Here is a 229,912-nt window from a genome sequence, read left to right as displayed (position 1 = left end):
CCACGCGGACATCGTGACGTCCACCGTGCCGGCCGGGATCAGCCCCGGGGCGATCCGGAGGGAGGCGGCGGTCGATCCGCTCGCGCCTCCGGGGAGGGAGAGCGCGCGATCGGAGGCGGAACCGGAGGGCCCGGCGACCGAGCGGGCTCCGGACCCGACGACGGTTCCGGGGTGCGGACTCGAGGCTCCGTCCGCGACGATCGCCCCGTCAGGGATCGCTGACCCGACGGCAGACGAGGTCCCGCTCTCGTCGAAGCTGTAGCGCAGGATCGGCTCCGGCACGGTGGTCGCCGCGCCGGCTGCTCCGAGCGGGGTCATCGCCCCGCTCAGCAGCAGTGCGGCGATCGCCAGGGTCGACCAGCCGGCCCTGCGTCGTCGGCCGCGGGCCGACTCGGCGGAGGGGCGTCCGGGACGCGGAAGTCGTGACGTCATCAGTGACGCATCCTCTCGGGCTCTGCTTCGAACCATCGGCCGGCCGCGGACGGAGGAGTGTCGTCCCGGTGGCGGCGGCTTCACCGTAGCAAGAGATTGTTCACGGTAACAAGTTGAATATCCATTCCGCGAATAACGGACACTTGTCGGCATTCGGAACGCGTATCGGACGCTCATCGGCCACAAAGCCGAATGGCGCTCGGAATGGAGACTTGTCCCCCAGTCGGGGCGTCATTCCGGCTTGACAGCAGTCGTCCGGCACGCACAAGATCGGACCAGGAGGAGTGTTCACGATAACAATCTGCTCGTCCTCGAAAGATCCGGAGGCCGGCCTCTCCATCGCGTCGAGTCGCGTCTTTCGACCTTCTGAAGAGTGCGCCGAAAAGCCGGATCAATGATCTTCTCACCGTATCCGCGGTGGACCGGATCAGTACGTCGACCACCCGCTAGGGCGGCCGAAGAACCTGAAAGGCATTGCATGTCCAGGACAGTGAAGTCCACCATCAAGACACGCCTACTCGGAACGATGACGGCCGCGCTGATCGCGAGCCTGACCACCCTCGGCGTCGCCGCTCCTGCCGAGGCCGCGACCGCGCCCGTCGGGGTCGGCGCTGCCCAGGAGATCCGCAATCAGCACAGCAGCATGTGTCTGGACGATTTCGACTTCGTCACTCAGCCGGGTGCCGAAGTCCGCCAGTGGAGCTGCTCGGAATCGAGCAATCAGCGCTGGCAGATCCGTGATCTGGGAACCGGGTATGCCGAGATCAAGAACGTCTTCAGCAACCTCTGCTTGGACGACTACAACTTCGGATCCACTCCCGGCGCCGAGGTGCGGCAGTGGACCTGCACGGGAGCCACCAACCAGCAGTGGCAGATCACGGACGTCGGCGGCGGATCCAGCCAGATCCTCAACCGGCACAGCAACCTCTGCCTCGACGACAGGGACTTCGCTCAGACCGACGGCGCCGCGATCCAGCAGTGGACCTGCACCGGTTCGAAGGTGCAGCGGTGGAGCATCACCGACCCGACCGTGCAGAAGATGACCTACGCCCTCGTCCGCTCGGCGAACCCCTCCGCCGACGAGCTCGACGCCTACGCCCGGATCACCGACGCGATGGATCGGGCGGTCGCGCGCTACAACCGCCTCTCGAACATCGACCGGTTCTACACCGTCTACTACGTGCCCGGCGTGCCCACCGCCGACGCGAACCCGAACGGCACCATCCGCTTCGGCGCCGACCGCGGCTACATGCAGGAGGGCACCGCCCTGCACGAGCTCTCGCACACCGTCGGAGTCGGCTACGACGCCTTCGTCGACCGCTGCCAGAACAACGGCTGGACCTCGGCCCTTCCGCTGCTGCGCACCTGGGACGGCCCCACCGCGACCATCAACTGCGGCGGCGGCCACATGTGGCCTTACGGCCTGAACTACAACCCCGAGTACAACGAGCTCGGCTTCGAGCGCCATGTGAAGCTCGTGCAGGCCATGCTCTCCGACGGAATGTAGTCCGAGACATCGACCTGCGGGCCCCGGCCCGGCGAGCGACCTCAGCGCGAGGTCGCTTCGCCGGGCCGGGGCCTTCCGTCTTCTCCTGCCACGTCACGATTCCGGAAGAGTCGAGGCCGCGCCCGCAGCGCATTCCGGAATCACTCGGATGCTCGACATCCTTCACCGCCATTGCCATTTGCCTTGCTATTGCTATTGCTATTGCTACTGCTCTTGCCATTGCGTCCCGTCCGAGAATCCACGCGAGATCACGCTCGTCCTCCGATTCTCGGTGTCTCTCCTGCCCTCTCTCGAGAGTGCCTCGCCGACCGACTAGGACACGAGAGCGGAGAATCACCACACTTGTCGCTCCAGCTGCGGTCCGAGTCGTCATTCGCTGCGCGGTGCCACCGGCGCGCGCGGTGTCCGGGAACGCCGAGAGGGGGCCCGCCCACTCGACGTGGACGGACCCCCTCTCGGTCGTCTCAGCTGCAGCGTGCTGCGGGGTAGGTCGCCGTGACCGGAGTGGCGACCCCGTTCACCGTGGCGGTTCCCTCGAGCGTCCCGGCGGACAGGGAGGCGGCCCGGGTGGTGATCGCCAGCGTGCCCGTCTTCTGTGCACCGATCTGCTGGCTGCGCGCGCCCCAGGGGGTGACCCAGGCGACGTCCGCGGTGCCGGCGCCGGCGTTGCGGGTGGTGATCGTGACGACGGCCCTGCCGGAGATGCAGCGCGTCGTGGCGGTCGCGGTCACGGTGACGGCCGACGCCTGGACGGTGATGGTGGCGCGGACCGTGCGATTCGAGGTGAGCACCTCTTCCGCGGCGCTCATGTCGAGGACCGGTCCCCCGTCGGCGGCCCAGTGGATCCGGCGGAGGTAGGTGTCGCGGTTGCTGCTTCCGTTCGAGCGGGCGTGGAACACCAGGACCTCGTTGCCGTCCTCGTCGACCGTGAAGCTGTTGTGTCCGGGGCCCCACAGGTTCGCGGCCGGGTCGCTCTTCAGGAGCGGAGCGTCGGACTTCGCCCAGACCGTCTGATCGGTGAGATCGGCGCCGGACGGGGCGGTCAGGAGGCCGACGGCGTACGTGCGGTCGGTTCCCGATCCTGAGTAGGTCAGGTAGACCTTCCCGTTGTGGGTGATGGCCGTCGCTCCTTCCGCGACGTTCGTGAGGTTGGTCTCCCAGCCGTAGGAGGCGGTGACGAGCTTGCGCGGCTCGCTGGTGAGGCGCCACGGGTTCGCGGGATCGATGGTGGCGATCCAGAGCTCGGCGTCGCCGACGACACCGCCGGTGACGTAGCGCTGCGACCAGGACACGTAGGTGCGGCCGCCGTCCTGGAAGACCGTCATGTCGAGGCTGATGCCGGGGTGCTGAGCGTCGCGCTGCAGCGCCGTGCCGTCCTGCTTGAGGACGGGGCGAGGCGTCTCCCAGTCGGCGAGACGTGTCGGGTCGCCGCCGGTCTTCAGCTTCTGCACGTAGGACGTCACTCGCTGCCAGTCGATCGCGCCGATGCAGGGCGAGTAGTAGATGTAGAGCTCGCCGGCGAGATCGTGCAGCTCGGGCGCCCAGTAGCAGCCGGCGATTCCGGCCGTGCCCTGCGCGACGACCATGCTGTCGGCGGCGGTGCGGAGGCCGTCGATGGTCGGTGAGCTCCGCAGGAACATGCCGGGCTGGTCGTCGCCGCGGTCGTCCGTGGAGATGAAGAGGTAGCGGTCCTTCCAGCGGAGGATGTCCGGGTCGGCCTCGGCACGCAGGAACGGCGCCGCGTAGTCGCGCTGTCGCACGGTTCCGCTGACCTGGTAGGTCCCCGGCGTGGTCGTGTCCACGGCGGCCAGATCGGCGGCCGACCAGTCGACCGGCAGCTTCTTCGTGGAGCCGTCCGAGTAGCCGAGCGTCGCTGCACCGAGCGCGGGCACCGCCGCCCCCTGCGGGACGGTCGCGGCGTCGACGGCCACGGTGGTGTTCCGGATCCGGCCCAGTCGCTTCTCGAGAGAGGAGGCGGTGTCGGCGGGGACGACCAGCAGGTTGGAGGGCACGGCTCCGGTGATCGAGGTGGAGACGGCGGCATCGGGCAGCGAGATCGCGCCTCGGCGCAGGTCGCCGCGGGTTCCCGCGTCGGCGAGGTCGGTGAAGGACCGCGAGAAGTCCGCTCCCGCCGCGTCCTTCCAGGTCACTCTGTACTGCTTCGCCGCCGAGTCCCAGACGGCGCGCGGCTCGGAGGCCGCGGTCACGCCCAGGTCGACGAAGCCGCGCGGCTCGTAGGAGACGAGGTCCTGGGTGGTGAAGAAGAGCGGCGTTCCGCGGCGCTCGGGGTCGACGTCGCCGTTGGTGAGCGTGCGGGTGGCGAGGACGCCGTAGCCGCCGGTCGCGAGCTGGAAGACGTAGGGGTCGCGGAGCGTCCGGGTCTGCACGACATCGAGCACGCCGGTGGGCTGAGCGTCGGCGAACAGGACACCCGTGTTGTCGTTGAGCGCTTCGGTGCTGGTGCGGGTCGTACCGAGGCCGAGGTGCATGCTGTAGGCGACGTTGCCGCCGTACTCCTGCGATCCCAGCGCCGTGCGCTCGTAGGCGAGGAGGTAGCGGGCCTGGCCCGCCGGGAGGACGCGGACGGAGAAGGTCTTCGTCGTGGTGGCCGTTCCGGAGCGGAGCTCCCCCGTGACGGTCGCGGAGACGGCCGCCGTGCCGCTCGTGCGCACCGCGCCCGCTGCGATGCTCACGCCGGCGGTCGTGGTGCGCCAGGTGAGGGTCGCGCCGGCGGGAGCGGTGGGGAGCAGCTCGCCGTCGGCGAGCGTCGGGCGGAGGACGATGCTCTCGGCGAGAGCGTCGAGGTCGGCCTGGGCGTTCTGCGCGGCGACGGTGAGCGGGACGTCGCGGGTGGTCGAGGCGCCCCCGAGGGTGAGGGTCGCGGTCAGTGTGACGGCGGCGTCGGTGCTGCCGGAGGGCCGGGTGACCGCTCCCGTGCTGCTGATGCGCGCCGGGTCGGAGCTCGTCCACCGGATGCTCGAGCCCTGCGCGCCGGTGGTGGGGAGTGCGAGGTCGGAGCTCACGCGGGAGGGTCCGAGGTCGATGGCCGCCGCGTCGGAGGCGAGGGCCGCGGTGCGGACACCGGCGTCGACGCCGCTCCAGTAGCTGTCCGCCACCTGCTGGGCGGAGAGAGCGCTGGTGCGGATCTGGAAGTCCCGCACGCGGCCCTTGTAGAAGGGGTCGGCGTAGGACGAGCGGCCGATGTAGCCGACGAGATCGGTGCCCAGATCGCTGACCGATCGGTTCGTCACGGTCTCGGCGATGAGGCGGCCGTTGTAGTAGCCGGTCAGCTTCCCGGGCTGCAGGACGGTGGTGTAGAGGCCCCAGGAGGCATCGGTGCCGGGTCCGGTCGGTCCGCTCGCGGGGATGCCCGCTTCGGTCGTCCACGGCGCCTGCGCGTTGCGGCTCGCGGTGATGACCGATTTGAAGTGCCCGCCGGGGTCGCGGGGGTTGAGCAGCCAGTACTGGGACGGCGGGCTCTCGGCTGTCCCGAAGAACACGGCGGCGTAGTTGCCCGCTCCGGTGTCGTTGCGCAGCCAGGTCTGGATGGTGAGGGTGTCGCGACCGTCGATGAGGCCGCGCGGCAGTTCGAGGTAGGCGGCGGCGCTGCCGCTCGCGCCTCCCGGAAGGACGAGCTCGCTCCCCGAGACCTGTGCTCCGGAGCCGCGGAGGATCGCGGTGCGCCCGCCGCCGGAGGCATCGGGGACCGTCGTTCCGGAGAGCTGGGAGAAGTCGTAGCGGACGAGGAGATCGTCGGCGGCGGTCGCCGGGACGGCCGGCAGTGCCACGCCGGCTGCGACGACCACCGAGGCGAGCGCACCGACCAGGGCGGCGCGCCATCGTGTGGTGGGTTTCATGGGAACTCCTTCATGTCGGGGCGAGGCAGCGCTGCCTGCCCTGATCCGGTGCGGATCGAAGTCAGAGGGTGGAGGGTCGCGGAAGTGGGGCCGGCCCGCGGACCGGCCCCACTCCCCGGCGCCCTATCCGCAGCGAGCGGCGGGATAGGCCGCGGTGACGGGCGTGCTCGCGCCTCCTGCGACGGACGTCCCGGTGAGGGTCCCCGCCGTGATGGCGGCGGCCCGGGTCGTGATCGCGAGAGAGGCGGTCTTCTGCGCGCCGATGCTCTGGGTGCGCTCACCCCAGGGCGTCGCCCAGGTGACCACCGCGGCGGCGGTCCCGGCGTTCCTGGTGACGACCGTGACGACGGCCTTCCCCGCGACGCACCGCGACGTGGCGGTGGCGGTCACGGTCGGGGTCGTTCCCCGGACGACGACGGTGGCGGTGACGGTCCGGTTCCCCGGTGCCACCTCCTGGTTCTTCGTCAGCGACAGGTCGAGGGTGCCGTTGGCGCGGACGTTGACGCCCTTGAACCAGGTGTTGCGGTCCGAGTCGAACAGGCCCCCGGCGTTCACCGGGTCCGTCGCCAGGTGCGGGTCCTGGTACGGGCGGGCGTGGTACGCCAGGACGAGGTTGCCCGACTCGTCCTTCGCGAACGAGTTGTGTCCCGTTCCGGCCTGCTGCTTCGTGTAGTAGCTCGTCTCGTCCGCTCCCAGACGACCGGTGAAGGTGTCGTTGGTGTCCAGGACCGGGAACGCGGTCTGCTTCCAGCTCGCGGGGTCCTGCAGGTCCGCCGTCGCGGTCGTGCTCAGGAGCCCGAGGCTGTAGTACTTGTCGACGGTGCCTCCCGAGTAGGTGATCGAGATGGTGTCGCCCTGCTGCACCATGAAGGGCGCCTCGACGACTCCCTGGTCGCGTCCTTCGATGGTGTCGCTGGGAGTGGGGGCGAGCTTGCCGATCTCCCACGGCTGGCTCTCGCCGTACACGCGCGTGAGCTGCCCGTCGACGAGGGGCACTGTCCCCTTCGGGCCGGAGACGGCCTTTCCGATCAGGATCTGGCCGCCGGAGGGCATGATCCAGTAGCCCTGCTGCTTGCCGGCCTCGGTGCGCTCGAAGTAGCTGACGTCGAACGCGGCGCCGTCGAGGACGACGGGCTCGCCCCACTTGGTCTGGTCGAAGAAGCCGCCCGCGGCGATCGACGCGTCGGTGCCGGTGTAGGGGATGAGGACGGTGTTGTCGCAGAAGCCGCCGACGGGGGCGTAGCCCTTGTTCATCCCGGCGACGATCCACCAGGTGCCGTTGATCTTGTGGAACTCCTGCGCCCAGATGAAGCCGCCCCAGCCGTAGAACGTGTTCGGGTACTGGCCCTCCTTGCCGGGGGTGCCCTTGTCCGGGTCGATGACGATCTGCTCCGGAGCGTCCTGCAGCCCCGCGAGCGTCGTGGCCCGCTTGAGGCCGATCTTGCGGTAGCTCGAGCTCTCCTCGATCGGTCCGAGGGAGGACTGGCCGTAGTGCGATCCGGTGAGGTAGTAGTAGCCGTCGTCGGGGTTGAAGAAGACGTGCGGATCGGCGCGGGCGTCGCTGACCATCTCCTCGGGGTCCTGCTGGACGGTCCCGGAGACCTGGTAGCTGCCCGGCTTGGTGGTGTCCACTCCGGAGAGGTCGTCCTGCCAGTCGACGTCGAGGCTCTTCTTCGATCCGTCGTTGTAGGTCAGCGTGGCCTGCTTCGGAAGCGCAGCAGCGACTCCGCCGGCGCCGGCTCCCTGGGCGACCGTGGCGTCGATCCTCTCGACGCCCGTGTTCTGGAGGTCGACGTAGTTCTTGTAGAAGACGTCGAACTCGGCGGTCGTCAGCGCGAGGTCGCTCGCCTGGCTCTGCGCGGCCCAGGACGGGAGTCCTGCGCCCTGGACGCCGAGGACCCGGGTGTCCGCCTTCGAGGTGACGCCGAGAGGAGTGGCCGCGGTGAGATCCGCGAGGACCGTCACCCGGCCCTCACCGGTGAGCAGGTCCGTCCAGAACACCTTGTACGTCTGCGCCGTGGCGTCGAACACGATCCGCGGGTCGGTCACGACCGAGCCGGGAGCGATCCGAACGGCACGCTGCTGCGAGAACGTGCTCCCCTCGGGGGAGGTCCACACGTAGACGGAGTCGGTCGCGTTGTTCTGCGACGACACGGCGCCGAGTCCGCCGTTCGAGAAGCGGAAGAGGCTCGGCGATCCCACCTGCGCGTTCGGCTTCGAGGCCTGGTCACCGTCGTTCGCGACGTACAGGATCGCCTGGGAGCGGTTCAGCGGCTCCCAGCTGCTGCCGCCGGCGGGCAGTGCCGCGGCGAACAGCGCGTCGGCGCGGCGGTCGTCGTTGTAGGCCAGCGGGTCGTCCTTCGTCCCGGCGGTGGTCGTCACCGTCTTGACGTAGGTCGCGATCCGTCCGCCGGGGGCGGCGATGCGGCTGTCCCAGCGGAACGTCTGGCTGCTGCCCTCGACGGTGGCGGTGAGCGTCACGGCGGCGGTCCCGGTGCCGAGGCCCGAGGTGTCGATCGCACCGTTCGACTGCACGCGGCCCGCTCCGGCGCCGGTGGCGCTCCAGGTGACCTGCTTGCCGAGGACGCGGGACGGCAGGTCGCCGAGCACGGTGGCCGGCACGGCCAGTGCGGCGCCCGCGTCGGAGGTGACCGCCGGGTTCTCCGCGCCCAGCTCCGTGCCGGAGAGCGCCCGGTCGTAGATGCGCAGGTTGTCGATCAGGCCGGAGAAGTACTCTCCCCCGCCCCAGTTCGCCTTGCCCACCTGGAGGACTCCGCCGGACGAGCCGAGGATCCGGCTCAGCGGGATCCCGGAGCCGTTGACGGCGACCGGCTTCCTGTCGACGAAGAGACGCGTCGTCGTCTCCGTGACGACCAGATCGACGTGCTTCCACTCGGCGTTCGTCGCCGTCGTGGCCAGGTTGCCGGCCGTGTTCCGGCCGTTCGTGTTGTCGTACCGCTCGACCGTGATCCCCGAGGTCCGGTCGAGGACGCCGAGGTAGTGCTCCTGGGCGTACTCCTGACGCGTCGCCGAGCGGGCGGCGAAGACCGCCCAGCCGGTGTTCGCCGAGGCGTCGGGCTTGCTGTCGTACGAGATCGTCACGTTCTGCCGGCCCGCCAGCAGCGCCGTGCCGTCCGTGGCGGTGAGGTCGAGCCACGAGGCCGACGAGAGCCGCGCGGCTGTGCCCTGGCCGGTGTTCCCGGGGACCAGGTTCGCCGCTCCCTGCACGGACGCACGGGTGCTGCGATCGACGAACGCGCCGTTGCTCGGGGCGGCATCGAAGGTGAAGTCCGCGAGCAGGCTCTGCTCGGGAGACGGGACCGCATCGGCTGCCGCAGCGGCGGTCACCGGGACCGCGCAGGACGCGAGCAGCGCGACCGACGCCGCCGCGGCGGTGACGAGTGCGCGCATCGCCTTCGGATCGGGTCGTCTCGAATCCGGTCGTCTCGAATCCGGTCTTCTCGCATCCGGACTCTTCAGGTGGGGGGACGTCGACATTGACGGTTCCTCTCCGGATTCGCCTCTGAATCCGATGTGGGGAAGGCGGAAAGCGCGAGTTGCGCAACACCTGTCGAGCTACTGGGAGGACGGGGAATCCTCGTCGACACGCTGAACCTAATGCAGATTGTTCACGGTAACAAGACGACCGACTCCGCAGGATCGCGCTCCTCCTGCGCAGGATCACGACACCGCGGCGGCCGCGTCCGACCGAGAGTGGAGCCGACCCGTTCTCCTCCACGAAAGGACCACCATGTCGAGAGTCGTGATCGTCTCAGGCGCCTCGAGCGGCTTCGGGGCGATGACCGTCCGCGAGCTCGCCCTCGCCGGCCACCGCGTCTACGCGGGCATGCGGGCGATGGACGGCCGCAACGCCCCCGCCGCCGAGGACGCCCGCGCCTTCGCCCGCGAGCAGGGCGTCGACCTCCGCCCGGTCGAGCTCGACGTCTCCGACCAGGCGTCGGTCGACGCCGCCGTCGCCCGGATCGCCGAGGAGAGCGAGCGGATCGACGTGGTCGTGCACAACGCCGGCCACATGGTCCTCGGGCCGACCGAGGCGTTCACCGTCGAGCAGCTCGCCGAGGTCTACGACGTCAACGTGCTCTCGACCCAGCGGCTCAACCACGCGGTGCTGCCGATCCTCCGCTCGCAGGAGGACGGCCTGCTCGTCTGGGTCGGCTCGTCCAGCTCCCGCGGCGGCACGCCCCCGTACCTCGGGCCGTACTTCGCGGCGAAGGCGGCGGAGGACGCGCTGGCCGTCGGCTACGCGGTCGAGGTCGCGCGCTTCGGGATCGACACGGTCATCGTCGTCCCCGGCTCGTACACGACGGGCACCAACCACTTCGCGCACGCCGGCCGGGCCGCGCGCGCGGAGATCGCCGCCGCCTACGAGGACCGCTACCCGGGCCTGATGGACGACGTCTCGGCGCGCCTCGCCGAGCTCGCACCGGCCGACGCGGACCCGCGCGAGATCGCCGTCGAGATCACCCGCGTCGTCGGGCTGCCCCGCGGTGAGCGCCCCTTCCGCGTCGTCATCGACCCCGCCGACGACGGCGCCACCCGCGTCTTCGCGCTCGGCGACGCGGTCCGCCGCGAGTTCTACGAACGGATCCGGATGCAGGACCTGCTGGACCCCGCCGACACCGGCGCCGACACCGCCGACGATTCCGCCGCGCATGCCACCACCGCCGACCAGGGAGAGACCCGATGACCGCACAGGACCAGCCCCGCACCGTCCTCGTGACCGGCGGCTCCGGCGGGATCGGCCGCGCCGTCGTCGAGCGGCTCGCCCGCGACGGGCTCTCGGTGGCCGTGCACTGCTCCGGCAACCGCGAGCGGGCGGAGGACGTCGCCGCGGCGGCCCGCGCTCACGGCGTCGAGGCCGTGGTCGTCGTCGGAGACGTCGCCGACGAGGCCGCGATGGCCGCGGCCTTCACCGAGGCCGAGGGCGCGCTCGGCGGCCTGGATGTCGTGGTGAACACTGCCGGGATCATGATCCTCGGCCCTGTGGCGACCTTCGATCTCGCGGACCTCGACCGGATGCACCGCACCAACATCCGCGGCCCGTTCGTGATCGCGCAGCTCGCCGCGACCCGCCTGCGGCCGGGCGGCGCACTGATCAACTTCTCCACCAGTGTCACTCGCACCTCGTTCCCCACCTACGGCCCGTACGTCGCGTCAAAGGCCGCGGTCGAGGCGCTCACGCTCGTCCTCGCCCGTGAGCTGCGCGGCAAGGACATCACCGTCAACGCCGTCGCGCCCGGCCCGACCGCCACGCCCCTCTTCCTCGACGGCAAGTCGGAGGAGGAGGTCGCCCGCCTCGCCGGCGCGGTGCCGCTCGAGCGGCTCGGGCAGCCCGAGGACGTCGCCGAGACCGTCGCCTTCCTCGCCGGCCCCGGCCGCTGGATCAACGGCCAGGTCCTCTTCGTGAACGGCGGCCTCGCCTAGCTCGAGCAGGGACGCCGGGTCTCGACACGCCGCTGCGCGGCTCCTCGACCAGCACGAGGTCGGCCCGCCCCTTCATGCTGCTCGACCAGCATCCGCAGTGCGCCCCCTCATGCTGATCGAGTAGCGCCCGCAGAGCGCGTATCGAGATCCACCGCACCCCCACGCGCCGCCGGCTCCGCGCCGTCGTACCGCGCCCGCGCCGCCTGCACCGCCGGCAGCTGCCGGTCGGTCCAGCGCAGCAGCGCGTCGACCAGCTCGTTGAGCGTGTCCCCGATCGGCGAGATGCGGTACTCGACCGCGATCGGCCGGCTCTCGAGGACGACGCGGGTGATCATCCCGTTGCGCTCGAGCCGGCGCAGTGTCGCGGTCAGCGACTTCTGCCCCACCGCCGGGACGGCCCGCCGCAGCTCGTTGAAGCGCAGCGGCCGCTCGCAGAGCTGATCGAGCACCTGCAGCGACCACTTGTCGAGCAGCTCGTCCAGCAGCTCGCGGTGCGGAGCGTCGACCTGCAGCAGCTCGGTCACGGTGGGGGCGGCGGTCGGGGCGGCGGGCTCGGTGTCGTCCATGCCACCTAGTCTCGTTGAAGTGCCCTTCGTGCACCAGGTAGACAGAGGGAACCGCATCTCCGAGAGAAGGACACCATGACCGTCAGCACCAGCTCCCCCGAGGGGATGCTCCAGCCCGTGAACTACGACCACGTCGCGGTCGCCACCGGCAGCCGTCATGTGCACGTCGCCGGTCAGATCGCGCGCGACGGCGCAGGGAACCGCCTCGCCCCCGACGACCTCGCGGGCCAGGTCGCTCAGGTCCTCCGCAACACCGCCCGGGGGCTCGCCGGAGCCGGCGCCAGCTTCGACGACGTCGTCCGGCTCCGCTTCTTCCTCACCCGCTCCACCCCGGAGATGTTCGCCGAGTGGGTCGCGGGGATCGAGCAGGTGCGGGAGGAGCTCGGCCTGCCGGACCCGCTGCCGCCGCTCTCCGCCATCGGCGTCGACTTCCTCTTCGAGCCCGACGTGCTGGTCGAGCTCGAGGCCTACGCCGTCCTCGACTGAACCGCGGCGCGCTCGGGAGGATCTCCGCCGCATCCCGATCAGGGTCATCCCCGATGCCGCGCCGCCCACGACCTCCGAGAATCGACTCATGCCTCCAGCCCCGTCCCGCCCGCGCCTCGTGCGCGCCCTCCTCGTCGCCCTGGTCGGCGGCCTGCTCCTGGGCGGGCTCACCAGCCTCCTGCAGGGCTCCCTGCCCGGGCCGGTGAACTCCTTCGCCAACTCCTCGGGCGGCTGGTCGATGCTGGTCTTCGCGCTGGTGCGGCTCGGCGGCGCGCGGCCCGTGGCGGCGGCGGCGCTCGGCCTCCTGACCTTCTGGGCCCTGCTCGAGGGCTACGACCTGGTGACCGCCGCGCGCGGCTTCGGCTACTCCCCGCCCTTCACCGACGTGTTCTGGCTGATGGCCGTGCCGGCCGGGCCGATCCTCGGCGCCGCCGCCGCACTGACGCTGCACGGCACGACGCCCTGGCGCGTGCTCGCGGTCGCCCCGCTGTCCGGCGTCCTGATCGGCGAGGGCGCCTGGGCCCTGCAGAACGTCGCCGACACCACCAGCCCGGTCTACTGGTGGCTCGAGATCGTCCTCGGCGCGGCGTTCCTCGCTCTCGCGGTGGTCCGGAGGCGACCGCGGTGGCCGATCGCCCTCGCGGCCCTCGCGGTCACGGCGGCGGCCGCGCTCGCCTTCGTCGTCGTCTACTCGGTCCTGTGAGCCGCCGCCGTCCCGGATCGCCCGCACGATCCCTCCCCGTCCTCGCCGCCGGCCTCGCACTCGTGCTCTCCGGCTGCTCGTCACCGAGCGCGCCCGCCGCCTCGCGTCCGCCGACGCCGCTCCCGTCGATCTCCGCCGCATCGTCTCCGGAGCCCGCCCCCGTCGACGTCTCCGCCGAGCTCGCCGCCCTCGAGGCCGAGTTCGACGCGCGGATCGGCGTCAGCGCCGTCGACACCGGCAGCGGCCGGCAGGTCCTGTACCGGCAGGACGAGCGCTTCGGCTACGCGTCGAGCATCAAGGCCCTGGCCGCCGCGGAGTTCCTGCGCAGCGTCCCCGCGGACGAGCGCGACGAGATCGTCACCTGGACCGCGGCGGACGTCGAGGCCGCCGGCTACTCCCCCGTCACGTCCGAGAGCATCGACGGCGGGCTGTCGCTGGCGCAGCTGGCCGAGGCCGCGGTCCGCCGCAGCGACAACACGGCGCTGAATCTGGTGCTCGACCGCCTCGGCGGACCGGCCGCCCTCGACCGGGCCCTCGAGCAGCTCGGCGACACGACGACCGACGTGGTCGACGAGGAGCCCGCCCTCAACTCGATCGCCCTGGGCAGCACCGCGAACACCACGACTCCGGCGGCGTTCACCGCCGATCTCGCCGCCGTCGCACTCGGCGAGGCCCTTCCGAGCGCGGATCGCGCGCTGCTCCTGGACTGGATGAGCGGCAACGCGACCGGCGACGCGCTGATCCGCGCGGGCGCTCCCCAGGGCTGGACGGTCGCGGACAAGTCGGGCGGAGCGGGCGGCCTCCGCAACGACGTCGCCGTCGTCACGCCTCCCGGACGCGACCCGATCGTGCTGTCCGTCCTGACCTCCAGCAACGACCCGGAGGCGGACTACGACGACGCCCTCGTCGCGCGGGCGGCGGCGGTCGTGCTGGGAGCTCTGCAGTAGCCGGACGAAGGTGAGCGGCTGTCTGCCGCTCCGACCCCCCTCGGGGTGGTGTGTCGCTCGTCGGGGAGTCCCTATCCTGACGAAGCTGGGAGGCTCCCTGAATCCTTCCACAGGCTCGGCACCCGCTCCGGAGGTTCGCCCCCGGAGGTCCGCGAGCACGCGGTTCGCCCTCCCTCGGGAGGGTCGAGAAGCGCCTACCCGACAACCCGATGCACGGCCGCTCCGGCGTCCGCGCCGCGGCGGCGTCACCGCGGCAGTGCCGCACTCCATCAGCCCGGACCGCAGCGACGCGTCCTTCGGCACCGCTCCCCGGCGCGGCACCGATCCGCCGCCCGCTTCGAGGCTCCCTCGTCGACGCGCTCCGGGCGACCTCCGCACCGCACCAGTCCCCTCCCCGCACAGCACGAGTCGATCGGACGACACCACATGCCCCCGACCACCCGCTCCAGAACCGCCCTCCCCCTCCTCCGCCGCCCCAAGGACGCCCTGCGCGTCCTGGCGATCGCCGCCGCCGTGGCGATCGGCGTCACCGGAGTGTCGATCCCGGCCGCGTCGGCCGCGGAGGGCAGCGCCTCCCACGGGCCGGACGGCACGCACTACCCCTCCGACACCCCCGACATCCGCTCCGGTGTCGCGGACTACACCGTCGTCGACGCCGCCGCGTCCGGCTCGGCGATCCGCAAGGCCCTCGACTCGCTCACCCGCACCCAGATCGCGGAGGGAGCCGTCGTCCGGGTCGCCCCCGGTCACATCTCCGACCTGTCCGCGCTCAACGGCTACCGCAACGCCGGCAGCGAGAAGGTCCTGGTCACCGCCCGCGACGGCTTCCAGTCGGTCACCGGCGGCAACTGGGCGCTGCGCTCGGTCACCGGCATCACGCTGATGCGCTTCGACATCGACTCGCTCGATGTGAAGGGCGCCACGAACGCCTCGTTCGCCTGGCTGCGGATCAACAAGAACTGGCTCGGACTCGCCGCGTCGGCGGGCGTGCCGGTGCGCGACGTCGAGCTGATCGAGGTCGTGGTGCCGGACTCGACGGTCAAGAGCGCCGACTCGGCGCAGATCAAGGCGTTCTCGCCCGACGTGATGGGCGACGTCCTGGTCGAGGGCAGCTACCTGGCGCCGTCCTACTACGTCGACGCCGTCTACGGCGGGTCGAACCCGGCGCGACCGCACACGGACACCCTCCAGATCGAGGGCAGCGGCGTCACCGGCCAGATCACCCTCCGCGACACGGTCGTGTTCACCTCCAACAACAGCGCCGTCATCGTCGGCGGCGTCCGGAACGTGGCGTTCGAGGACTCGTTCATCGTCGGCGGCCCGCTCGCGATGAAGCGCTACCCCTTCCTGCGCGGCGGTGCCGGCTACGCCGGTGCGATCAACGGCGCGGGCAGCGTCAGCGCGATCCAGGGCACCGGAGGCGGCAACATCGACGCCTCCGACTCGATGCTCGCCGGCTCGCTCCAGCCGAAGTGGGACACCGTTACGAACACCGTCACGAACATCGCGGGCAAGACCGCGACCCGCGGCGGCTTCACGCTCGACAGCACGCTGAGCTCGATGAGCGTCGACGAGCTCGACTCGAGGACGCCCCGCCCGACCACGTCCCGCCTGGTCGGCATCTGGGACGACGTCGACACCTCGACGCCCACGCCGACGCCCACTCCGACCGTGACGCCGACGGCGACTCCCACGGCGACGCCGGAGCCGACCGCGACGCCGACGTCGACCCCGACCGCGACCCCCACCGCGACGCCCGAGCCGACCGCGACTCCGGAGCCGACGTCGACCCCGACGCCGACCAAGACCCCGGAACTCCCCGCGGAGACGCCCGACGGTGAGGACGGCGGAAGCGGACCCGTCGCCGACACCACCGCACCGAAGGTCGCGATCACCTCGCCGTCGGCCGGCGCCGTGATCAGCGGCTCGACCACCGCCACCGTCACCGCGACCGACGACACCGCCGTCACCGGCGTGGCGTTCTACCTCGGCAACCTCAAGGTCGGCGACGGCACGAAGACCGGCGGCAGCACCTGGTCGCTGACCACCAGCACCGCCGGAATGCGCGGCACCTTCCCGCTCACCGCCCGGGCGACGGACGCGGCGGGCAACGTCGCCGCGAGCGCTCCCGTGACGGTGACGCTGCGCTAGCTCCCCCGCTCAGCCCTGAAGGGCCGGCCCCTCGGCGACGAGGCTCCGGCCCCTCGCCGTCCCCACCGATCGCGCCGGGCCCACAGCGGCCCGCCGCATGCTGGTCGAGCAGCCGCGCAGCGGCCTCCCGCATGCTGGTCGAGCAGCCGCGCAGCGGCCTCCCGCATGCTGGTCGAGCAGCCGCGCAGCGCCCCCCTCATGCTGGTCGAGTAGCCGCGCAGCGGCGTATCGAGACCCGCCGTCCCCACACCCCCGCCGGCCGCGGCATAGTAGAGCCCGAATCAGCGTCAGCGCCAGTGCCCCACTGACGGGGCACGTCCCGTACATTGGCCGTGGAAGCACGCCACCCCTCCCCTTTTCCTGCCGCGCTGCCTCCACCTCCCCCGTCGACTCCGACGCACCGCCGTCCCCGACCCTCCTCCGCGCACCACCCGCCCTGCTCTCCCCGCACCGACCGCCCGGACCGCACCGCCGCGGGACTCCGAGGCCCCTTCAGGAGCCCCGGACCGTTCAGCGCCTCGAGGCTCCGGCCGCGCCGTGCTCCGGGCACCCCTTCCCCCGCTGCCCGACCCGATCGGAAGACACCCCATGGCACGAGCCACTCCCCCCAGGTCGTCCCCCTCCCGTCCCCTCCGCCCCGCCGCGCGCCACGCGCGCCCGCGAGCGAGGCTCGCCCTCGTCCGCATCCTCGCGATCACCGCCGCCGTCGGGATCGCCGTCGGCGCGATGGTGCTCCAGGAGGCACCGGCCGCCTCCGCCGCCGTCTCCGCCACGACCTCCGGGCCCGACGGCACGCACTACCCCTCGGACACCCCCGACATCCGCTCCGGGCTCCCCCGCGGCACCACCGTCGTGGACGTCGCGGCGTCGGGCCCGGCGATCCGCACGGCGCTCGACCGGCTCACCGCGAACCAGATCGCGAACGGCGCCGTCGTCCGCGTCGCCCCCGGCCGCGTCGCCGACCTCTCGGCCCTCAACGGATACACCAACAGCGGGGCATCCAAGGTCCTGATCACCGCGCGCGACGGCTTCCGCTCGGTGACCGGCGGCGACTGGTCGCTGCGCGGAGTCACGGGCATCACGCTGATGCGCTTCGACATCGACTCGCTCGACGTCAAGGGCGCGAAGCACGCCTCCTTCGCCTGGCTCCGCATCGCCGACAACTGGGTCGGCCTCGCCGCGTCGGCCGGCCTGCCCGTCCGGGACGTCGAGCTGATCGAGGTCGTCGAGCCCGACTCGACGGTCAAGAACGCCGACTCGGCGCAGATCAAGGCCTACGCGCCCGACCAGCTGAGCGACGTCCTGGTCGAGGGCGGCTACTTCGCGCCCTCCTACTACGTCGACGCGAGGTACGGCGGCAACCGCGAGCCGCGCCCGCACACCGACACCCTGCAGATCGAGGGCTCCGGGATCACCGGCCAGGTCACGCTCCGCGACACCGTCGTGTTCGCCTCCAACAACAGCGCCGTGATCATCGGCGGCGTCCGGAACGTCGCGTTCGACGAGGCCTTCATCGTCGGCGGAAGCACCGCGGCGCAGCGCTACCCGTTCCTCAAGGGCGGCGCCGGTTCCGCCGGAGCGCAGAACGGCCCCGGCAGCCTGAGCGCGATCCAGGGCTCGGGCGGCGGCAACGTCGACGCGACCGGCTCGACCTTCATCGGCTCGCTGCAGCCCAGCTGGGACTCGGTCTCGAACACGCGGACGAACCTGCCGGGCAAGACGGCGCGATCGGGCGGCTTCACGGTCGACCAGAGCCTCGGCTCGCTGACCGCCGCCGACCTCGACGCGCGCAGCCCCCGGCCGACCACGGCCTACCTCACCGGCATCTGGGACGACGTCGACCTCCGCGGCAGCGGCAGCACCCCGGCGGCGACCGCGTCTCCGAGCGCCGCGCCGACGTCGACGCCCACGACAGCCCCGGCGACCCCCGCTCCGGCACCGACGGCGACGCCGTCCGCGCCCGAGGAGCCCGAGTCGCCCGCGGAGCCCGAGGCCCCCGTGGAGGACAGCACCGCCCCCGAGGTCGAGATCACCGCGCCGGAGCCCGGTGACGTGCTCGGCGGCCCGGCGACCGCCACGGTCACGGCGACCGACGACGTCGCCGTGACCGGAGTCGTGTTCCTCGTCGAGGGCGTCGAGATCGGCGACGGCGTCCGGACCGACGAGGACAGCTGGTCGCTGGCCTCCGACACCGCGGGGGTGCAGGGCACGTTCGCGCTCACCGCCCGGGCGACGGACGCGGCGGGCAACACGACCGAGAGCGCCCCGGTCTCCGTGACGCTGCAGTAGCGTCCGCAGACCGACGAAGGGCCGCCGTGCTGAGCGCACGGCGGCCCTTCGTCCTGCGCCCGCGCGACGCGACGGCCCGCGCCAGTCGCGCCGGCGACACTGCGTGGCTGAGAAAAGGGTGTGACACTTCCTCAGGTCACCCGCTTGCTCCGCCGAGCCCCCTACAGGAGTCGCAGATGCACACACGCCCACCGCAATCCCACGGACAGCGCCGACCGAGCAGCAGGCCGCTCGACGTCGCGGCGTCCCTCGTCCTCACCGTCGGTCTGCTCGGAGCAGCCGCCCCCGTCGCCCAGGCGGAGACGATGCCGACCACCGCGGCAGCCGCGACGCCGGCCGCCGACAGCGCCGGGTCACCGGCCGCCACCCCGTCTCCAGCCCCGCTGGTGAACGGCGGGCTGAAGACGTCGATCACGGCGACCTTCGGCGGTTCCCCCGACAAGATCCTGAACGTCAACTCGAGGGTCTACTACGAGCTCACCGCCACGAACATCACCGACGCACCGCTCCACGTGGAACTCGTCGAGTTCCCCGGCCTCGACAACAACGTTCTTCTCGGCCCGGGCCAGTCGAAGGTCTTCTCCGCGAGCACGCCCCTCGGCGGTGAAGCGCTGCACAACGGCAGGTGGTCGGCTCCGATCAAGCTCGACACGTGGACCACGTCGCCCTCCGAGAGGACGACGGTGACGGTCGTCTCCGACATCCCCCTTCCGAGCGCGCAGGTGGAGAAGCGCGTCCCCTGGTTCTGGGAGCCGTCCGCGCTGCCGACCCCGACGCCCACGCCGGCGCCGACCACCAGCACGCCGGAGCCGGCCCCCCTCCCGGTGCCGACCGTCGCCACCCAGGAGGTGACGGTGACCGTCACGGGGAAGTTCCTCACGGAGCCGGGTGAGCTCGTGAAGGAGGGTACTCGCGTCGAGTTCTCGCAGGACGTGAAGAACACGGGACCGGTCGACATCACGAACGTCCTCGGGCGCGAGAAGCTCGCGGTCGGCGAGTCGTTCGACCTGACCACGACCGAGGCCGTCGTCACCGCGCAGAACCTCACGGACGGGTTCGTGACGCCGGAGTCGGAGTCCTCGAACGAGATCCTTCCGGGCGGCACCCGGGTCATCGTGTCGGCGCCGAAGCTGCCCATCCCCGCCAAGGCTCCGGTGTCCACGGAGAAGCCGGATCTCGAGGTGAAGGTCTCCGGCACGTTCCAGGTGAAGGAGGGCGAGCCCGTCGTCGCCGGCACGAAGGTGGAGTGGGTCGCCGCGCTCACGAACACCGGGGACACCGCTCTCCGCGACGTCCAGGTCGCCGACAGCGAGAAGCTCGCCGAGCTGCCCGTCGGCAAGACCGGCGTGGTCTCCTTCGAGAGCACCGTCAGCGAGCGCGACGTGCTCGATCACTCGGTCTCCGTCGCCGCCGCGGCCACGGCGATCACGCGGGACGGCTACGACTACTCGAAGCAGATCCTCGGCACCCTCGCCATCCCCGCGACGACTCCTGACCCGGCCGGTCCGGACGCCACCGCGCCGGCGGGACCCGCGTCCCCCGCCGCAGCCGGAGCCGACGTCCAGCCCGCCGCGACGCCCTCCAGCGCCACGGCAGCCCGGTCGGCCACCGAGGTCGCCACCTCCTCGAGCCGCGGTGAGGTCGCCACCTCGGTCGCCGCGGGGTCGACCCGGTCGACGGCCGGTCACCTCGCCTCCACCGGTTCCGACGCCGCCGCCGTGCTGCCCGCAGCGGGGGTCCTCGCCCTGCTCGGCGCCGTCGGCGTCTTCCTGGGCCGCCGCCGCAGGAGCCGCACCGTCACCGAGTGACGATCGCGCCGAGACGGCGGGTCGACACCCCCCTCCGCCGGCTCGGCTCCCGCGCTCCGGGAAGGGCCGCCGTGCATCCTGCACGACGGCCCTTCTGCGCGCCCAGCGACCCGACGTGCCGCGCCAGTCGAGGCGGAGAACGGACGCGACCACGAGAGCGGTGTGAGACTTTCTCGCGTCCACGTTGCTCCGCCGAGCCCCGACAGGAATCGAAGATGCTCACACTCTCACCACGCCCGCACGGCCCGCGCCGATCGAGCAGCAGACCGCTCGACGTCGCGGCCTCTCTCGTCCTCACGGTCGGTCTGCTCGGCTCCGCCGCGCCCGCCGCCCTCGCGGCCGACGCGGCGCCGACCGCACAGCCCCAGGTGTCACCGTCCTCGGCGGCGACGGCCGCCGAGAGCCCCGCCCTCGAGCGATCGGTCACCGCCGCGTTCGAGCCGTTCGACACCGGGAACCCCGGTCAGAAGGGCGTCCGGGTGAAGTACACGGTGCGCCTCAAGAACACCGGCGACGTCCCGCTGAACGTCTTCCTCGCGGAGATCCCCCAGCCCGGCAACGCACCGATCAAGGTCGCCGTCGGCGAGACCAAGGACGTCACCCGGCCCTCCCTCCTCACCGACGACGAGCTGCGCAGCGGCGTCTGGTCCTTCTCCTCTGCCGGAGAGGCGTACACCCCCAACGGCGTCCGCATCGACGCGAGCGTGAGCGCCACGATCCCCGTCCCCGGTGCGCAGCCGGCCACGCCTGCCCCGGCACCGACAAAGCCCGCGACGCCGTCTCCGACGCAGCCCGCCACCCCTGCGCCGACGTCGGCGGCGACCGTTGAGCACCCCGCCCTCGAGCGGACGGTCACCGCCACGTTCAGCCTCGGCGAACCCACCACGGGTGGTGAGGAGCGCGCCATCCGAATCGATTACACAACTCACCTCAAGAACACTGGCGACGTTGCGCTCAACGTGTTCCTCGACGCCTACCCACAGCCGAACAAAGCGCCGATCACACTCGCTGTGGGCGAATCCAAGGACCTCGACCCTGACTTCGACCTCGAAGTGCCGAGCAGGCTGGAGAGCGGTTCGTGGCGCTTCACCACAGCGGGTACGGCGTACACCCCGACGGGAGCTCGCGTCGACGCAGGCATCGACACCCTGATCCCTGTCCCCAAGAGTTTGTTGCCCGTACCGACCCCTGCGCCGTCGCGGCCCGCGACACCGTCTCCGTCGCAGCCGGCCACGCCGACGCCGGGGCCTTCGACGGCGCCGGCGAGCACTGATCCTGCGGTGACGGTGACGATAACGGGGAAGTTCCTGACGGAGCCGGGTGAGCTGGTGAAGGAGGGCACTCGTGTCCAGTTCACGTACGACGTGAAGAACACCGGCGGAGTCGATCTGAAGGACGTCCTCGGGCGCAAGACGTTCAAGGTCGGGGAGTCCTTCCTGCTGAACACGACGGAGGCCGTGGTCAGTGCCCAGAACCTCAAGGACGGCTTCGTCCCGGCCGAGGCGAAGCTGGTCCGGGGAACCCTCCCGGACGGAACGCGCGTCACGGTGTCGGCGCCGTTCGTGTACAAGCTCCCCATTCCCGAGAAGCCCCCGATCCCCGTGCCCGCGCCGGATCTGGACGTGAAGATCGCCGGAACGTTCCAGGTGAAGGAGGGCGAGCCGGTCGTCGCGGGCACGAAGGTGAGGTGGGTCGCTGAGCTCACCAACACCGGCAACGTCGCGCTGCGCGACCTGCAGGTCGCGGACAGCGAGAAGCTCGCCGAGCTGCCCGCCGGTGAGACCGGCGTGGTCTCCTTCGAGACCGAGGTGACCGAGCGCGACGTCTTCAACCACTCGATCTGGGTCGCCTCCCTCGCCACCGCCACCACGCCCGAGGGCACCACGTTCACCAAGTCGACCCTCGGCACCCTGGGCATCCCCACGGTCATCCCCTTCACCCCGCTGACGCCCGCTTCGACGGTGGCCCCCACTCCGATCGGCCCGGACGCGAAGCCGACCGCCACCCCGCTCTCGGGCGGCGCGACCCGGCCGGCCGCGGAGGTGACTGTCCCGACCGCCCCCGCGGCTGCCGCGGCGTCGTCGAAGCAGTCGACCTCCGGTCACCTCGCCTCCACCGGATCCGACGCCGCGGCGCTGCTGCCCGCCGCCGGAGTCCTCGGCCTCCTCGGCGCACTGGGCGTGTTCCTCGGCCGTCGACGCCGGGGGCGCACGGCCACCGACTAGAGCTCGAACCGTCCCGGTGAGCGAGGCGAGTCAGTCGCCGAGACGGAACCGCTGTCGACGAGGGGCCGCCGTGCATCGCGCACGGCGGCCCTTCTCGTGCGTCCGCGCTGAGCGACGTGCCGCGACATCCCGGTGTGAGACGTGAGGGGGCGCTCCGAAAGCTGTGACACTTCCTCAGTCACCCTTCGTGCTCCGCCGAGTCTCCCAGGAGTTGCAGTTGCTCTCACGTACGCCCCCGACGCCACTATCGCGCCGATCGAGCGGTCGCCCGCTCGACGTCGCAGCGTCCCTCGCCCTGACCGTCGGTCTCCTCGGCTGCGCCGCGCCCATCGCCCAGGCGGCCGATGCGACCCCGACCACCGTCGGTGCCGACCCGGCGCCGACCGCCCTCGGTCAGTCCGCGCCGCCCGCGAGCACCACGGGAAAGCCCCCGTGGAAGGGGACGTTCGACGTGTTCTTCCCGTCGGCACCCGTCGCCGTGGGCACGAAGATCACGGTCAAGGCGCACCTCGTCAACACCGGCACCGTCCCGCTGAAGGTGACCATCGACCCGCTTCCCCAGCCCGGCGGCGCTCCCGTCGACATCGCTCCCGGCGAGAGGAAGACCTTCGTCGGCGAGTCGACCGTCACGGCGGAGGAGCTCCGCACGGGCACCTGGGCCCTCGACATCTCGGTCCGATCCGTCAGCCCCGACGGCTCCGTCGACGTCACGACCTCGAATCTCCGGAAGCCGTTCCCTGCGGTCGTGCCGACCACGCCGCCCTCGCAGCCCGCCACGCCGGCTCCGGCACCGACGCAGCCCGCCACGCCCGTACCCACGTCGGCGCCGTCCGTCGAGCACCCCGCCCTCGAGCGCACGGTCACTGCCACGTTCAAGCCCGGCGAACCCTACGCCGATGGAAGCGAGAGCCCCTTCGTCATCGACTTCACGATCCACCTCAAGAACACCGGCGACGTCCCGCTCAACGTGTTCCTCGACAACTGGCAGCGTGGTACTCCGATAACACTCGCAGCAGGCGAATCCAAGGACGTCGGCCCTGCTCGCACTTATGTCACCCCGAGCGACGTGGCGGACGATTCGTGGCGCTACACCACGACAGGTTCGGCCTACACCCCGAAGGGAGCGCGCATCGATGCAGACGTCGACACCGTGATCCCTGTCCCCAAGAGTCTGTTGCCTGTACCGACGCCCGCGCCGTCGCAGCCCGCCACGCCGTCTCCGTCGCAGCCGGCCACGCCGACGCCGGGGCCTTCGCCCGCGCCGGCGAGCACTGATCCTGCGGTGACGGTGACGATAACGGGGAAGTTCCTGACGGAGCCGGGTGAGCTGGTGAAGGAGGGCACTCGCGTCCAGTTCACGTACGACGTGAAAAACACCGGCGGAGTCGATCTGAAGGACGTCCTCGGGCGCAAGACGTTCAAGGTCGGCGAGTCGTTCCTGCTCAACACGACGGAGGCCGTGGTCAGTGCGCAGAACCTCAAGGACGGATTCGTCCCGGCCGAGGCGAAGCTGGTCCGGGGAACCCTTCCGGATGGTTCGCGGGTGACGGTGTCGGCGCCGTTCGTGTACAAGCTCCCCATTCCCGAGAAGCCGCCGATCCCCGTGCCGGCGCCGGATCTGGACGTGAAGATCGCCGGAACGTTCCAGGTGAAGGAGGGCGAGCCGGTCGTCGCGGGAACGAAGGTGAAGTGGGTCGCCGAGCTCACCAACACCGGCAACGTCGCGCTGCGCGACCTGCAGGTCGCCGACAGCGACAAGCTCGCCGAGCTGCCCGTCGGTGAGACCGGCGTGGTCTCCTTCGAGACCGAGGTGACCGAGCGCGACGTCTTCAACCACTCGATCTGGGTCGCCTCCCTCGCCACCGCCACCACGCCCGAGGGCACCACGTTCACCAAGTCGACCCTCGGCACCCTCGGCATCCCCACGGTGACCCCGACCCCCGCGCCGACCCCGCCCCCGACCCCGACGCCCGGTCCGACGACCGGTCCGACCGCGACCCCCACGGCGGGCCCCACTCCGGTCGGCCCCGACGTCCCGCCGAGCGGCGGCGCGGTCGCGCCTGCCGCCGGAGCAGCGAGCAGGGCGGGTAAGGAGATCGCGGTCCCGACCGCCCCCGCTGCAGCATCGTCGTCGTCAGCGAAGCAGTCGACCGCGGGTCATCTCGCCTCGACCGGTTCCGACGCCGCCGCCGTGCTGCCCGCCGCCGGAGTCCTCGGCCTCCTCGGTGCGATCGGCGTGCTCCTCGGACGCCGCCGCCGGCGCAACGGCACCGCCACCGAGTAGTCACCACGACGAGCCGGCGGGTGATGGCGGTCACCCGCCGGCTCCTCTCGTCCCACCCGGATCGGGGTGGTCCTCCCCCGAACCCACCCCGCGGAGCGGGGGCAGCGAGGACTCGGGAACACAGCCATCTCGGCCAAACAGCACATTCCGTGCCATTTTCTTCCGGCCCTCGAAACTGTCGACATACGTTTCCCCTGTTGCTCAGCGCACCGCTCGGTTCGACCGAGTGCCGCCGCCCCGCCGATGCTCATCGAGTTCGGACGGGAGCGGCCCGGCCGCTGCTGAGCCGCCCGGAACGCACCGCTGCGTGTCTCCGGGGCTCCTCCCCCGTGCGAGGTCCCCGGTCCGTCGCGCCTCGGAGTCCTCGACCCCTGCGTCGGCGATCCGTCACTCCGCCCTCCGATCGAAAGACACCGCCATGTCACGCATCACCTCCGCCACTCCGTCCACCCGCCGCACCCGCGCGCTCCTCCGCTCCCTCGCGGTCACCGCCGCCGTCGGGATCGCCGTCACCGGCGCCTCGTTCCAGATCGCGCCGACCGCCTCCGCCGCTCCGGCCGCGGCCGCCTCGACCTTCGGGCCCGACGGCACGCACTACCCCTCCGACACCCCCGACATCCGCTCCGCGCTCCCCGCCGGCACGACCGTCGTCGACGTCGCCGCCTCGGGCCCCGCGATCCGCGCCGCGCTCGACGCCCTCACGCCCGGCCAGATCGCCGCCGGCGCCGTGGTCCGTGTGGCCCCGGGACGCATCGACGACCTCTCCGCGCTCGACGGCTACACGAACTCCGGCCCGCTCAAGGTGCTGATCACGGCCCGCGACGGCTTCCAGTCCGTCACCGGCGGCAGCTGGATGCTGAAGGGCGTCACCGGCATCACCCTGATGCGCTTCGACATCGGCTCGATCGATGTGAAGGGCGCGACGCACTCCTCGTTCGCCTGGCTGCGGATCGCGAACAACTGGATCGGCCTCGCCGCCTTGTCCGGGATTCCCGTGCGCGACGTCGAGCTGCTCGAGATCGTCGAGCCGGAGTCGAAGCTCAAGAGCGGCGACTCGGCGCAGATCAAGGCGTACGCACCGAACACGGTGAGCGACGTGCTGGTCGCGGGTGACTACATCGCCCCCTCCTACTACCTCGACAAGCAGTACGGCGGCGGCGCGAACCCTGCGCGCCCGCACACGGACAGCCTCCAGATCGAGGGCGCCGGCATCGTCGGCCAGGTCACCGTCCGCGACACCGCCGTCTTCAGCTCGAACAACAGCGCCGTCATCGTCGGCGGCGTGAAGAACGTCCTCTTCGACCACGCGCTGATCGTCGGCGGCGACGTCGCTGCCCGGCGCTACCCGTTCCTGCAGGGCGGCGCCGGCTACCCCGGGGCCGTCAACGGCAAGGGCAGCGTCAGCGCGATCCAGGGCAAGGGCGGCGGCAACGTCGACGCCACCGACTCGATCTTCACCGGCTCGCTGCAGCCCACCTGGAACGCCGTCTCCGGCTCCCGGACCACCCTCACCGGCAAGGTCGCCCGGAGCGGCGGCTTCTCCGTCGACACCGCGCTCAGCGCGCTGACCGCCGACGGCCTCGACGCGCTGGCTCCGCGGCCGACGACGGCGTACCTCGCCGGCGCCTGGGACCACGTCACCGTCTCGGGCGGCACGACGTCCTCGTCCGCGAAGGCCGCCACCCGCTCGGTCGCTCCGGCGCCGGCCGCGTCCGCCGCCCCGAAGACCACCCCGGCCCCGAAGACCACCGCGGCTCCGAAGGCGGCCACACCGGCTCCGGCGGTGCCCACTGCGAAGGCCAGCACCGCTCCGAAGGCGACCGCGGCTCCCGCACCCGCCGCCACCCGGGCGCCCGCGGCCGCGAAGCCGGCTCCGAAGAAGGCCGCCGTCGACCGGACCGCCCCGACAGTCACGATCACCTCGCCGCGCTCCGGCTCGGTGCTGGGCGGCACGACGACCGCCACCGTCACCGCGACGGACGACACCGCCGTCACCCGCGTCACGTTCCTCCTCGGCGGCACCGAGGTCGGCGACGCCGCGCAGAACGCGGACGGCACCTGGTCGCTGACCACCAGCACCGCGGGCAAGCACGGGACCTTCCCGCTCACCGCGCGGGCCACCGACGCCGCCGGCAACAGCACCGTCAGCGCGCCGGTCACCGTCACCCTGAAGTAGCGCCCGGCGGGTGGATCTCGATACGCCCGCTGCGCGGGCTACTCGATCAGCATGGAAGGGGCCCCTCCCTTCCCATGCTGGTCGAGTAGCCCCGCAGGGGCGTATCGAGACCCGGCGCCGCCGGAAGGTGCGGGCCTGCAGGCAGGTGCTCGGAGGCGGGTGGATCTCGATGCGCCCGCTGCGCGGGCTACTCGATCAGCATGGAAGGGGCCTTTCCCTTGTCTTGGTGGTCGAGTAGACCCGCAGCGGGCGTATCGAGACCCGGCGTCGCCATGAGGGCGGGCCTGCAGGCTCGTGCTCGGGCGCGGGTAGAGGGCCGTGATCAGAGGCGGCCGAGCACGGCGATGTCCTCGAGGAACGCGGCGTTCACCTCGGCGGAGACCGTCGCCCGGGTCGCGGTGATCGCGGTGACGTAGTCGTCGAGACCCGGGCCGCGGGCGGCGTCCGCGCCGGCGTAGACGGCGTGCTCGAGGGCGGACTGCGACGCCTTGCGGGCGGCGTACTCGATGTCGGCCGGGGAGAAGCCGTCGGTGAGCTCGACCAGTCGGCCGGTGTCCACGCCGACCGAGCCGGCCGGGAGGTAGCGGGCCCAGATCGCGGCACGCGCCTCCTCGTCCGGCAGGCCGATCGGGATCACGTAGTCGAAGCGGCCGTGGCGGAGGAAGGCCGAGTCGAGCGAGCGGATGAAGTTCGTGGCGCAGATCAGCAGGCGGTCGCTCTGCTCGCGGAAGGCCGGGATGATCTTCAGCAGCTCGTTGGTCACGCCCTGCGTCGGCGACGGCGGCTCGCCCTGGCGGTGCGAGGCGATCTCCTCCACCTCGTCGATGAAGACGACGGCGCGCTCGAGCTCGGAGACCATCAGGAAGGTCTCGCGCAGCGCTCCGGCCAGCCCCTTCGGATCGGCGGCGAGCCGGGAGGGGAACACCTCGACGAACGACCACTCGAGCCTCGACGCGATCGCCTTCGCGAAGGTCGTCTTGCCCGTGCCGGGCGGGCCGAACAGCACGACGGCACTCGGCGGCGCCACTCCGAAGCGCTCGGCGAGCTCGGGCTGCGCGAGCGGCATGACGAGACGGCGCTCCAGGAGGGCCTTCTCGGCGCTCATGCCGCCCACCTGCTCCCAGAGCCCGCGCGGGAGCACGCGCCCGCCCAGCTCGGCCAGCAGCTTCAGCTCCTCGCGCTGCACCGGGATCCGGCGCTCGAAGTAGTGCAGGTTCTGCTTCTGCTCGAAGCCCTGCCGGAGGAAGGCGCCGGTGCGGGTCTCGGCCGCGGGCATCAGCGCCGACAGCTTCGAGACGCCGGTCGGCGCCATGCGCGCCTCGAGGGCGGCCAGGAGGGAGGAGCCGATCCCCCGCCCCCGCGCCTCCGGTGCGGTCGCGAGGAAGACGACCCAGCCCTGCGCGTGCGCCGCGCGGCCGACCGCGGCGCCGACGATGTGGTCGCCCTCGATCGCGACGACGGCGTGGTCCTTCGCGCAGGAGGCGAGCACCTCCGCGAGGTTGTAGACGGGCTCGGCATCGGCGGCCGTCACGTGCTCCCAGAGCCGGAGGATGCCGTCGACGTCCTCGGCGTGGTAGTCGCGGACGCGCCAGCCGGTCATGCGGCTCCCTCCCCCGCCTGCCCGGGCAGCCGGTCGCGGTCGTACGTGATCGTGCTGTAGCCGTGCGGCACGGGCGCTCCGCTCTCATCGAGGCTGACGAAGACGATCCGGTCGATGGCGAGGATGCTGCGCCGCGTCACCATGTTGCGCACCTCCGCGCGCATGGTGAGCGAGGTGCGGCCGAAGCCGGTCGCCCGCAGTCCCATCTCGATCAGATCGCCCTGGACCGCGGAGGACACGAAGTCGATCTCGGAGATGAACTTGGTGACGGCCCGCGGGTTGCCGAGCTGGAGGATCGCGTAGATCGCGGCCTCCTCGTCGATCCAGCGGAGCAGGCTGCCGCCGAAGAGGCTGCCGTTGGCGTTCAGGTCCTCCGGTCGCACCCAGCGGCGGGAGCGGAAGGTGATGTCCTGCTCGGCGGCTGCGGCGGCGGCTGCGGCGGTGGCGGCTGCGGCGTCGCGGTTCACGGGGCGGGCGGGATCAGATCGCGGGCAGGAGGACGTCGCGCACGAGCGCATCGAGCTTCGCGTCGGCGTCGAGGAACTGGCGGAGGGTCCGGCGCACGGCGCCGAAGTCGTCGAACTCCTCGATCGTCATGCCGTCCTCGAAGTACGCGCGGTGGAACTCGGGCACGCGCTCGAGGAGGGTCTCGAGGATCTCGGGCGCGACCGGCACGTCGATGCGGTGCAGATCCACCGGCAGCTCGTTCTCGTTGATGAGGACCTGCCACTCGAAGGGCGGGGAGACGACGAGGTCGCCGCCGACGAGCTCGGACCACTGCAGGTGGTTGCGGAAGGCGGCCGAGAGCACGCGCGAGCGGTAGCCGCGCTCCTGGAAGATCCGGTACGCCTCCTTGAGCGCGGCGACGCCGGCCCACTCGAGCACACCCGGGTCGACGAGGATGCGATTCGCGGCGACGCTGGCCTTCATCCAGTCGTCGAGGCGCCCGCCCATGATGGTGACGACCGAGCCGAACTCGCGCTCCGGCTCCCCGTCCGCGGCGCGGCGGTCGAGGCCGCGCTCGATAGCCTCGGCGACGGCCACGGCCTGGGCGACGGTGAAGGAGACCGTCGCGTTGATGCTGACGCCGCGGTAGGTCGCCTCCTCGATCGCCTGGATGCCCTTCGCGGTCGCCGGGATCTTCACGATGATGTTCTCGGCCAGGCCGGAGAAGCGGACGGCCTGCTCGACCAGGGCGTCGACGTCGCGGTGCAGACGAGGGTCCGTCTGCACGGAGAGGCGGCCGTTGCGCCCGCCGCTCGCGCGGAAGGCGGGCAGCAGGAGCGAGGCGGCCTGCACCGAGAGCTCCTCGATCGCGAGCCAGCCCAGCTCGCTCTCGCCCGCGGTCGGGTGCTCGAGGGCGAGCTCGGCGAGGCGCGGGCCCCAGACGTCGAGGTTGCGCTGGATCGTCGTGAAGGCGATGACCGGGTTGCAGGTCGCGCCCACGGCGCCGAAGCTGAGCGATCGGGCGAGCTCGATGGGATCGGCCGAGTCGTTCCAGAGGCTGGTGGGGCTCCCCTCCGCCGCGGTCCGCAGCGGGAGGGTGGTCGTCGTCGCGGTCTCGCTCAAGGTCTTCTCCGATGAAGGTTCGGCGCGCTGCGCCTGCGTGTGCTGAACGCCTCCACCTTACCTCAGGACGTCAGATTGTCCGAACAAACTGTCTAGACCGGCCCTGACATAGCCCATTCATGTAAGCGCTACTATTGACAGGACAAGTTGTCCACGAGGGGATCCGGTATGGCTCAGGCCGAGCAGACACTGCCCATGGAGCTGTTCCTGCGGCTCGACCGATCGAGCCCGATGCCGCTGTACCACCAGATCGCGACGCTGCTCGAGAGCGCGATCCTCGATGAGACCCTCCCCGCCGGTGCGCGCCTCGAGAACGAGGTCGCTCTCGGGGCGCGCCTGGGCATCTCCCGGCCGACGATCCGCCGGGCGATCCAGGACCTCGTCGACAAGGGCCTCCTCGTCCGCCGGCGCGGCGTCGGCACGCAGGTCGTGCACGGCAGGGTGACGCGCAACGTCGAGCTCACCAGCCTCTACGAGGACCTGGAGCGGACCGGGCAGAAGCCGGCGACGACGGTGCTCGACTCCTCGATCGGGGTCGCGGACGACACCGCCGCGGAGGCGCTGGGCGTCGAGGTCGGCAGTCCCGTCGTCCACCTCCGACGCCTGCGCACCGCCGACGGCGTGCCGATCGCGATCCTGGACAACGTGCTCCCGGCCGACTTCACCGACCTCGACCTCGCCGCCCTCGAGAGCCACGGCCTCTACCAGCTGCTGCGGGCCCGCGGCGTGACGATGCGCGTCGCGAAGCAGCGCATCGGCGCTCGCGGGGCGACCTCGGCCGAGGCGCAGCTGCTCGATCTGCGGAAGGGCGCCGCGGTCCTGACCATGTCGCGGACCGCCTTCGACGTCTCCGGTCGCGCCGTCGAGTTCGGGCAGCACTGCTACCGGCCCGACCTCTACTCGTTCGAGGTGACGCTCGTGGACCGGTAGCGATCGCCGCGAAACACGGAAGGAGGGGCTCGATCCGCGGATCGGGCCCCTCCTTCGTGCGATCAACGCGGGTCAGCGCCCCGCGGGCTGCACGACCTGGATCGCCTGGGTGCGGAAGTCCGTCTCGATGTCCTCGAGCGAGCGGCCCTTGGTCTCGGGGACGGCCTTGAACACGAAGAACAGCGAGACCAGGTTCACCGCGACGAACAGGGCGAAGGTGCCGGTCGAGCCGAGAGCGGCGTTCACGATCGGGAACGCGAACGAGATGGCGGCGTTCACGGTCCAGAGCACGAAGACGGCGATGCCCATCGCGAAGCCGCGGATCGCGAGCGGGAAGATCTCCGAGAGCAGCAGCCAGACGCAGGTGCCGATGAAGCACTGGACGAAGGCGACGAAGAGCATCATCGCGGCGAGGATCAGGTAGCTCACCGCGTCGGACTGCGGGAGCGTGAAGATCACGGCCAGCAGCGCCTGTGCACCGACGACGCCCGAGAAGCCGATGATCAGCATCTTCCGGCGGCCCACGTAGCCGAGCAGCACGATGCCGAGGATCGTCGTGAGCACCGAGGTCACGCCGACGCCGATGGTCGCGACCAGCGACGCGCTCACGCCCAGACCGCTGTTCTCGAGGATCGTCGGCGCGTAGTAGTTGACGGTGTTGATGCCCGTCGCCTGCTGCACCGTCGCGAGTCCGCAGCCCACGTAGAGCAGCCGGCGCATCCAGCGGTTGTCGCGGAGGTCGCGGACGGCGCGGCCCTTCTCGGTGCTCGCGGTGCGCGTCGACTCGGCGATCTCGTCGTACTCCTTGGCCGACTCCGCCGGCTCGCGGCTGAGATTGAGGATCCGCTTGGCATCGCCGAGCCGCCCCTGGATCGCGAACCAGCGCGGCGACTCCGGGAGCACGAGCATGCCGATCAGCAGCGCGATCGCGGGGACCGAGGCGACGGCGAGCATGATGCGCCAGACGTTGTCGTCCTGGATGAGCGCGTCGAGCGCGGCGTTGATGGCGAAGGCCGCCATCTGGCCGGTCACGATCATCAGCTCGTTGATGGTCACCATCCGGCCGCGGCGGTTCGCCGGTGCCATCTCCGCCAGGTAGAGCGGCACCGTGACGGCGGCCGCGCCGACGCCCAGGCCCAGGATCACGCGGGCCAGGATCATCAGCGGCACGTCGGGGGCGAGCGCGCAGCTGACGGCGCCGATCAGGAACAGCAGGCTGCAGACGAGGAGCGTGCCCCGGCGGCCGAGCTTGTCGGCCAGTCGGCCGCCGATCAGAGCGCCGCCGGCGGCGCCCGGGAACAGGAGCGAGGAGACGACGAGCGCCTCCTCGACCGAGGTCATCTCGAGCGCGTCCTTCATGTAGAGCAGGGCGCCGGAGATGACCCCCGTGTCGTAGCCGAAGAGGAGGCCGCCGAGGGTCGAGATGATGGTCAACCGCGTCAGGAAGCCGCGGGACGCCCCCTTGCCCGGGGAGGTGGGTGCTGATGACAACGACATTGTTCGTCCTTTGCTGAGAAGTCGGACCGAAGGCGGGTCGGTGGCGTCGGGGCCGGGGGTTGCGCAGCCGATCACGGACCTCGCCTCGAGCGAGTGTCGCCAGTGTAGGCAGGCAATCGACGTAATGTCCAGACATTATGCGTCGAGGGGCGGGGCGGGCGGGGCGGACTGCTCTGCAGTGCTGGGCGCGGAGCCGGCGGTGCGGGGGCCGAGGGCGTCCTGGTGGGTGGGTCTCGATACGCCGCCTGCGGCGGCTACTCGACCAGCATGCAATCGCGACGCGGTCTGGCTGCGGGCAGGGCGGGGCGGTGTGGAGCGGGTCTCGATGCGCCGCCTGCGGTGGCTGCTCGACCAGCATGCAGTGGGGGCGCCGGCGGACATGCTGGTCGAGTGGCCCCGCAGGGGCGTATCGAGACCCTCCCACCGCGAGGACGTCGGCCACTCCCCCGCAGCGCTCCCTCCGGAGGGCGCGTCGACGCGACGCGTGACAGTCGCGAGCGCATGTAGTAACGTCGTGCATATGTCAGCACATTGCTGAAGCAGACACCGTCACCAGGACGGCGACGACGACGAGACGCCCGGGGTTCCCGGGCAGGAAGTTGTACAGCGGAGTATGACCGAGCACAGCGCAGCGCCCTCGACGAGCGCTCCCTTCGACCTGATCACCATCGGGCGCTCCGGCGTCGACATCTATCCGCTGCAGGACGGCGTCGGCCTCGAGGACGTCGAGACCTTCGGCAAGTACCTCGGCGGCAGCGCCGCCAACGTGACGGTGGCCGCCGCGAAGCACGGCCTGAAGGCCGCGATCATCACCCGCACCGGCGAGGACCCCTTCGGCCGCTTCGTCAGCCGCGAGCTGGAGCGCCTCGGCGCCTCGGCCCGCTTCGTCCGGACGGTCCCGGGGCTGAACACGCCCGTGACGTTCTGCGAGATCTTCCCGCCGGACGACTTCCCGCTCTACTTCTACCGCGCGCCGAAGGCCCCCGACCTGATGGTCTCGGTCAACCAGCTCGACCTCGACTCGATCGCCCGGGCGCGCATCTACTGGTCGACGGTCACCGGCCTCTCCGAGGACCCGAGCCGCACCGCCCACCACACGGCCTGGGAGGCGCGCGAGCGCCGCCCGCTGACGATCCTCGACCTCGACTACCGGCCGATGTTCTGGAAGTCGCCCGAGGTCGCGCGCCGCGAGGTGTCCCGCGCGCTCGAGCGCGTGACGATCGCCGTCGGCAACCGCGAGGAGTGCGAGATCGCCGTCGGCGAGACCGACCCGCACCGCGCCGCCGACGCGCTGCTCGACCGCGGTCTCGACCTCGCGATCGTGAAGCAGGGCCCGCGCGGCGTGCTCGCCAAGACGAGGGACGAGACCGTCGAGGTCCCGCCCTACCCGGTCGACGTCGTGAACGGGCTCGGCGCAGGCGACAGCTTCGGCGGCGCCCTCTGCTACGGGCTGCTGCAGGACTGGTCGCTGGAGGAGGTGCTCCGCTTCGCCAACGTCGCCGGAGCGATCGTCGCCGGCCGCCGCGAGTGCTCGACCGCCATGCCCTCGACCACCGAGGTCGCCGACATCGTGAGGACGATCCAGAATGCCGCTGTCTGACACCCTCGCCGCGCTCGACTTCGAGGCGCTGCGCGAGATCCGCACCACCGCTCCCGAGACCGTCCTGACCCGGGTCCGCGACCGGGCCCGCCGCCCGCTGCTCGCGGAGGACGGCCGCCTCTTCATCGTCGCCGCCGACCACCCCGCCAGGGGCGCGCTCGGCGTCCGCGACGATCCGACCGCGATGGCCGACCGCTACGAGCTGCTCGCCCGCCTCGTCACCGCTCTCGAGCGGCCGGGCGTGGACGGCGTGCTCGGCACGCCCGACATCATCGAGGACCTCGCCCTGCTCGGCGCGCTCGAGGGGAAGATCGTCGTCGGCTCGATGAACCGCGGAGGCCTCAAGGGCGCCCGCTTCGAGATGGACGACCGCTTCACCGGCTACGACGTGCCCGGCATCGTCGCCTCGGGGATCGACTTCGCGAAGCTGCTGATCCGCGTGAACCTCGCGGACTACGCGACCGCGTCGACCATCGAGGCCACCGCCCGCGCCGTCGACGCGGCGGCGGCGGCGCGCGTGCCGATCATGCTCGAGCCCTTCCTCAGCCGCTGGGAGAGCGGAGCGATCCGGAACGACCTCTCCCCCGAGGCGGTCATCACCTCGATCGCCATCGCCGCGGGCCTCGGGAACACCTCCGCGTACTCCTGGCTCAAGCTGCCCGTCGTCCCCGAGATGGAGCGGGTGATGGCCGCCACGACGCTGCCGACCCTGCTCCTCGGCGGCGATCCCACCGGGCGCCCCGACGAGACCTACGCGTCGTGGGGTGCGGCTCTCGCGCTCCCCGGCGTCCGCGGCCTCGTCGTCGGGCGCACCCTCCTCTACCCGGCCGACGGCGACGTCGCGGCAGCGGTCGACACCGCCGCCGCGCTCGTGCACGGCTGACTCCACCCCTCCCCTTCGAGAAGAGAACAGGAACCATGTCCGAGACCATCGGAACCACTCCCCTCCACCAGCTCGCCGTCGTCCCGCACTGGATCGACGGACGCGAGTCGCCGTCCTCCTCGGGCCGCACCGCCCCGGTCTTCGACCCCGCGCTGGGTGTCGCGACCAAGGAGGTCGCCCTGGCCGATGCGGACGAGATCGCCGCGGCGATCGCCTCCGCCAAGGCCGCGTTCCCCGCCTGGCGCGACCTCTCGCTCGCCAAGCGCCAGCAGATCCTCTTCCGGTTCCGCGAGCTGCTCGAGGCGAAGAAGGGCGAGCTGGCCGAGATCATCACCTCCGAGCACGGCAAGGTCGTCTCGGACGCGCTCGGCGAGATCACCCGCGGCCAGGAGGTCGTCGAGTTCGCGACCGGGCTCGCGCACCACCTCAAGGGCGAGTACTCGGAGCAGGTCTCCACCGGCGTCGACGTGTACTCGACGAAGCAGCCGCTCGGCGTGGTGGGGATCATCTCGCCGTTCAACTTCCCGGCGATGGTGCCGATGTGGTTCTTCCCGATCGCGATCGCGGCCGGCAACACCGTGATCCTCAAGCCCAGCGAGAAGGACCCGACCGCGGCGATCTGGCTCGCGAAGCTGTGGAAGGAGGCCGGCCTGCCCGACGGCGTCTTCACGGTGCTGAACGGCGACAAGCAGGCCGTCGACGGACTGCTGACCTCGCCCGACGTCCGCTCGATCTCGTTCGTCGGCTCGACCCCGATCGCGCAGTACGTCTACGAGACCGGGACGAAGCACGGCAAGCGCGTGCAGGCCCTCGGCGGCGCGAAGAACCACATGCTGGTGCTGCCCGACGCGGACCTCGACCTGGTGGCCGACTCGGCGATCAACGCGGGCTTCGGCTCGGCCGGTGAGCGCTGCATGGCGATCTCGGTCGTCGTCGCGGTCGAGCCGGTCGCGGACGAGCTGATCACCAAGATCCAGGAGCGGGCGTCGAAGCTGCGCATCGGCGACGGGCGCCGCGGCTGCGACATGGGACCGCTCGTGACCGAGGCGCATCGCGACAAGGTCGCCTCCTACATCGGCATCGCCGAGCAGGACGGCGCCGAGGTCGTCATCGACGGCCGCGGGATCGAGGTCGACGGCGACGAGAACGGCTTCTGGCTCGGCCCGACGCTGCTCGACAAGGTGCCGACGACGTCGCGCGCCTACACGGAGGAGATCTTCGGACCGGTGCTCTCGATCGTCCGCGTCGCCTCCTACGAGGAGGGCGTCGAGCTGATCAACACCGGTGCCTTCGGCAACGGCACGGCGATCTTCACCAACGACGGCGGGGCCGCGCGGCGGTTCCAGAACGAGGTCGAGGTCGGGATGATCGGCATCAACGTGCCGATCCCGGTGCCGGTGGCGACGTTCTCGTTCGGCGGCTGGAAGTCGTCTCTCTTCGGCGACACCAAGGCCCACGGCGCGGAGGGCGTGCGCTTCTTCACGCAGCAGAAGGCGATCACCTCGCGCTGGCTCGACCCCTCCCACGGCGGAATCAACCTGGGCTTCCCCCAGAACTGACGTCCGCCACCAGGAGGGGTGGATCTCGATACGGACGCTCCGCGTCCTACTCGATCAGCATGGGGCGCCCACCCGCCGCAGGCCGCGCAGCGGTCCACCCGCCGGCCGAGCGGCCGCCCGCCCATGCTGGTCGAGTAGCCGCCGCAGGCGGCGTATCGAGACCCGCCCCATCAGCACAGATCACCACGACGACGGAAGGTCGCAGATGACCACGCAGAACGAGTGGGTGTTCCCGAAGGGGACCCTGCCGCGCGACGGCTGGGAGTCCGTCGTCGACGGCGGCGTCCCCGGCTGGCAGCACACCGGCCTCCGGGTCGCCGACCTCGCGCCCGGCGACGAGCTCGCGCTGCCCGCCGAGGGCGTCGAGCGCCTCGTCGTCCCCCTGTCCGGATCGTTCACGGTCCGGCACCAGAGCTCGGGCCCGTCGGAGACCACCCTGCTGGAGGGTCGGGCCTCGGTCTTCGACGGCCCGAGCGATGTCCTCTACCTCTCGAGCCTCGCCTCCGCGACGCTCGAGGGGCAGGGGCGCGTCGCCGTGGCCGAGGCCCCGGCCGACGACGTGCACCCGAGCCGCCACATCCTGCGGTCCGAGGTGCCGGTCGAGCTCCGGGGCGCGGGCCGCTCCAGCCGGCAGGTGCACAACTTCGGCACGCCGCAGGCTCTCGCGGCCGGCCGGTTCATCGTCTGCGAGGTGATCACCCCGGCCGAGAACTGGTCGAGCTACCCGCCGCACAAGCACGACGAGCTGATCCCCGGGCAGGAGTCGCGGCTCGAGGAGATCTACTACTTCGAGACGGCGGTCTCGAAGGGACTCGACGCCCCCGCCCAGGCGGACCCGTTCGGCTTCCTCCGCACCTACTCGTCGCCGGCCGGCGAGATCGACGTCCTGGCCGAGGTGCGGACCGGCGACATCGCCCTGCTGCCCTACGGCTGGCACGGCCCGTGCGTCGCCGCACCCGGCTACGACCTCTACTACCTGAACGTGATGGCCGGACCCGATCCCGACCGCGTCTGGAACATCTCCGACGATCCGGCGCACGGCTGGATCCGCGCGACCTGGGACGGCCAGGACATCGATCCCCGGCTCCCCTACGGCCCCGACACCTCCCGCTGACGCGGACCTCCGACGAAGAAGGACAGCACCGACATGAGCACCACCAGGCGGATGACCGTCAGCCAGGCCCTGATCGAGTTCCTCGCGAACCAGTGGACCGTCGACGGCGAGCACCGCGAGCGCACGATCGCCGGCACCTTCGGCATCTTCGGCCACGGCAACGTCGCCGGGATCGGCCAGGCGCTGAAGCAGTTCGAGGTCGAGCAGCCCGGCGCGATGCCCTACCACCAGGCCCGCAACGAGCAGGCGATGGTGCACCAGTCCGTCGGCTGGGCGCGGATGCGCCGCCGGCGCTCCACCTTCGCCAGCGCGGCGTCCGTCGGACCCGGCGCCGCCAACATGCTGACCGGAGCCGCGCTCGCCACCACGAACCGCCTCCCCGCGCTGCTGCTGCCCAGCGACACCTTCGCCACCCGGGTCGCGGACCCGGTGCTGCAGCAGATCGAGCTGCCGCACGACACGAGCGTCCAGGTCACCGACGCGTTCCGCCCGCTCTCGCGCTTCTTCGACCGGGTCGACCGCCCCGAGAAGCTGTTCTCGATCGCCCTCGCCGCGATGCGCGTGCTGACCGACCCCGCCGAGACCGGAGCGGTGACCATCGCGCTGCCCGAGGACGTCCAGGCCGAGACGCTCGACGTGCCGGAGGAGTTCCTCGCGCCGCGCGAGTGGCACGTCCGCCGGCCGCTGCCCGAGAAGGGACCGCTGGCGCGTGCCGTCGCGGCGATCCGCTCCGCCCGGAACCCGATCGTCGTCGCGGGCGGCGGGGTGCTCTACTCCGGCGCCGAGGACGCCCTCCGCGCGCTCGTCGAGGCCACCGGGATCCCGGTCGGCACCTCGCAGGCCGGCGGCGGCTCGCTGCACTGGGACCACCCGCAGTACCTCGGCGGCATCGGCGCGACCGGCACCACCGCCGCCAACCGCCTCGCGGCCGAGGCGGACGTCGTCATCGGGATCGGCACCCGCTACTCCGACTTCACCACCGCGAGCCGCACCGCGTTCCAGAACCCCGACGTGACGTTCGTGAACATCAACGTCGCCTCGTTCGACGCCTACAAGCACGGCTCGCAGCTGCCCGTCATCGCCGACGCCCGCGAGGCGCTCGAGGCGCTGCTCCCGGCGCTCGAGGGCTGGCGGGTCGGCGACGGCTGGTCGCAGAAGGCGGCGGAGGAGAAGGGCGCCTGGGACGCCGCGGTCGACCGCGCCTTCGAGCCGTCCGGCCTCGACCTGCCCGGCCAGACCGAGATCATCCACGCCGTGCAGTCGGCCTCCGACCCCCGCGACGTCGTCATCCAGGCGGCCGGCTCGCTGCCCGGCGACCTGCACAAGCTGTGGCGGGTGCGCGACAGCCTCGGCTACCACGTCGAGTACGCCTTCTCCTGCATGGGCTACGAGATCGCCGGCGGACTCGGCGTGCGCCGCGCCGCTCCCGACCGCGACGCCATCGTGATGGTCGGCGACGGCTCCTACCTGATGCTGCACACCGAGCTGGTCACCGCGGTGGCCGAGGGGTTGAAGATCATCGTGGTGCTGATCCAGAACCACGGCTACGCCTCGATCGGGCACCTCTCCGAGACCGTCGGCTCCGAGCGCTTCGGCACCTGGTACCGGTACCAGGACGAGCGCGGGCTGTTCCAGGGGAACGATGTCCTGCCGGTCGACCTCGCCGCCAACGCGCGCAGCTACGGGGTGAACACGATCGAGGTCCAGCCCGGGCCGGACGCGATCGCCGACCTGCGCGCGGCGGTCACGGCCGCGAAGGCGTCCGACACCACCACGCTGATCCACATCCACAGCGACCCGCTGCTCTACGCGCCCGACGGCGAGGGCTGGTGGGACGTCCCCGTCTCGGAGGTCGCCACGCTCGACTCGACGATCAGCGCCCGCGAGGCCTACGTCGAGCAGCGCCGCCTCCAGCGCCCCCTGCTCGGCTGACGCCGACTCCCTCCACCCCATCAGCATCGACCAGAAGGACACCGTCGTTCCATGAGCACCGACTCGACCACCCCCGGCTCCGCGCAGGGCCTGCGCATCGGCACCGCCCCCGACTCCTGGGGCGTGTGGTTCCCCGACGACCCGGGCCAGATCCCGTGGCGCCGCTTCCTCGACGAGGTCGTCGCGGCGGGCTACGAGTGGATCGAGCTCGGGCCCTACGGCTACCTGCCGACCGACCCGCACGAGCTGGAGGACGAGCTCGGGTCCCGCGGGCTCAAGCTCTCGGCGGGGACCGTCTTCACCGGCTTCCACAAGGGCGAGGACCAGTGGAAGCGCGCCTGGGACCAGGCGCTCGACATCGCCGGACTCGCCTCGAAGCTCGGCGCCGAGCACCTCGTCGTGATCCCGGACCTCTGGCGGTCCGACGCGACGACCGAGATCCTCGAGTCGCGCACCCTCGACGACGAGCAGTGGGCGGAACTGGCGAAGGGCCACGACCAGCTCGGCAAGGCGCTGCTCGACGAGTTCGGGATGAAGCAGCAGTTCCACTCGCACGCGGACAGCCACGTCGGCACCTACCGCGAGGTCGAGCGCTTCCTCACCGAGACCGACGCGGCGTACACGAACCTCTGCCTCGACACCGGGCACTTCGCCTACTACCTCGGCGACAACGTCAAGCTGATCGAGGCGTTCCCCGAACGGATCGGCTACTTGCACCTCAAGCAGGTCGAGCCGGACGTCCTCGCCGCCGCGCTCAAGAACGACACCCCGTTCGCCACCGCCGTCGCCCAGGGCGTCATGACGGAGCCGCCGCACGGCGTGCCCGCCTTCGCGCCGATCATCGAGGCGGTCGCGAAGATCGACCCCGAGATCTTCGCCATCGTCGAGCAGGACATGTACGGCGTGGACATCGACCTGCCCGGCCCGATCGCCGAGCGCACCTTCCGCCACATCTTCGGCTGCACCGCGATGGCCCGCGTCCGCTGACGCCGGCACCCCGTTCCCAAGGAGAACCAGACCATGACCCTCACCGACACCTCCGCCACCGCGGCACCCGCGATCACCGGCGACCTCCGCGTCGCCGTCGTCGGCGCCGGCATGATGGGCGCGGACCACGTCCGCCGCATCACGCAGAAGATCTCGAACGCGACCGTCACCGCGATCGTCGAGCCGTTCGAGGAGCGGGCGCAGGCCGCGGCCGCCCTCGCTCCCGGCTCGGTCGGCGTCGGCACGATCGAGGAGGCGATCGACCGCGACCTCATCGACGCCGTCGTGATCGCCACCCCCGGTCCGTACCACGTGCCGGTGCTGCTGCCGGCGCTCGAGGCGAAGCTCGCGATCCTCTGCGAGAAGCCGCTGACCGAGGACTCCGAGGACGCCCTGCGCATCCTCGAGGCCGAGCAGAAGCTCGACCGCCCGTACATCCAGGTCGGCTTCATGCGCCGCTTCGACGACGAGCACATCCAGCTGCAGGAGCTGATCCGCGGCGGCGAGCTCGGCGCGCTGCTCGGCACGCACCACCGCCACCGCAACGCGGCCGTCCCGGACAGCTACCGGAACACGATGCTGATCAGCGACTCGGTCGTCCACGAGATCGACATCGTCAACTTCCTGACCGGCGAGAAGATCGTCGGGATCGAGGTGAAGAATCTCAAGCGCAACTCGCTGAACGCCGAGGGCTTCAACGACCCGATCCTCGCGCTGCTCTACACGGAGTCCGGGATCCTCGCGGACGTCGAGATGAACGTGAACGTGCGCTTCGGCTACGAGGTGACCACCGAGGCGGTCTTCGAGCAGGGCATCGCGAACATCGGCGCCACCCGCGGACTGGTGCGCCGCTTCGGCGGCACGATCTCGCAGGCCGAGAACCCGTCGTTCAAGGAGCGCTTCAGCGCCGCCTACGACGCCGAGTTCCAGGCCTGGGTCGACGCCGCGCGCGAGGGCCGCATCGGCGGTCCCTCCGCCTGGGAGGGCTACCTCGCGACGGTCGCCGCCGAGGCCGGCGTCCGCGCGATCACGGACGGGACGCTCGAGTCCGTCGAGTACATCGCCCAGCCCGCCTTCTACGCGTGAGGATCGGACCATCGTGAAGATCGCCCTCGACCCCACCCCGTTCCACAGCACGCACGAGCTGCTCGAGTTCCCGCGGCTCGTCGCCGACCTCGGCTACGAGTGGCTGCAGCTGACCCCGCACCCCGACTTCATCCCGTTCCACCGGCGCGCTCGTGCCGACGACGAGCTGGTCGGCGCCCTGAAGAAGGCGGTATCGGACGCCGGCATCGGCATCTGCGCGCTGCAGCCGGTGCTGCGCTGGTCCTCCCCCGACGAGTCGCTGCGCCGGCACGCGGTGAGTCACGCCAAGCGCGTGATCGAGATCGCGGTCGAGCTGGGGGTGCCGGTGATCAACACCGAGTTCAGCGGCCGGCCCGAGGCGCAGGAGGACTCCGAGAACTCGTTCCACCGCTCGATGGAGGAGCTCGTACCGATCCTCGAGCGCGAGGGCGTGCGGATGAACTTCGACCCGCACCCGGACGACTTCGTCGAGGAGGGCCGGGAGGCGCTGCGGGTGCTGCGCGGGGTGAACTCCCCCGCGATCGGCTTCGTCTATGTCGGCGCGCACAGCTTCCACCTGGGCGGCCCGGGCGGCGACGCCGAGGGGATCGTGGCGGCGGCGGGCGACCGGCTGGGCGCGGTCTTCGCGGCCGACACCTTCGACCACCACCGCTCGCACGGCCTGCGCTACATCTCGAACCCGCCCGGCAACGCGGCGCGCATCCACCAGCACCTCGCGATCGGCGACGGCGACGTCGACTGGCCGCAGCTCTTCTCTGCGCTGGCCGCGAACGGCTTCCTCGACCGCGAGGAGTCGATCCTGGTCTCCAACGTCTTCGCCGAGGACGAGACCGCCGAGGAGACGTCCCGCGCCCAGCTCGCCCGGATCACCGCGCTGATCGCCGCTGCGCGGGGCTGACGCGCCGGGGCCGGGCACGGCGGAGGGGCCGCTGCACAGCGCGGGTACGAGGGTCGCTCCTCGTGCCCGCGCTGTTCTTCATCCACCGGCATCGGCTAGAATGTAAGGACATTCTTACTCAAAGGAGTCCCCATGCCTCTCGTGCGCATCGACCTCACTCGCGGCCGCACCCCCGAGGGCGTCCGCGCCCTCGCCGACGCGATCCACACCGCGATCGTCGAGGTCTACGGCATCCCGCCGCGCGACCGGTTCCAGATCGTCACCCAGCACGACGCGGGCGAGATCATCGCCGAGGACGCCGGGCTCGGCTTCGAGCGCGAGGCGGACGACGTCGTCGTCGTGCACGTCTTCACCCAGCGCGGGCGCACCGACGAGATCAAGCAGGCCCTCTACGCGCGGATCGCCGAGCGGCTCGGCGAGGTCGGCGTCGCCGGCAGCAGCGTCTTCATCGGCTACGTCGAGAACGGTCCGCAGGACTGGTCCTTCGGCTTCGGCGCCGCGCAGTACCTCACCGGGGAGCTGGCGGTGCCCCGCGCCGTCCCCACCACCGCATGACCGGCCGCCATCGCTCGACCGGCCGCTGCCGCTCGACCGGCCGCTGCCGCGCGACCGCCCCGCGGCGCCGCTGACGTGCCGGCGCATCCGGTCGAGCGCGGCTCGGCGCTGACGGCCTGGGGGCAGGTGCTGCGGGACCTGCGCCGGCGCCTCGACTCCGGCGAGTTCCCGGCCGGGGCGCGCCTCCCGGCGGAGTCCGCGCTCGTGCTGGAGTACCGCGCCAGTCGCGCCACGGTGCGGCGGGCCGTGGCCGAGCTCGCGGTCCAGGGGCGCGTGCGGACGCGGGCCGGCTCGGGCACCTACGCGAGCACGAGGAGGGACGCCCGGGTGCGGCTCGATCTCTCCCTGCCCTGGCGGGAGCAGGTGCTCGGCGCCGGTCGCGAGGCGCGCTCCGAGGACCTGGCCGACCCGCCCGCGGGCGAGGCGGTGCCCGAAGCGGTCGCCGCGCTGGTCGGCGGCTCGGCGGTCGAGGCGTTCCGCGACGCCGTCCGGCGCCGGCACCTCGTCGACGGCGTCCCGATCGGACTCGTCGAGGGGTGGTCCGCGCTCTCCGGCGGGACGGGCGCCGTCGACGACGCGACGCGCCTCGTCGAGCACAGCGTCCTCGAGCTCGACAACGCCTCGCGCGAGCAGGCCGTGGCGCTGGGCGTCCCCGTCCTCGCGCCGCTCGTCGTCGTGACCGCGCGCCTCAGTCTCGCGACGACCGGAGAGGCGGTCGGCGTCACGCGGACCAGCTGGGCGACGTCCCGCGTGCGCCTCGTGCAGTCGCGGACGCTGACCGCCGGATCGAGCGACCTCCGCCGCCCCTGAGCGCTCGCTCCTGAGCCCCGCTCCGAGCCCCCAGCTCCTGAGCCCCCAGCTCCCGAGCCCTCCCCCGGCGGTCCGCCGGAGCGGACCGTCCGGGGCAGACCGGTCCGGTCGAGCGGACGGATCGAGCCCTTCCGGGCCGTCGGCGTCCAAATGTCTAGACATTCTATTGACGCCCCTCCAGCGCGCTCCTATCGTGAGGCCCGGCGATGACGCCACCACCGGGCGGACGCGATCCGCACGGCGAACCCGAAGGGACACGACGAAGTGAAGCTCTCGAAAACGACGCGGATCACCGGCGCACTCGCGCTCACCGCCTCCGCCGCCCTCCTCCTCACGGCCTGCACCGGTGGCGGAGCGGCCACCACGGATTCCGCGGGTGGGCTCTCGGACGGACTCGGCAGCCGGGCGGAGAACCGCAACGCCTACTTCTTCACCTACTACAACCCCGCGAGCGACGTCTTCTGGGCTCAGATCGAGAAGGGCGCGACCGACGCGGCGCAGCTCGGCGGACTCGACCTCACCTCGCAGACGGCCGACGGCGACCCGGACAAGATGGTCGACCTGGTCAACACCGCGATCGCGACCAAACCCTCCCTGATCCTCATGCCCTTCAACGAGGGCGAGAAGTGGGTCCAGGTCGCCTGCGACGCCCACGAGGCCGGCATCACGGTCATCGCCTACAACGTCCCCGCCCCCGAGTCCGCGAGCGACTGCGTGACCGGCTTCGTCGGCCAGGACTTCCGCGAGGTCGGCACGATCGTCGGGAACGCCCTGATCGACCAGGTCGATCTGAAGGCCGGCGACGAGGTGCTCTTCGCCGCGGAGGAGCCCGACCAGAACTACGCGATCCAGCGCGGCGGCGGCGTCCAGGACGCCCTCGACGAGGCGGGGATCGACGTGCAGGGCGAGTACCTGCGCACCACCGGCACCGACGCCGACGCCCTCGACGCGATGACCTCCTGGCTCACCGCGCACCCGAACGCGAAGGCCGTCGTCCCGCTGGGCGGCACCCCGCACCGCAACGCCGTCGCCGCCGAGGACGCCGCCGGCGTCACGATCCCGATCATCGGCTTCGACACCTCGACCCAGGTCGTGGACGGCATCAAGTCCGGCCGCATCCTCGCGACCGCCGACCAGCAGGGCTACGTGCAGGGCTACCAGTCGGCGATGCAGGGCGTCCTGAACCTGGACTTCGGCCTCTCCCCGGCGAACATCAACTCCGGCGGACTCGGTCTGATCACGAAGGACAACGTCGACCTGCTCGAGGCGAAGGACCTCCAGGGCATCCGCTACTGATGCCGGTGCCGCCGCGGACCCCTCCCGCGGCGGCGCCCCCTCCCCGTTCTCCATCCGCGCCCGCAGAGAGCCGAATCACGTGACCTCCTCCGTCAGACCGCCGTCCACCCCCGAACCCGTCCTCGTCGCGCCGCTCGCGACGCAGGGCATCCATCAGCCGCAGCCCGGCCGCCGTCTCGCCGACAACGTCGCCGTCACCCGCGGCGACCGGTTCCGCGAGAACCTCCGCTACACCCGCGGTCGCGGGGCGCTGGAGATCGGCATCATCACCGCCGTCGTCTTCGTCGCCTTCTCGATCACGAGCCTCCTCGCCCCGACCGCCTTCCCGTTCCTCTCCGAGAGCAACCTCTCGGGGGTGATCTCGCAGTCGATCCCCGTCTACGCGATCCTCTCGATCGGCGCCGGCATCCTGATGATCACCGACGAGTTCGACCTCTCGCTCGGCGCGAACATCGGCTTCTCCGCCATCGTCTTCATCCGCGTCACCGAGTCGGCCGGCTGGCCGATCGGCGCCCTGGTCGGCATCGCCGCCGCGGTGAGCATCGCGCTGATCAACGGCGTGGTCGTCATCGCGACGAAGATCCCCTCCTTCATCGCCACGCTCGGGCTCGGCTTCTTCTGGCTCGGCGCCAGCTACTTCGTCAACGGCACCGCCCCGGCGGTGCTGGCCTCCGACGACGGCCTGAAGACCCTGTTCGCCGGCGACTTCGGCTTCTTCCGCTCGCAGCTGATCTGGATGATCCTCATCGGGGTCGTCGCCTGGGTGTTCCTGCACCGCCACAAGGTCGGCAACCACCTCTTCGCGGTCGGCGGCAACGCCGCGGCGGCCAAGGCGATCTCGATCAACCCGGTCAGGGTGAAGCTGCTCGCGTTCGCGCTGCTCGGTCTCATGGTCGGCGTCGCCGCGATCCTGATCTCCGTCCGCACCAGCGCGATGCAGCCCGGCACGACCCAGGACTACACGCTGCTGGCCATCGCCGGCGCCGTCGTCGGCGGCTGCTCGCTCAACGGCGGCCGCGGCTCGATCACCGGCATGATCGTCGGCGCCGCGCTCATCCAGCTCATCCAGAACGGCCTCATCCTCGCCAAGGCGCCCGGCTTCTACGTGCAGCTCTTCGTGGGCCTGCTCATCGTCGTCGCCGCCGTCTTCAACAAGCTCATGGAAGGGAAGGCGTCATGACCGAGGCCTCCACCGCCGGGATCCTCACCGAGGCGGCGAACGCCGGGCACATCGACGACTACCTCCTGCGCGTCGAGGGCATCACCAAGAAGTACGGGCAGAACACCGTCCTGAACGACGTCTCGTTCGACATCGGCAAGAGCGAGGTGGTGGGCCTGCTCGGCGACAACGGCGCCGGCAAGTCCACGCTGGTGAAGATCCTCTCCGGAGTCGTCCCGATGACCTCGGGCGACTACTCCTGGGACGGGAAGCTGCAGCCCAAGGTGGACCGCTCGGTCACCGAGGAGCTCGGCGTGGAGACGATCTTCCAGGACTCGGCCCTCGTGCCGACGATGTCGATCAGCCGCAACATCTTCATGGGGCGCGAGATCACCAACCGCCTCGGCTTCATGAGGATGAAGGAGATGGATGCGATCGCGACCGAGATCCTCGACACGGTCGTCACGATCGAGGGCATCAAGAGCTCGCGTCAGCTCGTCGCCTCACTCTCCGGCGGGCAGGCGCAGGCCGTGGCCATCGCTCGGGCCGTGCACTTCAAGCGGAGCCTGCTGATCCTCGACGAGCCGACCTCGGCCCTCGCGGTCCGGGCGACGGAGGCGCTGCTGAACTACCTGCGCCAGCTGAAGACGGAGGGCGTGAGCTCCATCCTCGTCACCCACAACCTGCACCACGCCTACCAGGTCTGCGACCGGCACATCGTGATGAACCACGGCCGCAAGATCCTCGACGTCCGCAAGGAGGACACCTCGGTGGAGGAGCTCACCGCCGCCGTCGTCGAGGGAGCCGAGGGCGTGCGCCGGTTCCGCGAGGGCGCCTCGCTCACCCAGGTGGTCTGACCGCCGCGCGGCAGCGCCTCGCCCGCCTCTCGGCGGTCGGGGCGCTGCCGCGCGGGTCGGGTCCTCGCGCCGGCCTGCGACCGCTCAGGGCCGCTTCGGCGCAGCGGCTCCCGTCGAACCCCGGACGACCAAGGTGGTCGTCAGCGACGGCCGGCCCTCGCTCATGGCCTCGCCGGCGAGGCCCGCGAGCAGGTCGGCCACGGCGCGCCGACCCGCTTCGACCAGCTGCGCGCGCACGGTCGTCAGCGGCGGCGAGATCAGCTCGCTGCCGAAGATGTCGTCGAAACCGGCGACGCTGAGCTCCTCCGGCACGCGGATCCCCTGTCCCGCCGCCGCCTGCATCAGTCCGAGGGCGAGGAGGTCGTTGAAGGCGATGACCGCCGTCGGCCGAGCGGCGAGGACCCGCCTCAAGGCGTCCTTCCCGCCGTCGATCGTCGGCGCGTTCGGCCCGATCTCGACCAGGGCGAAGCCGAGACGGTCCGCGTCCTCGAGCATGCGCTCGAACCGCCGGTCGCTGATCCACGAGGTGTCCGGGCCCGAGAGGTAGACGATCGATCGGTGCTCGAGCGCGGCCAGGTGCTCGAGGAGCTCCCCGACTCCGCTCTCGACGTCGGGAAGGATGCTCGGCACCCCCGGGACGGCGCGGTTGATCAGGATGACCGGCTTGCGCTCGGCGATGCTGACGATCCGCTCGTCGGAGAGGCGGGTCGTGGCCAGCACGATGCCGTCGACGGTCGGGATCAGCCGCTCGATGGCCTCGGCCTCCGCCTCGCCGGACTCCTGCGATTCGGCGATGACGAGCGTGTAGCCCGCCGCACTGGCGGCGTGCTCGGCGCCGCGGACGATGCCGAAGACGACGGGGTTGGTGATGTCGGCGACGACCAGGGCGAGCGTGTGGCTCCGCCCGGACAGCAGGGCGCGAGCCATCGGGTTGAAGCGGAAGTTGAGCTGATCCGCCGCCGCGCGGACGCGCGCCTCGGTCTTCGCGCTGATCCGCCCCGGCTTCGACAGAGCGCGCGAGACGGTGGAGGGGGCGACGCCGGCCAGCTCCGCGATGTCGTAGATCGTCGCCGCGCCCCCGCGCCGGTGCAGGCGGGCCGCCAGCTCGGCGGGGATCTCGGACGCGATCCCGTCAGGCATCGGTGGACCGGCGGAGGGGTGCGGCGAGGGGCATGGAGCGATCATCCCTGCTGACCGTGCGCGACGCCAACCCGCCGCGCATGGCGGCGGCGGCACCACACCCCGTGACGCTCATCGGGTCGCCTCCGCGAAGACCTGTCCGCGGATCTCGTCGAGCACCCGCGCGACGGAGAGGGTCGCCGCGGCGTCGTGCTCGGGATGCTCGAGGAGACCCGCCGAGACCGTCGCCGCCACCGATCGGATCATCGGCACGTAGCCGTTGCCCTCTCTGGGTCGCCGGAGCGGGATCGGCTCGCCGAAGAGCGCTCCCTGCGAGCCCGCGTGCACGCGGGCGACGTCGCCCGCCCAGAACATGGCCGGTATCTCGATCCAGCCGGCGGTGCCGCTGATCGAGGCGGACGGGTCGAGGAACTCGAGGACGGAGCAGGCCAGCTGGGAGGAGCCGCCGTCGCGGTGTCGCAGCGCGATCTGCGCTGCGACGTCGACGCCGTCGCGCACGTCCCCGGTCGCCGCGACCGAGACGACCGGGCCGAGCAGCCACTCGGCGAGGGTCACCGGGTAGATGCCCTGGTCGAGGACGGTGCTGCCGCCGAGATCGGCCTGCCAGCGGCTGCCGCCGGCGGGGAACGGCATGCCGAAGGCGCCGCGGACGTAGCCGGGCGTTCCGAGGACGCCGTCGCGCACCTGGCGCACGACCTCGAGGTGGAGGGGATTGAACTTCATCCACATCGCCTCCATGACGAAGCGGTCGTTCTCCGAGGCGATCTCGAAGAGCCGGGCGGAGTCGGCGGCGCTGGTCGTCATCGGCTTCTCGACGAGGACGTGCTTGCCCGCCTCGAGTGCGCGGGTGGCGAGCTCGAGGTGGGTGGCCGGCGGCGTGGCGACGGAGACGATGTCGATCGCGGGATCGCCGAGCAGGGCGTCCAGTTCCGTTGTGGAGTGCGGGACGCCGTGCGCGGCGGCGAAGGCCTCGACCGTCTCGGTGCGCCTCCCCCACACCGCGCCGACGACTCCGCCGGCCGCGCGGATGTCGGGGACGAAGGACTCCGAGATGCGACCGGTGCCGAGAACGCCCCACCGCAGCGGCGGTGCGTCCGTGCTCGCCTCGCTACTCATCGCTGGACGGCTTCGCGCCGTCGAGTCCGCGCCAGCGCTTGCGCAGCGCCCAGGCGGCGGCCTTGGGCTTGCGGTCGCGGGAGAAGACGCCCTTCTTGTTGCCGTCGACCCGGTGCAGGCCGTTGTCGGTGGCGAAGTCGGCGAAGTTCCAGACCTGCTCGCCGACGAACTGCGGGAAGCGGTCGAAGACGCGGTGGTTGGCGTCGAGGTAGGCGATCTGGTACTCCTCGGTCCAGACGCGGTCCTCCCAGACGGAGTGCAGGCCCGGCTCGGTGTCGGCGCCGTACTCGCTCATCATGATCGGCTTGTCGATGCGGTCGATCCAGCCCTGGATGTCGCCGTGCAGGTAGGCCTGGGCGACGTCGAGCTCGCCGCCGGCGATGTACCAGCCGTAGTAGCGGTTGAGGCTGATCACGTCGAAGAGGTCGATGATCCGGTCGTTCTGGAAGGTCGCGAACATCACCAGGGAGTAGGTGAGCGGGCGGGTCGGATCGAGCTCGCGGGCGAGCTTCACGAGCGGCTCGAAGTACTCGCGGGCGCCCTCCTCGTTCGAGGCCGGCTCGTTGGCGATGCTCCACATCACCACGGAGGGGTGGTTGCGGTCGCGGACGAACAGCTCGCGGAGGTGCTGCGCGTGCGCCGCCTGCGTGTTGTCGTTGGCGAACTGCTCCGAGAAGGTCGGGAACGGCGGCGTGCCGCTCATCCCGCCGACGACGCCCATGTTCAGGCCGACGGCGGCGGTCTCGTCGATCACGACGATGCCGTGGCGGTCGGCGAACTCGAGGACCTCCTCGGCGTAGGGGTAGTGCGAGGTGCGGAACGAGTTGGCGCCGATCCACTCGAGCAGCTGGAAGTCGTGCACGAGGTAGGCGTCGTCGTGGCCCTTGCCGCGGATCGGGGTGTCCTCGTGCTTGCCGAAGCCGGTGAAGTAGAAGGGCTCGCCGTTGAGGAGGAACTCGTGTCCGCGCACCTCGACGGTGCGCACGCCGACGGCGAGCGGGTAGCTGTCGACGACCTCGTCGCCGTCGAGCAGCTCGACGGTCAGCTGGTAGAGGTAGGCGGCACCGGGCTTCCAGAGCACGACGTCGGCGATCTCGAGGACGCCCTGCGCGCCCTCCCCCTTGGCGACGACGGTGCCGTCGGCGTCCTCGAGGCGCACCCGGACATCGGCAGTGCCGGTCGACTCGACGCGGTAGTCGACGGAGCCGGTCGTGCCCTCGAAGTCGGTGACCACGACCACGTCGTCGATGCGGTGCTTCGGCCGGCTGTGCAGCCAGACCGAGCGCGCGAGTCCCGCGTAGTTGAAGAAGTCGTGGAAGTAGGTCTGCTTGCGCTTGCCGGTCGCGGTCACGTCGATCCGGCCGGGCGGGATGGTCTCGTTGGTGAGGTCGCCGCTCACCGCGACGGTGAGGCGGAACTCCCCGCCGGCGGTGACACGGTCGGTGATGTCGACGTCGAAGGGCGTGTAGCCGCCGACGTGCTCGCCGGCGAGCTCGTCGTCGACGTAGACCTTCGCGGCGTGGGTCGCCGCGTCGAAGCGGAGCAGGATGTCGTCCTCGCCCCAGCCGCGCGGAACCCGCACGGTGCGCTGGTAGTAGACCCAGCCGACGTGCTTGCGGATCTCGGGGTCGGTGAAGAGGTCGTTGTAGGAGGCGGGGACGGCCGCCTCAAGCGGGGTGCGCAGCGTCGAGGTCCACGGCGACTCGTCGACGCGGGAGTCGAGCGCGAAGCGCCAGACGCCGTCGAGGGTGACGAGCTCTCGGGTGGGAGTGGGACGGGGCTTGAGCATGCTTGCCTCTCTTCGGGTCGGCACGGAGCCGACGCGGTTCAGTGTGGTCGAGGTGTCGGAGGGATAGCGGAGCGATCCGGACGTGTCAGGGGGTCGGACGGCGGACGGTCACTCCGATGAGAGCCCCGCCGAGCAGCGCGAGTGCTGCCGCCGTGAGGTAGAGGGCGGTGAAGTTCTCGCCACCGCCACCGCCACCGAGGGCGAGCACGAGCGGCGCGGCCAGCGGGGAGATCACTCCCGGGATCTTCTGCGCGAAGAGGGTGATCGCGGTGTAGCGACCCGCCTGCGTCTCCCGGTGCGGGAGGACGTCGAGCGAGAGCGCCTGCCCGACAGCGGAGAACAGCGCGATGCCGAGGGAGGAGAGCAGCGAGCCGATCAGGAGCGCCGGGAGGGCGCCGGCCGTGGCGGAGACGATCGAGCCGGCGGCGAACAGGACGGCGCCGGCCGCGACGAACGGCCGCCGGACTCCGATGCGGTCGCTGAGCCAGCCGCCGCCGAGGGAGCCGGCCAGGGCCGTGCCGATGCTCAGCGCCGAGGTGAGCGCGAGCACCCCCGCGACGTCCGGCACCGCGAGGTTGAGACGCTGGGCGAAGAAGAAGACAGTGAAGCTGGTGGTGAGGCTCAGCCCGAGGAAGAAGACGAAGCGGCCGATCCAGTTCCCGGTGAAGTCGGGGAACGCCCGTGGGTCGAAGGCGTAGCTGCCGAGGATCCGGCGGAAGGTCATCCGGTCGGCGGGCGCCGGTCCCCGGCTGTCGGGGTCGGCGGCGAGCAGTGCGAACGCGCCGGCGAGCAGCAGGCCGACGGCGGCCGGGATGGCGAAGACCAGCAGTGTCTCGGAGCGGACGGTCCCGACGAGCAGGATGCCGAGGACCGGCGAGATCTGCATGGTGAGGCCGGTGAGTCCGGAGACGGTGCCCCGCTGCTGCGGCGGCAGCCGGTCGGCCTGCCAGTTGCCGATCGAGGCGCCCGCCGTGTTCCAGCCGACCGTCGACAGGATCCACCCCAGCGCGAGGACCGGGACGGTCGGCGCCGTCACGAGCACCGGGACCGCCGCGACGCCGAGGGCGAGGCCGGCGACGGTGAACGGCCGGCGCCGCCCCCAGCGCGACCGGGTGCGATCGCTGAGCACGCCGGTGAGCGGCGCGACGACCAGCGTCGCCGCGGAGCCGACGCCGAGGAGCACCCCGAGCAGGTCGGGGCGGCCGGGGGCGAGCTCCTCGAGCCGCACCGCGAGCGAGTAGGCCATCGGCACGATCATCGCCATGCCGGAGCCGAACGTCGCCGCGACCAGTAGCGCGATCGAGAGCCGCCCGAGTGGCCGCTGCTCGGCGCCGACGCCGGTCTGCGACACCGGCGTCGCGGTGCTCCCCCTCATACGGCCCGGCCCTTCACGCGGCCGAGAGCGTGAACCGGGTCACCAGCGCATCGGCGCCCAGCGCCTCGACGCCGATCACCCGACCGGTGAAGCCGCCGGCGACCTCGGTCGAGAGGTACCGGCCGTCGAAGGACGCGAGCTCGACGAACCCCTCCGGGCCCTCGGCGCCGAGCACGATCCGGTCCGGACCCTGCCGCTGGCCGGGCTGCCCGCCGAAGGGATCCGCGCGGGCGACCAGGCGCGCCTGCGCACCGAGGTCCTCGCGCTCCTCCAGGACCTGGTCGAGCGGCCCGACGACGAGACGCGCGCGGACGACGCCGCCGACGCGCTCCACCATCGCCTGGTGCTCGTCGTCGATCCGGACCGTGAGGGAGAGGTCGCCCTCGCCCTCGACGGTGGCGGTCCAGGTCTGCTCGGTCGCGCGCACCGCGAGCAGCCGCTCGGCGGCCGGGGACTGCGGTGCACGGCCGGCCAGGAGCCGGAGGCCCTCGGCCGACGTCGACGCGAACGATGCGGGCACCGCGCCCGGCGCGATCCAGCGCGGATGCAGCGATGGACCGTTGAAGCGCTCGTCGAGGTCGGGGGTGGCGGCGGCCGGGGCGAACCGGTCCTCGACGACAACGGGCCAGTCGTCGACCCAGTCGATGCCGGAGAGGAAGGTCTCGCGGCCGTTGGTGTGCCACTTCGGGAAGGACCCGCGCGGGCGGGTGCCGAGGTGCACGATCGCCCAGCCGCCGTCGGCGAGCTCGACGAGGTCGGCGTGACCGGTCGACTGCACCGGATCGGTCGTGCTGCGGTGGCTGAGGATCGGATTCGCCGGGTTCGACTCGTACGGACCGTCGGGAGCGTCCGCCCGCGCGATCGTCACCATGTGGCCGTGCGCCGTTCCGCCCTCGGCGACCACGAGGTACCAGCGGCCGCCGCGGGAGAAGACGTGCGGCCCCTCGGCGTGCGCGCCGCCGGTGCCGCGCCAGATCTCCGTCGGCTCGGAGAGCACCTCCCCGGTGAAGGGATCGACGACCGCCTGGGAGATGCCGCCGTTCACGACGTCGGACCAGGTCAGCCGGCAGACGCCGTCCTCGCCCCAGGAGAGGTCGGGATCGATGCCGAGCAGTCCGGTCGTGCGGACGGGCTCGCTCCACGGGCCGGCCGGGTCCTCGGCGTGCACGATCAGGTGCCCGTCGCGGATCTCGTGCAGGTTCGTGGTGACCATCCAGAAGCGGCCGTCGTGGTGGCGCAGGGTGGGGGCGTAGATCCCGCCGCTCGCGTTCTCGATGCCGGTGCGCACGTCGAGCTGCGAGGGCCGGTCCAGGACGCTGCCGAGCTGCTTCCAACTCGCGAGGTCGGTGCTCGTGAAGATCGGGACGCCGGGGAAGTACTCGAAGCTCGAGGTGATCAGGAAATACTGCTCCCCCATCCGGCAGATCGACGGGTCCGGGTGGAAGCCGGGCAGGGCGAGCGCGGTCATGAGGCCTCCTTCAGTGTGATGCGGCGCTGCTCGCGGCGCGCGCTCTGGCGGCGCGGGTCGGCGACCGGGGCTGCCAACAGGAGCCGCCGGGTGTACGGGTGCGACGGGGTCAGCGTGACCGTGGGCGCGTCGCCGGTCTCGACCAGGTCGCCGCGGTAGAGGACCGCGACCCGATGGCTGATGTGCCGGATGACCGAGAGATCGTGCGAGACGAAGAGGTAGGCGACGCCGGTCGCGCGCTGGATCTCGACGAACAGCTCCATCACCCGCGCCTGCGTGGAGAGGTCGAGCGCCGAGACGGGCTCGTCGCAGACGATCAGGCGCGGACCGGGGGCCAGCGCGCGGGCGATGGCGACGCGCTGGCGCTGCCCGCCGGAGAACTCGCGCGGCAGGCGCTCGAGGGCGTCGGACGGCAGCTGGACCTGGTCGAGCAGCGTGCGCACCCGGGCCCGGGCGTCCTTGGGGCTCGAGCCCTGGACCACGAGCGGCTCGGCGAGGATCTCGCCGATCGTCATCGACGGGTTCAGCGAGGTGTACGGGTCCTGGAAGACGACCTGGATCTGGTCGGCGATCGCGCGACGGGCGGCGCCGCGCAGACCGCCGATCTCCTGGCCGTCGAAGCGGATGGTTCCGGCGGAGGGCCGGACGAGACCGAGGACGGCGCGGCCGATCGTGGTCTTGCCCGAGCCGGACTCGCCGACGAGGCCGACGGTCTCGCCCGCTGCGACGTCGAGGTCGATGCCGTGCAGCACCTCGACGGGCTTCGCGCGGAAGCCGCGGCCGGGGAAGGCGACGCGCAGGTCGCGGATCTCGAGCAGGCTCACGCCGCACCTCCGGTGGTCGTCGCCGTCACCGGCGGGTCGGTTCTGACCGTCTCCTCGTCGAGGATCGAGTCGAGCAGCATCGCGGTGTAGGGATGCTCGGGAGCGTCGAAGACGGCCTCGACCTCGCCCTGCTCGACGATCTCGCCCCGGCGCATCACGGCGATGCGGTTGCAGACGTCGGCGACGACGCCGAAGTTGTGGGTCACCAGCAGCACGGCCATGTCGAGCTCGTCCTGCAGATCGCGCAGCAGGTCGAGGATCTCGGCCTGCACCGTCACGTCGAGCGCGGTCGTGGGCTCGTCGGCGATCAGCAGCTTCGGGCGGCTGACCACGGCGCCGGCGATGAGGACGCGCTGCGCCATCCCGCCGGAGATCTGGTGCGGGTAGGAGCGGAAGGTGCTCTCCGGGTCGGCGATGCCCACCCGGGCGAGCAGCGCGAGGATGCGCGACCGGGCCTCCTTCTTCGAGATCCCGAGCGCGGCGCGCGCGCCCTCGACGAGCTGCGCGCCGACGGTGAAGGAGGGGTCGAGGTTCGACATCGGCTCCTGCGGGATGTAGGAGATCGCCTTGCCGCGGAAGGGGCGCATCTGCGCGTCGGAGAGCCCGATCAGCTCGGTGCCGTCGAAGAGGATGGAGCCGCGGACGACCACCGCCTCGTTCGGCAGGACGCCGAGCGTCGCGAACGCGGTCTGCGACTTGCCGGAGCCGGACTCGCCGACGAGCCCCATCACCTCGCCGCGGGCGACGGTGAGCGAGACGCCGTGGACCACCTCGTTGAGGGTGCCGTCGGGGCTCGGGTAGGCGATCACCAGGTCGCGGATGTCGAGCAGGGAGCGGGCGGCCCGCTCGCGGTCCACGGCCTCGTCGGCGACGACCCGCTGCCCTCCGCCGATCTTCGCGGGCGTGGGCTTCGAGCCCTCGAGCGCGTCGCGGAGCGAGTTGCCGAGCAGGACGAGCGACGCGGTGATGATCCCGAGGCCGATGCTGGGCCAGAGGAACTGCGTCGGCGCGATGTAGAGGTTGCGGAAGCCCGACGCGATCATGGCGCCGTAGCTGGGGACCTCGAGGGAGCCGACGCCGAGGAAGGCCAGGCCGGACTGCACGGCGATGGCCGAGCCGAAGAGGAAGGCGGCGGCGATGATGATCGGCCCGCGGACGACGGAGAGCACGTGCCGGCCGAGGATGCGGAGGTTCCCGAGCCCCGAGACGCGCGCGGCGTCGACGTAGAGCTCGTTCTTCACCCCGAGGACCAGATTCCGCACGATGCGGTAGATGCCCGGGGAGAGCAGGACGCCGAAGATGAGCATGGTGGCGCGGTAGTCGCCGCCGGTCACCGGCATCAGGATGATCAGCAGCAGCAGGCCGGGGAAGGTCATGATCAGGCTGAAGACCCACTCGGTGGTCGCCTGCGTCACGCGGCCGAAGTAGCCGCCGATCAAGCCGGCCACGACGCCGATCACGAGGGCGACCCCGGCGCCGATCAGTCCGGCGATGACCGCGGTCTGGGTCGAGAGGATCATCCGGCTCAGGATGTCGCGGCCGGACTCGTCGGCACCGAACGGGTAGCCCGGGGTCCCGGCGGGCGAGTTGATCGCGGAGAGGCTCGAGTCGTTCGCGCCCATCGGCGCGAGCAGCGGCGCGAGGACGCCGACGAGGAGGACGAGGAGCAGGAGCACGGAGGTGATCAGCGCCTGCGGGTCCTTCAGCAGACGCCGCCAGAGCGGCGTCCGCGCGGCGCGGACCTCGGCCGCGATGGTCTGCAGCCCCTCGGTGCTCGGGATCGCGATCCCGCGGGTGAGCGGAGCCGCGTCGGCGTGGCCGGCACCCGCGGCCTGCGAGGTGGGGGTGGACTGCACCGGAGGGGCGGTCTGCTCGTCGGCCCGGCCGTTCGTGCGGGCGCTGTCGTCGGACGGGGTCATCGGACTCTCGCTTTCGGGTTGAGCCAGCCGTTGGCCAGGTCGGTGACGAGGTTGACCACGATGACCAGGGCGACGCCGAACGCCGCGATGCCCAGGACGACCGGGATGTCGCCCTGCAGGGACGCGTTGAACGCATAGCTGCCGTAGCCGGGGAGGGCGAAGACGTTCTCGATGATCAGGGCGGCGCCGAACATCTGGATGAACTCGAGGGACAGCACGGTCAGGGCCGGGCTGCCCGCGTTGCGCAGGGCGTGCTTGAGGACGATCGCGCGGGTCGGCACACCGCGGGTGCGCAGGGTGCGGACGTAGTCGCGGCGGAGCTCGTCGATCATCCGGCCGCGGACCTGAGCGGCGAGACCGGCGATGCCGCCGATCATCAGCACGATGACGGGGATGACGATGCTGCGCGCCCAGCCGGCCGGGCTCTCCGCGAACGGAGTGAAGCCGGTGGCGGGAAGCCACTTCAGCTGCACGGCGAAGACCACGACCAGACCGATCGCGAGCAGGAGACCGGGAACGAGGTAGCCGACGAGCGAGACGCCCTGCGCGATCTTGTCGACGACGCCGCCGCGGGAGGCGGCCCAGACGCCGAGCGCGGTGGCGATGACCGCGGTGAGGATCAGCGCCGGGACGATGATCGACAGCGTCACGGCCAGCCGCTGCAGAACGGACGGACCGACCGGCAGCGAGGTGTAGACCGAGATGCCGAGGTCGCCGCGCAGCAGGTGCAGCAGCCAGTCGACGTACTGGACGAGGACCGGACGGTCCCAGCCCTTCGAGGCCATCAGCCCGGCGACGTTCTCGGGCGTCGCGGATGAGCCGAGGATCGTGCTCGCGACGTCGCGGAAGGACGTGCTGAGCAGGAGGAAGGTGATGAAGGTGACCAGGAGGGCGAGGACGACGCCCGCCCCGAGGCGCTTCGCGATGTAGAGGATCATCTGATTCCCATCCGGCGGGGGCGGCCGTCACCGGCCGCCCCCGCGTGGCGGTCAGCCTTCGTAGGCGAAGGTGCGGACAGTGGCGGGCGCGCCGCCGTAGTTGACGATGCTGATGCCGTCCGCGGTGGCCCACTTGCCGCCGATGAACAGGATCGGCGCCTCCCAGGCCTGCTCGACCGCGTAGGCGTTGAGCTCCTGGTAGGTGGGAACGGCGGCCTCGAAGTCGACGGTGGAGTTCAGGGTGGCGAACAGGCCGTCGAGGGTCGGGTCGGTGAAGTGCTGCGGGTTGCGGTCGCCGTCGACGCCGTAGTGCGTGAAGGCGTCGGCGGGGTCGGAGTTGAAGCCGGTGATCTGGAAGTTCAGCCCGAACTCGCCGGACTGCAGCGCCGACTGCGCCTGCTGCGGCGGGACGGCGACCCACTCCAGACCCAGCCCGATGTCGGTGAACGCCTGCGAGAGCGTCGACTCGATCGTGGTGGTGAGGAAGGTGCTCGGGATCTTGAAGGTGGTGCCGGTGTAGCCGGCCTCCTCGACGAGCGCCTTGCCCTTCTCGGGGTCGTAGGCGTAGGTGTCGTCCAGCGACTCGTCGTAGACCTCGCCGGCCGGGTTGAAGATCTGCTCGGTCGGCTGGCCGACTCCGCTGTAGATGCCCTTGACGATGCCCTCGCGGTCGAGCGCGTAGTTGATGGCCTGGCGCACGCGGACGTCGCCGAGGGCCGGGTTCGTGGTGCCGGCGCGGTCGAGGATGCCGATGTAGCCGACCGCCTGGACGTTCGTGTCGGTGACGGTGAAACGGCTGGCGTCGAGCTGCGAGGAGACCTGCGACTGCACGGTCCCCGCGTTGATCTCGCCGGCCTGGAGGGCGTTGAACGCGGCGGTCGGGTCCTGGAGCACGCGGACCGTCACCGAGGGGAACGGGTAGGCGTCGGCGTTCCAGTAGTCGTCGCGCTTCTTGAGGACGTAGGAGGTGCCGGGCACCGACGCCGCGGTGTCGAGCGTGTAGGGCCCCGAGCCGACCGGGTCGGTGGCGGTCGAGGGGTCGTCGAGGGTCTCGGCGTCCCCGACGGCGCCGGCGCCGAGGGCGAGGAGCCAGACGAACTGCGGATCGTACGCGGTGAAGGAGACCTTCACGGTGAGGTCGTCCTCGGCGGCGATGTCGGAGACGAGGCCGTATCGCGGCTGCACGATGCCGGGGGTGTTCTTGCTGCGGAGCATGGTCGAGGCGACGGACTCGGCGGTCACGGGGTCGCCGTTGCTGAAGGTCATTCCCTCGCGGAGCTTCAGGGTGAGCTCCGTGCCGTCCTCGTTGTACTCCCAGCTCTCCGCCGCGTTGGGGACGAGCTCGCCGGTCGCGCTGTCGCGGGCGAGGAGCGTGTCGAGAACCGAGCCCCAAACCAGCATCTGCTGACCGTCGACCAGCTGAGCCGGGTCGAGGGAGTTCGGCGCCGAGACGGCGGCGACCTTGAGGTCGGGGGCGGCGACGGCCCCTCCCCCGGTGGCGGGCTCGGCGGCGTCGCTCGTGCAGCCGGTGAGGACCAGGGTGCTCGCGGCCAGAAGCGCGAGGGCGGCGGCGCCTCGGCGGCGGGGCAGGGGGATCGGCATGGTGTTCATACTCCTTTGGATGAGCGGGGCGGAGACCGATTGCGCGGGAAGCGAGTTCGGCGGCCGTGCGGCTAGTAAAGCAGGGGTGATCCGATTTGACAATCGATTGCCAGATCGGGCGGGAAGTGTGGTCGATTCGTTACTCGGCGAGGGCCGAGGCGGCGCGCTCGACGCGCTCGAGGACCTCGCCGTCGAGGAGCGCGGGCGAGGAGCCGCGGACGAGGTCGTGTGCGGTGAGGTCCGCCGGGCTCGCGCCGACGAGACCGCGGCGCAGGGCGGCCAGGCACGCTCCGAGCGCGGCGGTGCTCCCCTCGGCCCGGCCACCGGCGGCGAGCACGAGCTCGGCGACCGGCACGATCCGCAGCCGGAGCTTGGTCTCGGTGTCCTGCCCGATCTGCTGCAGCCGGTGCTCGATGCGGGGGTTCGCGAAGCGCTCGAGGAGTGCCTCGCGGTACTCCGGGATCCCGAGGCCGGCGGGGAGCACGGTGGCCGCGTCGTCCCAGAGGGCATCGACCGCGGCGCGGCAGACCGGGTCGGCGACGGCAGTGGCGACTGTCTCGTGACCGCGCAGTCGTCCGAGCGCGGCGAGCAGGGTGTGCGCGCCGTTCAGGAGCCGGAGCTTGCGCGACTCCCACGGGTCGAGGTCGTCGACGAAGCGCGCGCCGGCGCTCTCCCAGGCCGGCCGGCCGGCCGGGAAGCGGCCGCTCAGCACCCAGTCGCGGAACGGCTCGGCGACCACCGGGGCCTCGTCCCCGTAGCGGGCGCGGAGCGCGGCGTCCTCCTCGGCGGAGATCCGGGGGGTGATGCGGTCGATCGAGGTGGAGACGAAGGAGGCGTTCTCGTCGAGCCAGCCGCCGAGCTCCGGAGCGATCCCCTCGATCCAGGCTGCGACGCCGCGGGCGAGGCGGCCGCCGTTGTCGGGGAGATTGTCGCAGGAGACGATCGCGATCGGCCCGCTCTCCGCTCGGCGGCGGGACTCGAGCCCCAGCAGCAGGCGACCGAGGGCGGTCTCCGGTGCCGCGTCCTGCGGGCTGAGCCGGCCGGCGGCGACGGCGGTGAGCTCCTCGCGATCGCGGCGGACGAGCGGATCCTCGAGATCCGGCCCGCCGTCCGCGCCGAGCCGGTAGCCGATCTCGGTGATGGTCAGCGTGACGACGGCGGTGCTCTCGGCGGAGAGATCGCGCAGCAGGCTCGGCAGGTCGTCGCCGGCGTGCGCGCGGGCGACGCTGCCGATCACCTCGGCCCGGTCGCCGTCCTCCGCGCGCTCGACGAGCGTGTAGAGCCCGTCCTGCCGGGTGAGCCGGTCGGCGAGATCGCGGCTGCGACCGGTGTAGGCGGCGATCCCCCAGTCGGCGCCGTCCGCGCAGGCCTCGGTGTACCAGGCGGTGTGCGAGCGGCTGAAGGCGCCGAGGCCGAGGTGGACGATGCGAACGGGAGGCGCGGGAACGGCGCGGGCGAGGCGAGTGACAGGGGTGGTCGTGGTGCTCACAGCTTGAAGACCCTTCTGGGCTGGTCCCCGACGCCGTCGAGGAGGACGCGCTCGGCGGCGCGGGTGGTCAGGCGGCCCTCAGCGACCAGCCGCGCGAGGAAGGCGGCGTCGGCGCGTCGCGCGGTGTCGTGCCGGGCGGGGATGGAGAGGAAGGCGCGGGTGTCGTCGATGAAGCCCGATCCGCGCGAGAAGCCGGCGGTCTCGGTCACCGCCGACCGGAACCGGCCGATCGCGTCGGGCGCGTCGAGGAACCACCACGGGGCGCCGATGTAGACCGACGGGTAGAAGCCCGCCAGCGGAGCGATCTCGCGCGAGTAGACGGTCTCGTCGACCGCGAAGAGCACGAGGTGGAAGTCGCGCTCGAGGCCGAAGCGCTCGAGCAACGGCCGCAGGCCGCGCACGTAGTCGGTCGCGACGGGGAGGTCGTGCCCGGTGTCCGGGCCGAAACGGCGCCGGGTCGCGCTGCTGTGATTGCGCAGCACCCCGGCGTGCACGGTCATCACGAGCCCGTCCTCGACGCTCATCCGGGCCATCTGCAGCAGCATGTGGGCGCGGAAGAGCGCTCGCTCCTCCCCCGAGGCGGTGCCGGCCACGACGGAGGCGAACAGCGACTGCGCCTCGACCGCGTCGAGGTCGACGGTGAGCGGCTGCTCGACGCCGTGGTCGGCCGAGACGGCGCCGTGGGCGAGGAAGTGGGCGCGCCGCTCCTCGAGGGCGCCGAGGTAGCCGGCGAAGGTCGTCGGCCTGCCGGTGCTGCCGAGCAGCGCCTCGACGTCCTCGCGGAAGCACTCGGCGTCGGGGTCGAGGTAGCGGTCGGGCCGGAAGGTCGGCAGCACCCGCCCCGGGAGGGTGCCGGCGAGGGCGGCGTGCGCGGCGAGATCGTCGAGCGGATCGTCCGTGGTCGCGAGGACCTCGATGCCGAAGCGCTCGAAGAGCGCGCGGGGCCGGAAGTCCGGGGCGGCCAGGCGCTCGGTGATCGCGTCGTAGAGGCGGTCGGCCGACCCGGCGTCGAGCTCGGCGTCCACGCCGAGCACCTGCGACAGCTCCTCCTCGAGCCAGTAGCCGGAGGCGGTGCCGGCGAAGAGGTGCCAGTGCGCCCCGAGGATCCGCCAGACCTCTCGGGGATCCACCCGGTGCCCGCCGAGGCCGAGCGCCGCGTAGTCGACGCCGGCCGCGTGCAGGAGGCGGGTCACGTAGTGGTCCTTGGCGACCAGCAGGGCCACCGGGTCCTCGAAGGCGAGGTCGTCGCGGAGCAGCTCCACGGGGACGTGTCCGTGCGGAGAGAGGATCGGCGCCTGCGCGACCGCCTCGTAGAGACCGCGGGCGATCTCGCGGGTCCGCGGATCGGCCGGAAGCAGCCGGTCGGGGTCACGACGATGGGGGGAGAGCATGTCGACAGTCTGAGCAGATGGCAATCGCTTGTCAACCTTGCACAGCCAGTTAGCGTGAGTGATCTGCCTCTCTGCGCTTCGGAGGCGTGGAACCGCTTGCCAAATCACCGACGCGTCTGTTTCACTGGCCGTGCCCGCGCCGTCGCCGCACCGCCTGCGACGCGCTCCCCGCGGGCCCGACCGGAGAGACCGCCGCATGCGCATCGACAGAGCCGACGTCATCGTCACCAGTCCCGACCGCAACTTCGTCACCCTGAAGCTGACCACCGACGACGGCCTGACCGGCCTCGGCGATGCCACGCTCAACGGACGCGAGCTCGCCGTCGTCGCCTATCTGCGCGAGCACGTGGTGCCGCTGCTGATCGGCCGCGACGCGTCGACCATCGAGGACACCTGGCAGTTCCTCTACCGCTCCGCCTACTGGCGCCGCGGCCCGGTGACGATGGCCGCGATCGCCGCCGTGGACATGGCCCTCTGGGACATCAAGGGCAAGGCCGCCGGCATGCCGGTCTACCAGCTCCTCGGCGGCGCCTCCCGCACCGGGCTGATGGCCTACGGGCACGCCTCGGGCAAGACGAACAGCGAGCTGTTCGACAGCATCCGCTCGCACCAGGAGCAGGGCTACCGCTCGATCCGCGTGCAGACGGCCGTCCCGGGGCTGAAGTCGATCTACGGCATCGCCTCGAACATCACCGCCGAGGCGAACAAGGGCGTCCGCTACGACCACGAGCCCGCCCAGCGCGGCGGCCTGCCGGCCGAGGAGGACTGGGACACCCGCTCCTACCTGCGCCACCTGCCCACCGTGTTCGAGGCGGTGCGCAACGAGTTCGGCCCCGAGCTGCCGCTGCTGCATGACGGCCACCACCGGATGACGCCGATCCAGGCCGCGAAGCTCGGCAAGTCGCTCGAGCCGTACGACCTGTTCTGGCTCGAGGACTGCACGCCGGCCGAGAACCAGGAGGCGCTGCGCCTGGTCCGCCAGCACACCACCACGCCGCTCGCGATCGGCGAGATCTTCAACACCGTCTGGGACTTCAAGGACCTCATCCGCGAGCAGCTCATCGACTACGTCCGCGGAGCCGTCACGCACATGGGCGGCATCACCGCGCTGAAGAAGACCCTCGAGTACGCGGCGCAGTACCAGATCAAGTCCGGCATGCACGGCCCGACCGACATCTCGCCGGTCGGCATGGCCGCCGCGATGCACCTGGGCCTGGCGATCCACAACTTCGGCATCCAGGAGTACATGCAGCACGGCGCGAAGACGAACGCCACGTTCCGGCAGTCCTTCACCTGGACGGACGGCTTCCTGCACCCGGGCGACGAGCCCGGCCTCGGCGTCGAGCTCGACGTCGACGAGGCGGGCAAGTACCCCTACGTGCAGGCCTACCTCCCCTACAACCGCCTCGCCGACGGCACCGTCCACGACTGGTGACCGTCGTCCCCTCGACCGTCTTCCCCTCGATCAGAGAAGAGCACACCGTGAGCACGACAGCCCCCGTCACCGCCGGCAGCACGATCGGCGAATGGCTCGACCACCCGAAGGGCGGGCCGCTCGTGCGCGCCCTGCTCGAGCAGAGCGGCACGCAGGAGGAGATGCTCGCGCCGCTGCGCGGCCTCCCCCTCCAGCAGCTCGTCGCCGTCAGCAACGGGCGCATGCCGCAGTCGGTGATCGACGAGCTGGTGCTCGCCGCGAACGACGGAGTCCTCCCCGCCGACGCCGAGCCCTCCGGCTGGGCCGAGCAGGTGACGCCCGGACGCTTCGCCGGCCGCACGGTCGTCGTGACCGGCGCCGCCTCCGGCATCGGCCGCGCCACCGCCTCCCGGATCGCCCGCGAGGGCGGCCGCGTCATCGCCGTCGACGTCTCGGCGGAGCGCCTGGACGAGCTGGTGGCGAGCCACTCCGGTCTCGGGGTGGTCGCGGTGCGCGCCGACATCACGGCGCAGGCGGACGTCAACGCCATCGTCGCCGCGGCGGACGGCCGGATCGACGCCCTCGCGAACGTCGCGGGCATCAACGACGACTTCTCCCCCGCGCACGAGACCAGCGACGCCGTCTGGGACCGCGTCATCGGGATCAACCTGACCGGACCGTTCAAGGTGCTCCGCGCGGTGCTGCCGACGATGCTCGCCGCCGGCCGGGGCTCGGTGGTCAACGTCGCCAGCGAGGCGGCGCTCCGCGGGAACAGCTCCGGCAACGCCTACACGGTCTCCAAGCACGGCGTCCTCGGCCTGACCCGCTCGGCGGCCTTCATGTACGGCCCGCAGGGGATCCGGGTGAACGCGGTCGCTCCCGGCGGAGTCGCCACCGGCATCCCGATGCCCCCGACGATGTCCGAGCAGGGCTCGGCCCGCCTGCAGCCGTTCCAGGCGATGATCCCGACGATCGCGACCGCGGAGCAGCTCGCCGCCTCGATCTGCTTCCTGCTCTCGGACGACGGCGTGAACATCAACGGCGCCGTCCTCGCCTCCGACGGCGGCTGGTCCGTCCAATGAGCGCCGATCGTCCCTTCCCCAGGATCGAGCGCCGCGGCTCCGGCTCGCGGCTGATCGTCGACGGCGAGCCGTTCCTCGCGCTCGGCGGCGAGCTGCACAACTCGAGCCCGTCCAGCCCCGCGTATCTCGCTCCGGTCTGGGACCGCCTCGATGCCGCCGGTGTGCGCTCCGTCATCGGCGCGGCGAGCTGGCAGCTCGTCGAGCCGGAGGAGGGGGCCTACGACTTCATCGCCGTCGATGATCAGATCGCCCAGGCGCGGAAGCGCGGCATCCGGCTGATCCTGATCTGGTTCGGCTCCTACAAGAACGCCGAATCGTCCTACGCGCCCAGCTGGGTGCGCCGCGACGAGGAGCGCTTCCCGCGGGCCGAGCGCGACGAGGACAACCTGCTGACCGGCCGCTTCAGCCTCGACGGGCCGATCCTCAGCGTCTTCGGCGAGGAGCTGCTCCGCGCCGACGCCCGGGCCTTCGCGGCGCTGATGGCGCACCTGCGCGAGGTCGATCGCGACCACACCGTCATCGCTGTGCAGGTGCAGAACGAAGTCGGCCTCCTCGGCGACAGCCGGGATCGCAGTCCTCTCGCCGAGGCGGCCTGGTCCGCTCCGGTGCCCCGGGCACTTCTCGACGGACTCGCCGAGCGAGGCGACATGCTGCAGCCCTGGCTTCGCGAGCTGTGGCGGTCGCACGGGGCGCGCTCCGTCGGCAGCTGGGCGGAGGTCTTCGGCAGCGGCCGGGAGGCCGACGAGGTCTTCATGGCCTGGGCCTTCAGCCGGTTCGTGAACCACGTGGCGGCGGCCGGCGAGCGCGAGTACCCGCTGCCGCTGTTCACCAATGCCTGGCTCGGGCCGCAGCCGAACGCGGCACTGCCCGGGCAGTACCCCAGCGGCGGACCGGTGGCCCGGATGATCGATGTCTGGCAGATCGGTGCACCGGCCCTCGCGCTGCTCGCGCCGGACATCTACATCGAGGACTTCGGAGGCGCGGTCGCCTCGTTCGACGTCGTCGGCAACGCGATCCTCGTGCCGGAGGCGCGCCCTGAGCCGGGACTGGCGAGCGTGGCTGTCGGCGCCCACGGGGCGCTCGGCTTCCACGTCTTCGGGATCGAGGACGTGCTCGACCGCGAGGAGCTCTTCCGGGAGTTCGAGGTCCTGCAGTCGCTGTCGTCCGTGATCACCGACGCCCAGATCGACGGTCGGATCCACGGCTTCCGGCTCGCCACCGGTGCGAGCGGGACGGTCGAGCTGGGCGGCTACTCCGTCACCGCCTCCGGCCCGCTCGACACCCGCGGCATGTTCGGCGAGGGCACGGGCGACACCGCCGCGGTCGTCACCGGCTACGGCGTCGTGATCCACCTCGGCGGGGACGCGTTCCTCGTCGCCGCTCGCGGTGCCTCCGTCCGCTTCGCCCGCTCCGGCGAGCTCGTCGAGTGGGACACGCTGACCGAGGGGACCGTCGTCGACGGGCAGTGGCGGCCCGGCCGCACGCTGAACGGGGACGAGCGCTACTTCATGTTCCCGGCCCACGACCTCCGGGTCGTGCGGATCGAGCTCCTCCGTCGTCCGATCAGGGTGAGGCGATGAGCCGCAGGAACACGTCGAGCAGCGGCAGCGCGCGGCGATCGGGGTCGAGCAGCGACTGGATGCGCAGCCCGTCGATCATCGCCAGGACGAGCGTGATCTTCTCGTCGGCGGTGACCTCCTCGCCGTCCTGCGCCGCCGCGAGCCGGGTGGTGGAGAAGTAGCCGCGCACCCGGTCGCGCCGCTGCACGAAGAAGTCGTGCGCGGGGTGACCGGGGTCGGTCGCGGCGATGGTGATCGCGAGCCAGTTGCGCTGCTGCTCGGGGTGGGCGAACTCCTCGGCGAAGACGCTCGAGAGCACCTGCTCCGGCGAGTGCTCGGAGGCGAGGATCCGCTCGGCGAGCGCGATATCGTCGGCGTCGCGCTGCCGGAGGGCCTCGAGCAGCAGCTCGTCCTTGGTGGCGAAGTGGCGGAGCAGAGCGGCGTGGGTGAGATTCGCGCGGGAGGCGATGTCGCGCAGCGAGGCCCGCTCGAAGCCGTGCTCGGCGAAGCTCGCGGACGCGGCGCGGACGATCTCCGCCCTCCGCGCCGGGGTGGACGCATAGGGCCCTCGACGGCCGCGGGTCGGCGCGTCCGTCTGCTCGGTCTCGGTCGTCACGGGCTCCTCCTCCGTCGCGGGGAGTTCACTCCCGCTGTCGCTTGTCAAAGCTAACCACACTGGTTACAGTTCGAAAGGTGACCACGGTGGTCACCATTCACCGGAGCATCGACGCTCCGGTCCCCGCGACGCCGCGGGCGCACGCCACCTGATGAAGGAGTCTCGGTGACCACGCACGATCCCGAAGTCCACGTCCCCGCCGGCGCCGGGACCTCTCCCGCCGCTCCGGCCGCCGAGCCCGGGGCGGTGCCGCCGATCGACGCGGCGAGCCCCGGCGCGGCCGAGGCGCAGAAGCCGGTCAGCCGCAGCTACATCCTCTGGCTGATGCTCGCCAGCTTCGGCGGCTCGATGGCGATGATGGTGCCGCTCTCCTACGGCATCGCGCTGCGGATCTCGGAGCTCGCGCCCGGGCAGGAGCAGCTGCTCGGCGTCATCACCGGCATCGCCCAGGTCGTCTACCTGCTGATCAGCCCGCTCGTCGGGCTGTGGAGCGACCGGACCCGCTCGCGCTGGGGCCGCCGCACGCCGTTCCTCTTCCTCGGCGCGGGCATCGGACTCACGGGCCTCCTGCTGATGGGCTTCGCGCCGAACCTGCTCCTGGTCGGCTGCGGCTGGGTCCTCGGCATGGCCGGCTGGTCGATCTCCGGGGCCGCCGTGCAGACGCTGCAGGCGGACAAGCTGCCCGACTCGCAGCGCGGCAAGGTCTCGGCGCTGACCAATCTGATGAACCAGGTCGCCCCCATCCTCGGCATCGGCATCGCCTACGCCGTGTCCTCGAGCACGCTCCTCGTCTTCGCGATCCCCGGCCTGATCGGCGCGATCCTGATCGCGGTGTTCCCCTTCGTCAAGCCGGAGGGCAGCTCGAAGTCCCTTCCCGCCGGTGCGACCGTCACCCTCGGCTCCGTGGTGCGCAGCTACGGCTTCGACGTCCGCCGCTACCCCGACTTCTCCTGGAACTGGCTCGGCCGCTTCGTCTTCTTCATCGGCCTCTACTTCAACACCACGTTCGGCACCTTCTTCTACGCGCAGCGGCTCGACCTGCCCGTCCGCGAGGTCGCCGGAGTCGTGGCCAGCATCGGCATGCTCGGCGTCGTCGCCGCGACCGGCGGGGCGCTGCTCGGCGGCTTCCTCTCCGACCGGCTGAAGCGCCGCCGGCTCTTCGTCGCGATCTCGGCCGTCGTCTTCGTCGGCGGCGCCGTGACGGAGGCGTTCGCCTGGTCACTGCCGCAGCTCATCATCGGCGCGGTGCTCATGCAGCTGGCGATCGCCATCTTCGCGACCGTCGACCAGGCGATCATCTTCGCGATCCTCCCCGATCGGAGCGAGGCCGGCCGCTACATGGCTGTCGTCGCCTTCGCGCAGAAGATCCCGAGCGCGGTCGCTCCGCTGATCGCCGCGGCGATCATCAGCATCGGCGCGATCGGCGCCGAGAAGAACTACACCCTGCTCTACCTGGTCGGCGCATCCTTCGCGCTGATCGGCGGTCTGATGATCGCGGCCAAGGTCAAGGCGGTTCGATGAGCGCCCACGACGAGCAGGTCCCACCCGCTCCCTTCGCCCTGACGGTCGACAGCGGCGGAGACCGCGTGCCCACCACGACCGACTCGCCCCGACTCTCCTGGAAGCTGCCCGTCGGCGGCGCCGCCCAGCGCTACGAGATCGACGCTGTCGTCGACGACCGGCTGCTGCCCGTCGCCCACGCCACCTCGTCGACCTTCGTCGAGTGGCCCTGGGCCGCCCTCCCCAGCCGCAGCCGGGTCGAGTGGCGGGTCCGCGCGGAGCGGCCGGGTGCGGCGTGGTCGCGCTGGGCCGCCTTCGAGGTGGGCCTGCTCGCGGAGGACTGGACCGCGCCGTGGATCTCCCCCGCCACGCCCGCCGCCGACGACGAGGACGCGGACGGCCCCGCCGGCCGGCGGCCCGCGCACCTGCTCTCGGTCGACGTCGAGCTCGAGCAGGAGGTCCGCAGTGCGCGCCTCTACTCGACCGCGCTGGGCCTGTACACCGCGACGATCAACGGCAGCCGGGTCGGCGCCGTGGAGCTCTCCCCCGGCTCCACCTCCTACGACCGCACCCTGCACGCCCAGGCGACCGATGTGACCGACGCTCTGCGCACCGGCGCGAACCGCATCGAGGTCGAGCTCTCGGACGGCTGGTACCGCGGCGAGGTCGGTGCCTTCCGGGTGCCCGCCGAATGGGGCACGACCCTCGGCTTCCGCGCCGAGCTGCACCTCGAGCTCGCCGACGGCAGCCACCGCGTCATCGGCACCGACGACTCCTGGGTCAGCGCACCCTCCCGGATCACCGGCGCCGGCCTCATGGACGGGCAGACCCTCGACCTCACGGCGGCCGAGGCGCCGGCGCAGCCCGTCCTCGCCGACGTCGTCGACGCCCCGGCGATCGAGTGGTCGCCCGCCCCGCCGGTCCGCGTGATCGAGGCCCGCGGGCCGGTCGGCGCCCGGGAGGTCCGCCCGGGAGTCTGGGTGCTCGACTTCGGGCAGAACGCCTCCGGCCGGCTCCGGCTCGAGGAGCTCGGCCCCGAGGGCACCCGGACCGTCCTCGAGTTCGGCGAGCACTGCGGCCCCGACGGCGACCTGTCGACCGCCCATCTCGACTCCCACCGCCCCGGCGAGCCGGCGACGCTCTTCGTCCAGCGCGACGAGGTCGTCGCCGGGGCGACCCCCGACGTCTTCGAGCCGCGGCACACCGTGCACGGCTTCCAGTACGCCCGGATCACCCGGCACGGCGCTCCCTTCGACCCGTCGACCGCCTCGATGCGGATCATGCACACCGACCTCGAGAGCGCCGGCACCTTCGCGTGCAGCGACCCCGACCTCGTCCGCCTGCACGAGATCGCCGAGTGGAGCTTCCGCGGCAACGCCGTGGACGTGCCGACAGACTGCCCGACCCGCGAGCGGCTCGCCTGGTCCGGCGACTACCAGGTGTTCGTCTCCACGGCGACGCGTCTCTTCGACGTGCACGGCTTCACCCGCAAGTGGCTGCGCTCCGTCCGCGACGACCAGCTCGACGACGGCCGGATCACGAACTTCTCCCCCGACGGCCGCCGCATCAAGCACCACGTCGACCAGCAGTTCGCGCAGATGACCGGCTCCGCCGGCTGGGGCGACGCGATCGTCGCCGTGCCGTGGGAGCTCTATCGCGAGTCCGGCGACCGGCTGGTCCTCGAGGAGAACGTCGCGGCGATGATCCGCTGGGTGGAGTGGGCGCTGGAGCAGGCGCGCACGAAGCGCCACCACGTCCGGGTGCAGCGCTCCCCCGAGCCTGAGTGGTTCGAGGAGTTCCTCTGGGACGGCACCTTCCACTGGGGCGAGTGGATCGAGCCGCGCGAGCACGACGCCGACGGCCGGCCGATCGACCCGGTGCAGGCCGACCCGATGGCCTGGTTCACCGCCGACAAGGGCGAGGTGGGCACCGCCTACCTGCACCGCTCGACCGCGACCCTCTCGCAGGTCATGCGGCTGCTCGGCCGCAGCGCCGACGCCGACCGCTACGCCGCGCTCGCCGAGCGGATCCGGGAGGCGTGGCAGGCGGCCTACCTCCGCGAGGACGGGATCACCTCCGTCGACTCGCAGGCCTCCTACGTCCGCGCACTGTCCTTCGGACTCGTCCCCGAGCACCTCCGGGCCGCGGCCGCAGACCGGCTCGTCGAGCTCATTCACGCCGCCGACGACCACCTCGGCACCGGCTTCCTCTCCACCGGTGACCTGCTGCCGGTGCTGACCGAGGCGGGACGCGCCGACGTCGCCTACTCCCTGCTGCGCCGGCGCACCGCACCGTCCTGGCTGCACATGCTCGACCGCGGCGCCACCACGGTCTGGGAGGACTGGGAGGGGATCGACGACGCGGGCCACGCCCACGAGTCGCTCAACCACTACAGCAAGGGCGCGGTCGTCCGCTTCCTGCACAGCCACCTGCTCGGGCTGCGCCAGGACGAGGACTCGACCGGCTGGCGCTCCGTCGTCGTCGCGCCCGTCCCCGGTCCCGACCTCGACTGGGCCCGCGGAACCCACGAGTCGCCGCAGGGCACCCTCCGCGTCGAGTGGCGCCGCGAGGGCGACGACCTCGTCGTCGACGTCGACCTGCCGGAGGGCACCTCCGGACGGCTGCTCTTCCCCGACGGGTACGAGCTCCCGCTGGCCCCGGGTGCGACCCGCGCCGCCCGGCCGCTGCCCGCCGCCTACGCCGCACCCGACCACGACGCGCCCCACCACGCCGCGCCCGACCACGACGCACCCGACCACGCCGCCGTCCTCGCGACGGCGCAGACCGAAGGACGATCATGACCGCTTTCCCGACCGGCTTCCTCTGGGGCTCCGCCACCGCCGGCCACCAGATCGAGGGCAACAACACGAACAGCGACTGGTGGGCCCGCGAGCAGATGATGCCCGGCATGGAGCTCTCCGGCGACGCCTGCGACAGCTACCACCGCTACCGCGAGGACATCGCGCTGCTCGCGGACGCCGGCCTCACCGCCTACCGCTTCAGCCTCGAGTGGTCGCGGATCGAGCCCGTGCGCGGGCACTTCTCCCGGGCCGAGCTCGCCCACTACCGCCGGATGATCGAGTTCTGCTTCGAGCGCGGCGTCACCCCCGTCGTCACGCTGCAGCACTTCACCACCCCGCAGTGGTTCGCCGAGAACGGCGGCTGGACCGCCGAGGACGCCTCGACGCTGTTCGAGCGGTTCGTCACGGAGGCGACGACGATCCTCGACGGCGTCGAGTGGGTCGTGACCATGAACGAGCCGAACATGCAGGCCGCCATCATGACCGCGATGCGCCGGCTCAGCGAGGCCGGCAGCGGCGAGTGGCAGAGCCCGACCGTCGAGGCCGCCGACGACGGAGGCGGAGAGAAGGCGTCCCACGGCGACTTCCTCACCTACGCCGACCCCGAGCTCGGCCGGATGTTCACCCGCATCCACCACGCCGCCCGCGCGATCGTGCGCGAGCGCACCTCGGCCAAGGTCGGCTGGACCATCGCCGCCGGCGCACTGACCGCCGCCCCCGGTGGCGAGGAGAAGCTGCTCGAGATCCGCCTCGGCAAGGAGGACGTCTACTGGGAGGGCAGCCGCGGCGACGACTTCGTCGGCGTGCAGGCCTACTCCAGCCAGGAGGTGGACGCACGCGGTCTCGTCCCGCACCCGCCGCACCCGGACAACACGCTCGTCGGCACCGCCTACCGCCCCGACGCGCTCGCCATGGCGGTGCGCCACGCCTGGGAGGTGACGCAGGGCGTCCCCGTCCTCGTCACCGAGAACGGCATCGCGACCGCCGACGACACTCAGCGCATCCGCTACACGGATGAGGCGCTGCAGGGTCTCGCCGACACGATCGACGAGGGCGTCGACGTGCGCGGCTACCTGCACTGGTCGCTCCTCGACAACTTCGAGTGGGGCCACTGGGAGCCCACCTTCGGCCTGATCGCTGTCGACCGCGAGACCTTCGTCCGCTCGCCCAAGCCCAGCCTCGCCTGGCTCGGCCGCGTCGCCGCGGAGAACGCGCTCGGCGCGGAGGTCGCCCGATGAGCGCCGCGTTCGTCGACGCGACCGCCGTCCCCGTCGCGCAGCTGCTCGATCTGTCCGGCCGCCGCGCGGTCGTCACCGGTGGCGCGCAGGGGCTCGGCCGGGCGATCGCCGCCCGGCTCGCCGAGGCCGGAGCCGCCGTCGCGGTCGCCGACCTCGACCTGGGCCGGGCCGAGGCCGCGGCCGCGGGGCTGCCCGGCTCGCGCGCCCTCGGGGTGCGGATGGACGTGACCGACTCCGCCTCCGTCGCCGAGGCGGCCGCCCGCGTCGAGGAGGAGCTCGGCGGCATCGACATCTGGGTCAACAACGCCGGGATCTTCCCCGCCGTCCCGGTCACGCAGATGTCCGACGAGACCTGGGAGCAGGTCTTCGCGGTGAACACCCGCGGCGTCTTCAACGGCTCCCGCGAGGCCGCCCGCCGGATGACCGATGGCGGCGTGATCGTCAACATCGTCTCGACCGCCGGCTTCCGCGGCACCGCGCCGGGACTCGCTGCCTACGTCGGGTCCAAGCACGCCGTCCGAGGCATGACCAAGCAGATGGCGCTCGAGTTCGCCCCGCTGGGGATCCGCGTGCTCGGTGTCGCGCCCACCTTCGTCCCCACCGAGGGCAACCTCGCGGCCGCGGCGGCGGGAGCTGCGGCGCTCGGCGACGGACCCGCTCCGGACATGCCGGTGATGACGAGCAGCCTGATCGGCCGGATCGGCACTCCGGACGACATCGCGCGCGTCGTCCTCTTCGCCGCGAGTGATCTCGCCTCGATCATGACCGGCAGCACCCTGCTCGCCGACGCCGGCCAGACGATCTGAGAAGCGGCGGCAGCGACCGCGCCCCGGGCTCCACGTCCGGGGCGCGGTCGCGTGCTCACTGCGGGACGCCCGCCGCCAGTGCCGGGAACTCGTAGACGAAGCCGCCGTCGGCGCCGCTGATCGTCGCGTAGGCCCGCGTCGTGCCGGGCTCGATCGCGATGTTCGTCGCAGAGCTCAGCCCGGTCGACTCGTCCGCCGGAACCGAGACGGTCTGCAGGAGCGCGCCTGAGGTGTCGTAGACGAGGATCTCCGGGCGGCCATGCACGCCGACGTAGAGGTTGCCGTCGGCGTCGACCGCGATCGAGTCGACCTGGCCGATGCCGGGTGAGGGGTGGATCGCCGGGAACGCGGTCGCGATCTCGGCGCCGCCCTCGGCGAGGGTCATCCGGTCGATCCGGTTGCCGGTGTTGAGGCTCACCCACAGCTCGCCGTGGCCGGGCGAGAAGGCGATGCCGTTCGGGGAGGGCAGCTCGCTCGCCAGCACGGTCGCCGCACCGGTCGCCGGGTCGACGCGGACGACGCGGCCGGACGCCTCCCAGTACGGGTCCTGCGCGCCGGCGGCGTCGGTGACGTAGAGGGCGCCGTCCTCGCCGAACGCGATGTCGTCCGGCTGCATCGGGACGCCGTCGATCGGGCCGGTGACGACGTCCCGGACGTCCTCGCCCTCGGCGGTCATGCTCCGCACGGAACCGCTGAGGAAGTCGGTGACGTAGAGCCGCCCGTCCCCGGGGTGGAACTGCGCGGAGGTGAGCGCGGAGGCGTCGTCGGTCCAGACCGGCTCGACGGTCTCCTCGTCGAGGTCGATCCGGAGCACCTTGCCGGCGCCGGGCGGGGCGGTGACGTCGACGACGTACAGGCCGCCGTCGGGGCCGAAGGTCGGGCCCTCGAGCAGGGTCATGCCGGTCGTCTCGTGCACCTCCGTCACCTGCAGCACCCGCTCGGCGGTGACGACCGACGGAGTCGCCGGCGCGGGTGCGGCTGCGGGGTCGCCCGCGTCGGTGCAGCCCGCCAGGGCACCGGCGAGCAGGACCGGGACGGCGATCGCCGGCCGCCTCATCGCGAGGCTCCGACGCCGGCGCCGACGAGCACGTCGCCCATCCCGTCCTCCCGCCAGGCGCGCAGCAGGCGGTGGAACGCGATCGGGCCGGGGCTGTAGGAAGCGCCGCCGATGGAGCGGGTGCCCTCGCCGTTGTAGTAGCCGGGCGTGCACTGGGTCTGGAACGCGCGGGTGTCGGCCGCGGTCTCCTGGATCGTGCGGACCCACGCCTCCTCCGCCTCGGCCGTGGGCTCGAGGTACCTGGCGCCGACCTCGCGGCCGCGGGCGATGACGGCGGCGATGTGCTCGGCCTGCTCGAGCAGGATGTGGGCGAAGTTGACGGAGTTGGCGTTCTGGATGCCGCTGAGGTGGAAGAGATTCGGGAAGCCGTGCGTCGAGAAGCCGTGCAGGGTGCGCGGGCCGCGGGCCCACGCCTCCAGGAGGCTGCGGCCGTCGCGGCCGACGACGGGCAGCGTGCCGGACATGACGCCGGAGATGCCGACCTCGAAGCCGGTGGCGAAGATCACGCAGTCGACCTCGTAGGCGGTGTCGCCGACGACGACCTCGGTCTCGGTCATCCGGGTGATGCCGCCGGTGTCGGCGGTGTCGACGAGGCGGACGTTCGGGCGGTTGAAGGTGGGCAGGTAGGTGTCGCTGAAGCCGGGGCGCTTGCACATGTAGCGGTACCAGGGCTTGAGCGCCGCCGCGGTCGCGGGATCCTCGACGACCTGGTCGACGCGGGCGCGGAGCCGGTCCATGGTGTCGAGGTCGGCGAGCTCGTCGCGCCGCTCGCGCTCCTCGGCCGGGATCGACGTGTCGACGGCGCCGGAGAGGATCTGACGCTGCAGCTCGACGGTCCTCGTCCAGCCGTCCTGCACGAGCGACTCGTCGACCGGCTCGCCCGCGAGCACGGCGAGGAAGTTCTCCATCCGCTCGCGCTGCCAACCCGGACGCAGCGACGCGACCCACTCCGGATCCGTCGGCCGGTTGTCGCGGACGTCGACCGTGGACGGCGTGCGCTGGAAGACGATCAGCTCCTGGGCGTCCGCGCCGACGTGCGGGATCACCTGGAGTCCGGTCGCGCCGGTGCCGACGACGGCGACGCGCTTGTCGGCGAGGCCGGTCAGTCCGCCGTCCGGGGTGCCGCCGGTGTAGCCGTAGTCCCAGCGCGACGTGTGGAAGGTGTGGCCGCGGAAGGTCTCGATGCCGGGGATGCCGGGCAGCTTGGGCTGGGTGAGGGTGCCGGAGGAGGTGACGACGAAGCGGGCGCGGAAGGCGTCGCCGCGGTCGGTCTCGACGAGCCATTCGTCGGCGTCCTCGTCCCAGGTCAGTGCGGTCGCGCGGGTCTGGAAGAGGGTGTCGCGGTAGAGCCCGTAGTGCTCCGCGATCGCGACCGCGTGCCGGCGGATCTCCTCCCCCGGCGCGTAGCGCTCGGACGGGATCGTGCCGACCTCCTCCAGCAGCGGCAGGTAGACGGAGGACTCCACGTCGCAGCGCACGCCCGGGTAGCGGTTCCAGTACCAGGTGCCGCCGACGTCGCCCGCCTCGTCCATCAGGCGCAGCGACTCCACCCCCGCCTCACGCAGCCGCGACGCGGTCAGCAGACCGCCGAAGCCGGCGCCGATCACGAGCGCCTCGACCCGGTCGGTCACCGGCTCGCGCTCGACGCGCTCCGTGTACGGGTCCTTCGCGTAGTAGCCGAACTCCCCCGCCGCGCGCCGGTACTGCGTCGCGGCGTCGGGGCGGGTCCGGCGGTCGCGCTCGGCGCGGTACCTCTCGCGGGCGGCCTCGAGGCGGCGCTCGTCGTCGGGGGTGAGGGAGTCGGAGGTCAAAGTGCTGTCGGTCATGCGGGCTCGCTCTCGTCACGCGCGCCGGCGCGACGACGGACCCCGGGACGGGGCGACGGCGGGACTCCCCCGCGGGCGCCGACACGACTCCGGATCGGTTTCTTGCTGTCCGAAAAGGTTAGCCCGGAACTAAGTACTTCTCCTGGGGATCCGCCGAGTCCTACGGTGGCTTCATGGATCCCCGCGCCCGCGCCCTCTCGGACATCGAGCGGCTGTCGATCGCGATCACGGTGCGCTCGATCCCCCGCGTGCTCGCGCCGCTGCTGACGACCGACCTCACCATCCAGCAGCTCAAGGCGCTCTCGGTGATCGTCACGACCGAGGAGGGCGCGACCGGCGCGGGCCTCGCGCAGAGCTTCGGCGTCTCGATGCCGTCGATGTCGAAGCTCATCGACCGCCTCGCCGCGAGCAGCCTGGTCGTCCGCGAGACCGACCGGGCCGATCAGCGCGTCCGCCGCATCCACGCCACCGACCTCGGCCGGGCCGTCGTCCGCGAGCTGATGGCCGCGCGCCCGGAGCTCGGCGAGGACGTGCTCTCCCGCCTCTCGCTCGAGGAGCTCGAAGCCCTCGAGACCGGACTGCGCGCGATCAGCCGGGAGCTGCGCGTCTCGCGCGACGCCGCCGACTGACCGCCCGCGTGCGGGCGGTGTGCGATCTCGCAGGGACCGTGCTCTCGACGACGGATGGCCGGGAAGCGAGGAGGTCCGCGTACCCCTGTCGCACTCGTTGACACCGGCGGCGGACATCATTAGTGTCCCGAGTGCAGAAAAGTGTTACCGAGAACATCTGCATCCCCCGCCGATGACGTGCGCGCGTGCGGGCCCGGCGAAGAAGGGGTCCACCGCGCTCCGCGCCGGTGACCGGAGCTCCGGACCGGCCTCGTCGCCCAGCGCGAGGAACGCGTCCGGGGGCCGGACGGCATCGCTCCCGCAGGGGCCGGGATGATCCGCCGGCGACGGCTCGACGCAGGGCCCGGCGCCCGCTCGAGCACCGGTGCCCTCCGTTCGGGTCGGAGGGCACCGGCTCGCCCGTGCGCGCTCCGCGAGCAGGGGTCACAGCCTCGGGGCGACCGAAACACCGAAACTACTTTCTTTAACTCCCCGGGCTGGCTACGGTCGATCTCACCACCCGCAGGCCAGCGAAGACGGCCTCCTCGGGTGCGATTCACACTGCAAAGGAGCTCTCTGTGAGTAGATTTCGCAAGCTTTTCGGTCTGGCGGCAGCAGCCGCTCTCGCCGCGACGCTCGTCGCCCCGACTCTGCCCGCGTCCGCCGCGGGCAACACGCTCGTCGTCGATGCGAGCACGTCGGTCGGACCCGTCACGCGGGTCGGCGCCGGCGGCCTGTACGCGCTGGCCACGCCGAACGACCCGGCGCCGGGCCTGCTGACGCCGCTGCGCCTCAAGCAGCACACGCAGCCGGCCCCCGGAGTCGGTCAGCTCGGCAACGGAGCGACGACGCCGACCGGCGACGTGTTGAAGGTGGCCGGCACCTTCACCCGGGACGGAGCGCAGTCCTACGCGCGGATGCCCGACGTGTACCCCGACTTCCCGTACCGCTGGATCAGCTGGGCGGACTGGACGCAGAAGATCGACGCGATGGTGAAGGCCCGTCTCGACGCCACCGCCACCACGAACATCAACGGCTGGGAGCTGTGGAACGAGCCCGACGGGACCTGGGACACGGCGAAGGCCGGCCCCTACCTCGACGGCTGGACCCGCACCTACCGGCAGGTCAAGCTGCAGGACACGATCACTCCGATCGTGGGCCCCAGCTACAGCCGCTACTACCCCGACCTGATGCGCTCGTTCATGGCCCGCGCGAAGGCCGACGGCACTCTGCCCGACGTCGTCGTCTGGCACGAGCTCGAGGACGGCGTCTACAACGACATCGACGAGCACGTCGCCGACTACCGCTCGATCGAGCGCGATCTCGGCATCTCGCCGCGGCCGATCTCCATCAACGAGTACGGCTCGCCGAGCCAGATCGACACGCCGAGTGTGGCCGCGCACTTCATCGCCCAGTTCGAGCGCACCGGCATCCACGACGCCGAGCGCGCCTACTGGTACGAGTCCGGCACCGTCGGCGGCCTGGTCTGGAACAACCGGCCGACCGGCTCCTACTGGCTCTACAAGTGGTACGGCGAGATGGCCGGGAACATGCTCGCCGTCACGCCGTCCGGCGACCTCGACGGCTTCGCGTCCTACGACTCCAGCCGGAAGATCGTGAACGCGGCCTTCGGCGGCACCTTCGGCGACAACCAGGTGCAGGTGAAGGGCCTCACCGGATTCGGGACCTCGGCCAAGGTGGTCCTGAACTACACGCCCCGGTCGGGCCGCATGACCAACGTCGACGCGCCCACGACGGTGTCGACGCAGACCCTGCCGATCACGAACGGGACCGTCACCGTCCCGGTGACGAGCCAGGACTACCTCGGCGCCTACCAGCTCGTCGTCACCCCGGCGGCGGGTCCGACGACGAGCTACCAGCAGGTCTACGAGGCGGAGAACGCGACCGTCGTGAACGCCGCGCTGCTCTCCTCCGGCTCGGCCTCGAACGGCGGCTACGTCGGCCGGATCGACGGCTCGTCGAACGCCCGCAGCGACAGCTTCGTCGACTTCGTCGTCGAGGTGCCGACCGCCGGCAGCTACGGGCTCGGGATCCGCTACGCCAACGGCGGAGCGAGCACCTCGACCCAGGGCCTCGCCGTCAACGGCAGCGCCTTCAGCACCGTCTCCTACCCGTCGACGGGATCGTGGGGCGCCTTCGGCTCCTCCGTCTCGCGGCAGGTCGATCTGAAGGCGGGCTTCAACGTGATCCGGCTCGCGAAGGGCTCCCCCTTCTTCGCCGGCGGCTCCGGGTTCGCGGAGCTCGACAGCATCACGCTGACGCGCTGAGCGACGCGGCCGTCCGGAGGCGCGTCGACGCTTCCGGACGGCCGCGGCTCCCCGGTCCCGACCCCGACGGGGGGTCCCGCTCGCCGCGCATCCACGGCAGTGTTCACGGTAACGATCACTGCGGACGAGCCGGCATCTTCCTGCCCGGCCCTGCCGATCCGGCCCGCTGCGCCCGGCGTCGTCCGGGCACTCCATGAGGGGACACCATGCGCCGCGCTACTCACTTCACCGGAGGCCTCTGCGGGCTCCTCCTGGCAGCGGGGCTCGTCGCCGCGCCGCACTCGGCCGTCGCCGCGCCGGCGGGGACGGCGAGCACCTCGACGCCTCCGGCCCGCGACGGCGGCGGAGTCGACTCCGCACCCGCGGCGAGCGACGCCGTCGCAGAACCCGGCTCGCCGTCGCTCCTCCGGGCGGCGGCCGCGCCGGCGGACTTCACCGATGTGGCGATCCCCTCCCGCGCCGACATCGTCGTGCACGAGGTGACCATCGCCCTCGTGGCGCCGCAGGGCACGACTCCGTCGTTCAGCGCGGAGGACGCGCGCCGCTCCCTCGAGCTCGTCGACGACTTCTACGACCGCGAGACCGGCGGAGCCGTGCGCTTCGAGCTCGAGCGGCTGATCGACTGGCGGAGCATCGACGAGCCGATCGGCTGCAGCGACACGGGCGGCCTGCACGACTGGATCTCGCGCACGACGGGCTGGCAGCCCGGACCGGCGCGGCACCTCGTCGCCATGGTGCCCCCGGGCGACCCCTGCCCGATCTGGGCCAACGGGGAGCAGCCGGGAGACCCGGACGACGGCGGGCGGACGTTCCAGGGCGGTCCCGACGCGATCCTGCTCGCCCACGAGCTGGGTCACAACCTCTCGCTCTTCCACGCCTCGAGTGTCCAGTGCGCCTCGTCGTGGGACGTCGCGCCCGGTGCCTCGTGCGCCCGTGAGGAGTACGGGAACCTGACCGACGTCATGGGCGACTCCTGGCTCTTCACGCCCCTCTCGGCACCGACCCTCGCGCAGCTCGGCATCCTCTCGGACACCCGGCAGCCTGTCTGCGGCGCGCCGCGGACGACCGTCATCGACACCCTGGGGGCCGGTCCGGGCACTCCTCGAGCCCTCACCTGGACCGACCCGCAGGACTCGGCGGTGCGGTACTGGGCGCAGTACAACGACAAGGCCGATCCGCGAGCGGACGGCGGCGCCTACAGCAGTCCCTGGCAGACGCCGCGGACGGTCTCGGGCGTGCAGATCCTGCGCAGCACCGGCGGCAGCGCCGAGCTGCTGCAGCGGCCCGGTGACGCGAGCGTCGGGAACGAGTTCGCCCTCGCCGGCGAGACCGTCGCCCTGAACACCGGCATGTCGCTCCGCGTGGAGGCCCTCGATGCGACGGCGCGGACGGCGACCGTCACCGTCACCGTGCCCTGCACCGAGGACGTCGGCGACATCACCCGCCGCGCCGCGGCCTCCGCGTCCTACACCTCGGGCTGGTCGTCCGTCGGCGACGCCGTCGACGGCAGGACCGGAACCGCGTGGAGCAGCTGGCCCCGCGTGGGCGAGCAGTGGCTCGGGCTCACCTGGCCGGCGACGGTGACCGTGGACAGCGCGTCGGTGCGCTTCGCCGCCGACGCGGCCGACAGCGCGCAGCAGGGCGTGATCCCGCCTCGGTCCTGGCGCGTCGACTACCTCGACGCCGCGGGCGCCTGGGTGCCGGTCGCGGGAGCGAGCCCGGCCGGCCGCGCTCGGGACGCGGTGAACACGGTCGTCTTCACCCCGGTGGCGACGACGGCCCTCCGCACGGTGTTCCAGGCCTGGGGAAGCGCGGAGTACGGCGGTTCGACCGGCGTCGCGGAGCTCAGCGCCACCGGCGTGGCCCCGGTCGCCTCGCTCGTCGCCCGTGGCGCCGCGACGACCGTCGCCACCTCGTCGACACGCGACGTCGCCGCCGGTGTGGACGTCCTCGACGCGCGCGGCCGGGCGCTCGCGGGTCGCGCCGTCTCCTTCGCGCTCACCGGCCCAGCGACCTTCGCCGACGGCACGAAGGCGGCGACGGTCCTCTCCGCGGCGTCGGGAACGGCCGCACTCCCCCCTCTCCGGACGGGCGCGACGACCGGCACCGTCTCGATCGCCGCCCGCGTCCCCGGGCTGCCGGCGGTGCCCCTGCCGCGCACCACGGTCGCCGCACCGCCCGGGGTGACAGCGACCGCGGCCACGCGCAAGACCCTCGGGACGGTCGTGCTCACGGTGACGGCGAAGAACACCGGCAGGACCGCGACGGAGATCACCATCGTCACCGCGTACGGCACCTCGACGATCGCCGGCGTCGCTCCGGGCGCGACGGTCTCGCGGGCGTTCGCCACTCGGCGATCCACCGTCCCGGCGGGCAGCGCACAGGTCACCGCGCAGACGGACGGCCTGCGCACGACCACCGCGGCGGCCTACCGCGGGCTGTGACCGGCGGGCGGCGACGGTCGGGCAGTGCTCGGCGGGAGGTGAGGGGCGCCGAGCCGGCCGCGACCCGGCGGGCAGCGGCTACGGATCCCCGAGCACCGCGAAGCCCAGTCGCCGGGCGGCGACGAGCACCACCGCGTCGGCGGTCGCGTCGCTCAAGGCCGTGTGGAAGCTCGGCCGCGGGGGGAAGGCCGGCTCCCGCTCCACGCGGCTGAACAGCGTGGCGATCGGGTTCCCGGTGATCGCCGACAGGTGCCACAGCCCGTCGATGCTGCTGAGGCGCTCCTCGATCGCCCGGGCCCAGGCCTGTGTGGCCCGCTTCGGCCCCATCTGGATGGAGGCGGCCGCACCGTTGCGGACGGGCCACTCACCGGTGAGATCGAGGAGCGTCAGCGGACGGGACGGACGCCAGCCCACGAGCCGCGGAGCGTTCTGCACGCGGTCGACCACCCGTCGACGCTGGTACGTCTCGCCGATCGCCGTCACGGCGTCCGCCGCGGCGGAGAGAACGCCGACGGTCGGGTGGTGCCCCGGAGGAGGCGGGTGCGGGTCGAAGCGCATCCCCGGCACCGGTCCGTGGTGGCGCAGGGCGTCCCACGCGCCCACGTGCGCGCCCGCGCTGCGATACAGGCGCCAGAGCGGTCCGGAGTACTCGCGCAGGTGCGACGGGTCGGTGACGAAGGTCGTCGGCGGGGTGAGCGGGACCTTCACGACTCGTCGAACTCGGCCAGGGCGACGAGGACCTCCCGCGGATCGCCTCCCCCGGAGAGCCAGCGCACCGGGGTGACCGGCGTCTCGCCGATGAGGAGCTCCTCCTGCGGCGTGGTCATGAAGCCGAGCACGCTCGCGGGATGCATGTCGTCCGGGATCGCCTTGACGAGCGCGGGGACGCCCGGCAGCATCGGCCGCTCCCGGTCGTCGGTGAACTGCCAGGCCGGGAACCGCAGCTTCGAGCCCACCTTGAAGGCGTACAGCCCGTCCTTCGCCTTCCGGTGGCGCACGCGGGTCTCGTCGATCCTGAGTCGCGAGGCCACCTCGGCGGTGTCGAACGAGTCGACGATCGCCTGCAGCCGGGTGCGCCGCTCGAGGTCGGCGAGCTCTCCGCGCGCGACCTCCGCCTCGGTCTCGGCGAGCTCCTCGGCGGTCATCGACCCGGACTCGACGAGGAAGTCCGCCGCGCCCTGGGCCAGCCCGCCACCCGGCGACCGGTGCCGCGAGAGGAGTGCGGTCTGCTCCGTGAGGAGCGTGGCGAGCGTCTGCTCATCGCCTCCCCTGTCGCGGACGGCTCGATACAGCCCGTCCAGCCCGTCGGTCAGCTCGGGGTGGGCGACCATGGCGAGCAGCTCGGGAGAGAGCTGGACGAGAACGCCGCGGAGATGCTCGTGCACGACGTCCGGCGCGAGCTCGAGCTCGTCGGCGAGCTGAGACTCCGAGGCGCCGTGGGCGAGTCCGACGATGATCCTCAGGCGAGCCTCGAGGGCGGACTCGCTGCCGGGCCCCGTCGAGCTCGTGACCGGCGGCGGACTCGTGGCGAGGTCTGTCATGGTCGTCTCCTCCTGCTCTCAGCGCACTGCCGATCCTAGTTCGGAAGCGGCATGCGCGGAGCGGTGAGGACGTCCGGCGGAGGTCGGTGGCGCGCGATGCCCGCCCGTCACCGCCGCGACGTCAGCAGCGTCCGCAGCGGTGGCGCGATCGACTCCCGGCGGAGCAGCGCTGTCGCGAGGAGGAGGAGCAGCAGCACCGATCCGCGGACGAGGCCCTGCCAGTAGAAGGAGACGCCGAGCAGCACGAGCCCGTTGTTGATCAGGCCGAAGATCAGGACTCCGAGCACGGTGCCGAGCACGTTCGGGCGGCCGTGCGCCGAGAGCGTCGCGCCGATGAAGACGGCGCCGATCGCGTCGAGCACGTAGAGCTGGCCGCTCGCCGGCGAGTAGCCGTAGCTCCGCGAGGCGAGCGCGATGCCGGCCAGAGCGCCGATCAGCGCTGCGACGACGAACGCGGAGGCGAGCGAGATCCCGACGCGGCGGCCGGCGATGCGGGTGGCTCCGGGCTGCTCCCCCGCCGCGGTGAGCACGCGGCCCCAGCGGGTGCGGTCCAGCAGCAGCCAGACCGCGACGGCGACCGCGATCGCCAGCAGCACCGGGACGCCGATGCCGAGCACGGTGGCGTTGCCCCAGGCGGCGAAGGCGTCGGGCGTCGCCTGGCGGCGCAGGTAGATCGGCGCGCCGCCGCCGGTGAGCAGCTGCTGGGCGCTGGTGCCGATGAACCAGACCGACAGCGTCGCGAGGAAGGCGCGGATCCTCAGCACGATCACCAGCACCGCGTTGACCACGCCCGCCAGCGTCCCGAAGCCGAGGCCGATCAGCACCGCGAACCAGGTCACGTAGCCGTCGGCGATCAGCGCGGTGGCGCCGAGGGCCGCGAGGTCGATCGCGATGCCGATCGAGAGGTCGATCCCGCCGGCCCGGACGACGAGCGTCATCGCGCAGGCCGCGATCAGCAGCAGCGCCCCGGCGCTCGCGACGTTGAGCAGGTTGGTCGGCGCGAAGTAGCCGGGCACGCTCGCGCCGAAGACGGCGAGCAGGAGCACGACCGCGGCGGGCGCGAGCAGGCGGACGGCGAGGGCCCGGCGGGACTCGGACACGGGCAGGGCGACGGCGGTCACGAGCGGACCCCTCTCTCGCGGAGGGCCGCGAGGCCGAGGACGAGCAGGATGAGCAGCCCCTTGATCGCGCCGACCCACTGGCTGTCGACGCCGATCAGGGTGAAGCCGTTGCCGAGCGCGGCCACGAAGACGGCGGCGAGCAGCGTGCCGCCGATGGTGACGACGAAGCGGCGGGAGAACACCACCGAGAGGTAGGCGGTGACGATGATGTCGAGCAGGATCTGGTTGCCGATCCCGGGCACGGCGGCCGCGAGGCGCGCGGCGAGCAGCAGCCCGGCGATGCCGGCGAGGAGCCCGGAGAGCAGGTAGCTGGTGAGGACGTGGCGCCAGACGGAGACGCCCGCGACGCTCGCCGCGGTCGGGTTCTGGCCGACGGCGTAGCTGCGGGTGCCCCAGGAGGTCCGGCCGACGGCGAGGGCGGTCGCCACCGTGACGACGGCGAGCACCGCGACCGGTGCCGGGAGGCCGAGGACGCTGCCGCCGCGCAGCCAGTCGAAGAGCGGATCCGCGACCGGCACCTTGACGTTGTCGGTGGCGAGGAAGACGACGGAGCCGACGATCCCGGAGACGGCGAGCGTGGCGAGCAGCGGGCGGAGGCCGAGCACGACGGCGGTGCCGCTGATCGCGCCGAAGCCGACCGAGACGAGCAGGGCGAGCAGCACGGCGGGCAGTGCGCCGAGGCCCGCTGTCAGGGCGACGGCGGCGACGACGCCGGAGAGGCCGACGATCGGTCCGGAGGCGAGGTCGATGCCGCCGCGGACGACGTCGTCGCCGCCGGTGATCACCACGATCGCGAGGCCGAAGCCGGCGATCGCGGGGACGACGGCCTGGATCAGGATCGTCGAGACGTTGCCGCCGGTGGCGAAGACGGGCGAGGCGGCGCTGAACACCGCGATCTCGAGGAGGACGACGAGGTAGCCGATCAGCGCGAGCGCGCCGATGCCGCGGCGGCGGGCGCGCGGGGCGGCGGGCGCCTCCGTCGGGGACGCCTTCTCGGCGGGCGCGGTGGTGAGGGTCATCGGGCACTCTCCAGGGTGTCGGGGGCGACGGCGCCGGAGGCGATCGCGAGCACCCGGTCGACGCTGAGCTCGCTCCGGGGCAGCTCGGCGCGCACGGCGCCGCGGTGCAGCACGAGGACGCGGTCGGCGAGGCCGACGAGCTCCTCGAGGTCGAGCGAGACGAGGAGGATGCCGGCGCCCTCGTCGACGAGCCGGTCGATGAGCGCGTAGACCGCCGCGCGGCTGCCGATGTCGACGCCCGCGGTGGGCTGATCGAGGACGAGCACCCGCGAGCCGGCGGCCAGCCACTTCCCCACGGCGACCTTCTGCTGGTTGCCGCCGGAGAGCGTGCCGACCACGGCCTCCGGATCGGCGGGGCGCACGTCGAGCGCGGCGATCTGCTCGAGCGCGAGCGCCCGGTCGCGGCGGCGGCTGGGCAGCAGGCCGCCGAGGCTGATCCGCCCGAGCGAGGCGATCGAGAGGTTCTCCCGGACGGTGTGCGCGAGCAGGACGCCGTCGCGGCGCCGGTCGCTCGGCACGTAGCCTCCGCCCGCGGCGACGAAGGCCCGGGCGGAGGAGGTGGCGGTGCCGGCCACGCGCACGCGGCCGCTGCGGCGGGAGAGGCCGACCACGGCGTCCGCGAGCACGTCGACCCCGGAGCCGACGAGGCCGGTGACGCCGACGATCTCGCCCGGGCGCACCGTCAGGTCGAGGGCGTCGAGCGCGCCGGGCACGGTCAGCGCCTCGAGCTCGAGCAGCGGCGGGACGTCGGCGGCGACCACCCGGTCGGAGCGGAGCGCGAACTCCTCGACGTCGCGGCCGAGCATCAGCTCGACGATCCGGGCGCCCTGCTCGGCGTCGCCGTCGATCAGGTCCAGCCCGCCGACGTTCGCGCCGTTGCGGAGCACCACCACGCGGCTCGCGACGCGCTGCACCTCCTGGAGGTAGTGCGAGATGTAGATCACGGCGACGCCGCGCGCCTGCAGCCGGCGGATCGAGGCGAACAGCGCCGCCACCTCCTCGGCGGCCAGCGGTGCGGTCGGCTCGTCGAGCACCAGGATCCGCGGCTCGACCAGCAGCGCCCGGGCGATCTGCAGCTGCTGCTGCTCGGCGACGGTGAGGTCGTCGACGAGGGTGCCGCCGCGGACGACGAGGCCGACCAGCTCGGCGAGCACGGCCTCGGCCGAGGTGCCCCGGCGGCGCAGCCGCTCGTGGCCGAGGTAGAGCTGCTCGGCCACGGTCAGGCGACCGGCGAGGTGCCGGTCCTGGTGCACGACCCGGATGCCGGCCCGCTCGGCGTCGCGCGGGGCGGTGATCGCCACCGGTGCTCCGTCGATCGCGATCGAGCCCGCGTCGGCCGAGTACAGGCCGGTGAGGATCTTGATCAGCGTGGACTTGCCCGCGCCGTTCTCGCCCACCAGGGCGACGACCTCGCCGCGGCCGACCGTGAGAGCGACGTCGCGCAGCACCGGCACGCCGGCGAAGGACTTCGAGATCCCCGCCATCTCGAGAGCGGGCGCCGGAGGGGCCGAGGGTCGGGCGGCCGGGGCCGCCGCAGACGGACTAGCCACCGAGACCGAGCTCCGCGGTCTTCTCGGCGATGTTCGCCTTGTCGATGAGCACCGGGGCGAAGTAGGTGGTCGGCGTGACCGCGTCCGCCTCGCCGCCGAGGAAGCGGGCCACGTTGTCGGCCGAGCCGGCGCCGATGGCGAGGTTCTGCTGCGCGACGGTCGCGGTGTAGGAGGAGTCGGGGTCGGCGATCAGGTCGAGCGCGCCCTGGTCGGCGTCGACGCCGTAGATCTTGATCTCGTCGCGGCCCGCCGCGTCGACGGCCTGCGCGGCGCCGATCTGCGGGGTGTCCCAGCAGGACCAGATCGCCGAGATCTCGCCCTTCGGGTAGCGCGAGAGCGCGTCGCCGATCTGCTGCTTCGCGTCCTCGATCGTGCCCTCGTACTTGTCCTGCAGCTCGGGCTGGAGGATCGAGATGCCCGGGTAGTCCTCGAGGACGAGCTTCAGCTCGTTGTAGCGGATGCGGCAGGGCGCGACGCCCGGGAAGCCGTTGAAGACCAGGATCTGGCCGGAGCCGCCGATGTCCTCGGCGATGGTGCGGGCGAGCGTCGAGCCGATCTGCCAGTTGTCGCTGGTGACGTTGTTCTCGGAGTACTCGGACACGTTGTCGATGGTGAACAGCGGGATGCCCGCGTCGTGCACCTCCTTCAGCGCCGGCGCGAGGGTCGTCGCGTCGCCGAGGATCACGATGATCGCGTCGGGCTTCTGCGCGACGAGGTTCTCGATGTCCGAGACGTGCTTGTCGTCCTTGGCCTCGGCCTGGGTGGCGACGACGGTGCCGCCGAGCGCCTCCACCCGGTCCTGCACCGACTGGTACACGATCCGGGAGAAGTCGTGGACGATGTCCTTCGCCGCGACGCCGACCGTCCTGCCCTCGAGGCTCGGGACGTCGGCGGTCGAGGCCGCGGCGGTGGTCGCCTCGGCGGCGGCGGCGTTCGCGGCGTTCGCGCCGGAGGACTCCTCCTTGAGCGAGCAGCCGGTGAGGACCAGCGTCGCGGCGGCGAGGAGCGCCACCGCGGAGGTGAGGGAGCGGAATCGCATGGGAGGGCCTGCTTCGGTGTGGGACGTCGGTGCGGGAGAGGGAGGCGGTGCGCCCGGATCCGAGGAGGACCGGGCGGCGCTGCTGGCCATCGTGGCGGCGGCGCGGCGGCTCGTCACGCCCGCCGGTCATCCACCGCAACGCGGCGTCACACGGCGCAACACGGCGGCCGTTCGTTACGCCGGATTGCGCCGGCGGCGACGCGGTGTCGGCCGTCCCTCCTAGGGTCCGAAGCGCACCAGCCCCGAACCGAACGGAGTCCCATGGCGTCCCGCATCGTCCTCAACGCCTTCGACATGACCTGTGTCGGACACCAGGCGCCCGGCCTCTGGCGGCACCCCGACTCGCAGGCCGACCGCTACAACGACCTCGAGTACTGGATCGACCTCGCGAGGACTCTCGAGCGCGGCACCTTCGATGCGCTCTTCCTCGCCGACGTGCTCGGCGTCTACGACGTCTACCGCGGCTCCGTCGGCCCCGCGCTGATCGACTCCGCGCAGGTCCCGGTCAACGACCCGCTGCTGCAGATCCCCGCGATGGCCGCCGCCACGAAGCACCTCGGCTTCGGCGTCACCATCTCGCCGACCTACGAGCAGCCGTACGCCCTCGCGCGCCGGCTCTCCACGCTCGACCACCTGACCAAGGGGCGGATCGGCTGGAACGTCGTCACCTCGTACCTCGACAGTGCCGCGCAGAACCTCGGCCTCGAGCGGCAGATCCCGCACGACGAGCGCTACGACATCGCCGAGGAGTTCCTCGACGTCAGCTACAAGCTCTGGGAGGGCTCCTGGGAGGAGGGCGCGGTGCTGCGCGACCGCGAGCGCGGCGTCTTCACCGACCCGCGAAAGGTGCACCCGATCGGCCACTCCGGCACCCACTACCGGGTGCCGGGCATCCACCTCTCCGAGCCGTCGCCGCAGCGGACGCCGGTGATCTTCCAGGCGGGGGCCTCGCCGCGCGGCATCGACTTCTCGGCGAAGCACGGCGAGGCCGTCTTCATCAACGCGATCCGGCCGGAGCTGACCCGGCGGACCACCGACGCCATCCGGGACGCCGCGGAGAAGCACGGCCGCGCGCGCACCGACCCGAAGATCCTCATCCTCGCGACCGTGATCGTCGCCGAGACGGATGCCGAGGCGCAGGCCAAGTACGCCGACTTCAAGACGTACTCGTCCCGCGAGGGGGCGCTCGCGTTCTACGGCGGCTGGGCTGGGCTCGACCTGTCGCAGTTCCCCGCGGACGTGCCGCTCGACTACGTCGACACCGATGCGGTGCGCAGCGCCCTCTCGATCTTCACGAAGGCGGACCCCGACCGCGCCTGGACCCCGGACGACGTCGCGGAGTACCTCGGCATCGGCGGCATCGGCCCGGTGATCGTCGGCTCGCCGAGCACCGTCGCGGACGAGCTGGAGCGCTGGGTCGACGTCGCCGGGATCGACGGCTTCAACCTCGCCTACGTGGTCACCCCCGGCACCTTCGAGGACTTCGTCGACCTCGCCGTGCCCGAGCTGCGCCGGCGCGGCCGGGTCTGGGAGGAGTACGAGGGCGCGACCCTGCGCGAGTACCTCCAGGGCCCGGGCAGCGCCCGCGTGAAGGACTCGCACCCCGCCGCCGCCTACCGCGGCGCGTACACCGGCTCGCCCAGCGCCGCCGACGGACTGCCCGACAGCGTCCTCTCCGTTCTGCCCGCCCTCGACCCGGAGCCCGTCCGATGAGCCCGACCGCCACTGCCCCGACCAGCCCCGAGTCCCGCGCCGAGCGTCCGCGCTCGCACTGGGACCGCGTCGCGACCGCCGCCGAGCACGCGCACTGGGACGCCGTCGCGTCCGGCGTCGCCGAGATCCTCGCGGCCGACGTCCTCGAGCGCGACCGCGGCAACCTCGACCCGACCACCGAGCTCGAGCCGCTGCGCTCCTCGGGCCTCGTGAACCTGCTCGACCCGGCCGAGTACGGCGGCGGCGGCGCGGTCTGGAGCACGGCGTTCCGGGTGATCCGGATCCTCGCCGCGGCGGACGCCTCGCTCGCGCAGATCCTGCTGTACCACTACGTCAACTCCGCCAACATCGCGTTCTCGGCGCCGGAGTCGGAGCGCGAGCGGTTCTACCGCGCGACGATCGAGGGCCGGTGGCTCTGGGGTGACTCGGTGAACCCGGTCGATCCCGATCTCGAGCTGACGCCGCGCGGCGACGGCTTCGAGCTGAACGGGCTGAAGCGCTTCTCGACCGGCGTCTCCTCGGGGGACGCGGTGCTGGTCAACGCGGTGATCGCCGGGGGCGACCGCTCCGGCGAGACGCTGACCTTCGTGCTCCCCCGCGACCGCGCGGGCATCGAGCCGCTCGGCGACTGGGACTTCCTCGGCCAGCGGCAGAGCGCCTCCGGGTCCGTCCGCTTCACCGGCGTGCGGGTGGATGCGTCCGAGATCCTCGGTGCGCTGGTCGACGAGCCGTTCGCGACGCTGATCACGCCGTCGATCCAGCTCGGCTTCGGCAACCTCTACCTCGGCATCGCCCAGGGCGCGCTGGCGAAGGGCCGGGGGCTGACCCTCGGCCGGAAGAACTCCTGGTTCCTCTCGGGCGTCGAGACCTATGCGCAGGATCCGTTCGTGCGCCGCCTCTACGGCGAGCTGGTCGCGCACACGGCCGCCGCGGAGGCGCTGGCCGACCGCGTCGGCGCGCTGCACGACGCCGAGGTCGCCCGCGGCGCGGCGGTGACCGCCGAGTCGCGCGCCGCCCAGGCGATCGAGATCGCGAAGGTGAAGATCGTGACGGACGCGCTCGCGCTCGACGTGACGACCCGGATCTACGAGGCGACCGGCTCCTCCTCCGCGAAGAGCTCGATCGGGCTCGACCTCTACTGGCGGAACGTCCGCACCCACTCGCTGCACGACCCCGTCGACTACAAGAAGCTCGAGGTCGGCGCGAACTACCTGACCGGCGACGTCCAGCCGCTCTCCCTGTACACATGAGCGGCGCCGGACACCTGAGCGCCTCCGGACACGGGAGCGGCATCGGACGGTCGGGCCTCGCGGAGGCGCAGGCCGTGTTCCGCCCGGTCTTCGAGGAGATCGCGGCGGGCGCCGTCCAGCGCGAGCTCGACCGCGAGCTGCCCTTCGAGCCGATCGCGCGACTGCGCGCGGCCCGCTTCGGCGGCCTGCGGGTGCCGGTCGAGCACGGCGGCCGCGGGCTCTCGCTGCGCGAGACCGCGTCGCTCCTGATCGAGCTCGCGACGGCGGACTCCAACGTTGCGCAGGCGCTCCGCGGTCACTTCGCCTTCGTCGAGGACCAGCTGTCCTTCGCGCCGTCGTCGGCGCGCGACGGCTGGCTGCACCGGCTCGCGGCGGGCGAGCTGGTCGGCAACGCCTGGAGTGAGATCGGCACGGCCGCGGTCGGCGTCACGCAGACCACGCTCACCCGCCGGGGCGATGAGCTGGTCGTGAACGGCACCAAGTACTACTCCACCGGCACGATCTTCGCGGACTGGACCGACGTCGTCGTGCGCCGCGAGGACGGCACGGACACCGCCGTGGTGGTGCGCGTCGACCAGCCGGGCGTGGTCGCGACCGACGACTGGTCGGGCTTCGGCCAGCGGCTCTCCGGCAGCGGCACCACCGTCTTCACCGACGCGCTCGTCGAGCCGGAGCACGTCTTCGCCTCCGTCCTGAGGGCGCCGCACCAGACGCCGTTCTTCCAGCTCGAGCTGCTCGCGGTGCTCGCCGGGATCGCCGCCGCGGTCGAGCGCGATGCGGTCGCGGCCGTCCGCACCCGCTCGCGGGTCTACAGCCACGGCCTGGCCGATCACGGCCGGGACGACGCGCAGATCCAGGAGGTCGTCGGCGCGATCTCGGCGATCGCCTTCGGCGCCCGTGCCGCGGTGCTGGTCGCGGCGGAGGCCGTCGGCGAGGCGGCAGCGGATCCGTCACTGGTGCCCGCGGCCGGCGCCGAGGTGTACCGGGCGCAGGTGCTGCTCACCGAGTCGGTGCCGCGCGCCGCGACCCTGCTCTTCGACGCGCTCGGCTCCTCCGGGGTCGCGACGGGAGCCGCGCTCGACCGGCACTGGCGCAACGCGCGCACGGTCGGCGCGCACAACCCGGTGATCTACAAGCAGCGGATCGTCGGCGAGTGGGCCCTGAACGGCACGCCGCCGCCGCTCGCCTGGTCGATCGGCGTCGGGCGGCCGCAGGGCTGAGCCGCGGATCAGGGCCGGCTCAGCGCCCCGCCTGCACCGCGTGCAGCGTCGCGTAGCGCCCGCCTGCCGCGAGCAGCTCCTCGTGGCTGCCGGTCTCGACGATCCGCCCGCGCTCGAGCACGACGATCGTGTCGGCCGAGCGGATCGTCGACAGCCGGTGCGCGACGACCAGGGTGGTGCGGCCGCGCATGAGCCGCAGCAGCGCCTCCTTGACGGCCGCCTCCGACTCCGGATCGAGCGCGCTGGTCGCCTCGTCGAGCAGGAGCACCCGCGGGTCGCGGACCAGGGCGCGGGCGATGGCGATGCGCTGGCGCTGACCGCCGGAGAGGCGGGCGCCGCGCTCGCCGACGACCGCGTCGAGCCCGTCCGGCAGCTCGCGGACGAACTCCAGGGCGTTCGCGTCGCGGAGGGCGGCGAGGATCCGCTCCTCCCCGACGCCGGTCAGCCCGTAGGCCACGTTGTCGCGGATCGAACCCTCGAAGAGCACCGAGTCCTGCGGCACGACCGAGACGGAGCGGCGCCAGGTGCGCAGGTCGAGGGTCTCGGCGTCGACGCCGTCCAGCAGGATGCGGCCGCCGGTCGGGCGGAGGAAGCCCAGCACGAGGTTGAGCATCGTCGACTTGCCGGAGCCGGAGGAGCCGACGAAGGCGACGGTCCGGCCGGGCTCGATGTCCAGGTCGATGCTCCGGACGCCGACGGTGCTGGCGACGTCGGCGCCGCTCCCGGCCTCAGCGTTCCCCGCGCCGTAGCGGTAGGTCACGTCCTCGAGCCGGATGCGCCCGCGCACCTGGGCCGCGCGGGCCTTGCCCTCGTTCTGCTCCAGGTCCGGGTCCTCCAGCAGCTCGCCGATCGAGCGGATCGACTCGGTGCCGCGGGCGATGACGGGCAGCAGCATCAGCAGGTTGGTCATCGCGCCGGTCAGCAGCGCGAAGTAGGAGCTCAGGAGCACGACCTGGCCGGGCGTGATCGGCAGCCAGCCGCTGATCGAGACCCAGGCGGCGAGCACCAGGCAGCCGATGCCGAGCAGCTGCAGGCTCACCCAGGAGAGCGAGGCGAAGCGGCCGTTCAGCAGGTCGAGGCTGTAGCCGGCCGAGCGGACGCCCTCGGCGCCGGCCGCGACCCGGGCGACCGCGGTCTGCTCGAGACCGTGCGCGCGGGTAATCGGAATGAGCGTCGCCATCTCGCCGACGCGGGCGGAGAAGTGCTCCACCTCGCGGCGGAACTGCTCGTTGCTGCGGCGCGAGCGGCGGCCCAGGAAGGCGCGCAGGAGAACCGCGAGCGGGATGGCGCAGGCGTAGACCGGGAGGAACGCGGGCACCTCGATCGCGGTCATCACGACCGCGCCGATCGCCACCATCGTCGCGGAGAGCAGCGGGTGGCCGACCTGCTGGTACATCGTCTCGATGTTCTCGACGTCGCGGACGACCTTGGTCTGCACGATCGACGAGCTGGCGCGGGAGTGGAAGCCGATGGAGAGGTTCTGCAGGCGGGCCGCGAGCGCGTTGCGGAGGTCCGTGCCGGTCTGGCGCACGGCGCTCATGTAGAGCCGGGTGTACATCACGTGGTTCGGGTAGTTCTGCAGCAGCGCGAGCAGGGCGATGCCGGCCCACAGCCAGAGCGTCGACTCCGGGCCGCCGGCGACGACGACGTCGACGATCGCGCCGGTGACCACCGGGAGCAGCCAGAGCGGGGTGTCCTTGACCGCGAAGAACAGCACGGCGACGACGACGCGCGGGCGGTAGCGGCCGAGCAGCCCGAGGGCGGAGCGGCCGGGGTGGCGGCGGTCGAGCAGCAGCGGGGCCTGCGAGGGACGGGCTTCTCTCACGAGACGGTCGACTCCGATCGGGGTGTCCGCAGCGCCTTCGGGAGCGACCGCTCCGACGGGGACGCCCTCGACGCTACCCGGGCGGCGCGGTCGTGGGCAAGCGTTTTCCTGACTAGGGTTCTGCCGACCGATGCGCCCGGGCGAGCCGGTGCGCCAGACCTCGTGAGGACCCCGATGACCGAGCCGACGCCCCTGCGCGAGGACGCCTTCGCCGCGCCCTACTGCGATCCCGTGTTCGACGGACCGACCGACCCGGTGCTGGTCGCCGACACCCTCCGCGGCGAGTGGCGCCTGTTCTACACCCAGCGCCGCGCGACGCTCGATCTGCCCGGGGTCGAGTGGGTGCACGGCAGCGCGATCGGCGTCGCGGTGTCGAGCGACGGCGGGGCGACCTGGCGGTACCGCGGCACCATCCCCGGCCTCGACGCCGGACTGTCGGCCGACCTGCCCACGCTCTGGGCGCCCGACGTCGTGCGGATCGGGGATCGCTGGCAGATGTTCGTCACCCGGATCGACGGCACCCCCTGCGACTGGACCGGACGGGCGACGATCGCGCAGTTCGAGAGCGACGACCTCGAGACCTGGCGGCTCCTCGGCGAGATCGACCTCGGCTCCGAGCGGGTGATCGACGCCGCCGTCGCGCGCACCGGCGACGGGCGGTACCGGCTCTGGGCGAAGGACGAGCGGCGCGACTCCCGCACCGTCGTCGCCGTCAGCGATGATCCCGGCGACCCGGCGTCCTGGCGGCTCGAGGGCGTCACCGTCGCCGGGCGCCCGCACGAGGGGCCGAAGGTGTTCCCGCTGGCCGGCCGGTACTGGCTGATCACCGACGAGTGGCGCGGGCTGGCCGTGCACCACTCCCTCAACGGCGTCGGCGACTGGCGGCGTCAGCACGAGCGGGAGGGCCTGATCCTGACCGCTCCGGAGCGGCTGGACGGTGCGCCGATCGTCGCCCGGCACGCGGACGTCGTCCCGCTCGACGACGACCGCGCCCTGATCGTCTACTTCACCCACCCCGGCTGGGACGGCAGCGACCTCGCGTCGATGCCGCCGAGCGCCGCGCTGCGCCGCTCGCACGTCCGCGCGGCCGTGCTCACCGTCGTGGACGGCGTGCTGGTCTGCGCCGCCGACAGCGTGCCGGTCGAGTAGCCGCCGTGGGCGGCCGCAGCATGCGGGCTGCCGGGCCCTCGCGTCCGGCAGGGTCGGATCTCGATACGCCCGCGCCGCGGGCTACTCGATCAGCATGAGGGGCCGCCACCACGGCAGGCGGCGGGCGGGTGGCCACCCCATGCTGGTCGAGTAGCCGCCGCAGGCGGCGTATCGAGACCCCGCGTCCTCAGCGCGCCGGCTGCCGGGCCCTCGCGTCCGGCGGGGCCGGATCTCGATACGCCCGCTCCGCGGGCTACTCGATCAGCATGTACGTGCCGGTCGAGCAGCCGCCGCGGGCGGCGTATCGAGACCCCGCCGCGAGCCCGGCTTGACGGGCGAGACCCCGGCACGTATTTTGGGGCAAACGCTTTCCCGAAACGTTTCATTGCAGTTCGGGGCTCGAAACGATGATGTTCTCGAAAGGACGACGATGTTCCGCTCACACAGCAAGCGCTACTCGGCGGTGGCCGCCGTGGCCGTGGCCGCCCTCGCTCTGACCGGCTGCTCCGGTGGAGGCTCCGGGGCCTCCGCCACCCTGGACCCGGACGAGGAGATCACCCTCGACTACACGTTCTGGGGCAACGACGACCGCGCCGCCCGCTACGACCAGGCGATCGCCCTGTTCGAGGACGAGCACCCGAACATCACCATCAACTCGACCTTCACCGACTACCCCGGCTACTGGGAGAAGCGCCAGACCGAGGCGGCCGGCGGCGGGCTCCCCGACGTGATGCAGTTCGACTACACCTACCTCCGCCAGTACGGCGACAACGGCCTGCTCGGCGACCTGTCCGAGTACTTCGGCGGCGTGGTCGACGAGAGCACCATCTCCCCGGAGCTGCTCGCCACCGGCGAGCTCGACGGCGCGACCTACGCGATCCCCACCGGCTACAGCGCCTGGGCGGTCTTCCAGAACCAGGACCTCCTCGCGGCGAACGGCGTCGAGCCCTACGCCGGCGGGGGCAGCTGGGAGGACTACGCGGCCTACGTCGCCGACGTCACCGCGAAGACCGGCGGCGCCGTCTACGGCGGCACCGACTACACCGGCCGCATCCAGAACTTCGAGCTGCAGCTGCGCGCCGAGGGCAAGGAGCTGTTCACCGAGGACGGCGAGCTCGGCTTCACCGAGGACGACCTCGCCGCGTTCTGGGAGCAGGGCGACGAGATGCGCACGAGCACCGGCGTTCCGGCCGCGCGCCTCCAGGAGCTGCTGCCCAAGTCCGGCTTCGGCGCCGGCATCGCGACCAGCGAGATGAGCTGGAGCAACTTCCTCGGCGGCTACATCGGCGACAGCGGCGCGTCCGAGATCCTGATGACCGCCCCGCCGACTGCGGACGAGGGCAGCAAGGACCTCTACCAGAAGGTCGGCCTGATGCAGGCGATCTCCTCCGCGACCGAGCACCCCGAGGCCGCCGCGACGTTCCTCGACTTCCTGATCAACAGCCCCGAGGTCGGCGAGATCTTCGGCGCCACCCTCGGCATCCCCGCCTCCTCCGAGCAGCTCGCCGGCGCGAACCTCGAGGGCCCGGACAAGCAGGTCGCCGACTACCTCGACTCCGTCGAGGACCGCCTGGGCGAGGCTCCGGCCGCCCCGGTCGCCGGCTACGGCGCGATCGAGGCGAACTTCCTCGACCTCGGCACCAGCCTCGGCCTCGGCGCGGTCACCGTCGACGAGGCGGTCCAGCAGTTCTTCGACGAGACCGACGTCACGCTCCAGAACTGACCCGGCCGGCTGATCCGGCCGCCCTGCACCGCTCCCCACTGATCCGCACTGATCCCCTTCATCCAGGCCAGGAAAGGCATCACATGACGACGACGTCGACCCCCAGCGGCACCGCCGCGGACGGTCGCGTCGCGCCGATCGCCGACCGGACGAGCACCCCTCGTCCGGTCGGCCCTCAGGCGCGGCGACGCCCCAAGCGGGACACCCTGGCCGGCTACGTGTTCCTCTCGCCGTGGCTGATCGGCTTCGTCGGGCTCACGCTCGGCCCGATGCTGATGTCCCTCTACTTCTCCTTCACCGACTACAACCTCTTCCGGGCGCCGGAGTGGATCGGCACCGGGAACTTCGAGCGCCTGTTCGGCGACCCGAAGTTCCTCCAGTCGGTGCAGCTCACCCTCGCCTACGTCTTCATCGGCACGCCGGTGAAGCTGGCCGCCGCGCTCGTCGTGGCGATGCTCCTCAACTACAGCGCGAAGGGCACCGGCTTCTTCCGCTCCGCCTTCTACGCGCCGTCGCTGATCGGCGCGAGCGTCAGCATCGCGATCGTCTGGCGGGCGATGTTCTCGACCGACGGTCCCGTCGACTCGGGACTGCAGATCTTCGGCATCCAGATCGGCGGCTGGGTGGGCGTGCCCGCCCTGATCCTGCCGATGATGATCATCCTGGCCGTCTGGCAGTTCGGCGCCCCGATGGTGATCTTCCTGGCCGGCCTCAAGCAGGTCCCGGCCGAGCTCTACGAGGCCGCGATGGTCGACGGAGCGGGCCCCTGGCGGAAGTTCCGCAGCGTCACGCTGCCGATGCTCTCGCCGGTGATCTTCTTCAACCTGCTGCTCGAGATGATCAACGCCTTCCAGGTCTTCGCCTCGGCGTACATCATCGGCAACGGCACCGGCGGACCGGCCGGCGCCACGAACTTCTACACGGTGTACCTCTACACCCGCGCCTTCACGAACAACCAGATGGGCTACGCCTCGGCGATGGCCTGGGTCCTCCTCCTCTTCGTCGGCGTCCTCGCCTTCGTCCTCTTCAAGACCCAGAAGAGCTGGGTGCACTACTCGGGAGACACACGATGACGACCTTCGACACCACGCTCCCCTCGGCCGACACGCAGGTGCTGACCGAGCCCGCACCCCGCCGCCGCCCGCGCCGCAAGCGCCCGAAGACCGCGACACTGGTCTGGATCGCGGCGATGATCGTGCTCACCGCGATCGTGCTCTACCCGCTGGTCTGGATGGGCGCCGCGGCGTTCAAGCCGAACAGCGAGTTCGGCGGGCAGACCTCGCTGCTGCCGCAGAACCCGACGCTCGACAACTTCGTCAAGGTGCTCGCCGGTGTCGGCGGGGTCCCGCTCTGGCGGTTCTTCCTCAACTCGACGATCCTCGCGGTCGGCTCGGTCATCGGAGTGGTGATCTCCTCCTCGATGGCGGCCTACGCCTTCGCCCGGCTCGACTTCCGCGGCCGCCCGCTCTACTTCGCGCTGATGATCGGCACGCTGCTGCTGCCGATGCACGTCCTGCTCATCCCGCAGTACACGATCTTCCGCACCCTCGGGATGATGGACACCTACTGGCCGCTGCTGATCGGCAAGTTCCTCGCGACCGAGGCGTTCTTCGTCTTCCTGATGGTGCAGTTCATCCGCAACCTGCCGCGCGAGCTCGACGAGGCGGCGCGGATCGACGGCGCCGGCCACCTGCGGATCTTCGGCTCGATCACGATCCCGCTGATCCGCCCGGCGCTGATCACCTCGTCGATCTTCGCCTTCATCTGGAGCTGGAACGACTTCCTCGGCCCGCTGCTCTACCTGAACACGCCCGATCAGCAGCCGCTGCCGCTCGCGCTCCGCGTCTACAACGACCAGACCTCGGCGTCGGACTACGGCGCGACGATCGCGGTCTCGGTGCTCGCGCTGCTGCCGGTGCTGATCTTCTTCATCGTCTTCCAGCGCTTCCTGGTCGACGGCGTCGCCACCCAGGGCCTCAAGGGATGAGCCGCGCGTCACGGGCGCAGCGCGAGGCCCGTGCGGCCGCCGCCGACGGCACGGCGCTGCGCTGGCCGGGGGCGGCGAACCGCTTCGCGCTGTTCGCCGAGGTCCTCTTCACGGGGCTCCTCGTCACGATCCTCGCCCTGCCGCTCGTGACGCTGCCGCTCGCCCTCGCGGTGGGGGCGCGGCACCTGCGCCGCTTCGTCCTCGACGAGCCGTCCTCGCTGCGCACGGCGCTGGCGGAGGCGCGCACCGGGGTCCTGCGCTCGCTGCCGGTCGGTCTCGCGCTGCTGGCGCTGTCCGCGGTGCTCGGCCTCGACCTGCTGGTCGCCTCGACCGGCGCCCTGCCCGGAGCGACTGCGGTCGCGGTGGTCTGCGCGGCGCTCCTCGCGGCCGCGCTCGTCGTCGTGCTGACGGCGTCGGCGCTCTGGCTGCCCGACTCGCGCTGGGTCCCGCTGCTGGGCGAGGCCGCGACGCTGGCGGTCCGCGACCTGCGCGGCTCCGGGGCGCTGCTGGTGGCCCTGGTGCTCGCCGCGGTGGTCACCTGGCAGCTGGCACCCTTGGTGGTGCCGGCGCTCGGCTGCACGGTGTTCGCCGCGCTCGCGGTGCGGCTGTCGCGGACGGCGCCCGCGGCGCGCTGAGCACGACCCCTCCCACCCCCATCACCACTCGACGACCATGACCACGGAAGGCCCACGGCTCGGATGATCCACTACGGCGGCGACTACAACCCGGAGCAGTGGGACGAGAGCGTCTGGCCGGAGGACGCGCGGCGGATGCGCGAGGCCGGCGTCACGACCGTCAGCCTCGGCATCTTCGCCTGGGCACGGATCCAGCCGGACGAGGACACCTTCGACTTCGGCTGGCTCGACCGGATCCTCGACCTGCTGCACGAGCACGGCATCGCCGTCGATCTGGCGACCGCGACCGCCTCGCCGCCGCCGTGGGCCACGAGCAGCTACCCGGGCATCCTGCCGCAGGACGAGAACGGCGCGACCTACTGGCCGGGCAGCCGCCAGGCCTACCGCCCCACCTCCCCGGACTACCGCCGGCTCGCGGCCCGGCTGGTGACGGCGATCGCTGAGCGGTACCACGACCATCCCGCGGTGGTGCTGTGGCACGTGAACAACGAGTACGCCTGCCACCTGCACCACGACTACTCCGACGACGCGGCCGCCGCGTTCCGGGTCTGGCTGGAGCGCAAGTACGGCTCGATCGACGAGCTCAACCGGCGCTGGGGCACCTTCTTCTGGTCGCAGCGCTACGCGTCCTTCGCCGAGATCGTGCCGCCGCGGAAGGCGCCCTACAGCCACAATCCCGCTGGGCTGCTCGACTTCCGCCGCTTCACCTCGGACGCGCTGCTCGAGCTCTACACGATGGAGCGCGACATCATCCGGGCCTCCGGAGCCACGCAGCCGATCACGACCAACTTCATGGGCGCCTTCCCGCCGCTCGACTACTGGAAGTGGGCGGCCGAGGTCGACGTCGTCAGCGACGACAACTATTTCGATCCCGCCGATCCGGAGTCGTTCCGCACCGCCGCGTTCACCCGCGACCTGATGCGCTCGCTCAAGCCGGGAGTGCCGTGGCTGCTGATGGAGCAGGCGACCGGTGCCGTCAGCTGGCGGCCCTCCAACGCCGTCAAGGCGCCCGGGCAGATGGCCGCGCTGTCGATGCAGGCCGTCGGGCGCGGCGCGGACGGCGTGCTCTTCTTCCAGTGGCGGCAGTCGCGGCGGGGCAGCGAGAAGTTCCACTCGGCGATGCTGCCGCAGGCGGGCGTCGGGACGCGCACCTGGCGCGAGGTCGTCGAGCTCGGCCGGGTGCTCGGCGAGCTGCCGGAGCTGTCGGTGGAGTCCTCGACCGACGGAACAGCCGGCGGATCGGCCGGTGGATCGGCCGGCGGGCCGACCGGCTCCGGTGCCCGCATCGCGCTCGTCCTCGACTGGGAGAACTGGTGGGCGATCGGCAACCCGGACCACCCGGTCGTGCTCGACCTCCTGGAGCTCGTCCAGCGCTGGTACTCCGCGCTGCACCGGCAGAACCTCGCGGTCGACCTGGTGCTGCCGACGGCGGACCTGGCCGCGTACGACCTCGTGATGCTCGCCCACTCCTATCTGCTCACCGACGCGGCCGCGGAGAACCTGACGGCGTTCGTCGAGCGGGGCGGCCGGCTGCTGGTCACCGCGTTCAGCGACGTGGTCGACGAGGACGACGCCTTCCGCGAGGGCGGCTTCCAGGTCGGGCTCCGCGAGGTGCTCGGTGTGTCGGTCCTCGAGTTCGCCGGGATCGGGGCGGCCGGCGCGGAGGTCGCCGGCGCTCCCTGCGGCGTCCTGCGCGGCGAGCTGCTGGCGGAGGAGCTCGGCGTGCTCGTCGACCCGTCCGACGAGCGGCCGGTCGAGGTCCTCGGCCGCTACTCCTCCGGACCCGCGGCGGGCACCCCGGCGCTGACCGCGCGACGCACCGGCACAGGCACCGCCCACTACCTCGCGACGATCCCGGACGACGCGGGCATGCTCGCGCTGACCGCCTGGCTGGCCGAGCAGTCCGGCATCTCCCCCGTGCTGCGCACCGGGAGCCCCTGGGTCGAGGCGGCCCGCCGCGGCGACGTCCTCACGGTGATCAACCACGGCCAGGACCCCGTCGACGTCGCCGTCTCCGGCACCGACCTCGTCACCGGCCATCCCGTCGACACCGTGCACCTCGCCCCCTACGCCTGGACCCTCCTCCGCCCCTGACGCCCGTCCCCCTCCGCGAGATGCCACTTGTGCACGCTTCTACCGGCGTGTCGCGCTCACAAGTGGCATCTCGCGGGGGGCGGAGTGAGTGGCCGCGATGTCGGCGGCGACGGCGTGCAGGGCCGAGCGGACGAGGCGGGCGGCGGGGTCGAGCTCGCCGCACCAGGCGACCCGCAGCGAGCGTCCCGCCCAGCGCGGGCCCGCCACCGGCACGGCGACGACGCCGCGCGGCAGGCCGGCGATCGCGAGCGCGGGAACGGTCGTGACGCCCAGGCCTGCGGCGACTAAGGCGAGGCGGCTGCTCCAGCTGTCGATCTCGGCGACCACCCGCGGCTGCGCGAGCGCCGGCCACGCGCCGAACTGCGGCTCGCCCCGCGCGCCGCGGCCGACCACCCAGTCCGCGCCCGCGAGATCGTCGACGCTCAGCTCCCGCGCGTGCGCCCACGGGTGCCGCTCGCCGACGGCGACGTGCAGCGACGCGGCCGGCAGCACTTCCGTGTCGATGCCCTCGAGGCCGTAGCCGTCGGGCTCGGCGCCGTCGGGCTCGGCGCCGACCGCGACCACCGCGAGGTCGAGGCGCCCCGTGCGCAGCCGCCGCAGCTGCACGGGCGTCGAGGACTCGACCAGGACGACGTCGACCGCCGGGTGCGCGCGGGTCACCCGGGCGATCGTCTCGGGCGCGAGGTGCATCGCGGCGGTCGCGAAGGCGCCGAGGCTCACCCGGCCGAGCAGTGGGCGGTCGAGGTCGGCGATCTCGCGGGCCGCGGTGTCGAGGTGGTCCAGGATCGCCGATGCGTGCCGGGCGAGGCCGAGGGCCGCCGGAGTGGGGACGACGCCGCGCGGCCCGCGCTGGAAGAGCGGCGCGCCGACCGCCTCCTCGAGCGCGGCGATCTGCTTCGAGACGGCGGACTGGGTGAAGCCGGTCTGCTCGGAGGCGCCGGTGAAGGAGCCGGTGCGCAGCACGGCTCCCAGCGCGCGGAGCAGTTGCGGGGGCACGTCGAGGGTCACCGCTCCAGTATGCGGCCGGCAGTCCGGCGCGGAATGGCCGCGGTGCCGATCATTCGCTTCCGGAACGGGCGCGAGCCGGGGAGAGTGGCGGCATGACGACTCCGAGAACCTGGTTCCTGACCGGCACGTCCAGCGGCTTCGGCCGGCTCTGGGCCGAGGCGGCGCTCGAGCGCGGCGACCGCGTCGCGGCCACCGCCCGCGACCCCCGCAGCCTCGACGACCTCGCCGAGCGCTTCCCCGACCGCCTGCTCCCGCTCGCGCTGGACGTGACCGACCGCGACGGGGTGCTCTCCGCGGTCGACCGCGCGGAGCGGCACTTCGGCGGCCTCGACATCGTGGTGAACAACGCCGGCTACGGCCACTTCGGCATGGTCGAGGAGCTGGCCGAGCGCGAGATCCGCGAGCAGCTGGAGACCAACTTCTTCGGCGCGCTCTGGGTGACCCAGGCCGCGCTCCCGGCGCTGCGCCGCTCTCGGGGCCGGCTCCTGCAGGTCACCAGCGAGGGCGGCGTGCGCGCTTTCCCCGGCATCGGCGCGTACCACGCGTCGAAGTGGGCGCTCGAGGGGCTGAGCGAGTCGCTGCGGCAGGAGGTGGCGGGCTTCGGCGTCCGGATCACCTGCGTCGAGCCCGGCCCCTACGCCACCGACTGGCTCGCCCGCGGCTCGCGCCGGAGCGCCGAACTGCCCGAGTACGCGGCGGTGCACGCGGAGGGGCCGGACTTCTCCGTCGGCGATCCCGCGGCGACGAGTGCCGCGATCCTCCGGCTCGTCGACGCGGAGGACCCGCCGGCCCGGCTCATCCTGGGGACGGTCCTGCCCGCGATCGAGGAGCTCTACGCCGAGCGCCTGCGCACCTGGCGCGAGTGGGACGACGTCTCGGTGCGGGCTTTCGGCACGCCGCAGTGAGCGACGAGGCGGAGGGTCCGCTCGGCCCGGTCCCGGGCTGGACCGGCGTCGCGGTGCGCGAGGTGGTCGATCCGCACGACCACGAGGTGACCGCGCCGGCGACCGACGCGCTGCAGCTGATCCTGGTGACCGCCGGCTCCTACCTGATCGAGAGCGCCCGACCGCACGGCCGCTGGGCGCACGGGCACGCGGCGCCGGGACGCTCGGCCGCGACGGCGCCGGGGCGAGAGATCCGTGCGGCATGGCGCAGCACGAGCTCCGAGACGTTCCGCTCGCTGCACGTCACCGTCGCCGCGCCGCTGGTCGCCGGGGTGCTGGAGGGCGTCCCCGGAGCGTCCGCCGAAAGGCTCGACTTCCTCGCGGTCGGCGACGACTTCGTCCGCTCCGCGATGCTCGAGCTCGCCCACGCCGCGCGGGCCGGAGCGCCGCCCGTGCTCGCCGACGCGGTGGGCACGGCGCTCGTCGCGCACCTGCTCTCCCTGCCGGAGCCTCAGTCGGGCACCGCCGGGCTCTCCCGCACGCAGCTCGCCGTGGTGACCGACCACCTCGCGGCCCGGCTCGCCGACCCGGTGACCCTCGACGAGCTCGCCGCGCTGGTGCACCTCAGCCCCTTCCACTTCCTGCGCCGCTTCACCGCCTCGACCGGCTCGACGCCGATGCGGTATCTCACCGCCCTGCGGATGGAGCACGGCCGAGACCTGCTGCGCCGCTCCGACACCCCCGTGGCGGTGGTCGCCGCGGCCTGCGGCTACGCCACGCCCGCCGCCTTCGCCGCCGCCTACCGCCGCCACCACGGCGCCAGCCCGCGCGAGCACCGGCCGCCCCGCTGACGCGGCAGGCGCTCTGCCGGCGAGACGTCCCGCCGCCGTCGAGGCGTCCTGCTCCGAGTGGACGCCTCGACCGCACCGGGACGCCTCGCCGTTCGGACGGAGGGTGACTTGGAGTCAGGTGCCTCGCCGCCGCGCGCGACCGCGCAGCGCCAGGACGGCGGCGGCGCTGAGCATCGCGCAGCCCGCCGCGGCGACGGTCACGGCGACGACGGTCTCCGTCCACGGGGTCGTGTCGAAGGACTGGTAGCCGGTGATCGCGGGCGCGACGACGAAGGTCGCGATCAGCAGTCCCGGGAGGGTGCTGCCGAGCAGGCAGGCGTACGCCAGCGCCGCCGACACCGACCTCCGGTGCGCCTTCGCGGCGAGGGCACCGAGGCCGACGACCGGCACCAGCCCGAGCATCATCTGCAGGAAGGGGAGCTGCAGCGGAGTGGGGGCGCCGATCAGCCCCGACAGCACTCCGTGCAGCCCGTTCAGCCCGAGGACGCCGGCGACCACGAGCGCCGTCAGGCGGAGGAGCGCGCCCCCGCCGATCGCCCGCGCCGACACCGGCAGGGCTATCGCGATCAGCAGTAGACCCGCGCCGTGCATCTGCGCCGCCGTGCCGAGGGGCTCCCACGGATCCGCGGGGATCGTGTAGTCGAAGAGATGGTCCTCGACCGACCGGTCCGTCCGCCTCCAGCCCTCGCTCGCGGTGACCCAGCGCTGCAGCGAGGCCTGCAGCTGCAGCAGCGCCGCCCCGAGCAGGAGCGCGGCGGCGAGCAGCGCCCCGCGCGGCGATCCCTGTCCGCTCCGCGCATTAGCCGCGGACAAGCGCACCGTCTCTCGCTCCGCCATGGGCGGCACGCTAGCGCTGCCCGGCCAACGGCGGGAGAACGAGCGGTGCACGGCCCGGGAGGCGCCGGCCTCCTCCCCGCCCTGCACCGGCGCGGATCTCGCGCGCCGAGGAGCAGTGACCGCCGAGCTCGGGCTCGCAGAACCTGCTCCGGCTCGTCGGAGCACGGGGCTTCCGCGAGCCGTGGCGGTTCCGACGAGCCGGACGTCCGCAGGCCGGTCAGCGCCCGTCGCCCGCGGCGAGCAGCTCCCGGACCGTGCGCGGCTCGCGTCCCAGCAGGCTCGCGAGCGTCGGGTCCGTCCCCGCGAAGAAGCCGGCCGCCGCCGCCTGATGCATCCCGAGCAGGAACCGCGCCTGCGGCTCCGGCTGCCCGGCGGCGACGCGGCGCGCGAGCCACTCGTCGTCGCCGAGGATCCGGAACTCGATCGGCCGTCCCGCGACGTCCGCGGCGAGCTCCGCGACCTCCGCGAAGGTCGGCGCCTCGAGGGCGGTGAGGGTGACCGGTCCGTCGTGCGCCTCGTCCGCGCGCAGGAGGAGAGCGGCGGCCTCCGCCGCGTCCTCCCGGGCCGTCCACGAGACGGGGCCGTCGGACGGCACCTCGATGACGCCGGTCGAGCGCCAGTCGCCGAGGAAGAACGCGAGGCTGTGCGCGTAGAAGCCGTTCCGCAGCGAGGTCCAGGCAAGCCCCGACTCCGCCAGCAGCTGCTCGGTCGCGGCGTGATCGCGGCCGGGGCCGAACGGGGTGTCGGGCGAGGCGCCCTGGTGACTCGTGTAGAGGATGCGGCCGACCCCGGCCTGGACAGCGGCCTCGACCGCGGCGCGGTGCAGAGCCGGCGCGTCGGCTCCCGGGTCGTTCGAGGAGACGAGCAGCAGCTGGTCGGCGCCCGCGAAAGCGCCGGGCAGGGACGCGGGATCGGCGTAGTCGCCGCTCCGCACCACGACGCCCCGGTCGGCGAAGCGCGCGGCCTTCGCGGTGTCGCGCGCGACGACGACGATCTCGGCGGCGGGCAGGGAGTCGAGGAGATGGTCGACGGTGGCGCCATTGAGCGCTCCGGTGGCGCCGGTGACGATGATCATGGAGGGCCTTTCGATGGGGGACCACCGGGATATCGGTGATACTGCTCGAACGATAACCCTGGAATACCAGCGATAGCAAGAGTGCGATATCGTCGATCCATGACCGCGCCCCCCACGGACACCCGAGCCCGCATCGTCGACGCCGCGGCCCGCCTCCTGCGCGAGGCCGGCCCATCGGCCGTCACCACCCGCGGCGTCGCGGAGGCGGCCGGCCTGCAGGCTCCGGCGATCTACCGCCTCTTCGGCGACAAGGACGGCCTGCTCGAGGCGGTCGCCGAGCACGTGCTGAGCAGCTGGGTCGCCGAGAAGTCGGCCGTCGTCGAGGAGGCCGCGGCCGGCGACGTCGACCCGATCGAGGATCTCCGCGCCGGCTGGACGGCGCAGATCGAGTTCGGCCTCGCGAATCCCTCACTCTTCCGCCTGCTCAGCGACCCTTCCCGCGCGGCGGCCTCGCCGGCGGCGAAGTCGGGGAGGCGGGTTCTCGCGGCGCGGGTCCGCCGGGTCGCGGCCGCCGGTCGCCTCCGCGTCCCCGAGGAGCGCGCCGTCGGGCTGATCCAGACGGCGGGGACCGGCGTCGTGACGACCCTGCTCTCCTCCCCCGCGGCCGAGCGCGACGCGGGTCTCGCCGACGCCGCGTTCCAGGCGGTGCTCGCCGGGATCCTCACCGAGCAGGCGCCCGCCGCGGACGACGGGCCACTCGCCGCCGTCGTCGCCGTCCGCGCCCTCGCGCCGCGGCTCGCGGATCTCCGGCCCGCCGAGCGGGAGCTGCTGCGCGACTGGCTCGACCGCGTGCTCGACGGCGGCGTGCGGCGGCGGACCGCGGAGGACTGACAGGATCGGCGGGTGCCCTCCTCCGCCGTTCGCCTAGGCCGCGTGCTGCCGATAGCCGTGCTGATCGCGCTCTCGGTCGCCGGGTGCAGCGGCGCCGTGCCGATGGCGGCCGCCCCTGCCGCGGCCGCCGTCGACTGCGCCGAGATCGTGGTGCGCCTCCCCTCCGACGTCGTCGATCTCGCGCAGCGGGAGACGGACGCCCAGGGCACCGGGGCGTGGGGTGACCCGGCGCAGGTGCTCCTGCGCTGCGGGGTGGCCGACCCCGGTCCCTCCGCCGAGTGCATCACCGAGCGCGACGTCGACTGGACGATCGACGACAGCGACGAGGCCGTCGTCACGGCGACGACCTACGGCCGGGACCCCGTCGTCGAGGTCGTGCTCGGCGCCGGCCTGTCCGGTGGTCGCGAGATCCTCGCCGCCCTCGCCCCGGCGGTCTCCTCGGTGCCGGCGACACGGAGGTGCTCGTGAGCGGCGCACGACCCGGAGGCTCGGCCGGCCGCGCGCCCGGAGCCCGCGGGCGCGAGCACGCCGTCCGCGCCGTGCTGGGCGCGATGCTGGCGCTCGTGCCGCTCGCAATCGGGGCGCTCGTCGACAGCGCGAACGGGACGGCGCCCACTCCCCTGTCGGCCGACCCGGGCTTCGTCCTCCTCGCCCTCGGCGGGCTCGCCGTCTGCGCGGCGGTGGCGAGCCTGCCGGTCGGCGCCGCGACGTACCTGCTGGACCGCCTGATCGAGCGCGTCTGGACCAGCAGCGGAGGGCGCCTGGCCGCGCAGGTCGTAGCGAACGCCCTCGTCGGCGGGGCGGCCGGCCTGCTCCTCGGCGGACTCGTCGCGCCGTTCTGGCGTCCGATCGAGCGCGCACTCGTCTTCACCGGTCCGTGGGCGCTGGCCGCCGCCGCGTTGGTCCTCCTCTCGGCCGTCCTGCGGAGTCGCCGCCGCTGAGGCGCCTCCGGCGACTCCTCCGACCGGAGCGGGACTTCATGCTGATCGAGTAGCCCGCGCAGCGGCGTATCGAGATCCGCCAGTGCCGGCACGAGAGCCTGCAGACCCGACGTCGCTGCGGTGGGCGGGTCTCGATACGCCCCTGCGGGGCTACTCGACCAGCATGCACTTGCTGATCGAGTAGCTCGCGAAGCGGGCGTATCGAGATCCACCCTTGTCGGTGCCGACTGCGTCGGTGTCGACTGCTCCCGAGCGACTGAGGCTCCGGTGCGGCTGCCCGGGCAGAGACACCGCCGCCGACTCCCTCTCTACCGATCGTCCCCCGCGGCGAGCGCCGCCTGCAGCGTGCGGATGACCGCGCCGAGCGCGCCGGAGGCCAGGAGTCCCGGCCCGAGCGGACCGGACGGGTCCTCGCCGAGCAGCGGCAGGCGCGCCAGGGCCGTCCGCACCGGGGCGCTCATCCCCGCCAGCTGCCGGTCGATCTCGGCCGCGCCGCCGTGCCCTGGGTCGGCCAGCTCGGCCGCCTTCGCCGCGAACGCCGCCGCCCCCAGCGCGTGCGCGCCCAGGTGCGCGACTCCGGAGGCCTGCCCCGCCGACCAGGCCGCCGCCTTCGCCGCGGGCGACGTCGCCGACTGCGATGCCCGGCCCGCCTCGAAGCGGCGCCGGATCTCACCGGCCGCGCTCAGCTCGCCGCGGGCGAAGGCACGTGCCCGGGCGATGCCGTCCCGGGCCCGGTCGTCGTCGGGGGCCTCCGCCTCGAAGAGTGGCAGGACCCTCTCGGCGCAGTCGGCGGCCCAGGCGGCGACGAGCCGGCGGTCCTCCTCGGTCAGGGTCTGCGGAGAGGGCATGCCAGCACTCTGGCAGACGCCCGGCGGTCGCTCCGGGCGCGGATGCTCCCCGGCCTCTTGTCGCGCCGCGCACTTCTGGGCAGTGTTGCCCGCATGAGCCTCTACCTCTCCTGCCCCGTCGCGAGCGTCGAGCGCGCCACCGCCTTCTACACGGCCCTCGGCTGGACGCGCAACGAGGCGATGTCGAACGAGAACGTCGCCTGCTTCGCGATCGCGCCGGATCAGTACCTGATGCTCAGCAGCCGCGAGATGTACGCGAGCGTCGGCGGCACCGAGGAGCTGATCGGCGGCCCGGACACCCCGTCCAAGATGACGGTCTCCTTCGACCTCGGCAGCCGCGAGGCCGTCGACGAGCTGACCGAGCGCGCCGGCACCGCGGGCGGCCGCATCGGCGACACCGACGAATACCCCTTCATGTACCAGCGCCAGTTCGACGACCTCGACGGCTACCACTACTCCCCCTTCTGGATGAACCCCGACGCCTGACGCCCGCACCGGCGGCAGTCGAGGCGTCCTCGAACCGTCGAGACGTCCACCTGCTCCGGGACGCCTCGACCATTCGGGGACGCCTCGGCGGCGCCGCCGGGCATAGTGGGCACATGAGTGCTGCAGCGGACGTCCTCCTCAGCGGGCCCCGGGGGCGCCGCCTCTGCTGGGAGTACGCGACGGCGGCGGATCCCGCGCTGCACACTGCGGCGTTCCTGCTCGCGCACGCTGCGGGCGGCGGCGGGGAGTCGGTCCTGCTCTACGCCTCCGAGGACGGCGCGGACGCTCGCGATCTGCCGGTCCCCACGCCCGAGAGCCTCGCCGCGATGATCGCGGCACTCCCGCCGACCCCGGCGGAGGACGACGCCGTCCGCGCCGCGTTCCGCAGGAGCGTCGACACCGCGTACTCCTGGCAGGAACCCGACACCACGGACGTCCTCGCCGCGCTGCCGGAGCTCCGCGCCGCGCTACTCCCGGTCGCCGAACGCGTGCTCGCCTCCCCTGCCGCGGCGACGTGGACGAGCCCCGCCACCGAGGAGCAGTGGGCCGTCGACTGGCGCCCCGACACCGTCCGCCCGCTCCCCACCGGCGCCGCCGCGCTCCTCGACGAGTGGTCCGCCGCCCGCCGCGCCGACGAGGAGCAGTCCGCCCGCGATCGCCCGGCCGACCCGCGCGCGAGCTTCTCCGGCTCCTGGTGGTCGCTCCCCCTCCGGCTGCTGCGCTCCCAGTCCCGGATCGAGGATCTGCTGGAGCTGGTCGAGGACGCCGCCGGACTCGACACCGCGACCGTGATCCCCGTCACCGGCGCCGGCCGCACGCTCGAGATCGGCAGCGCCGAGGACTGGGCCGCGCTCTGCCGCGCCTTCCCCGCCGAGGTCACCGCCTCCCGCCGGCACGACTGGTACCGGGTGACCGGCGGGGAGGGCCGCTGGCTGCTCCCGGACTGGCAGCGCGTCGCCGCCGACTGGGACGCCGTGCACCTCACCGTGCTCGGCTACCTCTCGAGCGCAACCCGGCTCATCCCGGTCGACGACGGGTTCGCCTCCGTGATCGCAGGCTGGGCTCCGGACAGCACCCTGTGGCTCACGGACACCGCGCGGGAGTCGGACGGCCCCCGCCAGCAGTGGCGCCGGAGCGGCCGGGACCACTGGGAGCGCACCGGCTGACGGCACGGGCTCAGCCGAGCTGCGTCAGCGCCTCCCGCAGGCGGTCGAGCGCGGCGGTGGCCAGAGCCGCCAGCTCGCCGTCCCGGCCCTCGGACCACTCGGCGAACGACTCCTTGAAGGCGAGCACCCCGAGCTCGGCGGCGGCATCGGCGACCGCCGGGGCGACGCCGCGCTCGCGAAGGGCATCCGCCATCGCCGTCGCCATCCCGACCTTCTTCAGCAGGGCCCGCTGCTGCAGCTCGGCGCTGGTGGTGATCACCGCCTCGAGCCGCGGCCCGAGCTCGCGGTTGAAGGGCGTCATCGCGGCGGAGGCCGACACCAGCCCGGCGGCGACCGCCTGCATCGGCGTCGCCCCGGCCGGCGCCTCGCGCACCCCCTGCGCGAGCAGCGCCGAGAGCGTCTCCTGACCGGCGGCGAGCACGTCGCGCTTGTCGGGGAAGTGCCGGAAGAACGTGCTCCGGGTCAGCCCGGCCCGGTCGGCGATCTGCGCCACCGTGGTCTCGTCGTAGCCCTGCTCGGTGAACAGGTGCAGAGCGGCGGAGACGAACCGCTCGCGGGCATCGGGTTCCCAGCGTGGCATGGGGAGATCCTACCGTGACGCGACACGAGTCCCATCGCGGGCGTACAGTGATGGGACATCGATCCCATCACTCAGAAGGAGTCCTCCCATGCGCATCCTCCTCACCGGCGCCCCGGGCGCCATCGGCCTCGCCGTCACCGAGGATCTCGTCGCCCACGGTCACGAGGTGCTCGGTCTCGCCCGGTCGGAGTCGGCCGTCCGCCGGGTCCTCGACGCCGGCGGCGAGCCCCTCCGCGGCGAGCTCGCCGACCTCGAGCTGCTGGCGGACACCGCCCGTGCCGCCGATGGCGCGATCCACCTCGCCTTCAGCAACGACTTCTCCGACCTCGAGCGCAGCATCGCGGAGGAGGGCGCGGCGATGGACGCGATCGGCGCCGCACTCGTCGGCACCGGCAAGCCGTTCTCCCTCGTCTCGGGCACGACCTTCTCCGCGGGTGCCGTCGCGACCGAGCACGATCCGCTGACCACCACCGGCCCGGTCGGCGGCCGCGGGGTCAATGCCGCGCGGGTCCTGGGTCTGGCGACGCAGGGCGTCCGGACGACCGCCGTCCGGCTCCCCCGGTCGGTGCACGAGCGCGACATCGCCTACGGCTTCGCCGGCCTCCTCATCCAGGCCGCGCAGCGCTCCGGAGTCTCCGCCTACGTCGGCGACGGCGGCCAGCGCTGGCCGGCCGTGCACCGTCGCGACGCGGCGTCGCTGTTCCGCCTGATGATCGAGCGGGGCGAGGCGGGGACGGCCGTGAACGCCGTCGCCGACGAGGGCGACACGATGCTCGCGATCGCCACGGTCATCGGGCGGCGCCTCGGCCTGCCGGTCGAGCAGGTGCCGGCGGAGACGTTCGGACCCCTCGGCGAGATCTTCGCGATGGACCAGCCCGCGTCGAGCGCCTGGACCCGCAGCACCTACGGCTGGGCGCCGACCCACCCGAGCCTGCTCGCGGACCTCGAGGCGGGCGACTACCCGACCCGGAGCTGACCCCGGCCCGGAGCCGACCCGGATTCGGAGCAGACCCGGCCGGCCGGGCGGTCGGTGTCGGGGTCGCCGAGGCGCGGAAAGTCGACGAGCGCGATGTCGCGGGGTCCCGGTAGCGTCGACCGTGACGGTCATCCCTGACCGGAGAACGGGAGAACGCCGTGAACGCCGTGAAAGCCGTGGTCCATCGCCTCCGATCCCTCGCCGCAGCACTGCGCAGCGCCGTCTCGAGGACTCCGGCCGAACTGCCGGTCGACCCCTTCGGCGAGCCGCCGCGGGCGCCGCACGATCCGCACGCCTACCGGTCGGAGGCGTGGAAGGCGCCGTCGCCGTCCACGCTGAACTTCCACTGACCGGCGGAGCTCGATCGTACGAGGGACGTGCGGCGCACCGGCGGTCGCCTCCGCGGTCGCTCTGCTGCTCTCCGGGTGCTCCTCGGAGCCGGAGCCGGTGCCGAACGAGTGCGGCGATGCCGAGCCGCCGGACATCCCGCACTGCACCGTGACCGCACTGCACCGTGACCGCACTGCGCCGTGACGGCACTGCGCCATGACGGCACTGCGCCATGATCGAGTCATGGTCGCGTCGGTCGAGGTCGTCACCCGCTCCCACCGTTCCGTCGACGACATGTTCGACCGTGCGCGGAGCATCGACCTGCACACGGAGTCGCAGGCCGCGGCCGGTGAGCGGGCGGTCGCCGGGGTGGTCAGCGGCCGGATCGACCTCGGCGAGGAGGTGACCTGGCGGGCCAGGCACTTCGGCTTCCGCCTGCGGCTGACCAGCCGGATCACCGCCCTCGACGCGCCGCACTCCTTCACGAACGAGCAGACCCGCGGCCCGTTCCGCTCCTTCCGGCACGAGCACCTCTTCGAGCCGGACGGCAGCGGCTCGGTGATGACCGACCGGCTCACCTTCCGCGCGCCCTTCGGCGTCCTCGGCCGGGTCGCCGAGCGGCTCGTCCTCGCGCGCCACCTGCGCCGGCTGCTCGAGGAGCGCGGCGCGTTCCTCGCGGCCTCGCCGGCTGCGAGAGACGACCGGCGGGAGTGACGGCCGCCCGATACTCCTGCCGTTGGAGTATGGTGACGCCCGTGCCCGAGGAGATGCGAGAGACGACCTTCTGGATCCTGACCGCGCTCGCTCTCGGGCGCCGCCACGGCTACGCGCTGCTGCAGGAGATCGAGGAGCAGTCGGAGGGCCGCGTGCGGCTGCGGGTGACCACGCTCTACGCGGCGCTCGAGCGGCTGGGGTCGGCGGGCCTGATCGCCCCCGACGGCGACGAGCGGATCACCGGCCGCGTGCGCCGCTACTTCCGGCTGACGGACAGCGGCCGATCCGCACTCGGCGCCGAGGTCGCCCGGATGGAGGCGAGCGCCGTGCGGGCGCGGATCAACCTCGGGCTCTCGCCGTCTGCCGCGCTCTGACCCGACCACCCGACGAAGGAGAACGGCATGACGACGAACGAGGACGCGCGGCGCACCGACCGCTTCCGCCGCGCGCTGCGCTGGTACCCGGCCGCCTGGCGCGACGAGCACGGCGAGGTCCTGCTGGGGATCCTGCTCGACGAGGCCGACGACCGCGGGCACCGCGGCCCGGGCATCGGGCAGCGGACCACCCTCGCGGTCGGCGGTCTGCGCCACCGCCTCCGATCCGCTCCCGGGCGCTCCCCGTCGACGATCGTCCCCCTCGCCCTCGCCACGGCGTTCTTCGTCTTCTACGCCGTCGTCAACTGGTCCCCCGGTGTCAGCCACCCCGGTGCGATCGGACCGTTCACCAACCCCTCCTTCCTCGCCGGGACGCTCTTCGCGATCGCCCTCGGCCTCGCCCTCGCCGCCCGGACCGGCGCCGCTCGGGCCACCGCCCTGCTCGCCGCCGCCACCGAGCTGAGCATCGCGCTCGTCGCTGCGGCGGCCGGGTGGCTCGGTCCCGATCTGTCGACGGCGGGGCCGGTGGCGGCGCTCGGGGTCCTCGCGGTCGTGCCCTGGCGCGGTCGGGTGGCGGCCGTGATGTCGGTCCTCCTGCTGGTCGGCCTGTCGGCGCTGCTGACCGCCGTCGACGCCCTCGGCGCGACGGTGCTCACGGACGTCCCGGCCGCCCGGGTGGTCCTGCCGCTCGCCGTCATCGCCGCCGTGCTGCTCGCACTCGCCCTGGCCGCCCGCCGGGCCACCCTCCTGGAGCGGAGTCTCCCCCGCGGCGTCGGGGCGTGACGCGCGAGGCGTCCCCGAGCGGTCGAGGCAGCCCGTTCCTGCGGGACGTCTCGACCGTCGAGGGACGCCTCATGGAGGCGTGACGGCTGACGGCGGGCCGACCCGCGGCAGGGGTGCCCCGGCAGGGAGTCCCAGCCGCGCGCCCGGCGCTCCTAGCCTGGGCGGACCCGAGGAGAGGACGACGACATGGACCCGGAGCTGGACCTGGAACTGGACCTGAAGAACCTGGACGACCTGATCGCCGCGTTCGACGCGCGGCGGACGATCGAGGGCGGCTCCCCGCTGCACGCCGTCCTGCACGCGGCGAGCCAGGAGGCGCTGCGCATCACCGGGGAGCTGAACAGCGGCTACCACCCGCCGGAGCGCGTGCGCGAGCTGCTGGCGGAGCTGACCGGCCGGCCGATCGACGAGTCGGTGACCCTCTTCCCGCCGCTGCGCGCCGACTTCGGCCGCAGCCTCCGGATCGGCGCGCGGGTGTTCATCAACTCCGGCTGCGCCTTCCAGGACCAGGGCGGCGTCACGATCGGCGACGACTGCCTCATCGGGCACGACGTCGTCTTCGCGACCCTGAACCACGACCTCGATCCGGCGCGACGCGGCGACCTGCACCCCGCTCCGATCGTCGTCGGCTCCAACGTCTGGATCGGCGCGAAGGCCGTCCTGCTCGCCGGCGTCACGGTCGGCGACGACGCGGTGATCGCCGCCGCCGCGGTCGTCACGAAGGACGTCCCGGCGGGAGCGGTCGTCGTCGGCGCCCCGGCCCGCGTCGTCAGGAACGTGCGGGACACCGGCGCGGACGCGACGGCCTGACGACTCACCCGCGGCCGGTTCCGCGCGTCACTCCGACGGGACGGCGCAGGTCTCCTCGGCGGCGGTCTGCCCGGGGGCGTCGAGCGGCTCCGGAGCGGGCTGCGCGGCGGCCGGGTCGGTCGCCGCAGGAGCGGAGGTGCCCGCTTCGACCGGCGGAGCGGGCTGCTCCTCCGCGGGCGTCGACGCGAGCACGACCGGCTCGTCGTTCAGCACCCGCCCCATCAGCTCGCCGCCGAGCACGGTGTCCGGCACGACCTTGCCCGGCCGGTCCGGGTCGTCCAGCGCCGGGTACTGCACGAACACCATCTGCGCGAGGTCGACGTCCTTGAGGGCCAGCGCGAGCGAGATCATCGTCGACGGATTCGTCAGCGTGGTGGACAGGTGCACGTTCGAGGACACCGCCTGCGCGAGTCCGTAGAGCGCGGGCACGTTCGAGAGCGTGTCCGCCGAGCGGACCGTGCGCATCAGCGAGGCGAGGTACTGCTGCTGCGAGGAGATCCGGCTGAGGTCGCTCTCGTCGCCGACGCCGTGCCGGGTGCGGAGGAACGCGAGCGCGGTCGCTCCCGAGACGGTGCTGGTGCCGGCGGGCAGGTCGAGCCCGGAGTCGGTGTCGCGGATCGGCCCGGTGAGGCAGATCGGCACTCCCCCGACGGCGTTGCTCATCTCGATGACGCCGTTGAAGGAGACCCAGCCCGCGTACGGCACGGTCATGCCGGTGAACCGCTGGATCGTGTCGTTGACGCAGGAGAGCCCGCCGGCCTCGAACGCCGAGTTCAGCGGGACGTCGGCGGTCGCCTCCGTGACCTCGCCGGTCTCCGGATCGGTGCAGGCCGGGCGGTCCAGGACGAGGTCGCGCGGGAAGCTGATCACCGTGGCGCTGCGGTGGTCGGCGGAGACGTGCAGCAGGATCGTGACGTCGTTGAGCGTGCCGTCGCGGACTCCGAAGGCGTCGCCCTGCACCGCGTCGTTGTCGGTGCCCACGATGAGGACGTTGAAGCCGCCCTCGATCGCACCCAGCTGCACGGCCCGCGGCTCCGCGGAGGGCGCGATCCCGAGGTCGACCGCGTTGCCCGCGACGTTGCTCGTGATGCTCGCCGTCGCGATCCCGACCAGGCAGGTGCCGCTCACGGCGAGGACCGCGACGGCGGCCGCAGCACCGCGGAGCAGAGTCCGAATGCCCGAGCGCGGTCTCAGCCGTCCGTGCCGTGCGCCACCCGTCGTCGCCATCGGTCACCGCCACCCCCGCAGCTCGTCGATCCGCCCCCGCAGCGGAGCAGCCGCGGTCGCCCGCCAGTGTACGGAAGCGCCGCCGCGCCGCCCGGTATCGGCGGGGAACGGTGGCCGGGCGGCGCAGCCCGCGCCGGTTCCGCCCGGTACGCTCGTCAGCGGATCCGAGAGGGAGGCGACCGGTGCTGGAGACGATCCTGGAGGCCCTCTCCCTCATCACGCTCCCGCTGGGGCTGCTGTTCCTGTTCGCGGCGTTCGTGGGGCTGCTGATCGACGGGCGGTGGTCGACGACGACCGCCTATCTCGAGGACGGGCCGCCGCGGGCGCTGCACTGGGTCACCCGCGCGGGCGAGGTCCGCTCGCGGCCGCTCGCCGCCGACGACCCGCTGACGCCGGTCGGCTCGGACCAGCGCGAGGTCTACTACCGCGAGGAGGACCCGGAGCGGATCCGGCTGCACCGGCGCGCGGATCCGGTGCGCGCGCTGCGGCTGACCGGCCTGATCCTGGTCGGCACCGGCGCGGTCTGCGGGATCCTGTCGACGGTGCTCGCGATCCTCGGGAGCTGATCCCGCGACGGTGTGCCCGGCTCAGGTGTGCCCGGATCGGGTGCGCCGGGCTCAGGCCTCCGGACGCCGCTCATCGTCGATCGCGCGGCGGTGCGCCTCGTCCTCGCGATCGAGGGCGGCGGCGCTCGCCGGAGTGATGACGCCGGCGCGCCTGAGCGCGCTCGTCACCGCCGCCCGGACGACGAAGTAGACCGCGACGAGGACGAGCGCGAACCAGAAGAGGTTGATCACGAGACCGGTGAGCAGGGCTCCGAAGCTGGGTTCCATGCCCTCCACGCTAACCGCCGAGTCCGTCCCGAGCCGAGTGCGCCCACCCCTCACGTCGCGGCGATCGGCCGATCGACCCGTCGCCAACGGCTCCCTCGGCACGTCGGCGAGAGCCGTTCGCGACGGATCGACCGCCCGCGCGGTGCGCTCCGAAGCCTCAGCGCCAGTGCGCGAGCGTGGCCTCCATCAGCAGGCGGGCCCGGGAGAGCTGCCCGCGGACCACGGTCGCGCTGACGCCGAGCTCTGCGCCGATGTCGTCGTAGCTGCGCTGCTGCAGCTGGCGGAGCTCCCAGCAGCGGCGCTGCAGCTCCGGCATCCGGCCGAGCACGGCGCGCGCCTCGGCGACGAGCGCCGCGCGCTCCGACACCGCGGTCGGGCAGTGGTCGAGCGACTCCGGCACGTCCTGCTCCAGCTCGGCGTGGTTCTGGTGGTCGCTCGAGCGCAGCCGGTCGTAGCAGCGCCGGCGCACCGTGGTCAGCAGCCAGCCGATGATCGTCTCGCCGTCGATCACGCTGTCCATGTGCGTCCAGGCGGCGAGGAACGTCTCCTGCACCACGTCGTCCACCTCGCTCGAGGCGCGGAGGATACGCAGCGCCGTCGCGCGCAGCAGGGAGGTGTGCCGTCGGACGATCTCGGCGAACGCGCGGTCGTCGCCCGAGGCCGAGCGGATGACGAGCATCCGGTCGGAGTCGGGCGGGAGCAGCGGCAGCGCGGGCGCAGGGACGGTGCGCGAGCGGCGCGCGGCAGTGGTGGCAGTGGCGGTGGCGGTGGCGGTGGCGGTGGCGGTGGCGAGCATGCGGGCTCCGGTCGTGAGGTTGATGTGTACGCATGATTCGGAGCAGACCTGGGAGCGGATGGCGAGAAGGGCTGCTCTGGCGCGACACGACGGCCGGAACGTCGCCACAGAAACGATTCTGAGCACCTGCGCAGCCGCTGCCGGTGGGGCGCCCGTTCTCGCCGGTCGAGCAGCCTCGGAGGGGCGTCTCCACTCGGCAGAGACGCTCGCACACATGCAGGTCGAGTAGCCCCGAAGGGGCGTATCGAGACCCCTTGTGGTCAAGTGGTTGTTGCAACGAGGAGTTGGTCGAGGCGGTGGGCGGGGGTGGCCCAGTCGAGGGTTTTGCGGGGGCGGGTGTTGAGTTCTTCGGCGATGGTGTCGAGTTGTGTCTGGGTGTAGGTGCGGAAGTCGGTGCTGCTGCGGGGGAAGTATTGGCGCAGGAGTCCGTTGGTGTTGTCGTTCGATCCTCGTTGCCAGGGCGAGTGGGGGTCGGCGAAGAACACGCGGCAGTCGGTGGCGAGGGTGAAGGTGGCGTGGCGGGCCATTTCGATGCCTTGGTCCCAGGTGAGGGTGCGCCGCAGATGCTCGGGGAGTCGGTGCATGAGGGTGGTGAGCACGGCGGTCACGTTTCCGCTGGTGCGGTCCTCGGGGAGGGAGCCGAGCATCACGTAGCGGGTGGAGCGTTCCACGAGGGTGATGATCGCGGAGGTGCCTCGCGCGCCGATCACGAGGTCGCCTTCCCAGTGCCCGGGAACGGCGCGGTCTTGGGCCTCGGCGGGGCGGGTGCTGATGTTGAAGTCCTTCGCCCAGAGCCGGCCCGATCGAGCGGCCCGAGCGCCTCGGGACTGCGGGCGGCGAGAGACGCGTCCTGAGCGCAGCAGCAGTTCGTGCGCGAGCTCTCGGCGCAGCTCTCCGCGGGTCTGGTAGTAGATCGCCTGATAGATCGTCTCGTGAGACACGTGATACTCCGGTCGGTCAGGGAACTCGCTCTTCAGCCAAGCAGACACCTGCGACGGGGACCACTTACTGCGCAGCTTCTGCTCGACCAGACCCCATAACAGCGGCGACGCGGCCGGCCGCCTCGCCACGAGCTTGCGTGCCTTCGGGCGCTTCGCCCGCTCATCCGCTTTGCGCTGCGCCACGGACGCCGAGTACGCCCACCGGTACTCACCCCCCAACCCCGGCCCGATCCCCGAGGCCACGGACCGGCGACGACCCGGATGCCGCGCGACCATTCCAGCGGTGTGGGCACCCCGATACACGTTGTTGCGTTTGAGCTCCCGCCACACCGTCGTCCGATCCCGCCCGATCAGCTCCGCGATCTCCGGGAACCGCAACCCCCGGGCGAACAACACCGCGATCTGAGCCCGCTCACCCGCATCCAACCGACGACCCGGCATGCAACCACCCCTCCGTTGCAACAACCGTATGAAACCGCCCCCACCGTCGTCAGCCGGACGGCCTGCAGACCCGCCTTCTGACGCTGGTGGATCTCGATACGCCCGCTCTGCGGGCTACTCGATCAGCATGGACGTGACCACCGTCGCCGGATGCTGAATCTGAGAACCGCGGCCCCACACCCCAGGGTTCGCTGGCAGATCGCACGGGTCGGGGCGCTACGGCGCGAGAGTGACGATATGACGACCACACCGACTCCCCCGTCCGGCTCCACCCGCACCGCCCTCCTCGTCGGAGCCTCCCGCGGGCTAGGCCATGCCCTAGCCGCGGAGTTCCTCGGCCGCGGCTGGGACGTGATCGGCACCGTCCGGGATCCCGGCAGGCGCACCCCTCTGCACGAGCTCCAGGACGAGGTCGGCGCGGACCGCCTGGCGATCGAGCGGCTCGACATCACCGACGAGGAGGAGACGCGGGCACTCCGGGAGCACCTGACGGGGCGCGTGCTCGACCTGCTCTTCGTGAACGCCGGCACCACGACGAGCGAGGACACCCCGATCGGCCAGGTCTCGACGGAGGACTTCATCGAGGTCTTCGTCACCAACGCCCTCAGCCCGATGCGCGTGATCGAGACGCTGCAGGACCTCGTCGCGGATGACGGCCTGATCGGCGCGATGTCGTCGGGGCAGGGCAGCATCGCGAACAACACCGGCGGCGGGCGGGAGGTCTACCGCGGCAGCAAGGCGGCGCTCAACCAGTTCCTGAAGAGCTTCGCGGTGCGGCAGTCCGGCACGGGCCGGGCGATCGTGCTGATCGCGCCGGGCTGGATCCGGACCGCGCTCGGCGGCGACGACGCGCCGTTCACGATCGAGGACAACGTGCCGAAGGTGGTCGACGTGCTGATCGGCCGCCTCGGCACGCCCGGAATCGCCTACCGCGACTTCCGCGGCGCGGTGGTGCCCTGGTGACGGCGGTCCGGTGACGGCGGTGCGGCGCCGGTCCTGCGGATCCGGTCCTCAGGAGCCTGTCCTCCGGTGACGGTGGTCTTCCGTACGCTCGGGGGGTGCCCTCTCCTCGACCCTTCCAGCAGCGACTCCTCCGGCAGCTCGTCGGCACGCTGAGCGGCCAGCGCCCTGCCGCGCCGGTGAGCCGGCGCTCGCAGCGCGCGGTCCTCGCCGAGCAGACCGTGCGCGGCGTGCTCGAGCTGGCGGTGCGGCTCGGCGAGACCCTGCTGTCGCTGGGGTCCGCGGCGGCCGAGGTCACCGAGACCATCGAGCGGGTCTGCCGCGCCTACGGCATCGAGGTGCAGGTCGACCTCACCTTCACCTCGATCCTGGTCGTGCACGACGGCAGCGAGGACTCGCCCAGCGTGAGCGTGCTGCGCGTCGTCGCCTCCCGCAGCGCCGACTACGAGCGGCTCGCCCGCGTGACGACGCTGGTCACCGCGATCACGGACGGCTCCCCCGAGGTCCGGGTCGCCGACACCGTCGACTCGTCGACCGCGCGGGACGAGGCCCGGCAGCAGTTCGAGGACGCGCACGAGCGGCTCGACGCGATCCTCGTCCAGCCGCACCGCTACCGGCGGAGCGTCGTGACGCTCACCCTCGCGGTGATGGCCGCGGGCGTCGCGATCCTGCTCGGCGGCGGGCCGCTCATCGTCCTCCTCGCCGCGCTCACGACCGCCGCGATCGACGGCGTCAACCAGCTGCTCGGCCGCTGGGGGCTGCCCGCCTTCTTCCAGCAGATCGCCGGAGCCGCGCTCGCGACCGGGGTCGCGGTGCTGCTGCTCGCGGTCGTGCCGCAGCTGCCGGTCGAGTTCGCCGTGCTGCCGCCGGCGCTGGTGGTCGCCTCCGGAGTCGTCGTGCTGCTCGCCGGGCTCTCCTTCGTGGGAGCGGCGGACGACGCCATCAACGGCTTCCCGATCACGGCCGGCGGCCGGCTGCTCGAGGTCGGGCTGCTGACGCTCGGCATCGTCGTCGGCATCGCCGCCGTGCTCGACGGCGCGCGCACCCTCGGCGTGGAGCTGGTGCTGGTCGACTCCTACGCCCGCCCCTGGCCGGCGAGCGTGCAGGTGCTCGGCGCCGGCATCGCCGCGGGAGCCTGGGCGCTCTCCTCGCACACGCCCCCGCGGCCGGCGCTCGTCGCCGCGCTCACCGGCGCGGGAGCGTGGGTCGCCTCCGACGCGCTGAGCGGGCTGGGCGCCGCGCCGCTGCTCGCCAGCGCCGTGCCCGCGATCGTGATCGGCCTGCTCGGCGAGACCCTGGCCGAGCGCTGGCGCGTGCCCGCCGTGGTGACCACCGCCTGCGGCATCGTGCCGCTGCTCCCCGGCCTCACCCTCTACCGCGGCGTGCTCGACCTCACCTCCGGCCGCGGCCCCGAGGGCGGCATCGAGCTGCTGCTCCAGGCGGGCATGATCGCGATCGGGCTCGCGGGCGGCGTCACCCTCGGCCGCATCGCCTACCGGCGGCTGCGCACTCCGGTCGTCCGCGCGGTGGCGCCGGTGCGGGCGCGTCGCTCCCCGCATCCGGAGCCGGCGCCGACCGCCGAGGAGCCGCTCGCGCGGACGGGCACGATGCCGATCATCAGCACGATCGGGGTGACCGAGCCGACGGAGGACGACCTCGCCGGAGGGGCCGCGGCGGCCAAGGACTGACGCCCGGCGGCAGTGCGCGGCGTCACTTGCTGTCGATGCGGCCGATCTCGCGCCCGTCCTCGTGGAACGCCGCCCGCGCGACGGACCAGCTGCTCGCGTCGACGCCGAGGGCCGTGCGGAGGTAGGCCGTGGTCAGCTGCTGGATCGCGCTCAGGCGCGCGGGATCCGCGTCCGTCGTCTCGGCGACCTCCTCGCCGACGATGCCGCCGAGCGAGTGCTCGCCGCCGTGCAGGGTGAGCAGATCGGTCGCGCCCGGGCTCTGCGTGTAAGCGTCGGTGAACCAGTCCGGCCCGCGCCGGGAGAGCCGCGACTGATCGCGGTCGCCCGCGACGACGAGGGTCGGCGTGCTCAGCTGCGCGAAGGAGGGGCGGAGGAAGGGGAAGGCCGCCTGCGCGAACGGCTCGAGGTCGTCGCCGGCGACCCCCGTCGCGGCGAGCAGGACGCCGGCGCGCACCCGGCGGTCGGAGCGGTCCGGGCTGAGCGAGCCGTCCTCTCCGACGATGCGGGCGCCGAGCAGCGTCTGCGCCGTCTGCGCGCCCCAGGAGTGCCCGGCGACGGCGACTCGGCTCGAGTCGACCCGGCCGGCGAGACCGGGCACGACCGCCTCGAGGACGGCGAGCCGGTCGAGCACGCGCGTGAGATCGGCGATCCGCTGCTCCCAGATCGTCGGGAAGACGGGGTGGTCGAAGCCGAAGCCGTGGCGACGGGAGTCGAGGTGCGTCGGCTGGATCACGACGAAGCCGCGCGAGGCCCAGAACGCAGTGAGCGGTGCGTAGCCGTCGTGGTTCCAGCCGTTGCCGTGCGAGAAGAGCACCACGGGGAGGTCCGAGCCGGTCGCGGGGGCGGAGATCCGCACGGTGAGCGGGACAGGGCGGCCCGCAGCGTCGAGCTCGACGGGGGCGACCGAGACGACGGGGAGTGCTTCGGGGAGAGAGGTGGGGACGGTGCTGGTCATGCTGGTGCCTTCCAGTTCGCGCTCTGCGATACTGGTTATCGGAGCGACGTTCCGCAACAATACGGAGCGCTGTTCCGTTAAGCAAGCGGAGCATTCGGAGGAGGAGCAGCAGTGACGGATCATGGCGGCACCGGCTCGGCGGTGCCCCGCGTCGGCCGACCCCGGCGCGACTCGCAGGCGCTCCTCGACGCGGCCGCCGCGGTCTTCGTCGAGTCCGGCGTCGATGCCCCGGTCCGCGAGATCGCGACGCGCGCCGGCGTGGGCACGGGCACGATCTACCGACACTTCCCCACCCGGGCGGATCTCGTGGTCGCCGTCTACCGGCACCAGGTCGAGGCCTGCGCCGAGGCCGGGCCGCGACTCCTCGCCGAGAGCGACTCACCCGAGGCGGCGCTGCGCGAGTGGCTGGCGCTGTTCGTCGACTTCCTGGTCACCAAGCACGGGCTGCCGGATGCGCTGCAGGGCGACGGCGCCGGCTCGGACGCCCTGCACGCCTTCTTCGTCGACCGGCTGGTGCCGGTCTGCGCGACGCTGCTCGAGGCGGCGATCGCGCCGGACGCCCCGCCCGTCGAGGCGTACGGCCTGCTGCGCGGCATCGGCAATCTCTGCATCGGCGGCGCGGGCGATCCGCGCTACGACACGGACGCCCTCGTGCAGCTGCTCGTCACCGGTGTCCTGGCGCGCGGCGGAACCTGAGTCGCGGTCCGAGGCGCGGCCCCCTCAGTCGCCGAAGCGGGTCTCCCTGTGCGGAGCGCCGGTGCGGTCGTAGGTGGTCCAGACTCCGACCTGGCGCCCGCGATCGAACGACCCGCTCCGCAGCCGGGTGCCGTCCAGGCGGAACCACTCCCAGTACCCGTGGAGCTCGCCGTCGAGCGTGGCGCCGCGAGCGCGGAGGCTGCCGTCGCGGTGCAGGACCTCCTGCGGGTCCGGCTCGGTCATCGGTCTCCTCCGCGGTCGTGCTGTCGCATGCCGCATCGTCGCACGCCGGATCGTCGCACGCCGAGCCGTCGGTCGCCGAGCCGTCGCACGCCGCGGCGGTGACGGGTCGGACGGTGCTCTCGGCCGGCTGCGCTTGGATGGACGGATGACCGCGCTCATCGTCGCCGCCCACCCCGATCAGGACTCGCTCACCCTCGCTCTGGCCCGACGGCTCGCAGAGGAGCTGCAGCCGGCCGAGCTCGCGGATCTCGCCGCGGAGGGCTTCGACCCGCGGTTCAGTGCGGCCGACCGGCACAGCTACCGCGTCGCGGGCGAGTACCCGGCCGACGTCGCGAGCGAGCAGCGCCGGCTCGACGCCGCCGAGCACCTCGTGCTGGTCTTCCCCGTCTACTGGTGGTCGATGCCCGGGCTGCTGAAGGGCTGGATCGACCGCGTCTTCGTCAACGGCTGGGCCTTCGAGATCGACCCGGCCGACGGGATGCGCCGGAAGCTCGGCGGGCTCACCGTCCACCTACTGCCGATCGCCGGCGACAGCGCCGGAGTGTACGACCGGCACGGCTACGAGCAGTCCCTGCGCACCCAGATCGAGCACGGCGTCGTCGACTACTGCGGCGCGGTCCGCGGCACGACGGCCTTCGTCCACGACTCCGAGCAGGAGGACGCCGCCGCCCGCGCGGCGAGCGTCGACCGCGCGGTCGCGGCCGTCGTCGCCGCGGTCCGCGGGCAGACGGCCGTGCCTGCCGAGTAGCCGCCTCGGCCGCCCCTGGTCTCGCCCTCGCCGCCCTTCATGCCGGTCGAGCAGCCGCCTCCGGCGCCATTCATGCTGGTCGAGCAGCCGCCTCCGCCGCCATTCATGCTGGTCGAGCAGGTGCCTCCGGCGTCGTTCATGCCGGTCGAGCAGCCGCCTCCGGCGCCATTCATGCTGGTCGAGCAGCCGCCTCCGCCGCCATTCATGCTGGTCGAGCAGCCGCCTCCGCCGCCATTCATGCTGGTCGAGCAGCCGCCTCCGGCGCCATTCATGCTGGTCGAGCAGCCGCCTCCGCCGCCATTCATGCTGGTCGAGTAGCTGCCTCCTGCGGCATTCATGCTGGTCGAGTAGCTCCGGAGGGGCGTATCGAGACCCGCCTAGCTCAGCACAGTTGATCTCGATACGCCCGCTCCGCGGGCTGCTCGATCACCATGCAGGGGCCGCTCGATCAGCATGCGGCGCGCGAAGTCCACGCGTATTGCTCATGCCCGCACATGCTGGTCGAGTAGCCGCCACCGGCGGCGTATCGAGACCCACCATCACCGAGGCATCCGGGAGCGAGTCTCCTCCACACTCGTAGATCCGACCGCGTTATCCCCGATCAGCCCATGGTTCCGACTTCGGTGTCGGTGGTCCCTGCTTCAATACGCGTATGTCAGAAGATGAGAATGCGGCAGCACTCGCGGAGGTGCGTGACTGCTTCACCGACGCCGCGGCCACCGAGCGCGCCGCATCCCCGACGCGCTTGAGAGCCGCGGAACGCATGCACCGCGGCTACCGCGTCGCGCTCACCGTCCCGGAGTCCTTCGCCCGCGGCGCCTCTCGGAGCGAGACGCGCGACCTCGTCGAGCGCTCCATCCGCGCCGAACTCGCGGTCACGCTCGGCGTCTCCGAGCGAGAGGTCTGCCGACGCCTCGAAACAGCGCAGATGCTGATGGAGCACCTCCCCCTCACCCGCGCCCTACTCCGCGACGCACGAATCCTCTGGGAGATCGGCGAGGCGATCTGCAGAACCGCGAGCAGCCTCCCCGAGGCCTCCCGCGCGTCCGTCGACGAGCGCGCCGCCGACGCCGCGCTCACGATGACGACCACGCAGCTGCGCCGCGCCCTGACCCGCTGGCGGGAGGAGCTGCACGAGCAGCCCCTCGCCGAGCGGCACGCCCGCGCGAAGGAGGACCGCGCCGTCTGGGTCACCCCGGACGTCGACGGCATGGCGACGCTCTGCGTCCACGCTCCCGCGCCAGCGGTGACGGGCGCGTACGACCGGTTGCGCCGCATCGCCCGCACCCTCCGCGACGACGGCGATCCGCGCACCCTCCAGCAGCTCAGCGCCGACGCGGCCGTCGATCTCCTCTGCGACGGCGACATCGCGGGAACGACCCCGGACCCCGAGCACCGGCCCGACCCGACCTTCGTCCCAGGAGTGCGGGCCGAGGTCCGGCTGACCCTCGCCGCCTCCACCGCCGTGGGTCTCGACGACGCTCCCGCGGACCTCGACGGCTACGGCCCCGTGCCCGCCGAGATCGCCCGCGAACTGATCGCCACGGGCGCCTCGTTCACCCGCGTCCTGACCGATCCGGAGACCGGCGCGGTCGTCTCCGTGGGCCGCACCTACCGCGTCCCGCCACCGCAGATGCGCCTGCACCTCCAGCTGCGGGACCAGACCTGCCGCTTCGCCGGCTGCACCCGGCCCGCCGCCACCAGCGAGGCGGACCACACCCTCGAGTGGCGCAACGGCGGCGAGACCTCGCTCGAGAACCTCGTCTCGCTCTGCACCTCGCACCACCACATCCGGCACGGCGAACAGTGGACGTACGTCAGACACGACGACGGAATGATCGTCTGGACGAGCCCGACCGGTCGGCGGATCAGCAACCGCCCGCCGCCGCTCCCCGGTCGACCGCCCGAGCCGCCGCCGAAGCCCCGCTTCGTCGACGTCCCCGCGCCGTTCTGACGACGGGGGATCTCGATACGCCCGCTGCGCGGGCTGCTCGATCAGCAGGCAGGGGCTGCTCGAGCAGGATGCGTGGTGCGCTCCGCGGGCTGCTCGATCAGCAGGCAGCGTGCGCGGCACAGGCGTGCGCTCCGGACCCGCACATGCTGGTCGAGCAGCCCCGGCGGTGCGTGTCGAGACCCGCCCAGGCCAGCACGGTGGATCTACCTGGACGGGACGACCGCAGACATGCTGGTCGAGTAGCCCCGCAGGGGTGTATCGAGACCCGCCCACCCCAAGGACGTCGGTCTCTTCCCCGTCCTGCGCTGGCGCCGGAGGCGCCCCCTCCGCTCGATACGTCCGCTGCGCGGGCTACTCGATCAGCAGGCAGGGGCTGCCCGATCAGCACGCGTCCGGGGCAGGGGCAGCGTCGTGATCCGATCGCGACAGCCCTCGATCCGATCGGGACACCCGCCGTCGACCCCCGCCGCAAGGCTGGGTCCATGACCGAAACCACAGCCTCCCTCCCCACCGATCTCCCCGCCGACGACCGGCTCGCCGGCCGCACCGCCCTCGTCACCGGCTCCTCCAGCGGGCTCGGCGAGGCCATCGCCCACCGGCTCGCCTCCTCCGGCGCGCACGTCCTCGTGCACGGCCGCGACCGCGCGCGCACCGAGGCGGTCGCGCAGGCGATCACCGCGACCGGCGGCACCGCCTCCGTGCTCGTCGCCGACCTCGGAGGCACGCCCGACGCTACCCGCGCCGTCGCCGCCGAGGCGCTGCGCCTGCTCGGCGGCCGGATCGACGTGCTCATCAACAACGCCGGCGTGTTCCCCGTCGGCCCGACCGCCGAGCTGAGCGACGCCGACGTCGACGCGCTGCTCGTCACCAACATCCGGGTCCCGCACCAGCTCGTCGGAGCGATCGCGCCGACGATGGCCGAGCGCGGCTCCGGCGTGATCATCAACATCACCTCGTGGATGGCGCGCGTCGGCACCCTCGGCACCGCCCTCTACCCGGCGACCAAGGCGGCGCTTGACCACCTGACCCGCGCCTGGGCGGCCGAGTACGGCGCGGACGGCGTGCGCGTCGTCGCGGTCGCCCCCGGCGCGACGCTCACCCCCGGCAACGAGCACGCCTCGGCGATCCTCGACGCGATGACCGCCCCGACCCCCGCCGGCCGGCCCGGCCGCCCGGACGAGATCGCCCAGGCCGTGCGCTGGCTCGCGACCGACGAGGCGTCCTACGTGCACGGCACGACCCTGCTGGTCGACGGCGGCATCGTCGGCGCGCGGCGCTGACCGGAGCCGGTGGCGGGGAGCTGGTCAGTCGACCTGCACCAGCCGGCCCGGGTGCAGCGCGGCGTCGGCGGCGGGGGTCGTCTCATAGGCGCGGCGGTAGTCGCGGCCGAAGTGCGACGCGCTGGCGTAGCCGACGGCCGCCGCCGCCCCCGCGGCCGTCTCGCCGCGCACCAGCAGGAGTCGCCGCGCCTCGCCCAGCCGCAGCCGGCGCAGGTAGCCGAGCGGCGACATCCCGGTCAGCTCGCGGAACCGCCGGGTGAGCGTCGGCACACTCGTGCTCGCCTCGGCGGCCAGCGCGTCGAGCGTCCAGCCGTGCGCGAGCGCGCCGGTCATCGCGTCGACCGCCCGGGTCACCGCGGCCGAGCGGACGGCGGACGACGCCGACAGCAGGCGCGGCGCCTGGTCGCTCTGCAGCAGCCGGAGCACCAGCTCGCGCGACACCGCCGGCCCGAGCACCGGGATCTCCTCCGGCGCGTCCAGGAGCCGGAACAGGCGGTGCAGCGCGTCGGCGAGCTCCGGGGTGATCGTGCCGATCCGCTCCGGGATCGCCGCGGTAGGCCGGTGCGCGACCAGCCCGGCGACCTCGGCGACCAGCACCGGATCGAGGTGCCAGTTGGCCGAGACGAAGTCGCCCTGCTCGCCGGTCTCGACCACGGCGGCGATCACCGGCAGGTCGACCGGCGTGATCAGGAAGCGGCCGGCGCCCCACTGCTCGTCCGAGTCGCCCACGATCGAGCGCTTGCGGCCGGAGAGCACGAGGCTCAGCGTCGGCGGGAAGCGCGTGTAGACCAGCGAGGTCGGCGCCGTGACCCGATGCAGCCGCAGGTTCAGCGCGGCGGCGCGCTCCGGGTGCTCCAGGTGCCGGCGGGCGAGATCGGCGGCGGCGGCGAGGTGCTGCCGGGCAGTCCCTGGCGCGGCGGTCACGGGCGGGGCAGCGCCGCGAGCGCGAGCTCGCCGATCTCGGCGACGCGCTCCGCACTGCCGCCGTCGCGGGCCTGCGTCGACATCCCGGTCAGCACCGCGACGACGAAGGCGGCCGTCCGCGCCGCGTCGGTGCCGGCCGGCACATCCCCCTCGGCGATCCCCCGCTCGATCCGCGCGGCGATGACGTCCTCCATCGAACGGCGGCGCTCGGCCAGGCGCGGCTCGCTCAGCACGAAGCAGCCGGAGGGCGTGCCCGGGTCGGAGTAGCCCGCGGCGCTCGAGCGGACGACGGCGGCCAGCGCGTCCCAGGCCCTCGGCGCGTCGAGGAGCCGGGCGAGGGCGGCGTCGGCGGTGTCCGCGTAGCAGCTCGCCGCGGCACGGAAGAGCTCGTCCTTGTCACCGAAGGCCGCGTAGAGGCTCGGCGCCGAGATGCCGATCTCGCGGGTGAGCACGGCGACCGTCGTCTCGTCGTAGCCGTCGCTCCAGAAGCGGCGCATCGCCGTGTCGAGCGCCTCGTCGCGGTCGAAGCCCCTCGGTCGTCCTGCCATGCTCCGATTCTATAACAGTCGCTACGGAACGTGCTAGCGTGCGTCGCACCAGTTCTTTATCGACCATTACAGAAAGGCACTCCCATGCAGATCCAGGACTCCGTCGTGCTCGTGACCGGCGCCAACCGCGGCATCGGCGCCGAGTTCGTCCGGCAGCTGACGGCGCGCGGCGCCCGCACCGTCTACGCCGCGGCGCGCGACGCCTCGACGATCGCCGCCGCGCCGGGCATCGTGCCGATCGCGCTCGACGTGACCGATCAGGACCGCATCGCCGAGCTCGCGGCGACCCTCGGCGACGTGTCGATCGTCGTCAACAACGCCGGCATCGCCCCCACCGTCGACTTCGTCACCGGCGACCTCGACGAGATCCGCCGCACCGTCGAGACCAACGCCTTCGCGCCGCTGATGCTCGCGCGCGCCTTCGCCGGGAGCCTCGGCCGGGCCGGCGGCGGCGCCGTGCTGAACGTGCTCTCCGTGTCCGCCTTCGTCTCGTTCCCGGGCTCGGAGTCGTACTCGATGTCCAAGGCCGCGGCCTGGAGCGTCACCGACGGCCTGCGCCTGGCCCTCGCCCCACAGGGAACCCAGGTGCTCGGCCTGCACATGGGCCTCGTCGACACCGACATGGCCTCGTGGTCGGACGCTCCGAAGTCGAGCCCCGAGGCGATCGTGACGGCCGCCCTCGACGGCCTCGAGCGCGGCGCCGCCGAGGTCCTCGCGGACGATGTCGCCCGCGCGGTCAAGCCCGGCCTCGCCCTCGACCCGAGCGAGCGCTACGCGGACGTGCTGACGCCGCAGCACTGAGCCCGCGGAAGCGGATGCGACCGCCGTCCGTGGCGGGGTGGGTCTCGATACGCCCCTTCGGGGCTACTCGACCAGCAGGTTCTGCGGTGCCTCCTCCCGGTGGACCCACCTCTGTCGGTCGAGCGGTTCATGCTGGTCGAGTAGCCGCCGTCGGCGGCGTATCGAGACCCGGCCCTGCCGGGCGGGTGGATCTCGATACGCCCGCTGTGCGGGCTACTCGATCAGCATGTGGTCCCCGGTCTGCGGCACTATGGTGTGGCTGAAGACGCAAATGCGGAGATCGTCCGTGCTCTGCGCATGCCGGAAGGTCCCTCCCATGCCACTCCCCCGCACCGCCGCCGCGGCCCTCGCCGCCGCGTCCGCGGTCCTCGTTCTGGCGGGCTGCTCCGCCTCCGCGACGCCCGCCGCGACCGGCTCCCCGGGCGCGCTCTCCGGCTCGATCACCGTCTACGCCGCCGCGTCGCTGAAGGGCACCTTCACCGAGATCGCGACGGCCTTCGAGGCCAAGAACCCGGGCACCGCCGTCGAGCTCACCTTCGCCGGCTCGTCCGACCTGGTGACCCAGATCACCAACGGCGCCCCCGCCGACGTGTTCGCCTCGGCCGACGAGAAGAACATGGCGAAGCTCACCGACGCCGACCTCGTCGCCGGTGACCCCGTCGACTTCGCGACCAACACCCTCGAGATCGCCGTCCCGCCGGCCAACCCCGCGCGGATCGCCTCGTTCGCCGACCTCGCCCGCGAGGGCGTGAAGACGGTCGTCTGCGCGGCCCAGGTCCCGTGCGGCGCGGCGACGGTCACCCTGGAGACCGCGACCGGCGTCGACCTCCAGCCGGTCAGCGAGGAGTCGTCGGTCACCGACGTCCTCGGCAAGGTCACCTCGGGCGAGGCCGACGCCGGCCTGATCTACGTCACCGACGTAGCCGCCGCCGGCGACGCGGTGACCGGGATCGCGTTCCCCGAGTCGTCGCAGGCCGTGAACACCTACCCGATCGCCCCGGTCGCCGGCTCCGCGAACCCGGACCTCGCGGCCGCCTTCACCGCCTACGTGGCCGGCGACGAGGGCCGCCGTGTCCTCGCCGCTGCCGGATTCGGGGCCCCCGAGACAGGAGCACCCTGACCATGCCGCAGATCCGGATCAGGAACGCCGCCGACTACCTCGGCGTCAGCGACGACACCGTCCGCCGCTGGATCGAGAACGGCACCCTCGCGAGCAGCAAGGACGCCGCCGGCCGCAGCGTCGTCGAGGGGCTCGACCTCGCCCGGCTCGCCCGGCAGAACGCGATCCTCCCCGTCGACCCGAGCGAGGTGGGCCGCTCGGCGCGCAACCGCTTCGTCGGCATCGTCACCGAGGTCGTCTCGGACACCGTGATGGCCCAGGTCGAGCTGCAGTGCGGCCCGCACCGCGTCGTCTCGCTGATGTCCGCCGAGGCCGTCCGCGAGCTCGGCCTCGAGCCCGGCTCGCCCGCGATCGCCATCGTCAAGGCGACGATGGTCGTGGTGGAGACCCCGAGCGGGAAGGCGTGACCCGCTCGCCCGTGACCCGCTCGCCCGTGACCCGCCGGCCGGTGACGCTCTCCGCCGGAGTTCCCCGCTGGGTCGTCGCCGTCGCGGTCGTCGGCGGCGCCTTCGTCCTGCTGCCGCTGGTCGGCGTCCTCACCCGCGTCGACTGGGCCGGCTTCGTCCCGCTGATCACCTCGGACTCCTCGATCGCGGCGCTCCTGCTGAGCCTGCGCACCGCCGCCGCCGCCACCGCACTCTGCGTCGTGATCGGCGTGCCGATGGCGCTCACCCTCGCGCGCACCTTCTTCCCCGGCCAGGGCCTGGTGCGCGCCCTCGTGCTGCTCCCGCTCGTGCTGCCCCCGGTGGTCGGCGGCATCGCCCTGCTCTACACCTTCGGCCGGCTCGGCCTGCTCGGCGGCGCCCTCGAGGCGCTCGGGATCCGGATCGCGTTCTCCACCACCGCGGTGATCCTCGCGCAGACCTTCGTGGCCCTGCCGTTCCTCGTGCTCAGCCTCGAGGGGGCGCTCCGCTCGGCCGGCGACCGCTACGAGAGCGTCGCCGCGACCCTCGGCGCCCGGCCCTCGATCGTGCTGCGCCGGGTCACCCTGCCCCTGATCCTGCCCGGGCTGCTCTCCGGCGCGATCCTCTCCTTCGCCCGCGCGCTCGGCGAGTTCGGCGCGACGCTGACCTTCGCGGGCAGCCTGCAGGGCGTCACCCGCACCCTCCCGCTCGAGATCTACCTGCAGCGCGAGACCGACCCGGACGCCGCGGTCGCCCTCTCGCTGGTGCTGGTGGTCGTCGCGGTCCTCGTGATCGGGCTGGCGCACCGCCGGCCCCGCGCCGCCCGAGCGGAGGTGCGCCCGTGACGCTCGACATCGACGCGCGGCTGCACGCCCGCGGCGTCGACGTCGCGCTGCGGGTCGAGACCGGGACGACCACGGCCGTCCTCGGCCCGAACGGCGCCGGCAAGTCCACGCTCGTCGGGCTGCTCGCCGGCCTGCTCCGCGCCGACGACGGACGCGCGGTCCTGGCCGGAGCGACCCTGTTCGACTCCGCCCGCCGCGTGCACCTGCCGCCGCACCGCCGCAGCGTCGCGCTGCTCGCCCAGGACCCGCTGCTCTTCCCGCACCTCAGCGTGCTCGACAACGTCGCCTTCGGCCCGCGCAGCACCGGCGCCGGCCGCTCCGCAGCGGCCGAGACGGCGCGCACCTGGCTCGAGGCCGTCGACGCCGTCGACCTCGCCGACCGCCGCCCAGCACAGCTCTCGGGCGGGCAGGCGCAGCGGGTGGCCCTCGCCCGGGCGCTCGCCCCGAGTCCGGAGCTGCTGCTGCTCGACGAGCCGATGGCGGCGCTGGACGTCGCGGTCGCCCCGCTGCTGCGGCGGATGCTGCGCCGCGTCCTGCCCGGGCGGACCACGATCCTGATCACCCACGACGTGCTCGACGCCTACACGCTCGCCGACCGCGTCGTGGTGCTGCACGGCGGGCGGGTGATCGAGGACGGCCCCACCCACGAGGTGCTGGAGCGGCCGCAGAGCCCCTTCACCGCTGAGCTGGCCGCGCTCAATCTGCTGACGGGCACGGCGACAGGCACCGGGCTGCGGACCGACGACGGCGTCGAGCTGCGGGCGGCGGGCTCCGTCGCCGCGGGCGCGCGGGTCGCGGCCGCGTTCCGGCCCGCCTCCGTGACGGTCGCGCCGGCCCTGCCGGGGGCGCCGGCCGCCAGCCGGGTCCGCGCCCGCATCCGCGACCTCGAGCGCCGCGGCGACCTCGTGCGGGTGCGCGCCGCCGGCATCGCGGCCGACCTCTCCCCCGCGCAGCTCGCCGCCCTCGGCGCGGGGATCGACGACGAGGTCGACTTCGTGATCGATCCGGAGGCGGTCGCGCTCTACCCAGCGCGCGTATCGGCGGGCGGAGGGTAGCCCTCCGCAGCCTGCCCGAGAAGGGCCCCCTCGTGCGGCCTCTCCCGCGGGTAGCTTTCAGCCATGGCGCAGCGCAGCGAGACCAGGTCCGTGCCGTCGACCGCGATCGACGTCACCGTGAACGGCGAGTCGAGAGCGGTCGACGTCGACAACCGCACCACCCTCCTCGATCTGCTCCGGGAGCGGCTCGACCTCACCGGCTCGAAGAAGGGCTGCGATCACGGCCAGTGCGGCGCCTGCACCGTGCTGCTCGACGGGCGCCGGACCAACAGCTGCCTCGTGCTGGCGGTGTCGGTCGACGGCCGCGAGGTCACCACGATCGAGGGCCTGGCCGACGGCGACGACCTGCATCCGGTGCAACGGGCGTTCCTCGAGCGCGACGCCTACCAGTGCGGCTACTGCACGCCGGGGCAGATCTGCTCGGTGGTCGGGATGCTCGCCGAGGCGCGCGCGGGCATGCCCAGCCACGTCACCGCCGAGCTGAGCACCGACGACGACGTCGTCCTCGACGACGAGGAGGTGCGCGAGCGGATGAGCGGCAACCTCTGCCGCTGCGGCGCCTACGCCAACATCGTGCCCGCCGTCCACGACGCGGCGGAGCACCCGAGCGAGACGGAGACCGCGCGATGAGGACCTTCGAGTACCAGCGGGCCGCGGACGTCGCCGACGCCGTGCGCCTGCTCGCCGCGTCCCCCGAGGCGAAGCCGCTCGCCGGCGGCACCAACCTCGTCGACCTGATGAAGCTCGGCGTCGAGCGCCCCGCCGCGCTGGTCGACGTCAGCCGCGTCGACTTCGGCGGCGTCGAGGAGACGGCCGCGGGCGGACTCCTGATCGGCGCGGGAGTCGCGAACAGCGACCTCGCCGCGCACCCGCTCGTCCGGCGCCGCTACCCGGCCCTCAGCCGCGCCCTGCTCGCCGGCGCCTCCGGCCAGCTGCGGAACCAGGCCTCGACCGGCGGGAACCTGCTGCAGCGCACGCGCTGCACCTCCTTCACCGACGTCTCGAAGCCGTGCAACAAGCGCGAGCCGGGCACCGGCTGCTCCGCGCTGAGGGGCGTCTCCCGCGAGCTCGCGATCCTCGGCATCGCCACCGACGCCGACCCCGGGCACGTCTGCATCGCCACCCATCCCGGCGACATGGCCGTCGCCCTCACCGCGCTCGACGCCGTCGTCCGCTTCGAGACCGTCGACGGTCCGGCGAGCCTGCCGATGACCGACTTCTTCCGGCTGCCCGGCGAGCACCCCGAGCGGGACACGAACCTGCCGGCCGGCGCGCTGATCACCGCCGTCGAGCTGCCGCCGCTGCCGTTCGCCGCGACCTCCACCTACCGCAAGGCCCGCGACCGCCGCTCCTACGCCTTCGCGCTCGGCTCGGTCGCCGCGGCGCTCGAGGTCACCGACGGGACCGTGACCGACGTCCGCCTCGCCCTCGGCGCGGTCGCGCACGCGCCCTGGCGCGCGCGGATCGCGGAGGACCTGCTCAGCGGCGGCCCCGCGACCGTCGAGGCGTTCACGCGTGCGGCGGCGGCGGAGCTCGCCGCCGCGACGCCGACCGAGCAGAACGCCTTCAAGGTCCCGCTGCTCACGCGGCTGATCGTCGGCGTCCTCGCCGAGCTCGCCGGACTCGACGAGGAGGTGGCGGCATGACCGCGCTCGGCACGGCTCTGGGCACATCGCTGGGCACACCGCTGGCCCGCTTGGAGGGCCGCGACAAGGTCACCGGCGCGGCCCGCTACGCCTTCGAGCACTCGCCGGAGGGTCTGCTGCACGCCTGGCCGGTGCAGTCGGCCGTCGCGACGGGCATGGTGCGGCGCATCGACGTCGACGCCGTGCTCGCGCTGCCCGGCGTGCACTCGGTGATCACCCCCGACTCCGCGCTGCCCCTCGAGGACGCGGACGACGGCGAGCTGCAGGTGCTGCAGTCGCACGCGGTCGCCTACCGCGGCCAGGTGATCGCGCTCGTCCTCGCCGACACGCTCGAGACCGCCCGCGAGGCCGCCGCCGCGCTGCACGTCGAGTACGTCGACTCCGGGACCGACGTCGTGCTCACCGAGGACCAGCCGAAGCTCTACGCGCCGGAGCAGGTCAACGCCGGCTTCCCGACCGACAGCTCCGACGGCGACGTGGACGCGGCGATCGCGGCGGCGGCCGTCTCGATCGACGCGCGCTACTCCACGCCGGCGCTGTTCAACTCGCCGATGGAGCCGCACGCCTCGGCCGTCACCTGGGCCGACGGCCGCCTCGACGTCCTCGACTCCTCGCAGGGAACGAGCTCGGTGCAGTCGACCCTGGCGACGCTGTTCTCGCTCGATCCCTCCGTCATCCGGGTGCGCAGCGAGCACGTCGGCGGCGGCTTCGGCTCGAAGGGCTCGCCGCGGCCGAACGTGGTGCTCGCGACGATGGCGGCGCTGATCACCGGCCGGCCGATCAAGATCGCGTACACCCGGCAGATGATGTTCGCGCTGGCCGGCTACCGTACGCCGACGATCTCGCACGTCCGGCTCGCGGCCGACGCGGAGGGGCGTCTCACCGCGATCGCGCACGAGGCGTTCTCGCACACCTCCACGATCCAGGAGTTCGCCGAGCAGACCGGGGAGGCCACCCGCCATCTCTACGCGGCGCCGAACCGACTGGTCACCCACCGGGTCGCGGCGCTCGACGTGCCGACGCCGCGCTGGATGCGCGCGCCGGGCGAGTGCCCCGGCATGTACGCGCTCGAGTCGGCGATGGACGAGCTCGCGGTCGCCGCCGGGATCGACCCCATCGAGCTGCGGGTGCGCAACGAGCCGGACGTCGACCCCGATTCGGGCTCGCCGTTCTCGAGCCGGCACTACCTCGAGTGCTTCCGCCGCGGAGCGGAGCTGTTCGGCTGGGAGAGCCGCGATCCGCGGGCAGGCAGGGACCGCCGCGGTCGCTGGCTGGTCGGCACCGGGGTCGCGGGCGCCACCTACCCCGTGCTCACCTCGCCGAGCGGAGCGCGGGCCACCGCGCTGCCCGGCGGCCGCTTCGTGATCGGGGTCAACGCGACCGATATCGGCCAGGGCGCCCGCACGGTGCTCACCCAGGTCGCCGCCGACGCGCTGGACGTGCCGGTCGACCGGATCGAGATCGTCATCGCCGACAGCGCGCTGCCGCAGGGCCCGGTCGCCGGCGGCTCCTCGGGCACCGGATCGTGGGGCTGGGCCGTCACGAAGGCCTGCCACCGCCTGCTCGCCCTGCTGGCCGACGGGCAGGCGCTGCCTCCGGAGGGCCTCGACGTCGTCGTCGACACCACGGAGGACGTCGCCGGAATGGGCGACTTCGCCCGCTACGCCTACGGCGCCCACTTCGTCGAGGCGAGGGTGGACCTCGACTCGGGCGAGATCCAGGTGCCGCGGATGCTCGGCGTCTTCGCCGCGGGCCGGATCCTCAATCCGCGCACCGCCCGCTCGCAGTTCCTCGGCGGCATGACCATGGGCCTCTCGATGGCGCTGCACGAGCACGGCGCCCTCGACCCGGTGCTCGGCGACTACGCCAACCACGACTTCGCGACCTACCACGTGGCGGCGAACGCCGACGTCGTCGACCTGCGCGCGGAGTGGCTGGACGAGGAGGACCCGCACCTCGCCCCGATGGGCGGCAAGGGCATCGGTGAGATCGGCAACGTGGGCACCGCCGCGGCCGTCGCCAACGCCGTCTTCCACGCCACCGGCGTCCGCGTCCGCGACCTCCCCGTGCAGCCCGACTCGCTGCTCGCCGCCCTCCCGCCCCGCTTCTGACCGCCGCCGACACATGCTGGTCGAGTAGCCGCGGAGCGGCGTATCGAGACCCACCAGCGTCAGAAGACGAGTCTGCAGACCGCCCTGCTGCCGACGGCGGGTCTCGATACGCCCGCGCGGGGCTGCTCGACCAGCATCATGGGGCGACGCCGCGTCCGTTCCCTCAGCACCGAGCCGCCGATCGGCTGAGGCCGGGCAGCCGGCCGAAGGCGGCGACGACGGCGGTCGCGGCGAACGGGAGGACGGCCCCGGCGGCCGCGAGGCCGAGCCCGGGGAGGCTCGTCGCGAGCGCCAGCAGCAGGAGCAGCACCGCGCCCAGCATCAGGGTGCAGAGCGGCCGCGCGAGCAGCAGCTGCGCCGTGGTGCGCAGCTGCCAGCGCGTCCGCTCCGCGAAATGCGCGCGGACCACCCAGAACTCCACAGCGAACACCGCGAAGAGGGCCGAGACCACGAGGAGGACACCGGTCACCGCGACACCGAGTCCGTCGACCTCGACGCCGCCGAGGATCCGGTGGTCGACCCAGAGGACCGCGCCGACGCCGAGAAGGACGTACCCCGGCAGGTTCGCGCGCGGAAACTCGTCGCGCCAGGACCGCGCGAAGAGCGAGGCGGTCTGCCGGAGCGACCACGGACCGTCCGCGTCGAGCAGCCGGGCGCGGTGCACCGCGTGCGCGGCGGCGACCGCGGGGAAGAATCCGGCGACCACCGCGCCGCGCAGTGTGAAGAGCAGCATCGCCGCCGAGACGACCAGCACCAGCAGCACGACCCGGCAGGCCGCCTCGTACCGCTCGGCGAGCGACGCCATCAGCCCTTCACCGCCCCGACCAGCACGCCCTTGTCGAAGTAGCGCTGCAGGAACGGGTACAGCACCAGCAGCGGCAGCGTCGAGACGATGATCACGCCGTACTTGATCTGGTCGGCGGTCTCCTGCAACTGCTGCGCGGACTGACCGCCGCTGCCGCCCTGGCCCGCGACCGACTGGTTCGCGAGCAGGATGCTCTGCAGCACGTTCTGCAGCGGCAGGAGCGAGGCGTCGCGGACGAAGACCAGGCCCGTGAAGTAGTCGTTCCAGTGCCCGACGAAGTAGTACAGCCCGATCACGGCGATGATCGCGGCGGAGAGCGGGAGCACGATCCGCAGGAAGAAGCCGAGGTAGGTCACCCCGTCGATGCGGGCCGCGTCGTGCAGCTCCTCGGGGATCGAGGTCTCGAAGAACGACCGGGCGATGATCAGGTTGAAGACGCTGAGGGCGCCGGGAAGCACGAACACCCACATCGAGTTCAGCAGCCCGAGATCGCGGTAGAGCAGGTAGTTCGGGATCAGTCCGCCGGAGAAGAACAGCGTCACCGCGAACACCAGCAGCAGCACCCGCCGCGGCCGGAACTCGGGCCGGGAGAGCGCGAACGCCGCCGGGATCGTGACGAGCAGGTTCAGTGCCGTCCCGAGGACGGCGTAGACGACGGAGTTCCGGTAGCCGTTCCAGATCCGCTCGTCCTGCAGCAGCCGCTCGTAGCCCGAGAGCCGGAACCCCTCCGGGATCAGCGTGAGCCGCCCCGAGGAGACCGCACCCGGATCGGAGAACGACGCCACCACGATGAACCAGAGCGGGTAGAGCACGGCGAGCACGACGATCGCGATCAGGAGGCCGGCGACGGCGTCGATCACCCGGTCGAGCGGCCGCTTCGGCACCGTCCGGCGCCGTCGGCGCGGCAGAAGGGGTGCGCCGCCGCCGGTCCGGGCGTCGGCGACGGCGATGCCGCGGGTGTCCGGTCCGGGGGTCATGGACGTCCTCTCCCTCGGGGTCCAGGGGTCCCAGCGGCGGCTCGGCCCGCCGCGCTCCGACGACCCTCCGCGCTCGGAAGACCCTCCGCGCTCAGAAGACACTGGAACCCGTGGCGCGCTTGGCGAGCTGGTTGGCCACGATCAGCAGGGTGAAGTTGATCACCGTGTTGAAGAGGCCGATGGCGGTGGAGTACGAGAACTGGTTGCTGAGGATGCCGATCTTGTAGGTGTAGGTCGCGATGACCTCCGCAGACGACAGGTTGAGCGAGTTCTGCATCAGGTAGACCTTCTCGAAGCCGACGCTCAGCACCGACCCCATGTTGAGGATGAGCAGGACGGCCGCGGTCGGCAGGATCGTCGGGATGTCGACGTAGCGGATGAGCCGGAGCCGCCCGGCGCCGTCGATCTTCGCGGCCTCGTAGAGCGAGGTGTCGACGGTCGAGAGCGCGGCGAGGTAGATGATCGCGTTCCAGCCGCAGTGCTGCCAGACCTCGCTCACCCAGTAGATCGCCGAGAAGGCGTCCGGTTCGGCGAGGAGGTTCTGACCCGGAAGGAACCGGCCCAGGAGCCCGTTCTCCGGCCGCAGGAAGATGTTGATCATCGCGACGATCACCACGACCGAGATGAAGTGCGGCATGTAGGTGATCGTCTGCACGAAGCTCTTGAGGCGGCCGGCGCTGATCTGGTTGATCAGCAGCGCCAGCACGATCGGCGCGACGAACCCCATCGCGAGCGTCCAGAGGCTGATCTGCACGGTGTTCAGCACGATCGTCGAGAACAGCGGCGACTCGAAGAACTGCACGAAGTAGTCGAGGCCGACCCACTCGCCCCCGCTCAGCCCGCGCGCGGGGACGTAGGTCCGGAAGGCGAGCTGGAGCCCGTAGAGCGGCACGTAGGCGAAGACGGCGGTGAAGACCAGCGCCGGCAGCACCATCAGCCAGAGCTGCCACTGGTTCCGCACGCTGCGGAGCGCGCGCAGCGGCCGGGGCGGGATCGGGACCGGGAGTGTCGCCCCCGCGGCCGGGGCGACGGGTGCCCCGGCCGCGGACGCGTCGAGAGCCGTCCGCGTCATGACGCCGCGGTGGCGAGGTCGTAGGCCTTCTGCCAGAGCTCGACGTTCTGCACGAGGCCGACCGACTCGAGCTGGGCGACGTACTCGTCCCACTCCTCGTCGACTCCGCCCTCCGCGATCCACTGCGACGTCTTCTGCAGCGCGTAGTTGAGCACGGCGGTGTCGTTGTTGGCGGCGGTGATCGCGTCCTCGGCGGTCAGCCGGACGTAGTCGGGCATCAGGTCGCGCACGTGGTCGTAGTGCGAGTACTGCTCGGTGTAGACGTCGTCCACCTCACGGAGGTCGTCGCGGTTCCAGTCCCCGTTCAGGGTGACGGAGTCGGGGATCCAGCCGGCCAGGCGGTCGGCGAGCGCGGGGTCGCGACCGTCCGCGACGGCGGCCCGGTACGCCTCGGTGACCGAGTACGTGCCGTCGCCGTCGTCGGTGACGAACTCGGGGATCGATCCGGTGAACTGCTGGATCGAGTACTTCTCGCTGTAGAGGGCGTCGACCACCTTCCACACGCACTCGTCGCCCGCGGCGGCGGCCGAGACGGCGAGCTTCCCGCCCTCGAACTCGTTGTCCGAGCCGTCCCAGACCACGTCCTCGGCGGACATGCTCGCGGAGGCGGCGGGAGCGGGCATCGCCACGTACTGGTCGCGGAGATCCCCGAAGTCGGCGAGCGACCAGCCGAAGATCAGGCCGATCTGCGCGGTTTTACCGTCCCCCGCCTGAGCGGCGTAGTACGCCGAATCGTCCTTGGTGAGCGCGTCGGCCGGGATGAGGCCTGCCGCGAGCAGCTCGTGCAGGTACGCCACCACCCGGCGGTACTCGTCCGAGACCAGGAAGTTGGCGACCCGTCCGTCGGAGACGTGGATCCCCTGCGCCGACGGACCCTTGTTGAACGAGGTCGCGATGCCGGTGGAGTTCAGCAGCAGGAACGGGCTGTACCAGCCGAAGCCGGCCGTCTCGAGACGGCGGATGTTGAAGGGCACCTCGTCCGCCTGCCCGTTGCCGTTCGGGTCCTGCGTCTTGAACGCCTGCAGCACCGTCGTCAGCTCGTCCCAGGTCCGCGGGACCTCGAGGCCGAGGGCGTCGAGCCAGGCCCGGTTGATCATCATGTGCTGACCGGAGCCGCGGTAGCCGCTGCCGCGGGACGAGGAGAGCGAGTGGATCTCGCCCTTCTCGTTCTCGACCAGCCGGCGCGCCTCGGGCTTCTCCTCGAAGAACCGCCGCACGTTCGGCAGGTCGTCCAGGTGCGGCGCGATGTCCTCGAAGAGGCCCGGGTACTGCACCGCGTCGTTGGTGCCGACGGCGCGGAGCGCGATGTCGGGCACGTCCCCTGCGGCGAGCGAGGGGTTCTTCTGCTGGTTCCACGCGGTGTCGTCGATCGAGTTCCAGTTCACCGTGCAGCCGGTCTCGGCCGCGAGCGCAGCGGCCCAGGGGGTCTCGCCGACCGGCACCTGCGCCGTGCTCTGCGCGACGAGGACGTCGACGGCGCCGTCGTCGGCGGCCGGACCGCTGTCGGTGCAGGCCGCCAGGCCCGCCGTCAGCGCGAGCGCGGTCGCTCCGGCGAGCGATCGCCGGACCAGGGTGTTCGAGACGAGGGGCATGGTGTTCTTCTCCATCGAAGGGTGAGCGGGGCAGTAGAGCGCGGTGATCGTGACCGTGACCGTTCACGTGAACGGTCACGGACCACGAGTGCCCACACGCTAAGCTGGCGGCCGTCGACCTGTCAAGGCAGCTGTCGTTGAAGACGCGAGGCGCTGTCGCCACATGCGTGTTGCCAGACGAGACTGAGAAAGAGAGGGCCGCCGTGGACCGCTCCGGCGAACCGCCGATGCCCCCTCGTCCGCCGAGAGACCAGCCGGGTCGCCGCGCCACCATCCGCGACGTCGCCCGGGAGGCCGGCGTCTCGCGGCAGACCGTGACGCGCGCGATGAACGGGATGTCCGAGATCAGCGCCGCCACCCGCGAGCGCGTGCTCGCCGTGAGCGAGGCCCTCGGCTACGTCCCCAGCCGGTTCGCCGCCAACATGGCCCGGCAGAAGAGCATCGCGGTCGGCCTCGTGATCACCTCGCTGCGGAACCCGTACTACACCGACCTCGCCGCCGACCTGCTGGAGGAGTTCGCCGCACGCGGCTGGCAGGTCGTCGTCGTCGCCGAGACGAACGAGTCCGAGGAGCAGATCGTGGCGGACCTGGCCACCCAGGTCGACGTCATCGTCGGCTATCTCGCCCGGGAGAGCCTGGAGTCGATCCGCCGGGCGGCGCGCGGGGTGCCGGTCCTGCTGATCGAGCGCGACGACGAGCTGCCGGGCGTGCACGCCATCGCCGTGGACTTCGCACCCGGGATGCGCGCGCTGGTCGCCGGGCTGCGCGAGCGCGGGGCGTGCACCATCGGGATGCTCGACCACGCCGAGCCGGACGAGTACGCCCCGAGTGCGCGCCGGCTGCGGTTCGAGGAGTGCCTCGCGCCCGGCGAGGCCGCGCTCGTCGCGACCGGCGGCGAGACCATCGCGGGCGGAGCCGACGCCTTCGGCGAGCTGCTGGCCGCGCACCCCGAGGTCGACGCCGTCATCGCGTTCAACGACATGATGGCGCTCGGCGCCCTGCAGCGGGCGAGCCGCCTCGGGCTCGAGGTGCCGCGCGACGTCCGCATCGCCGGGATCGACGGCCTCAGCCTGGGCGCGGCGATGCTCCCGAGCCTGACCTCGCTCACCATCGACCGCGCGCTGATCGCCCGGGCGGCGGCGCTGCGGCTGGCGGAGCTGCTGTCCCCCGCCGGCGGAGGCCCGGGCGGTGCGGGTGCCGCGGATCCGATGACGGTCGTCACGCCGTGGCCGGAGTGGCGGGACAGCGCATGAGGATCACCGCCCCGGCCCCCCGCTGGCACCGGCCGCGGGAGCGCGCCCTAGCCGACGGCCGTCGGCCGGTCAACGCGGTCATCCCGATCCGCTCCGCTCCGTACGCTGAGGAACCGGGCCGAGAGGCTCCACGAGACGGGGGAACCATGCTGCAGGTGACGGTGTCCGAGCGGACGTACCTCCTCGCCGCGGACGCGACGATGGAGCGGACGAAGCAGGACGTGCTCGAGGCGATGCGCACCGCCCCGGCCTTCCTGTCCCTCACGACGGTGCTCGGCGGGCGGGTCGAGGTGCTGCTCACCGCAGCCAGCTCGGTCGTGCTCGAGCTGCACGACGAGGCTCCGCTCCCGACGGCCCCGCACGGCGACGCGGCGCCGGACTACGACGACCTCTACGGCGTCGACTACCTCTGACCCGCCGCGGTGCGCGGCCCAGTGCGACCGTCCTCGAGGGCGTGTCGGAGGTCGGTCGTAGACTGACCTCCCCATGCGCAGACACAGCCTGACCCCGCGTCCCGACTGGCGAGCCCGCTGCGACGAGGTCGGCTTCAGCTTCTACGACCTCCCCTCCGAGGGCGGCCGGCCCTACTGGAACGAGTCCGCGGCCTACGGCTTCTCGCTCGCCGAGATCGAGCTGCTCGAGACGGCGACCCAGGAGCTCTTCGACCGCTGCATGGACGCCTGCGAGCACGTCGTCCGCACCGGCCGCCTCGCGGAGTTCGGCATCCCGGAGCGCTTCCACGAGCTGGTCCGCACCTCCTGGGACGAGGACGACCCCACGGTCTACGGGCGGTTCGACCTCGCCTACGACGGCGAGGGCACGGTGAAGCTCCTCGAGTTCAACGCCGACACCCCGACCTCGCTGGTCGAGACGGCCGCCGCGCAGTGGCAGTGGCTGGAGGAGACGCGCGGCCCCGAGGCCGACCAGTTCAACGGCCTGCACGAGCAGCTCGTCGAGCAGTGGCGGCACCTCCGCGTCGACCGCTGGCAGCTGGACGAGGGCGCGCGGCTGCACCTCGCCTCGCTGCACGACTCCGGCGACGGCGAGCTGATCGTCGAGGACGCGGACACCGTCGCCTACATGGCCGAGACCGCGGCGCAGGCGGGGTTCGACCCGAAGCTGATCTTCGTGGAGGACATCCGCTACGAGCTCGACGGCGCCGGCTTCCTCGACGCCGACGGCGAGCCGATCCGGCGGATCTTCAAGCTCTACCCCTGGGAGTGGATGCTCGGCGAGCAGTTCGGTGGGCTGCTGCTCGACCGGCGCGAGCGCACCCGCTGGGTCGAGCCGGCCTGGAAGCTGCTGCTCAGCAACAAGCAGCTGCTCGTGGTGCTCTGGGAGCTGTTCCCGGGCCACCCGAACCTGCTCACGGCCTCCGTCGAGCCGCTCGTCGGCACGGCGCAGGTGCGCAAGCCCAGGCTGGGCCGGGAGGGCGCGAACGTCACGATCCTCGATGCGGACGGCTCGGTGGTCGCGGAGAACGGCGGCGCCTACGGCGAGGAGGGCTTCGTGCACCAGGCCCGGGCCGACCTCGCCCGGATCGACGGCCGGACGGTCGTGATCGGCAGCTGGATCGTCGGCGAGACGCCGGCCGGCATCGACGTGCGCGAGACCGGCGGACCGATCACCGGGGACCTCGCCGAGTTCGTGCCGCACTTCATCGAGGAGGGCCGGACCCCCCGCGACGAGCCCGTCTTCGGCCGCCCCGAGCACGCCCGACCCCAGGACGCGCGGGAGAACCGCCCGCAGGACGAGGAGACCCGATGACCACCCCCGACGACCGCCCCGAGGACCGCCCCCAGGATGCTCCGCAGGACTCCCCCGCCGGCGACCCGGGCACCACCCGCACCCGCCGCCGCTCCGGCGACGTCGGCATCAGCGGCATCGCCTCCAAGCGCCGCGGGCTCGTGATCGGCGGCGTGGTCGCCGTCGGCGTGCTCGGTCTCGCCGTCGCGCTCAACTCCGCGAACCCCTCCACCGACGGCGTGGTCACCACCGGCGCCGACGGCCAGGACTACGTCATCCCCGAGAACGCCGAGCGCCCGGTCTACGCGAGCCGCGAGGACTGCCTGGCGGACGTCCGGGAGCAGATCGCGCAGCTGCAGGCCCAGGGCGAGGAGGTCGGCGACGATCCCGAGCAGCTCTGCGAGGCGACCGACGAGTACCGCGGGCACTACGCCGGCGGCTTCTGGGTCGGCCCGCTGATCTTCGCGTCGTCGCGCTGGAACTCGACCCGCGCCACCAGCTGGGCCCCGGTCACGAGCGGCGGCTTCGCGGCGCGCGGGGCGACCCAGCCCGACGTGGTGCAGAAGGCGCCGGCGGGAGCGACTCCCGGCTCGAAGTCCACCCTCGCGGGCGGCTTCGGCGGCACGGGCAAGTCCGGCTTCGGCTCGCACGTCGGCGGCTGAGCAGCGCCTCCGGGGGGAGGCTCCTCAGCGGCGGGCGTCGCGGAGCTGGTCCAGCGCGGCCCGCACGTCGCGCCGCACGTCCTTGTCCGGGTCGCGGACCATCGAGGTCAGCGTCTGCTCGACACTCGCGGCGAACTCGCCCTTCGCGTCGCGCCCCGAGCCGATCCCGGCGACCGCGGCGGCGACGAGCGCCCGCGCACCGGCCGCGCGGACCCGCGCGTGCTCGTCGGTGGTGAGCCGCGCCAGCTTCTTCTGCCCGCCGAGGACCCGCTCGGCGCAGACCCGGGCGCACATCTCGCGCACGCGCCAGGCCGGGTTGGCCAGCCCGGCGAGGACCGCGTCGGCCGCGGTGTCGTCCCAGACGTAGAGCAGGGCGCGCGCGCCCCACAGCTCCGGCCAGTACAGCGAGGGCGCCCCCTGCAGGACGCCCGCCGCGTGCTCGCCGCCGACGGTGAGCAGGAAGGCCTCGCCCTCGTAGCCGCCGGTCAGCAGCGCGGCCGAGCGCAGGGCGACCGCGCGCTCGCCCTCGCGGGCGACCTGGGCGCGCAGGCGCTCCTCGAGCGGATCGGTGAGGGTGACGGAGGGTTCGCTGTCGGATGCCATAGGGCCACCAGCGTAGTCGGGGCGCCGTCGTCCCCGGCGAGGGGGATGCGGCGGCCCGGTCGGCGTCGCTAGCGTGCAGGGATGTCACGAATCACGCGCCACGGCGCTCCCGCGCGCCTCGGCGCCACCACCACCGCCGCCGCCGCCCTCCTCGTCCTCCTCGCCGGCTGCTCCTCCCCCGCCGGCACCGACTCCGGCAGCGACGCCGACACCATCGACACGGCCGCCGCGACCGGCGACACGATCACCGGCGACGGCTACTCCTACTCCGTGCCCGAGGGCTGGGGCACCCCCGACGCCGACCCCGCGAGCATGGGCGCGGACACCCTCGCCGCCGACCTCACCGACACCGACGGCTTCGCCGACAACGTGAACGTCGTGCTCAGCCCCGCCGGCGAGGTCTCCGCCGAGCAGGTCGAGGGCGCCGGCGTCACCGAGCTCGAGAACGCCGGGGCGACCGACGTCGAGGCGAACGACCGCGTCGTCGTCGCCGGAGCCGAGTCCGCGCACCTCAGCGCGAACCTCAGCGCGTCGGGCACCAGCTACGCCGTCGAGCAGTACTACGTCACCGACGAGGGCCAGACCTACGTCGTCACCTTCTCGTTCAGCCCCACCGTGGACGACGACCAGCGCGAGGCCGTCGCCGAGTCGGTCCTCGCCTCCTGGGCCTGGGCCTGATCCTGACGTGAGCCTGATCCCGATGTGAGCCTGCTCCGACCGCCGCCTCAGCCGCGCGGCCGGAGCAGGAAGTCGACGTGCCCGAGCACGGACGCCGCGACGAGCGGCCGACGCCCGACGACGGGCAGGACGATCGCCCCGAGGATCGAGAGCCCGAGCTCGTCGACCGGGGCGTCGGCCGGGAGCTGCCCCGCCTCGACCGCCTTCGCGAAGCGGTCCGAGAGCGTCTGGTCGACGCCGAACGCGCGGCCCAGTCGCTCCCCCACGGCGGCGTCCTCCGCGCCGGCCGCGATCAGCGAGCGCACCAGCGACGCGCCGGGCTCACTGCCCGCGAGCTCCAGGATCGGCGCGAGCCACACCCCGAGGTCGCGGCGGAGATCGCCGGTGTCAGGGAGCTGCACCTCGATCGCGACGAGCCGGCCCTCGATCATGCAGTCCGCGATCAGCGCGCCGCGGGAGGGCCACCAGCGGTAGACGGTCTGCTTGGAGACCCCGGCGTCCTTCGCGATGCCCTCCATCGTGAGGTGGTCCCAGCCCCGCTGCAGGAACAGCCGGGCGGTCGCCTCGAGGACCGACTCTCGTGCCGCGGCGCTGCGGACCGGTCCGCTCCGGTGCTCCGTCATGCGACGAGTGTACAGCGGCGCTAGACGAGACGTACCGTATGATCTAGCGACCGCTGCCGCCACCTCTCGCGGGCTCCTCTCGATCGGACATCTCCTTGGCCTCCCTGCTGTTCCGTCTGGGCACCTTCGCCGCTCGCCGCGCCTGGGCGGTGATCGTCGCCTGGGTCGTGATCCTCGGCGTCGCGGTCGGCGCCTTCCTCGCGGTCGGCGGCACGCTCACCAACAGCTTCGACATCCCGGGCACCGCGTCCGGCGCCGTCACCGACCAGCTGGCCGAGAAGCTGCCGGACACCGCCGGCGGCACCGGCACCGTCGTCTACCGCACCGCCGACGGCTCCGCGCTGACGGCGGAGCAGGAGTCGGCGATCTCGGCGCTGGCCGCCTCCGCCGAGGACCTCGAGGGCGTCGCCGCCGTCGTCGATCCGTTCGCCGCGCGCCAGTCGCAGCTCGACGGCGCGCAGCAGCTCGCCGACGGCCGGGCGCAGCTCCAGGCCGGGCAGGAGCAGATCGATGCCGGGCAGGCGCAGCTCGACGCGGGCCAGGCCCAGCTCACCGCAGGCCAGCAGCAGCTGACCGCGGCCCGCGAGCAGGCCGTCGCCGCCGGCGCTCCGGCGCAGCAGCTCGCCGCCCTCGACGCCCAGCAGGCGCAGCTCGACACCCAGCAGGCCGAGCTGACCGCGCAGCAGGCCGCCCTCGATGCCTCGCGCACCGAGCTCGAGGCGGGCGCGGCCCCGCTCGACCAGGGCGAGGAGCTCCTCGCCCTCGCGGACGGCATCGGCGTCGTCTCGGCGGACGGCTCGACCGCGATCGTCAACGTCTCCTTCACCGAGCCGCGCCTCGAGCTGCCGGAGGAGGTCAAGCAGGGCGTCATCGACCACTTCGAGTCCGCACCCGTCGCCGGCGCCGACGTCACGTTCGCGACCGACCTCGCCCAGGGCGTGCCGCAGATCTTCGGCGTCGGCGAGGCGGTCGGCCTCGTCTTCGCCGGTGTCGTCCTGATCGTGATGCTCGGCTCGCTCGTCGCGGCCGCGCTCCCGATCGTCACCGCCCTCGTCGGCGTCGGCGTCGGCGTCACCGCCTCGCTCTCCTTCTCGGGCGTCATCGACATGGCCTCGGTCACCCCGGTCCTCGGCGTGATGCTCGGCCTCGCGGTCGGCATCGACTACTCCCTCTTCATCGTCAACCGGCACCGCAAGCAGCTGCTCTCGGGTGTCGAGGTGCGCGAGTCGATCGGCCTCGCCAACGGCACCTCCGGCACCGCCGTCGTCTTCGCCGGCTCGACGGTCGTCGTCGCGCTGCTCGCCCTGAACGTCACCGGCATCCCGTTCCTCGGCCTGATGGGGACGGTCGGCGCCGTCTGCGTCGCGGTCGCCGTGCTGATCGCGGTCACGCTCGCCCCGGCGATCCTCGGCCTGCTCGGCACCCGGCTGCTGCGTCGCAAGGCCCGCTCGGCCGTCGTGCACCACGCGGCGGTCAAGACGGTCGCGCCGATGTCGACCCTGCGCGCGGTCCTCACCGTCGTCGGCACCGTCGCCGTGCTGCTCGTCATCGCGATCCCCGCGCTCTCGATGCGCCTCGGCCTGCCGGACGGCGCGAGCGAGCCCGAGGGCTCCACGAGCGCCCGCACCTTCGAGATCGTCGGCGACGAGTTCGGCGCCGGCGCGAACGGCCCGCTGCTCGTGACCGCGTCGGTCCCCGGCGGGGTCGCCGACGACGCGCTCCTGGCCACCCAGGTCGACGTCGCCCGGACGATCGCCGAGCAGGACGACGTCGTCGCCGTGGCGCCCGTCGCCGCCTCCGACGACGGCACGCTGCTCGCCTTCCAGGTGCTGCCGACCGAGGGCCCGAACAGCGCCTCGACCGAGGCCCTCGTGCAGGACCTCCGCGCCCTGCCGCCGGTGGACGACGACATCGTCCTGGGCGTCGCCGGCCAGGCGGCCACCAACATCGACATCTCCGAGGGGCTGAACGACGTCCTGCCGACCTACCTCGCGGTCGTCGTCGGCCTCTCGCTGCTGATCATGATCCTGGTGTTCCGCTCGCTGCTCGTGCCGCTGATCGCGACCGGCGGCTTCATCCTGTCGCTGTTCGCGACCTACGGGCTGATCGTCGCGGTCTTCCAGTTCGGCTGGGGCGCCGACCTGATCGGCCTGCACTCGACCGGGCCGATCCTGAGCTTCCTGCCGGTGATCCTGGTCGGCATCCTGTTCGGGCTGGCGATGGACTACCAGCTCTTCCTCGCCTCGGGAATGCGCGAGGCCTACGTGCACGGCGCGAACGCGCGGCTCGCCGTCGCCCAGGGCTTCCAGGCCGGCAAGGCGGTCGTGATCGCGGCGGCGCTGATCATGGTGGCGGTCTTCGGCGGCTTCATCTTCTCGGAGTCGACCATCATCCGCTCGATGGGCTTCGGCCTGGCCTTCGGCGTCCTGCTCGACGCGTTCGTCGTCCGGATGCTGCTGATGCCGGCGCTGATGCACCTGCTCGGCCGCTCCGCCTGGTGGCTCCCCCGCTGGCTCGACCGGCTCCTGCCGGACGTCGACCTGGAGGGCGCCGCGCTCGAGCGGACCCACCCGCACCCGCACGCCTGAGCCCCGCGGCTAGATTGGCGGGGTGACTGCCGCCCCGGACTCCCGCGCCTGGCGCCGGACTCCCGCCACGCCCGACCAGCGCCGCGCCGACGTCGCGACCGCCGCCGTGCTCTTCGGCGCCGCGGTGCTCTCGCTGGTGCTCGGCCGCGCGATCGGGCTGTTCACCGATCCCGCGTCGCCCGCGCTGAGCGCCGCGGTGCTCGCCGTCGTCGTCCTCCCGCTCGCGTTCCGGCGGACGGCGCCCGTCGCGGTCCTCGCCGTCATCGGGGCCGCGTTCCTGCTGGTCGGCGAGCTGAAGGTGCCCGAGCTGACGATCAGCAACATCGCGCTGTTCATGGCGCTCTACAGCGTCGGCGCCTGGGAGCAGAACCGGACGCGGGCGGGCTGGGCGCGCGGCGTGCTGGTCGCCGTGATGGCGGTCTGGCTGCTGATCACCTTCTTCCGCGCGAGCACGCAGGACCTCGACTTCGAGGGTGCCGGGATCGGCGCGCTCACGCCGATCGCGGCCTACATGCTCCAGCAGATCCTGATCAACGTCCTCTACTTCGCCGGCGCCTGGTGGTTCGGCGACCACGCCTGGGCCTCGGCCCGCCAGCGCGCCCTCACCGACCTGCGCACCCGGCAGCTCGAGGAGGAGCAGTCGACCGTCGCCCGCCAGGCGATCACCATCGAGCGGCTGCGGATCGCGCGCGAGCTGCACGACGCGGTCGCCCACCACGTCTCGCTGATGGGGGTCCAGGCCGGAGCGGCGCGGATGCTCGTCGACGCCGACCCCGCGAAGGCGCACGAGCAGCTCCAGGCGCTGGAGGGCACCTCCCGCGCGGCGGTCGGCGAGCTCTACCAGCTCCTCGGCACCCTCCGCGACGAGGAGTCCGCGCTCGACCCGGTCACGGCCTCACTCGATCTGAGCGGAGTGCCGGCGCTGGTCCGCGACGCCGAGTCCTCCGGCCTGCGCGTGACGCTCGAGGTGGTCGGCGAGCCCGTCGAGCTGCCCGCGCTGGTGGGTCTGAACCTCTACCGCATCGCGCAGGAGTCGCTCACCAACGTCCTCAAGCACGCCGGCCCCGGCACTCGGGCGCGTGTCCACCTGCGCTACCAGGGCGGCTCGGTCGAGCTCGAGATCGCCGACGACGGACTCGGGCGGCCGGGTCCGCGCCCACGCGGCGGCGGACTCGGCCTGCTCGGGATGCGCGAGCGCGCGGCGACCCTCGACGGCGCGGTGGAGGCGGGGCCGCGGGCCGACTCCGGCTGGGTCGTCCGCGTCACCGTGCCCCTGGCGGTCCGGGCATGAGCGGGGGTCAGGGCCTGAGCGGCGCTGCGGGCGGCGTGCGCGTCGTCCTCGTCGACGACCACGCGCTGATGCGGCAGGGCATCCGCACGATCCTCTCGCTGCAGCCCGGCATCGAGGTGGTCGGCGAGGCCTCCAGCGGCGAGGAGGCCGTCGAGATCGTGGCGCACACCCGGCCGGACGTCGTCTGCATGGACGTGGAGATGCCCGGGATCGGCGGGCTCGAGGCGACCCGGCTGATCCTCGCGGAGCCCGGAGCGACGGTCCAGGTGCTCGTGCTGACCACCTTCGAGCGCGAGGACTACCTGCTGGCGGCGCTCGAGGCCGGCGCGAGCGGCTTCCTGCTCAAGAACTCGCCGCCGGAGCGCCTCGTCGCGGGCGTCCGCGCGATCGCGGCGGGCGACGCCCTGCTCGCGCCCGAGCTGACCCGCGCGGTGATCGAGCGCGCCGTCGCCCGCGAGCGGGAGCGCACGCCGCTCGCGCAGCCGCCCGTGGGGCACGGCGCGCAGTCCGGCACCGCGCCCGAGAACCTGACCGCCCGCGAGACCGAGGTGCTCCGCCTGCTCGCGCAGGGGCTCTCCAACGACGAGATCGCCGAGCTGCTGGTCGTCGGCCGCGCGACGGTGAAGACGCACGTCTCGAACGTGCTCACCAAGCTGTCGCTGCGCGACCGGGTGCAGGCCGTCGCCTTCGCCTACCGCTCCGGCCTGGTCGACCCGCGGCGGCCGTCGGAGGCTCCTCCGTCCTGAGGCGGAGACCGCCGTTCACGCCCGCGCCGGAGGTGCCGGAGACGCGCCCTCCCTAGCGTGGAGGAGTCAGTCGGATCCGAGGAGGTCGCATGCTCAGCGTGCAGAACATCAGTCGCAGCTTCGGCGCCCATCGCGCCGTCGACGACGTCAGCTTCGATGTCGGGCGGGGCCGGCTCACCGGCTTCGTCGGCGGGAACGGCGCCGGGAAGACCACGACCATGCGGATGATCCTCGGCGTCCTGCGGCCGGACTCCGGCGAGGTGACCCTGGACGGCGCGCCGGTCGGCCAGGCCGCGCTGCACGGCTTCGGCTACATGCCGGAGGAGCGCGGCCTCTACCCGAAGATGGAGATCGGCGAGCAGCTCGCGTACTTGGCCCGGCTGCACGGCATCGACAAGGCCACCGCCGTCCAGCGGGCCGACGACCTGCTCGAGCGCCTCGGATTGATCGAGCGCCGCCGCGACAAGCTCGAGGCGCTCTCGCTCGGCAACCAGCAGCGCGTGCAGGTGGCGGCCGCCCTCGTGCACGACCCGGACGTGCTGATCATGGACGAGCCGTTCTCCGGGCTCGACCCGCTCGCCGTCGACGACGTCGTCACGGTCATCGCCGAGCACGCCGCCCGGGGCATCCCGGTGCTGTTCTCCTCGCACCAGCTGGACGTCGTCGAGCGGCTCTGCGACGACCTGGTGATCATCGCCGGCGGGCAGGTGAAGGCCGCGGGCGAGCGCGAGGCGCTGCGCGAGCAGTACTCCGGCGACCGCTGGTCGCTCGAGACGGACGGCGACGCGGGCTGGGTCCGCGGCGTCCCCGGCGTCGAGGTCGCGGAGCTGGCCGGCACGTCGGTGCTCTTCCACGCGGACCGGGCGGCGGCCGACGCCGTGCTGCGGGCCGCCGTCGAGCGCGGCACCGTGGCGTCGTTCCGGCCCGTGCGGCCGACCCTCGGGGAGATCTTCCGGGACATCGTGGTGAGCGCGCCCGCGGGCGCCGAGAAGAAGACGGAGGCGGTCCGATGACGACGAGCAGCACGAGGAGCACGAGCGGCACCGGTGCCGGTGCCCAGGACGGCCGGCTGAGTACCTGGGGCGCGACGCTCCTGGTCGCCGAGCGCGAGATCCTCTCCCAGATCCGGTCGAAGGCGTTCCTGGTCTCGACGGTCATCACGCTCGTACTGGTCATCGGCGGGATCGTTCTCGGGAACGTGCTGAGCAGCCGCACCGCCGACGCGACCCCCGTGGCGGTCGTCGGCTCCGCGGCGTCCTCGCTGGCCGCCGCCGACGCCCTCGAGGTCACCGAGGTCGGGAGTGTCGCGGAGGCGGAGGAGCTGGTGCGCGCCGGCGACGTCGACGCCGCGCTCGTCCCGAGCGACGACGCGATCGGCTTCTCGGTGCTCGCCCTCGACGAGGCGCCGGAGGGCCTGGTCTCGGCGCTGTCCGTCAGCCCCGCCGTCGAGCTGCTCGAGCCCTCGCAGACGCCCTCGGGCCTGCGGACGCTGATCGGACTGGCGTTCGGGCTGGTGTTCATGCTCGCCGTGCTCGGCTCGGGCGCGACCATCATGCAGAACACGGTGCAGGAGAAGCAGTCGCGCATCGTCGAGATCCTGCTCGCCGCGGTGCCCGCCCGGGCGCTGCTGGCCGGCAAGATCCTCGGCAACTCGGTGATCGGCGTCGGCACGGCCGCCGCGATCGCCGCCGCGTCGGCACTCGGCCTCGCCGTGACGGGGCAGACCGAGCTGCTCGACCTGCTGTCGGCGCCGCTGATCTGGTTCGTGGTGTTCTTCGTCTTCGGCTTCGTCCTGGTCGCGAGCGTCTTCGCGGCCGGCGCCGCGCTCGTCTCCCGCCAGGAGGACACCGGCTCGGTGATGACCCCCGCGATGATGCTCGTGATGGTGCCCTACTTCGGCGTCGTCATCTTCGGCGACAACCCGCTGGTGATGACGATCCTGTCCTACGTGCCCTTCAGCGCCCCCGTCGCGATGCCGGTGCGGCTCTTCTTCGGCGAGGCGGAGTGGTGGGAGCCACTGGTCTCGCTCGGCCTCCTCGTCGTCGCCACCGCGGCCGTGATGGCCGTCGCCAGCCGCATCTACACCAACTCGCTGCTGCGGATGGGCTCCCGCGTCCGCCTCCGCGACGCCCTGACCGCGAGCTGACCCCGTCGCTTGCCGATCGAGCAGCCCGCGCATCGGGCAGTCATGCTGATCGAGGATCCCGCACCGCGGGCGCACCGAGATCCACCAGCGTCCTCGGAAAGATCACCTGAGACGTAGGGGAGAACCATGCTGATCGAGTAGCCCGCGGAGCGGGCGTATCGAGATCCACCACCGTCAGAACGCGAGTCTGCAGACCCGCCCTGTTGGTGGTGGCGGGTCTCGATACGCCCCTGCGGGGCTACTCGACCAGCATGAGAACGGCCGCAGCGCGTCCTTTCCCTCACCACCGAGACGCGAAGCGGGTCGGCCGCTCGAGAAGGCGTCGGGAGACACAGCAGGACCCGCCTGTCCACGTGTGTGGGGCGGGTCCGCTTCTCAAGTCTGACTCAGACGAGTGGCCGGCTCTGTGCCTTGTCGCCGGAGATCGCCGGCCCTCACCAGCCCTCGGGGCCCGCGCTTCCCGCTTCGGGCTCATCGAGCGGGGTACCGCCCTCGGTCCAGCGCGAGAGCATCGGGGTGATGGTGCGCCGGCACTGCGCGGCGACGGGGAACGACACAGCCAGCAGGCGGTGGGCACTCCCGCGTCCGCCTCCGCGACGCCCTGGCAGCAGCTGACCCCGCCGCGTCTCGTCACGCGGCTGACCCGCCAGATCGACTGCATCGTGCCACCGATGGGGCGGTGCCGACCGCGGGGCACGAGACTTCGGACTTCCAGCGGATGATCGGTGCTCGGCTCCCGCCTGACACGGGCACCGGCGCGATCAGGGAGAGACGATGCCGGACGCTCGACGGGACGATGCACGCTTCGAGGAGAAGGACGGCGCCGAGCGAGGGGTGTCGCGCCGAGCCGCCGTGGTGGCGGCCGCGTGGACCACTCCGGTGGTCTCGGCCGCCGTGGCGGCGCCGGGCGCGGCCGCCTCCGCACCGGCCCCGGTGCATCAGGGACCGTACGTCGGGCTCTTCCTCACGGCCGGGCCGCGCGCCGGCGAGTTCGAGGTCGAAGTGCGGGTGGCCGGGAGCGGACCGGACGGAGCCCCCGTCACGCTGCTCACCGACGCGAGCGTGGACATCACGACGAATCACGACGTGGAGACCTGGTGGCCTGGATTCGTCGTCGACGGTCCCCGAGCCGCCACCATCCCGATTCCCGCCGGCACCTACACGCACGTCGGCGAATACGTGGGCAAGGACGGAGTGCTGCTGAACATCTCGATCGTCCGGTACCCCTCGGGCTCTCGACTGAGCCGGACGCCCGCGGGCGAATTCTCGATCACGGCCACCGTGACCGTCGGGCGCGTCTACCCGGGTGCAGATGCCGTGGCACGCAGATACATCGGCTTTCCGACCCAGACGGTCACCGTCGTGGTCTGAGGGGCGAGCGAACGCCCTCGCACCGCTGCCCTCCTGATGATCGAGCATCCCGCGCATCGGAGGAACCGAGACCCACCCCCGGCGGGAAGGGTGGGACTCGAGACGACCGCTCGGTGCTCCTCGACCAGCAGGGGGAGGGCGAGTGTCCCCCTCGGCCCCGGCCCCACTCCCGACATCCCGGCGCCAGGTTCACTGCATCGTGCCATCGATGGGGCGGTGTCGACCGCGGTGCCCGAGACTTCGGACTTCCAGCGGATGATCGGTGCTCGGCTCCCGCCTGTGACGGGCACCGGCGCGATCAGGGAGAGACGATGTCGGATGCTCGACGGGACGATGCACGCTTCGAGGAGAGGGACGGCGCCGAGCGGGGGGTGACGCGCCGGGCCGCCGTGGTGGCAGCCGCGTGGACCACTCCGGTGGTCTCGGCCGCGGTCGCGGCGCCCGGTGCGGCCGCGTCCGCACCGGTCCCGGTCGATGAGGGACCCTACGTCGGGCTGTTCCTCATCAACTGGCGTGCGGGCGACTTCCGGGTCGATCTGCGGGTGGCGAGGAGCGGCGCGGCCGGAGCCCCCGTCGCTCTCACCGACGAGGCGAGGGTGGACATCACGAGCGAGCACGACGTGGAGACGTGGGCCGCAGGGATCGTCGTCGACGGCCCGCGGTCCGCGCACCTCCTGCTGCCGGCAGGCCTCTACCCCTCGGCCGGCACGTACACCGGCAAGGACGGCGTGACCCTCCAGATCGCGAGGATCGCGGGGAGCGGGTACTCGAGGTTCACCTGGCTGCCCAAGGGCAGGTTCACGGTGACGGCCACCGTGACGCGAGGTCGAGTCCACCCGGGCAGCGATCCGAAGGCGCAGACCGCGCTCGGCTTCGGGACCCAGTCCCTCGGCATCATCGCCTGAGCGGTCGACCTCCCGCGCCGACCGAGCAGCCCGCGCCCCATGCCGATCGAGCAGCCCGCGCAGCGGGCTACTCGACCAGCACGCAGCTCGCCCGCCCCTCCACCCCGCGCATCGACGTCCCGGCGCCAGGTTCACCGCATCGCGCCAGCGATTCGGCGGATCCGGATAGGTGACCGAGCATTGCGGCATCCGTCCGGTCTCGGCGAGCCGAGGGCGCGCGGCACGACGGGTCGCGAGGAGCCGTGCGACCGGAGGGAGATCTCATGTCCGGCAGTCGTTCGGATGGTCAGGGAGTCACCCGCCGCGCCGCGATCGCGATGGCCTGCACGGCGCCCGTCCTCGCCGCGGCGGTCGGCGCCCCCGGGTCCGCCGCAACCGCTCCGCGCCCCCTCGAGGCCGGACCGTACGTCGGTCTCTTCCTGGACTCCCTGTCCTCGGGGAACTTCATCGTCGAGCTCCGGGCAGCGCGCAGCGGGGTGTCCGGAGCACCGGTCGAGCTCCTCAGCGACACCCGGATGGACGTGACCGCCGAGCACGACGTCGAGCACTGGTCGGAGTGGCTCGTCGTCGACGGCCCGCGCTCCGCTCACCTCGTGGTCCCGGCCGGGAGCTACCGGAGCCGCGGCACCTACACGGACCGGGACGGGCGGGTGATGCAGGTGGCGCCCCTCGGCCCGGGACGGATGTACTGCGCACTGACGCCGGTTCCCCCGGGCGGCTTCCGCGTCACGGCGACCGTGACGCGAGGCCCGGTCTCCCCCGAGACGAAGGGCGAGGCCCCCGCGTTCCTCGGCCTCCCGACTCGGACGATCCTCGTCGACGTCTGAGAGCGGCGACGGCGGGGTCTCCTTCGAACGGTACCTCGTGCGTATGAGGAAGGCATGCTGATCGAGTAGCCCGCGCAGCGGGCGTATCGAGATCCACCCTGCTGACAACGGTGGGTCTCGATACGCCCCTGCGGGGCTACTCGACCAGCATGGAGAGAGGCTGCAGCCCACGCGGGCCGCCCCGATCCATGTTGATCGAGTAGCCCGCGCAGCGGGCGTATCGAGATCCACCCTGCCGACGACGGCGGGTCTCGATACGCCCCTGCGGGGCTACTCGACCAGCATGGAGGGCTCTGCCCTGCGGGGCTGCTCGCGCGCTACCAGCCCTCGGGGCCAGCGCTTCCGGCCTCGTACTCGTCGAGCGGGGTGCCGCCCTCGGCCCAGTGCGAGAGCACCGGCGTGATGATGCGCCAGCACTGCTCGGCGACGGCTCCCGGCACCGACAGCAGGGTGTCGCCCTGGAGGATGCCGGCGAGCACCTGCGCGTAGGGGTCGAGCGTGGCGGCGCCGGGCTGCGCCTGGAGCGTCGCGCGCTCGAGGTCGGTGAGGTCGTCGGCGCTGTTCACCAGCAGGTCGAGGCTGACGTCGCCGCCCTTGAGCGACATCCGCAGGACGGTGCCCGCCCCGTCGTCGGCGCCGGCCAGGCCGCGCGGCGGGGTCGCGGCGCGGAAGTGCACGGCGACCTCGTGGCGCGGGTCGCCGATCGCCTTGCCGGAGCGCAGCACGAACGGCACGCCGGCCCAGCGGGGCGTGTCGACCTGGAGCAGCAGCTGCGCGAGCGTCTCGGTGCCGGCCTCCGGATCGACGTCGGGCTCGTCGACGTAGGAGGGGAAGAACCGGCCGTCGACCCGGCCCTCGGTGTAGCGCGCGCGGCGCGCCGTGGCCGGGTCGTCGCGCCACAGGCGGACGGCGCCGAGCGCCTCGGCCATCCGCTCGTGCACGTCCTCCGGCGAGACCTCCTCGGGGCGCTCCATCGTCGTCAGCGCGAGCACCATCAGCAGGTGGCTCTGCAGCATGTCCCGCAGGGCGCCGGTGCCGTCGTAGAAGGCGGCGCGCCCCTCGATCCCGAGCGTCTCGTCGTAGACGATCTCGATCTTCTCGATCTGCTCGGCGCTCCAGCTCGCCTCGAGCAGCCGGTTGCCGAAGCGCAGTCCGAGCATGCCCATGACGGTCGCGTTGCCGAGGAAGTGGTCGATGCGCCACAAGCGGTCCTCGGAGATCACGGGCGCGAAGGCGGCGTTCAGCGCGATCGCGTCGTCGAGGTCCTCGCCGAACGGCTTCTCGATCGCGACGACGAGGTCCTCCGGGAGGTCCAGCTTCGAGAGCGAGTCGGCGACCTTGTGGCCCATCGCCGGCGGCAGCGCGACGTAGAGCACGGGCGTCGTCGGGCAGGCGTCGAGCAGGGCCTTCAGCTGCTCCGGGTCGGAGGCGTCGGTGGCGACGAAGCGGGCGCGCGCGGCGAGGTCGTCGACGGTGTGCGCCGCGATCCCGGCCGCCTCGAGGCTGCGGCGGACGAGCCCCTGCCACTCGTCGTCGGTCTGCGGGGTGCGGGCGGCGCCGATCAGGGTCAGCTCGGAGTCGCGGGCGAGCTCCGCGACGCGGCCGAGCCCCGGCAGGAGCAGCCGCTCGGTGAGATCGCCGCCCGCGCCGAGGATCGCGATGGTGCGGCGGGTGCTCTCGAGAGCGGTGGCCTCGGGGATGCCGATCGGGTCGGTCATGGTGTCTCCTCCTGTGCGGGGTGCGGGGCGTGGTGCAGGTCGGGGTGCGGGGCGTCGGGAGGCGTCGTCACGGCTCACGCCTCGGGGATCGTGCGCTCGAACAGCGCCGGCCGCTCCACGTCGGGGTCGGGGCCGCTGCGGACGCCGGTGTCGAGGGCGTCGATCCGGGCGAGCTCGTCGTCGGAGAGCTCGAAGTCGAACACGTCGATGTTCGCCGCGATCCGCTCGGGGTTCGTCGACTTGGGGATCGCGGAGCGGCCCTGCTGCAGGTGCCAGCGGAGCATCACCTGCGCCGGGCTCTTGCCGTGCTCGGTCGCGATGGCGCCGATCGTCGCGTCGTCCATCACGCTGCGGCGCTCGTCGCCCCAGCCGGGGTAGAAGGTGATGCCGCCGATCGGCGACCAGGCCTGGGTGAGGATCCCGCGCTCGGCGTGCTCGCGGCGGAGGTCGGGCTGCGCGAAGTACGGGTGCAGCTCGACCTGGTTGACGGCGGGGATGACGTCGACCTCGGCGAGGAGGCGCGCCAGGTGCGCGGGCGTGAAGTTGCTGACGCCGATCGCGCGCACGCCGCCGTCGGCGAGGAGCTTCTCGAGCGCCCGGTAGGCGGCGACGGTGGTGTCGAAGCGGGACGGGACGGGCTGGTGGAGGATCAGCAGGTCGAGCTGCTCGACGCCGAGCTTGCCGGTCGCCTTCTCGAAGGCGTGCAGGGTCTCGTCGTAGCCGTAGTCGGTGACCCAGACCTTCGTCTCGACGAACACCTCCGAGCGGTCCAGGCCCGAGCGGCGGAGGCCCTCGCCGACCTCGCGCTCGTTGCCGTACGCGGCGGCGGTGTCGATGTGGCGGTAGCCGGCCTCGAGGGCGGACTGCACGGCGGCGGTCGTCTCCTCGGGCGCGCTCTGGAAGACGCCGAGCCCGAGAGCGGGAAGGGTGACGCCGTTGTTGAGGGTGAGCTGCAGGGTCATGCCTCCACGCTAGGACGCGATCGCCGCCGGAGGGAGGGTCCCGCCACCCCCTCGACGGGAGCGCCGGAGTGTGCGCTCATGGAGGCGGTGCTCGACGACGTCCCTCCCCTTCCGGAGCGGAGCGCGCAGCCCTCGTCAGGAAAGGCCGGGTCCGCCGTGCCCCTCAGCGTTCTGTTCCTCGGAGGAACGGGCATCATCAGCTCGGAGGGCGTCCGCCGCGCTCTCGCCGTCGGCCACGAGGTGACCGTGCTCAACCGCGGCCGGACCTCGATCCGCCCGCTGCCCGACGGCGTCCGGACGCTGACCGCCGACGTCCGCGACCCGGCCTCCGTGCGCGAGGCCCTCGGCGACGAGCGCTTCGACGCGGTGATCGAGTTCGCGGCGTTCACCCCCGAGCACGTGCAGCAGGACATCGACCTGTTCGCCGGCCGCACCGGCCAGTACGTCTTCATCAGCTCCGCGTCGGCGTACCAGAAGCCGCCGGCGCGCGTGCCGGTGACGGAGTCGACGCCGCTGCGGAACCCGTACTGGAGCTACTCGCAGGAGAAGATCGCCTGCGAGGACCTGCTGGTCGGCGAGTACCGGCGCACCGGCTTCCCGGTGACGATCGTCCGCCCCTCGCACACCTACGACCGCACCTCGCTCCCGGTCGACGGCGGCTGGACCGTCATCGACCGGATGCGGCGCGGCCTCGAGGTGGTCGTGCCCGGCGACGGCACCTCGCTCTGGACGATCACGCACAGCCGCGACGTCGCCGTCGGCCTCGTGGGGCTGCTCGGCGCGCCGGCGGCGATCGGCGAGGCGTTCCACATCACCGGCGACGAGACGCCCACCTGGGACCGCATCCACCACGACCTCGCGACCGCCGCGGGCACCGAGGCGCGGATCGTGCACATCACCTCCGACGCGATCGCCGCGGCCGACCCGGAGCTGGGCGCGGGCATCGTCGGCGACAAGGCCCACTCGATGGTGTTCGACAACGCGAAGATCCGGAGCCTGGTGCCGGCGTTCGCGCCCTCGACCCGCTTCAGCGACGGCGCGCGCGAGATCGTCGAGTGGTACGACGCGGACCCGGCCCGCCGAACGGTCGACGAGCGGATGGACCGGCTCTTCGACGCGCTGATCGAGACCTACCGGCCGCGGGCGCTCTGAGGGCCGCAGGTCACGCTCTGAGGGCCGCCGGTCAGACGACCGCGATGATCAGGTAGTCGCTGGCCGGAGCGGCCGAGGTGCTCGACAGTGCCACGAGGCAGCTGACGATGTAGCCCGACGCGTGGACGCTGAACTGCGGCGGGACCGGAGACTCGCCGTCGCGGAGGCCGGTCGCGTCCGACCAGGCGAGGACGACGACGCCCGGCGTGCGGGAGCCGAGCGGCTCCACGACGACCCAGGGGCCCTCCTCCAGGACGAAGTCGGACAGCACGACATCGCTGTCGCCCGTGTCGAACGTCACCCGGGCGACGATGTCGCGCACGGGCTCGCTGCCCTGCGAGGCCGAGACCACCGGGGTGAACTGGCCGGCGTAGAGGTCGCCGCCGCCGTTCGAGAGGCCGCCGGAGACGCCGAGCGCGGCGCCGACCTCTCCGGAGGCCGCGGCGAGCGGGGCGGCGGAGGCGGCGAGGAGGACCGGGGCGCTCCACAGGGCGGCGGTCGTCGCGGTGCGGCGCGAGACGGGGCGGGGGCTGGTCATGGGGTCCTCTCGGCGGGTTCGGCGGTGCGGGGGACACCGGGCGTCACGCTAGCGCCCGCCGATCAGGCCGGTGCCGGATCCGCCCGAGTTGCCCCCCGCACGGGGTCACCGCACGCGGTCGCCACGGGGACCGGCGCGCGGAAAGTTCACCCGGCTATGCATCTCCGTTCACCCACGGGAGCGGGAATCAGGAGTGTGCTGGGTGAGCCCCTTCTCAGGGGCCCTCACCCCAAGGAGTCCCCGACGTGACACGACTGCCCCGCTCCGCGCACCGCGGACGCACCGCACTGGCCCTCACGGCCGTCGCCCTGGTCGGCGCCGCCGCCCTGGCCGCCCCCGGCGCGGCCACCGCCATCGGCGCCGCCGACCTCGCCGCCACCGGTGGCGCCGCCCGCATCTCCCCCGTCGACGCCGACCTCTCCGACTCGCTGCGCGCGGCGGTGAAGGAGCAGGACGCGAAGAACGTCATCCTCCTCATCGGCGACGGCATGGGCGACTCCGAGATCACGGTCGCCCGCAACTACGCCTACGGCGCCGCCGGCCGCTTCCCCGGCATCGACGCCCTGCCGATCACCGGCCAGTACACGACGTACTCGCTCTACCGCGCCGACGACCCCGCGACCGGCGCCGTCAAGGGCGCCCCGGACTACGTGCCCGACTCCGCCGCCACCGGCAGCGCCTGGGCCACCGGCACCAAGACCTACGACAACGCGATCTCGGTCGACATCGACCAGGAGCGCAAGGACACCCTCCTCGAGATCGCGAAGGCGAACGGCCTGAAGACCGGCAACGTCACCACCGCCGAGATCCAGGACGCCACCCCGGCCGTGCAGGCCGCGCACGTCGACGCGCGCAGCTGCTACGGACCCGACAGCGCCAGCTGCGGGAACGACGCGCTCGAGAACGGCGGACTCGGCTCGATCAGCGAGCAGATCCTCGACACCCGCGCCGACCTCACCCTCGGCGGCGGCTCCGCCACGTTCGCGCAGACCGCGAAGGCGGGCGACTGGGCCGGGCAGACCCTGTTCCGGCAGGCCGACGAGCGCGGCTACCAGGTGCTCGGCGACGCGACGACGGCCGCCACCGCGGACCAGCTCGACGCGCTGACCGTCGCCGACCAGGACGCGCCGGTGCTCGGCCTGTTCAACTCCGGCAACCTGCCCGTGCGCTACGCGCCGACCCCCGCGACCGTCGGCGGCGCCGACGCCGCGCCGCAGACCTGCGTCGCGAATCCCTCGCGTCCCGCCGAGCAGCCCACCCTGCGCGCGATGACCGAGAAGGCGATCGACCTGCTCGACACCGGCGACGAGGGCTTCTTCCTCCAGGTCGAAGGCGCCAGCATCGACAAGCAGGACCACGCCGCGAACGCCTGCGGCCAGATCGGCGAGACCGTCGACCTCGACGAGGCCGTCCAGGCCGCGCTCACGTTCGCCGAGGCGGACGGGAACACCCTCGTCATCGTCACCGCCGACCACGCGCACTCGAGCCAGATCGTCGACTCCACCCCGCCGACCTCGCTCAGCACCGCGCTGAAGACCGTCGACGGCAGCACGATGAAGGTGTCCTACGGCACGGCCGCCGAGGGCGGCTCGCAGCAGCACACCGGCACGCAGCTGCGCATCGCGGCCTACGGACCCGGCGCGGCCAACGTCGCCGGCCTCACCGACCAGACCGACACGTTCTTCACCATCTCGAACGCGCTCGGCCTGGACCGCGACATCCGGAACCTGAGCTTCGGCGCCACCGCCGAGCTCTCGGGCAGCACCTTCGCCCCCGGAGCCCGGATCACCCTGACGGCGGAGGGCTTCCGGGGCGACACGCAGCTCATCGGCTCCGCGCCGCTCTTCACCGAGCGCACGGCGACGCGCGACCTCAACGACGGCGCGCTGACCGCCACTGCCAAGGCCCCCACCACCCCCGGGGACTACAGCGTCACGGTCACCGGCGCGCAGTCGGGCAAGGCGATCACCCTCGCCTTCACCGTGAAGCGCTGATCCCCGGGCACTGAACCCCGGGCACTGATCGCAGAAGGGCCGTCCCACCGGGGCGGCCCTTCCGCCGTCCCCGGCCCGCCCTCCCCCGTCTCGGAGGCGCGGAGTGCTGGCCTCTCTACCCGCCACCGGCCTAGGTTGGACGCACCTGCTCCGCCCGCACCGAGTTCCGATGGAGGAACCCCATGGCCACGATCCGCAGTCTCCGACGGGCGGCGCTCGCGCTGGTCGCCGTCGCCTCCCTCGGAGTGGCGGGCGCCGCACCCGCCGCCGCGCTCGACTGGCCGTTCCCCGGCGTCCCGAGCCGCGGTCTCCCCACGGCGCAGGAGCTCCGCGACGCCCTCGGCGGTCCGGTCGTCTCGCCGTCGACGTCGGTCGGCTACGGCGGCGCGGTCTCCTCGGTCGACGCGCTCGCGAGCCGGGTCGGCCTCGAGGTGCTCAAGCGCGGCGGCAACGCGGCCGACGCCGCCGTCGCGACGGCGTCGGCCCTCGGCGTCACCGAGCCGTACAGCGCCGGGATCGGCGGCGGCGGCTACTTCGTCTACTTCGATCCGAAGACCGGGGAGGTGAGCACCATCGACGGCCGCGAGACGGCGCCGGCCGGCATCACTCCGGACGCCTTCCTCGACCCGGCGACCGGTGCGCCGTACCCGTTCACCCCGCAGCTCGTCTCGTCCGGAGTCGCGGTCGGCGTCCCCGGCACCGTCGCGACCTGGGACGCCGCGGTCGATCGCTTCGGCACCCTCCCGCTCCCTGTCGTGCTGGCCCCGTCGATCGTGCTCGCGGCCAAGGGCTTCCCGGTCGACGAGACCTTCCGCAGTCAGACCCTCGACAACCTCCAGCGCTTCCAGCAGTTCCCCGACACCGCGGAGCTGTTCCTCCCCGGTGGCGACGCTCCGGCGGTCGGCAGCACCTTCCGCAACCCGGATCTCGCGAAGACCCTCGCCCGGATCGCCGCCCGCGGGCCGAGCGCGTTCTACGACGGACCGCTCGCGGCCGAGATCGCCGCCACGGTGCAGAACCCGCGGCTCGCGGAGGGCTCGACCCTCCCCGCCCCGGCCGGCTCGATGACCGAGGACGACCTCGCCGGCTACTCGGTGGCCGAGCAGGCGCCCACTCACGTCTCCTACCGCGGGCTCGACGTCTACGGCATGGCGCCCTCCTCCTCCGGCGGGATCGCGATCGGCGAGGCGCTGAACATCCTCGAGAACCACGACCTCGCCGCCGAGGACACCGGCAGCGCCCTGCACCTCTACCTCGAGGCGTCGGCCCGCGCCTTCGCCGACCGCGGCGCGTACGTGGGCGATCCGGCCTTCGTCGACGTGCCGACCGAGACGCTGCTCAGCCAGGAGTTCGCGGACTCCCGTGACTGCACCATCGACCCGGCGGCCGCCTCCACGCGGCCGGTCGCCCCGGGCGCGCTCGACGGCGTCGGCTGCGCGACCGCCCTCACCGCGGAGCAGCCGGACACCGAGAACGTCTCGACCACGCACCTCTCCGTCGTCGACAAGTGGGGCAATGCGGCGTCCTACACGTTGACGATCGAGCAGACCGGCGGCTCGGCGATGACCGTCCCCGGCCGCGGCTTCCTCCTCAACAACGAGCTGACCGACTTCTCCGCGACGCCCGTGGAGGGCGACCCGAACCGGATCGAGCCCGGCAAGCGCCCGCGCTCCTCGATGTCGCCGACGATCGTGCTCGAGGACGGCGCGGTGAAGTTCGTCGTCGGCTCGCCGGGCGGAGCGACGATCATCACGACCGTCCTGCAGACGCTGGTCAACCGCATCGACCTCGGCATGACGCTGCCGGAGGCGGTGGCCGCGCCCCGGGCGTCGCAGCGCAACACCGCGTCGACCTCCGCCGAGCCGGGCTTCATCGAGGCCTACGCCGACGACCTCGCACCCTTCGGCCAGCAGCTGACGCCCTCGGGCGACACCTTCACCTCGGCCGCGCAGATCGGCGCGGTGGCCGCCATCGAGGTCGACCCCTCCGGCCTGATGACCGCCGCCGCCGAGCCCGTCCGCCGCGGCGGCGGCGTCGGCCTCGTCGTCACCCCGGAGAAGTGACCCGGGCTCCCTGCTGATCGAGCAGCCCTCGCAGAGGGCGTATCGAGATCCACCGTCACATGGAAGGCGGGTCTCGATACGCGCTGCGCGCTACTCGACCAGCATGGGACGCACGATCCGCCCACCGCACCCGCGTCGGCCCACGCTGCGGCCCGTGCTCACGCCTGCGCACAAGCATGCTGATCGAGTAGCCCTCGCAGAGGGCGTATCGAGATCCACCACCGGACGACGTCGGCCCCGAGGAGGCTCCGCCCGCGCTTCGCGCCGGGGTCGTCCTGCGCCGAGCGCTCTCGTCGCGAAGCCTCGCCGGACGGGATTGCTACCGTCGCCTGATGGCGAGCATCACCTACCCCGCTCCGCTGCGCCCGGGAGCGCGCGTCGAAGTCCCCGCGCCGTCGATGGGCGTGCCGGAGCACCTGCACGAGCGGCTCGATGCCGCGGTCGGAAGCCTCTCGGCGCTCGGCCTCGACGTCCGGGTCCGTCCGCACGCCCTCACGCCCGGACTCGTGCCGGCGTCCGCCGCGGAGCGGGTCGCCGATCTGCACGACGCCTTCCGGACGGGCGACGCGGTCCTGCCGCCGTGGGGCGGTGAGCTGGCGATCGAGCTGCTCGACGCGGTCGACTGGCAGGCTCTGGCCGACGCTCGTGCGTGGTTCGTGGGCTGGTCGGACGTCTCCACCCTGCTCCTCCCGCTGACGACGATCACCGGACTCGCGACGCTGAACGGCGCGAACCTGATGGACGAGCCGTGGGAGCTCCCCCTCGAGTTCGAGCGGTGGACGGACGTCGCCGCCCTCCCACCCGGGAGCTCCTTCACCCAGCGCGCCGCGCCGCGCCGCCGGGGCCGGCCCTGGGGAGCGTGGGCGGACGAGCCGCTCGACCGCGATCGCGCCTACGAGACGCCCACCCGCTGGCGCTCCCTCGACGGGAGTGCGGACGTCGCGATCCGCGGCCGTCTGATCGGCGGCTGCCTCGAGACGGTCTCGCTGCTGGCGGGCACGCCGTACGGCGACGTCCCCGGATTCGCGCGCCGGCACGCACCGGAGGGGACGATCGTCCACCTGGAGGCGGCCGAGTCCGACGCCGTCACCGTCCTCCGGATGCTCACCTCGCTGCGCCTCGCGGGCTGGTTCGAGGACGCGAACGGCGTCCTCATCGGCCGGACCGGCGGCGGTGCCGTTCCCGAGCTCAGCCAGGACGAGGCGGTGCGTCGGGCACTCGGTGATCTGAATCTCCCCGTGGTCCTGGACTTCGACACGGGGCATCAGCCGCCGCAGCTGCCGCTCGTGAACGGCGCGCTCGCCGACGTCCGGCTGGACGGCGCGAGCGGATCGATCACCCAGCACCTCGTGCCGTGATCGGCAGGAGCGACCAGGCCGGGTTGTCCGGGTACGGTGCCGTGATGGACTCGTCGCGAGAGCTGGTGGACCGCTGGGTGGCGGGGTGGTGTGAGTCGCGTGGGATGCTCATGCGGCGCGACGGGGACGGCCGGCTCGTCGCGGTCGCGGCGGAGACCCGCTCCCGGGAGTACGTGATCGCCGAGCCGTCGCTGCCCGAGCTGCGCCGCCTGGCCGCCGCCGTCACCGCGCCCGACGTCTGGCTGACGAATGTCGGCGACCTCGACGAGCGCGGTCGCGACGCGGTGGCCGGCCTCGACCCCGTGACCAGCGACGAGCGGATGATGACCACCCGGCTCCGAAGGGCCGCGAGGCCGCCGCAGGTGCGGATCGAGACGAGCGGTCGCGTCGCGCACGCCCGCATCGAGGCGGAGGGCGAGGTCGCGGCGCGCGGGCAGGCGGCGCTGAGCGGCGACGACGCCGTCTTCGATCGGATCGAGACGACTCCGCGCTTCCGCCGCCGTGGTCTCGGCGGCCTGGTGATGACCGGCCTCAGCGCCTGGGCGGCGGAGAACGGCGCGACCACGGGACTCCTGATGGCGAGCGTCGGCGGGCGCGCGCTCTACGCGAGCCTCGGCTGGACGGAGGTGGCACCGATCGTCACCCTGCGCGGGCGGGCCGCCGGTGCGACGGCCGAGGTGGGGGCATAGCTCCTCCACAGATCGGACATTCGCGGGTTCTCCCGGGGTTCCGCCCGAGGGGGGCTCGGGTGTCGGTGGTCCCTGCTTCAATACACGTATGGACGACCACAGCGACCCGGGAGCGGCAGGGCAGTCGAGCGCGCTCGCCGCCGTCGACGCGCTGACCGACATCGCCGCGGAGATCGGACGCACCTCCGCGCAGCTGCTCCTCACCCGCGCGCAGACCCTGCACCTCGCCTACCGCGCGGCGGTCACCGTCCCCGACGCGTTCGCCCGTGCGAAGTCGCTCTCCCGCAGCGAGGCGCGCACCCTGGTCGAGCGGTCGATCCGGGCCGAGTTCGCGGTCAAGCTCCGCCTGTCCGAGCGGGCGACAGAGACGGTCCTCGAGCACGCGCGGCTGCTCGTCGAGGACCTCCCCCGCACCCGCGCGCTACTCGCGGAGGGCCGGCTGCTCTGGGACTCGAGCGAGATCGTCTGCGCGACCGCCGCGACCCTGCCTCCCGGCTCCCGCGCCCGGTTCGACGAGCGCGCCGCCGAGGTCGCCCCGGAGGTCACGCCCACGCAGCTGAGGCGGATCGTCGCCCGCCTGCGCGACGAGCTCCACGAGGAGCCGCTCACCCAGCGGCACGTCCGCGCCCGGCAGGACCGCGCCGTCTGGGTCTCGCCGGAGATCGACGGCATGGCGACACTGTGCGCGCTGCTGCCCGCGCCGGACGCGATGGGCATCGCCGAGCGCGTCGACCGCATCGCCCGGTCCCTCCGCGAGGGAGGCGACGAGCGCACCCTGGCGCAACTGAAGGCCGACGTGCTCACTGATCTGCTGCGCGACGGCGACATCGCCGGCACCACGCCCGCAGGTGACGGTCCTCAAGTGACCCCATCGTTCGTCCCCGGGATCCGCGCGGAGGTGCGCCTCACCCTCGCCGCGTCCACCGCCGTCGGACTCGACGACGCCCCCGCGGACCTCGACGGCTACGGCCTCATCTCCGCCGACCTCGCCCGCGCCCTGGTCGCCTCCGGCGCCTCCTTCACGCGAGTGCTCACCGATCCGGACACCCGTGCCGTGAGGTCCGTCGGCCGCACCCACCGCGTCCCGCCGCCGCAGATGCGCCTGCACCTCCAGCTCCGCGACCAGACCTGCCGCTTCCCCGGCTGCACCCGCACCGCATCCCGAGCGGAGGCCGACCACACGATCGAATGGCGCAACGGCGGCGAGACGTCCCTGGACAACCTCGTCTGCCTCTGCACGTCCCACCACCACGTCCGCCACGGCGACCGCTGGACCTACATCCCCCGCCCGGACGGCAGCATCGTCTGGACCACCCCCACCGGCCGCCGCATCACGATCCGCCCACCCGCACTCGCCGGCGCCCCGCCGGGCCCCCGCTTCCGGGACGCACCGCCCCCGTTCTGACGAACGCGGTTCTGCACCCGCGCCGCCCCCTGCTGATCGAGTAGCCCTCGCAGAGCGCGTATCGAGATCCACCGTCACCCGATGAGTGGGTCTCGATACGCGCTGCGCGCTACTCGACCAGCATGAAATGAGCGCGCCCGCGCCCGCCTATGCGCCGCTTCATGCTTTGCCAATCCGCTTACGCCTGCCCAGCAGGCCGGTACCGATTCATGCTGATCGAGTAGCCCTCGCAGAGGGCGTATCGAGATCCACCGTCACCCGATGGGTGGGTCTCGATACGCGCTGCGCGCTACTCGACCAACAGGGGTCCGTCACGCCTGCTCAGCACGTTGCTGCCGCCCCATGCTGATCGAGTAGCCCTCGCAGAGGGCGTATCGAGATCCACCGTCACTCGATGGGTGGTTCTCGATACGCGCTGCGCGCTACTCGACCAACATGAAATGCGCGCGCCCGCGCCCGCCCATGCGCCGCTTCATGCTGCGCCGACACGCTGACACACGCTCTGCCCCGGTACCGCCCATGCTGATCGAGTAGCCCTCGCAGAGGGCGTATCGAGATCCACCGTCGCCCGATGGGTGGGTCTCGATACGCGCTGCGCGCTACTCGACCAACATGAGTCCGTCATGCCTGCCCAGCACGCCGGTGCCGATCCATGCTGATCGAGTAGCCCGCGCAGAGGGCGTATCGAGATCCACCCACTCACGAACGGTGGGTCTCGATGCGCGCTGCACGCGACTCGACCAGCAGGCGGCTACAGGCCCGCGGGCTTCGACGGGGTGCGGAGCCAGGTGTCGAAGAAGGCGGTCAGGTCCTGGCCCGAGACGGACTCGGCGAGCTCCTGGAGGTCGGCCGTCGTGACGGTGCCGTAGCGGTTCTCGGCGGCCCAGCGCTGCAGCAGCGTGCCGAAGGCCTCGTCGCCGATCGTGGAGCGCAGCTCGACCAGCGTCAATCCGCCGCGCGCGTAGATCGGGCTGTCGAAGAGGCCGAGCGCCCCCGGATCCGCGACCTGCGTCGCCCAGAACGGGTCGTCCGCGGGGATCGCCGCGACCTCAGCGGCCGACTCCTCGACGGTCGGGCCGCCGTCGTGCTCCGCCCACAGCCACTCGGCGTAGGTCGCGAAGCCCTCGTTCAGCCAGATGTCCGACCAGAGCCGCGGGGTGACGCTGTCGCCGAACCACTGGTGCGAGATCTCGTGCGCGACGGTCGAGGTGTCGGCGCTGCCCGAGTAGAACGAGCGTCCCTGCGTCTCGAGCGCGTAGCCGATCTCCTCGTCGTCGACGACGGCTCCGCCCGAGCGGAACGGGTAGGCGCCGAAGACGCTCGTGAAGTAGTCGATGATCTCGCCCTGGCGCGCGAGGGCGGCCTCGGTGCTCGCCCGTGCCTCGCCGGTGATGTCGCGATCGACCGCATCGATGCTGACGACGCCGCCCGCCCGGGAGCGGACGAGGTCGTAGTCGCCGATGTTCACCATCGCGAGGTAGCTCGCCATCGGACTGGTCTCGACCCAGCTCGACGTGGTCCAGCCGTTGCGGGTGACCGGCGAGCCCACCGGCACCCCGTTGGCGACGGCAGTTCGCCCCTCCGGGACCGTGAGGGTGAAGGAGTAGCGGGCCTTGTCGGCGGGCGAGTCGTTCACCGGGTACCAGGTCGAGGCGCCGTCGGGCTCGCTGGCGACCAGGGCGCCGTCGTCGGTGGACCACCAGCCGTACGGGGCGCCGGTGCCGTCGACCGGATTGCCGGTCGTGCCGGCGTAGCGGATGTCGACCAGGGTCGGCGCGCCCTTCTTCAGCGAGCGGGACGGCGTGATCGTCAGCTCGTCGCCGACCTGCGTGAAGGCGGCGCCCTTCGTGTTCACCGACACCTTCGAGACCGTCAGTCCGCGCAGATCGAAGGAGAACGAGCTCAGCTCCTGCGTCGGCGCGAGGGTCACGACGGCCCGGCCGGTGAGCGCCCGCGGCGCCGGGTCGTAGGTGAGGAACAGGCTGTAGCTGAGCGCGTCGAAGCCCGAGCTGCCGAGGCCGGGGAAGTACGGGTCGCCGGAGCTGGTGCCTCCGCTCGTCCCCGCTTTCACAGCGGTATCGGCGAGGGCGGGCGTCGGCAGGGCGAGAGCCCCGGCGACGAGGGCGGAGGCGAGGAGCGCCGGGACGACACGGCGGGAGGAGGCGGGCATGCGGCATACGCTAGCCCCTCGGCCACCCGCCGGACACTCCCCCTCCGCGCGACGCCGATGCCCTACGAGCGCCGCTCCAGCGCGGCCAGCAGGTACGGCGCCGTCCGGCTGCCCTCCGCCCGCGCGACCTGCTCCGGCGTGCCGGTCGCGACGATCGCGCCGCCCGCGTCCCCGGCGCCGGGCCCGAGGTCGATCACCCAGTCCGCGTCGGCGACGATCCGCATGTCGTGCTCGACGACGATCACCGTGTTGCCCGCGTCGACGAGGTGCTGCAGGTGGCCGAGCAGCCGGTCGGCGTCGGCCGGGTGCAGTCCCGACGTCGGCTCGTCGAGCAGGTAGAGCGTGTCGCCGCGCTGAGCCCGCCGCAGCTCCGACGCGAGCTTCACCCGCTGCGCCTCGCCGCCGGACAGCTCCGGCGCCGGCTGCCCGAGCGCGACGTAGCCGAGACCCACGTCGAGCAGCGCATCGAGGTGCCGGCCGATCTCCGTCTCCTCGGCGAAGACCTCGCGCGCCTCGGTGACACTCAGCGCGAGCACCTCGGCGATCGAGCGCCCGCCCCAGGTCACCTCGAGGGTCTCGGCGTTGTAGCGCGTCCCGCCGCACTCCGTGCACGGCGCCTGCACCGTCGGCAGGAAGAGCAGCTCGACCTCCATGGTCCCCTCGCCCTTGCAGACCGGGCAGCGACCGCTGGGCATGTTGAAGGAGAAGCGGCCGGCACCGTAGCGGCGCCGCTTCGCCTCGGGAGTCGCCGCGAACAGCGCGCGGACGCGGTCGAAGAGCCCGGTGTAGGTCGCGACGTTGGAGCGCGAGGTGCGCCCGATCGGCGTCTGGCCGACCTGCACGACCCGGCGCAGCCGCTCCGCCGGACCGGTCGCGCTGCCGGTGGTGACGGCGGTGTCGGCGTCGAGCAGCGGGTCGTCGGAGGAGGACTCGTCCGGCTCCGGGCCCTCCCCCGCCAGATCCGCCTGCAGGCTCGCGCGGAGCAGGTCGGGGAGCGCCCGATTGACCAGCGTCGACTTGCCCGACCCGGAGACCCCCGTCACCGCGGTCAGCGCGCCGAGCGGGAACGACACGTCGAGCCCGCGGAGGTTGTTGCGCGCCACGTCGACCAGCCGGACCTGCGCGTCGGGCGTCCGCCGGGCGGGCAGCGGCGGCGTCGGCTCCGCGGTCTCGGGGAAGAGGTAGCGCCGGGTGATCGACTCGCCGGCCTCGCGCAGCCCGTCGAGCTCACCCGAGTAGACGACGGTGCCGCCGCCCGAGCCGGCCGCCGGGCCGATGTCGACGATCCAGTCGGCCTCGCGGATCACGTCGAGCGAGTGCTCGACGAAGAAGACCGTGTTGCCGCTGTTCTTCAGCGCGCGCAGGATGCCGAGCAGCGCCTCCGTGTCGGCCGGGTGCAGCCCCGTCGACGGCTCGTCCAGGACGAACACCACCCCGAACAGCCGCGAGAGCACCTGGGTGGCGAGGCGCATCCGCTGCAGCTCACCCGAGGACAGGGTCGGCGTGGAGCGGTCCAGCGACAGGTAGCCGAGGCCGAGGTCGACGATCGGCGCCATCCGGCCGAGCAGGTCCGAGACGAGGCGCTGGGCGGCCAGCCGGGTCTCCGGGGCGAGCGGGCCACCGCCCAAGGGCACCCAGTTCGGCTCGAGCACGCGGGCCAGCAGCGCCGCGAGCTCCTCGAGCGGCAGCGCCGAGAGCTCGGTGATGTCGAACCCCTCGAAGCTCACCGCCAGCGCCTCGGGCTTCACCCGCTTGCCGTGGCAGTCCGGGCAGGCGACGCTGACCAGGAACGTGGCCGCGCGCTCGCGCATCCGGGCGCTCTTGGAGCCCGCGAAGGTGTCCATCACGTAGCGCTTCACGCCGAGGAACGTGCTCATGTACCGCGGCTCGGCCCCCGCCGCCACCGCCGCCCGCACCTCGGCCGGCCCGCGATCCGTCCAGACCGGCACCTGCGGCGACTCCTGCGTGTACAGGATCCACTCGCGCTCCTCGGCCGGCAGGGTCGCCCAGGGCACGTCGATGTCGTAGCCGAGCGAGATCAGGCTGTCGCGCAGCTGCTTGCCGTGCCAGGCGGTCGGCCAGGCCGCGAGCGCGCCGTCGCGGATCGAGAGCGAGTCGTCCGGCACCATCAGCTCCTCGGGTACGTCGTAGACGCGGCCGATCCCGTGGCAGGCCGGGCAGGCGCCCTGGACGGTGTTCGCGGAGAAGTCCTCCGCGAGGAGCATCGGCGCGCCCTCGGGGTAGGTCCCGACCCGCGAGAACACCATCCGCACCACGGACGAGAGCGTGGTCGCGCTCCCCAGGGTCGAGCGCGCCGAGCCGCCGGAGCGCCGCTGCGGCAGCGCGACGGCGGGTGGGAGTCCGTCGATCGCGTCGACGTCCGGCACCCCGACCTGGTCGATCAGCCGCCGCGCGTACGGCGCGACCGACTCGAAGTAGCGGCGCTGCGCCTCCGCGTAGAGCGTGCCGAACGCGAGGGAGCTCTTGCCCGAGCCGGAGACGCCGGTGAAGGCGACCAGCGCGTCGCGCGGGATGTCCACGTCCACGTCGCGGAGGTTGTTCTCGCGGGCGCCGCGGACACGGACCCGGTCGAGGCGGTGGTCGTCGGGAGTGCGCGCAGTCATCGGACCAGCCTGCCCTGTTCCGATGTGCGCTCAGTCCAGGGTGGGGCGGTAGGAGCGCACCACCGGCGGCGACTCGAGCGCCTCCCGCTTCACGACGTCGAGGCGCTGCAGCAGCGCGGGGATCGTCGGCGTCATCTCGAGCCGGACCTCCAGCTCGCCGTCCCGGCCGGGCAGCGTGAAGGCGACCTGGGCCGCGGAGGCGCTCCAGAGCAGCCGCTCGCGCAGGGGCCGGGCGGTCGGCTCCTCCGCGAGTCCGCCGACCTCCGCCAGCACCGCGGCGAGGCGGCGGGCGCGCACCTCGGCGGGCAGGTCGCTCAGGAGGTTCGGGCTGAACAGCACGCCGCCGGAGAGCTCCTCGGCCCGCGCAGGGTCACCGGGACCGACGATCGCCGCCTCGACGGCCGCCGCGGCCGCCAGCGTCGACGGGTGCACCGCGATCGTGCGCGCCGGCGGCTCCGCGTCCTCGAGCGCCGCGCGCAGCAGGCCCGTGGCCGCGGCGGCGAGCTTGGCGCCGTTCGTCGTCGCGAAGACCACGACTCCCAGGCCCGACCCGAGGTGCCAGCGCATGTTCGAGGACCAGCCGGGCAGCCCGCCGGAGTGGTGCGCGATCGCGCCGAAGCGGACGTCCTGCTCGATCACGAGGCCGAGTCCGTAGGCGGAGCCGTCGAGCGTGCTCTCCCCGGCCCGCGGGCTGAGCGCGGGCACCGGAGTCCAGCCGCGCTGCATCTCGCGGCGGGAGGCGCGGCTGAGCACGGCGTCGTCGGCGTCCCCGTCGTCGATGCCGCCGTCGGCGCCCTCGAACGCCGACGACAGCCAGGCGCTCCAGCGCGCGATGTCGCCGACGGTGCTGAACATGCTCGCGGCGCAGGCGCCCACACCGGTGCCGGTGTACGGGCGGGCGGTCCAGGTGGCGCCCTCGTCGAAGCTGCTGAAGCCCTGCGCGAGGTCGGTGCCCTCGGGGTAGGCGCCCACTTCGTAGCGCGTGCTCGCGAGGCCGAGCGGCTCGAGGATCGTCCGGGTCGCGAAGGCGACGAAGTCCTCGCCGGAGACGTTCTCGACGATCACCCCGAGCAGCCAGAAGCCGATGTTCGAGTACTGGTAGACCTCGCCCGGCCGCTCGGTGAAGGTCAGCCCGCGCGCGATCAGCGCGAGGAACTCGGCCCGCGGCATCGCCATCACGTGGTCGGCCCAGCCGTTGTCCTCGGGCAGCCCCGAGCAGTTGCTGAGCAGCATCCGTAGCGTCACCGGCAGCACCCGCCCCGCGGCGTCGACCGGGTCCGCGAACTCCGGCACGTGGGCGCTGACGCGGTCGTCGAGGTCGAGCAGCCCGCGGTCGCGGAGGATCAGCACCGCCGCCGCCTCGAAGCTCTTCGACATCGACGCGATGCGGTGCACGGTGCCGGCGTCCGGCGCGGCGCCGTCGAGCCGGTGCTCCGCGCGACCGTGCCGGGCGATCAGCCCGTCGCGGTCGAACAGCGCCCAGCTCAGCGACGGCGCGACCGGCGCCCCCTCGTCGAACCAGTGCGCGAATCGGTCGAGGAGCTCCGGAGTCATCCCCTCATCCTTCCGCACGCGATCCCTGTGCATTCGCCCCCTGAGCTCGCACGGGGTCGTCCCTGCGCAGCTCCACGAGGATGCGGCGCAGGTGGATCGCGACCAGCACACCCGGGCCCATGCTCGTCCCGGTCGCCGCGGCGCGGGCGTCGACGGCGCGCGCGAGCTCGTCGACCGCCCTCTCCGCCGGCTCCAGGGAGCGGTCCTCCGGCGAGCCGCCCGTCACCACCGCGTCGCCGACCGCGTGGCAGGCCGCGCTCAGCGGCGCCGCCAGCTCCGCGTCGAACGGCAGGGCACCCGGGCGGTTCCAGATCGTGTCGGCGAGCGCCGCCGTCATGTCGCGGACGTGGAAGAGCGTCCCGTCCAGGGTGGCCAGCCGGAGGTGGTCGGTCTGCGAGCTGTGCCGGTGCAGCAGAGCGCGCGGGTTGCCCTTGCGGCTCTCGTCGCCGTCGACCAGCGCCCGCCGCACCTCGGTCGCGGTCGCCGCGAGCTGCTCGCCGTTGGTCGACCAGGCCTCGTGCTCGGGCGGCCAGGTCTCCTCGAGGGCCGCGCCCATGTCGTGCAGGTGGCGCCCGAGCTGGCGCTCGAACTCGTCCACCCGCGCGGACGCCGCCTCGGAGGTCAGCCCCGGCGCGACCAGAAGGTTGACCAGCAGCCCGACCACGACGCCGACCGCCATCTGCACGAGGTAGCCGAGCGAGTAGTCCTCCGCCTTCGCGCCGCCGATGATCAGCACGAAGAGCGCCGCCATCGGCACGTACTCGCGGCCCGCGCCGAACCAGCCGGTGCCCGAGAGCACCACGCCGATGCCGACGATCAGCGGGATCGTCCACCAGGTCGGGCCGACCGTCACCACGACCAGCACCGCGAGCCCGATGCCGGCCGCCAGCCCCAGCAGCGTCTGCAGCCCGGTCTTCGCCGAGCCCATCAGCGTCGGGTACATGCTGACCAGCGCGCCGAGCGGTGCGTAGTACGGGTACTGCTCGGCGACGCCGGGCACGTGCGGCGCGACGGCCCAGGCGATGCCCACCGCCACCGCGGTCTTCAGCGCGAGCAGCAGCCGCGGGCCGGCGACCGCGTCGCGCCAGGCCCGGCCGGCCCGGGTGAGGCGAGGGCGGATCACGCCCGGTCGTCGGGGTTCAGGACGTCGGTGCGAGGGGCGTCGAGCCGCGCCGCGACGTCGGCCGGGAAGCCGCCGGTCGCGATCGGGCTCCAGCGCGTCGGCGTGATGCGCAGCAGCGACTTGTCCTGCAGGCGCATCGCCGCGCGGTACTCGTCCCAGTCCGGGTGCTCCCCCGAGATGCTGCGGTAGTAGTCGACGAGCGCGTCCTCCGCCTCGGGCATGTGCAGGACCTCCGCGTCGCCGTCGACCTGGATCCACGCGTCGTTCCAGTCGTCGGACAGCACGAGGACCGACGCCGCGGAGCGGCGCTCGGCGTTGCGGGTCTTCGCCCGGCCGGGGTAGGTCGAGATCACCAGGCGGCCCTCGGCGTCGACACCGCCGGACACCGGCGACATCTGCGGCCGGCCGTCCGCGCGGGTGGTGGCGACGAGCATCCGGTGCCGCGGTCGCACGAAGTCGAGCATGCCGTCGCGGTCGACGGCGGTGGTGGTGGAGACGGTTCTGGCCATGCGGACCAGGCTAACGAGGACCTCTCCGGGACTAGGCGGTTCTACCCGGCCGTGTCAGCCGGAGCCCAGGAACGGCGTGCTCCCTCCCCCTGAGAGGGGCCGTGGCGGGGCGGGTGCTGGCGCGGAAGGACGGGGCGGCTGTCGCTACTTTCTGGACGGAACTCCCCCCTCCCGGCCCCGAAAGGACCCCGTGCCCACCTCCTCCCCGCTCTCCCCGCTCTCCCCCTCGCGCCGCTCCGTCGCCGTCGCCGCGGCCTGGTCGCTGCCCGTGATCGCCGTCGCCGCCGCGGCGCCGCTCGCGAGCGCCTCCACCGTGGAGGTCGTCCCCGGCCAGCCGGACACCTACCCGAACCCGACCTTCTCGGCGACCCGCCAGTCGGTCGGCGACCCGAGCCTGAAGGCGACCAACAACACCGGCTACGCGCGCACCGACTTCACCGCGGTCCCGGACGACGGCGACTACGCCTCGTACAAGACCGGCTGGACGTACGTCATCACCTCCGCGAAGCCGGTGTCCACGATCACCTACGACACCACCAGCCTCGCCCCGGGCGTGCAGGGCGTCCTGACCGACGGCCTCTACACCTACTCCTGGACCCTGACCCGCGCGGCGGAGACGACCTGGGTGCGGGTCAAGCCGACCGCCTTCCCGCAGGAGATCCGCTTCGTGCTGACCGACACCACGTCCACCCCCCAGGGCGTCGTCGGCAACGCGACGGCCACCTCGAAGGCGTGAGTCGCGGCGGGCTCGCCTACTCGGGCGAGCCCGCCTGCTCCGCCGCGCTCACCAGTCTCCGGAGCCGCAGGCACTGCTCGTGGAGCACCACGACCAGCGTGCTGTCTCGCTCCCCGAGCCACTGCTCCAGCGACGCGTCGAAGAGCGCGGCCGCCGTACGGGCGGCGAGCGCCGCGTCCTCCAGCGGGACACTCCGCTCGACCAGCGCGTCGCGCATCGCGTCGGTGAGCACCGCCGACTTCAGCAGCTCGCGCTCGCGCAGCGCCGGCTCGGACAGCACGACCGCCCGCCGTGCCGCGATCTCGCCGCGCCAGCCCTCGAGGTCCCCCGCCGCGACCGTCTCCAGCCCGTGCATCAGCAGCCCGAGCGGGTCCAGGCCTGCGGGTGCCCCGGCGAGCAGCCGGGCCACCACCTCCGGGAACTCCCGCTCGCGGAGGAACAGCACGTCGCGCTTGTCGGCGAAGTGCCGGAAGAAGGTGCGGGTCGTGAGCCCGGCCCGCTCGGCGATCGACGGCACCGTCGTCGCGGAGTAGCCGTGCTCGGCGAACAGCTCCATCGCGGCGCGCTCGAGGCGCAGTGCGGCGTCGGGGGCCCAGCGTGACATGCAGCCAGGCTAGCCGATGACACGACGTGTCATCAGGGCTAGAGTGATGACACGTCATGCCGTCGAGCACTGGAGACCCCTTGCCCTCGAACACCGCCGCTCTCACCAACTCCGCCGCGCGCCTCCCCGCGCCCCGCGCCGACCTGGTCGTCGGTCCCGCCGCGCTGCACGAGCCCGGGCCCGGCGAGCTGCTGGTGCGCAACCGCGCCGTCGCCGTGAATCCGCTCGACGAGCTCAAGCAGTGGACCGGCGACCTGATGTACCGCTGGCTCCCCTACCCCTCGATCCTCGGCGAGGACGTCGCCGGCGAGGTCGCGGCGGTCGGGCCCGGCGTCGACCACTTCGCCGTCGGCGACCGCGTCGTCGCCTACGCGGTCGGCATGGAGCGCGGTCGCCGGCACGACGCCGAGGGCGGCTTCCAGGAGTACACGGTCGTCCGCGCGGATCTCGCCGCGCCGATCCCGCCGCAGCTGGCGGACGAGCAGGCCGTGGTCCTGCCGCTCGCGGTCTCCACCGCCGCGACCGCGCTCTTCCAGAAGGACCACCTGGCGCTGCCCCACCCCTCGGCCGAGCCGGTCGCCACGGGCCGGACGGTCGTGGTCTGGGGCGGCGCCACCAGCGTCGGCAGCAACGCGATCCAGCTCGCCGTCGCCTCCGGCCACCGCGTCGTCGCCACCGCCTCGTCCGGCAACCACGCCCGCCTCCGCGAGCTCGGCGCCGACGTGGTCGTCGACTACCGCGGCCCGAGCGCGGTCGAGGACGTCGTCGCCGCGATCGGCGGCGCGGAGGTGGCGGGGATCCTCGCGGTCGGCACCGGCTCCGCCGAGCCCTGCGTCGCCGTCGCGGCCGCCACCGGAGCCCGCCGGGTCGCCCTCGCCAGCCCCTCGGTCTCCTTCGGCTCCCTGCCGCGCAGGGCGGGGCTCTCGCTCCCGTTCGTGCGGACGATGTCGCGGCTGGTCGGCGCGAACCTCCGCCTCCAGCTCGCCGCCCGCCGTCGCGGCATCCGCGCCCGCTACGTCTGGGGCGCCACGCTGATGGGCAACGAGGTCGGACCGATGCTCTGGCGCGATCACCTGCCGAGCGCGCTCGCCGACGGCCGCCACCGCTGCGCGCCCGAGCCCGAGGTCGTCGGCACCGGTCTCGGCGCCGTGCAGGGCGCGCTCGACCGGCTGCACGCGGGCGTGTCCGCGCGGAAGCTCGTCGTGCGGCTCTGACCGCGAGCCGCTCGGGTGCGCCACTATGGACCGTGCCGCTCCCCTCTCCCGCCGGATCGTCCGCTCCCTCCGCGCGCTCCTGGCTCCTCGTCGCGCCGTCGCTCGTCGTCCTCGGCTGGGGCGGCAACCAGTTCCTGCCGCTGATGCAGCTCTACCGCCAGCTCGAGGGCTACACCCAGACGCAGGTCACGATCCTGCTCGCCGCCTACGTCCTCGGCATCGTGCCCGGCTTCGCGCTGGCCGGCGGCTGGTCTGACCGCTTCGGCCGGCGGCCGGTGCTGCTCGCGGGCCTCGTGCTGGGGATCCTCGGCAGCGTCGTGCTCGCCTGCTCCCCCGCCTCGGTGCTCGGGCTCGGCGTCGGCCGCTTCATCAGCGGGCTGAGCGTCGCGGCGGGGATGGTCGTCGGCACGGCCTGGATCAAGGAGCTCTCGATCGCGACCGGAGCGTCCTCGGCCGGCGCCCGCCGCGCCTCCGCGATGCTCACCATCGGCTTCGGCGGCGGCGCGGGAGTCGGCGGCGCGCTCGCGCAGTTCGGCCCCTGGCCGACCGTGCTCCCTTACATCGTCCAGTCCGCCGCCTGCGTCGCCGCCGTCCTCGTGCTCCTCCGCGCACCCGAGACCCGGGCCTACGACCCGTCCGCCGGCCGCCTGACCGGCGAGCTGAGCATCCCGCGCCCCGCCCGCGCCCGCTTCGCCGCCGTCGTCCTGCCGCTCGCCCCCTGGGTCTTCGCGGCACCCGCCCTGTCCTTCGCGGTCGGGCCGAGCCTGGTCGCCGACCGCCTGCCGGGTCTCACCGTCGGCTTCGCGACCCTCGTCACCGTGATCACCCTCGGCTGCGGCTGGGTCACCCAGCTCTTCTCCGGCCCGCTTCTCGCGCTGCTGCGCGGCCGCGGCGCCCTCGTCGGCGGCGCGCTCACCGCCCTCGGCGCTCTGCTGCTGATCCCCGCCGCCGTCGGCCAGCAGCTCTGGCCGGTCCTGGTCGCCGCGCCGGTCTTCGGCTGCGGCTACGGTCTCGCGATGGTCTCCGGACTGACCGCCTCGCAGGCCCTCGTCGAGACGCGCGACCTGGCGAGCGTCACCGCCGTCTACTACTCCGTCACCTACGCGGGCTTCCTGGTGCCGGCGATCCTGGCGGCGCTGGCCGTCGCCCTGCCGATGCCGCTGCTGCTCGCGGCGACCGCGCTCGCGATCCTCGCCTGCGTCGCCCTCGCGGCCCGTGGACTGCGACGCCCGCCCGCGCCTCAGAACCGAGCCGCGACCTCGTAGAGCACGTCCTCGTCGCCGGCGTACAGCCCCTCCGTCCGCGGCCAGTGCGCGATCACGTCGGTGAAGCCCAGCGCCTCGGCGCGGCCGGCCGAGTCGGCGAAGCGGTCGACGCTCTCGAGGGAGTAGTCCGGCCCGGAGTCGAGCGAGAGGTGCCGCTCGATCGAGCGCGGGTCGCGCCCGGCGGCCTCGAGGGCGTCGTCGAGGCGCTGCGAGAGCTCGGCGACCGCCGCCCACCACTCCTCGGTGCTGCGGCCCTCCGGCCCCGTCGTCACCCAGCCCTGCGCCCGCTCGGCCACGAGCGCGAGGCCCTTCGGCCCGTTCGCCGCGAGCACGAACGGCACGCGCGGCGACTGCACCGGCTCCCCCACCATCCGGGCGCCGCGCGCCGTGAACCAGGCGCCGTCGAGGTCGATCCCGCCCGAGCCCGGCTCCTCGTGCCGCAGCAGCACGTCGAGCGCCGCGACGAACTCCACGTAGCGCTCGTGCCGCTCCCTGGGCGAGTGCAGCTCCTGCCCGAGCACCGTCGCGTCGAAGCCCGTCCCGCCCGAGCCGACCCCGAGGACGAAGCGGCCGCCCGAGATCTCGTCGACCGTCGCGATCTCCTTCGCGAACGGCACCGGGTGCCGGAAGTTCGGCGAGGCGACGAAGGTGCCCAGCCGCAGCGTCTCGGTGACCACCGCGGCGGCCGTCAGCGTCGGGATCGTCGCGTGCCAGACCTGGTCGGCGAGCGAGCGCCAGGAGAGGTGGTCGTAGGTCCAGGCGTGGTCGAAGCCGAGCCCCTCCGCGGACTGCCACTTGCGGCGGGCGGTGGACCAGGGCTCCTGCGGGAGGATGACGATGCCGTGTCGCATCGTCCGAGTGTAGGGATCGTCCGAGTGCAGGGAGGAACGGCCCGGTACGATGGTCGGCGGTGTGCCGGGAAGTCTGGTCGGCGGACGCGGCCCTCTGCCGTGTTCTCACGTGATCCGACGACCTCCCGAAGGAAGCCCCTCCGTGCCCCACACTCCTGCCTCCGAGCCCACCCACCAGGCGCCGCACGCGATCTGGCGGGGCCTGCGCCAGACGCTGCGCTCCGACGCCGTCGGCGGCGCCCTGCTGCTCGGCGCGACCGTCCTCGCCCTGGTCCTCGCCAACTCGCCCGCGGCCGGCTTCTACGAGACCGTCCGCGACTACGAGTTCGGCCCCGAGGCGCTTCACCTGAATCTCAGCGTCGGCGCCTGGGCGGCCGACGGACTGCTCGCGATCTTCTTCTTCGTCGTGGGCCTCGAGCTCAAGGAGGAGTTCGTCGTCGGCAAGCTCCGCGACCCGCGCACCGCCGCCCTCCCGGTCGCCGCCGCGTTCGGCGGCGTCGCCGTCCCCGCCCTGATCTACGTCGCGATCAACGCGACCGCCGGCCCCGACGCCCTGCAGGGCTGGGCGATCCCGGTCGCCACCGACATCGCCTTCGCGGTCGCCGTGATCGCGGTCGTCGGCAAGAGCCTCCCGGTCGCCCTGCGCACCTTCCTGCTCACCCTCGCCGTCGTCGACGACCTGCTCGCGATCACGATCATCGCCGTCTTCTACACCTCGGCCATCGCCTTCCTGCCGCTGCTGCTCGCGCTCGTCCCGCTCGGGATCTTCGCCGTCCTCGTCCAGCGCGGCGTCCGCACCTGGTGGCTCCTGATCCCGCTCGGCGTCGCCACCTGGGCGCTCGTGCACGCCTCCGGCATCCACGCGACCGTCGCCGGCGTGCTGCTCGGCTTCGCGGTCCCGGTCGTCGCGACCGCCCGCGCCCGCGTCCGCACCGGAACCGGCAGCGACGGCGAGCCCGAGTACGACGGACTCGCCGCGCACTTCGCCGACCGCTGGAGCGGCGTCTCGGCCGGCGTCGCCGTCCCGGTCTTCGCCTTCTTCTCGGCCGGAGTCACCATCGGCGGCCTCACCGGCCTCGTCGAGTCGTTCCAGGACAGCATCGCCCTCGGCATCATCGTCGGCCTGGTGGTCGGCAAGCCGCTCGGGATCCTCGCGACCACCTTCCTGATCACCCGCCTGCCCGGCCTCCGCCTCGACCCGGCGCTGCGCTGGCCGGACCTGGTCGGCATGTCGATGCTCGCCGGCATCGGCTTCACCGTCTCGCTGCTCGTCGGCGAGCTGTCCTTCGGCGTCGGGAGCGAGGCCGACGAGCACGTGAAGGTCGGCGTGCTGGCCGGCTCGGTGATCGCCGCGGCACTCGGCGCGGCGGTCCTCTCGATCCGCAGCCGCGGCTACGCGCGGTCGGGAGTCCTCTCCGACTGACCCTCCGCCAGCCGCATCGTGCCGCCCGCCCGGGCGGCGAACGCGCGCGCCGTCGCCGCGATCGTGCGCTGCATGACCCGCACCGCCGCCGTCGGCGCGAGGTCCGCCGGGCGGGCGAGGCTGATCGTGCGGCTGAGCGTCGGCTCCTCGATCCGGATCGAGCGCAGCCCGGGGCGGCCCTGCAGCACCATCGCCGGCACGATCGCGACGCCGAGACCGCGCTCGGCGAAGCGCAGCACCGCGTCCATCTCGGCGCCCTCGAGCACCACGTCGGGCACCAGGCCCGCGGCCGCGAAGGCGGCATCGGTCGTCCGGCGCAGGTCGTAGCTGGAGTTGAAGACGATCTGCGGGAGACCCGCCACGGCCGCCAGTCCGAGGGCGTCGCCGTCGGCGAGCGCCGGCTCGGCCGCCGAGGAGACCACGACGAGCTCCTCGACGAGCAGCGGTGTCACCGTGAACGCACCGACGGCCGCCGCCGTCGAGGTCGTCACCAGCGCGAGGTCGAGCTCGCCGCGCGCGAGCCGGTCGAGCAGGCTGCGCGAGCCGTCCTCGGCCAGGTGCAGCTCGATCGCCGGGTGCGCCGCGTGGAAGGCGTGCAGCACCTCCGCGACCAGGCTGATGCAGAGCGTGGGCGTCGCGCCGAAGCGGACCCGCCCGCGCTCGAGCCCGGCGAGCTCGGCCAGCTCGCGGCGCACCGACTCGGCGTCGGCGAGCATGCGCCTCGCGAGCGGCAGCAGCAGCTCACCGGCCGGGGTGAGCGTGCTGCCGGAGCGCGCCCGCTGGAACAGCTCGGAGCCGAGGTCCTGCTCGAGCGAGGAGATCTGCCGGCTCAGCGAGGGCTGCGCGAGATGCAGCTCCTCCGCGGCACGGGTGAAGCTGCCGAGGCGCGCGACCTCGACGAATCCGGACAGCTGCTCGAAGTTCATCGCCATAGCGTAAGCGCATGGCGGGCCCCAGCATTATGCATTGGAGTAATCAAGGCACTCTGCCTAGCGTGGAGTCATGACCACTTCAGCGACCACCACGACCCCGGAGCGCCGGATCTCCGCCTCCGTTCTCGTCATCGGCACCGGCGGCTCGGGCCTCCGCGCCGCGATCGAGCTGGCCGAGGCCGGCGTCGACGTCCTCGCGCTGGGCAAGCGCTCGAAGTCGGACGCGCACACCTCGCTCGCCGCCGGCGGCATCAACGCCGCCCTCGCCACGATGGACCCCGACGACAGCTGGCAGCAGCACGCGGCCGACACCATCACCGAGTCCTACCAGCTCGCCAACCCGCACACGGTCGAGATCGTCACCTCGAACGCCGCCCGCGGCATCCAGGACCTCGAGCGCTACGGCATGCCGTTCGCTCGCGAGGACGACGGCCGCATCTCGCAGCGCTTCTTCGGCGCGCACACCTACCGCCGCACCGCGTTCGCCGGGGACTACACCGGCCTCGAGATCCAGCGCACGCTCGTCAACCGGGCGGCGCAGCTCGACATCCCGATCCTCGACACCGTCTACGTGACGCGCATCCTCGTCGACGAGGACGGCGCCGTCTTCGGCGCCTACGGCTTCGACCTCGTCGACGGCACCCGCTACCTCATCCACGCCGACGCGGTCATCCTCGCCGCCGGCGGCCACAACCGCATCTGGCGCCGCACCTCCTCGCGCCGCGACGAGAACACGGGCGACTCGTTCCGCCTGGCCGTCGAGGCCGGCGGCCGCCTGCGCGACCCCGAGCTGGTGCAGTTCCACCCGTCGGGCATCATCGAGCCCGAGAACGCGGCCGGCACGCTGATCTCCGAGGCGGCCCGCGGCGAGGGCGGCATCCTCCGCAACGGCCTCGGCGAGCGCTTCATGGGCAAGTACGACCCCGAGCGGATGGAGCTCTCGACCCGCGACCGCGTCGCGCTCGCCTGCTACACCGAGATCAAGGAGGGCCGCGGCACGCCGAACGGCGGTGTCTGGCTCGACGTCTCGCACCTGCCGCGCGAGACGATCATGACCCGCCTCCCCCGCGTCTACCAGACGATGCTCGAGCTGCAGATGCTCGACATAACGAAGGACCCGATCGAGATCGCGCCCACCGCGCACTACTCGATGGGCGGCGTCTGGGTCCGCTCGGACGACCACAGCACCGACGTCCCCGGCCTCTACGCCATCGGCGAGGCGTCCAGCGGGCTGCACGGCGCGAACCGCCTCGGCGGCAACTCGCTGATCGAGCTGCTCGTCTTCGGCCGGATCGTCGGCCAGGCGGCCGCGGAGTACTCCGCGTCGCTCACCGCGCAGACCCGCTCCGCCGCGTCGGTGCAGGTCGCCCGCGACGAGATCGCGGACCTGCTCGCCGCCGACGGCGAGGAGAACGTAAGGGCCCTGCAGCGCGCGATCCGCAACACCATGACCGAGCACGCCGGCGTCGTCCGCGACGAGGCGGGCCTGCTGGCCGGACTCGCCGAGCTGGACGCGATCGAGGCGCGCATCGCCGGCATCGGCATCCACCCGGACATCGCGGGCTTCCAAGACCTGGCGCACGCCTTCGACCTGAAGTCGGCCGCGATGGCCGCGCGGGCCACCCTCGAGGCCGCGCTGGAGCGCCGCGAGAGCCGCGGCTGCCACAACCGCAGCGACTACCCGGACATCGACCCGGCGCTGCAGGTCAACCTGGTCTGGTCGCCGTCCACCGGCATCACCCGCGAGGAGATCCCCGCGGTCCCGGAGGAGATCCAGGCGCTGATCCGCGAGGTCGCCACCGTGGGCAAGCTGCTCGAGTAGCGGCACCGCTCGCGCTCCGCACGCACGACGACGCCGGCCCGGGAGTGTTCCCGGGCCGGCGTCGTGTCGTTCCGCATCCGATCAGGCGCGGCTGCGGGCGCGTCCGCCGAAGCGGGTGTAGAGGAACAGCACGATGATCGCGCCGATGATGGAGCCGATGATCCCGGCCGGCTGGAGGAAGCCCTCCATCGGGTCGTGCTGGAAGATCAGGAAGCCGAGGAAGCCGCCGACGAAGGATCCGACGATCCCCAGCACAATGGTCATCAGGATGCTGATGTTCTGGCGCCCGGGCACGATGAGGCGGGCGAGAGCGCCGGCGATGAGGCCGACGACGATGAGGCTGATGATGAGTCCGAGCACGGGAGTCACCTTCCTGTCGAGCACGGCGGACCGTGCGGTGGGGCTCTGCGGTCGCTGAGCCGATGGGCAACCCAAGCAGTCGCGGAGGGGTGGCCGGTACACCCCTGGGGGTGTAGTCACGATGCCCGACGGCGCGGTACGGTCCGTGGATGGACAGAGCATGCCGGCGCCCCTGACCGTCGCCCTGGTCGACGACTACGACGTCGTCCTCAAGGGCCTCGCGCACATGTTCGACCACTACCGCGACCGCGTCGTCGTCGCCGAGATCGACGCGAACGCCGCGCTCTCCGACCGCATCGACATCGTCCTCTACGACTCGTTCGCCCAGCCGGAGTCGGACCTGCAGGAGCTCGCCGACCTCGTCCGCAACCCGCGCGCCGAGCACGTCGTCGTCTACACCTGGAACTTCCACCCCGACCTCGTCGCCGACGCCCTCGACCAGGGCGTGCGCGGCTACCTCTCCAAGACCCTGCCCGCCCGCGAGCTCGTCGCCGCCCTCGAGGCCGTCCGCTCCGGCGAGCTCGTCGTCAGCGAGCCGCCCCGCCGCGCCGGCACCGCCCCCGGCCTCGACTGGCCCGGCCGCCACGAGGGCATCACCGACCGCGAGTCCGAGATCCTCGCCCTGATCACCCAGGGCAAGAGCAACGCCGACGTCGCCGCCCTCACCTACCTCAGCCCCAACACGGTGAAGTCCTACATCCGCAGCGTCTACGGCAAGATCGGCGCCTCCAGCCGCACCCAGGCCGTCCTCTGGGGCGTCGAGCACGGCTTCACCCCCGACCACCACCGCATCGACCACTGGCTCGGCGGCCCGTGACCGTGCAGGCCGACGAGGGCGAGGCGCTGCTCCGGGCGCTCTGCACGACCTCGGAGCTGGACGAGGACGGCGAGGTCGTCGCCGTCGGCGACCGGATCCGGCGGCTCGCCGTCCCCCACCGCGGCGGCTTCTTCGGCGGCGACCTCGACGAGACGCCGTGGATGCTCGACCGCTACGGCGACGCGACAGGAGCCGCCGACACGGTGTGGATCGAGGGCGTCGTGACATCCGTCGCGGCGATCCGGACCCGCATGACCCGGCGCGACGACGGCGTCTGGACGGTCCGGCCCGGCTCCGCGGCGCTCGAGCCGCTGCGCTCCACCGCGGACACGCGCAGGCCGGTCCCCGAGATCGACTGGGGGCCGCACTCGGAGCCCGACGCCGAGGGGCACGCCTACGCGATGGGCTTCGCGCGGCGGAGCGAGGGCGACGAGGAGCTCTCCGGCTGGCTGTTCACCGTGCGGCGCGCCTAGGGTGAGCACACCGCAGCACGAGGGGGACGCGATGCCACGGAACCACCCGCACAGAAGAGCCACCGCCGCCGCGATCGCTCTGCTCGCCCTGCCGCTGCTCGCGGGCTGCGCGGGACCGACGCCCTACTCGGACTTCGACCGGACGCGGGACGAGCGCGACGTGCTGCCGGATCTCGGCGACGTGAGCGAGCAGATCGAACCGGATTCCGTGCGCTTCGTCGGCAGCGCCGAGGGCGTGGACGTCTATCTCGGCTCGTCGATCCGCGGCGACGACCACTGCGTGATCATCGACGGCGACGACGGGCCCGTGAGCGGCTGCGGCGGAGGCGGCGACCTGGAGGTGTCGCAGCGCACCTCGGTCGTCGTGCAGGTGCATCCCGACGGCGTCGAGCCGGAGGACTCCCCCGGTCTCGACTGGACGGCCCTCGGCCAGAACGTGTCGGTACGGTCCTACAACTGACCGCTGTCCCGCCGGCGGTAGGTCGCCAGCGCCACTCCGCCGGGCAGCGCGCGCAGGTCGACGGCCTCGAGCGTCACCGGCTGCGGGAGCCCGCCGAAGAGCGGGACCCCTGCGCCCAGCAGCAGCGGCGAGATCTTCACCTGGATCTCGTCGATCTCCTCGATCAGCTGCGCGGCGAGGTCGCCGCCGCCGCAGAGCCAGATGTCGCGCCCGGGCTCCCGCTTGAGCGCCGCGACCTGCGCCCGCACGTCGCCCGCCATCGTCTCCACCCGGTCGGAGGTGGGCAGGCGTCCGTGGGTCACCACGATCTGGCGCAGGTGCGGGTACGCACCGTCGACGAGCCCGGCGTCCACCGCGGGGGCGTGGGTCCGGCGGCCGAGCAGCACGGTGTCGAACCGGCGCGGCGACGCCGTGACGCCGAGCGCCGCGCGCAGGTGCGCCGGGCAGGTCTCCGGATAGCGCTCGAACAGGTCGGCGAGGGTCTCCGGCGCGGTCGGGAACGCGGAGACGTCCCCCGCCGGATCCGCGATGCAGCCGTCGAGCGAGGCGGCGATGTAGTAGACGAGGTCGCGCATGCCACCGCACGGTACCCCTCCTCGGCGGGGGTCTTCTAGCCTGGAGGGAGAGGAGGTCTTCATGTCCGAAGCCAGGGATCGCGCCGCCCGGTACGCCGCGGAGCGCGCGACCGGCGGCCGCCCGGAGACCGGCGACGAGCGCACCGGCTCGCTGCCCGAGAACGCCGAGGACCGCGCCGCGTTCATCGAGACGTCGATCCAGCAGGCGATCCGCCGGGGCGAGTTCGACGGCCTGCCGGGCGCCGGCAAGCCGCTCGAGGGCCTCGGCGAGCACCACGACCCGGACTGGTGGATCCGCCGCAAGATCGAGCGCGAGAACCTCACCGGCATCGGTCCCGCCGCCTTCCTGCTCCGCGCCGAGGACCGGCGGCTGGACGAGCAGCTCGACCGGCTGATGCGCGAGTCCGAGGTGCGGGCCGTGCTCGCCGACTTCAACAAGCGGGTCGTCGAGGCGCGCCGCCAGCTGCTCGGCGGCCCGCCGGTGGTCACGCCGCTCCGCGACATCGACGCCGAGGTCGCCGCCTGGACCGAGCGCCGGAGCGCCCGGTTCGCGGCCGCCGACGCGCAGATCCCGGAGCCGCCGCGCCGCCGCTGGTGGCGCCGGCGCTGAGCGCGGACGCCGATCTCCGACGAGGTCCCGCTCAGCCGAGCCACCGCTCGAGCACCGCGGCCGCCTCGCGGTCGAGCAGCACCGCGACGTCCGGATGCCCCTGCAGCGCCGAGGCCGGGCAGTCCACGCCGACCGGTCCGAGCAGCGCGCGGGCGACGGCCTCGGCCTTGACGCTGCCGGAGGCGAGCAGCACCAGCGAGCGCGCGGACAGGATCGTCGCGATCCCCTGCGTGATCGCCGACTCCGGCACCAGATCGAGGCGCCCGCCGAAGAACCGGGCGTTCGCCTCCCGGGTGCTCCGCGCGAGCCGGACGACGTGCGTGCCGATGTCGTGCGGCGTGCCCGGCTCGTTGAAGCCGATGTGCCCGTTGCCGCCGATGCCCAGGATCTGCACGTCGATGCCGCCGGCCGCCCGGATCGCGGCGTCGTAGTCGCGGCCCGCCTGCTCGCCGTCCGCGCGAGCGCCGTCGGGGACGTGCACGGAGCCGATCCCGAGCGGCACGCGCACCTCGCGGTCGAGGACCGCGCGGTAGCTCTCGGGGTGGCCGGGGGCGATCCCGACGTACTCGTCGAGAGCGAAGGCGCTCACTCCGGAGAAGTCGATCCGGCCCGCAGCGACCCGGGCGGCGAGCTCGCGGTAGAGCAGCGCGGGAGTCGAGCCGGTCGCGACCCCGAGGACCGCGCGCGGATCGGCGAGGACGCGCGCAGCGACCAGGTCGGCGGCGGCCCGCGAGGCCTCCGCGAAGGAGTCGAAGACACGGACGGCGGTGCCGGGGGCGGTGGCCCCGGAGGTGACGCCGGTCACGCTTCCGGCACCCCGCGCGGAAGCGGGCGCCGCGCCACCGCGAGCGCTCTCGCGTGGGCGACCGCGCCGACCACGGGCGGGCGCCGGACGACGACGAAGTCGAGCTGCGGGGCCTCCTCGGCCAGCCGCTCGCGGATCCGCCGCTCGTAGGCGGGCTGGTTGACGATCACGCCGCCGCCCGCGACCACCAGGGAGCCGAGCGCGCCCCGCCGCACGAGGGCGGCGACCCCGCCGGCGAGCGCCTCCGCCGCGTCCTCGACGATCCGCTGGGCGAGGGCCGAGCCGCCGGCCGCCTGCGCGAAGACGAGCGGCGCGAAGGCGCCCCAGGACGCCCCGCCGGCGATGCGCGTCGCCCCGGCAGCGAGCTCGGCGGCGTCCCTCGCGCCGAACGCGGACAGGACGGCGCCGATCAGAGGGTCCTCGGCCCCGTCGCCGGGAGCCCGGCCGCGGTCGCAGGCCGCGAGGGTCTCGCGTACCGCCGTCGAGACGAGGTCGTGCGCGCTCCCCCGGTCACCGAGCGGCCAGCCGTGGCCGTCGACGGTGATCCGCACGCCGTCCGCGGTCGTCCCGCAGATCACGGCACCGGTGCCGACGATCATCTGGATGCTCGGACCCTCCTGCTCCGCGAAGCCGAGCAGCTCCGCGTCGTTGACGACCGTCACCGGCCGGCCGAGGCGGAGCGACAGCGTCGCGGTCGCCTCCCGCATCTGGCCCGGGGTGTCGCAGCCGTGCACGCCGAGGACCAGCACGGCGTCCTCGGCGAGCGGGCGCAGGCGGAGCAGCACGTCGGCGAGGCGCGGCAGGTTGCCCGGGTCGGCGAAGAGCTCGCCGGCCCGCCAGTCGTTCGAGGGGAGGATCAGGTCCTCCTCCGCGCCGTCCGTGTCGATCAGGCGGACGTGCGTCTTGGTCCCGCCCACGTCGACGCCGACGAGGCGGGCCGCGGCCCGGGGAGCATCATTCGTCACGGAGGAATGGAATCATCCCTTCGCGGCCGGGACAACGCGGCTGGCGCGGGCTGCGCATCCTGGCGCACCGTCGCCTCCGCCCGGAGGAGATCACCGCCCGAGGAGATCAGCGCGCGGGGAGGTCACCGCGCGGGAGGAACGGCGCTCGCGCCCGCCGCCCAGACCGCCCGCACCCGCAGCGCGTCGTCCAGCAGCACCACGTCCGCCGCTCGGCCGACCGCGAGCGAGCCGAGCCGGCCCGCCTCGCCGAGCACGCGCGCCGGAGTCGCGGTGACGGCGCCGACCGCCGCCTCGAGCCCCAGGCCGACTCCGGGCCCGACCGCACCGGCCGCCCGGCGGACCGCCGCGTCCAGGGTGAGGGTCGAGCCGGCGAGGGTCGCGGTGCCGGCCAGCCTGGCGACGCCGTCCCGCACCTCGACGCGCAGCCCGCCGATCCGGTGCGCGCCGTCCCCCGCTCCCGCCGCCGCCATCGCGTCGGTGACCAGCGCGATCCGTCCCGGGGCGGACGCGAAGGCGATCCGCGCGACGTCCGCGTCCACGTGCTCGCCGTCCAGGATCAGCTCCAGCACCACCCGCTCGTCGGCCAGCGCCACCGGGATCGGCCCCGGCGAGCGGTGCCCGATGCCCGGCATCGCGTTGAAGGCGTGGGTCACCAGCCGGGCGCCGCGCTCGATCGCCGCCCGGGTCGTCGCCGCGTCCGCCTCGGTGTGGCCGACGGCGACGACCACCCCCGCCCCGGTCAGCCGCTCGATCGCCCGGAGCGCGCCGGGCAGCTCCGGGGCGATCGTGACCTGCCGGAGAGCTCCACGGGCCGCGTCGAGCAGCCGCTCGACCGCCTCGTCGGTCGGCGCGATCAGCGCACCCGGGTCGTGCGCTCCGCGGCGGGACGGCGCGAGGAACGGCCCCTCCAGGTGCGCGCCGAGGACGAGCGGATCCCCCTCCGCCAGCGTCGCGACCGCGTCCAGCGACGTCTCGAGCGCCGAGAGCGGCGCCGACACCAGGCTCACCAGCGAGCGCGTCGTCCCGCGCGCCCGATGCAGGGCGAGTCCGGCCCGCATCGCGTCGACCCCCTCGTCGAAGCCGCGTCCCGCCCCGCCGTGCACGTGCAGGTCGACGAAGCCGGGAGTCGCGATCAGCCCGCCCGCGTCGTGCACCCGCGCGCCCTCCGCCGCCCGCTCCCAGCCGCCCCCGGTCCCGACCTCGACGATCACCCCGTCGTCCGCAATGAGCCAGAAGTCCTCCACGGTCCCGCCCACATCGACCTTCCGCGCGCCGTGCAGCACCAGCCTCCCGCTCCGCTCCATGTCCCTCTCCTCGCCTCCCGGGGCTCCACCCCCTCAGCTCATCCTGCCCGACCAGCGACGCAACTCCTGCCGGCCCACCACCGGCGCAGCACCCCCTCATGCTGGTCGAGTAGCCGCGCAGCGGCGTATCGAGACCCACCCTCCCAGCACCCGGGCCCAAAGGCCTCCCTCCGGCGCCGCCGGATCTCGATACGCCCGCTCAGCGGGCTACTCGATCAGCATGGACCGCCGTCACCCACCCTCCGCGAGGCCGCGTTCTCTGCTGGTCGAGCAGCTGCGCAGCCGCCTTCCTGCTGGTCGAGCAGCCGTGCCATCGCCCTTCATGCTGGTCGAGTAGCCGCGCAGCGGCGTATCGAGACCCCCGGCCCCGCCAGCATTCAGCCGCCCTGCCCCCAGCTCGCCTCGATCTCGTCCGCACCGAGCACCCGATCCGCGAGCAGCAGCTGCCAGCTCCAGCTCGCCTCCGCCCCCGCGTCCAGCGTCCACGTCGCGCCGAAGAACGGCGCCGCGCACAGCATCGGCGTCCCGCTCGTCCGCACGAACCACGTCGACGGATCGACGGGACTGCCCTCGTCCGCCCGCAGCGCGACCGTCGCGCTCCCGTCCGCCACCGCGAGCCAGCGCGACACCATCCCCATCGGCTCCGCGACGGCCCCGTCCGGCCCGCTCACGGCACTCCCCTCGAACGACGGGTCCAGCCGCAGGAACAGCCCGCCGTAGCCCGCGTCCGGCCGTCCCGCCGTGGTCGGCGACCCGAAGACCAGCCGCTCCCCGAGCGCGCGCCAGCGGCTCTCGATCCGCAGCACCGTCACGTCCCCGAGCCGCCGGACGCTCAGCCGCCGCCGCTCGTCGAGGAAACGCCGCCCGCGCGCATCGAACCACCCCAGCGCGAGGTCGCCCGGGTCCGCGCTCTCCGGCCGCTGCGACCCGTTGCTGTCCACCTGCCGGTAGCCGGTCCCCGTCAACCAGGTCGGCCCGCCCCAGAGGTTCGTGTCGAGCTCGGCGTCCCCGATCGTGATGTTCGACACCGCGAGCGACAGCCCGAGATGCCAGTCGTGGTCGGCGGGCCGCACATCGCTGACCACCCGCCCCGCCGGCGTCCGCAGCGGATGCAGGTACGGCCGCGGCGAGTCCCGAGCGAGCGTCTCCGGATCGAGGAGGACGAGGCGCCCGACCCCGTCCGGCAGTTCGACGGAGGTCGGCGAGTCCTGAACCATGCGGCCGACGGTACACGCTTTCCCGGGCTACAGTGCGACGATGCCCCGCACCGGAACCCCGCCCCGATCGCCGCGCCGATGACCGCCGTCCGCCTCGTCTCGATCGGCGACTCCTTCTCGGAGGGCGTCGGCGACGAGCTCCCCGACGGCACCGCCCGCGGCTGGGCCGACCTCACCGCGCAGGGCTGGGCCGACGCGCTCGGCGAGCCGATCGAGTACGCCAACCTCGCCATCCGCGGCCGCCTCATCGACCCGATCGTCGACGAGCAGCTCGAGCCCGCGCTCGCCCTGCGGCCGACCCACCTCTCCTTCAACGGGGGTGGCAACGATATGCTGCGTCCGCGCGCCGACATCGAGCGCATCGCGGACCGCTACCTCGAGGTGCTCGCCCGCTGCGACGCCGAGGGCGTGACCCTGATCGCCCTCTCCGCCCCGGACCCGTCCGCGCGGCTGCCGCTCGGCCGGCTGATCAAGCGCCGCGGCGACGCCCTCACCTCGGCCGTCCTGCGCCGCACGCGGCAGCGCCCGGACATCGTCGTCGCCGACAACTGGACCGACCCGGCCTTCACCGACCCGTCGCTCTGGTCCGAGGACCGCCTGCACCTCGGCCCCCGCGGTCACCACCGCGTGAGCGCGCGCGTGCTCGCCTCCCTCGGCCTGCCCGTCCCGCCCGCCGCCCAGGAGGCGCCCGAGCGGCCGGCCGCAGCGAGCGGAGGCTCCGCGCAGTACTACCGCACCCACGTCGCGCCGTGGCTGCGCCGTCGGCTCACCGGCACGTCCTCCGGCGACGGCCGCACGGCCAAGCACCCGGAGCTCGTGCGCATCGCCCCGAGCGCTTAGGGGGGCCCGCCGGAGGTCGGCGCCGGCTCAGCGCCAGCCGTACCGCGCCGAGACGACCCGCGCGACCGCGTCGAAGCGCGCGCGCTCGAGCGCCGCGCCCTCGCGCCGCATCCCCGCGGGGTGCACGCGGAAGACCCGCTCCGGATCGGCGAAGCTCGGCCGCCCCTCCGGATCCCAGGGCCCCGCGCCGACCGCGAGGTAGCCGTCGTGCTCCTTCGAGCTCAGCCGGATCGCCAGCGCCGTGCCGGCCTTCTCGACCGCGAGGACGAGGACGGGGCGGTCCTTGCCGCGGCCGTCGTCCTCCTCGTAGGGCACCCAGGTCCAGACGACCTCGCCCGGGTCGGGATCGCCGTCCGGCGTCGGCGCGTAGCCGAGGTGGACGCCGCGCAGCCGGGTCGGGTCGACCTCGGAGGTCCTGCCGATGCCGTTCGCGCCCGGCGTGGGCGCCGTGGTGCTCAGGTACGGCCGCTGCGCGGGGGCGCCGGCGTCGGCGCGCGGGGCGCTCGCGCGGCCGAGCAGTCGGAGGAGCAGGGACACGACGGAGCGTGAGGAGGGCACCTGAAAACCCTAGCCCGGAAACGGAAGGAGCCGGCTCCGAAGAGCCGGCTCCACCGGGGTGTCGCGCCGAGCGCGACGAGGCAGCGGGAGGACTAGTCCGCGAGGACGTAGCCCGCCTCGCCGTGGATGGCGGTGTCGATGCCGGCGATCTCGTCCTCGTTCTTCACCCGGAAGCCGATCGTCTTCTGGATGACCCAGCCGATCGCGTAGGTGAGGACGAAGGAGTAGATCAGGACGGTGAAGGCCGCGAGGGCCTGCTTGCCGAGCTGGCTGGCGTCACCGGTGAGGAAGAGGCCGACATCGGTGCCGAAGAAGCCGATGTAGAGCGTTCCGATCAGACCGCCGACGAGGTGGACGCCGACCACGTCGAGCGAGTCGTCGTAGCCGAGCTTGTACTTGAGGTCGATCGCCAGGGCGCAGACGGCACCGGTGATCAGGCCGAGCACGATCGCCCAGAAGGGCGAAAGCACGGCGCAGGCCGGGGTGATCGCGACGAGACCCGCGACGGCACCGGAGGCGGCGCCGATCGAGGTGGGCTTGCCGTCCTTGATCTTCTCGATGATCAGCCAGCCGATGATGGCGGCGGCCGGAGCGGCGATGGTGTTGAGGAAGGCGATCGCGGCGATGCCGTCGGCGGCGAGCTCGGAGCCGGCGTTGAAGCCGAACCAGCCGAACCAGAGCAGACCGGCGCCGAGGAGCACGAACGGCGGGTTGTGCGGCTGGTGCGCGCCCTTGGTGAAGTTCACGCGCTTGCCGAGGACCAGGGCGAGGGCGAGGGCCGCCGCACCGGCGTTGATGTGCACCGCGGTGCCGCCGGCGAAGTCGATCGCACCGACGTTGTAGGCGATCCAGCCGCCGTCCGAGGTGGCGCCGGTCTCGGGGTCGAGGGCGAAGTTGAACACCCACGAGGCGACCGGGAAGTAGACGATGGTCGCCCAGACGCCGGCGAAGACCATCCACGCGCCGAACTTGGCGCGGTCGGCGATCGCGCCGGAGATGAGCGCGACGGTGATGATCGCGAAGGTGGCCTGGAAGGCCGCGAAGGCGAGCGTCGGGTACGCGGACTCGATGTCACCGCGGGCCTCGGCGTAGGCACCGGCGAGGCCGAGCTGGCTGAGGTCGATGCCGAGGACGCCGTCGATGCCGACGAAGTCGCCCACACCGGCGTTGGAGAAGGTGATCGCGTAGCCGTAGAGCACCCACAGCACGCCGATCAGGCCCATCGCGCCGAAGCTCAGCATCATCATGCTGATGACGCTCTTCGCTCGGACCAGACCGCCGTAGAAGAAGGCGAGCCCGGGGGTCATGAGCAGGACCAGCGCCGCCGCCAGGAGCATGAACGCGGTATTGCCTTGATCCATTGTTGAACCTCTCGTGAGTAAGCAGAGTCGTGAGTGAGGGCAGTGCAGAGCCCGATGCGGGCCGGCAGTCGCTGCACGACCCCGAAGACACGGCGTCTCGGAGGACGCGGGGTGTCGGGTCACCTCGGGTAGCCGACAGTCTGGCCGCGCGACGTTACGACCCGTGCGGCACGAGGTTTCGCGGATGTTACGAGCGCGGCTCCCGTGTGAACAGTGCGTTACAGCGCGCCGCGGATCCCCCGCGCACGAGCCGGGGAGATGCCGCGGAGGACCGACGCCGCGCGCCGTCGCGTCGTCAGGAGCCGGTCCGTCGTCAGGAGCCGGTCCGTCGTCAGGAGCCGGTCCGTCGTCAGGCGAACGGCCGCATCGAGGTCAGCGCGATCAGGCGCGACATCGAGCGGAGGTACTTCTTGCGGTAGCCGCCGCTGAGCATGTCGCCGCCGAAGACCTCGTCCAGCGCGACGCCGGAGGCGAGCACCGGGATCTGCGCGTCGTACACGCGGTCGATGAAGGCGACGAGGCGCAGCGCGTCCGTCTGGTCGGTGAGGGTGGCGACGTCGCGCAGCACGATGGCGTCGACCCCGTCGATCACCTTGATGTAGCGCGAGGGGTGCACCGAGCCGAGGTGGTCGACCGCGGCCCGGAAGGAGTCGTCGGTGACGACGGCGCCGGAGGGGGCCGTGGCGACGAGCTCGTCGATCGCGCTGTCCGAGCGGGTGACCGCGTGGCCCTCGATGTCGCGGCGGCGGTAGTCGGTGCCGTCGATCCGCATCGTCTGGAAGTGCTCGGCCATCGCGTGGATCTCGCGGAGGAAGTCCGCGGCGGCGAAGCGCCCCTCGCCCAGCGCGTTCGGCGGGGTGTTCGAGGTCGCCGCGATGCGGGTGCCGGAGGCGACCAGCTCGCCCAGCAGCCGGGTCATCAGCATCGTGTCGCCCGGGTCGTCCAGCTCGAACTCGTCGATGCAGAGCAGCGCCGAGCCCTTGAGCAGGGACACGGTCGCCGCGTAGCCGAGGGCGCCCACCAGGGCGGTGTACTCGATGAAGGTGCCGAAGTAGGTGCGGCCGGGCACCGCGTGCCAGATCGCCGCGAGCAGGTGGGTCTTGCCGACGCCGAAGCCGCCGTCGAGGTAGACGCCGGGCTTCACCGCGGGCGCCTTCCTCCGGCCGAAGCCGAGGAAGCCGCCGCCGCCGCCCTTGGAGCCGCCGCCGGCCGCGAACGCCCGCAGCGCCTCGACGGCCTCCGCCTGCGAGGGGTACTCCGGGTCCGGCCGGTAGCTCTCGAAGGTCGCGCCCTCGAACTGCCGCGGCGGCACCAGGGTCGAGGCGATCTCGTGGCCGCTGATCTGCGGCGAGCGCGCGGTCAGGCTGCTCGTCGAACGGACGTCGTCGGGGGTCACGCGGTCTCGCATCCAGGGTCGCAGTACTGTGTCGAGCCGCACGGCGGCGGACGCCGGCGGCACTGTGTCGAACTCTTACGGGGCCGTCCGTGCACCCGCGCACGAGGGCGCGTACTGTCGCTGAGGGCGGTCTCCAGCGTAGCCCGCCCGCACCGCCGCCCATCCGAGAACCACGTCTGCGCCCCGCGCACCATCCTGGAGGTCCCCCTTGCCCGTTGAACTCGATCCGTCGCCGAAGTTCGCCGCCTACGCGCACCCCGAACGACTCGTCAGCGGCGAGTGGCTCGAGCAGCGCCTCGGCACCCCCGGCCTCGTGGTCGTGGAGTCCGACGAGGACGTCCTCCTCTACGAGACCGGCCACATCCCCGGCTCGGTCAAGATCGACTGGCACACCGACCTCAACGACCCGGTGCAGCGCGACTACATCGACGGCGCCGCCTTCGCCGCGCTCGTCGGCGCCAAGGGCATCGCCCGCGACAGCACCGTCGTCATCTACGGCGACAAGAACAACTGGTGGGCCGCCTACGCCCTCTGGGTCTTCACCCTCTTCGGCCACGAGGACGTCCGCCTGCTCGACGGCGGCCGCGACAAGTGGATCGCCGACGGCCGACCGACCACCACGGACGCCTCGAGCCCCGCCTCGGTCGAGTACCCGGCGGTCGAGCGCCGCGACGAGGACATCCGTGCCTTCAAGGAGGACGTGCTCGCCCACTTCGGCAACCCGCTGATCGACGTCCGCTCCCCCGAGGAGTTCTCCGGCGCCCGCACCACCGCGCCGGCCTACCCGGAGGAGGGCGCCCTGCGCGCCGGCCACATCCCCAGCGCGCAGAACGTGCCGTGGGGCAAGGCCGCGGCGGAGGACGGCACCTTCCGCTCCCTCGACGAGCTGAACGGCATCTACCGCGACGGCGCCGGCCTCGCCGACGGCGACACCGTCATCGCCTACTGCCGCATCGGCGAGCGCTCCTCGCACACCTGGTTCGTGCTCACCCACCTCCTCGGCTTCGAGGGCGTCAAGAACTACGACGGCTCCTGGACCGAGTGGGGCAGCGCCGTCCGCGTCCCGATCGTCCAGGGCGCCGAGCCCGGCGAGGCCCCCGCGCCCCGCTGACCGGCCCGCTCCGACCGCGACCCGAGGGCCCCGTGCACACCTGTGCCGGGGCCCTCGGCGTCCTGCCCCGTCGTCCCCGCGTAGGGAAGAATGGAAGCGATGACCACCGACACCCCCGCCACCGACCTGCTCGGCCCCGCGCTCCGCGAGATCCGCGACGAGTTCCTCGCCCTCGAGAAGCCGGAGCGCCTCCAGCTCCTCCTCGAGTTCTCGAACGATCTCCCCGAGCTGCCCGAGCGCTACCGCGATCACCCCGACCTGTTCGAGCGGGTCGAGGAGTGCCAGTCGCCGGTCTTCATCGTCGTCGAGTTCGACGGCGACGTGATCCACCTGCACGCGACCGCGCCGCGCGAGGCGCCGACCACCCGCGGCTTCGCCTCGATCCTCGCCCAGGGCCTGGACGGCCTGACGCCGGAGCAGGTGCTCGCGGTTCCCGACGACTTCCCGCAGACCATCGGCCTGTCCGAGGCGGTCTCGCCGCTGCGGCTGCGCGGGATGAGCGCGCTGCTCGGCCGCACCAAGCGGCAGATCCGCGCCCACCTGGCCGCCTGAGCCTCGCGCGAGAGCCCGGCACCGTGATCCTGCAGCCGCTCGTCCCCGCCGGCGAGCCGATCCGCCTCGGCGAGGACGGCGCGCGAGCGGCGATCGAGGCGGCCTACCTCCCCGGCGCCGCCGTCCGCGTGCGGCTGAACATGATCGCGAGCGTCAACGGCTCGAGCATCGGCTCCGACGGCACCAGCGAGACGCTGACCAACCGCGTCGACCGCACGATCCTCGGGGTCATCCGCGCGCAGGCCGACGTCGTCCTCGTCGGCGCCGCGAGCGTGCGCGCGGAGGGCTACCGCGTGCCCAAGCGCGCGCCGCTCGCCATCGTCTCCTCCTCCGGCGACATGGCCGGCCACCGCCTCGAGGTGCAGGAGGGCGCCCGCGTGCTCCTGCTGCTCCCCGAGGGGCTAGCGACGCCGGCCGATCTCCCCCGCGGCGTCGAGGTCGTCCCGGTGCCCGCGACCGGCGGGCGGATGAGCGTCGACGCGATCCTCGCGGCCCTGCGCGCCCTCGGACTCGAGCGCGTGGTCTGCGAGGGCGGCGCCTCGCTCTCGGGCCAGTTCCTCGCCTCCGGCCGCGTCGACGAGCTCTGCCTGACCACCGCGCCCCGCGTGGTGCTGCCGGGCCTCCCCGTCGCGTCGACGGGCCAGCGGGTCGACGACTCCTACGCCCTGACGTCGCTCGCCGCGGACGACGCCGGCTTCACCTACGCGCGCTGGACCCGGACCGGCTGAGCGCCCGCTCCGCCAGCCAGCGCTCGACCGACGCCTCCCAGAGCTCCGGGTCGTCGTTCCAGAGCCGGGTGTGCCCGGCCCCGTGGAAGAGCACGAGCTCGACCAGATCGGGCCGCGCCGCCGCCAGGGCCTCGGAGGGGCCGCTCGGCACGAAGTCGTCGTCGACGCTGTGCAGCAGCAGGACCGGCACGGTCAGCTCGGCGGCCCGCTCGACCAGGTCCATCGCCGCCAGCGGGACGTGACTGCTCTGGCCGGTCAGCGCGGCCGACCACGGCCGCTGCATCGCCGTGAGCGCGAGCGCCGCGATCGGCGCCGGGATCCGGTTCAGCCGCGCCTGCTTCCGCAGGGTCACCCGCCAGTCGATCACCGGCGAGTCGAGCACCAGCCCCGCGATCAGGTCGCGGCGGCTCGAGCGCAGCGCGGTCTGCAGCACGATCGCACCGCCCATCGACCAGCCGACGAGCACGACCCGGCGCGCGCCGCGACGCTCGGCGAACCGGATCGCGGCGTCGACGTCGCGCCACTCCGTCTCCCCCAGCGCGTAGCGCCGGTCCGGGCTCTCCGGAGCGTCGCCGTCGTTGCGGTACGAGACGACCAGCGAGGTGAGCCCCGCCCGGTGGAACGCGGCCATCCCGCGCAGCGTCTCCTCGCGCGTCGTCGCGCGGCCGTGCACGTGGATCGCCCAGACGCCGCCGTCCCCCTCGGCCGGGAAGAGCCAGGCGGGAGCCGCGCCGAACTGCGTCGGCACCTCCTCGGCGGTGAACGGCAGCCCGGTCTCGCGCGGGGACAGCAGCAGCCAGCCGTTCAGCCGCCCGCGGGCGCCGGGCCGCAGGGTTCCGCGATCGACGGCGCCGAGCTCCCGCACGACCCGGCCCTGCCCGGTCGCGAGCAGCCGCCCGATCCGCGCGTGCCCGCGCCCGTGGTCGAACCAGAGGCTGAAGCCGCCGCGGACCGCGGTGTCGACGGAGGCGGAGAGCTCGATCTCGTGCACCCCCGGCCGGACGGCGAGCACCCGGACGTCCTGCGCGCGCCGGGCGGGCGGAGTGACCACCCCGCGGAGGAAGGCCGTCCCGAGGGCGGCGCCGCCCAGGGCCGTCAGGGCCGCGAGAACGGGGGCCGCGAGGACCGCGGCGAGGACGACACCGGTGTGCGCGCTCTCCGCGGCGTGCCTGCGGGCTTCGAGCATGCGGGAACTCTAGTCTGCGACCGTGCCCGAATTCCCAGCGCCGTCCCAGCTCCCGGAGGAGTTCCGCGCCGCGGTCGACTCCCTGCGCCGGGCGACGACCCGCTCCGAGCTCACCGTCTCCGAGATCGCCTCGCCCGCCGGACTCGCGCCGTACGCCGTCGCCCTCTCCGGCGACGTCTCGCCGCGCGCCCACGGCCGCGACTCCGAGCTGGGCACCGGCCGGTTCATCCTGCTCTACGACCCCGAGGAGCCCGAGCAGTGGGGCGGTCCCTTCCGCGTCGTCTGCTTCGCCCAGGCTCCCCTCGAGGTCGAGATCGGCACCGACCCCTTCCTCGCCGAGGTCGCCTGGTCGTGGCTGATGGACGCGCTCGAGGTCCGCGGCGCCTTCTACACCGCCGCCTCCGGCACCGCGACCAAGGTCCTCTCGACCGGCTTCGGCGAGCTCGCCGCCCAGGGCGACGGCGCGCAGATCGAGATCCGGGCCTCCTGGAGCCCCGAGGATGCGCAGCTCGCTCCCCACGTGGAAGGCTGGGGGGAGCTGTTGTGCATGCTCGCGGGCCTCCCGCCCGTATCGGGCGACGGTGTGACCTCGCTCGCCTTCCGACGGAACAACCGTGACTGATTACCGTGTCCTCTCCACCCCCGACGAGTTCCTCGCCGCGGTCGACGCCCTCGCCGCCGGCGAGGGTCCCGTCGCCGTCGACGCCGAGCGCGCCTCCGGCTTCACCTACTCGCAGCGCGCGTACCTGATCCAGGTCTACCGCCGCGGTGCCGGGGCGTTCCTCTTCGACCCGCCCGCGATCGGCCGGATGGACGCCCTCCAGGCCGTGATCGGCGAGGAGGAGTGGATCCTGCACGCCGCCAGCCAGGATCTCGCCTGCCTGCGCGAGGTCGGCCTCGACCCGGTGCGCATCTTCGACACCGAGCTCGCCGCGCGCCTGCTCGGCCTGCCAAAGGTCGGCCTCGGCGCCGTCGTCGAGGACCTGCTCGGCATCCACCTCGCCAAGGAGCACTCGGCCGCCGACTGGTCGACCCGCCCCCTCCCCCAGAGCTGGCTGGTCTACGCCGCGAAGGACGTCGAGCTGCTGCCCGACCTGCGCGACCGGATGGCCGAGATGCTCGTCGAGGCCCGCAAGACCCGGATCGCCCGCGAGGAGTTCGAGGCGACCCTGGCCCGGCAGCCCAAGCCGGTCCCGGCCGAGCCGTGGCGCCGCCTCTCCGGCATGCACGCCCTGCGCGGTCCGCGCGCCCTCGCCATCGCCCGCGAGCTCTGGCTGACCCGCGACGCCTTCGCCCGCGAGCGCGACATCGCGCCCGGCCGGCTGATCCCCGACTCCTCGATCATCGCCGTGTCGCGCAACGTCCCCACGAGCCTCGGCCAGCTCTCCGGCCGCCGCGACTTCACCGGCCGCGCCAGCCGCGGCGAGGTCGAGCGCTGGTGGGCCGCGATCGAGCGCGGTCAGAGCACCGAGGACCTGCCCGGCCCCGTCCGTCCCGCCGCCGACACCCTGCCGCCGCCGCGCGCCTGGGGCGACCGCAACCCGGCCGCCGACGCCAGGCTGAAGGCCGCCCGCGCCGTCGTCGGCGAGATCGCCGAGCTGCTCTCGCTCCCGGTCGAGAACCTGCTCACGCCCGAGCTGGTCCGCCGCCTCGCCTGGAACCCGCCGGAGCCGCTCGACCGGGACTCCGTCGCCGCCGAGCTGGAGCGCGCCGGCGCCCGCTCCTGGCAGATCGACGCCACCGCCGGCTCGCTCGCCACCGCGTTTGTGGAAGCCGGGCAAGCACCCGTCGAGGGCACGGAACCCGCTTCGTAGGAAGAAGCAAAGGATTCCGGCGCCCGTCGCCGCCTTCCTACGATCGGAAGGACGTCCGGTTTCCGAGAGGGCGTCCCGTTTTCAGGAGGCACTGTGGCCGAGAGATCCGAAGTCGTGTTCGTCGACGGAGTCCGTACTCCGTTCGGGCGAGCCGGTGAGAAGGGCATGTACTGGCAGACCCGGGCCGACGACCTCGTCGTCAAGGCCATGATCGGGCTGCTGGAGCGCAATCCCGCTCTGCCGAAGGAGTGCGTGGACGAGGTCGCCATCGCCGCGACCACCCAGCAGGGCGACCAGGGCCTGACCCTCGGCCGCACCGCCGCGCTCCTCGCGGGCCTGCCGCGCTCGGTCCCCGGCTACGCGATCGACCGGATGTGCGCGGGAGCGATGACCTCGGTCACCACGACCGCCGGCGGCATCGCCTTCGGCGCCTACGACGTCGTGATCGCCGGCGGCGTCGAGCACATGGGCCGCCACCCGATGGGCTTCAACGCCGACCCCAACCCGCGCTTCCTCTCCGAGCGCCTGGTCGGCGAGGAGGCCCTCAACATGGGCAAGACCGCGGAGAAGATCCACGACCGCTTCCCGCAGCTCACCAAGAGCCGCTCCGACCACTACGCCCTGCGCAGCCAGCAGAAGCTCGCCGAGGCCTACCGCAACGGCGACATCCAGCCCGATCTCATCCCCGTCGCCACCCGCAGCGCCGCCGGCTGGGGCCTCGCCACCGCCGACGAGGCGCCCCGCCCCGAGACCACGCTCGAGGGGCTGGCGACCCTGCGCACCCCGTTCCGCCCGCACGGCCGGGTCACCGCCGGCAACTCCTCCGGTCTCAACGACGGCGCCGCCGTCTCGCTGCTCGCCAGCGCCGACGCCGCGAAGGAGCTGGGCCTCCCCGAGAAGATGCGCCTGGTCAGCTTCGCCTTCGCCGGCGTCGAGCCCGAGATCATGGGCATCGGCCCGGTCCCCTCGACCGAGAAGGCGCTGAAGAAGGCCGGGCTCGGCATCGAGGACATCGGCCTCTTCGAGCTCAACGAGGCCTTCGCCGTGCAGGTGCTCTCCTTCCTCGACCACTTCGGCATCGACGACGACGACCCGCGGGTCAACGAGTACGGCGGCGCTATCGCGATCGGCCACCCGCTCGCCTCCTCGGGTGTCCGGCTGATGATCCAGCTCGCCCGCCAGTTCGAGGCGCACCCCGAGGTCCGCTACGGCCTGACCGCGATGTGCGTCGGTCTCGGCCAGGGCGGCTCGGTCATCTGGGAGAACCCGCACTTCGACGGCAAGCGCGCACGACGGAAGGGACGCTGACCCATGCTCGAAGGATTCGAGGACCTGGTCGAACTCGCCGAGGGCGAGGTCGTCACCCACTCCTACGTCCGCGACGTCCCGCTCCCCAGCGGCCGCGTCCTGGCGCTGATCACGCTCGACAACGACCGCGATCACACCCGGCCGAGCACCTTCGGCCCCGCCGGGCTGTTCGAGCTGGCCGACGTGCTGCTCGCCCAGCAGGCGCGCGCGAAGGCCGGCGAGATCCAGGCGGTCGGCGTGACGGGCAAGCCGTTCATCCTCGCCGCCGGCGCCGACCTCAGCAAGGTCGGCAGCATCCCGAGCCACGAGATCGGACGCCAGCTGGCGCGCCTGGGCCACAGGACCCTCGGCCTGCTGGCCGAGCTCGGCGTCCCCTCGTTCGTCTTCATCAACGGGCTCGCGCTCGGCGGCGGCACCGAGATCGCGCTGAACGCCGACTACCGCACCGTCGACGCCTCGATCCCCGCGCTCGGACTGCCCGAGGTCTTCCTCGGCATCATCCCCGGCTGGGGCGGCGCCTGGCTGCTGCCGAACCTGATCGGCATCGAGAACGCCCTGAAGGTGATCGTCGAGAACCCGCTGAAGAACAACCGGACCCTCAAGGGCCAGGACGTCTTCGACCTCGGCATCGCCGACGCGATCTTCCCCTCCGCGAGCTTCCTCGAGAACTCGCTGGTCTGGGCCGACGGCGTCCTCGGCGGGACCGTCGAGGTGAAGCGGCCGAACATGCCCGGGAAGATCGAGCGCCTGGTGAAGTGGGACGCCGCGATCGCGATCGCCCGCAAGCAGCTCGAGTCGAAGATCGGCACCGTCGCCGCGTCGCCCTACCGCGCGCTCGACCTGCTGAAGGCCGCCAAGAGCAGCACCCGCGAGGAGGGCTTCGCCGCCGAGGACGAGGCGCTGGCCGACCTCGTCTCCGGGGATCAGTTCCGCGCGAGCATCTACGCCTTCGACCTGGTGCAGAAGCGGGCGAAGCGCCCCGCCGGCGCGCCGGACAAGAGCCTCGCCAAGCCGGTCACCAAGGTCGGCGTCATCGGCGCGGGCCTCATGGCTACGCAGTTCGCGCTGCTCTTCGTCCGCCGCCTCCAGGTGCCGGTGGTCATCACCGATCTCGACCAGGAGCGGGTGGACCGCGGCGTCGCGAGCATCGTCGGCGAGATCGACACCCTGCTCGCCAAGGGCCGCCTCTCGCCGGACGACGCGAACCGCCTCCGCGGTCTCGTCACCGGCACCACCGACCGCGCCGACTTCGCCGACGCCGACTGGGTGATCGAGGCGGTCTTCGAGGAGCTCTCCGTCAAGCAGGAGGTCTTCGCCGACATCGAGCGCTACGTGTCCCCCACCGCCGTCCTCGCGACCAACACCTCCTCGCTCTCGGTCGAGCGGATCGGCGAGCGGCTGCAGCACCCGGAGCGCCTGGTCGGCTTCCACTTCTTCAACCCGGTCGCGGTGATGCCGCTGATCGAGGTCGTGAACACGCCGCAGACCGACGACGAGACGCTGTCGACCGCGATGGTCACGGCGGCGAAGCTGAAGAAGAACGCCGTCATCACCCGCGACACCCCGGGCTTCGTGGTCAACCGCGTGCTGGCGAAGGTGCTCGGCGAGGCGATGCACGCCGTCGACACCGGCACCCCGTTCGAGGTCGTCGAGGCCTCGCTCGAGCCGTTCGGCCTGCCGATGACGCCGTTCGAGCTGCTCGAACTCGTCGGACTCAAGGTCGGCGCGCACGTGCTCGACACCCACCACGCGGCCTTCCCGGACCGCTTCTACGACAGCGCCAACCTGCACCGCCTGGCGGAGCTCGGGCACGTCTTCGAGCGCGACGCCAAAGGCCGGGTGAAGGGCGTGGACAAGCGCGCCGTCGCCATCGTCAAGGGCGGCTCCGACCCGATGACCGCCGAGGAGCTGCGGCTGCGCGTCGAGACCGGCCTCGCCGACGAGGTGAAGCGGATGCTGGACGACGACGTCGTGCACGCCGCGGAGGACATCGACCTCTGCCTCATCCTCGGCGCCGGCTACCCGTTCCAGATGGGCGGCCTCACGCCCTACCTCGACCGCGTCGGCGCGAGCGAGCGCGCCTTCGGCGGCACGTTCCACGACCCGGCCATCCGCGGGGTGGAGTAGCCGCAGGAACTCGAGAACGCAGGAGGGCGCCCACCGGTCCGGTGGGCGCCCTCTCTCGTGCGTGCAACGTGCTCAGTCCTCGAGCACTCAGTCCTCGAGCACTCAGTCCTTGCGCGCGTCGTCGTGCGCCGCGACCTCTTCGGGCAGCGGGCGCGCGACCGGGATCTTGCTTCCGAGCACCTGGGCGACGACGTCGCGGGCGATGTGCTGCGGAGTCAGTCCGACGTCCTCGAGGATCTCCTCGCGCTTGGCGTGGTCGAGGAACTGGTCCGGCAGCCCCAGCTCGGTGACGGCCGTGTCGACGCCGGCCTCGCGGAGGTCCTGGCGGATCCGGGTGCCGATGCCGCCGACGCGCACGCCGTCCTCGATCGAGATCACGAGGCGGTGCTCGGCCGCGAGGTCGATGACGCTGCGCGGCACCGGCACGACCCAGCGCGGGTCGACGACGGTGGCGCCGATGCCCTGCGCGGCGAGCCGCTGCGCGACGTCGAGGCCCATCGCCGCCATCGGGCCGACGGTGACGATCAGCACGTCCTGCCGCTCCGAGCGCAGCAGCACGTCCACACCGTCGTCGAGGCGCTCGAGCGCGTCGATCTCGTCGCCGACGTTGCCCTTGGAGAAGCGCACGACCGTGGGAGCGTCCTTCACGCCGACGGCCTCGCGCAGCTCCTCGCGCAGCCGGACGGAGTCACGGGGCGCGGCGAGGCGGATGTTCGGGACGACCTGGAGGATCGCGAGGTCCCACATGCCGTGGTGGCTCGGGCCGTCGGGGCCGGTGACCCCGGCGCGGTCGAGCACGAAGGTGACGCCGGCGCGGTGCAGCGCCACGTCCATCAGGACCTGGTCGAAGGCGCGGTTGACGAAGGTCGCGTAGAGCGCGACGACCGGGTGCAGACCACCGAAGGCGAGGCCGGCGGCGGAGGTCACGGCGTGCTGCTCGGCGATGCCGACGTCGAACACGCGGTCCGGGTACTTCTCGGCGAGGCGGTCGAGGCCGACCGGGCGGAGCATCGCGGCGGTGATGCCGACGATCGTCGGGTCCTCGTCCGCGAGGGTGACGATCTCCTCCGCGAAGACCGAGGTCCAGGAGCGGGCGCCGCTCGCGCTCAGCGGCTCGCCGGTCTCCGGATCGATCTGGCCGACCGCGTGGAACTGGTCGGCGAGGTCCTGGACGGCGGGCTCGAAGCCCTTGCCCTTCTGCGTGATCGCGTGCACGATCACCGGCGTGCCGTAGTCCTTGGCCTGCTGGAGCGCCTCCTCCATCGCGGTGAGGTCGTGTCCGTCGATCGGGCCGAGGTACTTGATGTCGAGGTTGGAGTACAGCGCCTCGTTGTTGATGAAGCGGCTGAGGAAGCCGTGCAGGCCGCCGCGCACACCGCGGTAGACCGCGGCCGCGGGGCCGCCCAGGCGCTCGGAGACGGCGCGGGAGCCGCGGTGCAGCGTGCGGTAGGTGCGCCGGGTGCGGACGCCGTTGAGGAAGCGCGCCATGCCGCCGATGGTCGGGGCGTAGGAGCGGCCGTTGTCGTTGACGACGATGACGAGACCGCGGGAGTTGTCGTCGCTGATGTTGTTCAGCGCCTCCCAGGTCATCCCGCCGGTGAGCGCGCCGTCGCCGACGACCGCGACCACGTGGCGGTCCGTCTGCCCGGTCATCGTGAAGGCCCGCGAGATGCCGTCCGCCCAGGACAGCGAGCTGGAGGCGTGCGAGCTCTCGACGATGTCGTGCGGCGACTCGGAGCGCTGCGGGTAGCCGGCGAGTCCGCCGCGCTGACGGAGGCCGGAGAAGTCCTGGCGGCCGGTCAGCAGCTTGTGCACGTAGGACTGGTGCCCCGTGTCGAAGATGATCGCGTCGTGCGGCGAGTCGAAGACCCGGTGGATCGCGATGGTCGTCTCGACGACGCCGAGGTTCGGGCCGAGGTGGCCGCCGGTCTTGGACACCTCGCGCACGAGGAAGTCGCGGATCTCCAGCGCCAGCGTCTCGAGCTCGGTCCGGGTCAGGCGGTCGAGGTCGCGCGGTCCGGAGATGGTCTCGAGAACAGCCATTCGCGCCGCCTTTCCGGGGGATGTCTGAGGGGTGTGGACGTCTCCCGAGTCTACGCACGGGGTCCGGTGGAACAGGTGCGCGCCTCCCCGGCTTGCAGGGAGGCGCGCAGATCTGCTCGGAATCAGACCAGGGAGCGCAGCACGTACTGCAGGATCCCGCCGTTGCGGTAGTAGTCCGCCTCCCCGGGGGTGTCGATGCGGACGACCGCGTCGAACTCGATCGGCTGCTTGCCCTCGGGCGAGTCGGACGTCGGCGAGGCGACGACGTGGACCGTCTTCGGGGTCACGCCCTCGTTCAGCGCCTCGATGCCCGAGATGCTGATCGACTCCGTGCCGTCGAGCCCGAGCGAGGCCCAGGTCTCGCCCTGCGGGAACTGCAGCGGGACGACGCCCATGCCGATCAGGTTCGAGCGGTGGATCCGCTCGAAGCTCTCGACGATGACCGCCTTGACGCCCAGGAGGCTGGTGCCCTTCGCCGCCCAGTCGCGCGACGAGCCGGAGCCGTACTCCTTGCCGCCGAGGATCACCAGCGGGGTGCCCTGCGCCTGGTAGTTCTGCGACGCGTCGTAGATGAACGACTGCGGGCCGCCCTCCTGCGTGAAGTCCCGGGTGTAGCCGCCCTCCACGTTGTCCAGGAGCTGGTTGCGCAGGCGGATGTTCGCGAACGTGCCGCGGATCATCACCTCGTGGTTGCCGCGGCGCGAGCCGTAGGAGTTGTAGTCCTTGCGGTCCACGCTGTGCTCGGCGAGGTACTGACCGGCCGGGCTGTCGGCCTTGATCGAGCCGGCGGGGCTGATGTGGTCGGTGGTGACCGAGTCGCCCAGCTTGGCGAGCACGCGGGCGTCGGCGATGTCGGTGACCGGGGTCGTCTCCATCGTCATGCCGTCGAAGTACGGGGGCTTCCGCACGTAGGTGGAGTCCTCGTCCCACTCGAAGATCGAGCCCTCGGGGGTCTGCAGCGAGCGCCAGCGCTCGTCGCCGTCGAACACGCCGGCGTACTGCGTGTCGAACATCGACTTGTCGATCGAGGAGTCGATCGTCGCCTGGACCTCGGCCGCGTCGGGCCAGATGTCCTTGAGGAAGACGTCGTTGCCGTCGGTGTCGGTGCCCAGGGCGTCGACCTCGAAGTCGAAGTTCATCGAGCCGGCGAGCGCGTAGGCGATGACGAGCGGCGGGCTCGCCAGGTAGTTCATCTTCACGTCGGGGTTGATGCGGCCCTCGAAGTTGCGGTTGCCCGAGAGGACGGCCGTGACGGCGAGGTCGTTCTCCTGCACGGCGGTCGAGATCTCCTCGAGCAGCGGGCCGGAGTTGCCGATGCAGGTGGTGCAGCCGTAGCCGACCGTGAAGAAGCCGAGGGCCTCGAGCGACTCGGTGAGCCCGGCCTTCTCGTAGTAGTCGGTGACGACCTTCGAGCCCGGCGCCAGCGTGGTCTTGACCCACGGCTTGGCCTTGAGGCCCTTCTGCGCGGCGTTGCGGGCCAGCAGGCCGGCCGCGAGCATCACCGAGGGGTTCGACGTGTTGGTGCACGAGGTGATCGCCGCGATCGCGACGGCGCCGTGGTCGATGGTGAAGCTCTCGTGGCCCTCGCCCAGCTCGACGGTGGTCGGCTTGGACGCCGTGGTCGGCGCGTGCGAGCGGTGGGTGTGCGAGTGCGAGCTGTACTCGTCCTGCGGCTGGAGCTCGCCCGGGTCCGACGCGGGGAACGACTCGGCGAGGGTGAGGTCGACGATGTCGTGGGTGACGTCGGTGTAGTTGTTGAGGTCCGACTCGAACTGCGTCTTCGCCGAGGTGAGCTCGATCCGGTCCTGCGGGCGCTTCGGCCCGGCGATCGAGGGGACGACCGTGCTGAGGTCCAGCTCGAGGTACTCGCTGAAGACCGGCTCGACCGCGGGGTCGTGCCAGAGCTTCTGCACCTTGGAGTACTGCTCGACCAGGGCGATCTGCTCGTCGCTGCGGCCGGTGAGGCGCAGGTAGTCGAGGGTCACGTCGTCGATGGGGAACATCGCGGCGGTGGAGCCGAACTCGGGGCTCATGTTGCCGATGGTCGCACGGTTGGCGAGCGGCACCTGGGCGACGCCGGCGCCGTAGAACTCGACGAACTTGCCGACGACGCCGTGCTTGCGCAGCATCTCGGTGATCGTCAGGACGACGTCAGTCGCGGTCACGCCGGCCGGGATCGCTCCGGCGAGCTTGAAGCCGACGACCTTGGGGATGAGCATCGACACGGGCTGGCCGAGCATGGCCGCCTCGGCCTCGATGCCGCCGACGCCCCAGCCGAGCACGCCGAGCCCGTTCACCATGGTGGTGTGCGAGTCGGTGCCGACGCAGGTGTCGGGGTAGGCGCGGAGGACGCCGCCGACCTCGCGGGTCATCGTGACGCGGGCCAGGTACTCGATGTTGACCTGGTGGACGATGCCGGTTCCGGGCGGGACGACCTTGAAGTCGTCGAACGCGGTCTGGCCCCAGCGGAGGAACTGGTAGCGCTCGCCGTTCCGCTCGTACTCGAGCTCGACGTTGCGCTCGAGGGCGTCGGGGGTGCCGAAGAGGTCCGCGATGACCGAGTGGTCGATGACCATCTCGGCGGGCGCGAGCGGGTTGATCCTGTTCGCGTCGCCACCGAGGGCCGCGACGGCCTCGCGCATGGTGGCGAGGTCGACGATGCAGGGCACGCCGGTGAAGTCCTGCATCACGACGCGCGCGGGCGTGAACTGGATCTCGGTGTCGGGCTCCGACTCCGGGACCCACTCGCCCAGGGCGCGGATGTGATCGGCCGTGATGTTGGCGCCGTCCTCCGTGCGGAGCAGGTTCTCGAGCAGCACCTTCAGGCTGAACGGGAGCTTCTCGTGACCGGGGACCCGGTCGATGCGGAACACCTCGTAGTCGGTCGAGCCGACCTTCAGGTTGTCTTTCGATCCAAAGCTGTCTACCGCGGACACGTCGCCCTCTCCTTCGCTGACGTGGGCTCCGCCGACGGGCGCACCCACATATCCGTCTCCATCTTGGCGACCGCGCACAGCGCCCCGCCACCAAGGAGGACCTAACTATTTATCTTGACGTCGAGACAACTCTACGCGCGTTCCGTGGGCGGAGCCGCCTCGTCCCGCTCCGCCGCGCCGCGGTACTCCGCGCGCACGGCCAGGACGGTGAGCACCAGCAGCGGTGCGTAGAGGGGCAGGCCGAGCACGAGCTTCCAGGTGCCCAGGGCCGTGGCGTCGCCGGCGAGGAAGAGCGGGTACTGCACCGCGAGCCGGACGAAGAACAGCGCCGCCCAGGCGAGCGTCAGCAGCGAGAACAGCCGGCGCTTCCGGCGGTCGTCCCGCCAGGCCGTGCCGTCGCCCATCAGGTAGCCGGCCGCGACGCCGATCAGGGGCCAGCGCGCGAGCACCGACACCAGGAAGACGAGGCCGTAGACGAGGTTGGTGATCAGGCCGGGCACGAAGTTGTCGACGGCGCGGCCGGTGATCAGCGCGAGGGCGGCCGAGATCACGACGCCGAGCAGACCGCCGACCGCCTGGATGACCGGGGTGCGCCCGAGGATCCGCGCGACGGTGAACAGCACGGCCATCCCGACCGAGGCGACCAGCGAGAGCACGAGCTCTCCCGTGATCGTGAAGAGGAGGACGAAGGCGACCCCGGGCACGACGGCCTCGAGGATGCCGCGGACGCCGCCCATCGAGCCGAGCAGTGCGCGGCCGTCGAACGGCTCGCCGTCGGCGACGACGCCGAGTCCGGAGCGGCGGGCGGCCTTGGCGATCGCGTCGCCGACCTCCGGCTGGACAGCACGCTCGGGCCGCTCGGGCTGATCGGCGCGCTCGGGCTGCGGGTCGCCCTCGGCGCCCATCCCGCTCAGCTCGCGCTCTGCTGGGTCTGGCCGCTGTCCGGCATCTTGAGCGGGATGAGGTCGCGCGGGGGCATCGGGCCGGAGCCGCGCACCACGACGACACTGCGGAAGAGGTCCTCGACGGCGGCCGCGGCCTGCTCGTCGGTGGCCCCCGCGCCGGCGATCACGCCGCGGAGGAACCAGCGCGGACCGTCGACGCCGACGAAGCGCGCGACGCGCACGCCGCCGCCGGCCAGCGGGAGCTGCGCGACGATCTCCGGGCCGAAGACGCCCTCGCGCTCCTCGGTGCTGCCGCCCTGGCGGCCGATCTGCTCCGCGATCTGCCCGCGGATCTCGTGCCAGAGACCCGAGGATCGCGGCGCCGCGAACGGCTGCACCTGGAGGGTGGACCCGGCGTAGTCGAGGCCGACGGCGATGACGCGCTTGGTCGCCTCCTCGACCTCGAGGCGGATGTGCATGCCCTCGCGGGGCAGCACCTTCACCCCGCCGAGGTCGATGTAGGGGCGGACCGGGTTGGCCTCGCGCTCGTCGAGCGGGCCGGCCTCGGCACGGTCGGCGGGCGCGGACTTCTCGAAGTCCTGCGCGGCGGTCTCGACGGCCGCGTCCTCGGTGCCGGCGGGCTGGATGTCGCTCATGCGTTCTCCTCGTTGGTGCGGGCGTCTGCTGGTGCTGCGGTGGCGTAGCCGGTCGAGCCGAAGCCGCCGGTGCCGCGGACGGAGTCCGGCAGCTCCTCGACGGCGGTGAAGCGGGCCCGGACGACGGGCAGGATGACGAGCTGTGCGATCCGGTCGCCCGCGGCGATCCGGTACGGCTCGCGCGCGTCGGTGTTCAGGAGCGCCACGCGGATCTCGCCGCGGTAGCCGGCGTCGATGGTGCCGGGCGCGTTCACGATCGTGAGGCCGTGCTTGAAGGCCAGCCCGCTGCGCGGCACGACGAAGCCGACGTGACCGTCGGGCAGGGCGATCGAGACCCCGGTGCCGACGCTCGCCCGCTCGCCGGGAGCGAGCACGAGCTCCTCCGTGGAGCGCAGATCGGCTCCGGCGTCACCGGGGTGGGCGTAGAACGGGACCTCGTCCGCGCGGATCGGGACGTCGACGGTTTCGTTCACGTGACGAGGGTAGACCAATCGTCTGATGCAATAGGGACATGCCGTCCTACCGAGAGAGGCTGTGGCCCGCGCCCTGGCTCTTCGTCTCCACCGCCCTCGTGATCCCCGCCAGCATCCTGGTCTTCGCGCCGATCAATCTGTCCGTCGGCTTCCTCGTCGCGCTGGTGCTCTACGGCGGCACCGTCGGCACGCTGCTGGCCACGTCGCCGACCATCGAGGTCGTCGACGGCGAGCTGCGGGCCGGCCGCGCGCACATCCCGCTCGAGCTGGTGGGCGACGCGGTCGCCTTCACCGGCGAGCGGGCGTTCGCTCAGCGCGGACCGCGATTGGATGCCAGGGCGTTCCTCGTCATCCGCGGCTGGGTGCGCGACGTCGTCCGGGTCCCGATCGATGACCCCGCCGACCCGACGCCGTACTGGCTGCTGTCGAGCAGGCGCCCCAACGACGTCGTCGCCGCGATCCGGGAGGGATCACGGCGACGGGGCGCTGGTCTTTCGGAGCCGGGAGAGGCCTAGGCGGCGCACTCCAGGCAGATCGGGCCGAGCTTCTCCTCGTGGTCGATCTGCGAGCGGTGCTTCACCAGGAAGCAGCTGACGCACGTGAACTCGTCCGCCTGCGGCGGAAGGACCACGACGTCCAGATCGAGGTCGGACAGATCGGCACCGGGCAGTTCGAATCCGCCCGGGTTGTCGGCGTCATCGACGTCGACGACACCGGACATCTTGTCGGGGACTCGCTCCTTCAGGGCCTCGATCGACTCGGAGTCGTCATCGGTCTTGCGGGGGGCGTCGTAGTCCGTAGCCATTCCCATCCACTTCTTAAATTCAGTCGTTCAACAAATCGGCGGGGACAGTGTGCATCAAGAAGTATCGATGCGCAAACCGCTTCGAACGCGTCTTGACAGCCGCTGCCGCGCCCTCCTCCGCACCAACTTTCGACCCGCCCGCGGTATTCCCGGGGAACGGCCCGTCGGCGTGCGATCCTGAGCCGGTTCGCGGCAGGCACGGGCTCGTCCGCGGCCAGAAGGAGGTCCAGCACGATGATGGAACTGAAGGTGATCGGCGTCGAGAGCGGATCGCTCGTCCTCGTCTCGGACGGCGGTGAGCGGTTCTCCGTCCGCATCGACGAGACGCTGCAGAGCCAGCTACGCCCGCGCGTGCACTCGCTGCCCCCGCGGGAGAAGCGCGTGTCGCCCCGCGAGATCCAGTCGCACATCCGCTCGGGCCTCTCCGCCGAGGAGGTCGCCGAGCTCACCGGCGCCGACCTCGACTACGTCGCCCGCTTCGAGGGCCCGGTCACGGCCGAGCGCGAGCACATCGTCGCCTCCGCCCTGGCGGTCCGCGTCTACACCAGCGCCGACCCCGACCCGCTCGAGGAGGGCACGCCCTTCGGCGACGTCATCCGCGAGCGCCTGGGCGCCCTCGGCGCTGACGGCGAGCAGTGGTCGAGCTGGAAGGAGGAGGAGGGCTGGGTCGTCAAGCTGCTCTTCCGCTCCGACGAGATCGACCACGACGCCCGCTGGCGCTTCGACCCCAAGAAGGCGCTCCTCTCCCCCCTCACCGCCGAGGCGACCACGCTCTCGCAGCAGGGCGAGATCCGGCCGACGCTCATCCCGCGCCTGCGCGCCGTCATCCCCGCCGCGGTCGACGAGCTGGCGACCCGCTTCGACACCGACGCCTTCGCGAAGCCCGCGGAGCCGTCGCGCCCCGAGCGCACGGGCTCCGAGCGCCAGGGGCCGTCGCGTCTCCCGCACTCCCGCCCCGCCGCCTCCCGGCCCTCCGACACCGAGCCGCAGCCGGCCCTCTCGGACACGCCGCGTCCGGTCTCGACGCTCCCCCGCCCGGTGACCAGCACGACCGAGCAGCGCGAGCGCAACCTCAACGACACGGCCGATCTCCTCGACGCGCTTCGTCGCCGGCGCGGCGAGCGCGACCACGCCTCCTCGGCGCGGGTGCGCGAGGAGCCGCAGCCGGAGGCCCCCGCGGTCGTCGCCCCGAAGGCCCCCGAGCCCGAGCGCCCCGCGGCACCCGCCGCCGAGCACCCCGCCGCGAGCGGACGCACCTCGATGCGCCGCGGCCGGGCCGCCATCCCCAGCTGGGACGAGATCGTCTTCGGGGCCCGCAGCGACGACTGACCGGTCGACGACTGACCGGTCGACGCCGGACCGGTCGACGCCGGAGAGGGCGACGCCGGACCGGTCGACGCCGGAGAGGGCGACGCCGGAGAGGGCGAGCGCGCTCCCGGGACTCAGATCCCGGAGAGCGCGCCGAAGCCGAGCAGCGGCACCTGGGTCTCCTCGGGGGTGAGCGAGCCGTGCTGGCCGATCATCGACCGGCCGGAGGCGTCCTCCGCCGAGTAGTAGGCGATCGCCTTGCGGGCGGCGACGAAGACGTCGCCCATCCGCTCCGCCGCCGGGGCGCCGACCTCGCCGAACCAGCCGCTCGCCGCGACCTCGTCACGGGTCGCGATCCAGGCGCGGGAGCCCTCCGCCTCGCTCCAGCGCGCCGCGACCACCGCGGGATCGACCCCGGCCTCGAGGTGCAGCTGCAGGCAGCGCGGCTCGCCGGCCAGGTGGCGGACGCCCTCGAGCAGGACGGGCTCCCGGACGAGGACGTGCGAGGACGCGGGCACGTCCAGCACGCCGTGGTCGGCGGTGACGAGCACGCCCTCGCGGCCGGAGAGTCCGCGGACGAACGCCGCGACCTCGCCGTCGAGCTGCTCCAGGGCCGTCGTCCACTCCGGCGACTCCCAGCCGCGGGCGTGCGCGGTCATGTCGAGCTCGGGGACGTAGAGGTAGACCAGCTGGCGGCCTCCGCGGTCGAGGAGGTCGCGCGCCGCGGCGAAGCGCTCGGCGACTCCCCCGGCGACCCGGTACTCGGCGCCGCGCAGGATCGCCCGGGTGAGCCCCGAGTGCGCGTAGCGGGCGGCGCCGATGACGCTCGCCGCGACACCCGCCTCGACGGCGCGCTCGAAGACGGTGGGGTGCGGCTGCCACTGCTCCGGGACCATCCGGTCGTCCCAGCCGGAGAGCTGGTTCACCAGCCGGTCGTTCGCGCGGTCGAGCACGCGGTAGCCGACCATCCCGTGCTCCCCGGGGCGCCGGCCCGTGGTGAGGCTGGCGAGGGCCGCCGCGGTCGTCGTCGGGAAGCCGGAGGCGAGGGTCGTGGCCTTAGTGAGCGCGGGCGCGAGCGTGCGCGCGTGGCCGGCGCGCTGCCGCAGGTTGGCCGCTCCGAGCCCGTCGACCAGGACGACGACGATCCGCTCCACGCGCGGCGAGCCGAAGGTCCCCGGGCGGCCGAGGAGGGCGTCGAGAGCGCCGGGGAGGACGTCGGCGAGGCTCCGCCGCCCGGCGGGGACGGCCGGTAGCATGGGGGTCATCGCGCCCAGTTTCGCACGCTGCGCCCTTCCGCGGAGCGTGCCCCGCCGTGCCCGCGCCCGCTACCGAAGTGAGACATGAACGCTGCACCCCCTCCCTCCGGATCCTCCCTGACCGAGCGCATCGAGGACGTCGACGTCTCGGCCGAGATGGAGGGGTCGTTCCTCGAGTACGCCTACTCGGTCATCTACTCCCGCGCCCTGCCCGACGCCCGCGACGGCCTGAAGCCGGTGCAGCGCCGCATCCTCTACATGATGAGCGAGATGGGCCTGCGCCCCGATCGCGGCCACGTGAAGTCGGCCCGCGTCGTCGGCGAGGTGATGGGCAAGCTGCACCCGCACGGCGACGCCTCCATCTACGACTCGCTCGTGCGCCTCGCGCAGCCGTTCACGCTCCGGGTCCCGCTCGTCGACGGCCACGGCAACTTCGGCTCGCTCGACGACGGCCCCGCCGCCGCCCGCTACACCGAGGCCCGTCTCGCGGCCGCCGCGACGGCGATGACCGAGCACCTCGACGAGGACGTCGTCGACTTCGTCCCCAACTACGACAACTCGCACGACCAGCCCGAGGTGCTCCCCGCGGCGTTCCCGAACCTCCTCGTCAACGGCGCGAGCGGCATCGCGGTCGGCATGGCCACCAACATGGCCCCGCACAACCTGATCGAGGTCATCGGAGCGGCGCGGCACCTGATCGCGCACCCCGACGCCTCGCTGGACGACCTGATGTCGTTCGTCCCCGGCCCGGACTTCCCCAGCGGCGGCACGATCGTCGGGCTCGCCGGCGTCCGCGACGCCTATGCGACCGGCCGCGGCAGCTTCAAGACCCGCGCTCGCGTCTCGGTCGAGAGCATCACCGCCCGGAAGTCCGGCCTGGTCGTCACCGAGCTGCCCTACCTCGTCGGCGCCGAGAAGGTCATCGACAAGATCAAGGACGGCGTCCAGAACAAGAAGCTGAGCGGGATCGCCGACGTCACCGATCTCACCGACCGCGACAACGGCCTCCGCCTCGTGATCGGGATCAAGACCGGCTTCAGCCCGGAGGCGGTGCTCGAGCAGCTGTACCGCTACACCCCGCTCGAGGACGCCTTCTCGATCAACAACGTCGCCCTCGTCGACGGCCAGCCCCGCACGCTCGGCCTCAAGGAGCTGCTGCAGGTCTACGTCGGGCACCGCCTGACCGTGGTGACCCGCCGCTCCCGCTACCGTCTCCGCAAGCGCCAGGAGCGGCTGCACCTGGTCGAGGGACTGCTGATCGCGATCCTCGACATCGACGAGGTCATCCAGCTGATCCGCGCGAGCGACGACACCGCCGCCGCCCGGGCCCGGCTGATCGAGGTCTTCGACCTCAGCACGATCCAGGCCGACTACATCCTCGAGCTGCAGCTGCGCCGCCTGACGAGGTTCTCCCGGATCGAGCTCGAGACCGAGCGCGACACCCTGCTCGCCGAGATCGCCGAGCTCGAGGCGCTGCTGGCCAGCCGCAGCCGCCTCGAGGCACTCGTGTCCGACGAGCTCGACGACGTCGCGCAGCGTCTCGGCACGCCGCGTCGGACGCTGCTCACCGAGGCGCGCCCCTCCGTCGCCACGACCGGCCGGAAGACCGCCGCCGTGCTCGAGATCGCCGACCTGCCGTGCCGGGTGCTGCTGAGCACCACCGGGCGGATGGTGCGCATCGACCGCGACCCGGAGGCCGCGCCGCACCCCGAGCGCGCGACCCGCCGCAGCAAGCACGACGCGGTGCTCAGCACGATCGACACCACCACGCGCGCCGAGATCGGCGCGGTGACGACCGCGGGCCGCCTGCTGCGCTTCTCCCCCGTCGACGTCCCGTCCGTCCCGTCCTCCTCGGTGCAGCTCGGCGCCGGCGTCCGGATGAGCGACTACCTCAGCCACCTGGCGAAGGACGAGCGCGTCCTCGCCCTGGTCGCCCTCGACGACCCCCGCCCGATCGCCCTGGGCACCCTGCAGGGCACGGTCAAGCGCGTCGCCCCGGGCGACCTGCCCAACCGCCCGGACATCGAGCTGATCGCGCTGCGGCCGAAGGACGCGGTCGTCGGAGCCGCGCCGTCGGCCGACGAGGACGAGCTCGTCTTCGTCACCGGCGAGGCCCAGCTGCTGCGCTTCTCCGCCTCGGCGGTGCGCCCGCAGGGCCGGACCGCGGCGGGCATGGCCGGCGTCAAGATCAGCGAGACCGACGAGGTCGTCTCCTTTGCGGTCGTCCCCGAGTCCGAGCGCGACGAGACGGTCGTCGCGACCGTCGCCGTCGACAGCTGGGCCCTCACCGGCACCGACACCGGCAGCGCCAAGGTGTCGGCGTTCTCGGAGTTCCCGCCCAAGGGCCGCGCGACCGGCGGCGTCCGCGCCCAGCGCTTCCTCAAGGGCGAGACCGCTCTCGGCGTCGCCTGGGTCGGCCCCGGCCCGGCGCACGCGCTCGAGGCCGACGGCAGCGTCGCGGCGCTGCCCGACTCCGGGATGAAGCGCGACGGCTCCGGCGTCGCCCTCGCAGCCCCGGTCGCCAGCATCGGCGCGGCTCCCGAGCAGTTCTAGACCGTCGTCCCGCGCCGCCCCGGCGCGGGACGGGCCTCAGACGTCGATGCGGTCGCGCGAGAGCGTCTCGGAGCCGCGGACGATGAAGTCCTTGCGCGGCGCCACCTCGTTGCCCATCAGCAGCTCGAAGACCCGGCCGGCGTTCTCGGCGTCCGACACCTTGACCCGGCGCAGCGTCCGCCGCGAGCGGTCCATCGTCGTCAGCGCGAGCTGGTCGGCGTCCATCTCGCCGAGGCCCTTGTAGCGCTGGATCGGGTCCTGGTAGCGGCGGTTCGCCTTCGACAGACCGGCCAGGACGCCCTGCAGCTCCTTCTCGGAGTAGGTGTAGATCGTCTCGTTCGGCTTCTTCCCGGAGTTCATCACCACGACGCGGTGCAGCGGCGGCACCGCGGCGAAGACCCGGCCGGCCTCGACCAGCGGCCGCATGTAGCGGAAGAAGAGGGTGAGCAGCAGCGTGCGGATGTGCGCGCCGTCGACGTCGGCGTCGCTCATCAGGATGATCTTCCCGTAGCGCGCGGCCGGCAGCTCGAAGGAGCGACCGGACCCCGCCCCGATCACCTGGATCATCGAGGCGCACTCGGTGTTCGAGAGCATGTCGGCGATGCTCGCCTTCTGCACGTTGAGGATCTTGCCGCGGATCGGCAGCAGCGCCTGGTACTCGCTGTTGCGGGCGAGCTTCGCGGTGCCCAGCGCCGAGTCGCCCTCGACGATGAACAGCTCGCTGTTCTCCACGTCGTTGCTGCGGCAGTCGACGAGCTTGGCCGGCAACGAGGAGGACTCGAGCGCGTTCTTGCGGCGCTGGGTCTCCTTGTGCGCACGGGCCGAGATCCGCGACTTCATCTCGGCGACGAGCTTCTCGAGCAGCTGCGACATCTGCGCCTTGTCCTCGCGCTTCGTCGAGGCGAAGACCGCGCCGAGGGTCGAGGTGATCGTCTGCGCGACGATCGCGCGCACCGCCGGGGTGCCGAGGACCTCCTTCGTCTGGCCCTCGAACTGCGGCTCGGGGAGGCGCACGGTCAGCACCGCGGTGAGACCCGCGAGCGCGTCGTCCTTCTCCAGCTTGTCCGAGCCGGCCTTGAGCTTGCGGGCGTTCGCCTCGACCTGCGCGCGGAGCAGCTTCAGCAGCCCCTGCTCGAAGCCGGTCTGGTGGGTGCCGCCCTTGGGCGTCGAGATGATGTTGACGAAGCTGCGCAGCACGGTCTCGTAGCCGGTGCCCCAGCGCAGCGCGATGTCGACCTCGCAGGTGCGCTCGACCTCGGTGGGCACCATCGCGCCGCCGGGGGTGAGCACCGGCACGGTCTCGGTGAAGGTGCCGCTGCCGGTGAGCCGCAGCACGTCGGTGACGGCCGCGTCCGGAGCGAGGAACTCGACGAACTCCGAGATGCCGCCGTCGTAGCGGAACATCTCGGCGCGGCGCTCCTCCTCGCGGTCGTCGACGATGTCGATCGTGAGCCCCGGCACCAGGAAGGCGGTCTGCCGGGCGCGGGTGACGAGATCGTCGGTCTGGAAGGCGGCGCCCTTGGTGAAGATCTGCCGGTCCGCCCAGTAGCGGACCCGCGTCCCGGTGACGCCCCTCTTCACCTTGCCGACGATCTCCAGCTCGGAGCCGTTCTCGAACGGCGAGAACGGAGCGTCCGGGGTCGGCTCGCCCGAGTCCGCGAAGCGGCCGGGCTCGCCGCGGTGGAAGGACATCCGGTAGGTGCGGCCGTCGCGGTCGACCTCGACGTCCAGCCGCTCCGACAGCGCGTTCACGACTGAGGCGCCCACGCCGTGCAGGCCGCCGGAGGCGGCGTACGAGCCGGAGCCGAACTTGCCGCCCGCGTGCAGCTTGGTGAAGACGACCTCGACGCCGGTCAGCCCGGTCTTGGGCTCGATGTCGACCGGGATGCCGCGGGCGCGGTCGCGGACCTCGACGCTGCCGTCCTTGTGCAGCACCACGCTGATCTCGGTGCCGTGCCCGGCGAGTGCCTCGTCGACGGAGTTGTCGATGACCTCCCAGAGGCAGTGCATCAGCCCGCGGGAGTCCGTCGAGCCGATGTACATGCCGGGGCGCTTGCGCACCGCCTCGAGGCCCTCGAGGACGGAGAGGTGCCGTGCGGAGTAGTCGGTGGAGGCCATCCGACCAGTCTAGGTTCGAGGGGCGACACCCCGGCCGCGGCGCGGCGGAGCGCGATCACGGTGCTCATGGCCTGGGAAGTGCGCCGGGGGACCTACGCGCAGAGCGAAATGCCACGGGATCGACTCTGCCGGGAAACATCCGCGTGCTTTGATGGTTGGACCAAGGGAAGGGCGGAGCCGAGAGGCCGAGTCCACCGAAGTCGAAGACCCGAGCGCAGGAGGCCACGTCATGTCGACCACAGCAACCCAGAACGGCGTGGACGAGCTCGCTGGATCGCAGCAGCTCTCCGCGGCAGACCGCTGCGACAGCTGCGGAGCCCAGGCCTACATCCGTGTCGTGGTGAACAGCGGAGAACTGCTGTTCTGCGCGCACCACGGCAAGAAGTACCAGGAGAAGCTCTCCAGCATCGCCCAGAGCTGGCACGACGAGTCGGCGCGCCTCTTCGAGGAGCAGCGCCCCTAGTCCGTCCGCCCACCTCGCCGGTGGGGAGCGGGACTCCCTACCGGCCGACTCCGAGCCGCTTCGCGATCACTTCGCGGGCGGCTCGAGCTGTCTCATCCGCCGCGCGGATCCGCTCGTCCCGGGTCGAGTAGAGCAGCCCGCGCCGCTCGGCCACCCGGTGCAGGATCGCGTCGGCGAGGACGGGGTTCTTCGCCAGCACGGGACCGTGCAGGTGCGTGCCGAGCAACGACCCCGCGGCGTAGCCCTCCACTCCCCCGCCGTCGCCGGTGCCGTGCAGCACCCGGCTGAGGACGTGAGCGGGGTCGATGCCGTCGAAGCGCCGGGCGTGGTTCTCGAAGCCGACGAGGACTCCAGCGCTCGACTCGACGACGAGGTCGTCCGTCGACCGCTCGGCGGTCACCGCGCGACCGGGGAGGACCCCGATGCCCGCGACGACGGCCTGGGGCGTCGCGAACGACTCGGCGAGCAGCTCCCAGCCCGCGCCGACGGCGACGACCTCGGTCTCGTCGCGCACCCAGCCGTGGACCGTGTCGCCGACGGCGCGGAGGAGGTCGAGCACGGCGGGCAGGTCCTCGTCCGCTCCCGTGCCGGCCACGAGCACGTCGGGCCGCTCGGAGAAGTCGGCCTCCTCGCGCAGCGCCAGGACCCGGGCGTCGAGACCGGCCCAGCCGGCGCGTGCCGCGAGGACGCGGGCGTTCGCCGCGTCGCCGTTGCTGTCCAGGACGTCGGGGGCGAGCACGCCGATCAGCAGGGTGGTCACGCGGTCTCCTCGCGGTTGGAGGCGAGCTGGAGGTGGGCGCGGGTGCGCCGCATCGAGTCGGCGGAGAAGACGATCGTCTTCCGCCCGTGGCTCGGAGCGGGCAGCGCGAGGAAGGTGTCGAGCGCCCGGCCGAGGTCGTCGTCGACCGCGTCGATCGCGACCCCGTCGTAGCGCAGCTGCAGCGCGGCCTCGTGCGCCTTCGAGCCGGAGACGACCCGCACCCGCCCGAGGCGGGCGGTGTCGACCGGCCAGAAGTAGGACGGGTCGCGGACGTCGGAGCCGAGGGCGAGCATGATCTGCTCGGTGCCCTCGGGGATCTCCGCGATGTTGAGGCGGTAGCTCGCCGGGTTCTGCACCAGGACGAACTCGACCTCCTGGCCGCGCACCGTCACGATCTCGCCGCGCCCGAAGACGGGGTCGATCGAGGAGAGCGCCTCCGCGGTGATCGCGGGGAGGAAGCGGGTGCCGAGGATCGCGCGCGCCGCGGAGACCGCCGAGGCGGCGTCGACCGCGTAGTGCACGCCTCGGGCGGGGAGACGGACGTCGAGGACGTCGCCGTCGCTCCGGATCGTCGCGGCGGCACCGGTGGTCGTCTCGACGACGGTCGTCGCGCGCCCGTCCTGGCCCTCGGCGTCGGCCGCGTAGCCGAGCCCGCCGACGGCGGCGGCGCGGACGGCTGCGGAAGCGCCGTACCAGCGCAGGCGGTCACTCGGCAGGCTCGTCGCGATGTCGGCGACGTGGCGGTCGTCCGCATTGAGGACGACGGGGCCGGTGGCCCGGGTCGCGATGGTCGCGAGCATCCGGGCGACCATGGCCGGGTCGAAGAAGCGGTCGATCTGGTCGACGACGACGTTGGTGAGCAGCACGACGCGCGGGCTCATCCGCGGCGCGAGCCGGGCGCCGTGGCCCTCGTCCATCTCGAGGACGGCGATGTCCGCGTCGATCCGGCCGCGGAGGTCGGTGCGCTCGAGCAACGCCGAGGTCAATCCCTGCGCGATGTTCGCGGTCGAGGGGTTGGTGAACACCCGCAGCCCGTGGGCGCGCAGGACGGCCACCAGCATCTTGGTCGTCGTCGACTTCCCGGCCGAGCCGGTGACGACGACGAGGCCGTCGGTGAAGCCGTCGAGCACGGCCGGGAGGAAGCCCGGCGCGAGGCGGTTCACGACGAGTCCGGGCACGGCGGAGCCTCCGCCGGGCTTGCGGACGCGCGCTGCGAACCGGGCGGCCCTCCCGAGGAGGACCGCCGGCGCGTAGCGGATCACCGGCTTACTCGAGGTAGTCGCGGAGCGACTGCGAGCGGGACGGGTGGCGGAGCTTGGCCATCGTCTTGGACTCGATCTGGCGGATGCGCTCGCGCGTCACGCCGAAGGTGTCGCCGATCTGGTCGAGCGTCTTGGGCATGCCGTCGCCCAGGCCGAAGCGCATGCGGATCACGCCGGCCTCGCGCTCGGAGAGGGAGTCGAGGAGCGACTCGAGCTGCTTCTGCAGCATCGTGAAGCCCACCGCGTCGGCCGGCACGACCGCCTCGGTGTCCTCGATGAGGTCGCCGAACTCGCTGTCGCCGTCCTCACCCAGGGGGGTGTGCAGCGAGATCGGCTCGCGGCCGTACTTCTGCACCTCGATGACCTTCTCGGGGGTCATGTCGAGCTCTCGGGAGAGCTCCTCGGGCGTGGGCTCGCGGCCCAGGTCCTGCAGCATCTGACGCTGGACGCGGGCGAGCTTGTTGATGACCTCGACCATGTGCACCGGGATGCGGATGGTGCGGGCCTGGTCGGCCATCGCGCGGGTGATCGCCTGGCGGATCCACCACGTCGCGTAGGTCGAGAACTTGAAGCCCTTGGTGTAGTCGAACTTCTCGACCGCGCGGATCAGACCGAGGTTGCCCTCCTGGATCAGGTCCAGGAACTGCATGCCGCGGCCGGTGTAGCGCTTGGCGAGGCTGACCACGAGGCGGAGGTTCGCGCCGAGCAGGTGGCTCTTGGCGCGCTGCCCGTCCTTCGCGACCCAGCGCAGCTCGCGGACGAGCTCGGGGCTGAGGTCGCTCGAGTTCGCGAGCTTGTCCTCGGCGAAGAGGCCCGCCTCGATGCGCATCGCGAGCTCGACCTCCTCGGCCGCGTTCAGGAGCGCGACCTTGCCGATCTGCTTCAGGTAGTCCTTGACCGGGTCGGCCGTGGCTCCGGTGATCGCCGTCGAGTAGACGGGGACCTCGTCGTCGTCGCCGCCGAAGGAGAGGACGAGCGCGCCGCTGGGCAGCGGCTCGGCCGGAGCGGCGGCCGCGACGACCGGCGTCTCGGTGTCGTCCTTGGCCTCGGTCTCGGTCTCCTCGACCACGACCGCGGTCTCCTCCTCGGCGTCGGCGTCGCCGTCGACGTCCTCGGGCTCGGTGGGCTCCTCCTCCGTCGCGGCGGGAGCCGCGGCCTTGGTGGTCGCGCGGGCGCGGGTGGTCTTCGCCGCCGGCTTGCGCGCGGCGGGCTTCTTGGTCGTCGTCACGTCGTCGTCGACGGCGTCGAGCGTTGCGGTCTTGGTAGCTCTGGTGGCCATGGCGGCACCTCTCCATCCGTTGCGTCCCGGCTGCGGGCGAGGCCGGGAGGCGTCGTCCGTCGGTGGGCATTACGAGGACCCATGTCAAGTCGAGGGGATCGCACGCCCGACGTGGGCGCCGTGCTCCTCGACCCGAACGGGTCCTATTGACAATTATTGCACGCCTGAGTAGTGCGGCCGTGCGCTCAGGGCTTCGGCACTCCGGGAGGAGTCCGACGCGAGGCCATGCGGGGCCTCGCGGGAGAACGGGGAAGGGCGGGTCCGACGGTCAGCGTCCTGCGCGGCCACGACGGAGACGGTCGTTCAATGCAACCCACAGAGGGGCCACCGTTATTCCCTCGTCCTCGGCGAGCCGGCGCCGGGTCCTGCGGCGCGCCGTGATCAGCCCGATCACGCCCGCTCCGACGACGACGTACTGGATGCACCAGGCGAGCCGGAAGTGGTCCATCGAGTAGAGCCGGGCGGAGTCCGCGCCCGGCCCTGCCAGCGAGTCGAGCAGCAGCCCCATCAGGAACATCATCGTGAAGCTCGCGAGGAAGCCGCCGACGTTCACGACGCCGTTCGCGGCGCCGAGGCTCCGGGACGGGTTGAAGGTGCGCGCGAAGTCGAAGCCGATCATCGATCCCGGCCCGCCGGCGCCGATGACGATCAGCAGCAGGACGATCAGCCAGTACGGCGGGACGCCGGGCCAGAACAGGACGACGGTCCAGGCCACCGCCATCGCCGAGACGATGCCGAGCACGAGGTTGCTCCGCCGCATCGGGTGCCGGGCGGTGAGGACGCCGAGGATCGGGCCGACGACGATGCCGGCGACCACGACGATCGTCAGCGTCGGAGCGGCGACGCCCGGCTCGAGGCCGATGGCGTAGACGAGGAAGGGATACCCCCAGAGCAGCGTGAACACGGTGCCGGAGGACTGCGTCACGAAGTGCGACCAGAAGCCCAGCTGCGTGCCCGGGCGGCGCAGGCTGACACCCAGCTGGGCGATCGTGGCGCGGAGCGTCGGCGGCACCAGGACGATCGGCTCGGTCCGCGGCGGGACGTCGGTGATCAGCAGGAGCACGCCGAGGAAGGCGACGGCGCCGATCCCGGCGACGGAGAGGAAGGCGGGGGTCCAGCCCGCCGCGTGCAGGATCGCGGCGAAAGGCAGCGCGGAGAGGATCTGGCCGACCTGCCCGATGTTGCCGATCCACTGCGAGAGCTGCGGGACGATCGGTCCGCTGAACCAGGTCACGGTCAGCCGGATCACCGAGGTGAAGATCGCCGCGTCGCCCGCACCCACCAGGATCCGGCCGACGATCGCGACGCCGAGGGACGGCGCGAAGGCCAGGACGATCTGGCCGACCATCATCAGCGCGGTCCCGCTGAGGATCAGCGTCTTCGGCCCGAAGCGGTCGATGAGGATGCCGACCGGGATCTGCATGCCGGCGTAGACGATCAGCTGGACGACGGCGAGCGAGGAGAGCATCGCGGCCGAGATGCCGAAGCGCTCCGCCGCGTCGACGCCCGCCACTCCGAGCGTCGTGCGGTCGAGGACGGCGACCAGGTACGCGAAGGCACCGGCACCGAAGACGAACCAGGCTCGACGAGATCGCACTCGCCAGAGACTACCAAGCGGGCAGAGACCACCGAGCGGGCAGCGACCACCGTGCGGGCCGCTGCCTCAGGCGGCTACGGCGCGGTCGGCTCCTCGCCGGGCCGCTTGATCGCCAGGAACTTCTCCAGCTCGGCCGCGAGCGCGTCGGCGGTCGGGACGAAGCCGTCCTCGTCGGTGAGCGGCGAGCGCAGGCTCGTCCCCTCCATGTAGGTGTCGTGCCGCGACTCGAGCGCCGCGACGAGCTTCTGCAGCTCCTCGTTCGAGCCGACCTGCTCGTCGACCTTCGCGAGGAACTCGCGGCCGCTCTCGCGGAGGCTGTCGGTCGGGAAGATCAGCCCCGTCGACGCCGAGATGCTCTCGAGCGCGGCGACGGCCGCCTGGGGGTAGGCGGTGTCGGAGAGGTAGTGCGGGATCAGCAGGGCGAAGCCGACGGCCGGGAGCGCCCGGTCGTAGAGGCGGAGCTCGAGCAGGTGCAGGACGTTCGCGGGCACCTGGGTGACCGGCTTCCACACCGACATGGCCTCGATCAGGTCCTCGCGGTTGCCGCTGACCGTCACGCCGACCGGCCGGGTGTGCGGGACGGGCATCGGGATCGCGTGCACCCAGGTGGTGCTCGCGATCTCGAGCCGGTCGATGAGCTCGAGCACGGCCCGGGTGAAGCGCTCCCACTGGTAGTCCGGCTCGAAGCCGGTGAGCAGGAGGAACGGCTGGTGCAGCTCGTCGTGCGCGAGCGAGAGGCGGAGGCTCGCCGGGGTGTAGTCGGTGAGGTGGTCCTGATCGAAGGTGATGATCGGCCGACGTGCGCGGTAGTCGAGCAGCTGGTCGGGATCGAACTCGACGACGGTCCGGTGCTCGAGAGTGCCGTGCAGGTGCTCGGCGAGCTGGCCGACCGCACCTCCGGCATCGGCGAACCCGGTGAGGCCGGCCACGAGGTGGAGGCCCCGCGGGACGTCGGCGAGGTCGCCCTCGATCGCGAAGAGGTCTGCAGGATCCGGCATGCGATCCAGCCTAGACGGCCCACCGGGGCGGCTCCCCGGCGGCGCTGAGCCCTGAGCGAACAGCCGCGACGGGGCGGCCGAGCGCCGTCCCGGCCGCGCCTAGCATTGCGCTCATGCCCCTCTCCTCTCTCGAGTACACGACCGTCCCCGCCTCCGATCTCGACACCGGCGCTCTCGTCCTCGGCGTCGCGCCCGGACCGGACGGCCCCCGTCTCGTCGGCGTCGACGGCTTCGACGACCTCGTCGCCGCCCTCCCCGCGCTCGGGGTCACCGGCTCCGCGGAGTCGCTGACGCGGGTCCCCTCCTCCGTCCGCGCCGGCGTCGTCGTCCTCGTCGGCCTGGGCTCCGCGGAGCCGAGCGCCACCGTGCTGCGCACCGCCGCCGGACTCGCGGTCCGCAGCCTCGCCGGCACCGCCTCGGTCGCCCTCGCCCTGCCCACCGGCGACGAGGACGCGCTCCTGGCCGTCGCCGAGGGAGCCGCGCTCGGCTCCTACAGCTACACCGCCTTCCGGCACAGCACCCTCGACGCCGCGAAGGCTCCCGTCGAGCGCGTGCTCCTCGTGACCTCCGACGAGTCCGCCGACGCGGCCGTCCTCGAGCGCGCCCTGGTCGTCGGTCGCGCCGTGTCCGCCGTGAAGGACCTGGTCAACGCCCCGCCGTCGCACCTCTATCCGCAGACCCTGGCCGAGGCCGTGCAGGAGGGCGTCGAAGGGCTCCCCCTCGAGGTCACGGTCTGGGACGAGTCGGCGCTCGAGCGCGACGGCTTCGGCGGCATCCTCGGCGTCGGCAGCGGCTCGTCCCGCCCACCGCGCCTCGTCAAGATCGCCTACTCCCCCGAGAGCACGCCGGAGTCGGCGACGGTGAAGCACCTCGCGCTGGTCGGCAAGGGCATCACCTTCGACAGCGGCGGACTCTCCCTCAAGCCGCCGGCCTCGATGATCGGCATGAAGGACGACATGACCGGCGCGGCGACGGTCTACGCGGTCGTGCGCGCGGCCGCCGAGCTCCGCCTGCCGGTGCGGGTCACCGCCTGGCTCTGCATCGCCGAGAACATGCCCTCCGGCACGGCCATCCGCCCGAACGACGTGCTCACGATCCGCGGCGGGAAGACCGTCGAGGTCCTCAACACGGACGCCGAGGGCCGCCTCGTGCTCGCCGACGGCCTCGTCGCCGCGAGCGAGGAGCAGCCCGACGCGATCGTCGACGTCGCGACGCTGACCGGCGCCGCCGTCGTCGCGCTCGGCAACCGCTACACCGGCGTGTTCGGCGACGACGAGCTGGTCGCCTCCGTGCTGGAGTCGGCGCGCAGCACGGGCGAGCTCTTCTGGCACATGCCGCTCCCCGCGGAGCTGCGCCCGCTGCTCAACTCCGAGATCGCCGACATCGCCAACATCAAGCCGGGCAACACCGCCGGCGGCATGCTGATCGCCGCGCACTTCCTCCAGGAGTTCGTCGGCAGCCGTGGCGAGGGCCCGGACGCGGCGCGCATCCCGTGGGTGCACCTCGACATCGCCGGCCCGGCGAACAACGGCGGCGGCGGGTACGGCTTCACCGGCACCGGCCCCACCGGGGTCTCGGTCCGCGCCCTCCTCGCCCTGGCCGAGGGCCTGGCGAGCGCGTAGTAGGGTCGACGGGGCGGGATCTCCCGCCTCGTCCCCCCTCCGACCGGCCCGCGCACAGGCGCGGGGATCCGCGGAGGCGAGGGGAACCGCACGTCGCAAGGGAGTCACTGGGTGTCGGAAGAGCGCTACGACCTGGTCGTGCTCGGAGGTGGCAGCGGCGGGTACGCGGCGGCTCTGCGCGCGACCCAGCTCGGGATGAGCGTGGCGATCGTCGAGCGCGACAAGCTCGGTGGCACCTGCCTGCACCGCGGCTGCGTCCCGACCAAGGCCCTCCTGCACGCCGCCGAGCTCGCCGACGGCGCCCGCGACGCGCAGAAGTACGGCGTCCTCGCCGGCTTCCAGGGCATCGACGTCCCCGGTGTCACGCGCTACCGCGAGGGCGTCGTCGCCGGCAAGTACAAGGGACTGCAGAGCCTCGTCTCCGCCCGCGGCATCACCGTCGTCTCCGGCGAGGGCCGGCTGACCGGGCCGACGACCGTCACGGTCGGCGAGCACGTGCTGCACGGCGGCTCGATCGTCGTCGCGACCGGCTCCGCCTCGCGCACCCTCCCGGGCATCGAGATCGGCGGCCGCGTGATCACCAGCGATCAGGCCCTCGAGCTCGACCACGTCCCCGAGCGGGTCGTCGTGCTCGGCGGCGGTGTCATCGGCGTCGAGTTCGCCAGCG

198 protein-coding genes (2 of these 198 only partly in view) are annotated in these 229,912 nt (G+C 72.7%); 116 read left to right on the top strand and 82 right to left on the bottom strand.

Translation table 11 applies throughout. The features are described from left to right. Positions 1-432 carry the 5' portion of a LamG-like jellyroll fold domain-containing protein gene (locus C1I64_RS06580; protein ID WP_164874464.1) on the bottom strand. Its footprint begins 2,571 nt before the window's first position, so 432 of the gene's 3,003 nt are visible here — the first part of the coding sequence; it begins with the start codon at positions 430-432; its stop codon lies off the left edge, out of view. A 478-nt stretch (positions 433-910) separates the two neighbouring features. On the opposite strand from C1I64_RS06580, the gene C1I64_RS06575 reads away from it, so the two are divergent. Beyond that, positions 911-1,939: an RICIN domain-containing protein gene (locus C1I64_RS06575; protein WP_164874463.1), complete on the top strand. Its 1,029-nt coding sequence runs from the start codon at positions 911-913 to the stop codon at positions 1,937-1,939. A gap of 464 nt (positions 1,940-2,403) precedes the next feature. Here the strand turns inward: C1I64_RS06575 and C1I64_RS06570 are convergent, their stop codons facing one another. Next, complete coding sequence (locus tag C1I64_RS06570) at positions 2,404-5,796, bottom strand: family 43 glycosylhydrolase (RefSeq protein WP_127886641.1); 3,393 nt, start codon at positions 5,794-5,796, stop codon at positions 2,404-2,406. A 123-nt stretch (positions 5,797-5,919) separates the two neighbouring features. Then, a complete protein-coding gene (locus C1I64_RS06565; RefSeq protein WP_164874462.1) occupies positions 5,920-9,207 on the bottom strand; it encodes a family 43 glycosylhydrolase in 3,288 nt (1,095 codons plus the stop codon). 340 nt (positions 9,208-9,547) lie between these two features. Here C1I64_RS06565 and C1I64_RS06560 point away from each other — a divergent pair, with 340 nt between their 5' ends. Beyond that, the gene (locus C1I64_RS06560; RefSeq protein ID WP_127886639.1) at positions 9,548-10,504 is read left to right on the top strand and encodes an SDR family NAD(P)-dependent oxidoreductase; all 957 of its coding nucleotides are present in this window, start codon (positions 9,548-9,550) and stop codon (positions 10,502-10,504) included. After that, a complete protein-coding gene (locus tag C1I64_RS06555) occupies positions 10,501-11,241 on the top strand; it encodes an SDR family oxidoreductase (protein WP_127886638.1) in 741 nt (246 codons plus the stop codon). The genes C1I64_RS06560 and C1I64_RS06555 overlap by 4 nt, the downstream gene beginning before the upstream one ends. 107 nt (positions 11,242-11,348) lie before the next feature. Here the strand turns inward: C1I64_RS06555 and C1I64_RS06550 are convergent, their stop codons facing one another. Next, positions 11,349-11,807: a winged helix-turn-helix transcriptional regulator gene (locus tag C1I64_RS06550; protein ID WP_127886637.1), complete on the bottom strand. Its 459-nt coding sequence runs from the start codon at positions 11,805-11,807 to the stop codon at positions 11,349-11,351. A gap of 75 nt (positions 11,808-11,882) precedes the next feature. Here C1I64_RS06550 and C1I64_RS06545 point away from each other — a divergent pair, with 75 nt between their 5' ends. The 9 genes from C1I64_RS06545 to C1I64_RS06505 all read left to right on the top strand — a co-directional run bounded on the left by C1I64_RS06545 (position 11,883) and on the right by C1I64_RS06505 (position 26,876). After that, positions 11,883-12,293: a Rid family hydrolase gene (locus tag C1I64_RS06545; protein ID WP_127886636.1), complete on the top strand. Its 411-nt coding sequence runs from the start codon at positions 11,883-11,885 to the stop codon at positions 12,291-12,293. Between the two features lie 88 nt (positions 12,294-12,381). Next, positions 12,382-12,996, top strand: coding sequence for a DUF6518 family protein (locus C1I64_RS06540; protein WP_127886635.1), 615 nt, complete (start codon positions 12,382-12,384; stop codon positions 12,994-12,996). Next, positions 12,993-13,943: a class A beta-lactamase gene (bla, locus tag C1I64_RS06535; RefSeq protein WP_127886634.1), complete on the top strand. Its 951-nt coding sequence runs from the start codon at positions 12,993-12,995 to the stop codon at positions 13,941-13,943. Before C1I64_RS06540 ends, bla begins: the two co-directional genes overlap by 4 nt. 426 nt (positions 13,944-14,369) lie before the next feature. Then, positions 14,370-16,094: an Ig-like domain-containing protein gene (locus C1I64_RS06530; protein WP_127886633.1), complete on the top strand. Its 1,725-nt coding sequence runs from the start codon at positions 14,370-14,372 to the stop codon at positions 16,092-16,094. Positions 16,095-16,682: 588 nt separating this feature from the next. Next, a complete protein-coding gene (locus tag C1I64_RS06525) occupies positions 16,683-18,383 on the top strand; it encodes an Ig-like domain-containing protein (protein WP_127886632.1) in 1,701 nt (566 codons plus the stop codon). Positions 18,384-18,559: 176 nt separating this feature from the next. Beyond that, positions 18,560-20,191 (top strand): LPXTG cell wall anchor domain-containing protein, encoded by a 1,632-nt coding sequence (locus C1I64_RS06520; RefSeq protein ID WP_127886631.1) that lies wholly within the window; start codon positions 18,560-18,562, stop codon positions 20,189-20,191. Between the two features lie 215 nt (positions 20,192-20,406). Next, complete coding sequence (locus tag C1I64_RS06515) at positions 20,407-22,416, top strand: DUF7507 domain-containing protein (RefSeq protein WP_127886630.1); 2,010 nt, start codon at positions 20,407-20,409, stop codon at positions 22,414-22,416. A 217-nt stretch (positions 22,417-22,633) separates the two neighbouring features. Continuing rightward, positions 22,634-24,700 carry a DUF7507 domain-containing protein gene (locus C1I64_RS06510; RefSeq protein WP_127886629.1) on the top strand — a complete coding sequence of 689 codons (2,067 nt, stop codon included), beginning with the start codon at positions 22,634-22,636 and terminating at the stop codon, positions 24,698-24,700. A gap of 418 nt (positions 24,701-25,118) precedes the next feature. Next, the gene (locus tag C1I64_RS06505; protein ID WP_127886628.1) at positions 25,119-26,876 is read left to right on the top strand and encodes an Ig-like domain-containing protein; all 1,758 of its coding nucleotides are present in this window, start codon (positions 25,119-25,121) and stop codon (positions 26,874-26,876) included. A 322-nt stretch (positions 26,877-27,198) separates the two neighbouring features. On the opposite strand, the gene C1I64_RS06500 is transcribed toward C1I64_RS06505, so the two are convergent. The 3 genes from C1I64_RS06500 to C1I64_RS06490 are packed head-to-tail and all read right to left on the bottom strand — an operon-like array spanning position 27,199 to position 30,045. Continuing rightward, the gene (locus C1I64_RS06500) at positions 27,199-28,476 is read right to left on the bottom strand and encodes an ATP-binding protein (RefSeq protein WP_127886627.1); all 1,278 of its coding nucleotides are present in this window, start codon (positions 28,474-28,476) and stop codon (positions 27,199-27,201) included. After that, entirely contained in the window at positions 28,473-28,943 is a 471-nt protein-coding gene (locus C1I64_RS06495) for an acyl-CoA thioesterase (protein WP_244209412.1), read from the bottom strand. The genes C1I64_RS06500 and C1I64_RS06495 overlap by 4 nt, the downstream gene beginning before the upstream one ends. 13 nt (positions 28,944-28,956) lie before the next feature. Beyond that, positions 28,957-30,045 carry a transaldolase family protein gene (locus C1I64_RS06490; protein WP_127886625.1) on the bottom strand — a complete coding sequence of 363 codons (1,089 nt, stop codon included), beginning with the start codon at positions 30,043-30,045 and terminating at the stop codon, positions 28,957-28,959. Between the two features lie 168 nt (positions 30,046-30,213). On the opposite strand from C1I64_RS06490, the gene C1I64_RS06485 reads away from it, so the two are divergent. Next, entirely contained in the window at positions 30,214-30,975 is a 762-nt protein-coding gene (locus C1I64_RS06485; protein ID WP_127886624.1) for a GntR family transcriptional regulator, read from the top strand. Between the two features lie 72 nt (positions 30,976-31,047). Here C1I64_RS06485 and C1I64_RS06480 read toward each other — a convergent pair whose 3' ends face one another. After that, entirely contained in the window at positions 31,048-32,472 is a 1,425-nt protein-coding gene (locus tag C1I64_RS06480) for a sugar porter family MFS transporter (RefSeq protein WP_127886623.1), read from the bottom strand. A gap of 613 nt (positions 32,473-33,085) precedes the next feature. Between C1I64_RS06480 and iolC the strand changes: the two genes are divergently transcribed. From iolC to C1I64_RS06415, 13 genes are all read left to right on the top strand, one after another. Further along, complete coding sequence (iolC, locus tag C1I64_RS06475; RefSeq protein ID WP_127886622.1) at positions 33,086-34,072, top strand: 5-dehydro-2-deoxygluconokinase; 987 nt, start codon at positions 33,086-33,088, stop codon at positions 34,070-34,072. Then, positions 34,059-34,955, top strand: coding sequence for a Cgl0159 family (beta/alpha)8-fold protein (locus C1I64_RS06470; protein WP_127886621.1), 897 nt, complete (start codon positions 34,059-34,061; stop codon positions 34,953-34,955). Before iolC ends, C1I64_RS06470 begins: the two co-directional genes overlap by 14 nt. A 35-nt stretch (positions 34,956-34,990) precedes the next feature. Next, a complete protein-coding gene (locus C1I64_RS06465) occupies positions 34,991-36,514 on the top strand; it encodes a CoA-acylating methylmalonate-semialdehyde dehydrogenase (protein ID WP_127886620.1) in 1,524 nt (507 codons plus the stop codon). A gap of 205 nt (positions 36,515-36,719) precedes the next feature. Continuing rightward, complete coding sequence (gene iolB, locus C1I64_RS06460; protein WP_127886619.1) at positions 36,720-37,628, top strand: 5-deoxy-glucuronate isomerase; 909 nt, start codon at positions 36,720-36,722, stop codon at positions 37,626-37,628. Between the two features lie 33 nt (positions 37,629-37,661). Beyond that, positions 37,662-39,560 carry a 3D-(3,5/4)-trihydroxycyclohexane-1,2-dione acylhydrolase (decyclizing) gene (iolD, locus tag C1I64_RS06455; RefSeq protein ID WP_127886618.1) on the top strand — a complete coding sequence of 633 codons (1,899 nt, stop codon included), beginning with the start codon at positions 37,662-37,664 and terminating at the stop codon, positions 39,558-39,560. A gap of 51 nt (positions 39,561-39,611) precedes the next feature. Next, positions 39,612-40,547, top strand: a complete 936-nt coding sequence (locus C1I64_RS06450; protein WP_127886617.1) for a sugar phosphate isomerase/epimerase family protein — start codon at positions 39,612-39,614, stop codon at positions 40,545-40,547. 33 nt (positions 40,548-40,580) lie between these two features. Further along, positions 40,581-41,633, top strand: a complete 1,053-nt coding sequence (locus C1I64_RS06445) for a Gfo/Idh/MocA family protein (protein WP_244209411.1) — start codon at positions 40,581-40,583, stop codon at positions 41,631-41,633. Between the two features lie 13 nt (positions 41,634-41,646). Continuing rightward, positions 41,647-42,531 carry a sugar phosphate isomerase/epimerase family protein gene (locus C1I64_RS06440; protein WP_127886616.1) on the top strand — a complete coding sequence of 295 codons (885 nt, stop codon included), beginning with the start codon at positions 41,647-41,649 and terminating at the stop codon, positions 42,529-42,531. 132 nt (positions 42,532-42,663) lie between these two features. Then, on the top strand, positions 42,664-43,086 hold the full coding sequence (locus C1I64_RS06435; RefSeq protein WP_127886615.1) for a tautomerase family protein: 423 nt from the start codon (positions 42,664-42,666) through the stop codon (positions 43,084-43,086). 75 nt (positions 43,087-43,161) lie between these two features. Beyond that, positions 43,162-43,896, top strand: coding sequence for a GntR family transcriptional regulator (locus tag C1I64_RS06430; RefSeq protein WP_127886614.1), 735 nt, complete (start codon positions 43,162-43,164; stop codon positions 43,894-43,896). 264 nt (positions 43,897-44,160) lie between these two features. Continuing rightward, positions 44,161-45,192: a substrate-binding domain-containing protein gene (locus tag C1I64_RS06425; protein WP_159422825.1), complete on the top strand. Its 1,032-nt coding sequence runs from the start codon at positions 44,161-44,163 to the stop codon at positions 45,190-45,192. A gap of 79 nt (positions 45,193-45,271) precedes the next feature. Continuing rightward, the gene (locus tag C1I64_RS06420) at positions 45,272-46,372 is read left to right on the top strand and encodes an ABC transporter permease (RefSeq protein WP_127886612.1); all 1,101 of its coding nucleotides are present in this window, start codon (positions 45,272-45,274) and stop codon (positions 46,370-46,372) included. Beyond that, positions 46,369-47,208: an ATP-binding cassette domain-containing protein gene (locus tag C1I64_RS06415; RefSeq protein WP_127886611.1), complete on the top strand. Its 840-nt coding sequence runs from the start codon at positions 46,369-46,371 to the stop codon at positions 47,206-47,208. Before C1I64_RS06420 ends, C1I64_RS06415 begins: the two co-directional genes overlap by 4 nt. 84 nt (positions 47,209-47,292) lie before the next feature. On the opposite strand, the gene C1I64_RS06410 is transcribed toward C1I64_RS06415, so the two are convergent. The 11 genes from C1I64_RS06410 to uxaC all read right to left on the bottom strand — a co-directional run bounded on the left by C1I64_RS06410 (position 47,293) and on the right by uxaC (position 62,259). Beyond that, positions 47,293-48,348 (bottom strand): LacI family DNA-binding transcriptional regulator, encoded by a 1,056-nt coding sequence (locus C1I64_RS06410; protein ID WP_164874461.1) that lies wholly within the window; start codon positions 48,346-48,348, stop codon positions 47,293-47,295. A gap of 111 nt (positions 48,349-48,459) precedes the next feature. Continuing rightward, on the bottom strand, positions 48,460-49,464 hold the full coding sequence (locus C1I64_RS06405; RefSeq protein ID WP_127886609.1) for a Gfo/Idh/MocA family protein: 1,005 nt from the start codon (positions 49,462-49,464) through the stop codon (positions 48,460-48,462). Then, the gene (gene uidA, locus C1I64_RS06400) at positions 49,457-51,253 is read right to left on the bottom strand and encodes a beta-glucuronidase (RefSeq protein ID WP_127886608.1); all 1,797 of its coding nucleotides are present in this window, start codon (positions 51,251-51,253) and stop codon (positions 49,457-49,459) included. The genes C1I64_RS06405 and uidA overlap by 8 nt, the downstream gene beginning before the upstream one ends. A gap of 85 nt (positions 51,254-51,338) precedes the next feature. Next, positions 51,339-52,628: an MFS transporter gene (locus C1I64_RS06395; RefSeq protein WP_127886607.1), complete on the bottom strand. Its 1,290-nt coding sequence runs from the start codon at positions 52,626-52,628 to the stop codon at positions 51,339-51,341. A gap of 13 nt (positions 52,629-52,641) precedes the next feature. Continuing rightward, positions 52,642-54,096: a glycoside hydrolase family 43 protein gene (locus tag C1I64_RS06390; protein ID WP_127886606.1), complete on the bottom strand. Its 1,455-nt coding sequence runs from the start codon at positions 54,094-54,096 to the stop codon at positions 52,642-52,644. Then, positions 54,093-54,920, bottom strand: coding sequence for an ATP-binding cassette domain-containing protein (locus C1I64_RS06385; RefSeq protein WP_167306140.1), 828 nt, complete (start codon positions 54,918-54,920; stop codon positions 54,093-54,095). The genes C1I64_RS06390 and C1I64_RS06385 overlap by 4 nt, the downstream gene beginning before the upstream one ends. Then, on the bottom strand, positions 54,917-56,839 hold the full coding sequence (locus tag C1I64_RS06380; RefSeq protein WP_127886605.1) for a dipeptide/oligopeptide/nickel ABC transporter permease/ATP-binding protein: 1,923 nt from the start codon (positions 56,837-56,839) through the stop codon (positions 54,917-54,919). The genes C1I64_RS06385 and C1I64_RS06380 overlap by 4 nt, the downstream gene beginning before the upstream one ends. Continuing rightward, on the bottom strand, positions 56,836-57,777 hold the full coding sequence (locus C1I64_RS06375; protein WP_127886604.1) for an ABC transporter permease: 942 nt from the start codon (positions 57,775-57,777) through the stop codon (positions 56,836-56,838). Before C1I64_RS06375 ends, C1I64_RS06380 begins: the two co-directional genes overlap by 4 nt. Positions 57,778-57,828: 51 nt before the next feature. After that, positions 57,829-59,379, bottom strand: a complete 1,551-nt coding sequence (locus C1I64_RS19985) for an ABC transporter substrate-binding protein (protein ID WP_164874460.1) — start codon at positions 59,377-59,379, stop codon at positions 57,829-57,831. Between the two features lie 139 nt (positions 59,380-59,518). Then, positions 59,519-60,868: a mannitol dehydrogenase family protein gene (locus tag C1I64_RS06365; RefSeq protein ID WP_127886603.1), complete on the bottom strand. Its 1,350-nt coding sequence runs from the start codon at positions 60,866-60,868 to the stop codon at positions 59,519-59,521. Continuing rightward, on the bottom strand, positions 60,865-62,259 hold the full coding sequence (gene uxaC, locus C1I64_RS06360; RefSeq protein WP_127886602.1) for a glucuronate isomerase: 1,395 nt from the start codon (positions 62,257-62,259) through the stop codon (positions 60,865-60,867). Before uxaC ends, C1I64_RS06365 begins: the two co-directional genes overlap by 4 nt. A gap of 196 nt (positions 62,260-62,455) precedes the next feature. Between uxaC and manD the strand changes: the two genes are divergently transcribed. Genes manD through C1I64_RS06345 form a run of 3 tightly spaced genes read left to right on the top strand, consistent with a single transcriptional unit; the run spans position 62,456 to position 66,335 of the window. Next, positions 62,456-63,694 carry a D-mannonate dehydratase ManD gene (gene manD / locus C1I64_RS06355; RefSeq protein ID WP_127886601.1) on the top strand — a complete coding sequence of 413 codons (1,239 nt, stop codon included), beginning with the start codon at positions 62,456-62,458 and terminating at the stop codon, positions 63,692-63,694. Positions 63,695-63,741: 47 nt separating this feature from the next. Then, the gene (locus tag C1I64_RS06350; protein ID WP_127886600.1) at positions 63,742-64,755 is read left to right on the top strand and encodes an SDR family NAD(P)-dependent oxidoreductase; all 1,014 of its coding nucleotides are present in this window, start codon (positions 63,742-63,744) and stop codon (positions 64,753-64,755) included. Continuing rightward, on the top strand, positions 64,752-66,335 hold the full coding sequence (locus C1I64_RS06345) for a GH35 family beta-galactosidase (RefSeq protein ID WP_127886599.1): 1,584 nt from the start codon (positions 64,752-64,754) through the stop codon (positions 66,333-66,335). Before C1I64_RS06350 ends, C1I64_RS06345 begins: the two co-directional genes overlap by 4 nt. Here C1I64_RS06345 and C1I64_RS06340 read toward each other — a convergent pair. Next, entirely contained in the window at positions 66,319-66,930 is a 612-nt protein-coding gene (locus tag C1I64_RS06340) for a TetR/AcrR family transcriptional regulator (RefSeq protein ID WP_127886598.1), read from the bottom strand. The genes C1I64_RS06345 and C1I64_RS06340 overlap by 17 nt on opposite strands. A 165-nt stretch (positions 66,931-67,095) precedes the next feature. On the opposite strand from C1I64_RS06340, the gene C1I64_RS06335 reads away from it, so the two are divergent. From C1I64_RS06335 to C1I64_RS06320, 4 genes are read left to right on the top strand one after another with little or no spacing between them, the layout of a single operon-like run. Then, the gene (locus C1I64_RS06335; RefSeq protein WP_243586858.1) at positions 67,096-68,451 is read left to right on the top strand and encodes an MFS transporter; all 1,356 of its coding nucleotides are present in this window, start codon (positions 67,096-67,098) and stop codon (positions 68,449-68,451) included. Beyond that, complete coding sequence (locus C1I64_RS06330) at positions 68,448-71,231, top strand: family 78 glycoside hydrolase catalytic domain (RefSeq protein ID WP_164874459.1); 2,784 nt, start codon at positions 68,448-68,450, stop codon at positions 71,229-71,231. The genes C1I64_RS06335 and C1I64_RS06330 overlap by 4 nt, the downstream gene beginning before the upstream one ends. Next, on the top strand, positions 71,228-72,469 hold the full coding sequence (locus tag C1I64_RS06325) for a glycoside hydrolase family 1 protein (RefSeq protein ID WP_127886597.1): 1,242 nt from the start codon (positions 71,228-71,230) through the stop codon (positions 72,467-72,469). The genes C1I64_RS06330 and C1I64_RS06325 overlap by 4 nt, the downstream gene beginning before the upstream one ends. Continuing rightward, positions 72,466-73,275, top strand: coding sequence for an SDR family NAD(P)-dependent oxidoreductase (locus tag C1I64_RS06320; RefSeq protein WP_127886596.1), 810 nt, complete (start codon positions 72,466-72,468; stop codon positions 73,273-73,275). The genes C1I64_RS06325 and C1I64_RS06320 overlap by 4 nt, the downstream gene beginning before the upstream one ends. A gap of 55 nt (positions 73,276-73,330) precedes the next feature. On the opposite strand, the gene C1I64_RS06315 is transcribed toward C1I64_RS06320, so the two are convergent. Next, positions 73,331-74,332, bottom strand: coding sequence for an SMP-30/gluconolactonase/LRE family protein (locus C1I64_RS06315; protein ID WP_127886595.1), 1,002 nt, complete (start codon positions 74,330-74,332; stop codon positions 73,331-73,333). Then, the gene (locus C1I64_RS06310; protein WP_127886594.1) at positions 74,329-76,158 is read right to left on the bottom strand and encodes a flavin-containing monooxygenase; all 1,830 of its coding nucleotides are present in this window, start codon (positions 76,156-76,158) and stop codon (positions 74,329-74,331) included. The genes C1I64_RS06315 and C1I64_RS06310 overlap by 4 nt, the downstream gene beginning before the upstream one ends. A 173-nt stretch (positions 76,159-76,331) precedes the next feature. Here C1I64_RS06310 and C1I64_RS06305 point away from each other — a divergent pair, with 173 nt between their 5' ends. From C1I64_RS06305 to C1I64_RS06295, 3 genes are all read left to right on the top strand, one after another. Further along, positions 76,332-76,787 carry a MarR family transcriptional regulator gene (locus tag C1I64_RS06305; RefSeq protein WP_127886593.1) on the top strand — a complete coding sequence of 152 codons (456 nt, stop codon included), beginning with the start codon at positions 76,332-76,334 and terminating at the stop codon, positions 76,785-76,787. Between the two features lie 557 nt (positions 76,788-77,344). Beyond that, positions 77,345-79,054: a CBM35 domain-containing protein gene (locus C1I64_RS06300; protein ID WP_208645091.1), complete on the top strand. Its 1,710-nt coding sequence runs from the start codon at positions 77,345-77,347 to the stop codon at positions 79,052-79,054. 206 nt (positions 79,055-79,260) lie between these two features. Then, positions 79,261-81,498 carry a discoidin domain-containing protein gene (locus C1I64_RS06295; RefSeq protein ID WP_127886592.1) on the top strand — a complete coding sequence of 746 codons (2,238 nt, stop codon included), beginning with the start codon at positions 79,261-79,263 and terminating at the stop codon, positions 81,496-81,498. Between the two features lie 78 nt (positions 81,499-81,576). Here the strand turns inward: C1I64_RS06295 and C1I64_RS06290 are convergent, their stop codons facing one another. The 6 genes from C1I64_RS06290 to C1I64_RS06265 form a co-directional block, all read right to left on the bottom strand. After that, positions 81,577-82,206, bottom strand: a complete 630-nt coding sequence (locus C1I64_RS06290; RefSeq protein WP_127886591.1) for an RES family NAD+ phosphorylase — start codon at positions 82,204-82,206, stop codon at positions 81,577-81,579. Then, positions 82,203-83,039, bottom strand: a complete 837-nt coding sequence (locus C1I64_RS06285; protein WP_127886590.1) for a hypothetical protein — start codon at positions 83,037-83,039, stop codon at positions 82,203-82,205. The genes C1I64_RS06290 and C1I64_RS06285 overlap by 4 nt, the downstream gene beginning before the upstream one ends. 107 nt (positions 83,040-83,146) lie before the next feature. Next, positions 83,147-84,160, bottom strand: coding sequence for an ABC transporter permease (locus C1I64_RS06280; protein WP_164874458.1), 1,014 nt, complete (start codon positions 84,158-84,160; stop codon positions 83,147-83,149). Continuing rightward, a complete protein-coding gene (locus C1I64_RS06275) occupies positions 84,157-85,179 on the bottom strand; it encodes an ABC transporter permease (RefSeq protein WP_127886588.1) in 1,023 nt (340 codons plus the stop codon). The genes C1I64_RS06280 and C1I64_RS06275 overlap by 4 nt, the downstream gene beginning before the upstream one ends. Next, positions 85,176-86,663 (bottom strand): sugar ABC transporter ATP-binding protein, encoded by a 1,488-nt coding sequence (locus C1I64_RS06270; RefSeq protein ID WP_127886587.1) that lies wholly within the window; start codon positions 86,661-86,663, stop codon positions 85,176-85,178. Before C1I64_RS06270 ends, C1I64_RS06275 begins: the two co-directional genes overlap by 4 nt. Before the next feature lie 58 nt (positions 86,664-86,721). Next, positions 86,722-87,768: a sugar ABC transporter substrate-binding protein gene (locus tag C1I64_RS06265; RefSeq protein ID WP_127886586.1), complete on the bottom strand. Its 1,047-nt coding sequence runs from the start codon at positions 87,766-87,768 to the stop codon at positions 86,722-86,724. A 261-nt stretch (positions 87,769-88,029) separates the two neighbouring features. On the opposite strand from C1I64_RS06265, the gene C1I64_RS06260 reads away from it, so the two are divergent. From C1I64_RS06260 to C1I64_RS06250, 3 genes are read left to right on the top strand one after another with little or no spacing between them, the layout of a single operon-like run. Continuing rightward, positions 88,030-89,481 carry an LLM class flavin-dependent oxidoreductase gene (locus tag C1I64_RS06260; protein WP_123732386.1) on the top strand — a complete coding sequence of 484 codons (1,452 nt, stop codon included), beginning with the start codon at positions 88,030-88,032 and terminating at the stop codon, positions 89,479-89,481. Next, a complete protein-coding gene (locus tag C1I64_RS06255; protein WP_127886585.1) occupies positions 89,478-90,731 on the top strand; it encodes an acyl-CoA dehydrogenase family protein in 1,254 nt (417 codons plus the stop codon). Before C1I64_RS06260 ends, C1I64_RS06255 begins: the two co-directional genes overlap by 4 nt. Beyond that, positions 90,728-91,951, top strand: coding sequence for an acyl-CoA dehydrogenase family protein (locus tag C1I64_RS06250; protein WP_127886584.1), 1,224 nt, complete (start codon positions 90,728-90,730; stop codon positions 91,949-91,951). The genes C1I64_RS06255 and C1I64_RS06250 overlap by 4 nt, the downstream gene beginning before the upstream one ends. Positions 91,952-91,970: 19 nt before the next feature. On the opposite strand, the gene C1I64_RS06245 is transcribed toward C1I64_RS06250, so the two are convergent. Then, positions 91,971-93,776 carry an ABC transporter ATP-binding protein gene (locus C1I64_RS06245; RefSeq protein WP_127886583.1) on the bottom strand — a complete coding sequence of 602 codons (1,806 nt, stop codon included), beginning with the start codon at positions 93,774-93,776 and terminating at the stop codon, positions 91,971-91,973. A gap of 174 nt (positions 93,777-93,950) precedes the next feature. On the opposite strand from C1I64_RS06245, the gene C1I64_RS06240 reads away from it, so the two are divergent. From C1I64_RS06240 to C1I64_RS06215, 6 genes are all read left to right on the top strand, one after another. Next, positions 93,951-94,925, top strand: coding sequence for a glycoside hydrolase family protein (locus C1I64_RS06240; RefSeq protein WP_127886582.1), 975 nt, complete (start codon positions 93,951-93,953; stop codon positions 94,923-94,925). Between the two features lie 430 nt (positions 94,926-95,355). Continuing rightward, complete coding sequence (locus C1I64_RS06235) at positions 95,356-96,648, top strand: ABC transporter substrate-binding protein (protein ID WP_127886581.1); 1,293 nt, start codon at positions 95,356-95,358, stop codon at positions 96,646-96,648. Between the two features lie 83 nt (positions 96,649-96,731). Beyond that, positions 96,732-97,721, top strand: coding sequence for a carbohydrate ABC transporter permease (locus tag C1I64_RS06230; protein WP_123703775.1), 990 nt, complete (start codon positions 96,732-96,734; stop codon positions 97,719-97,721). Further along, positions 97,718-98,635, top strand: coding sequence for a carbohydrate ABC transporter permease (locus tag C1I64_RS06225; RefSeq protein ID WP_123703773.1), 918 nt, complete (start codon positions 97,718-97,720; stop codon positions 98,633-98,635). The genes C1I64_RS06230 and C1I64_RS06225 overlap by 4 nt, the downstream gene beginning before the upstream one ends. Continuing rightward, positions 98,632-99,270, top strand: a complete 639-nt coding sequence (locus tag C1I64_RS06220; RefSeq protein WP_127886580.1) for a hypothetical protein — start codon at positions 98,632-98,634, stop codon at positions 99,268-99,270. Before C1I64_RS06225 ends, C1I64_RS06220 begins: the two co-directional genes overlap by 4 nt. 63 nt (positions 99,271-99,333) lie before the next feature. Then, positions 99,334-101,364 carry a beta-galactosidase gene (locus tag C1I64_RS06215; protein ID WP_127886579.1) on the top strand — a complete coding sequence of 677 codons (2,031 nt, stop codon included), beginning with the start codon at positions 99,334-99,336 and terminating at the stop codon, positions 101,362-101,364. Positions 101,365-101,403: 39 nt separating this feature from the next. Here the strand turns inward: C1I64_RS06215 and C1I64_RS06210 are convergent, their stop codons facing one another. Then, entirely contained in the window at positions 101,404-102,372 is a 969-nt protein-coding gene (locus C1I64_RS06210; RefSeq protein WP_127886578.1) for a LysR family transcriptional regulator, read from the bottom strand. Between the two features lie 92 nt (positions 102,373-102,464). Here C1I64_RS06210 and C1I64_RS06205 point away from each other — a divergent pair, with 92 nt between their 5' ends. Beyond that, the gene (locus C1I64_RS06205) at positions 102,465-103,277 is read left to right on the top strand and encodes an SDR family NAD(P)-dependent oxidoreductase (RefSeq protein ID WP_127886577.1); all 813 of its coding nucleotides are present in this window, start codon (positions 102,465-102,467) and stop codon (positions 103,275-103,277) included. Next, complete coding sequence (locus tag C1I64_RS06200; RefSeq protein WP_127886576.1) at positions 103,274-104,107, top strand: AraC family transcriptional regulator; 834 nt, start codon at positions 103,274-103,276, stop codon at positions 104,105-104,107. The genes C1I64_RS06205 and C1I64_RS06200 overlap by 4 nt, the downstream gene beginning before the upstream one ends. A 114-nt stretch (positions 104,108-104,221) precedes the next feature. Here C1I64_RS06200 and C1I64_RS06195 read toward each other — a convergent pair whose 3' ends face one another. Both C1I64_RS06195 and C1I64_RS06190 read right to left on the bottom strand, forming a co-directional pair. Continuing rightward, entirely contained in the window at positions 104,222-104,944 is a 723-nt protein-coding gene (locus tag C1I64_RS06195; RefSeq protein ID WP_127886575.1) for a hypothetical protein, read from the bottom strand. A gap of 217 nt (positions 104,945-105,161) precedes the next feature. Then, positions 105,162-106,019 (bottom strand): NAD(P)H-binding protein, encoded by an 858-nt coding sequence (locus tag C1I64_RS06190; RefSeq protein WP_127886574.1) that lies wholly within the window; start codon positions 106,017-106,019, stop codon positions 105,162-105,164. 99 nt (positions 106,020-106,118) lie between these two features. Here C1I64_RS06190 and C1I64_RS06185 point away from each other — a divergent pair, with 99 nt between their 5' ends. The 3 genes from C1I64_RS06185 to C1I64_RS06175 are packed head-to-tail and all read left to right on the top strand — an operon-like array spanning position 106,119 to position 107,791. Then, positions 106,119-106,850, top strand: coding sequence for a TetR/AcrR family transcriptional regulator (locus tag C1I64_RS06185; RefSeq protein WP_127886573.1), 732 nt, complete (start codon positions 106,119-106,121; stop codon positions 106,848-106,850). 42 nt (positions 106,851-106,892) lie between these two features. Next, entirely contained in the window at positions 106,893-107,318 is a 426-nt protein-coding gene (locus C1I64_RS06180; protein WP_244209410.1) for a DUF3515 family protein, read from the top strand. Beyond that, positions 107,315-107,791 (top strand): hypothetical protein, encoded by a 477-nt coding sequence (locus C1I64_RS06175; RefSeq protein WP_127886572.1) that lies wholly within the window; start codon positions 107,315-107,317, stop codon positions 107,789-107,791. The genes C1I64_RS06180 and C1I64_RS06175 overlap by 4 nt, the downstream gene beginning before the upstream one ends. Positions 107,792-108,099: 308 nt before the next feature. On the opposite strand, the gene C1I64_RS06170 is transcribed toward C1I64_RS06175, so the two are convergent. After that, positions 108,100-108,639: a putative immunity protein gene (locus tag C1I64_RS06170; protein ID WP_127886571.1), complete on the bottom strand. Its 540-nt coding sequence runs from the start codon at positions 108,637-108,639 to the stop codon at positions 108,100-108,102. A gap of 93 nt (positions 108,640-108,732) precedes the next feature. Between C1I64_RS06170 and C1I64_RS06165 the strand changes: the two genes are divergently transcribed. Together C1I64_RS06165 and C1I64_RS06160 are read left to right on the top strand one after the other, a co-directional pair. Continuing rightward, on the top strand, positions 108,733-109,125 hold the full coding sequence (locus C1I64_RS06165; RefSeq protein WP_127886570.1) for a VOC family protein: 393 nt from the start codon (positions 108,733-108,735) through the stop codon (positions 109,123-109,125). 113 nt (positions 109,126-109,238) lie between these two features. After that, entirely contained in the window at positions 109,239-110,291 is a 1,053-nt protein-coding gene (locus tag C1I64_RS06160; RefSeq protein ID WP_127886569.1) for a hypothetical protein, read from the top strand. A 10-nt stretch (positions 110,292-110,301) separates the two neighbouring features. Here C1I64_RS06160 and C1I64_RS06155 read toward each other — a convergent pair whose 3' ends face one another. After that, complete coding sequence (locus tag C1I64_RS06155) at positions 110,302-110,871, bottom strand: TetR/AcrR family transcriptional regulator (RefSeq protein WP_127886568.1); 570 nt, start codon at positions 110,869-110,871, stop codon at positions 110,302-110,304. Between the two features lie 88 nt (positions 110,872-110,959). Between C1I64_RS06155 and C1I64_RS06150 the strand changes: the two genes are divergently transcribed. The 6 genes from C1I64_RS06150 (at position 110,960) to C1I64_RS06125 (ending at position 114,858) form a co-directional block, all read left to right on the top strand. After that, positions 110,960-111,847: an NAD-dependent epimerase/dehydratase family protein gene (locus C1I64_RS06150; RefSeq protein ID WP_127886567.1), complete on the top strand. Its 888-nt coding sequence runs from the start codon at positions 110,960-110,962 to the stop codon at positions 111,845-111,847. A gap of 158 nt (positions 111,848-112,005) precedes the next feature. Beyond that, positions 112,006-112,197: a hypothetical protein gene (locus C1I64_RS06145; protein ID WP_127886566.1), complete on the top strand. Its 192-nt coding sequence runs from the start codon at positions 112,006-112,008 to the stop codon at positions 112,195-112,197. Between the two features lie 223 nt (positions 112,198-112,420). Next, complete coding sequence (locus tag C1I64_RS06140) at positions 112,421-112,891, top strand: SRPBCC family protein (RefSeq protein ID WP_127886565.1); 471 nt, start codon at positions 112,421-112,423, stop codon at positions 112,889-112,891. 41 nt (positions 112,892-112,932) lie between these two features. Continuing rightward, the gene (locus C1I64_RS06135) at positions 112,933-113,265 is read left to right on the top strand and encodes a PadR family transcriptional regulator (RefSeq protein ID WP_243732819.1); all 333 of its coding nucleotides are present in this window, start codon (positions 112,933-112,935) and stop codon (positions 113,263-113,265) included. 27 nt (positions 113,266-113,292) lie between these two features. After that, the gene (locus C1I64_RS06130; RefSeq protein ID WP_127886564.1) at positions 113,293-114,048 is read left to right on the top strand and encodes a hypothetical protein; all 756 of its coding nucleotides are present in this window, start codon (positions 113,293-113,295) and stop codon (positions 114,046-114,048) included. Positions 114,049-114,234: 186 nt separating this feature from the next. Further along, positions 114,235-114,858 (top strand): DapH/DapD/GlmU-related protein, encoded by a 624-nt coding sequence (locus C1I64_RS06125; RefSeq protein WP_127886563.1) that lies wholly within the window; start codon positions 114,235-114,237, stop codon positions 114,856-114,858. Between the two features lie 27 nt (positions 114,859-114,885). Here C1I64_RS06125 and C1I64_RS06120 read toward each other — a convergent pair whose 3' ends face one another. After that, entirely contained in the window at positions 114,886-115,986 is a 1,101-nt protein-coding gene (locus tag C1I64_RS06120) for an LCP family protein (RefSeq protein ID WP_164874457.1), read from the bottom strand. Positions 115,987-116,267: 281 nt separating this feature from the next. Between C1I64_RS06120 and C1I64_RS06115 the strand changes: the two genes are divergently transcribed. Continuing rightward, positions 116,268-116,651 carry a hypothetical protein gene (locus tag C1I64_RS06115; RefSeq protein WP_127886561.1) on the top strand — a complete coding sequence of 128 codons (384 nt, stop codon included), beginning with the start codon at positions 116,268-116,270 and terminating at the stop codon, positions 116,649-116,651. Between the two features lie 51 nt (positions 116,652-116,702). Here the strand turns inward: C1I64_RS06115 and C1I64_RS06110 are convergent, their stop codons facing one another. The 3 genes from C1I64_RS06110 to C1I64_RS06100 all read right to left on the bottom strand — a co-directional run bounded on the left by C1I64_RS06110 (position 116,703) and on the right by C1I64_RS06100 (position 119,096). Continuing rightward, the gene (locus C1I64_RS06110) at positions 116,703-116,918 is read right to left on the bottom strand and encodes a hypothetical protein (RefSeq protein WP_123445935.1); all 216 of its coding nucleotides are present in this window, start codon (positions 116,916-116,918) and stop codon (positions 116,703-116,705) included. A 157-nt stretch (positions 116,919-117,075) separates the two neighbouring features. After that, positions 117,076-117,714, bottom strand: a complete 639-nt coding sequence (locus C1I64_RS06105) for an RNA polymerase sigma factor (RefSeq protein ID WP_127886560.1) — start codon at positions 117,712-117,714, stop codon at positions 117,076-117,078. A gap of 260 nt (positions 117,715-117,974) precedes the next feature. Continuing rightward, the gene (locus C1I64_RS06100) at positions 117,975-119,096 is read right to left on the bottom strand and encodes an IS30 family transposase (protein ID WP_127886559.1); all 1,122 of its coding nucleotides are present in this window, start codon (positions 119,094-119,096) and stop codon (positions 117,975-117,977) included. 237 nt (positions 119,097-119,333) lie between these two features. Here C1I64_RS06100 and C1I64_RS06095 point away from each other — a divergent pair, with 237 nt between their 5' ends. Both C1I64_RS06095 and C1I64_RS06090 read left to right on the top strand, forming a co-directional pair. Continuing rightward, a complete protein-coding gene (locus C1I64_RS06095) occupies positions 119,334-120,059 on the top strand; it encodes an SDR family NAD(P)-dependent oxidoreductase (RefSeq protein WP_127886558.1) in 726 nt (241 codons plus the stop codon). 95 nt (positions 120,060-120,154) lie between these two features. Next, positions 120,155-121,744 (top strand): threonine/serine exporter family protein, encoded by a 1,590-nt coding sequence (locus tag C1I64_RS06090; protein WP_127886557.1) that lies wholly within the window; start codon positions 120,155-120,157, stop codon positions 121,742-121,744. Between the two features lie 22 nt (positions 121,745-121,766). On the opposite strand, the gene C1I64_RS06085 is transcribed toward C1I64_RS06090, so the two are convergent. Beyond that, the gene (locus C1I64_RS06085; RefSeq protein ID WP_127886556.1) at positions 121,767-122,699 is read right to left on the bottom strand and encodes an alpha/beta hydrolase family protein; all 933 of its coding nucleotides are present in this window, start codon (positions 122,697-122,699) and stop codon (positions 121,767-121,769) included. Positions 122,700-122,810: 111 nt separating this feature from the next. Between C1I64_RS06085 and C1I64_RS06080 the strand changes: the two genes are divergently transcribed. Next, the gene (locus C1I64_RS06080) at positions 122,811-123,395 is read left to right on the top strand and encodes a TetR/AcrR family transcriptional regulator (RefSeq protein WP_164874456.1); all 585 of its coding nucleotides are present in this window, start codon (positions 122,811-122,813) and stop codon (positions 123,393-123,395) included. Between the two features lie 24 nt (positions 123,396-123,419). Here the strand turns inward: C1I64_RS06080 and C1I64_RS06075 are convergent, their stop codons facing one another. Then, positions 123,420-123,638 carry a toxin-antitoxin system YwqK family antitoxin gene (locus C1I64_RS06075; RefSeq protein ID WP_127886555.1) on the bottom strand — a complete coding sequence of 73 codons (219 nt, stop codon included), beginning with the start codon at positions 123,636-123,638 and terminating at the stop codon, positions 123,420-123,422. Between the two features lie 145 nt (positions 123,639-123,783). On the opposite strand from C1I64_RS06075, the gene C1I64_RS06070 reads away from it, so the two are divergent. The 4 genes from C1I64_RS06070 (at position 123,784) to C1I64_RS06055 (ending at position 127,620) form a co-directional block, all read left to right on the top strand. Then, positions 123,784-124,386 (top strand): NAD(P)H-dependent oxidoreductase, encoded by a 603-nt coding sequence (locus C1I64_RS06070; RefSeq protein ID WP_127886554.1) that lies wholly within the window; start codon positions 123,784-123,786, stop codon positions 124,384-124,386. Positions 124,387-124,425: 39 nt separating this feature from the next. Further along, positions 124,426-124,704, top strand: coding sequence for a hypothetical protein (locus tag C1I64_RS06065; RefSeq protein WP_127886553.1), 279 nt, complete (start codon positions 124,426-124,428; stop codon positions 124,702-124,704). Between the two features lie 334 nt (positions 124,705-125,038). Continuing rightward, complete coding sequence (locus tag C1I64_RS06060) at positions 125,039-126,340, top strand: HNH endonuclease (protein ID WP_127886552.1); 1,302 nt, start codon at positions 125,039-125,041, stop codon at positions 126,338-126,340. Positions 126,341-126,822: 482 nt separating this feature from the next. Then, on the top strand, positions 126,823-127,620 hold the full coding sequence (locus C1I64_RS06055; protein ID WP_127886551.1) for an SDR family NAD(P)-dependent oxidoreductase: 798 nt from the start codon (positions 126,823-126,825) through the stop codon (positions 127,618-127,620). Positions 127,621-127,644: 24 nt separating this feature from the next. Here C1I64_RS06055 and C1I64_RS06050 read toward each other — a convergent pair whose 3' ends face one another. Continuing rightward, positions 127,645-128,544 (bottom strand): AraC family transcriptional regulator, encoded by a 900-nt coding sequence (locus C1I64_RS06050; RefSeq protein ID WP_127886550.1) that lies wholly within the window; start codon positions 128,542-128,544, stop codon positions 127,645-127,647. Then, a complete protein-coding gene (locus C1I64_RS06045) occupies positions 128,541-129,092 on the bottom strand; it encodes a TetR/AcrR family transcriptional regulator (protein ID WP_127886549.1) in 552 nt (183 codons plus the stop codon). The genes C1I64_RS06050 and C1I64_RS06045 overlap by 4 nt, the downstream gene beginning before the upstream one ends. An 84-nt stretch (positions 129,093-129,176) precedes the next feature. Between C1I64_RS06045 and C1I64_RS06040 the strand changes: the two genes are divergently transcribed. From C1I64_RS06040 to C1I64_RS06005, 8 genes are all read left to right on the top strand, one after another. Then, positions 129,177-129,893 (top strand): SDR family oxidoreductase, encoded by a 717-nt coding sequence (locus C1I64_RS06040; protein ID WP_127886548.1) that lies wholly within the window; start codon positions 129,177-129,179, stop codon positions 129,891-129,893. Positions 129,894-130,209: 316 nt separating this feature from the next. Continuing rightward, positions 130,210-131,013, top strand: a complete 804-nt coding sequence (gene modA, locus C1I64_RS06035; RefSeq protein WP_127886547.1) for a molybdate ABC transporter substrate-binding protein — start codon at positions 130,210-130,212, stop codon at positions 131,011-131,013. Between the two features lie 2 nt (positions 131,014-131,015). After that, positions 131,016-131,420 carry a TOBE domain-containing protein gene (locus tag C1I64_RS06030; RefSeq protein WP_123703707.1) on the top strand — a complete coding sequence of 135 codons (405 nt, stop codon included), beginning with the start codon at positions 131,016-131,018 and terminating at the stop codon, positions 131,418-131,420. Continuing rightward, positions 131,417-132,262: an ABC transporter permease gene (locus C1I64_RS06025; protein ID WP_425272896.1), complete on the top strand. Its 846-nt coding sequence runs from the start codon at positions 131,417-131,419 to the stop codon at positions 132,260-132,262. The genes C1I64_RS06030 and C1I64_RS06025 overlap by 4 nt, the downstream gene beginning before the upstream one ends. Continuing rightward, a complete protein-coding gene (locus C1I64_RS06020) occupies positions 132,259-133,317 on the top strand; it encodes a sulfate/molybdate ABC transporter ATP-binding protein (RefSeq protein ID WP_127886546.1) in 1,059 nt (352 codons plus the stop codon). The genes C1I64_RS06025 and C1I64_RS06020 overlap by 4 nt, the downstream gene beginning before the upstream one ends. Positions 133,318-133,380: 63 nt before the next feature. Beyond that, positions 133,381-133,947, top strand: coding sequence for a 2Fe-2S iron-sulfur cluster-binding protein (locus tag C1I64_RS06015; RefSeq protein ID WP_127886545.1), 567 nt, complete (start codon positions 133,381-133,383; stop codon positions 133,945-133,947). Continuing rightward, a complete protein-coding gene (locus tag C1I64_RS06010; protein ID WP_127886544.1) occupies positions 133,944-134,963 on the top strand; it encodes an FAD binding domain-containing protein in 1,020 nt (339 codons plus the stop codon). Before C1I64_RS06015 ends, C1I64_RS06010 begins: the two co-directional genes overlap by 4 nt. Continuing rightward, on the top strand, positions 134,960-137,074 hold the full coding sequence (locus tag C1I64_RS06005; RefSeq protein WP_127886543.1) for a xanthine dehydrogenase family protein molybdopterin-binding subunit: 2,115 nt from the start codon (positions 134,960-134,962) through the stop codon (positions 137,072-137,074). Before C1I64_RS06010 ends, C1I64_RS06005 begins: the two co-directional genes overlap by 4 nt. A 163-nt stretch (positions 137,075-137,237) precedes the next feature. Here C1I64_RS06005 and C1I64_RS06000 read toward each other — a convergent pair whose 3' ends face one another. The 4 genes from C1I64_RS06000 to C1I64_RS05985 all read right to left on the bottom strand — a co-directional run bounded on the left by C1I64_RS06000 (position 137,238) and on the right by C1I64_RS05985 (position 141,520). Next, a complete protein-coding gene (locus C1I64_RS06000) occupies positions 137,238-137,879 on the bottom strand; it encodes a YesL family protein (protein WP_127886542.1) in 642 nt (213 codons plus the stop codon). Beyond that, the gene (locus tag C1I64_RS05995) at positions 137,879-138,856 is read right to left on the bottom strand and encodes a carbohydrate ABC transporter permease (RefSeq protein WP_127886541.1); all 978 of its coding nucleotides are present in this window, start codon (positions 138,854-138,856) and stop codon (positions 137,879-137,881) included. The genes C1I64_RS06000 and C1I64_RS05995 overlap by 1 nt, the downstream gene beginning before the upstream one ends. 91 nt (positions 138,857-138,947) lie before the next feature. Continuing rightward, positions 138,948-139,928, bottom strand: coding sequence for an ABC transporter permease (locus C1I64_RS05990; protein WP_127886540.1), 981 nt, complete (start codon positions 139,926-139,928; stop codon positions 138,948-138,950). Then, complete coding sequence (locus C1I64_RS05985; protein WP_208645090.1) at positions 139,925-141,520, bottom strand: extracellular solute-binding protein; 1,596 nt, start codon at positions 141,518-141,520, stop codon at positions 139,925-139,927. The genes C1I64_RS05990 and C1I64_RS05985 overlap by 4 nt, the downstream gene beginning before the upstream one ends. 227 nt (positions 141,521-141,747) lie before the next feature. Between C1I64_RS05985 and C1I64_RS05980 the strand changes: the two genes are divergently transcribed. The 4 genes from C1I64_RS05980 (at position 141,748) to C1I64_RS05965 (ending at position 145,181) form a co-directional block, all read left to right on the top strand. Next, the gene (locus C1I64_RS05980) at positions 141,748-142,773 is read left to right on the top strand and encodes a LacI family DNA-binding transcriptional regulator (RefSeq protein ID WP_127886539.1); all 1,026 of its coding nucleotides are present in this window, start codon (positions 141,748-141,750) and stop codon (positions 142,771-142,773) included. A 155-nt stretch (positions 142,774-142,928) separates the two neighbouring features. Next, positions 142,929-143,186 (top strand): hypothetical protein, encoded by a 258-nt coding sequence (locus C1I64_RS05975; RefSeq protein ID WP_127886538.1) that lies wholly within the window; start codon positions 142,929-142,931, stop codon positions 143,184-143,186. Between the two features lie 73 nt (positions 143,187-143,259). Further along, positions 143,260-144,540 (top strand): glutathionylspermidine synthase family protein, encoded by a 1,281-nt coding sequence (locus tag C1I64_RS05970; protein ID WP_127886537.1) that lies wholly within the window; start codon positions 143,260-143,262, stop codon positions 144,538-144,540. Continuing rightward, positions 144,537-145,181 (top strand): hypothetical protein, encoded by a 645-nt coding sequence (locus C1I64_RS05965; RefSeq protein ID WP_127886536.1) that lies wholly within the window; start codon positions 144,537-144,539, stop codon positions 145,179-145,181. The genes C1I64_RS05970 and C1I64_RS05965 overlap by 4 nt, the downstream gene beginning before the upstream one ends. A 24-nt stretch (positions 145,182-145,205) precedes the next feature. On the opposite strand, the gene C1I64_RS05960 is transcribed toward C1I64_RS05965, so the two are convergent. Beyond that, positions 145,206-145,784 carry a HEAT repeat domain-containing protein gene (locus tag C1I64_RS05960; protein ID WP_164874455.1) on the bottom strand — a complete coding sequence of 193 codons (579 nt, stop codon included), beginning with the start codon at positions 145,782-145,784 and terminating at the stop codon, positions 145,206-145,208. Between the two features lie 81 nt (positions 145,785-145,865). Here C1I64_RS05960 and C1I64_RS05955 point away from each other — a divergent pair, with 81 nt between their 5' ends. Beyond that, positions 145,866-146,462 (top strand): hypothetical protein, encoded by a 597-nt coding sequence (locus tag C1I64_RS05955; protein ID WP_127886535.1) that lies wholly within the window; start codon positions 145,866-145,868, stop codon positions 146,460-146,462. Between the two features lie 47 nt (positions 146,463-146,509). On the opposite strand, the gene C1I64_RS05950 is transcribed toward C1I64_RS05955, so the two are convergent. Continuing rightward, positions 146,510-147,085: a TetR/AcrR family transcriptional regulator gene (locus tag C1I64_RS05950; RefSeq protein ID WP_127886534.1), complete on the bottom strand. Its 576-nt coding sequence runs from the start codon at positions 147,083-147,085 to the stop codon at positions 146,510-146,512. Between the two features lie 95 nt (positions 147,086-147,180). Here C1I64_RS05950 and C1I64_RS05945 point away from each other — a divergent pair, with 95 nt between their 5' ends. From C1I64_RS05945 to C1I64_RS05910, 8 genes are all read left to right on the top strand, one after another. Further along, positions 147,181-149,673 carry an MMPL family transporter gene (locus C1I64_RS05945; RefSeq protein WP_127886533.1) on the top strand — a complete coding sequence of 831 codons (2,493 nt, stop codon included), beginning with the start codon at positions 147,181-147,183 and terminating at the stop codon, positions 149,671-149,673. A gap of 22 nt (positions 149,674-149,695) precedes the next feature. Continuing rightward, the gene (locus tag C1I64_RS05940; protein WP_127886532.1) at positions 149,696-150,964 is read left to right on the top strand and encodes a sensor histidine kinase; all 1,269 of its coding nucleotides are present in this window, start codon (positions 149,696-149,698) and stop codon (positions 150,962-150,964) included. Next, positions 150,961-151,710 (top strand): response regulator, encoded by a 750-nt coding sequence (locus tag C1I64_RS05935; protein WP_127886531.1) that lies wholly within the window; start codon positions 150,961-150,963, stop codon positions 151,708-151,710. The genes C1I64_RS05940 and C1I64_RS05935 overlap by 4 nt, the downstream gene beginning before the upstream one ends. 89 nt (positions 151,711-151,799) lie before the next feature. Next, positions 151,800-152,723 carry an ABC transporter ATP-binding protein gene (locus C1I64_RS05930; protein ID WP_127886530.1) on the top strand — a complete coding sequence of 308 codons (924 nt, stop codon included), beginning with the start codon at positions 151,800-151,802 and terminating at the stop codon, positions 152,721-152,723. Continuing rightward, positions 152,720-153,856, top strand: a complete 1,137-nt coding sequence (locus C1I64_RS05925) for an ABC transporter permease (protein WP_127886529.1) — start codon at positions 152,720-152,722, stop codon at positions 153,854-153,856. The genes C1I64_RS05930 and C1I64_RS05925 overlap by 4 nt, the downstream gene beginning before the upstream one ends. Before the next feature lie 879 nt (positions 153,857-154,735). Beyond that, positions 154,736-155,227, top strand: coding sequence for a hypothetical protein (locus C1I64_RS05920; protein ID WP_127886528.1), 492 nt, complete (start codon positions 154,736-154,738; stop codon positions 155,225-155,227). Positions 155,228-155,598: 371 nt separating this feature from the next. Then, entirely contained in the window at positions 155,599-156,132 is a 534-nt protein-coding gene (locus C1I64_RS05915; RefSeq protein ID WP_127886527.1) for a hypothetical protein, read from the top strand. A gap of 263 nt (positions 156,133-156,395) precedes the next feature. Then, positions 156,396-156,959, top strand: a complete 564-nt coding sequence (locus tag C1I64_RS05910) for a hypothetical protein (RefSeq protein WP_127886526.1) — start codon at positions 156,396-156,398, stop codon at positions 156,957-156,959. 317 nt (positions 156,960-157,276) lie between these two features. On the opposite strand, the gene C1I64_RS05905 is transcribed toward C1I64_RS05910, so the two are convergent. Together C1I64_RS05905 and C1I64_RS05900 are read right to left on the bottom strand one after the other, a co-directional pair. After that, the gene (locus C1I64_RS05905; RefSeq protein WP_208645089.1) at positions 157,277-158,677 is read right to left on the bottom strand and encodes a glucose-6-phosphate dehydrogenase; all 1,401 of its coding nucleotides are present in this window, start codon (positions 158,675-158,677) and stop codon (positions 157,277-157,279) included. Between the two features lie 74 nt (positions 158,678-158,751). After that, positions 158,752-159,639 carry an aldo/keto reductase gene (locus C1I64_RS05900; protein ID WP_123445902.1) on the bottom strand — a complete coding sequence of 296 codons (888 nt, stop codon included), beginning with the start codon at positions 159,637-159,639 and terminating at the stop codon, positions 158,752-158,754. A 156-nt stretch (positions 159,640-159,795) separates the two neighbouring features. Between C1I64_RS05900 and C1I64_RS05895 the strand changes: the two genes are divergently transcribed. Further along, positions 159,796-160,791 (top strand): SDR family oxidoreductase, encoded by a 996-nt coding sequence (locus tag C1I64_RS05895; RefSeq protein ID WP_244209409.1) that lies wholly within the window; start codon positions 159,796-159,798, stop codon positions 160,789-160,791. Positions 160,792-160,822: 31 nt separating this feature from the next. Here C1I64_RS05895 and C1I64_RS05890 read toward each other — a convergent pair whose 3' ends face one another. Continuing rightward, positions 160,823-161,329, bottom strand: a complete 507-nt coding sequence (locus C1I64_RS05890; RefSeq protein WP_127886524.1) for a hypothetical protein — start codon at positions 161,327-161,329, stop codon at positions 160,823-160,825. Positions 161,330-161,574: 245 nt separating this feature from the next. Here C1I64_RS05890 and phoA point away from each other — a divergent pair, with 245 nt between their 5' ends. The 5 genes from phoA (at position 161,575) to C1I64_RS05865 (ending at position 168,838) form a co-directional block, all read left to right on the top strand. Next, positions 161,575-163,323 carry an alkaline phosphatase gene (phoA, locus tag C1I64_RS05885; RefSeq protein ID WP_244209408.1) on the top strand — a complete coding sequence of 583 codons (1,749 nt, stop codon included), beginning with the start codon at positions 161,575-161,577 and terminating at the stop codon, positions 163,321-163,323. Between the two features lie 182 nt (positions 163,324-163,505). Further along, positions 163,506-165,386 carry a gamma-glutamyltransferase gene (gene ggt / locus C1I64_RS05880; protein ID WP_127886523.1) on the top strand — a complete coding sequence of 627 codons (1,881 nt, stop codon included), beginning with the start codon at positions 163,506-163,508 and terminating at the stop codon, positions 165,384-165,386. A 332-nt stretch (positions 165,387-165,718) separates the two neighbouring features. After that, complete coding sequence (locus tag C1I64_RS05875; protein ID WP_127886522.1) at positions 165,719-166,744, top strand: S66 family peptidase; 1,026 nt, start codon at positions 165,719-165,721, stop codon at positions 166,742-166,744. A 110-nt stretch (positions 166,745-166,854) separates the two neighbouring features. Further along, positions 166,855-167,433 (top strand): GNAT family N-acetyltransferase, encoded by a 579-nt coding sequence (locus C1I64_RS05870; RefSeq protein ID WP_127886521.1) that lies wholly within the window; start codon positions 166,855-166,857, stop codon positions 167,431-167,433. Positions 167,434-167,521: 88 nt separating this feature from the next. Beyond that, complete coding sequence (locus tag C1I64_RS05865; protein ID WP_127886520.1) at positions 167,522-168,838, top strand: HNH endonuclease signature motif containing protein; 1,317 nt, start codon at positions 167,522-167,524, stop codon at positions 168,836-168,838. Between the two features lie 751 nt (positions 168,839-169,589). Here C1I64_RS05865 and C1I64_RS05860 read toward each other — a convergent pair. The 5 genes from C1I64_RS05860 to C1I64_RS05840 all read right to left on the bottom strand — a co-directional run bounded on the left by C1I64_RS05860 (position 169,590) and on the right by C1I64_RS05840 (position 176,818). Then, a complete protein-coding gene (locus C1I64_RS05860; RefSeq protein ID WP_127886519.1) occupies positions 169,590-171,008 on the bottom strand; it encodes a M1 family metallopeptidase in 1,419 nt (472 codons plus the stop codon). A gap of 62 nt (positions 171,009-171,070) precedes the next feature. After that, positions 171,071-173,632 carry an excinuclease ABC subunit UvrA gene (locus tag C1I64_RS05855; protein ID WP_127886518.1) on the bottom strand — a complete coding sequence of 854 codons (2,562 nt, stop codon included), beginning with the start codon at positions 173,630-173,632 and terminating at the stop codon, positions 171,071-171,073. 30 nt (positions 173,633-173,662) lie between these two features. Next, positions 173,663-175,186 carry a serine hydrolase domain-containing protein gene (locus tag C1I64_RS05850; protein WP_164874454.1) on the bottom strand — a complete coding sequence of 508 codons (1,524 nt, stop codon included), beginning with the start codon at positions 175,184-175,186 and terminating at the stop codon, positions 173,663-173,665. 4 nt (positions 175,187-175,190) lie between these two features. Continuing rightward, on the bottom strand, positions 175,191-176,309 hold the full coding sequence (locus tag C1I64_RS05845; protein ID WP_244209407.1) for an FUSC family protein: 1,119 nt from the start codon (positions 176,307-176,309) through the stop codon (positions 175,191-175,193). Next, entirely contained in the window at positions 176,306-176,818 is a 513-nt protein-coding gene (locus tag C1I64_RS05840; RefSeq protein ID WP_127886516.1) for a PPOX class F420-dependent oxidoreductase, read from the bottom strand. The genes C1I64_RS05845 and C1I64_RS05840 overlap by 4 nt, the downstream gene beginning before the upstream one ends. A 190-nt stretch (positions 176,819-177,008) precedes the next feature. Here C1I64_RS05840 and C1I64_RS05835 point away from each other — a divergent pair, with 190 nt between their 5' ends. Beyond that, positions 177,009-177,554: a hypothetical protein gene (locus tag C1I64_RS05835; RefSeq protein ID WP_127886515.1), complete on the top strand. Its 546-nt coding sequence runs from the start codon at positions 177,009-177,011 to the stop codon at positions 177,552-177,554. Between the two features lie 16 nt (positions 177,555-177,570). Here C1I64_RS05835 and C1I64_RS05830 read toward each other — a convergent pair whose 3' ends face one another. Beyond that, complete coding sequence (locus C1I64_RS05830) at positions 177,571-178,158, bottom strand: TetR/AcrR family transcriptional regulator (RefSeq protein WP_127886514.1); 588 nt, start codon at positions 178,156-178,158, stop codon at positions 177,571-177,573. 80 nt (positions 178,159-178,238) lie between these two features. Between C1I64_RS05830 and C1I64_RS05825 the strand changes: the two genes are divergently transcribed. Continuing rightward, positions 178,239-179,372: a zinc-binding alcohol dehydrogenase family protein gene (locus tag C1I64_RS05825; RefSeq protein WP_244209406.1), complete on the top strand. Its 1,134-nt coding sequence runs from the start codon at positions 178,239-178,241 to the stop codon at positions 179,370-179,372. Positions 179,373-179,404: 32 nt separating this feature from the next. Continuing rightward, on the top strand, positions 179,405-180,637 hold the full coding sequence (locus C1I64_RS05820) for an MFS transporter (protein ID WP_127886512.1): 1,233 nt from the start codon (positions 179,405-179,407) through the stop codon (positions 180,635-180,637). Here C1I64_RS05820 and C1I64_RS05815 read toward each other — a convergent pair. After that, on the bottom strand, positions 180,613-181,488 hold the full coding sequence (locus tag C1I64_RS05815) for an LLM class flavin-dependent oxidoreductase (RefSeq protein WP_127886511.1): 876 nt from the start codon (positions 181,486-181,488) through the stop codon (positions 180,613-180,615). The genes C1I64_RS05820 and C1I64_RS05815 overlap by 25 nt on opposite strands. 142 nt (positions 181,489-181,630) lie before the next feature. Between C1I64_RS05815 and nhaA the strand changes: the two genes are divergently transcribed. Beyond that, positions 181,631-182,911, top strand: a complete 1,281-nt coding sequence (gene nhaA, locus C1I64_RS05810) for a Na+/H+ antiporter NhaA (RefSeq protein ID WP_425272895.1) — start codon at positions 181,631-181,633, stop codon at positions 182,909-182,911. On the opposite strand, the gene C1I64_RS05805 is transcribed toward nhaA, so the two are convergent. Then, positions 182,881-183,837, bottom strand: a complete 957-nt coding sequence (locus C1I64_RS05805) for a LysR family transcriptional regulator (RefSeq protein ID WP_164874453.1) — start codon at positions 183,835-183,837, stop codon at positions 182,881-182,883. The genes nhaA and C1I64_RS05805 overlap by 31 nt on opposite strands. Before the next feature lie 76 nt (positions 183,838-183,913). Here C1I64_RS05805 and C1I64_RS05800 point away from each other — a divergent pair, with 76 nt between their 5' ends. Then, entirely contained in the window at positions 183,914-185,665 is a 1,752-nt protein-coding gene (locus C1I64_RS05800; RefSeq protein WP_127886508.1) for an L-aspartate oxidase, read from the top strand. 81 nt (positions 185,666-185,746) lie between these two features. Here C1I64_RS05800 and C1I64_RS05795 read toward each other — a convergent pair whose 3' ends face one another. Further along, the gene (locus tag C1I64_RS05795; RefSeq protein WP_123445883.1) at positions 185,747-186,025 is read right to left on the bottom strand and encodes a GlsB/YeaQ/YmgE family stress response membrane protein; all 279 of its coding nucleotides are present in this window, start codon (positions 186,023-186,025) and stop codon (positions 185,747-185,749) included. Positions 186,026-186,185: 160 nt separating this feature from the next. On the opposite strand from C1I64_RS05795, the gene C1I64_RS05790 reads away from it, so the two are divergent. The 3 genes from C1I64_RS05790 to C1I64_RS05780 are packed head-to-tail and all read left to right on the top strand — an operon-like array spanning position 186,186 to position 187,775. Beyond that, the gene (locus tag C1I64_RS05790) at positions 186,186-186,842 is read left to right on the top strand and encodes a response regulator transcription factor (RefSeq protein WP_123445882.1); all 657 of its coding nucleotides are present in this window, start codon (positions 186,186-186,188) and stop codon (positions 186,840-186,842) included. Further along, positions 186,839-187,315 (top strand): hypothetical protein, encoded by a 477-nt coding sequence (locus C1I64_RS05785; RefSeq protein ID WP_127886507.1) that lies wholly within the window; start codon positions 186,839-186,841, stop codon positions 187,313-187,315. The genes C1I64_RS05790 and C1I64_RS05785 overlap by 4 nt, the downstream gene beginning before the upstream one ends. A 31-nt stretch (positions 187,316-187,346) precedes the next feature. Continuing rightward, a complete protein-coding gene (locus C1I64_RS05780; protein ID WP_127886506.1) occupies positions 187,347-187,775 on the top strand; it encodes a hypothetical protein in 429 nt (142 codons plus the stop codon). On the opposite strand, the gene C1I64_RS05775 is transcribed toward C1I64_RS05780, so the two are convergent. Then, entirely contained in the window at positions 187,766-188,350 is a 585-nt protein-coding gene (locus C1I64_RS05775) for a dihydrofolate reductase family protein (RefSeq protein WP_127886505.1), read from the bottom strand. The genes C1I64_RS05780 and C1I64_RS05775 overlap by 10 nt on opposite strands. Positions 188,351-188,411: 61 nt before the next feature. Between C1I64_RS05775 and C1I64_RS05770 the strand changes: the two genes are divergently transcribed. Next, entirely contained in the window at positions 188,412-188,960 is a 549-nt protein-coding gene (locus C1I64_RS05770; RefSeq protein WP_127886504.1) for a DnaJ family domain-containing protein, read from the top strand. 31 nt (positions 188,961-188,991) lie between these two features. Here C1I64_RS05770 and C1I64_RS05765 read toward each other — a convergent pair whose 3' ends face one another. The 4 genes from C1I64_RS05765 to C1I64_RS05750 form a co-directional block, all read right to left on the bottom strand. Beyond that, the gene (locus C1I64_RS05765; RefSeq protein ID WP_127886503.1) at positions 188,992-189,765 is read right to left on the bottom strand and encodes a glucosamine-6-phosphate deaminase; all 774 of its coding nucleotides are present in this window, start codon (positions 189,763-189,765) and stop codon (positions 188,992-188,994) included. Beyond that, complete coding sequence (locus C1I64_RS05760; protein ID WP_127886502.1) at positions 189,762-190,730, bottom strand: N-acetylglucosamine kinase; 969 nt, start codon at positions 190,728-190,730, stop codon at positions 189,762-189,764. Before C1I64_RS05760 ends, C1I64_RS05765 begins: the two co-directional genes overlap by 4 nt. 122 nt (positions 190,731-190,852) lie before the next feature. Next, positions 190,853-192,034: an N-acetylglucosamine-6-phosphate deacetylase gene (locus C1I64_RS05755; RefSeq protein ID WP_127886501.1), complete on the bottom strand. Its 1,182-nt coding sequence runs from the start codon at positions 192,032-192,034 to the stop codon at positions 190,853-190,855. A 377-nt stretch (positions 192,035-192,411) separates the two neighbouring features. Further along, positions 192,412-193,251, bottom strand: coding sequence for a DUF6807 family protein (locus tag C1I64_RS05750; protein ID WP_127886500.1), 840 nt, complete (start codon positions 193,249-193,251; stop codon positions 192,412-192,414). A 78-nt stretch (positions 193,252-193,329) separates the two neighbouring features. Here C1I64_RS05750 and C1I64_RS05745 point away from each other — a divergent pair, with 78 nt between their 5' ends. After that, on the top strand, positions 193,330-194,091 hold the full coding sequence (locus C1I64_RS05745) for an SGNH/GDSL hydrolase family protein (protein WP_127886499.1): 762 nt from the start codon (positions 193,330-193,332) through the stop codon (positions 194,089-194,091). 27 nt (positions 194,092-194,118) lie between these two features. Here C1I64_RS05745 and C1I64_RS05740 read toward each other — a convergent pair whose 3' ends face one another. The 3 genes from C1I64_RS05740 to zapE all read right to left on the bottom strand — a co-directional run bounded on the left by C1I64_RS05740 (position 194,119) and on the right by zapE (position 197,406). Then, positions 194,119-194,649 carry a type II toxin-antitoxin system PemK/MazF family toxin gene (locus C1I64_RS05740; RefSeq protein WP_166649619.1) on the bottom strand — a complete coding sequence of 177 codons (531 nt, stop codon included), beginning with the start codon at positions 194,647-194,649 and terminating at the stop codon, positions 194,119-194,121. A gap of 92 nt (positions 194,650-194,741) precedes the next feature. Then, a complete protein-coding gene (locus C1I64_RS05735) occupies positions 194,742-196,010 on the bottom strand; it encodes an ammonium transporter (RefSeq protein ID WP_127886498.1) in 1,269 nt (422 codons plus the stop codon). 349 nt (positions 196,011-196,359) lie between these two features. Beyond that, entirely contained in the window at positions 196,360-197,406 is a 1,047-nt protein-coding gene (zapE, locus tag C1I64_RS05730; RefSeq protein WP_243586756.1) for a cell division protein ZapE, read from the bottom strand. A gap of 208 nt (positions 197,407-197,614) precedes the next feature. Here zapE and C1I64_RS05725 point away from each other — a divergent pair, with 208 nt between their 5' ends. From C1I64_RS05725 to C1I64_RS05715, 3 genes are all read left to right on the top strand, one after another. Further along, positions 197,615-198,517: a sulfurtransferase gene (locus tag C1I64_RS05725; protein WP_127886497.1), complete on the top strand. Its 903-nt coding sequence runs from the start codon at positions 197,615-197,617 to the stop codon at positions 198,515-198,517. Between the two features lie 99 nt (positions 198,518-198,616). After that, positions 198,617-199,069, top strand: a complete 453-nt coding sequence (locus C1I64_RS05720) for a SufE family protein (RefSeq protein ID WP_123445868.1) — start codon at positions 198,617-198,619, stop codon at positions 199,067-199,069. A gap of 23 nt (positions 199,070-199,092) precedes the next feature. After that, a complete protein-coding gene (locus C1I64_RS05715) occupies positions 199,093-199,797 on the top strand; it encodes a dihydrofolate reductase family protein (RefSeq protein WP_127886496.1) in 705 nt (234 codons plus the stop codon). On the opposite strand, the gene C1I64_RS05710 is transcribed toward C1I64_RS05715, so the two are convergent. Continuing rightward, complete coding sequence (locus tag C1I64_RS05710) at positions 199,766-200,983, bottom strand: alpha/beta hydrolase family protein (RefSeq protein ID WP_127886495.1); 1,218 nt, start codon at positions 200,981-200,983, stop codon at positions 199,766-199,768. The two genes, C1I64_RS05715 and C1I64_RS05710, sit on opposite strands and share 32 nt — an antisense overlap. Before the next feature lie 22 nt (positions 200,984-201,005). Here C1I64_RS05710 and C1I64_RS05705 point away from each other — a divergent pair, with 22 nt between their 5' ends. From C1I64_RS05705 to C1I64_RS05690, 4 genes are all read left to right on the top strand, one after another. Continuing rightward, positions 201,006-201,605, top strand: a complete 600-nt coding sequence (locus C1I64_RS05705; RefSeq protein WP_127886494.1) for a DUF3000 domain-containing protein — start codon at positions 201,006-201,008, stop codon at positions 201,603-201,605. Then, positions 201,598-202,797, top strand: a complete 1,200-nt coding sequence (locus tag C1I64_RS05700) for a ribonuclease D (protein ID WP_123445864.1) — start codon at positions 201,598-201,600, stop codon at positions 202,795-202,797. Before C1I64_RS05705 ends, C1I64_RS05700 begins: the two co-directional genes overlap by 8 nt. A gap of 93 nt (positions 202,798-202,890) precedes the next feature. Next, positions 202,891-204,105: a thiolase family protein gene (locus C1I64_RS05695; RefSeq protein WP_127886493.1), complete on the top strand. Its 1,215-nt coding sequence runs from the start codon at positions 202,891-202,893 to the stop codon at positions 204,103-204,105. Between the two features lie 3 nt (positions 204,106-204,108). After that, positions 204,109-206,232 carry a 3-hydroxyacyl-CoA dehydrogenase NAD-binding domain-containing protein gene (locus tag C1I64_RS05690; protein WP_127886492.1) on the top strand — a complete coding sequence of 708 codons (2,124 nt, stop codon included), beginning with the start codon at positions 204,109-204,111 and terminating at the stop codon, positions 206,230-206,232. Positions 206,233-206,334: 102 nt separating this feature from the next. Here C1I64_RS05690 and dxs read toward each other — a convergent pair whose 3' ends face one another. The 5 genes from dxs to dut form a co-directional block, all read right to left on the bottom strand. Then, a complete protein-coding gene (dxs, locus tag C1I64_RS05685) occupies positions 206,335-208,275 on the bottom strand; it encodes a 1-deoxy-D-xylulose-5-phosphate synthase (protein ID WP_123703583.1) in 1,941 nt (646 codons plus the stop codon). Between the two features lie 122 nt (positions 208,276-208,397). Next, a complete protein-coding gene (gene acnA / locus C1I64_RS05680) occupies positions 208,398-211,211 on the bottom strand; it encodes an aconitate hydratase AcnA (RefSeq protein WP_127886491.1) in 2,814 nt (937 codons plus the stop codon). Positions 211,212-211,342: 131 nt separating this feature from the next. Next, positions 211,343-212,116, bottom strand: coding sequence for a DUF3159 domain-containing protein (locus tag C1I64_RS05675; RefSeq protein WP_127886490.1), 774 nt, complete (start codon positions 212,114-212,116; stop codon positions 211,343-211,345). Between the two features lie 5 nt (positions 212,117-212,121). Further along, a complete protein-coding gene (locus C1I64_RS05670; RefSeq protein ID WP_123445858.1) occupies positions 212,122-212,751 on the bottom strand; it encodes a DUF3710 domain-containing protein in 630 nt (209 codons plus the stop codon). Beyond that, positions 212,748-213,224 (bottom strand): dUTP diphosphatase, encoded by a 477-nt coding sequence (gene dut / locus C1I64_RS05665; protein ID WP_123445857.1) that lies wholly within the window; start codon positions 213,222-213,224, stop codon positions 212,748-212,750. The genes C1I64_RS05670 and dut overlap by 4 nt, the downstream gene beginning before the upstream one ends. A 38-nt stretch (positions 213,225-213,262) precedes the next feature. On the opposite strand from dut, the gene C1I64_RS05660 reads away from it, so the two are divergent. Beyond that, complete coding sequence (locus C1I64_RS05660; protein ID WP_127886489.1) at positions 213,263-213,739, top strand: DUF3093 domain-containing protein; 477 nt, start codon at positions 213,263-213,265, stop codon at positions 213,737-213,739. Here the strand turns inward: C1I64_RS05660 and C1I64_RS05655 are convergent. Further along, positions 213,736-214,029 (bottom strand): DUF4193 domain-containing protein, encoded by a 294-nt coding sequence (locus C1I64_RS05655; RefSeq protein WP_055792269.1) that lies wholly within the window; start codon positions 214,027-214,029, stop codon positions 213,736-213,738. The genes C1I64_RS05660 and C1I64_RS05655 overlap by 4 nt on opposite strands. A 234-nt stretch (positions 214,030-214,263) precedes the next feature. Between C1I64_RS05655 and sepH the strand changes: the two genes are divergently transcribed. Further along, on the top strand, positions 214,264-215,358 hold the full coding sequence (sepH, locus tag C1I64_RS05650) for a septation protein SepH (RefSeq protein ID WP_127886488.1): 1,095 nt from the start codon (positions 214,264-214,266) through the stop codon (positions 215,356-215,358). Positions 215,359-215,471: 113 nt separating this feature from the next. Here sepH and C1I64_RS05645 read toward each other — a convergent pair whose 3' ends face one another. After that, on the bottom strand, positions 215,472-216,602 hold the full coding sequence (locus tag C1I64_RS05645; RefSeq protein ID WP_208645088.1) for an alkaline phosphatase family protein: 1,131 nt from the start codon (positions 216,600-216,602) through the stop codon (positions 215,472-215,474). Positions 216,603-216,677: 75 nt separating this feature from the next. On the opposite strand from C1I64_RS05645, the gene C1I64_RS05640 reads away from it, so the two are divergent. Next, positions 216,678-219,146, top strand: a complete 2,469-nt coding sequence (locus tag C1I64_RS05640) for a DNA gyrase/topoisomerase IV subunit A (RefSeq protein ID WP_123703567.1) — start codon at positions 216,678-216,680, stop codon at positions 219,144-219,146. Positions 219,147-219,182: 36 nt separating this feature from the next. On the opposite strand, the gene C1I64_RS05635 is transcribed toward C1I64_RS05640, so the two are convergent. Next, positions 219,183-221,264, bottom strand: a complete 2,082-nt coding sequence (locus tag C1I64_RS05635; RefSeq protein WP_127886487.1) for a DNA gyrase/topoisomerase IV subunit B — start codon at positions 221,262-221,264, stop codon at positions 219,183-219,185. Between the two features lie 229 nt (positions 221,265-221,493). Here C1I64_RS05635 and C1I64_RS05630 point away from each other — a divergent pair, with 229 nt between their 5' ends. Then, entirely contained in the window at positions 221,494-221,727 is a 234-nt protein-coding gene (locus C1I64_RS05630; protein WP_123445851.1) for a DUF7455 domain-containing protein, read from the top strand. Positions 221,728-221,764: 37 nt separating this feature from the next. Here C1I64_RS05630 and C1I64_RS05625 read toward each other — a convergent pair whose 3' ends face one another. The 5 genes from C1I64_RS05625 to C1I64_RS05605 form a co-directional block, all read right to left on the bottom strand. Next, entirely contained in the window at positions 221,765-222,487 is a 723-nt protein-coding gene (locus C1I64_RS05625) for a cobyric acid synthase (protein ID WP_127886486.1), read from the bottom strand. Next, positions 222,484-223,665, bottom strand: a complete 1,182-nt coding sequence (locus tag C1I64_RS05620) for a MurT ligase domain-containing protein (RefSeq protein WP_127886485.1) — start codon at positions 223,663-223,665, stop codon at positions 222,484-222,486. The genes C1I64_RS05625 and C1I64_RS05620 overlap by 4 nt, the downstream gene beginning before the upstream one ends. A gap of 88 nt (positions 223,666-223,753) precedes the next feature. Further along, positions 223,754-225,028 (bottom strand): RNA polymerase sigma factor, encoded by a 1,275-nt coding sequence (locus C1I64_RS05615; RefSeq protein WP_123703559.1) that lies wholly within the window; start codon positions 225,026-225,028, stop codon positions 223,754-223,756. Positions 225,029-225,296: 268 nt separating this feature from the next. Continuing rightward, positions 225,297-226,625: an MFS transporter gene (locus C1I64_RS05610; RefSeq protein ID WP_127886484.1), complete on the bottom strand. Its 1,329-nt coding sequence runs from the start codon at positions 226,623-226,625 to the stop codon at positions 225,297-225,299. Positions 226,626-226,699: 74 nt separating this feature from the next. Continuing rightward, the gene (locus C1I64_RS05605) at positions 226,700-227,623 is read right to left on the bottom strand and encodes a proteasome assembly chaperone family protein (protein ID WP_127886483.1); all 924 of its coding nucleotides are present in this window, start codon (positions 227,621-227,623) and stop codon (positions 226,700-226,702) included. 113 nt (positions 227,624-227,736) lie between these two features. On the opposite strand from C1I64_RS05605, the gene C1I64_RS05600 reads away from it, so the two are divergent. Together C1I64_RS05600 and lpdA are read left to right on the top strand one after the other, a co-directional pair. Next, positions 227,737-229,245, top strand: a complete 1,509-nt coding sequence (locus C1I64_RS05600; protein ID WP_127886482.1) for a leucyl aminopeptidase — start codon at positions 227,737-227,739, stop codon at positions 229,243-229,245. A 111-nt stretch (positions 229,246-229,356) separates the two neighbouring features. Next, positions 229,357-229,912: the start of a dihydrolipoyl dehydrogenase gene (lpdA, locus tag C1I64_RS05595; protein WP_127886481.1), read on the top strand. 818 nt of this gene lie beyond the right edge of the window; the window shows 556 of its 1,374 coding nt (coding positions 1-556); the start codon lies at positions 229,357-229,359; the stop codon falls past the right edge of the window.

The sequence above is a fragment of the Rathayibacter festucae DSM 15932 genome, from assembly GCF_004011135.1.
Lineage (GTDB): Bacteria > Actinomycetota > Actinomycetes > Actinomycetales > Microbacteriaceae > Rathayibacter > Rathayibacter festucae.
This window is presented reverse-complemented; position numbering and strand designations above follow the sequence as displayed.

Coding starts and splice junctions, on each gene's coding strand:
- C1I64_RS05780 (WP_127886506.1), top strand. CDS start 187,347: ATGCCACGGAACCACCCGCACAGAAGAGCCACCGCCGCCGCGATCGCT.
- C1I64_RS05640 (WP_123703567.1), top strand. CDS start 216,678: ATGAACGCTGCACCCCCTCCCTCCGGATCCTCCCTGACCGAGCGCATC.
- C1I64_RS06140 (WP_127886565.1), top strand. CDS start 112,421: ATGGTCGCGTCGGTCGAGGTCGTCACCCGCTCCCACCGTTCCGTCGAC.
- C1I64_RS05950 (WP_127886534.1), bottom strand. CDS start 147,085: ATGACGGAGCACCGGAGCGGACCGGTCCGCAGCGCCGCGGCACGAGAG.
- C1I64_RS06225 (WP_123703773.1), top strand. CDS start 97,718: ATGACGACCTTCGACACCACGCTCCCCTCGGCCGACACGCAGGTGCTG.
- C1I64_RS06165 (WP_127886570.1), top strand. CDS start 108,733: ATGAGCCTCTACCTCTCCTGCCCCGTCGCGAGCGTCGAGCGCGCCACC.
- C1I64_RS05970 (WP_127886537.1), top strand. CDS start 143,260: ATGCGCAGACACAGCCTGACCCCGCGTCCCGACTGGCGAGCCCGCTGC.
- C1I64_RS06205 (WP_127886577.1), top strand. CDS start 102,465: ATGACGACTCCGAGAACCTGGTTCCTGACCGGCACGTCCAGCGGCTTC.
- C1I64_RS06380 (WP_127886605.1), bottom strand. CDS start 56,839: ATGACCCCGTCCGACGACAGCGCCCGCACGAACGGCCGGGCCGACGAG.
- C1I64_RS05660 (WP_127886489.1), top strand. CDS start 213,263: ATGCCGTCCTACCGAGAGAGGCTGTGGCCCGCGCCCTGGCTCTTCGTC.
- C1I64_RS06015 (WP_127886545.1), top strand. CDS start 133,381: ATGGCGCAGCGCAGCGAGACCAGGTCCGTGCCGTCGACCGCGATCGAC.
- C1I64_RS06155 (WP_127886568.1), bottom strand. CDS start 110,871: ATGCCACGCTGGGAACCCGATGCCCGCGAGCGGTTCGTCTCCGCCGCT.
- C1I64_RS06160 (WP_127886569.1), top strand. CDS start 109,239: ATGAGTGCTGCAGCGGACGTCCTCCTCAGCGGGCCCCGGGGGCGCCGC.
- C1I64_RS05790 (WP_123445882.1), top strand. CDS start 186,186: ATGCCGGCGCCCCTGACCGTCGCCCTGGTCGACGACTACGACGTCGTC.
- C1I64_RS06435 (WP_127886615.1), top strand. CDS start 42,664: ATGCCTCTCGTGCGCATCGACCTCACTCGCGGCCGCACCCCCGAGGGC.
- C1I64_RS05770 (WP_127886504.1), top strand. CDS start 188,412: ATGTCCGAAGCCAGGGATCGCGCCGCCCGGTACGCCGCGGAGCGCGCG.
- iolD (WP_127886618.1), top strand. CDS start 37,662: ATGAGCACCACCAGGCGGATGACCGTCAGCCAGGCCCTGATCGAGTTC.
- modA (WP_127886547.1), top strand. CDS start 130,210: ATGCCACTCCCCCGCACCGCCGCCGCGGCCCTCGCCGCCGCGTCCGCG.
- C1I64_RS06030 (WP_123703707.1), top strand. CDS start 131,016: ATGCCGCAGATCCGGATCAGGAACGCCGCCGACTACCTCGGCGTCAGC.
- C1I64_RS06010 (WP_127886544.1), top strand. CDS start 133,944: ATGAGGACCTTCGAGTACCAGCGGGCCGCGGACGTCGCCGACGCCGTG.
- C1I64_RS05805 (WP_164874453.1), bottom strand. CDS start 183,837: ATGAACTTCGAGCAGCTGTCCGGATTCGTCGAGGTCGCGCGCCTCGGC.
- C1I64_RS06450 (WP_127886617.1), top strand. CDS start 39,612: ATGAGCACCGACTCGACCACCCCCGGCTCCGCGCAGGGCCTGCGCATC.
- C1I64_RS05750 (WP_127886500.1), bottom strand. CDS start 193,251: ATGGTTCAGGACTCGCCGACCTCCGTCGAACTGCCGGACGGGGTCGGG.
- C1I64_RS06125 (WP_127886563.1), top strand. CDS start 114,235: ATGGACCCGGAGCTGGACCTGGAACTGGACCTGAAGAACCTGGACGAC.
- C1I64_RS06405 (WP_127886609.1), bottom strand. CDS start 49,464: ATGAGTAGCGAGGCGAGCACGGACGCACCGCCGCTGCGGTGGGGCGTT.
- C1I64_RS06575 (WP_164874463.1), top strand. CDS start 911: ATGTCCAGGACAGTGAAGTCCACCATCAAGACACGCCTACTCGGAACG.
- C1I64_RS06480 (WP_127886623.1), bottom strand. CDS start 32,472: ATGTCGTTGTCATCAGCACCCACCTCCCCGGGCAAGGGGGCGTCCCGC.
- C1I64_RS06485 (WP_127886624.1), top strand. CDS start 30,214: ATGGCTCAGGCCGAGCAGACACTGCCCATGGAGCTGTTCCTGCGGCTC.
- C1I64_RS06570 (WP_127886641.1), bottom strand. CDS start 5,796: ATGAAACCCACCACACGATGGCGCGCCGCCCTGGTCGGTGCGCTCGCC.
- C1I64_RS06325 (WP_127886597.1), top strand. CDS start 71,228: ATGACCGCTTTCCCGACCGGCTTCCTCTGGGGCTCCGCCACCGCCGGC.
- C1I64_RS05935 (WP_127886531.1), top strand. CDS start 150,961: ATGAGCGGGGGTCAGGGCCTGAGCGGCGCTGCGGGCGGCGTGCGCGTC.
- C1I64_RS06255 (WP_127886585.1), top strand. CDS start 89,478: ATGAGCCCGACCGCCACTGCCCCGACCAGCCCCGAGTCCCGCGCCGAG.
- uxaC (WP_127886602.1), bottom strand. CDS start 62,259: ATGCTCTCCCCCCATCGTCGTGACCCCGACCGGCTGCTTCCGGCCGAT.
- C1I64_RS06520 (WP_127886631.1), top strand. CDS start 18,560: ATGCACACACGCCCACCGCAATCCCACGGACAGCGCCGACCGAGCAGC.
- C1I64_RS06375 (WP_127886604.1), bottom strand. CDS start 57,777: ATGATCCTCTACATCGCGAAGCGCCTCGGGGCGGGCGTCGTCCTCGCC.
- C1I64_RS05910 (WP_127886526.1), top strand. CDS start 156,396: ATGTCCGGCAGTCGTTCGGATGGTCAGGGAGTCACCCGCCGCGCCGCG.
- C1I64_RS05900 (WP_123445902.1), bottom strand. CDS start 159,639: ATGACCCTGCAGCTCACCCTCAACAACGGCGTCACCCTTCCCGCTCTC.
- manD (WP_127886601.1), top strand. CDS start 62,456: ATGCGCATCGACAGAGCCGACGTCATCGTCACCAGTCCCGACCGCAAC.
- C1I64_RS05960 (WP_164874455.1), bottom strand. CDS start 145,784: ATGGCATCCGACAGCGAACCCTCCGTCACCCTCACCGATCCGCTCGAG.
- C1I64_RS05655 (WP_055792269.1), bottom strand. CDS start 214,029: ATGGCTACGGACTACGACGCCCCCCGCAAGACCGATGACGACTCCGAG.
- C1I64_RS05990 (WP_127886540.1), bottom strand. CDS start 139,928: ATGACGCGGACGGCTCTCGACGCGTCCGCGGCCGGGGCACCCGTCGCC.
- C1I64_RS05840 (WP_127886516.1), bottom strand. CDS start 176,818: ATGGCCAGAACCGTCTCCACCACCACCGCCGTCGACCGCGACGGCATG.
- C1I64_RS05925 (WP_127886529.1), top strand. CDS start 152,720: ATGACGACGAGCAGCACGAGGAGCACGAGCGGCACCGGTGCCGGTGCC.
- C1I64_RS06505 (WP_127886628.1), top strand. CDS start 25,119: ATGTCACGCATCACCTCCGCCACTCCGTCCACCCGCCGCACCCGCGCG.
- C1I64_RS06445 (WP_244209411.1), top strand. CDS start 40,581: ATGACCCTCACCGACACCTCCGCCACCGCGGCACCCGCGATCACCGGC.
- iolC (WP_127886622.1), top strand. CDS start 33,086: ATGACCGAGCACAGCGCAGCGCCCTCGACGAGCGCTCCCTTCGACCTG.
- C1I64_RS06045 (WP_127886549.1), bottom strand. CDS start 129,092: ATGGCAGGACGACCGAGGGGCTTCGACCGCGACGAGGCGCTCGACACG.
- C1I64_RS06075 (WP_127886555.1), bottom strand. CDS start 123,638: ATGACCGAGCCGGACCCGCAGGAGGTCCTGCACCGCGACGGCAGCCTC.
- C1I64_RS05600 (WP_127886482.1), top strand. CDS start 227,737: ATGCCCCTCTCCTCTCTCGAGTACACGACCGTCCCCGCCTCCGATCTC.
- C1I64_RS05870 (WP_127886521.1), top strand. CDS start 166,855: ATGCGGCGCGACGGGGACGGCCGGCTCGTCGCGGTCGCGGCGGAGACC.
- C1I64_RS06040 (WP_127886548.1), top strand. CDS start 129,177: ATGCAGATCCAGGACTCCGTCGTGCTCGTGACCGGCGCCAACCGCGGC.
- C1I64_RS05860 (WP_127886519.1), bottom strand. CDS start 171,008: ATGCCCGCCTCCTCCCGCCGTGTCGTCCCGGCGCTCCTCGCCTCCGCC.
- C1I64_RS06185 (WP_127886573.1), top strand. CDS start 106,119: ATGACCGCGCCCCCCACGGACACCCGAGCCCGCATCGTCGACGCCGCG.
- C1I64_RS06195 (WP_127886575.1), bottom strand. CDS start 104,944: ATGGCGGAGCGAGAGACGGTGCGCTTGTCCGCGGCTAATGCGCGGAGC.
- C1I64_RS06215 (WP_127886579.1), top strand. CDS start 99,334: ATGATCCACTACGGCGGCGACTACAACCCGGAGCAGTGGGACGAGAGC.
- C1I64_RS05605 (WP_127886483.1), bottom strand. CDS start 227,623: ATGCCGGATCCTGCAGACCTCTTCGCGATCGAGGGCGACCTCGCCGAC.
- C1I64_RS06565 (WP_164874462.1), bottom strand. CDS start 9,207: ATGCGCGCACTCGTCACCGCCGCGGCGGCGTCGGTCGCGCTGCTCGCG.
- C1I64_RS06395 (WP_127886607.1), bottom strand. CDS start 52,628: ATGAGGGGGAGCACCGCGACGCCGGTGTCGCAGACCGGCGTCGGCGCC.
- C1I64_RS06315 (WP_127886595.1), bottom strand. CDS start 74,332: ATGAGGCGGCCGGCGATCGCCGTCCCGGTCCTGCTCGCCGGTGCCCTG.
- C1I64_RS06000 (WP_127886542.1), bottom strand. CDS start 137,879: ATGGCGTCGCTCGCCGAGCGGTACGAGGCGGCCTGCCGGGTCGTGCTG.
- C1I64_RS05775 (WP_127886505.1), bottom strand. CDS start 188,350: ATGCGCGACCTCGTCTACTACATCGCCGCCTCGCTCGACGGCTGCATC.
- C1I64_RS06555 (WP_127886638.1), top strand. CDS start 10,501: ATGACCGCACAGGACCAGCCCCGCACCGTCCTCGTGACCGGCGGCTCC.
- C1I64_RS06515 (WP_127886630.1), top strand. CDS start 20,407: ATGCTCACACTCTCACCACGCCCGCACGGCCCGCGCCGATCGAGCAGC.
- C1I64_RS06545 (WP_127886636.1), top strand. CDS start 11,883: ATGACCGTCAGCACCAGCTCCCCCGAGGGGATGCTCCAGCCCGTGAAC.
- C1I64_RS06390 (WP_127886606.1), bottom strand. CDS start 54,096: ATGACCGCGCTCGCCCTGCCCGGCTTCCACCCGGACCCGTCGATCTGC.
- C1I64_RS05995 (WP_127886541.1), bottom strand. CDS start 138,856: ATGACCCCCGGACCGGACACCCGCGGCATCGCCGTCGCCGACGCCCGG.
- C1I64_RS05755 (WP_127886501.1), bottom strand. CDS start 192,034: ATGGAGCGGAGCGGGAGGCTGGTGCTGCACGGCGCGCGGAAGGTCGAT.
- C1I64_RS05830 (WP_127886514.1), bottom strand. CDS start 178,158: ATGTCACGCTGGGCCCCCGACGCCGCACTGCGCCTCGAGCGCGCCGCG.
- C1I64_RS06150 (WP_127886567.1), top strand. CDS start 110,960: ATGCGCATCCTCCTCACCGGCGCCCCGGGCGCCATCGGCCTCGCCGTC.
- C1I64_RS06005 (WP_127886543.1), top strand. CDS start 134,960: ATGACCGCGCTCGGCACGGCTCTGGGCACATCGCTGGGCACACCGCTG.
- C1I64_RS06190 (WP_127886574.1), bottom strand. CDS start 106,019: ATGATCATCGTCACCGGCGCCACCGGAGCGCTCAATGGCGCCACCGTC.
- C1I64_RS06415 (WP_127886611.1), top strand. CDS start 46,369: ATGACCGAGGCCTCCACCGCCGGGATCCTCACCGAGGCGGCGAACGCC.
- C1I64_RS06265 (WP_127886586.1), bottom strand. CDS start 87,768: ATGCGATTCCGCTCCCTCACCTCCGCGGTGGCGCTCCTCGCCGCCGCG.
- C1I64_RS05955 (WP_127886535.1), top strand. CDS start 145,866: ATGTCACGAATCACGCGCCACGGCGCTCCCGCGCGCCTCGGCGCCACC.
- C1I64_RS05720 (WP_123445868.1), top strand. CDS start 198,617: ATGACCACCGACACCCCCGCCACCGACCTGCTCGGCCCCGCGCTCCGC.
- C1I64_RS06085 (WP_127886556.1), bottom strand. CDS start 122,699: ATGACCAGCACCGTCCCCACCTCTCTCCCCGAAGCACTCCCCGTCGTC.
- C1I64_RS06500 (WP_127886627.1), bottom strand. CDS start 28,476: ATGACCGGCTGGCGCGTCCGCGACTACCACGCCGAGGACGTCGACGGC.
- C1I64_RS06470 (WP_127886621.1), top strand. CDS start 34,059: ATGCCGCTGTCTGACACCCTCGCCGCGCTCGACTTCGAGGCGCTGCGC.
- C1I64_RS06540 (WP_127886635.1), top strand. CDS start 12,382: ATGCCTCCAGCCCCGTCCCGCCCGCGCCTCGTGCGCGCCCTCCTCGTC.
- C1I64_RS05985 (WP_208645090.1), bottom strand. CDS start 141,520: ATGCCCCTCGTCTCGAACACCCTGGTCCGGCGATCGCTCGCCGGAGCG.
- C1I64_RS06465 (WP_127886620.1), top strand. CDS start 34,991: ATGTCCGAGACCATCGGAACCACTCCCCTCCACCAGCTCGCCGTCGTC.
- C1I64_RS06275 (WP_127886588.1), bottom strand. CDS start 85,179: ATGACCCTCACCACCGCGCCCGCCGAGAAGGCGTCCCCGACGGAGGCG.
- C1I64_RS06320 (WP_127886596.1), top strand. CDS start 72,466: ATGAGCGCCGCGTTCGTCGACGCGACCGCCGTCCCCGTCGCGCAGCTG.
- C1I64_RS06250 (WP_127886584.1), top strand. CDS start 90,728: ATGAGCGGCGCCGGACACCTGAGCGCCTCCGGACACGGGAGCGGCATC.
- C1I64_RS06310 (WP_127886594.1), bottom strand. CDS start 76,158: ATGACCGACAGCACTTTGACCTCCGACTCCCTCACCCCCGACGACGAG.
- C1I64_RS05905 (WP_208645089.1), bottom strand. CDS start 158,677: ATGACCGACCCGATCGGCATCCCCGAGGCCACCGCTCTCGAGAGCACC.
- C1I64_RS06095 (WP_127886558.1), top strand. CDS start 119,334: ATGACGACCACACCGACTCCCCCGTCCGGCTCCACCCGCACCGCCCTC.
- iolB (WP_127886619.1), top strand. CDS start 36,720: ATGACCACGCAGAACGAGTGGGTGTTCCCGAAGGGGACCCTGCCGCGC.
- C1I64_RS06530 (WP_127886633.1), top strand. CDS start 14,370: ATGCCCCCGACCACCCGCTCCAGAACCGCCCTCCCCCTCCTCCGCCGC.
- ggt (WP_127886523.1), top strand. CDS start 163,506: ATGGCCACGATCCGCAGTCTCCGACGGGCGGCGCTCGCGCTGGTCGCC.
- C1I64_RS06060 (WP_127886552.1), top strand. CDS start 125,039: ATGTCAGAAGATGAGAATGCGGCAGCACTCGCGGAGGTGCGTGACTGC.
- C1I64_RS06260 (WP_123732386.1), top strand. CDS start 88,030: ATGGCGTCCCGCATCGTCCTCAACGCCTTCGACATGACCTGTGTCGGA.
- C1I64_RS06285 (WP_127886590.1), bottom strand. CDS start 83,039: ATGACAGACCTCGCCACGAGTCCGCCGCCGGTCACGAGCTCGACGGGG.
- C1I64_RS05710 (WP_127886495.1), bottom strand. CDS start 200,983: ATGCTCGAAGCCCGCAGGCACGCCGCGGAGAGCGCGCACACCGGTGTC.
- C1I64_RS05690 (WP_127886492.1), top strand. CDS start 204,109: ATGCTCGAAGGATTCGAGGACCTGGTCGAACTCGCCGAGGGCGAGGTC.
- C1I64_RS05675 (WP_127886490.1), bottom strand. CDS start 212,116: ATGGGCGCCGAGGGCGACCCGCAGCCCGAGCGCGCCGATCAGCCCGAG.
- sepH (WP_127886488.1), top strand. CDS start 214,264: ATGATGGAACTGAAGGTGATCGGCGTCGAGAGCGGATCGCTCGTCCTC.
- C1I64_RS06295 (WP_127886592.1), top strand. CDS start 79,261: ATGCGCCGCGCTACTCACTTCACCGGAGGCCTCTGCGGGCTCCTCCTG.
- C1I64_RS06235 (WP_127886581.1), top strand. CDS start 95,356: ATGTTCCGCTCACACAGCAAGCGCTACTCGGCGGTGGCCGCCGTGGCC.
- C1I64_RS05865 (WP_127886520.1), top strand. CDS start 167,522: ATGGACGACCACAGCGACCCGGGAGCGGCAGGGCAGTCGAGCGCGCTC.
- C1I64_RS05850 (WP_164874454.1), bottom strand. CDS start 175,186: ATGACTCCGGAGCTCCTCGACCGATTCGCGCACTGGTTCGACGAGGGG.
- C1I64_RS06055 (WP_127886551.1), top strand. CDS start 126,823: ATGACCGAAACCACAGCCTCCCTCCCCACCGATCTCCCCGCCGACGAC.
- C1I64_RS06410 (WP_164874461.1), bottom strand. CDS start 48,348: ATGCCTGACGGGATCGCGTCCGAGATCCCCGCCGAGCTGGCGGCCCGC.
- C1I64_RS05670 (WP_123445858.1), bottom strand. CDS start 212,751: ATGAGCGACATCCAGCCCGCCGGCACCGAGGACGCGGCCGTCGAGACC.
- C1I64_RS06130 (WP_127886564.1), top strand. CDS start 113,293: ATGACGACGAACGAGGACGCGCGGCGCACCGACCGCTTCCGCCGCGCG.
- C1I64_RS05745 (WP_127886499.1), top strand. CDS start 193,330: ATGACCGCCGTCCGCCTCGTCTCGATCGGCGACTCCTTCTCGGAGGGC.
- C1I64_RS06070 (WP_127886554.1), top strand. CDS start 123,784: ATGACCGCGCTCATCGTCGCCGCCCACCCCGATCAGGACTCGCTCACC.
- C1I64_RS05735 (WP_127886498.1), bottom strand. CDS start 196,010: ATGGATCAAGGCAATACCGCGTTCATGCTCCTGGCGGCGGCGCTGGTC.
- C1I64_RS06170 (WP_127886571.1), bottom strand. CDS start 108,639: ATGCCCTCTCCGCAGACCCTGACCGAGGAGGACCGCCGGCTCGTCGCC.
- C1I64_RS06065 (WP_127886553.1), top strand. CDS start 124,426: ATGCCGGTCGAGCAGCCGCCTCCGGCGCCATTCATGCTGGTCGAGCAG.
- dxs (WP_123703583.1), bottom strand. CDS start 208,275: ATGGCTGTTCTCGAGACCATCTCCGGACCGCGCGACCTCGACCGCCTG.
- C1I64_RS05630 (WP_123445851.1), top strand. CDS start 221,494: ATGTCGACCACAGCAACCCAGAACGGCGTGGACGAGCTCGCTGGATCG.
- C1I64_RS05645 (WP_208645088.1), bottom strand. CDS start 216,602: ATGACCCCCATGCTACCGGCCGTCCCCGCCGGGCGGCGGAGCCTCGCC.
- C1I64_RS05635 (WP_127886487.1), bottom strand. CDS start 221,264: ATGGCCTCCACCGACTACTCCGCACGGCACCTCTCCGTCCTCGAGGGC.
- C1I64_RS05875 (WP_127886522.1), top strand. CDS start 165,719: ATGGCGAGCATCACCTACCCCGCTCCGCTGCGCCCGGGAGCGCGCGTC.
- C1I64_RS06330 (WP_164874459.1), top strand. CDS start 68,448: ATGAGCGCCCACGACGAGCAGGTCCCACCCGCTCCCTTCGCCCTGACG.
- uidA (WP_127886608.1), bottom strand. CDS start 51,253: ATGCTCAAGCCCCGTCCCACTCCCACCCGAGAGCTCGTCACCCTCGAC.
- C1I64_RS06220 (WP_127886580.1), top strand. CDS start 98,632: ATGAGCCGCGCGTCACGGGCGCAGCGCGAGGCCCGTGCGGCCGCCGCC.
- C1I64_RS05890 (WP_127886524.1), bottom strand. CDS start 161,329: ATGACCAGCCCCCGCCCCGTCTCGCGCCGCACCGCGACGACCGCCGCC.
- C1I64_RS06270 (WP_127886587.1), bottom strand. CDS start 86,663: ATGGCGGGGATCTCGAAGTCCTTCGCCGGCGTGCCGGTGCTGCGCGAC.
- C1I64_RS06550 (WP_127886637.1), bottom strand. CDS start 11,807: ATGGACGACACCGAGCCCGCCGCCCCGACCGCCGCCCCCACCGTGACC.
- C1I64_RS05800 (WP_127886508.1), top strand. CDS start 183,914: ATGACCACTTCAGCGACCACCACGACCCCGGAGCGCCGGATCTCCGCC.
- C1I64_RS05965 (WP_127886536.1), top strand. CDS start 144,537: ATGACCACCCCCGACGACCGCCCCGAGGACCGCCCCCAGGATGCTCCG.
- C1I64_RS19985 (WP_164874460.1), bottom strand. CDS start 59,379: ATGCCGATCCCCCTGCCCCGCCGCCGAGGCGCCGCCGCCCTCGCGCTT.
- C1I64_RS06305 (WP_127886593.1), top strand. CDS start 76,332: ATGGATCCCCGCGCCCGCGCCCTCTCGGACATCGAGCGGCTGTCGATC.
- C1I64_RS06525 (WP_127886632.1), top strand. CDS start 16,683: ATGGCACGAGCCACTCCCCCCAGGTCGTCCCCCTCCCGTCCCCTCCGC.
- C1I64_RS05855 (WP_127886518.1), bottom strand. CDS start 173,632: ATGACTGCGCGCACTCCCGACGACCACCGCCTCGACCGGGTCCGTGTC.
- C1I64_RS06560 (WP_127886639.1), top strand. CDS start 9,548: ATGTCGAGAGTCGTGATCGTCTCAGGCGCCTCGAGCGGCTTCGGGGCG.
- C1I64_RS05930 (WP_127886530.1), top strand. CDS start 151,800: ATGCTCAGCGTGCAGAACATCAGTCGCAGCTTCGGCGCCCATCGCGCC.
- C1I64_RS05615 (WP_123703559.1), bottom strand. CDS start 225,028: ATGGCCACCAGAGCTACCAAGACCGCAACGCTCGACGCCGTCGACGAC.
- C1I64_RS05815 (WP_127886511.1), bottom strand. CDS start 181,488: ATGCGACACGGCATCGTCATCCTCCCGCAGGAGCCCTGGTCCACCGCC.
- C1I64_RS05980 (WP_127886539.1), top strand. CDS start 141,748: ATGCCCCCTCGTCCGCCGAGAGACCAGCCGGGTCGCCGCGCCACCATC.
- C1I64_RS06345 (WP_127886599.1), top strand. CDS start 64,752: ATGAGCGCCGATCGTCCCTTCCCCAGGATCGAGCGCCGCGGCTCCGGC.
- C1I64_RS06105 (WP_127886560.1), bottom strand. CDS start 117,714: ATGCTCGCCACCGCCACCGCCACCGCCACCGCCACCGCCACTGCCACC.
- C1I64_RS06230 (WP_123703775.1), top strand. CDS start 96,732: ATGACGACGACGTCGACCCCCAGCGGCACCGCCGCGGACGGTCGCGTC.
- C1I64_RS06240 (WP_127886582.1), top strand. CDS start 93,951: ATGACCGAGCCGACGCCCCTGCGCGAGGACGCCTTCGCCGCGCCCTAC.
- C1I64_RS06100 (WP_127886559.1), bottom strand. CDS start 119,096: ATGCCGGGTCGTCGGTTGGATGCGGGTGAGCGGGCTCAGATCGCGGTG.
- C1I64_RS06110 (WP_123445935.1), bottom strand. CDS start 116,918: ATGGAACCCAGCTTCGGAGCCCTGCTCACCGGTCTCGTGATCAACCTC.